The sequence below is a fragment of the Postechiella marina genome (assembly GCF_039538365.1).
GTDB lineage: Bacteria > Bacteroidota > Bacteroidia > Flavobacteriales > Flavobacteriaceae > Postechiella > Postechiella marina.
On sequence record NZ_BAABCA010000006.1, the window covers coordinates 1 to 230,686 of the forward strand.

The 230,686-nt window shown below is 32.5% G+C and carries 183 protein-coding genes, 2 tRNA genes, 1 other RNA gene and 1 pseudogene (1 of these 187 cut by a window edge); 104 read left to right on the forward strand and 83 right to left on the reverse strand.

Annotated features, from left to right (window positions below):
* The 4 genes from ABD715_RS13700 to ABD715_RS13715 all read left to right on the forward strand — a co-directional run.
* Positions 1–1,559 (forward strand): Ig-like domain-containing protein (locus ABD715_RS13700; RefSeq protein ID WP_344788853.1); only part of this gene is annotated, 1,559 nt, incomplete at its 5' end.
* A 12-nt stretch (positions 1,560–1,571) separates the two neighbouring features.
* On the forward strand, positions 1,572–2,507 hold the full coding sequence (locus ABD715_RS13705; protein WP_344788854.1) for a PorP/SprF family type IX secretion system membrane protein: 936 nt from the start codon (positions 1,572–1,574) through the stop codon (positions 2,505–2,507).
* 11 nt (positions 2,508–2,518) lie between these two features.
* Complete coding sequence (locus tag ABD715_RS13710; protein WP_344788855.1) at positions 2,519–4,435, forward strand: OmpA family protein; 1,917 nt, start codon at positions 2,519–2,521, stop codon at positions 4,433–4,435.
* 335 nt (positions 4,436–4,770) lie between these two features.
* The gene (locus ABD715_RS13715) at positions 4,771–6,174 is read left to right on the forward strand and encodes a glycosyltransferase family 2 protein (RefSeq protein WP_344788856.1); all 1,404 of its coding nucleotides are present in this window, start codon (positions 4,771–4,773) and stop codon (positions 6,172–6,174) included.
* Positions 6,175–6,262: 88 nt separating this feature from the next.
* Here ABD715_RS13715 and ABD715_RS13720 read toward each other — a convergent pair whose 3' ends face one another.
* The gene (locus tag ABD715_RS13720; RefSeq protein ID WP_344788857.1) at positions 6,263–9,511 is read right to left on the reverse strand and encodes a choice-of-anchor D domain-containing protein; all 3,249 of its coding nucleotides are present in this window, start codon (positions 9,509–9,511) and stop codon (positions 6,263–6,265) included.
* A gap of 318 nt (positions 9,512–9,829) precedes the next feature.
* Between ABD715_RS13720 and ABD715_RS13725 the strand changes: the two genes are divergently transcribed.
* Together ABD715_RS13725 and rpe are read left to right on the forward strand one after the other, a co-directional pair.
* The gene (locus ABD715_RS13725; protein ID WP_034041378.1) at positions 9,830–10,693 is read left to right on the forward strand and encodes a sigma-70 family RNA polymerase sigma factor; all 864 of its coding nucleotides are present in this window, start codon (positions 9,830–9,832) and stop codon (positions 10,691–10,693) included.
* A gap of 235 nt (positions 10,694–10,928) precedes the next feature.
* Positions 10,929–11,591: a ribulose-phosphate 3-epimerase gene (rpe, locus tag ABD715_RS13730; RefSeq protein ID WP_344788858.1), complete on the forward strand. Its 663-nt coding sequence runs from the start codon at positions 10,929–10,931 to the stop codon at positions 11,589–11,591.
* Here rpe and ABD715_RS13735 read toward each other — a convergent pair.
* Both ABD715_RS13735 and ABD715_RS13740 read right to left on the reverse strand, forming a co-directional pair.
* Complete coding sequence (locus ABD715_RS13735; RefSeq protein WP_344788859.1) at positions 11,588–12,007, reverse strand: CBS domain-containing protein; 420 nt, start codon at positions 12,005–12,007, stop codon at positions 11,588–11,590. The two genes, rpe and ABD715_RS13735, sit on opposite strands and share 4 nt — an antisense overlap.
* A 118-nt stretch (positions 12,008–12,125) precedes the next feature.
* A complete protein-coding gene (locus ABD715_RS13740) occupies positions 12,126–12,542 on the reverse strand; it encodes a CBS domain-containing protein (protein WP_344788860.1) in 417 nt (138 codons plus the stop codon).
* A gap of 131 nt (positions 12,543–12,673) precedes the next feature.
* Here ABD715_RS13740 and ABD715_RS13745 point away from each other — a divergent pair, with 131 nt between their 5' ends.
* The 3 genes from ABD715_RS13745 (at position 12,674) to ABD715_RS13755 (ending at position 14,517) form a co-directional block, all read left to right on the forward strand.
* Positions 12,674–13,234, forward strand: coding sequence for a TetR/AcrR family transcriptional regulator (locus tag ABD715_RS13745; protein WP_344788861.1), 561 nt, complete (start codon positions 12,674–12,676; stop codon positions 13,232–13,234).
* A 71-nt stretch (positions 13,235–13,305) separates the two neighbouring features.
* A complete protein-coding gene (locus tag ABD715_RS13750) occupies positions 13,306–13,716 on the forward strand; it encodes a nuclear transport factor 2 family protein (protein ID WP_344788862.1) in 411 nt (136 codons plus the stop codon).
* A gap of 180 nt (positions 13,717–13,896) precedes the next feature.
* On the forward strand, positions 13,897–14,517 hold the full coding sequence (locus tag ABD715_RS13755; RefSeq protein ID WP_344788863.1) for a pyridoxamine 5'-phosphate oxidase family protein: 621 nt from the start codon (positions 13,897–13,899) through the stop codon (positions 14,515–14,517).
* Here ABD715_RS13755 and ABD715_RS13760 read toward each other — a convergent pair.
* The gene (locus ABD715_RS13760) at positions 14,514–15,365 is read right to left on the reverse strand and encodes a zinc-dependent peptidase (RefSeq protein WP_344788864.1); all 852 of its coding nucleotides are present in this window, start codon (positions 15,363–15,365) and stop codon (positions 14,514–14,516) included. The genes ABD715_RS13755 and ABD715_RS13760 overlap by 4 nt on opposite strands.
* Before the next feature lie 29 nt (positions 15,366–15,394).
* Entirely contained in the window at positions 15,395–16,276 is an 882-nt protein-coding gene (locus ABD715_RS13765; RefSeq protein ID WP_344788865.1) for a LysR family transcriptional regulator, read from the reverse strand.
* Positions 16,277–16,365: 89 nt separating this feature from the next.
* Here ABD715_RS13765 and hutH point away from each other — a divergent pair, with 89 nt between their 5' ends.
* The 5 genes from hutH to ABD715_RS13790 are packed head-to-tail and all read left to right on the forward strand — an operon-like array spanning position 16,366 to position 22,398.
* The gene (gene hutH / locus ABD715_RS13770) at positions 16,366–17,856 is read left to right on the forward strand and encodes a histidine ammonia-lyase (protein ID WP_344788866.1); all 1,491 of its coding nucleotides are present in this window, start codon (positions 16,366–16,368) and stop codon (positions 17,854–17,856) included.
* 5 nt (positions 17,857–17,861) lie between these two features.
* The gene (locus ABD715_RS13775; protein ID WP_344788867.1) at positions 17,862–19,859 is read left to right on the forward strand and encodes a urocanate hydratase; all 1,998 of its coding nucleotides are present in this window, start codon (positions 17,862–17,864) and stop codon (positions 19,857–19,859) included.
* Positions 19,859–21,097: an imidazolonepropionase gene (gene hutI, locus ABD715_RS13780; protein ID WP_344788868.1), complete on the forward strand. Its 1,239-nt coding sequence runs from the start codon at positions 19,859–19,861 to the stop codon at positions 21,095–21,097. The genes ABD715_RS13775 and hutI overlap by 1 nt, the downstream gene beginning before the upstream one ends.
* Positions 21,098–21,104: 7 nt before the next feature.
* A complete protein-coding gene (gene hutG / locus ABD715_RS13785; protein ID WP_344788869.1) occupies positions 21,105–22,103 on the forward strand; it encodes a formimidoylglutamase in 999 nt (332 codons plus the stop codon).
* A gap of 58 nt (positions 22,104–22,161) precedes the next feature.
* On the forward strand, positions 22,162–22,398 hold the full coding sequence (locus tag ABD715_RS13790) for a hypothetical protein (protein WP_344788870.1): 237 nt from the start codon (positions 22,162–22,164) through the stop codon (positions 22,396–22,398).
* 62 nt (positions 22,399–22,460) lie between these two features.
* Here the strand turns inward: ABD715_RS13790 and ABD715_RS13795 are convergent.
* The 15 genes from ABD715_RS13795 to mraZ all read right to left on the reverse strand — a co-directional run bounded on the left by ABD715_RS13795 (position 22,461) and on the right by mraZ (position 38,820).
* Positions 22,461–22,534 (reverse strand) — tRNA-Arg (locus tag ABD715_RS13795).
* A gap of 34 nt (positions 22,535–22,568) precedes the next feature.
* Positions 22,569–23,018: a GatB/YqeY domain-containing protein gene (locus ABD715_RS13800; RefSeq protein ID WP_344788871.1), complete on the reverse strand. Its 450-nt coding sequence runs from the start codon at positions 23,016–23,018 to the stop codon at positions 22,569–22,571.
* 159 nt (positions 23,019–23,177) lie between these two features.
* Positions 23,178–25,211, reverse strand: coding sequence for a cell division protein FtsZ (gene ftsZ, locus ABD715_RS13805; protein WP_344788872.1), 2,034 nt, complete (start codon positions 25,209–25,211; stop codon positions 23,178–23,180).
* Between the two features lie 67 nt (positions 25,212–25,278).
* Positions 25,279–26,601, reverse strand: coding sequence for a cell division protein FtsA (gene ftsA, locus ABD715_RS13810; protein ID WP_344788873.1), 1,323 nt, complete (start codon positions 26,599–26,601; stop codon positions 25,279–25,281).
* A 3-nt stretch (positions 26,602–26,604) separates the two neighbouring features.
* On the reverse strand, positions 26,605–27,297 hold the full coding sequence (locus ABD715_RS13815) for a cell division protein FtsQ/DivIB (protein ID WP_344788874.1): 693 nt from the start codon (positions 27,295–27,297) through the stop codon (positions 26,605–26,607).
* Positions 27,298–27,313: 16 nt separating this feature from the next.
* Complete coding sequence (murC, locus tag ABD715_RS13820) at positions 27,314–28,666, reverse strand: UDP-N-acetylmuramate--L-alanine ligase (RefSeq protein WP_344788875.1); 1,353 nt, start codon at positions 28,664–28,666, stop codon at positions 27,314–27,316.
* 2 nt (positions 28,667–28,668) lie between these two features.
* Positions 28,669–29,778 (reverse strand): undecaprenyldiphospho-muramoylpentapeptide beta-N-acetylglucosaminyltransferase, encoded by a 1,110-nt coding sequence (gene murG / locus ABD715_RS13825; protein WP_344788877.1) that lies wholly within the window; start codon positions 29,776–29,778, stop codon positions 28,669–28,671.
* A gap of 34 nt (positions 29,779–29,812) precedes the next feature.
* Complete coding sequence (locus tag ABD715_RS13830) at positions 29,813–31,006, reverse strand: FtsW/RodA/SpoVE family cell cycle protein (protein ID WP_344788878.1); 1,194 nt, start codon at positions 31,004–31,006, stop codon at positions 29,813–29,815.
* A gap of 29 nt (positions 31,007–31,035) precedes the next feature.
* Complete coding sequence (gene murD, locus ABD715_RS13835; protein ID WP_344788879.1) at positions 31,036–32,373, reverse strand: UDP-N-acetylmuramoyl-L-alanine--D-glutamate ligase; 1,338 nt, start codon at positions 32,371–32,373, stop codon at positions 31,036–31,038.
* 48 nt (positions 32,374–32,421) lie between these two features.
* Positions 32,422–33,663, reverse strand: a complete 1,242-nt coding sequence (mraY, locus tag ABD715_RS13840) for a phospho-N-acetylmuramoyl-pentapeptide-transferase (RefSeq protein WP_344788880.1) — start codon at positions 33,661–33,663, stop codon at positions 32,422–32,424.
* Complete coding sequence (locus ABD715_RS13845; protein WP_344788881.1) at positions 33,664–35,127, reverse strand: UDP-N-acetylmuramoyl-L-alanyl-D-glutamate--2,6-diaminopimelate ligase; 1,464 nt, start codon at positions 35,125–35,127, stop codon at positions 33,664–33,666.
* Positions 35,124–37,085, reverse strand: coding sequence for a penicillin-binding protein (locus ABD715_RS13850; RefSeq protein WP_344789208.1), 1,962 nt, complete (start codon positions 37,083–37,085; stop codon positions 35,124–35,126). Before ABD715_RS13850 ends, ABD715_RS13845 begins: the two co-directional genes overlap by 4 nt.
* Positions 37,086–37,148: 63 nt before the next feature.
* Complete coding sequence (locus ABD715_RS13855; RefSeq protein ID WP_344788882.1) at positions 37,149–37,466, reverse strand: FtsL-like putative cell division protein; 318 nt, start codon at positions 37,464–37,466, stop codon at positions 37,149–37,151.
* On the reverse strand, positions 37,467–38,363 hold the full coding sequence (gene rsmH, locus ABD715_RS13860) for a 16S rRNA (cytosine(1402)-N(4))-methyltransferase RsmH (RefSeq protein ID WP_344788883.1): 897 nt from the start codon (positions 38,361–38,363) through the stop codon (positions 37,467–37,469). It lies immediately after the preceding gene.
* On the reverse strand, positions 38,350–38,820 hold the full coding sequence (gene mraZ, locus ABD715_RS13865) for a division/cell wall cluster transcriptional repressor MraZ (RefSeq protein WP_344788884.1): 471 nt from the start codon (positions 38,818–38,820) through the stop codon (positions 38,350–38,352). Before mraZ ends, rsmH begins: the two co-directional genes overlap by 14 nt.
* A gap of 294 nt (positions 38,821–39,114) precedes the next feature.
* On the opposite strand from mraZ, the gene ABD715_RS13870 reads away from it, so the two are divergent.
* Both ABD715_RS13870 and yihA read left to right on the forward strand, forming a co-directional pair.
* Positions 39,115–39,879, forward strand: a complete 765-nt coding sequence (locus ABD715_RS13870; RefSeq protein ID WP_344788885.1) for an alpha/beta fold hydrolase — start codon at positions 39,115–39,117, stop codon at positions 39,877–39,879.
* 419 nt (positions 39,880–40,298) lie between these two features.
* Positions 40,299–40,910, forward strand: a complete 612-nt coding sequence (yihA, locus tag ABD715_RS13875) for a ribosome biogenesis GTP-binding protein YihA/YsxC (protein ID WP_344788886.1) — start codon at positions 40,299–40,301, stop codon at positions 40,908–40,910.
* A 14-nt stretch (positions 40,911–40,924) separates the two neighbouring features.
* On the opposite strand, the gene ABD715_RS13880 is transcribed toward yihA, so the two are convergent.
* The gene (locus tag ABD715_RS13880) at positions 40,925–42,019 is read right to left on the reverse strand and encodes an ABC transporter permease (RefSeq protein WP_344788887.1); all 1,095 of its coding nucleotides are present in this window, start codon (positions 42,017–42,019) and stop codon (positions 40,925–40,927) included.
* A gap of 7 nt (positions 42,020–42,026) precedes the next feature.
* Positions 42,027–44,162 (reverse strand): carboxy terminal-processing peptidase, encoded by a 2,136-nt coding sequence (locus tag ABD715_RS13885; protein ID WP_344789210.1) that lies wholly within the window; start codon positions 44,160–44,162, stop codon positions 42,027–42,029.
* 194 nt (positions 44,163–44,356) lie between these two features.
* Between ABD715_RS13885 and surE the strand changes: the two genes are divergently transcribed.
* From surE to ABD715_RS13910, 5 genes are read left to right on the forward strand one after another with little or no spacing between them, the layout of a single operon-like run.
* Positions 44,357–45,136: a 5'/3'-nucleotidase SurE gene (gene surE / locus ABD715_RS13890; RefSeq protein WP_344788888.1), complete on the forward strand. Its 780-nt coding sequence runs from the start codon at positions 44,357–44,359 to the stop codon at positions 45,134–45,136.
* Positions 45,129–45,410, forward strand: a complete 282-nt coding sequence (locus tag ABD715_RS13895; protein WP_344788889.1) for a hypothetical protein — start codon at positions 45,129–45,131, stop codon at positions 45,408–45,410. Before surE ends, ABD715_RS13895 begins: the two co-directional genes overlap by 8 nt.
* Before the next feature lie 12 nt (positions 45,411–45,422).
* Positions 45,423–46,535, forward strand: coding sequence for a lipid-A-disaccharide synthase (gene lpxB, locus ABD715_RS13900; protein ID WP_344788890.1), 1,113 nt, complete (start codon positions 45,423–45,425; stop codon positions 46,533–46,535).
* Between the two features lie 8 nt (positions 46,536–46,543).
* Entirely contained in the window at positions 46,544–47,083 is a 540-nt protein-coding gene (locus ABD715_RS13905; protein WP_344788891.1) for a C40 family peptidase, read from the forward strand.
* Positions 47,084–47,106: 23 nt separating this feature from the next.
* Complete coding sequence (locus ABD715_RS13910; RefSeq protein ID WP_344788892.1) at positions 47,107–49,146, forward strand: ComEC/Rec2 family competence protein; 2,040 nt, start codon at positions 47,107–47,109, stop codon at positions 49,144–49,146.
* 19 nt (positions 49,147–49,165) lie between these two features.
* Here ABD715_RS13910 and ABD715_RS13915 read toward each other — a convergent pair whose 3' ends face one another.
* The 4 genes from ABD715_RS13915 to ABD715_RS13930 form a co-directional block, all read right to left on the reverse strand.
* Positions 49,166–49,714 carry a thioredoxin family protein gene (locus ABD715_RS13915; RefSeq protein ID WP_344788893.1) on the reverse strand — a complete coding sequence of 183 codons (549 nt, stop codon included), beginning with the start codon at positions 49,712–49,714 and terminating at the stop codon, positions 49,166–49,168.
* 95 nt (positions 49,715–49,809) lie between these two features.
* The gene (locus ABD715_RS13920; RefSeq protein WP_344788894.1) at positions 49,810–51,591 is read right to left on the reverse strand and encodes a peptide MFS transporter; all 1,782 of its coding nucleotides are present in this window, start codon (positions 51,589–51,591) and stop codon (positions 49,810–49,812) included.
* Between the two features lie 65 nt (positions 51,592–51,656).
* Positions 51,657–53,213, reverse strand: coding sequence for a peptide MFS transporter (locus ABD715_RS13925; protein WP_344788895.1), 1,557 nt, complete (start codon positions 53,211–53,213; stop codon positions 51,657–51,659).
* 67 nt (positions 53,214–53,280) lie between these two features.
* Complete coding sequence (locus tag ABD715_RS13930; protein WP_344788896.1) at positions 53,281–55,476, reverse strand: S9 family peptidase; 2,196 nt, start codon at positions 55,474–55,476, stop codon at positions 53,281–53,283.
* Between the two features lie 127 nt (positions 55,477–55,603).
* Between ABD715_RS13930 and ABD715_RS13935 the strand changes: the two genes are divergently transcribed.
* On the forward strand, positions 55,604–56,950 hold the full coding sequence (locus ABD715_RS13935; protein WP_344788897.1) for a hydroxymethylglutaryl-CoA reductase, degradative: 1,347 nt from the start codon (positions 55,604–55,606) through the stop codon (positions 56,948–56,950).
* 11 nt (positions 56,951–56,961) lie between these two features.
* Positions 56,962–57,876: a GYDIA family GHMP kinase gene (locus ABD715_RS13940; RefSeq protein WP_344788898.1), complete on the forward strand. Its 915-nt coding sequence runs from the start codon at positions 56,962–56,964 to the stop codon at positions 57,874–57,876.
* A 7-nt stretch (positions 57,877–57,883) separates the two neighbouring features.
* Here the strand turns inward: ABD715_RS13940 and ABD715_RS13945 are convergent, their stop codons facing one another.
* Positions 57,884–58,510, reverse strand: a complete 627-nt coding sequence (locus ABD715_RS13945) for a LysE family translocator (RefSeq protein WP_344788899.1) — start codon at positions 58,508–58,510, stop codon at positions 57,884–57,886.
* A gap of 95 nt (positions 58,511–58,605) precedes the next feature.
* Here ABD715_RS13945 and ABD715_RS13950 point away from each other — a divergent pair, with 95 nt between their 5' ends.
* Positions 58,606–59,484: a LysR substrate-binding domain-containing protein gene (locus ABD715_RS13950; RefSeq protein WP_344788900.1), complete on the forward strand. Its 879-nt coding sequence runs from the start codon at positions 58,606–58,608 to the stop codon at positions 59,482–59,484.
* A gap of 86 nt (positions 59,485–59,570) precedes the next feature.
* Here ABD715_RS13950 and ABD715_RS13955 read toward each other — a convergent pair whose 3' ends face one another.
* Positions 59,571–60,806, reverse strand: a complete 1,236-nt coding sequence (locus ABD715_RS13955; protein WP_344788901.1) for an ABC transporter permease — start codon at positions 60,804–60,806, stop codon at positions 59,571–59,573.
* A 57-nt stretch (positions 60,807–60,863) separates the two neighbouring features.
* Here ABD715_RS13955 and ABD715_RS13960 point away from each other — a divergent pair, with 57 nt between their 5' ends.
* Entirely contained in the window at positions 60,864–62,075 is a 1,212-nt protein-coding gene (locus tag ABD715_RS13960) for an exo-beta-N-acetylmuramidase NamZ family protein (protein ID WP_425567977.1), read from the forward strand.
* 3 nt (positions 62,076–62,078) lie between these two features.
* Here the strand turns inward: ABD715_RS13960 and ABD715_RS13965 are convergent, their stop codons facing one another.
* Complete coding sequence (locus tag ABD715_RS13965) at positions 62,079–62,906, reverse strand: sterol desaturase family protein (RefSeq protein ID WP_344789211.1); 828 nt, start codon at positions 62,904–62,906, stop codon at positions 62,079–62,081.
* Positions 62,907–63,015: 109 nt separating this feature from the next.
* On the reverse strand, positions 63,016–63,507 hold the full coding sequence (locus tag ABD715_RS13970; RefSeq protein ID WP_344788903.1) for a YkgJ family cysteine cluster protein: 492 nt from the start codon (positions 63,505–63,507) through the stop codon (positions 63,016–63,018).
* Between the two features lie 121 nt (positions 63,508–63,628).
* On the opposite strand from ABD715_RS13970, the gene ABD715_RS13975 reads away from it, so the two are divergent.
* A complete protein-coding gene (locus ABD715_RS13975; protein ID WP_344788904.1) occupies positions 63,629–64,330 on the forward strand; it encodes a class I SAM-dependent methyltransferase in 702 nt (233 codons plus the stop codon).
* A gap of 253 nt (positions 64,331–64,583) precedes the next feature.
* On the opposite strand, the gene ABD715_RS13980 is transcribed toward ABD715_RS13975, so the two are convergent.
* The gene (locus ABD715_RS13980; RefSeq protein WP_344788905.1) at positions 64,584–66,311 is read right to left on the reverse strand and encodes a TonB-dependent receptor; all 1,728 of its coding nucleotides are present in this window, start codon (positions 66,309–66,311) and stop codon (positions 64,584–64,586) included.
* A 32-nt stretch (positions 66,312–66,343) separates the two neighbouring features.
* Entirely contained in the window at positions 66,344–69,367 is a 3,024-nt protein-coding gene (locus ABD715_RS13985) for a tetratricopeptide repeat protein (RefSeq protein WP_344788907.1), read from the reverse strand.
* 196 nt (positions 69,368–69,563) lie between these two features.
* Here ABD715_RS13985 and ABD715_RS13990 point away from each other — a divergent pair, with 196 nt between their 5' ends.
* Complete coding sequence (locus tag ABD715_RS13990; RefSeq protein WP_344788908.1) at positions 69,564–70,247, forward strand: cell division ATP-binding protein FtsE; 684 nt, start codon at positions 69,564–69,566, stop codon at positions 70,245–70,247.
* Between the two features lies 1 nt (position 70,248).
* Here ABD715_RS13990 and ABD715_RS13995 read toward each other — a convergent pair whose 3' ends face one another.
* A complete protein-coding gene (locus tag ABD715_RS13995) occupies positions 70,249–71,076 on the reverse strand; it encodes a 2OG-Fe(II) oxygenase (protein WP_344788909.1) in 828 nt (275 codons plus the stop codon).
* 89 nt (positions 71,077–71,165) lie between these two features.
* Here ABD715_RS13995 and ABD715_RS14000 point away from each other — a divergent pair, with 89 nt between their 5' ends.
* Both ABD715_RS14000 and ABD715_RS14005 read left to right on the forward strand, forming a co-directional pair.
* On the forward strand, positions 71,166–72,020 hold the full coding sequence (locus tag ABD715_RS14000) for a glycosyltransferase family 2 protein (RefSeq protein ID WP_344788910.1): 855 nt from the start codon (positions 71,166–71,168) through the stop codon (positions 72,018–72,020).
* Positions 72,020–72,931, forward strand: coding sequence for a glycosyltransferase family 2 protein (locus ABD715_RS14005; protein ID WP_344788912.1), 912 nt, complete (start codon positions 72,020–72,022; stop codon positions 72,929–72,931). The genes ABD715_RS14000 and ABD715_RS14005 overlap by 1 nt, the downstream gene beginning before the upstream one ends.
* On the opposite strand, the gene ABD715_RS14010 is transcribed toward ABD715_RS14005, so the two are convergent.
* The 6 genes from ABD715_RS14010 to typA all read right to left on the reverse strand — a co-directional run bounded on the left by ABD715_RS14010 (position 72,898) and on the right by typA (position 80,296).
* Positions 72,898–73,968: a glycosyltransferase gene (locus tag ABD715_RS14010; protein ID WP_344788913.1), complete on the reverse strand. Its 1,071-nt coding sequence runs from the start codon at positions 73,966–73,968 to the stop codon at positions 72,898–72,900. The two genes, ABD715_RS14005 and ABD715_RS14010, sit on opposite strands and share 34 nt — an antisense overlap.
* A complete protein-coding gene (locus ABD715_RS14015) occupies positions 73,961–75,454 on the reverse strand; it encodes a phosphoethanolamine transferase (RefSeq protein WP_344788914.1) in 1,494 nt (497 codons plus the stop codon). The genes ABD715_RS14010 and ABD715_RS14015 overlap by 8 nt, the downstream gene beginning before the upstream one ends.
* A 46-nt stretch (positions 75,455–75,500) precedes the next feature.
* Positions 75,501–76,799: an O-antigen translocase gene (locus ABD715_RS14020; RefSeq protein ID WP_344788915.1), complete on the reverse strand. Its 1,299-nt coding sequence runs from the start codon at positions 76,797–76,799 to the stop codon at positions 75,501–75,503.
* Positions 76,800–76,813: 14 nt separating this feature from the next.
* A complete protein-coding gene (locus ABD715_RS14025; protein ID WP_344788916.1) occupies positions 76,814–78,112 on the reverse strand; it encodes an O-antigen translocase in 1,299 nt (432 codons plus the stop codon).
* A gap of 151 nt (positions 78,113–78,263) precedes the next feature.
* Entirely contained in the window at positions 78,264–78,497 is a 234-nt protein-coding gene (locus tag ABD715_RS14030) for a uroporphyrinogen decarboxylase (RefSeq protein WP_344788917.1), read from the reverse strand.
* Positions 78,497–80,296: a translational GTPase TypA gene (typA, locus tag ABD715_RS14035; RefSeq protein ID WP_344788918.1), complete on the reverse strand. Its 1,800-nt coding sequence runs from the start codon at positions 80,294–80,296 to the stop codon at positions 78,497–78,499. The genes ABD715_RS14030 and typA overlap by 1 nt, the downstream gene beginning before the upstream one ends.
* Before the next feature lie 143 nt (positions 80,297–80,439).
* Between typA and ABD715_RS14040 the strand changes: the two genes are divergently transcribed.
* The 3 genes from ABD715_RS14040 to ABD715_RS14050 are packed head-to-tail and all read left to right on the forward strand — an operon-like array spanning position 80,440 to position 82,536.
* Entirely contained in the window at positions 80,440–80,799 is a 360-nt protein-coding gene (locus tag ABD715_RS14040; RefSeq protein ID WP_344788920.1) for a hypothetical protein, read from the forward strand.
* A 33-nt stretch (positions 80,800–80,832) separates the two neighbouring features.
* Positions 80,833–81,651 carry a 3-deoxy-8-phosphooctulonate synthase gene (kdsA, locus tag ABD715_RS14045; protein WP_344788921.1) on the forward strand — a complete coding sequence of 273 codons (819 nt, stop codon included), beginning with the start codon at positions 80,833–80,835 and terminating at the stop codon, positions 81,649–81,651.
* 24 nt (positions 81,652–81,675) lie between these two features.
* Complete coding sequence (locus ABD715_RS14050; protein ID WP_344788922.1) at positions 81,676–82,536, forward strand: hypothetical protein; 861 nt, start codon at positions 81,676–81,678, stop codon at positions 82,534–82,536.
* 138 nt (positions 82,537–82,674) lie between these two features.
* Here ABD715_RS14050 and ABD715_RS14055 read toward each other — a convergent pair whose 3' ends face one another.
* Positions 82,675–83,055: a DUF1801 domain-containing protein gene (locus tag ABD715_RS14055; RefSeq protein ID WP_344788923.1), complete on the reverse strand. Its 381-nt coding sequence runs from the start codon at positions 83,053–83,055 to the stop codon at positions 82,675–82,677.
* An 87-nt stretch (positions 83,056–83,142) separates the two neighbouring features.
* Between ABD715_RS14055 and ABD715_RS14060 the strand changes: the two genes are divergently transcribed.
* From ABD715_RS14060 to ABD715_RS14100, 10 genes are all read left to right on the forward strand, one after another.
* The gene (locus ABD715_RS14060) at positions 83,143–83,763 is read left to right on the forward strand and encodes a hypothetical protein (RefSeq protein WP_344788925.1); all 621 of its coding nucleotides are present in this window, start codon (positions 83,143–83,145) and stop codon (positions 83,761–83,763) included.
* Positions 83,764–83,771: 8 nt separating this feature from the next.
* Positions 83,772–84,194 (forward strand): hypothetical protein, encoded by a 423-nt coding sequence (locus ABD715_RS14065; RefSeq protein WP_344788926.1) that lies wholly within the window; start codon positions 83,772–83,774, stop codon positions 84,192–84,194.
* A 25-nt stretch (positions 84,195–84,219) separates the two neighbouring features.
* Positions 84,220–84,513: a winged helix-turn-helix domain-containing protein gene (locus ABD715_RS14070; protein ID WP_344788928.1), complete on the forward strand. Its 294-nt coding sequence runs from the start codon at positions 84,220–84,222 to the stop codon at positions 84,511–84,513.
* A gap of 111 nt (positions 84,514–84,624) precedes the next feature.
* On the forward strand, positions 84,625–86,016 hold the full coding sequence (locus ABD715_RS14075; protein WP_344788929.1) for a DUF4153 domain-containing protein: 1,392 nt from the start codon (positions 84,625–84,627) through the stop codon (positions 86,014–86,016).
* Positions 86,009–86,302, forward strand: a complete 294-nt coding sequence (locus tag ABD715_RS14080) for a hypothetical protein (protein WP_344788930.1) — start codon at positions 86,009–86,011, stop codon at positions 86,300–86,302. The genes ABD715_RS14075 and ABD715_RS14080 overlap by 8 nt, the downstream gene beginning before the upstream one ends.
* The gene (locus tag ABD715_RS14085) at positions 86,302–86,670 is read left to right on the forward strand and encodes a ribosomal maturation YjgA family protein (RefSeq protein ID WP_344788931.1); all 369 of its coding nucleotides are present in this window, start codon (positions 86,302–86,304) and stop codon (positions 86,668–86,670) included. The genes ABD715_RS14080 and ABD715_RS14085 overlap by 1 nt, the downstream gene beginning before the upstream one ends.
* Positions 86,671–86,673: 3 nt before the next feature.
* Positions 86,674–87,339: a DUF1361 domain-containing protein gene (locus ABD715_RS14090; RefSeq protein ID WP_344788932.1), complete on the forward strand. Its 666-nt coding sequence runs from the start codon at positions 86,674–86,676 to the stop codon at positions 87,337–87,339.
* 1 nt (position 87,340) lies between these two features.
* Positions 87,341–87,865: an exosortase K gene (gene xrtK, locus ABD715_RS17850; RefSeq protein ID WP_425567980.1), complete on the forward strand. Its 525-nt coding sequence runs from the start codon at positions 87,341–87,343 to the stop codon at positions 87,863–87,865.
* On the forward strand, positions 87,849–90,626 hold the full coding sequence (locus ABD715_RS14095) for an MSEP-CTERM sorting domain-containing protein (protein WP_344788933.1): 2,778 nt from the start codon (positions 87,849–87,851) through the stop codon (positions 90,624–90,626). Before xrtK ends, ABD715_RS14095 begins: the two co-directional genes overlap by 17 nt.
* A 385-nt stretch (positions 90,627–91,011) precedes the next feature.
* Positions 91,012–92,370 (forward strand): T9SS type A sorting domain-containing protein, encoded by a 1,359-nt coding sequence (locus ABD715_RS14100; RefSeq protein ID WP_344788934.1) that lies wholly within the window; start codon positions 91,012–91,014, stop codon positions 92,368–92,370.
* Positions 92,371–92,477: 107 nt separating this feature from the next.
* Here ABD715_RS14100 and ABD715_RS14105 read toward each other — a convergent pair whose 3' ends face one another.
* The gene (locus ABD715_RS14105; RefSeq protein ID WP_344788935.1) at positions 92,478–93,680 is read right to left on the reverse strand and encodes an NAD(P)-dependent oxidoreductase; all 1,203 of its coding nucleotides are present in this window, start codon (positions 93,678–93,680) and stop codon (positions 92,478–92,480) included.
* A gap of 251 nt (positions 93,681–93,931) precedes the next feature.
* Between ABD715_RS14105 and ssrA the strand changes: the two genes are divergently transcribed.
* Positions 93,932–94,326: a transfer-messenger RNA gene (gene ssrA, locus ABD715_RS14110) on the forward strand.
* A gap of 134 nt (positions 94,327–94,460) precedes the next feature.
* On the opposite strand, the gene ABD715_RS14115 is transcribed toward ssrA, so the two are convergent.
* The 4 genes from ABD715_RS14115 to ABD715_RS14130 form a co-directional block, all read right to left on the reverse strand.
* Positions 94,461–97,343: an alpha-amylase family glycosyl hydrolase gene (locus tag ABD715_RS14115; RefSeq protein ID WP_344788936.1), complete on the reverse strand. Its 2,883-nt coding sequence runs from the start codon at positions 97,341–97,343 to the stop codon at positions 94,461–94,463.
* Between the two features lie 78 nt (positions 97,344–97,421).
* Positions 97,422–98,780, reverse strand: coding sequence for a SusF/SusE family carbohydrate-binding protein (locus ABD715_RS14120; protein WP_344788937.1), 1,359 nt, complete (start codon positions 98,778–98,780; stop codon positions 97,422–97,424).
* 18 nt (positions 98,781–98,798) lie between these two features.
* Positions 98,799–100,346 carry a RagB/SusD family nutrient uptake outer membrane protein gene (locus ABD715_RS14125; protein ID WP_344788938.1) on the reverse strand — a complete coding sequence of 516 codons (1,548 nt, stop codon included), beginning with the start codon at positions 100,344–100,346 and terminating at the stop codon, positions 98,799–98,801.
* A gap of 12 nt (positions 100,347–100,358) precedes the next feature.
* A complete protein-coding gene (locus tag ABD715_RS14130) occupies positions 100,359–103,475 on the reverse strand; it encodes a SusC/RagA family TonB-linked outer membrane protein (RefSeq protein ID WP_344788939.1) in 3,117 nt (1,038 codons plus the stop codon).
* 250 nt (positions 103,476–103,725) lie between these two features.
* Here ABD715_RS14130 and ABD715_RS14135 point away from each other — a divergent pair, with 250 nt between their 5' ends.
* The 20 genes from ABD715_RS14135 (at position 103,726) to ABD715_RS14230 (ending at position 135,967) form a co-directional block, all read left to right on the forward strand.
* Positions 103,726–104,799 (forward strand): LacI family DNA-binding transcriptional regulator, encoded by a 1,074-nt coding sequence (locus ABD715_RS14135; RefSeq protein WP_344788940.1) that lies wholly within the window; start codon positions 103,726–103,728, stop codon positions 104,797–104,799.
* A gap of 175 nt (positions 104,800–104,974) precedes the next feature.
* Positions 104,975–106,342, forward strand: coding sequence for an MFS transporter (locus ABD715_RS14140; RefSeq protein ID WP_344788941.1), 1,368 nt, complete (start codon positions 104,975–104,977; stop codon positions 106,340–106,342).
* Positions 106,343–106,345: 3 nt separating this feature from the next.
* Positions 106,346–107,008, forward strand: a complete 663-nt coding sequence (gene pgmB / locus ABD715_RS14145) for a beta-phosphoglucomutase (RefSeq protein WP_344788942.1) — start codon at positions 106,346–106,348, stop codon at positions 107,006–107,008.
* Positions 107,009–107,013: 5 nt separating this feature from the next.
* A complete protein-coding gene (locus tag ABD715_RS14150) occupies positions 107,014–109,323 on the forward strand; it encodes a glycoside hydrolase family 65 protein (RefSeq protein ID WP_344788943.1) in 2,310 nt (769 codons plus the stop codon).
* Positions 109,324–109,343: 20 nt separating this feature from the next.
* Positions 109,344–111,461 (forward strand): glycoside hydrolase family 97 protein, encoded by a 2,118-nt coding sequence (locus tag ABD715_RS14155; RefSeq protein ID WP_344788944.1) that lies wholly within the window; start codon positions 109,344–109,346, stop codon positions 111,459–111,461.
* A gap of 103 nt (positions 111,462–111,564) precedes the next feature.
* Entirely contained in the window at positions 111,565–113,442 is a 1,878-nt protein-coding gene (locus ABD715_RS14160) for a glycoside hydrolase family 13 protein (RefSeq protein ID WP_344788945.1), read from the forward strand.
* A gap of 2 nt (positions 113,443–113,444) precedes the next feature.
* Complete coding sequence (locus tag ABD715_RS14165; protein WP_344788946.1) at positions 113,445–114,422, forward strand: alpha/beta hydrolase; 978 nt, start codon at positions 113,445–113,447, stop codon at positions 114,420–114,422.
* Positions 114,423–114,424: 2 nt separating this feature from the next.
* Positions 114,425–116,305 (forward strand): alpha-amylase family glycosyl hydrolase, encoded by a 1,881-nt coding sequence (locus ABD715_RS14170; protein ID WP_344788947.1) that lies wholly within the window; start codon positions 114,425–114,427, stop codon positions 116,303–116,305.
* A gap of 4 nt (positions 116,306–116,309) precedes the next feature.
* Positions 116,310–117,959 (forward strand): alpha-amylase family glycosyl hydrolase, encoded by a 1,650-nt coding sequence (locus tag ABD715_RS14175; RefSeq protein WP_344788948.1) that lies wholly within the window; start codon positions 116,310–116,312, stop codon positions 117,957–117,959.
* A 179-nt stretch (positions 117,960–118,138) separates the two neighbouring features.
* A complete protein-coding gene (locus ABD715_RS14180; RefSeq protein WP_344788949.1) occupies positions 118,139–120,952 on the forward strand; it encodes a triple tyrosine motif-containing protein in 2,814 nt (937 codons plus the stop codon).
* A gap of 231 nt (positions 120,953–121,183) precedes the next feature.
* Positions 121,184–124,198: a SusC/RagA family TonB-linked outer membrane protein gene (locus ABD715_RS14185; RefSeq protein ID WP_344788950.1), complete on the forward strand. Its 3,015-nt coding sequence runs from the start codon at positions 121,184–121,186 to the stop codon at positions 124,196–124,198.
* 12 nt (positions 124,199–124,210) lie between these two features.
* On the forward strand, positions 124,211–125,680 hold the full coding sequence (locus ABD715_RS14190; RefSeq protein WP_344788951.1) for a RagB/SusD family nutrient uptake outer membrane protein: 1,470 nt from the start codon (positions 124,211–124,213) through the stop codon (positions 125,678–125,680).
* A gap of 15 nt (positions 125,681–125,695) precedes the next feature.
* Positions 125,696–127,735, forward strand: a complete 2,040-nt coding sequence (locus ABD715_RS14195) for a hypothetical protein (protein WP_344788952.1) — start codon at positions 125,696–125,698, stop codon at positions 127,733–127,735.
* Between the two features lie 22 nt (positions 127,736–127,757).
* Positions 127,758–129,431 carry a glycoside hydrolase family 16 protein gene (locus ABD715_RS14200; RefSeq protein ID WP_344788953.1) on the forward strand — a complete coding sequence of 558 codons (1,674 nt, stop codon included), beginning with the start codon at positions 127,758–127,760 and terminating at the stop codon, positions 129,429–129,431.
* A gap of 5 nt (positions 129,432–129,436) precedes the next feature.
* Entirely contained in the window at positions 129,437–131,734 is a 2,298-nt protein-coding gene (gene bglX, locus ABD715_RS14205) for a beta-glucosidase BglX (RefSeq protein WP_344788954.1), read from the forward strand.
* Positions 131,735–131,736: 2 nt separating this feature from the next.
* On the forward strand, positions 131,737–132,495 hold the full coding sequence (locus ABD715_RS14210; protein ID WP_344788955.1) for a glycoside hydrolase family 16 protein: 759 nt from the start codon (positions 131,737–131,739) through the stop codon (positions 132,493–132,495).
* A 287-nt stretch (positions 132,496–132,782) separates the two neighbouring features.
* Positions 132,783–133,145 (forward strand): fructose 1,6-bisphosphatase, encoded by a 363-nt coding sequence (locus ABD715_RS14215; protein ID WP_344788956.1) that lies wholly within the window; start codon positions 132,783–132,785, stop codon positions 133,143–133,145.
* Between the two features lie 14 nt (positions 133,146–133,159).
* Positions 133,160–133,978 carry a cell envelope biogenesis protein OmpA gene (locus ABD715_RS14220; RefSeq protein ID WP_344788957.1) on the forward strand — a complete coding sequence of 273 codons (819 nt, stop codon included), beginning with the start codon at positions 133,160–133,162 and terminating at the stop codon, positions 133,976–133,978.
* Positions 133,965–134,453, forward strand: coding sequence for a Rab family GTPase (locus tag ABD715_RS14225; RefSeq protein WP_344788958.1), 489 nt, complete (start codon positions 133,965–133,967; stop codon positions 134,451–134,453). The genes ABD715_RS14220 and ABD715_RS14225 overlap by 14 nt, the downstream gene beginning before the upstream one ends.
* A gap of 5 nt (positions 134,454–134,458) precedes the next feature.
* Complete coding sequence (locus ABD715_RS14230; RefSeq protein WP_344788959.1) at positions 134,459–135,967, forward strand: ATP-binding response regulator; 1,509 nt, start codon at positions 134,459–134,461, stop codon at positions 135,965–135,967.
* 60 nt (positions 135,968–136,027) lie between these two features.
* On the opposite strand, the gene ABD715_RS14235 is transcribed toward ABD715_RS14230, so the two are convergent.
* Positions 136,028–137,608: a hypothetical protein gene (locus tag ABD715_RS14235; protein WP_344788960.1), complete on the reverse strand. Its 1,581-nt coding sequence runs from the start codon at positions 137,606–137,608 to the stop codon at positions 136,028–136,030.
* Between the two features lie 108 nt (positions 137,609–137,716).
* Positions 137,717–138,640, reverse strand: coding sequence for an alpha/beta hydrolase (locus ABD715_RS14240; protein WP_344788961.1), 924 nt, complete (start codon positions 138,638–138,640; stop codon positions 137,717–137,719).
* Between the two features lie 237 nt (positions 138,641–138,877).
* On the opposite strand from ABD715_RS14240, the gene ABD715_RS14245 reads away from it, so the two are divergent.
* On the forward strand, positions 138,878–140,680 hold the full coding sequence (locus ABD715_RS14245; protein WP_344788962.1) for an arylsulfatase: 1,803 nt from the start codon (positions 138,878–138,880) through the stop codon (positions 140,678–140,680).
* A gap of 9 nt (positions 140,681–140,689) precedes the next feature.
* Positions 140,690–142,204 (forward strand): sulfatase family protein, encoded by a 1,515-nt coding sequence (locus tag ABD715_RS14250; protein WP_344788963.1) that lies wholly within the window; start codon positions 140,690–140,692, stop codon positions 142,202–142,204.
* Between the two features lie 36 nt (positions 142,205–142,240).
* Here the strand turns inward: ABD715_RS14250 and ABD715_RS14255 are convergent, their stop codons facing one another.
* Together ABD715_RS14255 and ABD715_RS14260 are read right to left on the reverse strand one after the other, a co-directional pair.
* Positions 142,241–143,080 carry a helix-turn-helix domain-containing protein gene (locus ABD715_RS14255; RefSeq protein WP_344788965.1) on the reverse strand — a complete coding sequence of 280 codons (840 nt, stop codon included), beginning with the start codon at positions 143,078–143,080 and terminating at the stop codon, positions 142,241–142,243.
* Between the two features lie 27 nt (positions 143,081–143,107).
* Positions 143,108–143,962 carry a helix-turn-helix domain-containing protein gene (locus tag ABD715_RS14260; RefSeq protein ID WP_344788966.1) on the reverse strand — a complete coding sequence of 285 codons (855 nt, stop codon included), beginning with the start codon at positions 143,960–143,962 and terminating at the stop codon, positions 143,108–143,110.
* A 181-nt stretch (positions 143,963–144,143) separates the two neighbouring features.
* Here ABD715_RS14260 and ABD715_RS14265 point away from each other — a divergent pair, with 181 nt between their 5' ends.
* From ABD715_RS14265 to ABD715_RS14285, 5 genes are all read left to right on the forward strand, one after another.
* Entirely contained in the window at positions 144,144–147,383 is a 3,240-nt protein-coding gene (locus ABD715_RS14265; RefSeq protein WP_344788967.1) for a DUF1553 domain-containing protein, read from the forward strand.
* 26 nt (positions 147,384–147,409) lie between these two features.
* A complete protein-coding gene (locus ABD715_RS14270; protein ID WP_344788968.1) occupies positions 147,410–148,921 on the forward strand; it encodes a DUF1501 domain-containing protein in 1,512 nt (503 codons plus the stop codon).
* Positions 148,922–148,935: 14 nt separating this feature from the next.
* Positions 148,936–150,066, forward strand: coding sequence for a twin-arginine translocation signal domain-containing protein (locus tag ABD715_RS14275; protein ID WP_344788969.1), 1,131 nt, complete (start codon positions 148,936–148,938; stop codon positions 150,064–150,066).
* Positions 150,067–150,087: 21 nt separating this feature from the next.
* Positions 150,088–151,467, forward strand: a complete 1,380-nt coding sequence (locus ABD715_RS14280) for a DUF2231 domain-containing protein (protein WP_344788970.1) — start codon at positions 150,088–150,090, stop codon at positions 151,465–151,467.
* Positions 151,468–151,733: 266 nt separating this feature from the next.
* A complete protein-coding gene (locus ABD715_RS14285; RefSeq protein WP_344788971.1) occupies positions 151,734–153,419 on the forward strand; it encodes a sulfatase family protein in 1,686 nt (561 codons plus the stop codon).
* Between the two features lie 205 nt (positions 153,420–153,624).
* Here the strand turns inward: ABD715_RS14285 and ABD715_RS14290 are convergent, their stop codons facing one another.
* The 10 genes from ABD715_RS14290 to ABD715_RS14335 all read right to left on the reverse strand — a co-directional run bounded on the left by ABD715_RS14290 (position 153,625) and on the right by ABD715_RS14335 (position 164,833).
* On the reverse strand, positions 153,625–154,998 hold the full coding sequence (locus tag ABD715_RS14290) for a glycoside hydrolase family 28 protein (RefSeq protein ID WP_344788972.1): 1,374 nt from the start codon (positions 154,996–154,998) through the stop codon (positions 153,625–153,627).
* 88 nt (positions 154,999–155,086) lie between these two features.
* Positions 155,087–155,428, reverse strand: coding sequence for an L-rhamnose mutarotase (locus tag ABD715_RS14295; protein WP_344788973.1), 342 nt, complete (start codon positions 155,426–155,428; stop codon positions 155,087–155,089).
* A gap of 5 nt (positions 155,429–155,433) precedes the next feature.
* On the reverse strand, positions 155,434–156,756 hold the full coding sequence (gene fucP, locus ABD715_RS14300) for an L-fucose:H+ symporter permease (protein ID WP_344788975.1): 1,323 nt from the start codon (positions 156,754–156,756) through the stop codon (positions 155,434–155,436).
* A gap of 220 nt (positions 156,757–156,976) precedes the next feature.
* Positions 156,977–157,768: an SDR family oxidoreductase gene (locus ABD715_RS14305; protein ID WP_344788977.1), complete on the reverse strand. Its 792-nt coding sequence runs from the start codon at positions 157,766–157,768 to the stop codon at positions 156,977–156,979.
* Between the two features lie 12 nt (positions 157,769–157,780).
* Positions 157,781–158,608: an amidohydrolase family protein gene (locus tag ABD715_RS14310; protein ID WP_344788978.1), complete on the reverse strand. Its 828-nt coding sequence runs from the start codon at positions 158,606–158,608 to the stop codon at positions 157,781–157,783.
* A gap of 12 nt (positions 158,609–158,620) precedes the next feature.
* The gene (locus ABD715_RS14315) at positions 158,621–160,057 is read right to left on the reverse strand and encodes a tagaturonate reductase (RefSeq protein ID WP_344788980.1); all 1,437 of its coding nucleotides are present in this window, start codon (positions 160,055–160,057) and stop codon (positions 158,621–158,623) included.
* Positions 160,058–160,269: 212 nt separating this feature from the next.
* Positions 160,270–161,922: a UxaA family hydrolase gene (locus tag ABD715_RS14320; protein WP_344788981.1), complete on the reverse strand. Its 1,653-nt coding sequence runs from the start codon at positions 161,920–161,922 to the stop codon at positions 160,270–160,272.
* A 68-nt stretch (positions 161,923–161,990) separates the two neighbouring features.
* Complete coding sequence (locus ABD715_RS14325) at positions 161,991–162,659, reverse strand: bifunctional 4-hydroxy-2-oxoglutarate aldolase/2-dehydro-3-deoxy-phosphogluconate aldolase (protein WP_344788983.1); 669 nt, start codon at positions 162,657–162,659, stop codon at positions 161,991–161,993.
* Between the two features lie 88 nt (positions 162,660–162,747).
* On the reverse strand, positions 162,748–163,794 hold the full coding sequence (locus ABD715_RS14330; protein ID WP_344788984.1) for a PfkB family carbohydrate kinase: 1,047 nt from the start codon (positions 163,792–163,794) through the stop codon (positions 162,748–162,750).
* Between the two features lie 25 nt (positions 163,795–163,819).
* Positions 163,820–164,833, reverse strand: coding sequence for a zinc-binding alcohol dehydrogenase family protein (locus ABD715_RS14335; RefSeq protein WP_344788985.1), 1,014 nt, complete (start codon positions 164,831–164,833; stop codon positions 163,820–163,822).
* A 235-nt stretch (positions 164,834–165,068) separates the two neighbouring features.
* Between ABD715_RS14335 and ABD715_RS14340 the strand changes: the two genes are divergently transcribed.
* Entirely contained in the window at positions 165,069–166,094 is a 1,026-nt protein-coding gene (locus tag ABD715_RS14340) for a LacI family DNA-binding transcriptional regulator (RefSeq protein WP_344788987.1), read from the forward strand.
* A 298-nt stretch (positions 166,095–166,392) separates the two neighbouring features.
* Here ABD715_RS14340 and ABD715_RS14345 read toward each other — a convergent pair whose 3' ends face one another.
* Positions 166,393–167,256 carry an AraC family transcriptional regulator gene (locus tag ABD715_RS14345; protein WP_344788988.1) on the reverse strand — a complete coding sequence of 288 codons (864 nt, stop codon included), beginning with the start codon at positions 167,254–167,256 and terminating at the stop codon, positions 166,393–166,395.
* A gap of 167 nt (positions 167,257–167,423) precedes the next feature.
* On the opposite strand from ABD715_RS14345, the gene ABD715_RS14350 reads away from it, so the two are divergent.
* The 5 genes from ABD715_RS14350 (at position 167,424) to ABD715_RS14370 (ending at position 175,190) form a co-directional block, all read left to right on the forward strand.
* Positions 167,424–168,545, forward strand: a complete 1,122-nt coding sequence (locus ABD715_RS14350; RefSeq protein WP_344788989.1) for an alcohol dehydrogenase catalytic domain-containing protein — start codon at positions 167,424–167,426, stop codon at positions 168,543–168,545.
* Positions 168,546–168,596: 51 nt separating this feature from the next.
* Complete coding sequence (locus tag ABD715_RS14355; protein WP_344788990.1) at positions 168,597–171,092, forward strand: glycoside hydrolase family 2 TIM barrel-domain containing protein; 2,496 nt, start codon at positions 168,597–168,599, stop codon at positions 171,090–171,092.
* A gap of 5 nt (positions 171,093–171,097) precedes the next feature.
* On the forward strand, positions 171,098–171,895 hold the full coding sequence (locus ABD715_RS14360) for an alpha/beta hydrolase (protein ID WP_344788991.1): 798 nt from the start codon (positions 171,098–171,100) through the stop codon (positions 171,893–171,895).
* 199 nt (positions 171,896–172,094) lie between these two features.
* On the forward strand, positions 172,095–173,750 hold the full coding sequence (locus ABD715_RS14365; protein ID WP_344788993.1) for a sulfatase-like hydrolase/transferase: 1,656 nt from the start codon (positions 172,095–172,097) through the stop codon (positions 173,748–173,750).
* Between the two features lie 12 nt (positions 173,751–173,762).
* Positions 173,763–175,190, forward strand: coding sequence for a sulfatase-like hydrolase/transferase (locus tag ABD715_RS14370; protein ID WP_344788994.1), 1,428 nt, complete (start codon positions 173,763–173,765; stop codon positions 175,188–175,190).
* Between the two features lie 59 nt (positions 175,191–175,249).
* Here ABD715_RS14370 and ABD715_RS14375 read toward each other — a convergent pair whose 3' ends face one another.
* Positions 175,250–176,113 carry a family 16 glycosylhydrolase gene (locus ABD715_RS14375; RefSeq protein WP_344788995.1) on the reverse strand — a complete coding sequence of 288 codons (864 nt, stop codon included), beginning with the start codon at positions 176,111–176,113 and terminating at the stop codon, positions 175,250–175,252.
* A 183-nt stretch (positions 176,114–176,296) separates the two neighbouring features.
* Between ABD715_RS14375 and ABD715_RS14380 the strand changes: the two genes are divergently transcribed.
* From ABD715_RS14380 to ABD715_RS14415, 8 genes are all read left to right on the forward strand, one after another.
* The gene (locus ABD715_RS14380) at positions 176,297–177,589 is read left to right on the forward strand and encodes a GntP family permease (protein ID WP_344788996.1); all 1,293 of its coding nucleotides are present in this window, start codon (positions 176,297–176,299) and stop codon (positions 177,587–177,589) included.
* A gap of 513 nt (positions 177,590–178,102) precedes the next feature.
* On the forward strand, positions 178,103–178,654 hold the full coding sequence (locus ABD715_RS14385; RefSeq protein ID WP_344788997.1) for an RNA polymerase sigma-70 factor: 552 nt from the start codon (positions 178,103–178,105) through the stop codon (positions 178,652–178,654).
* A gap of 141 nt (positions 178,655–178,795) precedes the next feature.
* Complete coding sequence (locus ABD715_RS14390) at positions 178,796–179,989, forward strand: FecR family protein (protein ID WP_344788998.1); 1,194 nt, start codon at positions 178,796–178,798, stop codon at positions 179,987–179,989.
* Between the two features lie 145 nt (positions 179,990–180,134).
* Positions 180,135–183,530 carry a TonB-dependent receptor gene (locus ABD715_RS14395; protein WP_344788999.1) on the forward strand — a complete coding sequence of 1,132 codons (3,396 nt, stop codon included), beginning with the start codon at positions 180,135–180,137 and terminating at the stop codon, positions 183,528–183,530.
* A gap of 19 nt (positions 183,531–183,549) precedes the next feature.
* Complete coding sequence (locus ABD715_RS14400) at positions 183,550–185,100, forward strand: RagB/SusD family nutrient uptake outer membrane protein (RefSeq protein ID WP_344789000.1); 1,551 nt, start codon at positions 183,550–183,552, stop codon at positions 185,098–185,100.
* 252 nt (positions 185,101–185,352) lie between these two features.
* Positions 185,353–187,566 carry a DUF7133 domain-containing protein gene (locus ABD715_RS14405; RefSeq protein WP_344789001.1) on the forward strand — a complete coding sequence of 738 codons (2,214 nt, stop codon included), beginning with the start codon at positions 185,353–185,355 and terminating at the stop codon, positions 187,564–187,566.
* Positions 187,567–187,749: 183 nt separating this feature from the next.
* Positions 187,750–189,585 carry a DUF5060 domain-containing protein gene (locus ABD715_RS14410; RefSeq protein ID WP_344789002.1) on the forward strand — a complete coding sequence of 612 codons (1,836 nt, stop codon included), beginning with the start codon at positions 187,750–187,752 and terminating at the stop codon, positions 189,583–189,585.
* A 4-nt stretch (positions 189,586–189,589) separates the two neighbouring features.
* Positions 189,590–190,204, forward strand: a complete 615-nt coding sequence (locus tag ABD715_RS14415) for a hypothetical protein (protein ID WP_344789003.1) — start codon at positions 189,590–189,592, stop codon at positions 190,202–190,204.
* A 35-nt stretch (positions 190,205–190,239) separates the two neighbouring features.
* Here ABD715_RS14415 and ABD715_RS14420 read toward each other — a convergent pair whose 3' ends face one another.
* The 4 genes from ABD715_RS14420 to ABD715_RS14435 all read right to left on the reverse strand — a co-directional run bounded on the left by ABD715_RS14420 (position 190,240) and on the right by ABD715_RS14435 (position 194,919).
* Positions 190,240–192,543: a M1 family metallopeptidase gene (locus ABD715_RS14420; RefSeq protein ID WP_344789212.1), complete on the reverse strand. Its 2,304-nt coding sequence runs from the start codon at positions 192,541–192,543 to the stop codon at positions 190,240–190,242.
* Positions 192,544–192,654: 111 nt separating this feature from the next.
* Positions 192,655–193,158 (reverse strand): DUF6702 family protein, encoded by a 504-nt coding sequence (locus ABD715_RS14425; protein WP_344789004.1) that lies wholly within the window; start codon positions 193,156–193,158, stop codon positions 192,655–192,657.
* A 74-nt stretch (positions 193,159–193,232) separates the two neighbouring features.
* On the reverse strand, positions 193,233–193,991 hold the full coding sequence (locus tag ABD715_RS14430) for a hypothetical protein (protein WP_344789005.1): 759 nt from the start codon (positions 193,989–193,991) through the stop codon (positions 193,233–193,235).
* A gap of 130 nt (positions 193,992–194,121) precedes the next feature.
* Positions 194,122–194,919: a carboxypeptidase-like regulatory domain-containing protein gene (locus tag ABD715_RS14435; protein WP_344789006.1), complete on the reverse strand. Its 798-nt coding sequence runs from the start codon at positions 194,917–194,919 to the stop codon at positions 194,122–194,124.
* 112 nt (positions 194,920–195,031) lie between these two features.
* Between ABD715_RS14435 and pepE the strand changes: the two genes are divergently transcribed.
* On the forward strand, positions 195,032–195,739 hold the full coding sequence (pepE, locus tag ABD715_RS14440; RefSeq protein WP_344789007.1) for a dipeptidase PepE: 708 nt from the start codon (positions 195,032–195,034) through the stop codon (positions 195,737–195,739).
* Between the two features lie 32 nt (positions 195,740–195,771).
* Here pepE and ABD715_RS14445 read toward each other — a convergent pair.
* Together ABD715_RS14445 and ABD715_RS14450 are read right to left on the reverse strand one after the other, a co-directional pair.
* Positions 195,772–195,844: transfer RNA gene (locus ABD715_RS14445), tRNA-Gly, on the reverse strand.
* A gap of 48 nt (positions 195,845–195,892) precedes the next feature.
* Positions 195,893–196,318 (reverse strand): GNAT family N-acetyltransferase, encoded by a 426-nt coding sequence (locus tag ABD715_RS14450; RefSeq protein WP_344789008.1) that lies wholly within the window; start codon positions 196,316–196,318, stop codon positions 195,893–195,895.
* 67 nt (positions 196,319–196,385) lie between these two features.
* On the opposite strand from ABD715_RS14450, the gene ABD715_RS14455 reads away from it, so the two are divergent.
* Both ABD715_RS14455 and ABD715_RS14460 read left to right on the forward strand, forming a co-directional pair.
* Positions 196,386–196,823: a GNAT family N-acetyltransferase gene (locus ABD715_RS14455; protein WP_344789009.1), complete on the forward strand. Its 438-nt coding sequence runs from the start codon at positions 196,386–196,388 to the stop codon at positions 196,821–196,823.
* Between the two features lie 87 nt (positions 196,824–196,910).
* Entirely contained in the window at positions 196,911–197,696 is a 786-nt protein-coding gene (locus ABD715_RS14460; protein ID WP_344789010.1) for a M48 family metalloprotease, read from the forward strand.
* A gap of 44 nt (positions 197,697–197,740) precedes the next feature.
* Here the strand turns inward: ABD715_RS14460 and ABD715_RS14465 are convergent, their stop codons facing one another.
* The gene (locus tag ABD715_RS14465) at positions 197,741–198,136 is read right to left on the reverse strand and encodes an ankyrin repeat domain-containing protein (protein ID WP_344789011.1); all 396 of its coding nucleotides are present in this window, start codon (positions 198,134–198,136) and stop codon (positions 197,741–197,743) included.
* Between the two features lie 249 nt (positions 198,137–198,385).
* Between ABD715_RS14465 and gpmI the strand changes: the two genes are divergently transcribed.
* The 6 genes from gpmI (at position 198,386) to ABD715_RS14495 (ending at position 203,162) form a co-directional block, all read left to right on the forward strand.
* Complete coding sequence (gene gpmI, locus ABD715_RS14470) at positions 198,386–199,900, forward strand: 2,3-bisphosphoglycerate-independent phosphoglycerate mutase (RefSeq protein WP_344789012.1); 1,515 nt, start codon at positions 198,386–198,388, stop codon at positions 199,898–199,900.
* Between the two features lie 12 nt (positions 199,901–199,912).
* The gene (locus ABD715_RS14475; RefSeq protein ID WP_344789013.1) at positions 199,913–200,314 is read left to right on the forward strand and encodes a BT0820 family HAD-type phosphatase; all 402 of its coding nucleotides are present in this window, start codon (positions 199,913–199,915) and stop codon (positions 200,312–200,314) included.
* An 80-nt stretch (positions 200,315–200,394) separates the two neighbouring features.
* Positions 200,395–201,213, forward strand: a complete 819-nt coding sequence (gene map, locus ABD715_RS14480; protein WP_344789014.1) for a type I methionyl aminopeptidase — start codon at positions 200,395–200,397, stop codon at positions 201,211–201,213.
* Between the two features lies 1 nt (position 201,214).
* On the forward strand, positions 201,215–202,006 hold the full coding sequence (locus tag ABD715_RS14485; protein ID WP_344789015.1) for a DUF3050 domain-containing protein: 792 nt from the start codon (positions 201,215–201,217) through the stop codon (positions 202,004–202,006).
* A 15-nt stretch (positions 202,007–202,021) separates the two neighbouring features.
* The gene (locus ABD715_RS14490) at positions 202,022–202,792 is read left to right on the forward strand and encodes a class I SAM-dependent methyltransferase (protein ID WP_344789016.1); all 771 of its coding nucleotides are present in this window, start codon (positions 202,022–202,024) and stop codon (positions 202,790–202,792) included.
* A 1-nt stretch (position 202,793) separates the two neighbouring features.
* Complete coding sequence (locus tag ABD715_RS14495; protein ID WP_344789017.1) at positions 202,794–203,162, forward strand: DUF423 domain-containing protein; 369 nt, start codon at positions 202,794–202,796, stop codon at positions 203,160–203,162.
* 163 nt (positions 203,163–203,325) lie between these two features.
* Here ABD715_RS14495 and ABD715_RS14500 read toward each other — a convergent pair whose 3' ends face one another.
* The 4 genes from ABD715_RS14500 to ABD715_RS14515 form a co-directional block, all read right to left on the reverse strand.
* Complete coding sequence (locus tag ABD715_RS14500; RefSeq protein ID WP_344789018.1) at positions 203,326–204,363, reverse strand: hypothetical protein; 1,038 nt, start codon at positions 204,361–204,363, stop codon at positions 203,326–203,328.
* A gap of 80 nt (positions 204,364–204,443) precedes the next feature.
* Entirely contained in the window at positions 204,444–206,987 is a 2,544-nt protein-coding gene (locus tag ABD715_RS14505) for a LamG-like jellyroll fold domain-containing protein (protein WP_344789019.1), read from the reverse strand.
* A gap of 97 nt (positions 206,988–207,084) precedes the next feature.
* A complete protein-coding gene (locus ABD715_RS14510) occupies positions 207,085–207,834 on the reverse strand; it encodes a LytR/AlgR family response regulator transcription factor (protein WP_344789020.1) in 750 nt (249 codons plus the stop codon).
* Between the two features lie 7 nt (positions 207,835–207,841).
* Positions 207,842–209,806 (reverse strand): tetratricopeptide repeat-containing sensor histidine kinase, encoded by a 1,965-nt coding sequence (locus tag ABD715_RS14515; protein ID WP_344789021.1) that lies wholly within the window; start codon positions 209,804–209,806, stop codon positions 207,842–207,844.
* A 103-nt stretch (positions 209,807–209,909) separates the two neighbouring features.
* Here ABD715_RS14515 and ABD715_RS14520 point away from each other — a divergent pair, with 103 nt between their 5' ends.
* The 3 genes and pseudogenes from ABD715_RS14520 (at position 209,910) to ABD715_RS14530 (ending at position 211,558) form a co-directional block, all read left to right on the forward strand.
* Entirely contained in the window at positions 209,910–210,278 is a 369-nt protein-coding gene (locus tag ABD715_RS14520; RefSeq protein ID WP_344789023.1) for a DUF3050 domain-containing protein, read from the forward strand.
* A 122-nt stretch (positions 210,279–210,400) separates the two neighbouring features.
* Positions 210,401–211,166, forward strand: a pseudogene (locus ABD715_RS14525) (class I SAM-dependent methyltransferase).
* A 23-nt stretch (positions 211,167–211,189) separates the two neighbouring features.
* Entirely contained in the window at positions 211,190–211,558 is a 369-nt protein-coding gene (locus ABD715_RS14530; RefSeq protein ID WP_344789024.1) for a DUF423 domain-containing protein, read from the forward strand.
* Here the strand turns inward: ABD715_RS14530 and ABD715_RS14535 are convergent, their stop codons facing one another.
* Together ABD715_RS14535 and ABD715_RS14540 are read right to left on the reverse strand one after the other, a co-directional pair.
* Entirely contained in the window at positions 211,559–212,539 is a 981-nt protein-coding gene (locus tag ABD715_RS14535) for an FAD:protein FMN transferase (RefSeq protein WP_344789025.1), read from the reverse strand. It abuts the gene before it with no gap.
* A 14-nt stretch (positions 212,540–212,553) separates the two neighbouring features.
* Positions 212,554–212,931, reverse strand: a complete 378-nt coding sequence (locus ABD715_RS14540; protein ID WP_344789026.1) for a Na(+)-translocating NADH-quinone reductase subunit F — start codon at positions 212,929–212,931, stop codon at positions 212,554–212,556.
* Positions 212,932–213,265: 334 nt separating this feature from the next.
* Between ABD715_RS14540 and ABD715_RS14545 the strand changes: the two genes are divergently transcribed.
* Positions 213,266–214,003 (forward strand): tetratricopeptide repeat protein, encoded by a 738-nt coding sequence (locus ABD715_RS14545; protein ID WP_344789027.1) that lies wholly within the window; start codon positions 213,266–213,268, stop codon positions 214,001–214,003.
* A 30-nt stretch (positions 214,004–214,033) separates the two neighbouring features.
* On the opposite strand, the gene ABD715_RS14550 is transcribed toward ABD715_RS14545, so the two are convergent.
* Complete coding sequence (locus tag ABD715_RS14550) at positions 214,034–214,903, reverse strand: DUF4846 domain-containing protein (RefSeq protein WP_344789028.1); 870 nt, start codon at positions 214,901–214,903, stop codon at positions 214,034–214,036.
* Positions 214,904–215,104: 201 nt separating this feature from the next.
* Between ABD715_RS14550 and ABD715_RS14555 the strand changes: the two genes are divergently transcribed.
* Both ABD715_RS14555 and ABD715_RS14560 read left to right on the forward strand, forming a co-directional pair.
* The gene (locus ABD715_RS14555; protein ID WP_344789029.1) at positions 215,105–216,610 is read left to right on the forward strand and encodes a sensor histidine kinase; all 1,506 of its coding nucleotides are present in this window, start codon (positions 215,105–215,107) and stop codon (positions 216,608–216,610) included.
* Positions 216,597–217,004, forward strand: coding sequence for a response regulator (locus ABD715_RS14560; RefSeq protein ID WP_344789030.1), 408 nt, complete (start codon positions 216,597–216,599; stop codon positions 217,002–217,004). Before ABD715_RS14555 ends, ABD715_RS14560 begins: the two co-directional genes overlap by 14 nt.
* 62 nt (positions 217,005–217,066) lie before the next feature.
* Here the strand turns inward: ABD715_RS14560 and nqrF are convergent, their stop codons facing one another.
* The 6 genes from nqrF to ABD715_RS14590 all read right to left on the reverse strand — a co-directional run bounded on the left by nqrF (position 217,067) and on the right by ABD715_RS14590 (position 223,146).
* Positions 217,067–218,374: an NADH:ubiquinone reductase (Na(+)-transporting) subunit F gene (gene nqrF, locus ABD715_RS14565; protein ID WP_344789031.1), complete on the reverse strand. Its 1,308-nt coding sequence runs from the start codon at positions 218,372–218,374 to the stop codon at positions 217,067–217,069.
* A gap of 1 nt (position 218,375) precedes the next feature.
* Positions 218,376–219,089, reverse strand: coding sequence for an NADH:ubiquinone reductase (Na(+)-transporting) subunit E (gene nqrE, locus ABD715_RS14570; RefSeq protein WP_344789032.1), 714 nt, complete (start codon positions 219,087–219,089; stop codon positions 218,376–218,378).
* A gap of 78 nt (positions 219,090–219,167) precedes the next feature.
* The gene (locus tag ABD715_RS14575) at positions 219,168–219,812 is read right to left on the reverse strand and encodes an NADH:ubiquinone reductase (Na(+)-transporting) subunit D (RefSeq protein ID WP_344789033.1); all 645 of its coding nucleotides are present in this window, start codon (positions 219,810–219,812) and stop codon (positions 219,168–219,170) included.
* A gap of 6 nt (positions 219,813–219,818) precedes the next feature.
* Entirely contained in the window at positions 219,819–220,559 is a 741-nt protein-coding gene (locus ABD715_RS14580; protein WP_344789034.1) for a Na(+)-translocating NADH-quinone reductase subunit C, read from the reverse strand.
* A gap of 2 nt (positions 220,560–220,561) precedes the next feature.
* Positions 220,562–221,791: an NADH:ubiquinone reductase (Na(+)-transporting) subunit B gene (locus tag ABD715_RS14585; protein ID WP_344789036.1), complete on the reverse strand. Its 1,230-nt coding sequence runs from the start codon at positions 221,789–221,791 to the stop codon at positions 220,562–220,564.
* Positions 221,791–223,146, reverse strand: coding sequence for a Na(+)-translocating NADH-quinone reductase subunit A (locus ABD715_RS14590; protein ID WP_344789038.1), 1,356 nt, complete (start codon positions 223,144–223,146; stop codon positions 221,791–221,793). The genes ABD715_RS14585 and ABD715_RS14590 overlap by 1 nt, the downstream gene beginning before the upstream one ends.
* 225 nt (positions 223,147–223,371) lie before the next feature.
* Here ABD715_RS14590 and ABD715_RS14595 point away from each other — a divergent pair, with 225 nt between their 5' ends.
* Positions 223,372–224,622 (forward strand): type IX secretion system plug protein, encoded by a 1,251-nt coding sequence (locus ABD715_RS14595; RefSeq protein ID WP_344789040.1) that lies wholly within the window; start codon positions 223,372–223,374, stop codon positions 224,620–224,622.
* 109 nt (positions 224,623–224,731) lie between these two features.
* Positions 224,732–225,118, forward strand: coding sequence for a Co2+/Mg2+ efflux protein ApaG (gene apaG, locus ABD715_RS14600; protein ID WP_344789041.1), 387 nt, complete (start codon positions 224,732–224,734; stop codon positions 225,116–225,118).
* A 381-nt stretch (positions 225,119–225,499) separates the two neighbouring features.
* Here the strand turns inward: apaG and ABD715_RS14605 are convergent, their stop codons facing one another.
* Both ABD715_RS14605 and ABD715_RS14610 read right to left on the reverse strand, forming a co-directional pair.
* Complete coding sequence (locus ABD715_RS14605) at positions 225,500–226,492, reverse strand: DUF6695 family protein (RefSeq protein ID WP_344789042.1); 993 nt, start codon at positions 226,490–226,492, stop codon at positions 225,500–225,502.
* Positions 226,485–227,210, reverse strand: coding sequence for an NRDE family protein (locus ABD715_RS14610; RefSeq protein ID WP_344789043.1), 726 nt, complete (start codon positions 227,208–227,210; stop codon positions 226,485–226,487). The genes ABD715_RS14605 and ABD715_RS14610 overlap by 8 nt, the downstream gene beginning before the upstream one ends.
* Before the next feature lie 151 nt (positions 227,211–227,361).
* Between ABD715_RS14610 and pruA the strand changes: the two genes are divergently transcribed.
* The 3 genes from pruA to ABD715_RS14625 all read left to right on the forward strand — a co-directional run.
* Positions 227,362–228,990, forward strand: a complete 1,629-nt coding sequence (gene pruA / locus ABD715_RS14615; protein ID WP_344789044.1) for an L-glutamate gamma-semialdehyde dehydrogenase — start codon at positions 227,362–227,364, stop codon at positions 228,988–228,990.
* A 288-nt stretch (positions 228,991–229,278) separates the two neighbouring features.
* The gene (locus tag ABD715_RS14620; RefSeq protein ID WP_344789045.1) at positions 229,279–230,379 is read left to right on the forward strand and encodes a polysaccharide lyase family 7 protein; all 1,101 of its coding nucleotides are present in this window, start codon (positions 229,279–229,281) and stop codon (positions 230,377–230,379) included.
* A 116-nt stretch (positions 230,380–230,495) separates the two neighbouring features.
* Positions 230,496–230,686: the start of a helix-turn-helix domain-containing protein gene (locus tag ABD715_RS14625; protein ID WP_344789046.1), read on the forward strand. The gene runs 643 nt beyond the window's last position; only the first 191 of its 834 coding nucleotides appear in the window; the start codon lies at positions 230,496–230,498; its stop codon lies beyond the right edge, outside the window.

Here is a 230,686-nt window from a genome sequence, read left to right on the forward strand (position 1 = left end):
AGACTACGGATCCTGCTAACGGTACGGTAACTCTTAATCCTGATGGAACCATTACTTATACCCCAGAAGATGGATTTACTGGTGAGGATACCTTCACTTACACCATTTGTGATGATGCGAATCCTGCGCTTTGTGATACTGCTACGGTGACAGTAACGGTACAACCTACAGATGCACCGAACTCAACGAATGCGAATGATGATGCTTTCTTTGCTTCAACGTGTGGAAGTCTAAGTGGAAACGTCTTAACAAACGATAATGACATTGAAGGAGATACTCAAACAATAAACTCAACAACAGTAACAACCGTTCAAGGTGTTACGGTAACTATTGATGCTACCACCGGAGAGTTTAATTACACGCCTATTTCATCTGATTTTATAGGAAATGATTCGTTTGTCTATACAATTTGTGATGATAATCAAGCTTGCGATCAAGCAACTGTTTACCTATCAATTACAGACTCAACCCCTCCAAGTGTTGTTGACTGTTCTATAGACGATGAAACTGTAGAGTGCAATGGTACTGATAACGAAAGTATTGCTTCCGATTGGAACGCTGCCAATATAGCTGCATTAGAACTATGTGCTACAGACTCTTGTGATTCGACTTTTAGTGGTCAGATAACATCAGACTATAACTTTGACAACTTAGTGTCTACTTGTGGAGCTGCTGGAACACTTACCATTACATATACAATTGCCGATAGTAACAACAATACTACTGAGGTTGTTGCAACATTAACAATTGAAGATACAATTGCTCCTGAGCCAACAACTGTTATAGAAGAAACTTTATTAGCCGAATGTGATAACATTCCAGATGTACAAACAATAGAATTTACAGATAATTGTTCATCAACTGTAGACGTCGTGTTTGAAGAAACAAATTCTTTTGATGAAAACAATCCAACAGATTATGAAATAATAAGAACTTGGACGGTTAGTGATGATTGTGATAACAGTCAAATTTTTACTCAAACAATTTCTGTAACTTTAAATGATTTTATTACAACGGTAACGGATAGAGTGTGCTCTGAAGATGGAGTAATCGACTTAAATGATTATTTAAACAATGGAGAAACTGGAAGTAATTGGATTATTACAGAAGGAAATACAACCCTAGACGGAAGTATATTTGATACTGAAAATATAGATTTAGGTCTTTACAAGTTTACCTATACTAGTGCTAGTAACGGATGTTTAAATACTATTGAAGTCGTAATAGAAATTCATGATGAATGTGTTGTTTTACCTTGTGGAAAGGAAGATGTAATTATTTCTAAAGTGGTTACACCTAACGGTGATGCTCAAAATGAATTCTTTACAATTACAGGAGTAGAAACTTGTGGATTTGTTGTAGAACTTCAAATATTCAACCGTTGGGGAGCAAAAATTTACGAAAACTCTAATTACCAAAATGATTGGAATGGCTTTGCTCATAAGTCTTCTGTTGGAAACGCAGATAAAGTTCCAAACGGAACATATTATTACATTATTAATTTAAAAAACAGTGGATTAGAACCTATCGCGAAAGCATTTTATGTAGGTACTAAATAAACCGGATATACTATGAAATCATTAAATTTAAAACTCATTATTTTTATACTGGCCAATTGTTGGATTGGAATGGCGCAACAGCTACCTCAATTTACACAGTATATGTATAATACGATCTCAATAAATCCGGCATATGCAGGGAGTAGAGAAACGTTAAGTGCTGTAGCTTTGCATAGAAGTCAGTGGGTTGGTCTCGATGGTGGGCCAACTACACAAACAGTATCTGTGCATTCGCCTTTAAGGAATGACCGTATAGGTGTTGGACTTTCTTTTATAAATGATGAACTTGGCTACGAAAATTTCTCATATATATATGGAGATTTCTCATATACCCTACCCATGGGACAGAAAGCTAAATTAGCCTTTGGAATGAAAGCAGGATTTACACATTACCACATCGATCAAGAGCTTTTAGACGACCCAACGGTTGTTAACGATCGCTTTTTTGATGATGTATCTAATAGATGGAGTCCAAATGTAGGACTTGGAGCTTACCTACATACCAACAGATGGTATATAGGATTATCTGCTCCAAGAATACTAAACACAGATTACAATAATGGCAGAAATGGCTCTATAGATTATGTTGCCTTAGAACGTATTAGCTACTACTTTACCGGTGGTTATGTTTTTGATTTAAGTACAAATACAAAATTTAAACCAGCAGTTTTACTTAAAGCAACTAACGGTGCTCCCCTATCTTTTGATATGACTGCTAACTTTTTGTTTAACGATAAGTTTTGGCTAGGTGGATCTTACAGAATAAATGAATCTGCAGCTGCTTTAGGACTTATAACAGATTTTCAAGTTTCTAAAAAATTACGTGTTGGCTATGCATACGAATATCCAATCTCTGAAATAAGAACATATTCTAGTGGCACGCATGAAGTTTTACTTATGTTCGAAGTGTTTAAAAGCAAACGTATTAAATCACCTAGATTCTTCTAAAAAATCAAACTATGAAATCAAATTTATTACTAATTATATTTACGCTTTGTAGTTCCTTAACGTTTAGCCAGGTAAAACTAGCTGATAAGTTTTTTGATAACTATAGCTATGTTAAAGCAAGTGAATTATATGAAAAAGCCTTTGAAAAAGGAGATAATAGCGAGCATGTTTTAACACGTATAGGAGACTGTTACTACAACAATTCTAACTCTAAAAAGGCTGCAATGTGGTATGCCAAAGCTGTAAATAAATACGACGATATATCTGCTCAATATTTATTTAAATACATTCAATCTTTAAAAAGTACAGGCAATTACACAGAGGCAAATATCTGGCTTAAAAAGTTTATACAAATCCAGAATGATAACAGCAGGAATAAAGATTACAACTTTGATAAACTTTTAAGTTATAATGAACTTAATACTATTGACGATCCTTTATCTATAAAAATTGAGAACCTACCTTTTAACTCTAAGCTTTCAGATTTTGGTTCTTATATACACAATAATACGCTTTATTTTGCTTCATCTAGAGGTCTAGATAAAACGAAAAATTACGGTTGGAATAAAGAACCTTTTTTAGATATATTTGAAGTTTCTTTAAAAGATAAAGGTTACCAATTAGAATTGGGCAATCCAGAATTATTAAAAGCATCTGCAATTAATTCAGACTATCATGAAGCTAATGTTACTATAACCAACGATGGAAAAACCATGTATTTTACAAGGGATAATGTAACTAGAAAAAATAAATTAAATTATGACAAGAAAGGTACAACTCATCTAAAAATATACAAAGCATCACTTGTTGATGGATCTTGGGAAAACATTAAAGAACTACCAATTAATGATGAAGTATACTCTACAGGGCACCCTAGTTTAAGTGCAGATAACAAAACCTTATATTTTGTATCTGACCGTGAAGGAGGTTTTGGACAAACAGATATTTATGAAGTAGATATTCTTGAAAAAAACAAATTTAGCAAACCTAGAAACCTAGGCCCTAATGTAAATACAGAAGGGCGCGAAATGTTTCCTTTTGTTAGTAAAGATAGTACGCTTTACTTTTCTTCTGACGGAAGATTAAACCTTGGACTATTAGATATTTTCAAGTCTAATATTATTAAAGATAGAAAAGCTGAGCCAATAAATTTAGGAGCTCCTTATAATAGTGGTTACGACGATTTCGCATATTTTGTAGATCCATCTAACACAAAAAACAGAAGCTATTTTTCTTCTAACAGACCCGAAGGGAAAGGTAATGACGATATTTATACCGTATACACCAAAGTATGCTCTCAAATAATTAAAGGTATTACAAGAGATAAAGAGAATAAAGACATTTTAAGTAACACCTCTGTTAAACTAATAGATGAAACAGGAAAAATTGTTGATCAAATTATTACTGCTGAAGATGGAGCATACGAATTTACACTAGATTGTAATAAAACCTACACTATTATTGGTAGTAAAACAACATACACCGATGACAAAGTTAATTTTGATACCGATGATAATGATGAAACAATAAACAAACAAGATTTATTTTTAGATCCGCTAATCAAAGGAAATCAAATAGTAATTAAGCCTATTTATTTTGATTTTAACAAATCGAATATTAGACTAGATGCAGGGTACGAATTAGAAAACATTGTAGATGTATTGCGAGTAAACCCAAAAATGATTATAAGAATTGAATCGCATACAGATAGCCGAGGAAGAGATAATTTTAACTTAAAACTATCAGATAGGCGAGCAAAATCTACACGAGACTATATACTATCTAGAGGTATTGCTCCTGAGCGTATAGAAAGTGCCATTGGTTTTGGCGAAAGCCAACTACTTAACAAATGTAGTAATGGTGTAAGATGTACAGCAGCCGAGCACCAATTAAACAGACGCTCTTATTTTTACATTGTAAAGAAATAAAAACGATTTAAAATTAAAAAAATCACAAACCTTACGTTTGTGATTTTTTTTTGCTTTTAATTTATTTCACTTTAAAATTGAGCTATAATTGGTTAACAATAAACTAAAATTTCTTTACAATTTATAAACTAAATAATGACACTCCTCCTCTACTTGCATCAATAAAAATCAAAATCACATCTCTTATTAAACCTTTTATTTAACAAGACTTTAAGAGTATTTGGGTTAAACGGCACCATAAACTTATTTTTTTGTAAAACCTTTGATAAAAAAAATCTAAAAAGGAATATATGCTCGTATACTAAGTAAATTGAAACTTGCAATCGAAAAAAAATATGACTGTACTAAAACAAAGAATTTATAATTTACTTAACAACATTCTTCAAAAAACAAAAAACATAACTACTAAAAATTTATGGGGGCATATTGTTTTATTCTGTACGTTTTTATTAATGATCGATGCTGTTTATTTATTTTTCATACTCCAAAAAGATTTTAGCAAATTTAATTTAGAACGTGTTTCTAGTACTCTAGGATTAACCTTCATGATTATTGCTGGTATATTATTGACATATAAAGCTTTATTTTTTTGCTATAGTTTATACCTATATATTAAATATAAAGCCATTCCATCGGTTTCTGATAAAGAACTACCAACAACTACCGTAATTGTACCCGCTTATAATGAAGGTAAGCAAGTATGGGACACGTTAATGAGTTTAGCTGAGAGCGATTACCCAGAAGGAAAACTAGAATTATTAGCTATTGACGACGGAAGTGAAGACGACACTTGGACATGGATGGTAGAAGCCAAGAAAAAATTAGGCAACCGTCTTACAATATACAAACAACCCGAAAACAAAGGAAAACGCCATGCCTTATACCGCGGTTTTAACATAGGGAAAGGCGATATATTTATAACTGTAGATAGCGACTCTGTAGTTAATAAAGATACACTACGCAACTTAGTTAGCCCATTTATATCTGACGAGCAATGCGGAGCTGTAGCAGGAAATATTCGAGTTTTAAATAAAGAAAAATATTTGCTTCCAAAAATGCTTGATGTAAGCTTTGTTCTAAGTTTTGAATTTGTAAGATCTGCAGAGAGTAGTCTTAAATCTGTTTTATGTACTCCAGGAGCTTTAGCTGCTTACCGCAGAGACGCTGTTTTTAACTGTTTAGACGAATGGATTAATCAAACTTTTATGGGGCAACCATCGGATATTGGAGAAGATAGAGCACTTACAAACATGATTTTAAAACAAGGTTTACATGTTCTATTTCAAAAAAACGCATATGCTTATACCAATGTACCAGAACAATATCGTGGACTTTACAAAATGTTTATTAGATGGGGACGAAGTAATGTGCGTGAAAATTTAGCCATGTCTAAATTTGTTTTTAAAAACTTTAGAGAAAAATCTAAAACAGGAATTAGACTATTATTTATAAGTCAGTCACTACAAATAATTATGAGCTATCCTTTTTTAATTTTCATGCTATTTTTTGTTATTTCTCATCCTTTATTATTCTTAAGCTCTACCATATTTAGCATACTTATACTATCTACTTTTCCGGTGTTATTTTATGCAAAAAAATATAAAAAATCAGAATCTATATGGGCGTATACCTATAGTATTTTATTTACTTTTGGGCTCTTCTGGATTACACCATATGCTATTGCCACCGCTAATAAAAGAGGTTGGTTAACACGAAGTTTATCAGAGAAAAACAGATAAAAAAACAACGTTTATTAATACGTTTACAAAACAAAAACATCCCTAACAATACATGATTGATAGGGATGTTTAATTAATATAAAACTTATTATTTCTTTATAAACTTATAAACTAAGTTTCCGTCTAGCCTTAGTAAGTAAAGACCTTGATTTAATGCCATAACATCAATTTTACTTGAAGGAACTAATACTCCAGAACCTACTTCTGCTCCAAGAATATTAAATATGGAATACTTGCTAGCTGCTTTAAGTCCATGTACACCAATATTATTTGTGGCTGGATTTGGATAAATATTTAATCCTTCTTTTTTAACTAATTTACTAACATCTAAAGTTCCATTTCCTTCTCCTTGAATATTAAAATTATAAGGATTTTCTCCAGCGTCATTATTAACAATACTAACACTTGCCTCTTTTAAACCAACACTTGTAGGCGCAAAGGTAATTTCGAAAGTTGTAGAATTTCCCGCTTCAATTACAGCATCTGGTTGCTTAGAAACAGTAAAAAGAGTAGCATCTGTTCCAGTAATTTCTACTAAAGGAGAACCACTTAACACTAACTGCTCTGTATTTGTATTATATATTATAAACTCTCTAACTAACGTATTAGAAATCCCTACCATTTCAAAATCTGTAAAATCTGCACTATCAGGAGTTGTATCGCCATCTGCAATAGAAACCGCATTTCCTTTAATATCAATTTCTGCTATTGGAGGAGATCTCCATAATTGCCCAAAGACCTCGTCTTCTCCATCACCTGGAATATTATCATCACCTTCCCAAACAATTAAAAAATCACCTGTAGTAGTATTAAAAGCTTGTTTGGGTTTTTGAGCTGTAAAAGAACTATCTCCATTGGTATTACCCATGTCACTAACACGACTTTGTGTTTCTAAGTGAACATAGCTAGAAGCATCTAAAGTTGTTGCAAAAATATCATAGGCACTACTGCCTGGCTCCTCTGACTGAAACGTTACTAATATTTGATCGTTTATAGTATTATAACTTACGGAAGAATAAGAACCTGTTTCTTCTCCATCCCCATCTACTCCTGCAAAACTTAACTGTATAGGTGCTCCTGTTAAAACACCTGATGAACTTATACGTTGACCAAAGATTTCATCTTCTCCATCTGTTGGATTGATATGATCGCCTTGAAATGTGACAAAATACTCTCCTAATAAAGGATTATAAACAACATTAGCATAATCTGCATCTCTATCCTCTGGAACAGATGTAATTTGTATAGGCGTATTTATACCACTTACCAAACTACCATCAGCTGCAACTATTTGACCAAAAATATTGTTATCGCTATTTGTAGGGTAATCAGCATAATATACAACTAGGTATTGATTCGTAGAACTACTATATGCAACACTAGGAACTGACGGGGCTTGGTTTGTTGCTGTAAAAGAACTTAATTTAGTTTGGCTACCTAAGCTATTAACTAATGTTCCATTACTGTTAATTCTAGTTCCAAAAATTTCTACTTCTGCTCCATATGTATTTCCTCCACTTGTAGTTGTTGTTGTAGGAGATTGCCATACTACGTAATATTCGCCACTACTAGTATTAACCGTTAAACTTGGATTAGTTATACTGTATGCTTCATTACCGTCTGCTCCGTGTTGTGAAATACGTATTTGTCCTGTTCCTAAACCTCCTATTAAGGTACCATTTGAACCTATTAATTGCCCAAAAACTTCTTTTTCTGTAGTATTAGACGTGTCCATATCTCCTTCCCAAACAACAAAATATTGGTTTGAAACTGTACTAAAAACAACTCTAGGGTTACTAGCATCAATATCATCATTCCCGTTAGGTCCTGTTAATGAAATTTGAAATGCACTCCCGTCTAAGCTTCCATCTGAGTTTACAAATTGTCCAAAAATTTCTTCTTCTGTATTTGCTACTTCAGTTTCATAAACCAATAAAAAACGGTTTAAAGTAGGATCGTAAGCTACATCTGGATCTTCATTATCTAAACTTGATCCCGTAGCATGAGTTGTTAAACGCATATCGTTTGTTCCTGTTTCACCACTTGAAACATCGCCAGAACCTTGAATAGAGAATGAATAAACAGCCTCATCACTATCATTAGAATTGATAGTTACCGTTGCTGTTCTTAGCCCTAATACACTTGGATCAAATCTTATAGTAAAATGGGTGCTTCCTGTAGCATTAACAGTTTCAGAAGCATCAGTCTGCAAAGTAAAATCTGCTGCATCAGCACCTGATATATTGACTTTAGGCGAACCAGAAAGTGTTAATGTCGCTCCACCTAAATTTCTAATAAAAAAGTTATAATCTTTGTAGTTATTGTTTAAAGCTACACTACCAAAATCTGTATAATCTGAAGTATCAGGAGTAACATCATTATTAGCAATGCTTACACTATTTCCTTGTACATCTATTTCTTGAACACCCATTGGAGTTTCATTTATAAAAGCCAAAGCAAGTCCGTAAGGATCTGAAGCTGTATTACTTAAAACTGTTACATTAGACCCGTCTAGATTAGCACTTCTTAAATTATCGAAAGAAGAATTTGAATCGGTCCAGAACAATTTATTATTAACAACATCTAGTGCCAAACCTCGTGGAGACTTAACATAAGTATCATTTAATATTTCTGTTACACTACCAGAACCATCACTATTTTTCTTAAAAATTCCATCTGCAGAAGAAGATGCCCAATACAAAACATTATTAGTATCATCAACCTGCATTCCGTATATCGTTCCAAGTTCGTTTACATATAGTTGCCCTGAAGGGACAAGCTCTGTATGTAACGTTTCTATACCAGAACCGTCTAAATTAGACCGCTTAACATAATATGTATTTGATAAATTACTAGTATTATAAAATCGTTCAGACCAATACAATTTATTAGCCCCAATGGTAAGGTTTCGTAAATATACATCTGCATTTAAACCAATAACAGTTTCTACAGAAGTTCCATCTAGGTTAGACCTTTTAAGTTCTTGATTTTCTACCCAATACAATTTGGCGTTTACCTCATCTACAGCAATATTATATATTGAAACTCCTGACGATGTGTATAGTTTACTTTCTAGAGTTCCATCAAAATTTTTCTTATAGATGCTATAAGGACTTCCTGTAGAAAAAAACATTTCTTGAGTATTATTACTAACAGCTAAATATCTAGCAGATAAGGCTTCTGTTTTTTTGAAGAATATTTCTTCTTGGGTACCATCAGTACTTATGGTTTTAAGTTCTCGATTATCTTCATCTACATAAAATATTTTCTTGTTTTGTCCTTTAATAGTTATAAAGGAAGATAGCACAAATGCTAAAAAAAGTAATTTGTTTTTCATTTTTTACGAGTTTAGGGTTAAATTAATTCGTATTTTTTTTTAATCTTACAAAGATAACAATTACCACACGTAAAGTAGTATTATTACTTCTTAATTAGCATTTAATCTGATTTTTTAACGCTTACAACTTGTTTTAATTATTGTTTTCTTAGATAAAAAAATTTACACAAAGTAACACATTGTGACTTTTTATAAAATAAAGCGTCTAAAAATTATAGATATAAAAATATTTCAGCTTTTTTGTAACATTTATTTAATATCGTACGTATAACTATATGAATGCCCTAATATTCACAATAAAATCCAGCAGAAGATTAGATGAGACAACTTAAAATTACCAAGCAGGTTACCAACAGGGAAACCGCTTCATTAGACAAATACCTTCAAGAAATAGGAAAAGTTGACTTAATTACCGCAGACGAAGAAGTAGAATTAGCACAACGCATTAAAGCAGGAGATCAAATCGCTTTAGAAAAGTTGACTAAAGCAAACTTACGTTTCGTTGTATCGGTAGCTAAGCAATACCAAAACCAAGGATTAACCTTACCAGATTTAATTAACGAAGGTAATCTTGGTTTAATAAAAGCTGCTCAACGATTTGATGAAACTCGTGGGTTTAAATTTATATCGTATGCTGTATGGTGGATTCGTCAATCTATTCTTCAAGCATTAGCAGAGCAATCTCGTATTGTACGTTTGCCTTTAAATAAAATTGGATCTATTAACAAGATTAATAAAACATTTGCTTTCTTAGAGCAAAGTCATGAACGTCCGCCATCTGCTGAAGAAATTGCAAAAGAATTAGATATGACTATTAACGATGTTAAAGAGTCTATGAAAAATTCTGGTCGTCACGTAAGTATGGACGCTCCTTTAGTTGAAGGAGAAGATTCTAACTTATACGATGTATTAAACTCTGGAGAATCTCCAAATCCAGATCGCGAATTATTACACGAATCTTTACGCACAGAAATAGAACGTGCTCTAGAAACATTAACGCCTCGTGAAGCAGATGTTATTCGTTTATACTTTGGTTTAGGCAACCAACACCCAATGACACTTGAAGAAATTGGTGAAACTTTCGACCTAACTAGAGAGCGTGTAAGACAAATTAAAGAAAAAGCTATTCGTAGATTAAAACACACATCTAGAAGTAAAATATTAAAAACTTATTTAGGATAATTTTAACGATGTTTGGCTAACCTAAACTGTTAGTTTGAGCTTGTTTTACGACTAAATTATAGTAACAAACAGTTACATCATAACTGTTCGTTTTTTGATTGATGAAAGAACCCGTGGCTGATTACCACGGGTTCACTCATTTTATACCTAATCTATTTTTAAATCTCTCTATAAAGTAAAGCGTTTTTTTAAAAGTCTTTCTATATTTGCCAAAACAAATACAATACATAAAAAAATGTCTTCTAAATTAATAGCTCCTTCAGTATTAGCAGCAGATTTCGCTAACCTTCAACGCGACATAGAAATGGTTAATAATAGTGAAGCAGATTGGTTCCATATAGATATTATGGATGGAGTTTTTGTTCCAAATATTTCTTTTGGAATGCCTGTTTTACAAGCTATAGCTAAGCATGCTAAAAAAACTATCGATGTGCATTTAATGATAGTAGATCCTGATAGATATATTAAAACTTTTGCAAATTTAGGAAGCGACATTTTAACGGTACACTACGAAGCCTGCACACACTTACACAGAACTTTACAAGCTATAAAAGCAGAAGGTATGAAAGCAGGTGTTGCCTTAAACCCACACACAAACATAAATGTACTAGAAGACACTATTAACGATATAGATTTAGTTTGTATTATGAGTGTTAACCCTGGTTTTGGAGGACAGAGCTTTATAGAAAACACATACGATAAAGTAAAAAAATTAAAAGCTTTAATTAAACAAAAAGGAGCATCTACCAAAATAGAGATTGATGGTGGTGTTACTAACAAAAACGCGAAAGCCCTAACAGATGCAGGTGCAGATGTACTTGTTGCTGGAAGCTACGTTTTTAAAAGCGATAACCAAATAGAGACAATAAAAGGTTTAAAGGCTATAGCAAATTCTTAAAATTTATTTAATAAATAGTTTATTAAATCTGTAGTAGTTACAATACCCACTAGCTTATTATCATCTACCACAGGTAAAGCATGAAACGGTTGTTTTTTAAAAATCTCTGCTACCTCTTTAATGGTATTAGATGTATTAACGCTAACAATTTTTCGAGTCATAACTTGGCCTATTGTTAATAAATTATCAACCATAGCCTCTCTAGTATCACCTTTTTCTTCAAAAGCATCGTCAAAATTTATACGCAACAAATCGGTATAACTAATTATCCCTAACAAGGCGTCTCTAGAAACAACTGGAATGTGCCTAATATTATGTATTTTAAACAAATGCTTTGCTTTCTCTAATGTGTCATCAATATTTAAAGAAATAACCTGATGAGTCATTATTGTAGATATTGGTCTTTTACGTACCATAATGTTTATATTATTAAATTCTAATTTAAAAAACTTACAACCGCATAAAATCTATAAACATACGGTTGCAAGCTTTATAAAAATGCGCACCACTTCTTATAAAAAAAAGATCTTTATTTTAAAATTGTTTTAGCAAATAGTTTATTAAATCTGTAGTAGTTACAATACCTACTAGTGTGTCCTTATCGACTACAGGCAAGGCATGAAACTCGCTTTCTGCAAGTATTTCTGCCACCTCTCTAATTGTAGTATTTGGCGATACACAAATAGGGGTTTTAGTCATAACTTGCTCTATACTAAACATATTATAAACCACTGCATTAATATTGTGGTTATCTTCTGTAACATCTGCAAAACTAATTTTTAACAAGTCTGTATAACTTAACATGCCAATAATAGATTCTTCGTTAACTACAGGCATGTGTCTAATATTATATCTTTTAAAAAGCATCTCTGCTCTTTCTAAATCGTCCGATCTGTTTAAAGCAATAATATCTTTAGTCATTATTTCTGAAACTGGAGTTCGTCTTTTCATGATTAAATAATTTTAAATTGTACCTTAAAATTACGATACATTACAACCATTTTATATGACAAAAATCATGTAGAACACTTAAAAAAAATACAGACCTGTCTGTTTTAATGATTTTTTTATATATTTGTAACATGAAAAAATTAAGTGTAAAAGAAAGAATAATTGAAACTGCGTCTCAACTCTTTTATTTTCAAGGATTTAATCAAACAGGGATAAACCAAATAATTGCAGAAGCAGGTGTTGCAAAAGCTAGTATGTATCAACATTTTAGATCTAAAGAAGATATTGCTGTCACTTATTTAAAAAAGCGCCATATAACATGGACAAACAAACTAGAAGATTTTGTTTCTCAAGAAAAATTGCCTCAAGAAAAAATATTTAAAACTTTCGATTTTTTAATAGATTGGCTTAGCAGTGTAGATTTTAGAGGCTGCGGATGGCAAAACATAGTTACAGATTTGCCAAACGACCATGATAAAATTAGACAACAAGCAGTGTTACACAAAAATGAACTTAGGGCTTGGCTAAATACCAACATCAATCAAATAGGTAATTACACTAGTAAAGAAGCAAAAACACTAGCAGACGAAGTATTAATACTTATAGAAGGCGCCATTATACAATCGCAAATTCAAAAAGACATTTGGCCCATTAATTCGGCTAAAAATATTTGCAAAAAAATATTAATATAGATAAAAGTAATAAACAAAAGTACATAAATCACAATAAAAAACAGACTTGTCTGTTCGTTAAAAATTAAATTATGAAAGCATTAGTACCACCATTTACAGCCGAAACCGCAAAAGCAAAAGTACAAGCAGCAGAAGATGCTTGGAATAGTAAAAACCCAGAAAAAGTAGCTCTAGCCTACTCCATAGACTCAAAATGGAGAAATAGAGACCTCTTTTTTACAGGAAGAACAGCCATTGCTCATTTTTTAAAAGACAAATGGAAAAAAGAGCTACATTATAAATTAAAAAAATACTTATGGTCTTATACAGACAATAGAATTTCTGTTCGCTTTGAATACGAATGGCAAGATGCAGACACAGGACAATGGAAAAGAACACATGGCAATGAGCACTGGGAGTTTAACAAAGCAGGTTTAATGCAAGTTAGAGATATGAGTGCTAACGACATTAATATAAAAGAAACAGACCGAAAATTTAAGTAAGCTTCGTTTTTTACACAACTCGTTTGGCGTTACCACAAGGGTCGGGCTTTCCGCTAAATCTTTTTTGAGAAAAACAAAAAAGGATACCGCATCAATCCCTAACGCAAAAAACAAATACAAGGAAACACTTTCGTTTCCTTGTATAAAACAAAACACAAACAACTAAAACCACTAACTAAAATGGCCAAAAACTTTGCAGAAATTGCCTTTACAGATCCCGTTAAAAAACTACAAGAAAAATATGGTAGCAGGAAAAGCTACCAACGCATGGAAAAATTTAACGTTGTGGATGGTTTAACAGCAAACGAAAAAAAATTTATAGAAAATCAAGATAGTTTCTACCTAGCAACAACAAACACTAATAATTACCCATATATACAACATAGAGGTGGTCCAAAAGGCTTTTTAAAAGTGTTAGACTCTAAACGTTTAGGCTTTATAGACTTTTCAGGAAATAAACAATATATATCTGTAGGTAACATAAAAACCAATAATAAGGTCTCGCTTTTTATAATGGACTACCCTAATAAATCGAGGCTAAAAATATTTGCTAAATCAGAAATTATAGAACTAAAAGACAACCCTAGTTTACTAAAAACTCTAGATTTAAACCATTACAATTTTAAACCCGAGCGCATGATAGTATTTCATATAGAAGCTTACGATTGGAATTGCCCGCAACACATTACACAACGCTATACTATGCAAGAAATTGAAGAAGCCATAAACCCGCTAAAACAACATATTGAAAACCTAGAAATTCACATAAAAGCGCTAACCACAAAAAATGAAACTAATTAATAACCATTCATATTAAAATTAAGCATTTGCTTTACTTTATTATAAATTCTAGGAAATTCAGACTTAAACTCATCTGGTGTTTCTATAAAATTTTCAATAATTACCGCTAAAAACTCAAACTTATTAGTGTATGCGTAACCTCTAAAATACTGCGATAAAATTAACTTTTCTCGAAGCTCTTTTTTAGAAGATAATAAAGAGGTTAACTCGCTAAAAGAGTCTTTAAATATAGTAGAACTTATATCGCGTTCCTTTATGCTATTTAAATGTATGGCATGTGTTAACTCATGTATTCCAAGATTTAAATTATCATTTTCTATTTTAAATCCTTCTTCAAAATCTTCCCAAGATAAAACAAGCGCTTTTAATTTAGGGTTAAATTCTCCCTTATGGTAGGCTTTATTCATCTTAGAATAAAAAGCTTTAGGGTATATTACTATTTTAGATAAAAGTGATATATAAAAATCCCTAAAACCAAAAGTTAACATAACAGCAGTCGCAGAAATTAATACACGCATCTTGTCTGTTACCATATAATTTTTAGCCCCCACAAAATCTTTATCCTTTATAAACAAGGCAACCCGATGCTCAAAATACTTTTTATGTTTTTTACTTAATGTATTATAAAAAGAAAAATTTTGGCTTAAAATAGATTTTTCTTTATGCGATAATGTTTTAAGTCTTAAATAAAAATGAACAAAATATGGCTTCTTATTTTTTAAAACATAAGCCATTTCTAAAGTTTTAAGCCCATAGTAAATAATTAAAAGCCCTAAAAAACTAAAGCAAACACCAAGTACAACCCTCTGTTCTAAAGCGTATTGTTCTATTAATAAAATAGGCATCATCAAAATTTAACGTTTTTAGTTTTCATTAATTACTTAACAAACTGTAAAATTTTTTCTAAAACAGGATTTCTATTATCCTTACTCCAAACAACAGATAATGTAGTACGTTGCGAGATTTTATTAAGTTCTATAAACTTTATTTTTTTATTATTCTCCATACATAAAGACTTTGGCACTATAGAAACTCCAAAACCATTTTCTACCAATTTATAAATAGAACCTGCATGTATGGTTTTATGCGATACGTTTGGAACAAAACCAGCATCATCAAAAATTTGCATAACCTTTTCAAAATAAGTCGCGCTATATTCTGGATCGAACAAAATAAAAGACTCTTCTTTTAACTGGCTTATGTTTTTAAAATCTAGTTCGTTAATATCATAATCTGTTGGTAAAACTAAACAAAAAACCTCCTTTAAAATCGGTTTTATCTCTATGCCTCTTGGAGCCCGTTCTAAACGAACAAAACCTATATCAATATCTTGAGAAAACAGACTTTCTATTTGCTTTTCATTACCCATTTCTACAAGCGAAAACAAAATATCGTTGTGAGTATTTTTAAACCTAAGTAGCAATTCTGGTATAATGTTTTGCATCGCAGAACCTACATAACCCAATTTTACATCGCCTCCTATACCGTCATGCAACAATTTTGCATGACTAAATATATGATCTAAATGCTTTAAATTTCTACTTAATTCCTGCTTTAAATATATACCTGCTTTAGTTAATTCTACCTTTCTGTTATGACGTTCAAAAAGTACCATACCTAAATCGGTTTCCATTTGTTTAATCTGTCTACTTAATCCTGGTTGCGATATAAATAAGCGCTCGGCTGCTTTTCTAAAATGTAAATCTTCTGCAACTGCTAAAAAATATTTTATATGTCGAAGCTCTAATTGATTACTCATGGTTATCAATATTACAAAATATTAGTCTTATTAAGCATCATAAATTAAAATATCTTTGTAGAAGTACTTATAACTAACACATAACTTCAATGTTTAAATACGGAATAGACCGACTTAATGTAAGCAAAGTTTTAGCCATTTCTAAAGGTTCATTAAAGGCTGGACTTACCAATGAAGCCAAAGTAAAAATATCAACATCAAGAAAGCATGTTGAAGTTATGGCTAAATCTAACAAAGCAATATATGGTATTAATACTGGGTTTGGGCCATTATGCGACGTTCAAATTACTCCACAAGAAACCAGTAAACTACAAGAAAATTTATTAATTACCCATGCTGTAGGTGTTGGCAACCCGATAGATAAGGAGTTGTCTAAAATTATGATGATTTGCAAAGTTCACGCCTTATCTCAAGGCTTTTCTGGTGTACGATTAGAGTTAATAGAGCGCATTCTTTATTTTATAAATAACAATTTGCTTCCTGTGGTGCCAGAGCAAGGTTCTGTTGGTGCTTCGGGAGATTTAGCTCCATTATCGCATCTCTTTTTACCTCTACTAGGCGAAGGTGAATTTTGGGTCGAAAATGATATTAAACTAGCTAAAACCGTTTTAAAGGCTCATGGGTTAACCCCTATTAAACTCCTTGCTAAAGAAGGCTTAGGCTTAATAAACGGAACACAATTTATTCTGGCTCATACTATTGTAGGTTTAAGCAAGATGGAATATTTATTAGACCTTGCCGATGTTGCTGGAGCTATGAGTATTGAAGGCTATCAAGGTAGTTTTTCTCCTTTTAGAGACGAGCTTCATAAAATAAGACCATTTAAGGGTACCATTAAAGTTGCAGAACGCATGTTTATGTTGCTTTATAAATCGCAAAATGTTGGCTCTCACGAAAATTGTAGTCGAGTTCAAGATCCTTACTCTATGCGTTGCATTCCTCAAGTTCATGGCGCTTCAAGAAATGCCTATTATCATTTAGAAGAGCTAGCAGAGATAGAAATGAACTCGGTTACAGATAACCCTATTGTATTAAACGAAACCGAAGCTATTTCGGGAGGTAATTTTCATGGTCAACCGCTTGCCATGGCTTTAGATTATTGCTCGATTGCTGCTTCAGAACTAGGAAATATAGCAGACCGAAGATGCTTTTTACTATTAGAAGGCAAATTTGGTTTACCTAGATTATTAACAACAGGTGGTGGCTTAAATTCTGGGTTTATGATTCCGCAATACACTACAGCAGCATTAGTAACAGAAAATAAATCTTTATGTTTTCCACCTTCGGCAGATAGTATTCCAACTTCTCTTGGCCAAGAAGATCATGTATCGATGGGTAGTATATCTGGTCGAAAATTCAATCAAATATTAGGTAATTTAGAAAAAATATTAGCCATAGAGCTTATGTATGGCGCACAAGCATTAGAGTTTAGAAGACCAAATACATTCTCAGACATTATTGAAGAAAACTTTAAAATAATAAGAAACAAAGTTCCGAAACTTGAAGACGACCGCATCTTAAAAGATGATATTAATAACATGATAAAACTGGTTAACATGCAAGCCTTCAACTTAAGATAAATAACATGACATTTAAAGAATACATACTACAAGGCATACCAAAAGAATTACCAGAGAAACATGTTTTTCCCGAGGATGCCAATCATGCTCCAAAACGAAAAGACATTTTATCTGTTAAAGAAAAACGCTTGGCTATTCAAAATGCATTACGCTATTTTCCTAAAAATTGGCATAATGAATTAGCCTCCGAATTCGCACAAGAACTCCTTACTTATGGGCGTATTTACATGTTTAGATTTAAACCTAAATATAATATATATGCAAGACCTATAAACGCGTATCCTGCAAAATCGATGCAAGCTGCATCCATTATGTTAATGATTCAAAATAACCTAGACCCTTCTGTTGCACAACATCCAGAAGAGCTAATTACTTATGGAGGTAATGGGTCTGTTTTTCAAAATTGGGCACAATATCTCATCACCATGCAATATTTGGCTATTATGACTGATGAGCAAACTTTACACATGTACTCTGGTCATCCAATGGGCTTATTTCCATCTTCTAGATATGCCCCGAGAGTGGTAGTTAGTAACGGTATGATGATTCCCAATTACTCAAAACCAGATGATTGGGAAAAGTTTAATGCCTTAGGCGTAAGTCAATATGGGCAAATGACTGCTGGGTCCTTTATGTACATTGGTCCGCAAGGCATTGTTCATGGTACAACAATTACCATAATAAATGCTTTTCGAAAAATACTTAACAAAACAGAAACACCAAGAGGAAAAATATTTTTAACTGCTGGTCTTGGAGGTATGAGTGGAGCACAACCAAAAGCTGGAAATATAGCGCAATGCATTACAGTTTGTGCCGAAGTAAATGCCAAAGCAGCAAAAAAACGCTACGAACAAGGTTGGGTTAATGTTTTAATTGAAAATATAAGTGATTTAATTAACAGAGTACAGTATGCCCAAAAAAACAACGAGGTTGTATCTATAGCATATATAGGCAATGTTGTAGAAGTTTGGGAACGCTTTTATGACGAAGGTATTTTTGTTCATGTAGGCTCAGATCAAACATCATTACATATTCCATGGACAGGAGGTTATTACCCTATAGGGCTTTCTTACGAAGACTCTAACAGCTTAATTAGAGAAGATCCAGATCTTTTCAAGGTTAAAGTTAAAGCGTCTTTAAAACGCCATATAGCAGCCATTAATAAACATACAGCAAAAGGCACTTACTTTTTCGATTATGGAAATGCCTTTTTACTTGAAGCCTCTCGCTCTGGCGCCCATATTATGGCAGAAAATGGTATAGATTTTAAATACACTTCGTATGTTCAAGATATTTTAGGACCTATGTGTTTCGATTATGGCTTTGGGCCTTTTAGATGGGTTTGCACTTCTGGAAAAATACAAGATTTAGATAAGACAGATAAAATTGCCATGGAGGTTTTACAAGATATTTACAATAACGCTCCTGAAGATATTAAATTACAACTTCAAGATAATATTACTTGGATAAAAGAAGCGAAAAAAAATAATATGGTGGTTGGCTCTCAAGCGCGTATTTTATATGCAGATGCAGAAGGGCGAGCTAAAATTGCTGAAGCTTTTAATAATGCCATAGCAAAAAAAGAAATAGGACCAATTATTTTAGGTCGAGATCACCATGATGTTAGCGGAACAGATTCTCCGTATAGAGAAACTTCTAACATTTACGATGGTAGTAAATTTACCGCAGATATGGCAATTCAAAATGTTATTGGCGATAGTTTTAGAGGAGCCACTTGGGTATCTATACATAACGGAGGAGGCGTTGGTTGGGGCGAAGTAATTAATGGCGGATTTGGCATGTTACTCGATGGCAGTACAGAAGCTCAAGAGAAACTTAAAAACATGCTGTTTTACGATGTAAATAATGGCATTGCAAGACGCAGCTGGGCTAGAAACCAAGAAGCTCTATTTGCTATAAAACGAGAAATGGATAGGTCGCCAAACCTTAAAGTTACTTTACCAAATTTAGTTGATAACCATTTATTAAAAACCCTTTTTTAATGCGATTACTTTTTACAAATATTAAAGAATTACTGCAAGTTAGGGAAACACCAATAGCCTTTGTTTCTGGTAAAGACATGGCAGTTTTACCAACCATTAAAAATGCTTATTTATTAGTTGAAGATGATAAAATTATTGACTTTGGAAAAATGAAGAATTGTCCAACCAATAATATAACCAAAACTATTGATGCTACAGGTAAAATAATACTTCCTACTTGGTGCGATTCGCATACACATATTGTCTATTCTGGAAATCGAGAAAGTGAATTTGTAGACAGAATTAATGGCATGTCTTATAATGCTATTGCTAACAATGGCGGAGGTATTTTAAACTCTGCAAAAAAACTACAAAACACTACAGAAGAAGCATTATACAAACAAAGTGAACAACGTTTAAAAGAAGTTATCCTATTAGGAACTGGAGCTATCGAAATAAAATCGGGCTACGGATTAACTGTCGACTCCGAATTAAAAATGCTTCGTATAATAAAAAAACTTAAAACTAATTATCCCATTAAAATAAAAGCTACTTTTTTAGGAGCTCATGCCCTACCAGCTATTTTTAAAAATAAAAAAGAAAAATATCTAAACTTAATTATTAACGAAATGCTACCGCAAATAGCAAAAGAAAACCTAGCAAATTATATCGATGTATTTTGCGAAACCGGATATTTTTCTGTGGAAGACACAAATCTTATTTTAGAAGCAGGAAAAAAATATAACCTGACACCAAAAATACATGTTAATCAGTTTACTTCTATTGGCGGTGTACAATGTGGAGTAAAACACAAGGCTTTATCTGTTGATCATTTAGAAATTATGACTAGTGAAGATATTGAAGCTTTAAAAAACACTAAAACAATGCCTGTTGCATTACCTGGATGTTCTTATTTTTTAAATATTCCTTATACACCTGCTCGACAAATTATTGATAGCGGATTGCCTCTAGCGTTGGCTACAGATTACAACCCCGGATCTTCGCCTAGTGGAAATATGAATTTTGTAATATCTTCTGCTTGTATTAAAATGAGTATGACACCCAAAGAAGCTATTAATGCAGCAACCATTAACGGAGCATATGCCATGGGGTTAGAAAAAGAATTAGGCTCTATTACTATTGGTAAAACTGCAAATTTTATACTAACAAAACCCATTAATTCTTATAGTGTTTTGCCTTATTCCTTTGGAACAAACCTTATAGAATCGGTTTATATTCAAGGCAAAGCTATTAAATAAACCCACCATGGAAAATTTCTTTAAAAATCTTAATGTACAATATTGCACAACAGATAAAGCGCTCTGGTCAGTAAGAGCTTCTAACTCCAAATTAGAGCCTCAATATTGGCATCAACACATAACAATTTCTAACTTAAATAAAATAGAAAAAAATTCGTGTATAGAATTTGGCATTATTGGTTATTCCTGCGAAGAAGGAGTTAAAAGAAATCAAGGTAGAATTGGCACTAAAGAAGCTCCAAATACTATAAGAAAAAGTCTTAGTAAATTACCAATTCATTTTGAGGCTAAGCGTATTACAGATTTTGGTAATATTTCTTGCCTTGATAATGATATGGAAGCTTGCCAAAACGGATTATTAAAAACAATTAGCCTTTTAATTAAAAAAAAGGTTTTCCCTATAGTTTTAGGTGGCGGACACGACTTAGCATACGGACATTTTAATGGCATTAAAAATGCTTTAAAGCATAAAGTTAAAAACAAGATTGGTATTATAAACTTTGATGCTCATTTCGATTTACGCCAAATTGAAGACAGGCCCAATTCGGGTACCCCTTTTAATCAGATCTTTTTAGATACTTCAAAAGATAAGCAAGTAGTAAACTATTTTGTTATAGGCATCCAGCAGCAATCTAACACAAAAATGCTTTTTAATATAGCGAAAGAAAATCGAGTTCAATTTGTGCCAAACCTAGAATGCACAATGTCTAAAAAACATCTTAAAAACATCAAAAAAAACTTGAAAACATTTATTAATCAAAATGATTACATATATATATCTATAGATATGGATGGTTTTTCTTCTGCGTATGCTCCTGGCGTAAGTGCCTCATCATCGTTAGGGTTCTCACCTTTTTTCTTCTTTAATATTCTTGAATTTATATTAAAAAGTAATAAAGTAATATCATGCGATATTGCAGAGGTTAATCCTGTTTTTGATGCGGATAATAAAACATCTAAACTAGCTGCAAAAATTGTTGATTTTATTGTTCAAAATTACAAATAAACAACTAACATTACTTTTTGATATCTTTATATTTTGTTTACATAAAACATAAAAGTTCATGTTAAAATCTATTGTTATCTTTTTTAAGCAGTTTTTAAATCCTTTAAAAAAAACAAACGATAACGTCACTAATGTTTTGAGTTCTAAAAAGAATCAAAATAAAAAAGATATAAATAAGTCTCAACAACAACAACAACAACAACAACAACAACAACAACAACAACAACAACAACAACAACAACAACAACAACAACAACAACAACAACAACAACAACAACAACAACAACAACAATAGCCTTTCTTAAAAACAGAAAAGCTCTGTACTAAATAAATACAGAGCTTTTTAGTTTTTATAAGTGGCTTCGAAGGGACTCGAACCCCCAACCCTCAGAGCCGAAATCTGATATTCTATCCAGTTGAACTACGAAGCCATTAATTTCCGCTAAAGCAGAAATATATATCTTTTTAAGACAACTTTGCTTTTACGATATTAGAAATGGTTTTTCCATCGGCTTGACCCGCTAATTCTTTGCTAACCATACCCATTACTTTACCCATATCTTTCATTCCCGAAGCACCTACTTTATCTATAGTCATTACTACAATACGTTCAATTTCTTCTTCGCTTAAAGCTTCAGGTAAAAACTGACTTATAACTTCTGCTTCTGCTAATTCTGGAGCAGCCAAATCTTCTCTACCCTGCTCTAAATATATAGCAGCACTGTCTTTACGTTGCTTGACTTGTTTTTGCAAAATTTTTAACTCTTGATCTTCTGTTAAATCTTCTTTAGCTCCACTTTCTGTCTGTGCTAATAAAATAGCAGATTTTACTGCTCTTAAAGCGGTTAATGCTGCTTGATCTTTAGATTTCATTGCGTTTTTAAGCGCCGACATTATATCTTGTTGTAAACTCATTTTTTTATTGTATTGAATTGCGAAGATAGAAAAAAGATAGATGCACTATGGTAGAAGCAGAAAGAAAGTCTTTATTAAATAAAAAAAAGAACTCATAAAAAAAACCCGAAAAGCATGAAATACTTTTCGGGTTACATAACTAAGATAGGTTAGTATATTTTAATCGACATTATCGTGTAAAAACGAATTATTACTTCTTAATTGAATATCGTCGTTATCATCTAACCCAATACTTGTTCTAGACATGTCTGTTTCTGACGAATGCTTCGCTTCTTTTAAGTCTACACCTTTTCTTTTATAGGCAGGCACCTTTTCTATATCTTCTATTTTTGCGCTATTAAACTTATAATTAAAGTCTTTCATTTTACGTCTGCGTTCTGCAGCACGCTCTTTAAGCATTTCAGAAATAGGGGTGTTCATTGGGTCTATTTCTTCCTCCTCAACGTTTTCTTCAGGAGTAGATTTTTGCTCTACAACTACTTTTTTCTTTTCGAAAACAATCTCTGGTTCTGCTTCTTTAGCAACTTCATTAGCTCCAGATTTCTTTTTGTTAATAGACGATTCTACCTCTGCATAATCATCTAAAACATAACGTATATCTTCTCCTTCATCTGAAGTTTCTGTAACATTAATTAACTCTACATAATCGTTTACAGTAATATCTTTAGCCTCTTCGTGTAATTGATGCGAAATAATTTCTTCTTCTGGCTCAGATTTTAATTCTTCTTTTTCTGAGTTAGTTGAAGCAGAAATTGGAAAATCGAAAGTTAATGTTACTTGTTCCTCTTCTTCAATATTATTGGCTGCAACTTCAGCATCTTTAGTTGTATCAACATCTGAAGACATTCTTGTTACAGGTTTTATAATAAAATCGTCTTCTTGTTCTAAATTAACTTTAACCTCTTCATAAACTACATTAATATTTTTTATAATTTCTGACGTAGGAATAATTTCAAAATCATCAGTAGGTTTTACTGGTTTTGTAATGTCGCTTTTAGGTTTTATTGCTTTATTTGCTGGAACAAAAACAATATCATCGTCTTCTTCAATATCTAAAGTGTGGCGAACAATTGGAGTTTCTTCTTTCTTCTCTAGCTCTATAACTGGAGTTATTATAACTGGATCTTTAGTTTCTGCTACAACAGTTGGTTCTTCCTCTAAGGCATGAACAACTTTTTTAGTTTCTGTATTAGAAATTTCGTCTTGTTGTTCTATGTTAAAACCTGTAGCTATAATAGTTACAGCAATAGATTCTTCTAAGGTTTCGTCTTCGCCAACACCCATAATAATGTTAGCGCCATGTCCTGCTTCATTTTGAATATGATCGTTAATTTCTCCTATTTCGTCAATTGTAATTTCTTGAACACCAGAAACAATTAATAATAGTACATTTTTGGCTCCTGTAATTTTATTATCATTTAATAAAGGAGAATCTAGAGCTTTACGAATGGCATCTTGAGCACGGTTTTGCCCTGAAGCCAAAGCTGATCCCATTATAGCTGTTCCACTATTACTTAATACGGTTTTTGCATCACGTAAATCAATATTTTGTGTGTAGTGGTGTGTAATAACTTCTGCAATACCACGAGCAGCGGTAGATAAAACTTCGTCTGCTTTAGAGAAACCAGCTTTAAAACCAAGGTTACCATATACCTCACGAAGTTTGTTGTTATTAATTACAATTAAAGAATCTACAGTACCTCTTAACTTTTCAATTCCTTTTTGAGATTGTTCAATACGCATTTTACCTTCAAACTGAAAAGGCATAGTTACAATGCCTACTGTTAAAATGTCTAAATCTTTAGCCATTTTAGCAATAATAGGAGCAGCTCCTGTGCCTGTACCTCCACCCATTCCTGCAGTAATAAATACCATTTTGGTATTTGTATCTAACATTTGAGAGATATCTTCAAAACTTTCTACAGCAGATTGCTCTCCTATGTCTGGATTTGCCCCTGCTCCTAATCCTTCGGTTAGGTTAAGGCCTAATTGAATTTTGTTAGGGACACCACTATTTTGTAGGGCTTGGGCGTCTGTATTACAAACGTAAAAATCTACGCCTTTAATACCTTGTTGAAACATGTGGTTGATAGCATTGCTACCGCCACCGCCAACACCAATAACTTTTATAACATTTGATTGATTCTTGGGTAAATCAAATGAGATGCTTTCGAATTCGTTTTTGCTGCTCATAAATTCTGTTTTACTGAGGTTTTGTACTTAATATTTTTAATTCTATGGATAATCTTATTTTAAACTACTATTCTGCGTTATCTAAAAAATCTTTAACGCGTTCTGTTAACTTATCAAGAAACGACCTACGCTCTTTAACTGGTGCTTCTTTTATCTCTATTGTTGGTTTTTCTTCTTCTTCATCTTTAACAACTTCTTCTTCTATTTGTTGTTGTTCTGCCTTTTTTCTTTCTTGACGTTTTAATCCGTCTAACACTAAACCAACAGCGGTTGCATAAAGTGGGCTTGTAACGTCTTCGTCACTATCTCCTGCTAAATGCTCGTTTGGATAACCTATTCGGGTATCCATTCCTGTTATATATTCTACTAATTGTTTTAAATGCTTTAATTGGCTACCTCCACCTGTTAAAACAATACCTGCAATTAAATTTTTCTTTTGCTCTTCGTGTCCGTAATTTTTTATTTCTACGTAAACCTGTTCTACAATCTCTACAACACGTGCATGAATAATTTTAGAAAGGTTTTTAAGGGTAATTTCTTTAGGCTCTCTACCACGTAAACCTGGAATAGAAACAATTTCGTTGTCTTTATTTTCTCCTGGCCATGCCGATCCAAATTTTATTTTTAAAAGCTCAGCTTGCTTTTCTATTATTGAACAGCCTTCTTTTATATCTTCTGTAATAACGTTTCCTCCAAAAGGAATTACCGCAGTATGCCTTATTATACCATCTCTAAAAATGGCTAAATCTGTTGTTCCGCCTCCTATATCTATAAGAGCAACTCCAGCTTCTTTTTCTTCTTGGCTTAATACTGCATTTGCCGATGCTAAAGGCTCTAATGTTATACCTTCTAAATCTAAACCTGCACTTTGTACACAACGCCCTATGTTTCGTATTGATGAAACCTGACCAACTACAACATGAAAATTTGCTTCAAGACGACCTCCATACATACCAATAGGCTCTACTATTTCTCCTTGCCCATCTACTTTATACTCTTGAGGTAAAACATGAATTATTTCTTCGCCTGGCAGCATTACCAATTTGTGTACTTGATTTATTAATCTATCAATATCTTCATCATCTATTACTTGATCTGAATTTGGTCTTGTTATGTAATCGCTATGTTGCAAACTACGTATATGTTGTCCTGCAATACCAACTGTAACTTCATCAATTTTAATATCGGCAGCAGTTTCGGCTTCGTGTATGGCTTGCTGTATAGACTGTGTTGTTTGGGTAATATTATTTACCACACCACGGTGTACACCTAAGCTTTTAGACTTGCCTATGCCTAAAATCTCAAGCTTGCCGTATTCATTTTCACGACCAATCATCGCCACAATTTTTGTGGTTCCTATGTCTAACCCTACTGCTAAATTATGCTCCATTGTTTACGTTTTGGTACATACTACTTGATTATCAAATTGCAAATTTACTTTACTATATGCATTAAGTGTTTTTTCTTTTAAATGTTTTTGATAAAAAACTTTTAAGTTGTTTATTTTTTTATCTAAAAAATTCACACTACCTAATTGTACTATAAATTTACACTGCCTAAGCTTTAAGGAAATAACTCCCGCTGTACTTTGATTTATTTCTATAACATTTGTTTTTAAAAAATCGTCTTTTTCAATTTTTCTAGCTACTGTAAAAACATTTTTTAAATCATTTTTTTCAATATAACCTGTAACTAATGGCACACGAGCAGAATAATTTGATGACAATGGCATGTATAAACCATCTTCATCTATATAATACGATGCATTGGTGCGCACTCGCGCTATAGGTCGTTTTTGTTCTATATCAGCCTTAAGCACCCCATTAACAGTAAGATACACTTGCGCTGTTTTAATCATTGGATTAGAATTAAGGGCAGATTCTATAGACCTCAAATCTAAAGTTTCTTTTGGCACGTTTTTAACGTCTTCTTGATTTTGTATTAACAATTTACTAACAGTTTGATGCGAAATAAAGAGGTTATCGTCTCCAAAGAATTGCACATCAACATCTGCAAGTTTTCTTGCCGCATTTTTCTTTGAGGAAAAAGCAAATAAAAACACCACTAAACCTAGTAGTACAAACATCCTTATGTAGCTCCAATTAAATCGCAACGCTCAACTCTTTTTTTATTGTTTTTACTTGTTCGCCTATATCTCCTGCTCCTATTGTTAAAATAATTTGAGCATCACTCTCTTTAATTTTAGTAATCATATCTTTTTTAGACACCAATTGCTTGTTTTGGTTACTTATTTTTTCTAATAACCAACTAGAAGTCACCCCTTCAATAGGTAATTCTCTAGCAGGATATATATCTAACAATAATACCTCATCAAACTGCGATAAACTTTTTGCAAAACCGTCTATAAAATCTCTTGTTCTACTATACAAATGCGGTTGAAACACAGCCAATACACTTTTACTAGGATACATTTCTCTTACCGCTTGATGCACCGCATTAATCTCTTCTGGATGGTGTGCATAATCGTCTATAAAAACTAAATCATCTGTTTTTATTTGATATGAAAACCGTCTCTTTACACCCTTATACGAAGCTAAAGCCTTAATTAACGCATTTGTATCGCAGCCATATTCTACAGCCATTGCCAAGGCAATTAAGGCGTTGGACAAATTATGCCTACCGGGCAAACTAAACTGCACATCTTTTAGTACCGCTTTTGGTGTTTTAACATCAAAAACATAAACACCATCTATTATTTTTATATTCTGAACCGAATAATCGGCATTATCTTCTATACCATAAGTTATACCTTTTAAAGGCAATCCATTTTTAACAAACAACTTACCATCTGGCTTTATTTTTTTTGTAAAAGCTTCAAAAGTTTTTATTAACTCCAAAGAATCTCCATAAATATCTAAATGATCTGCATCCATTGATGTAACACAAGCCAAGTTAGGAGAAAGCGTTAAAAAGGACCTATCAAATTCATCTGCCTCAACCACAGATACTTCTGTACCTCGAAGTATTAAATTAGAATTGTAATTCTCTGTAATTCCTCCCAAGAATGCTGTTAACTCTACATTACACTCATACATTAAATGCCCTAAAATACTTGTAGTAGTTGTTTTTCCATGTGTACCTGCAACTGCCAAACAAAACGTATGTTCTGTAATAAGCCCTAATATTTCTGATCGTTTTAAAACCTTAAAATTATTACCTAAAAAATATTGCAATTCTGAATGCGTTTTAGGTATTGCTGGCGTATAAACAACTAAAGTATTGTCTTTATTTATAAACTTAGAGTCAATACAAGCCACATTATCTTCAAAATGAACATGAACATCTAAATCTACCAAAGCATTCGTAATTTCGGTTTGTGTTTTATCGTAACCTGCCACATTTTTGTTATTAGCTCGAAAATATCTCGCCAATGCACTCATGCCTATACCACCAATGCCTATAAAATAAATGTTATGTATATTATTTAAGTTCATTTTTAATTTAAATTCAGAAGTTTTTCAACTTCGTCTGCTATATCTTTTGTAGCATTAACCAATGCCATTTTCTTTATATTATCTCCCAACTCCTTTTGCCTATCTGGAGACGCTATTAGCTGTGAAAATTTATTTTCAAAATCAACCTCTAAATCTCCTTCTTTAATTAACAATGCCGCATCATTACCTACAATAGCCATAGCATTTTTTGTTTGATGATCTTCAGCTACATTTGGCGACGGAATAAATATTGTTGGCTTACCAACAATACAAAGCTCTGACACCGAACTTGCTCCTGCTCTAGAAATAACAACATCTGCTGCTGCATAAGCCAAATCTATATCATTTAAAAACTCATACACCTGCACATGCTTCGTATTATTATAAATTCTATACTGCTGGTAGTACAACTTACCACATTGCCATATTACTTGTACGTTCTGTGTGTCTAAAAAGTCTAACTCTTTTTCAATTAATTCGTTTACACGCCTTGCTCCTAAACTACCTCCCAACACTAAAAGCGTATGTTTACCCGCTTTTAAATTAAATTTATTTTTAGCCTCTACTGTCTTAGATTCTATATTTAATAAACCTTGACGAACTGGGTTTCCTGTTTTAATAATTTTGTCTTTTGGAAAAAACCGCTCCAAATTATCGTAAGCCACACATATTTTATTTACTTTTTTTGCTAATAATTTATTCGTAATACCTGGATACGAATTTTGCTCTTGTATTAAAGTAGGAATACCTATTGAAGTTGCAACCTGCAACAAGGGCCCGCTAGCAAATCCTCCAGTACCTACAACTACATCTGGCTTAAAAGACCTTACTATTTGACGTGCTTTAAAAAGACTACTCATCAACTTAAAAGGAAACGATAAATTCTTTAACGTTAATTTACGCTGAACACCAGAGATCCACAATCCCTTTATAGCATAACCAGCCTGAGGTACCTTTTCCATTTCCATTCTATCTTTAGCTCCTACAAATAAAAACTCCGATTTAGGAAAACGTATTTTCAACTCGTTAGCAATAGCAATAGCTGGATATATATGCCCACCAGTGCCACCACCCGACAATATAATTTTATATGTTTTTGTTTTACTACTCACTTTTTATTTTAAATACACTTATTAGTGTTTAATATTATATTGCTTCGCTTAAAATTTCAAGCGGATTATCTTCAACATTTTCTTGCTCTTTTACCTCTTCACGCTTTGCACTTACGCTTAAAATAATACCTATAGCTAGACAAGTCATCCAAATAGATGTTCCCCCACTACTCACTAAAGGCAAGGTTTGCCCTGTTACCGGAAACAACTCTACCGCCACAGCCATATTTATTAAAGCTGTAAATATAATTGGCAAGCCAACTCCTAAAACCAAAAGCTTACCAAAAGTACTTTCTGCTTTTTGAGCCACAATTACAATTCTAAACAAAAGCCACAAATACATTATCATTAACAAAAAACCACCAATAAGCCCATACTCTTCTATAATGATTGCAAAAATAAAATCGGATGATGATTGTGGTAAAAAATTCTTTTGAATACTCTTACCCGGACCAACACCATAAATACCTCCAGATGCAATAGCAATTTTAGCTTTTTCTATTTGATAATCGGCCTCTGTAACCTCACTATTAGAATAGTTTTTAATCCTGTTTTCCCAAGTATTCACTTTTACATGTAACGGTCCAGTTGTTAATTTAGCTACCATAACAAAAAACACTAAAGCAACAGCTCCAGACCCTAAAATTATAGCAATATAACGTAACGGATAACTCCCCAAAAACACCAACACCAACACCATTAAAAATATAATTGCTGCAGTAGAAAAGTTAGATGGCAATATTAATGCCAACACCATAAAAACTGGCAACCACAAAGGTAAAATGGAAGACTTAAATGTTATATCTTGATCTTTAATTTTAGACATATAGCGCGCCACATAAACCATTAAAACCACAGAAGCAAATGTTGATGTTTGAAACGACATACCCACAATTGGTATTTGAATCCATCGACTTGCACTTGCACCCCCCATTACCGTACCCTGCATCATTGTTATAACCAACAACACCAAAACTATTGGCACCATAACTAGCGACAACCCTTTAAAGTAACGGTATGGAATTTTATGCACTAAATACATAATTACAAACCCCAAAAATAAATGCACAACATGTTTTACCAACAAAATAAAAGTATTACCGTTATAGCGGTCGTAAGCCAAATCACTGGCTGCACTATAAACTGGCAAGAATGACAAAATAGCCAACAACGCCACAATTGCCCAGATTAAACGGTCTCCTTTTATGTTCTCAAATAGTTTTTGCACGCATCTATTTTTTAAAATCAATTAAATTGTTATAGGTTTCTTACTGCGTTTTTAAATTGACGCCCCCTATCTTCGTAATTCTCGAATAAATCGAAACTAGCACAACAAGGAGACAACAAAACATTATCACCAGCTTCACCTAATTTATAAGCTATTTTTACAGCTTCGCTCATATACTGAGTTTCTACAATAACATCAACCATACCGCCAAAGGTTTCCATTAACTTATCGTTATCTACACCAAGACAAATAATAGCCTTTACTTTTTCGTTTACAAACGAGAATAATTCAGAATAATTATTCCCCTTATCTACTCCTCCTACAATCCAAATTGTTGGCGCATCCATACTTTCTAAAGCATAGTAAGTTGCATTTACATTTGTCGCCTTAGAGTCATTAATGTATTGCACTTTGTTAATCTTTAATACATTTTCAAGACGATGCTCTACACCCTGAAAGTTCTCTAAACTCTCTCTAATTGTTTGCTTTCTTATTTTAAGCAAATGCGCAACCGTAGATGCTGCCATAGCATTTTTTACGTTGTGCTTCCCTTCTAATGTCAAATTTTTTGTTGGCATAATTATTTTATTATTATCTATTGTTATTTTTATTTCGTCTCCTTCTAAATACGCTCCGTTTTCTATAACTTTTGTTAACGAAAAAGGCAATAATGTAGACTGAACTGGATTATTTTTTAAATGATTAACAATAACCTCATCATCTGCATCATAAATCAAATAATCGCTTTTTGTTTGATTTTCAGCAATCCTAAATTTTGATTTAATATAATTTTCAAACTTATACTCGTATCTATCTAAATGATCTGGAGTTATATTTGTTATTACAGCTATGTGTGGTTTAAAATCAACTATATCATCTAACTGAAAACTACTAATCTCTAACACGTAATTTGCAAAACCTTCCTCTAAAACTTGATTTGCAAAGCTATCGCCTATATTACCCGCCAACCCAACATTTAACTGCTGTTCTAAAATATGATGCGTTAACGACGCGGTTGTTGTTTTACCATTACTACCTGTAATAGCAACAAGAGTTGCTTTTGTAAATTTTGCTGCAAATTCTATTTCAGAAACCACCTGTATTCCTTTTTCGTGTATTTGCTTTACCAAAGCCACTTTATCTGGAATACCAGGACTCTTCATTACTAAATCTGCGTTTATAATTTTAGATTCTGTATGAGTTTCATCTTCCCATTCAATCTCATTATGTATAAGAACTTCTTTATATTTTTCCTTTATTTTCCCTTTATCAGACACAAAAACATCAAACCCCTTTTCTTTTCCTAAAAGCGCTGTACCAACACCACTTTCTCCACCTCCTAATATGACTAATCTTTGTTTTTTCATTATTACTAAAACACTTCGACAAGCTTAGTGTGACATTCCTTTTTTCGTTTACCTTATTTTCAATGTTACTATTGAAAGAATAGCTAGCAGAATACCAACAATCCAAAAACGCGTTACAATTTTACTTTCGTGATATCCTGATTTTTGATAATGATGATGCAAAGGCGACATTTTAAAAATGCGACGCCCCTCTCCGTATTTTTTTCTTGTATACTTAAACCAACTTACCTGCATAACTACCGATAAATTTTCAGCCAAAAAGATACCACACAACACAGGTATTAGCCATTCTTTTCTAACCGCAATTGCAATTACCGCAATAACACCACCAATAGTTAAGCTACCTGTATCGCCCATAAAAACCTGAGCTGGAAAAGTATTATACCACAAAAAACCAATTAAAGCACCTACAAAAGCTGCGATATATATTGTTATTTCCTCTATACGAGGGATGTACATAATGTTTAAATAATCTGAGAACACAATATGCCCAGAAACAAATGCAAATATGCCTAATGTTAGCACTATAATTGCAGATGTACCCGCAGCCAAACCATCTATGCCATCTGTAAGATTAGCCCCATTAGACACTGCTGTTATTATAAAAATAACCGCTAGTATAAAAACAACCCATGCGTATTTTTCTAACGACGGACTAATCCATGTTACTAAATCGGCATAATCAAACTCATTTCCTTTTACAAATGGAATAGTTGTTTTAGTGCTTTTTTCTTCAGTTTTAAAAAGTTTTGATTGCGATATATTAGAATTATCTGCCAAAAGCACTTGACGCTCTTTTAAAGGCAATTTTTCCTTCATTGTTACATCCTGATGAAAAAACAACGTTGCTCCAACAATAATACCAATACCAATTTGTCCTAATATTTTAAAGCGTCCTTTTAAGCCTTCTTTATCGTTTTTAAACTTTTTTAAATAATCATCTACAAAACCAATTATACCCATCCAAACGGTAGTTATAATTAATAAAATAATGTAAACGTTTTCCAGCTTAGCCAACAATAACACAGGAATTAACGTTGCAAGAATTATTATTATACCTCCCATTGTAGGCGTTCCTGCTTTTTCTTTTTGACCGTCTAACCCTAAATCTCTAATGGTTTCACCCATTTGTTTTTTCTGCAAAAAACGAATGATTCTTTTACCATAAATAGTAGAAAAAAGCAATGCAAAAATCATGGCCAAAGCAGCTCTAAAGGTTAAAAAACCAAAGAGTGTTGCCCCAGGAAACTGAAACTGCTTTTCTAAATATTCGAATAAGTAGTATAACATTTATTTTTGCAATTGATTTAAAAGTTCTCTTACTGTTTTATAATCATCAAAATCAAAGCGCTCTCCTTTAATTTCTTGATAGGTTTCGTGCCCCTTGCCCGCTATTAAAATAATATCGTTTGGTTGCGCCAATTGGCATGCTGTTTTTATAGCTTGTCTTCTGTCTGAAATAGTTAAAGCCTTTTTAAAATTCTGAGGCTCTACACCTTTCTCTATTTCAGCTAAAATATCTTCAGGGTTTTCGCTTCGCGGATTATCACTTGTAAAAATAACCTTGGTACTTAACACAGTCGCTATATTACCCATTTTGGGACGTTTGGCCTTATCGCGATCGCCACCGCAACCAAATACAGTTATAAGCGTTTCGTTTTTAGTACGAATACTATTTATAGTTTCTAACACATTTTTTAATGCATCTGGTGTATGTGCATAATCAACAATTGCAGTTATTTTTTCGTTTGAAATAAAATACTGAAAACGTCCGCTCACACTTTCTAAATCACTTACCAAACGAAGCACCTCTGTTTTTTCTAAACCCAACAACTCTGCAGTAGCATAAATTGCCAAAACATTATAAGCATTAAAATTACCAATAAGACGAGTCCACACCTCACTATCATTCAATTTAAGCAACAAACCGCTTAATTGATTTTCTAAAATTTGAGCTTTATAATCTGCATAGCTTTTTAAAGCGTATGTATATTTTTTTGCTTTGGTATTTTGAAGCATAATTTGCCCATTCTTATCGTCTGAATTAACCAATGCAAATGCTGTTTTTGGAAGTTTATCAAAAAACATTTTTTTTACATCTCGATACTCTGCAAACGTATTATGATAATCTAAATGATCGTGCGATAAATTTGTAAAAATTCCACCTTCAAAATGCAAACCTTCCGTTCTATTCTGATCGATACCATGTGAGCTCACCTCCATAAAACAAAACTCAACACCAACATCATTCATCTCAGACAAATACCTATTAATAGTTAACGAATCTGGTGTAGTGTGCGTTGCTTTATACTCCACGTCATCTACCATTATTTTTACAGTAGACAACAACCCTACTTTGTAACCTGCATTTTTAAATAACTGATACAATAAAGTAGCAATTGTCGTTTTACCATTTGTACCTGTTACACCAACCAACCTTAAATTTTTCGAAGGTTCTTGGTAATAATTTGAAGCCATAATAGCTAAAGCTCCACTAGCAGTATCGACCTCCACATAAGTTACACCTTTTACTAAATTAGTAGGCATAACTTCGCAAACTACAGCTACAGCACCTTGTTTTATTGCAGCATCTATATAATTATGCCCATCTACAACACTACCTCTTATAGCTACAAAAACACCGTTAGACACTATGTTTTTCGAATTAAAATTGATAGCACTTACAACAATACCAGTATTACCAACAACTGCGTTTATGGTTACCTTATACAATATGTCTTTTAATAAAATCATGACGCTTGCAACACTACTATTTGATTATTCTTTAATTTTTTATTCTTACTAACAGATTGCTTTTTAACAATACCATTACCACTAACTTGTACTTGCAATTTAATTTGCATATTCTCTAAAAGTGCAATAGCATCCATTGCCGGTAAACCTACCACATTAGGCATAATTGTTTTATAAGTTTGCGCTGTTTCGTAATAAGACTCAAACTCTTTATTTACTGATGCGTTTTGAACCTTTAGCGATTCTACCTCGTCTATTAAAGGTGTGTCTGTGTAAATTTTTTGAGCAACACTTTTAAAAACTGGCCCAGAAACATCTGCCCCATAAAAACCAACTTTTGTACTTGGCTCGTGAATAACAACAATACAAGAGTACTTTGGATTCTCTGCAGGAAAATATCCCGCAAAAGACGACACATACTTTTTATCTTTCTTCCACGCTTCAAAATCTGCATAATCAGTTCTTGCAGTTCCTGTTTTACCCGCCATAGAAAACGTTTTAGAATACATACGTTTACCTGTACCGCGCACCACAATATTCTTTAAAATTTCGCGTGTTTTACTTAAAGTTTCATCAGAGCAAATCTTATCTACTATAACCTCTTTTTCAAACGTTTCAATTTCTTTATCAAACTCTTTTACAGCGTTTAAAAAACGAGGCCTAATCAACTCTCCATCATTAGCAATAGCATTATAAAAAGCCAACGTCTGCAAAGGCGTTAATTTTAAATTATAACCATAAGCCATAGAAGGCAAAGCATTTTTACTCCATATAACATCTCCTGGCTTAGGAATTACAGGTTCTCCTTCGCCTATAATAGAAACCCCTAACTTTTCGTTAAGCCTCCAATCATACAACTGATCAAGAAAATCTTCTGGTTTTTTTGAATAATTATCATCTATAATTGTAGCTAAACCAATATTTGAAGACACCTCTAAAGCTCTTGCAGCAGAAATTTTACCATAGCCACCACGATGCGAATCACTAATATATCTACCATAAAAACGCTTTCTTCCCTTTTGAGTATCTATAACCGTAGAGGTATCAATAACCTTATCTTCTAAAGCAGCCATCATTGCCATTACTTTAAATGTAGATCCAGGTTCATGACTTTCGCCAACCGCATAGTTTAACATTTCGTAATACTTACCACTGCGCGTTCTTCCTAAGTTAGAAATCGCTCTAATCTCACCAGTTTTAACCTCCATTACTACAGCACAACCATGCTCTGCCTCGTAAATTTCAAGCTGTTTTAAAAGCGCGTGATGTGCAATATCTTGAATATTTACGTCTATAGTTGTATATATATCATACCCATCTTGCGGCTCTACTTGATTATAATCTAAAATAGGTTTCCATTGCCCTTTTCCTATTTGCTGCTTTGCTCTTTTACCCGCTACACCTCTTAAATACTGAATACCATAGGCACCATCTAATCCAGGTCTTGTCACATTACCATCTTCATCTACACGCTCGTAACCAATTGTACGCTCTGCGATACCGCCCATTGGATGCTCCCGTCTTACTGTCTGTTCTACAATTAACCCACCTTTAAAAGCTCCTAGATTTAGCATTGGGAAATTTCGAAATCTTATATAATCTGAATACCCTAAGTTTTTCGCCAAGAAAAAATACCTGTTTCTATTTGCTCTAGCCTTACGGATTGCCTTTTGATAACGAGTAGATGGCTTACCATAAAAACGAGAAAGCGAATCGCACAATGGCTTCAAGTACTTCTCGAAGGTTGATGCTTTTGGCGTCATGGCATCCAGCCTAATTTCGTATTTAGGTATAGATGTAGCCAATAAATTACCATTTACAGAATACACATTACCTCTATTAGGAGGAATAACAAAATCTTTAACAATACGTTGTTCTGCTAAAGCCTTATATTTATCACCCTGAATAAATTGAATACTTACCAATTTAAAAACCACAGCAACGCCGAAGACAAACATACAGCCTGCTACAAAATACAATCGGTTTAATATGTTCTTCTCGTTTACTGCCAAGTTCGAACTTTAATTTTGAGATTTAACTTTTATTTTTTTAGGTGGCTCCACCGAAGGCTCCAATCCTTTTTCTTTCATTTTAACAACTATTGCAGACTCCATTTTAAGTCGCATTAACCGCGATCGCCCATCAACAAATGCAGATCGCATTTCCTTAACTTCATTTGTTAATCGCGCAATATCGTACACTTTTTTATCTGCACTATGCGAACTCGCAATCATAACTATAGCTAAGCCTGATATAAAGAGAATAACTCTCCAGTTTTTAAAAGAGTCATCACTAACTAAAAACGTTCCTTTTAATACGCTATAGATATTCTTCTTCATTTAAACCTTTTCTGCTATTCTTAGTTTCGCACTTCGCGCTCTACTATTTATTTTTATTTCTTCTTTAGTTGGCACTATTAAACCTCCAACCTTTTTTAAAGGCACTTCAAAATTGCCAAACATATCGCGCTCTGGTTCACCTTCAAACAATCCGTTTCTTATAAAACGCTTAACCAATCTATCCTCTAAAGAATGATAGGAAATAAAGCTTAACCTGCCATCTGATTTTAAAATTTCTGGTGTTTGTTGTAAAAATTCTTTTAAAACTTCTATTTCTTGATTAACCTCTATCCTTATTGCTTGGTAAATTTGAGCCAACACCTTATTTTCATGTCTTGGTGGCAAAAACTTTTTTAACACCTCTTTTAACTGTGTACTAGTTACAATTTTTTGAGACTCTCTATAATCGACAATTAACCTTGCCATTGCTGGCGCTGCTCTTAGCTCTCCATATTGCAAAAACACCTGTTTTAACCTTGCCTCGTCATACTCATTTACAACATTAAAGGCCGATAATTCGTTTTCCTGATTCATTCGCATATCTAAATCTGCTTCAAATCGCGTAGAAAACCCACGCTCTGCAACATCAAATTGATGAGACGATACGCCAAAATCTGCCAAAACACCATCAACCGATCGCACCCCATGAAACCTTAAAAATCTTTTTATATATCTAAAATTTTCATGAATTAAAACAAACCTATCATCATCTAAAGCATTCTCAAGCGCATCTTGATCTTGATCAAAAGCAAACAACCTTCCCTTTTCTCCAAGCCTCCTTAAAATCTCTTTACTATGCCCACCTCCTCCAAAAGTGACATCTACATAAATGCCGTCTTCTTTAATATTTAAACCATCTACGGTTTCCTTTAATAAAACCGGGTTATGATATTCCATCTTCGTCATCGTCTTGTCCCATTACCTCTTCAGCTAAATCTGCAAAATCATCTGTAGCATCATTAATGGCTTGTTCATACTTATCTTTATCCCAAATTTCAATAATATTTATTGAAGGCGATATCACTATATTTTTAGATATACCTGCAAATCCAATTAAATCTTTAGGAATTAACACTCGCCCAGTAGCATCAACTTCTACCATCCTTGCTCCTGCACTAAAGCGCCTAATAAAATCGTTATTCTTTTTCTTAAACTTATTTAGCTTATTCATCTTCTTCATTAAGGTTTGCCATTCTCCCATTGGATACAATTCCAAACACTCCTGAAAAACAGATCGTCTTAACACAAACCCCTCCTCTACAATTGGAGAAAGTTGTTTTTTCATTCCAGCAGGTATCATAAGACGCCCTTTTGCATCTACTTTACAGTCGTATGTGCCTATTAATGAAATCAAAACGTTTTTTCTCCTACTTTAAAGTTTAATATTCAAATATATCGAAAATTTTACCACATTTTACCACTTTACTGCACATTGTTAATAATTTTTCGTCAAAAAGAGGTTTTATCAAGACTTAAATACAACATGAAGCTCGTAAACACTCAAAATCAACAGACTAAACACGCTATCTATACTTAAAAAAGGTTATCAACAACACGCCTGCAATATTTTTTTTGGACTTTTAATTAAAATGGCTGAAATATGAATGAAATAACTATATTTGTTTTTAATGAAATGACTAATTGATTAATGACGCATAGTTTAAAAAAAGAAGGAAAATACAGCTATATCGAGGCAGGAGAAGGCGAACCAATTATTGTATTGCATGGCCTAATGGGAGGTCTTAGCAACTTTAATTCTGTTACCGAATTCTTTAGTAATAAAGGATATAAAATTATAATTCCTGAATTGCCAATTTACTCACAATCGTTGCTTAAAACCAACGTTAAAAGTTTTGCTAAATACCTACACGATTTTATAGATTTTAAAGGTTTTAAACAAGTTATATTACTAGGAAACTCACTAGGTGGTCATATTGGTCTATACCATACAAAATTATATCCAGCAAAAGTAAAAGCACTTATAATAACAGGAAGCTCAGGACTTTACGAAAGTGCCATGGGCGGAGGCTATACCAAACGTAGCGACTATGAGGTTATTAAAAAGAAAGCTCAAGATGTTTTTTACGACCCTGCTGTTGCCACCAAAGAGATTGTTGACGAGGTTTACGAAACTGTAAACGACCGTAATAAGCTAATTAAAACACTTGCAATTGCTAAAAGTGCTATAAGGCATAATATGGCAAAAGATTTACCCAACATGACCACTCCTGTATGCATAATTTGGGGAAAAAACGATACCGTAACACCTCCAGATGTGGCAGAAGAGTTTAATACCCTTTTACCCGATTCTGACTTATATTGGATTGATAAATGTGGGCATGCTGCAATGATGGAGCACCCAATAGAATTTAACACTATACTTGATTCTTGGTTGATTAAAAGAGGATTGTAGTTTGATTCTTAGTTAATACTTAAATTATAAAGCGCTTTTTCGAAATAATTTCTAATCTATCATAGCTAGAAATTAATCATGTTTTTTTGATGAACATGAAAAATAACGAACTCCAAAAATGACTTGGATTACAAAAGCTTTTACGCAATATGCAGTTTATGAAACGCCTCAAGCTTTAAATGAATTCATCACATACTAATTACCACTTTTCCTTTATCCCGTATTAGCATTTTATTTTAATAAAAAACAAATCATATTAAAATAGCGATAAATACTGCAACTTCCTCTATTCTTCTTTTTAAATGCTTGCTAATTTTCTATTCAATTTGTATTCACTAAATTTGCTCCCTAAACGCACCTCAAAATCATATATTAACGTAGAAGTCACCTCATAACACTACTTCTCTAGCAAAAAAACTATGAAAATTAAATCTGCTGAATTTGTAATGAGCAACTCTGATGTTGCAAAATGCCCAAAAAGCATGCTACCAGAATACGCTTTTATAGGTAGGAGTAATGTTGGGAAATCTTCGTTAATTAACATGTTAACCAGTCGAAAAAGTTTAGCAAAAACTTCGGGTAGACCAGGAAAAACACAACTTATTAATCATTTTTTAATTAATAAAAACTGGCATTTAGTAGATTTACCTGGTTATGGTTACGCACGTGTATCTAAAAGCGCAAAAAAAACATTTCAAAAGTTTATTACTAAGTATTTCGACTTTAGAGAGCAATTGGTTTCTGCTTTTGTTTTAGTTGATATTCGCCACACACCACAGCCCGTAGACCTAGATTTTATGGCTTGGTTAGGCGAACACGGTATTCCCTTTTCTATCGTTTTTACTAAAGCTGATAAATTAAGACCACTAGCTATTGAAAAGCATGTTGAAGATTATAAAAACATTCTTTTAGAAACGTGGGAAGACATGCCTAATTACTTTATAACATCGTCGTCTAAAACCATAGGTAAAGATGATGTTTTAGAATACATCAATACACTAAACGAGAATATGAATTTAAGCTCTAACTAATCCAACGTTATAGCCTATCCTTTTACATCCAAAGCATCTCGTAAGGCATTACCAATAAGCATAAATGCCATAACCAGACTCATGATACAAAGCCCAGGTATTAGCGCCAAATATGGCTTACCTAAAATAATGTAATTATAATGATCTTTTATCATGGCTCCCCAACTAGCCATTGGAGGTTGTGCGCCAATACCCAAAAAACTAAGTCCGCTTTCTATTAAAATGGCTGCAGCAAAATTAGCTGCCGATATTACTATAACAGGCGCCATTATATTTGGTAAGATATGCTTGGTAATAATTCTAAAATTATTAAAACCCAAGGCTCTAGCTGCAGTAACATATTGCATTTCTTTTGCACTAATAATTTGTCCGCGTACTACCCTAGCAACCTCAACCCACATGGTAAGCCCTACAGCTATAAATACTTGCCAAAACCCTTTACCCAAAGTTAAAGTAATTGCAATAACCAACAATAAGGTAGGTATAGACCAAGTTACATTAATAACCCACATAATTACTGCATCTACCTTACCTCCAAAATAGCCTGCAAGACTACCCATAAAAACACCAATTACCAAAGAAATAAACACCGCCACAAAACCTATAAAAAAAGAAATTCTTGCACCTACTAAAATACGACTTAGCAAATCGCGCCCATACTTGTCTGTGCCAAATAAAAAGGATTGTTCTTTTACATAGTTATCTACTGAAGTATTTGGAAATACACTTAGACTAATTGTTTTACTAACGCCTTTTAACCCGTCTGACGCATATTCCACATAAGTTAATAACTGATTATTTATAGTGTAATTTGAAATTGGAATTTCTGTATCGCTCTTTTTCTCTCCAAAAAACAAAGCATTAAAACTACTTTGATTAGTTTTAATTTGAGACGGAATGGTTAGCATTTTCACTTTAAACCCAGGCTTTTTAGAATGAATTGCCAAATGCATTTGATTTGCATACTGAGAATTGTCTGGTGCAAAAGCATATGCAAATACAGAAACAACTCCTACGAAAAGAATAAAGCCGAAACTAAAAACGCCCCAAAAATCTTTTTTAAATTTTTGAAGCGCTAATTGTTTTAGTGAGTTCGAAACGTTACTCATTTATTTTTTAAGGTTTTATTTTTGCCACTTTTTTAACACCGTAAGACATTTTTAAATCTTCTAAAACATTTAAAGCTTCTTCAATATAAACATCTTTACTTAAGCTTTCGTGCCAACGGTCTCTTTTTTCTTTTAAATCTGTGGTATCACTAGCAAACAATTCTTTTTCGAAAGCTAAAGACTCAAAAGATAAGTTTGTTGTGTAATCTGATATTTTATCAAACTGCTTAGACTCTTCTTCATTTAAATCTAAACTAGCTTTATATTTCTCATAGTTTAAGGATACTTGAGTTTCATCTATTTTACTTTTAACCCATTTAGCATTGGCCTCAATAAGTTTTAACTGCTCATTTTGACTCATACGCGCTTTACTTTTGCTTATTGTTTGATCGTAATCAAAATAACTATCCCAAACTTCATAATCAGCTGCATCAATTTCATCCCAAGGTAGAGGATTTTCTTTTTCCTTTTCCCCTACATCTATAAAACTAAAACGTCCTGGTACATTTACATCACTTTTAACTCCTTCTAACTGCACAGAACCACCATTAATTCTATAATATTTTTGAGTTGTAAATGCTAAAGCTCCTAAATCTCCACTGGTATTATTTCTTACTAAATTATTAAGGTTGTATACATTTTGTACCGTACCCTTTCCGTAAGTTTGCTTACTACCTATAATAATTGCACGTTTATAATCTTGCATAGCTGCAGCCATAATTTCTGAAGCGGAAGCAGACAACTCGTTTACTAGAATTACTAAAGGTCCATCCCAAACAATAGATTTATCTTTGTCTCTTAAAACCTCTTTTGGCGCTCCAGTAGATCGTACTTGCACAATAGGACCATCTTTAATAAAAAGACCTGCCATATCTACAACTGTTGGTAAAGAACCTCCTCCGTTATTACGTAAATCTAAGATTAACCCCTCCATACCTTCTGCTTTTAAACGCTCAATATCCTTCTTCACATCGATTGCTGCGTTTAAGTTTTTATAATCATCAAAATCGACATAAAAAGCTGGTAAATTAATAACACCAAACTTTTTCTCGTTCTTTTTAACCAAAGATGCCTTAGCATAAGTTTCTCCTAGCTCTACAACATCTCTAACAATATCTATATCTTTAATAGTACCATCTACCTTTTTAATAGTTAATGTTACTTTAGTACCTTTTGGACCTTTTATATATTTAATAGCATCGTTAATACGCATACCAACAATATCTACCGGAAACTCTTCGTCTTCCTGCTTCACTTTTAATATAACATCTTCAACTTCTAGTTTTTGACTTCTCCATGCTGGTCCTCCAGAAATAAGCTCTACAATTTTAATGTAATCCATACGTTTTTGAAGCCTTGCGCCTATTCCCTCTAATTTGCCAGACATACGTTGGTCGAAATCTTCTTTGCTTTTAGGAGCTAAATAATACGTATGTGGGTCAAACTCTTCTACAATAGCGTTTACATATAGAGCAAACCAATCTTCGCGTTTTAAATCGTCTACATTATCATTAAAATATATGTTTAACGATTTTAAAGTTGCTTCTCTAGCCTCTTTTTCTATTTCTGCATCTGTTTTAGCTATATAATCTTTATTATTAGCTATAGCTATTTTTTCTTCTTGCTTTAAATCGTCATAATTAGAAAGTGTAGAGAATTTAAGTTGTTTTCTCCAACGCTCTTTCATTTGCTTTTTATTCTTTACAAAACCACTTTTATCGTAATCTGTTTCAAAAACCTCATCAATATCATAATTAAAAGGTTTAGACAGTACTTCTTTATAAATCTCTTGAGCTTCGGCAATACGTTGTAACATACGCTCGTGCGTTACATTAAAGAAAGTAATATCAAACGCTTTTAATTGGTCGTCAATAGTCAACTTAAACTTCTCAAAGTCTTTATAATCCGATTCGTAAAAATAACGCTTAACAGGATCTATACTTTCTAAATAATCTGAAAACAATTCTTCAGAAAACGCATCATCCATCGCTATAGGGTCGAAATGACCTTGTTGCAATACATAAGTAATTACCTGGACTAATAATTTATCTTTATCTGGATCGTCAAACGACTTGCTAGTAAAGCTACAAGAAGCAAAAGCTAAAAGTAAAACCAACATTAAAATTTTGAAATTCTTTTTCATCATATCTCTCATATTCATTTTAAATAACGGTCTTGTCTAGATTTTAATATAACTTAGACCTATATATTTTACTAAAATAAAGAAAAAACTATGCCAACTAAACTATATAGGCGCTAATTTTTTGTTAAAGCAAACAATTTAAATCTTTACAACGTATTTTATGTATTTTAGCACTGCCTTAAAAAGAAAAATAAATGAGTAAAAAACCGTTAATTTTAGTTACAAACGACGATGGCATTACAGCACCTGGCATTAGAGTCTTAATTGAAGTAATGAGTAGTATTGGAGACGTTGTTGTTGTTGCTCCTAATAGCCCACAAAGTGGCATGGGTCATGCCATAACCTTAGACTCTACTTTACATATTGAACGTATTAACCCAACTAGTGAAACTGCTGTAGAATACAGTTGTTCTGGCACACCTGCAGATTGTGTTAAACTTGGAATTCGAGAAATTTTAGATAGACGCCCAGATTTATGCGTTTCTGGTATTAACCACGGGTCTAATGCCTCTATAAACGTTATTTACTCGGGCACAATGAGCGCTGCTCTTGAAGCTGGTATAGAAGGGATTCCTGCTATAGGTTTTTCTTTATTAGATTACAAATGGAGTGCCAATTTTGATGCTGCCAAACCGTTTGTTAAAACCATTGCTGAAAACGTGCTAAAAAATGGGCTTCCTAAAGATGTAGTTCTTAACGTAAACATTCCTAATGTTGAAAAAAACAACATAAAAGGCATTAAGGTTTGTAGACAAGCTAAGGGCAATTGGGAAGAAGTTTTTGACAAACGCAAAAATCCGCAAGGAAAAGATTATTACTGGCTTTCGGGAAAATTTGTTAATTTAGACAATAAAGAAGATACTGATGAGTGGGCCCTAGAAAACAACTACATATCCATAGTACCTACTTTATTCGATTTAACCGCACACAAACATATTGAATTTTTAAACACTTGGAATTTAAACGATGAATAAAGAACTTATTATTGGCATATTAGTTGGAATTCTTGCCAACGTTATCGGGCTTATTGCTACCGCGACTATTTTAGGGCAAGGCGACGATTTTACTACTGTTATTAAAGCTGCTTCAAACGAAGGTTTTTTAGGTAAACTTATAAGTTTAGGTGCCATTTTAAATTTAATTGCGTTTTTTATTTTTATAAAAAAGAGACAAGATTACAGAGCTAGAGGCGTATTAATAGCAACCGTATTTATAGCTATTTTTACTTTTCTATTTAAACTGTATTAATTTATAAATTAGATGAAGTATTACATTATTGCAGGAGAAGCATCTGGAGATTTACATGGAGCTAACTTAATGAAGGCATTACTTAAAGAAGATGTAAATGCTGATATTAGGTTTTGGGGAGGAGACCTTATGCAAGCTGTTGGAGGTACTTTAGTTACGCATTACAAAGAGCGCGCTTTTATGGGTTTTACTGAAGTTATTTTGAATTTATCTAAAATCTTCAAATTTATTTCCTCTTGCAAAAATGATATTAAAGCTTTTAATCCTGATGCTATTATTTTTATTGATAATTCGGGGTTTAACTTACGTATTGCAAAATGGGCAAAAGCACATAATTATAAAACAAACTACTATATTTCGCCACAAATTTGGGCTTCTAGAGCTAGTCGTGTAAAAGCCATAAAACGCGATGTAGATAACATGTTTGTTATCCTTCCTTTTGTTAAAGATTTTTATAAAAAATACGATTATGAAGTAAACTTTGTTGGACACCCTTTAATTGATGCTATTGCAGATAGAACGCAAGTTGATGAGTTTACATTTAGAAAAGAAAACAACTTATCTGACAAGCCAATTATTGCTCTCTTACCAGGAAGCAGAAAGCAAGAAATTACCAAAATGCTATCTGTAATGCTTAGCATTATTAACGATTTCTCTGATTATCAATTTGTAATTGCAGGTGCTCCAAGTCAAGACTTTAGCTTTTACAACACCTTTATAAAAACAGACCAAGTACGCTTTATTAGCAATAAAACATACGACTTATTAAGCGTATCTACCGCAGCATTGGTTACATCTGGCACTGCCACTTTAGAAACCGCTCTATTTAAAATACCCCAAGTAGTTTGCTATAAAGGCAGCAACATGTCTTACCAAATAGCTAAGCGCATTATTACTTTAAAATACATATCGTTAGTTAATTTAATTATGGACAAAGAAGTGGTTACCGAGCTAATTCAGAATGATTTTAATTCTAAAAGACTTAAAGAAGAACTTACTAAAATTCTAGATGGTTACCAACGCGCCAAGTTATTTTTAGATTATTATGAATTAGAAAAAGCCCTTGGAGGAAAAGGTGCTAGTGAGAAAACAGCCAAATTAATATACAAATCGCTTCAGCCATAAACCTACCTATGAAACACATTATTTTTGTTCTTATTTTAACTCTTAGTTTTAGTAGTTGTAAATCTTCAAAACGACCTAAAAGTAAAAAGTCGCCTTCATCTAAAGTTATTACAAAAAAAACAAAAAACCCAAGAAAGACGACTCACAATATTGCCAACTATACTACCACTGATAAAATAATTAATCACGCCAATACATTTAAAGGCGTTAAATATAAATGGGGAGGCACCACCAAAGCAGGTATGGATTGCTCTGGACTTATTTACGAATCTTTTAGAGTAAACGATATTTATTTACCTAGAATATCGAGAGACATGGCTAAAAAAGGTACTAAAATAGCCTTAAAACAAGTACAAAAAGGCGATTTACTTTTTTTTAGAACATCCAAAAACAGAAGAAATGCCATTAACCATGTAGGTTTAGTAACCTATGTAAAAAGTGGAACTATTAAGTTTATACACGCCACGACTAGTAAAGGCGTTATTACCTCATTGTTTTCTGAAACATATTGGAACAAGGCCTTTGTTGAGGCTCGAAGGGTTTTGTAAATATTTACCTATCTTAGGGTTTTATGAAGTTAATAAATTTTACTTTAATAAAGCTCACACTTTTCTTAGTTATAGGCATAACTATAGGCTACTTATTTTCCATACCAAACATCACTTCATTCTTAATTACATCTGTTTTATTAATTGCTCTAAGCATTTGTTTTTTTATTGCTAAAAAACAATTCTCTAAAAATATATGGTTTGGTATTATATCCTATCTCTTACTAATTTCTATTGGTATATTATCTGTTAACTGCCATAACCAAAAGAGATTCACCTATCACTACTCCAACAACTTAACCCCTAACAAAGACTCTTTAAACACTATTACTTTTAAGATTAGAACGTTATTAAAACCAAACAATTACTACAATAAATACATTGTAAACGTTCTAAAAATTGATAACAAAAGGGCTTCTGGTAAATTACTTTTAAACATAAAGAAAGATTCTTTATTTAACACCCTAGATACTGACGATATTTTTACAGCTAAAACAACATTAAAAAGTATTTACCCGCCATTAAACCCCGGACAATTTAATTACAAAAAGTATTTAAGAGAAAAATACATTTACGACCAAATTACCACAACAAACACATCGCTTTTAAAATTAAACGCAAAACACACTACTCTATTTGGTATTGCAAACAACATTCGCAAATACATTAATAAAAAATTAAAACCATATAATTTTAAACCAGACGAGATTGCCATTATTAATGCCTTACTTTTAGGACAAAGACAAGATGTAAGCGAAGATATTTACAACAACTATACCAACGCAGGAGCTATACACATATTAGCTATTTCTGGTTTACACATTGGTATTTTATTAATGCTACTAAATATTATTTTTAAACCTATAGAGCAGTTTAAAAATGGACGATTAATAAAAACTATTTTAATTGTTATTATACTTTGGAGCTTTGCACTTATTGCAGGATTATCGGCTTCTGTAACACGGGCTGTAACTATGTTTAGTATTGTTTCTATTGGCATGAATTTAAAACGCCCAACCAACATATTTAACACCTTAGCACTATCTATGCTTGTGCTACTTTTAATAAAACCACTGTTTTTATTAGATGTTGGATTTCAACTAAGTTACATGGCTGTATTTGCTATTGTAATTATAGATCCGCTGTTATATAAACTATGGCAACCTAAAAACAAAATACTTAATTTTTATTGGCACACACTAACCGTAACCACATCGGCACAATTAGGGCTTTTACCTTTAAGTTTATATTACTTTCATCAAATACCTAGCTTATTTTTTATATCGAACCTTGTTATTATTCCGTTACTTGGGCTTCTTTTAGGGCTTGGCATTATAGTTATTGCTTTAGCATCAATAAATAGTCTACCTCAATTCTTAGCATCTACTTTTGGCTGGCTTATTGGTTTAATGAATACCTTTATCGAATGGGTTGCACATCAAAACACATTTTTAATTAAAAACATTTCTTTTAACCTTTTATATATTTTGTCTGCCTATATACTTCTAGCCGGTATAATTAATTTTTGGACGAATAAATCTATTAAAAGCTTAAAGTTTGCTCTTTTAGGCATCATATTTTTACAAAGCACTATTATTTACACCAACTATAATAAACCTAAAAATCAGCTTATTATATTTCATAAAAACCGGTTTAGCTTAATTGGAAACATTTCTAAAAATAAAATTTATTTAGCCAATGATTTTGACTCTATAACCCAATCTAAAAGTAGAACAGCAACCAATTTTATAGTTAAAAATCATATTAAAAACCACAAGAAAGATAGCCTGAAACATTTATACCTTTTAAATAAAAAGAAACTTTTAATAATAGATAGTTTAAGTTCCTACAATGTAAAATCTTTTACACCAGACTATATATTACTAAGGCAGTCTCCTAAAGTTAATTTAAACCGTTTAATAGATTCTATTAAACCCAAACACATAATTGCTGATGGTAGCAATTATAAATCTTACCTAACGCGATGGGAAGCTGTGTGTAAAAAAAGAAAAATCCCTTTTCACCCAACAGGTAAAAAAGGAGCTTTTATTATTGATTATTAAAAACTGAATAAATAAAATATTAGCTTTTAAATTCAGGTTTAAATGCCTTTGCATAAGCACTAAATTTCTCCTGAGAATCTATAGTTTTATAATGATTTTCTTTAAATAATTTTAAGTATAACTCTATTTGCGGAGGTGTTTGGTAGCCCTTTATTGGAGCAATAACGTTTCCTGTCTCGTCAAAAAACACAATAGTTGGGTAAGCACTAATTTGAAGGTAACCTGCTAATTGATGCGGAGAATTTCGCCTATTTGCTTTAGCAGGATCGTAATTAGGGTTTGTAAATTCGCCACCATTATAAGATATTACATCATTACCCTCTCCATCAAACTTTACAGCATAATAATGCTCGTTAACATAATTAGAAACATCTTCGTTATGAAATGTATTTTTATCTAAAGCTTTACATGGCGGACACCAACTGGTATACACATCCATCATAATTTTTTTAGGCGTTTTCCTTTGAAGTTCTAAAGCCTCTTCAAAAGTTACCCAATTAATTTCTTGCGCTATACTATTTAAGGTTACAAAACCCAATACAAGCATTACATATAGTGTCTTTTTCATAATAATTTTGTTGCAAAAGTTGTTCCGAACTTACAAAAAATGCGCCTAAATAGGCGCATTTTGAAATTTATTTAACAATTTTAAAAGTATAAATACTATTTAACACCGTGCATTAACTTTTTAAGAACAGGGTTTAATAGCATAGAAACTACGCCAATTCCCACAGGAACTAATGTAAATATTAAGAAAAAAGTACTTAACGAATATTCTTCGGTAATTTTATCAATCATACCTCCCATTGTTCCTGCTGCTTTTTGGCCAATAGCTATTGCTAAATACCAAATACCAAACATAAAACCAATCATTCTTCCGGGTACAAGTTTACTAAGGTAAGATAAGCCTACTGGAGAAATACAAAGCTCTCCCATAGTATGAAGTAAATAAGCCAATATTAAAAATATCATACTTACCGATGCTGTTTTTGCACCTTGAGGAATACCCATAGTACCAAATACCAGAATACCAAAACCACCACCTAACAACATAAGACCTATTCCATATTTCATGGCAACACTAGGGTTATACTTACTTTCCCACCATTTAGAAAATAAAGGTGCTAATGTTATAATAAAAAACGAATTTAAAATACCAAACCACGAAGCTCCAACCTCTGTAGCCTCTTTACTAAACTCATTGTTTATTTTGTAATACACCACATACCACAAAAAGGCAAAAGTTAAGGCTAATACAATGTTAGAATATGGAATTTTAGAAAATGTTTTTCTAAATAAAATATAAAGTACCCAAGTAATAATAGCTAAAGGAACTACCGTAAGAATAGAATCTATAATTTTGAAAATTAAAGCTGAATTACCCGTTAAAGCTCTATCTGTGTAATCTCTAGCAAAAAGCGTCATAGAACCTAAAGATTGCTCGAATGCAGCAAAGAAAAACACCGTGAATATTCCGAATATAGAAACTGCAATAATTTTATCTCTTACAATACGGTCGTATCTAGACATTCTAGAAATGATTAAATACAAAAACATAACTAAAGCCAAAAGCACTGTAGCACTGGAGCCATCTAAACTACCAATATTAAAAGGTAATAAGTTAATATTTCCTATTTTTGATATAGGATCGTTAAACAAATATAAAACGCCTCCTATGGCAGATAAAACCATTAAAACCTTATCTAAAGATGTAAAAGGATTTCTTTTTTCGGTAATTACATTTTCCTTAGTTTCAGTACTTTCTTCATTTATATTTGGAGTCAATTCTACTTCGTATACTTTTGATGGTTTCTCTCCAATACTTCCAAATAAATCTTTAGCTAGCCAAAACTGAATTAATCCGCCAAGCATAAAAATACCAGCCAAACCAAAACCGTAACTCCAACCAATATTCTCTGCTAAATATCCGCAAAGCATCATTCCAAAAAAGGCCCCTGCGTTAACCCCCATGTAATAAATGGTATAGGCCCCATCTTTTTTAGACTCTTTGCCTTTATACATTTCAGAAATCATAGAGGTCATATTAGGTTTAAAAAAACCAGTACCAATAACTAATAAACCTAAACCAATGTATAAAGATGCTGTTGTTTCGAAAACCATAGCTAAATGCCCAAGCATCATAATAAAACATCCTATAATTACTGCCCATTTATAGCCTGTAATTTTATCGGCAATATACCCTCCAACAATAGGTGTTAAATATAATAAAGACGAATAGGTACCAATTAAAGCCATGGCATTTTCTCTAGACCATTCCCAACCTGGATTATCGCTTAAAAAAGGTGCGGTTAAAAACAACACCAATAAAATTTTCATTCCGTAGAACGAAAAGCGTTCCCACATTTCTGTAAAAAAAATGACAAATAACCCAGCTGGATGCCCAATTACTTTGTCTTTAAATAGATTTTCGACATCTGTATTCATAAAAAAGAAAATATTTAATAGTTAGTATGAAAAAACTTTATTGCCAAAGTTTTAGTAGGTATCCTTTAATTATCGATTAATTCGAATCCTTCAGCTTCATCATTATTTAAAACACGCTCGCTTTCTTCAGCACCATGTGTTAATCGTTTTAATGGTTTTAAAATTGCTACAAACAACAAACCAATTACTACAGTAAAAATAACAATTCCAGAAAATATAGTAAGCTCTCCAAACTCGCTTGCAGTTTCTCCTATAATTCCTGCCACTTTATTACCTAATCCAGAAGCTGCAAAATAAACCCCCATCATTAACGAAGCGTATTTTACAGGTGCTAGTTTTGTAATAAAAGATAGCGCTACAGGAGATAAACATAATTCGCCAATGGTATGAAAAAGGTAAGCAAGCACCAACCAAATCATACTAGATGTACCAGATCTTTCGAACTCCATAGCTGCAAAAACCATAAATAAAAAGCCTAGTCCCATAATTATAATACCCAAAGCCATTTTAAATAAAGAAGAAGCCTCTTTACCTTTTAGTTTTCTTTTTGCCCAAATACCCGCTACAAACGTGGCAAAAAGAATAATAAAAGCTGCGTTTAAACTTTGAAACATAACAGTTGGAATTTCCCAGCCAAATAAAACTCTATCTGTGTTTGTATCTGTATATAAATTCATTAATCCTCCTGCTTGCTCGAACGCACCCCAAAAGATAATTACCATTATAAACGATAATAATAAAACAAGAAATCTATCTTTATAAACTTGAGTCTCTAACTCTTTGTAAATCATAATTAATAAAGCAGAAATAGCTGTTAAAAATAAAAACAGTAAACCAAACCCCCACTCTAAAACATACCACCCATATATAGATGCTAAAAACAAAACGCCAACTATAATTAATTGTTTAGGCGATTTAAATAACTTAGCATACAAAGCACCGTAAGATACTTCGTTCTCATCATTTTTATTAGGTATAAAGTTACCTACCTCTTCAAGGTACTTTTGTCCAACTATATAATTAATTAATCCTAAAACCATAACAACACCAGCTAGCCCGAAACCAGCGTGCCAACCCCATTTTGCAACTACAGCGCCCACAATTAATGTTGCTAATAAGGACCCTAAATTAATTCCTATATAAAATATACTAAACCCTTTATCTCTTCTAATATCACCCTCCTTATAAAGTCCGCCAACCATTGTAGAGATATTAGGCTTTAATAAACCAACACCTAAAATAACCAAACCTAAGCCTACGTAAAAAGCCCACAAATCTGTCATAACTAAAACACCATGCCCTGCACACAAAATAATAGCACCCCAAAGCACCGCTTTTTTCTGCCCAATTAACTTATCGGCAATCATACCTCCAGGTATAGACATAACATAAACCAACATAGTATACCAACCGTAAAGAGCTAAAGCCTCTTTGCTTGTCCAACCAAGACCTGCCCCGCGATTATCGTCTCCCAAAGCAGAAGTTGTCATGTAAAGCACTAATAGCGCTCGCATTCCATAATAGGAAAAGCGCTCCCACATCTCTGTTAAAAATAAAATATATAAGCCAATTGGTTGGCCAAAAAGTTGTTGTTGATGTGGTTTTAATGCTGGTGCTGCCATATATAATTGTATCGGTTAGTATAATTTTACGCTCTAAAACTTAGAGTATGTGTTTTTTAGGCACGTGTTAATTATTTTTAATTTTATCGCCTAAATTCTCATTGATGAAGTTAGTCATTTTTTTAAACAAATGTAATCTTGTGTTACCACCATAAATACCATGGTTTTTATCGGGATAAATAGCCCAATCAAAAGCTTTATCGGCTTGAATTAAAGCCTCTGTAAGTCGCATTGTATTTTGCAAATGCACATTATCGTCGCTAGACCCATGTACCAAAAGAAAATCGCCTTTAAGTTTATCTGCATGGTTTATAGGTGAGTTTTCGTCGTAACCACTTGCATTTTCTTGAGGTGTTGTCATGTAACGCTCTGTATAAATACTATCGTAAAAACGCCAGCTAGTAACAGGTGCCACAGCTATAGCCATTTTAAACACATTGTTACCTTTAAACAAACAGTTACTACTCATAAAACCACCAAAACTCCACCCCCAAATTCCTACTCTAGAAGCATCTATGTATGTACGTTTCCCTAATATTTTGGCTGCTTCAATTTGGTCTTCAACCTCGTATTTACCTAATTCGTTTTGGGTTACTTTTTTAAACTTAGCTCCTTTAAAACCTGTACCTCTACCATCTATACAAACCACAATATATCCCTGTTGCGCTAGACTTTGATACCAATAATCGTTTGCACTATTCCAGCTATTTGCTACAGATTGAGATCCTGGTCCAGAATATTGTGTCATAAATAAAGGGTATTGCTTAGATGCGTCAAAATCTAACGGTTTTATCATCCACATATTTAAATCGTTACCATTAACATTAATGGTTGTAAATTCTTTTTTAGAAATTTTATATGCAGATAATTTACCCAATAAAGCCTCGTTATCTTTTATATTTTTAATTACATCGCCAGAAACAGCACTGTTTAAAGTGTATCTTGTAGGTATTGAAGCACTAGAAAAAGTGTTGATAAAATAAGAAAAATCGGCACTAAAATCGGCATTATTAGTTCCTTCATTTTTCGATAATCTCTTTTTATTACGTCCATTTAGTTTAACAGAATACACATCTCTATTTATCGATCCGTTTTCTACAGACTGATAAAAAATATTTCCAGATTTATCGTCGTAACCATAATAACTAGTTACCTCCCAATTACCTTTAGTAACTTGATTTATAAGAGCGCCTTTTTTATCATAGTGATAAATATGATTAAACCCATCCTTTTCACTTGTCCAAATAAAGCTATTATCCTTTAAAAATGTTAAATTATCTGTTACATCAACATAAGCATCATCTGTTTCTGTAAGTACCAAATTTGTTTTATTTGTTTTAGAATTTATCATCCATAAATCCAACTCGTTTTGTTTTCTGTTTAAAAACTGAGCACTTAGCACATCGGCATTATTAGTCCATTTTATTCTAGGAATATAAAAGTCCGTATATGTTTTTTGAACAAGAACTTGTTTAGACAATTTATCGTTTACATGGTAAATATGCAAAGACACTTCAGAGTTTGCTTCTCCTGCTTTTGGGTATTTAAAAACCTGTTGTGTTTGGTATAACCCTGTACCGTAAACATCCATAGAGAACTCTGGAACGTTAGTTTCGTCAAACCTTAAAAAAGCAATTTGATTACTATCTTTATTCCACTCAAAGGCACGAACAAAGCTTAATTCTTCTTCGTAAACCCAATCGGTAATACCATTAATAACCTTATTTTTTTCGCCATCGGCTGTAATTTGCAGCGTTACTTCTGTTTGTAAATCTTTAACATACAAATTGTTATTAAGTCCGTAAGCCACTTTTGTACCATCTGGAGAAAAAGTTGGCTCTTGAATTTTATCTGTAGAAATAATAGTTGCTGTAGAATCGCTAATATTATAAACATAGTAATGTCCAAGAGACGACCTTCTATAAATGGCCTCTTCGTTTGTAGCTAAAATAATTTTGCTCTCGTCGCTACTAAACTTGTAATCAGAAAAATATCTTAAATCTTTTAAATTAGCAGAACTAACAAGTGTTTTAGTTTTACTTAATGTTTTATAATCGTAAATATCTATAGATGTAGCTCCAGCATCTCTATCAAAATTTAAAACAGAATATTGTTGTCCATTTTTCATAGAATGTAGCACATCCATGCCTTGCATTCTAAAAGCGCCACCCCAAATCTCCTGCAAACCAATCGTTTTGGTCTGAGCATTAAGGTTTAAAACAAAAAACAAGCTTACAAAAAGAGAGAATTTTAGGTAATTCATAAAAAAAGATGTTTATTTCATAAAATATCGGCAAGTTTACTAAAAATTCTTCAAAAAGCACAACGTATTAACACTTAAATAACCTAGTTACAGTACATATTAGTAATTCGAGTGAAGAGTCTTATATTTGTCGCTTAAAAACAAAGCTATTATGAGCAAAGCTATTTCTGGGTTTTCTAAACTGTCAAAATCTCAAAAAATTGATTGGATTGTTAACACTTATTTTTCTGATTCTGAAAATGCAAAACAGGTTTTAAAACAGTATTGGAATGATGATAAAAAAATCCAGCAGCTTCATGATGAGTTTATAGAAAACACCATAACTAACTATTATTTGCCATTAGGTATAGCTCCAAATTTTTTAATAAACAACAAACTATACACCATACCAATGGCTATAGAAGAAAGCTCTGTTGTTGCAGCTGCTAGTAAAGCTGCTAAATTTTGGCTAGATAGAGGAGGCTTTAAAACAAGGGTAATTTCTACAACTAAAATTGGTCAAGTTCATTTTATGTATCATGGGCGTTTAGAGGCGCTTCAAAACTTTTTTAATACCATTAAAGCAAAGCTGATAAGCGATACCGAAGTTATTACCAAAAACATGAAAAAACGTGGTGGAGGTATTATTGATATCGAATTAATAGATAAAACCCAAGCGCTTGAAGGCTATTATCAGCTCCATGCTTCGTTTGAAACTTTGGATGCCATGGGTGCCAACTTTATTAATTCGTGTTTAGAACAGTTTGCAAAAACTTTAAAAAACGAGGCATTAACTTTTGATAATTTTTCTGCGGAAGAAAAAAATATTGAGGTAGTTATGAGTATTCTTTCTAACTACGTGCCAGACTGCTTAGTTCGAGCAGAAGTAAGTTGTAAAGTTGAAGATTTAAGCGAAAACAAATCTGTATCTGGCCATGAGTTTGCTAACAAATTTGTACAAGCTGTTAATATAGCCAAAGTGGAGCCCTATAGAGCAGTTACTCATAATAAAGGTATAATGAATGGTATAGACGCTGTTGTTTTGGCCACTGGAAACGATTTTAGAGCTGTGGAAGCTGGTGTACACGCTTATGCTGCAAAAAATGGAAAATACAGTAGTTTAACTCATGCTAAAATAGAAAATGGCATTTTTACTTTTTGGATGGAAATACCTCTAGCTTTGGGTACTGTTGGTGGATTAACAGGCTTACACCCGCTTGTTAAATTAGCTTTAGAATTATTAGACAAGCCATCTGCTAAAGAACTTATGCAAATAGTTGCTGTTGCTGGGTTAGCTCAAAATTTCGCTGCTTTACGCTCATTAACAACAACGGGAATACAACAAGGGCACATGAAAATGCACCTAACAAACATACTTAACCAATTTGAAGCTAACGAGATTGAAAAACAAAAACTTACAGAGCATTTTAAAACAAACACCGTAACCCATAGCGCTGTGGTTAAAGCCATAAATGCACTAAGAATTAAAAACTAATTATTTTATTAATGAAAAGCTTTAGAAGTAACGGTAAATTATTAATATCTGGAGAATACTTAGTTCTAGATGGTGCTTGCGCACTTGCCATACCTACTAAATACGGGCAAACTTTAAGCATAGAACCTATAGAAGAACCTCTAATTATTTGGAAAAGTTTAGATTTTAAAAATAACGTTTGGTTTGAAGGCCAGTATCATCTTGATGATATAAAAACACAATATTTAAACCCAGTAGAACCAAATAATATAGCACAACGTCTTATCCAAATTCTAGTAGCTGCAAAAACCTTAAATAAAGATTTTTTAGCACAGCCAACTGGCTTTAAAGTAACAACTACCCTCGATTTTCCGCAGCATTGGGGTTTAGGCACATCGTCTACTTTAATTAACAATATAGCCCAGTGGGCAAACATTAACCCCTACACATTATTAGCCAACACCTTTGGAGGTAGTGGTTACGACATTGCTTGCGCACAAAGCAACACACCTATAACATATCTATTAAACAAAAAAACACCTATTAGCAACTCTGTATATTTTAACCCAAAATTTTCTAACCACATATACTTTGTTTACCTTAATAAAAAACAAAATAGTAGAGACGGAATAGCCCAATACAAAGCCAATAGAGGCGATTACAAAAAAGCTATTTCTAAAATAAACAACCTTACAAGTAAAATGATTTTAGCTAGCACTCTAGAAACATTTAACAATCTTATAACTGAGCACGAAAACATTGTTGCACAGATAATTAAGCAACCCACAGTAAAAGCAAAATTATTTGCAGATTTTAAAGGTGAAATAAAAAGTCTAGGTGCTTGGGGTGGCGATTTTATTTTAGTGACTTCTAAAACAGACCCAGTGCCCTATTTTAATAAAAAAGGATTTGACACCGTTTTACATTACAAAGACATGGTACTGTAAAATATTATTAATTAGACAACGCTATTTTAAGTCCCATTAAAATAAAAACCAATCCGCTAACTCTACCAATCCATATCCCCGTTTTAGGGTTGCTTCTTATTTTTTCTGAAAACTCACTAGCAAACAAGGTTAAAATTAAATACCAAACAATGCCTATTACTGCATATGTAAAGCCCAATAACAGATAAGGAATAGGATTATCTATTTGCGACGGAGTTACAAATTGAGGAAAAAATGCCAAAAAGAATAATGCAACTTTCGGATTTAAAGAATTTGTTATAAAACCAGACCAAAAATCATTTTTCGAACTAACTGCCTGTTCTTTTTCTGTATTTTCTGACAAAACACCTATGTTGTTTTTTAATTTTAAATACCCTGCATATATTAAATAACAAGCACCTGCATATTTAATTATAGAAAACGCTAAAACCGATTTAGACAATAAAACAGAAACACCTATAGCAGCTAAAAAAGTATGCGTTAATACCCCTGTATTAACACCTAGTGTGGCATAAACCCCAGATTTTCTACCTTGCCCAATAGACTTGTTTAAAACAAAAACAGTATCCATGCCAGGTGTCATTACAAAAAACAAAGCAGAAACCATGTAGGTTAGTAAATTTTCGATTCCCATAGCCAATAAATTTAAATTATAAGACAAAGGACGTATTTTGACAGGTATTGAAAAATACATATTTTTACATTATTAATGCAAAAAACGCATTACTAATGACAACACAACATATAAAGCATTTTTTAATACTTGCTAACGAATTACATTTTTGGAAAGCTGCCGAGAAAGCATTTATATCTCAATCGTCCCTAAGCAGACAAATACAAACTTTAGAAGACGAAATTAATGTGCAACTTTTTGAGAGAGATAAAAGAAATGTAAAACTTACTGATGCGGGCTTATTTCTTAAACATAAATGGACTGATGTTATAAACAATCTGGACCAAATTAATAAGCAGGCAAAGAAAATTGATGAAGGTATTACTGGCTTTGTCTCTATTACATATCCTGGATCTATAGCCTTTAGTTATTTACCTAAATTTCTTGAGTTACTAAATATTAATTTACCAGATTTAAAACTAGAGCTTACCGAACCTAAAGACGAAGGCCATGAAAAACTACTACTCGATTACCAAACCGATATTGCTTTTAGCAGAGACCCAATACAAAACATAAACATTAATTCTTATAAACTAAACACCGAAGTGATTTGCTTGGTTGTACCACAAAACCATTGGTTAAATAAAGACACTTTACAAAAATTAAGCGATTTAAAAGATGAAAAATTTATTATTACTGGCTTACACAAAAAGACATTTTTTGCTTCGCTTTTAAGACATTTTTTTAATACTCATAATTTTGAACCTAAAACTGTAATTGAATCAGATTTTGGAGGCATGATTATAAATTTAGTTTCTAAAGGGCTTGGAATTTCTATTCTTCCACTATCTTTTAAATTTTCTTATGCTAGTAACGTTAGGTTTATTGAATTAGATAAACACATAGATTTATATGTAAGTTGGAGAAAAAGCGAAGTAAATAAAACAACCGAAAAGGTAATTAACTACGCCAAACAAATAGAAATTAAATATTGATTTTATAAACCTAACAGACACTTTACTATAAGCCTTAAAACTTTGCAGACACTAAATTAATTATTGAATAAAAAAACAAATAACGTTTACTCGAAACGAATGGCTTTTACTGGCGATATTTTTGTAATAATATAAGATGGCACCAATAACATAAGCAAACATAGTACAAGCGTACCAATGTTTAAGGCCACTATATAGGTTAAACTTATATAAACTGGCGCTTCGGTAACATAATAAACACTTGGATCTAACGGAAATAATTTAAAATATTTTTGTGTAAAAAGTAATGCTAGACCAAGTATGTTACCTAAAATTAATCCGCGAATTATTAAATAAGATGCATTGTACAAAAAAAGTTTACGCACACTCCAATTGTTACTTCCTAAAGCTTTTAAAATGCCTATCATTTGGGTGCGCTCTAGTATTAAAACTAATAATGCAGTTATCATATTTATACCAGCAACTAGTATCATGATGCCAATAATACCGTATATGTTTTTGTCAAAAATTTTAATCCACTCGAAAATAGTTGGAAATTTATCTGTTACCCTGTAAGAATCTACCAGTGTTGGTAGTTGTTTATGAATGGCTTTCCATTTAGCATCTAACTGGTTGTAATCGTCTATAAAAACTTCGAAATTGCCTACTTGCGTGCTATCCCATTTTTTTATACGTTGCATGTGCCTAATATCTCCAATAACATAAGTTGCATCAAAATCCTGAAAACCAGAATTATAAACACCTACAATAGTATATGTTATAATATTAGGCATTTTCTCTGGATCGTCTTTTGCAAAGACCATTTGGAAATTTTGATTTACTTTAAACCCCAATCTATTAGCTAAATATTGAGATATTAAAACCTCTTGATTTCTTTTATGGGTGTAGTCTGGCAAACGTCCTTCTAGTAAAAACTCTTTAAAGTAATCCCATTTATAATCTGCTCCAACACCTTTTAGCACAACACCTTCAAAATCGGTTTCGGTACGAATAATTCCAAATTTTGTTATTACACCTTGTATATGGTTTACACCTTCTACACTATTAAATTCGGGGTAAAAATCTTGATTTGTAGATACTGGCACCACGCTTTCTTGCGAATTATTACTATCGTAATTTGTTATGGTTATATGGCCATTAAAGGCAACCACTTTATCGCGTATTTTTTGCTGTAACCCAATTCCTGTTGCAATAGCAATCATCATAACTATAATTCCTATAGCAATTGCTGCAATACCAATTTTTATTATTGGCGCCGAAATGCTACTTTTATACGCTTTACTGCTATTAATGCGTTTTGCTATAAAATACTCGTAATTCAAATTTTACTTATGCGATTTAATGTTTTCAAAAATACAGTTTTATTATTTGTTTTAGTCATGATTTCTTGCGCAAACTTATCTAAAGAAAAAGACAAAAAAGAAATAACGAAAGTCGAAACTAAAAAAGAGATTAATAACGACGTTGTAACCAATAATAAAATTATTATGGGTGCTAACCAAACTGAAAATTATTTACCATTACTAAACGGTAAACGTGTTGGTATTGTTGCAAACCAAACTAGTGTAATTTTTAAAAATAATATTAAAAATAGTTACACGCATTTGGTAGACTCTTTAAAGTCTTTACAAGTAAATATAAAAAAGGTGTTTTCGCCAGAGCATGGTTTTCGTGGTCGTGTTGATGCAGGAGAGCTAGTAAAAGATGGTATTGATACAAAAACAAATTTACCCATTGTTTCGCTTTACGGAAAAAACAAAAAACCAACAAAAGAGCAACTTAGCGATTTAGATCTTGTAATTTTTGACATACAAGATGTAGGTGTGCGTTTTTACACTTACATATCTACTTTACATTACGTTATGGAGGCTTGTGCAGAACAAGGCATTTCTGTTTTAATTTTAGATAGACCAAACCCTAATGGGCATTATATTGACGGACCCACATTAAAAACTGAAAACAAAAGCTTTTTAGGCATGCACCCTATTCCTTTAGTACACGGTATGACTATTGGCGAATATGCACAAATGATAAATGGCGAGAAGTGGCTAAAAAATAATGCGCAATGCGATATCCATATAATTTCTATAAAAAATTATACGCACAATACTTATTACAGTTTACCTATTAGGCCTTCGCCAAATTTACCTAACGATCAAGCTATAAAACTATACCCTAGTTTAGGCCTTTTTGAAGGCACAAATATTAATGCTGGTCGTGGTACAGAGTTTCAATTTCAAAGATATGGCGCTCCTTTTTTAGACAAAAAAGTGCTTTCTTTTAATTACACACCAATTGCCAATTTTGGAGCCCAACACCCAAAACACAAAAATGTTGTTTGCTATGGTGAAGATTTAAAAGACGAGCAACTATATGGCGTTATGACTTTAAAGTGGATTATTAAAGCTTATAAAAATACAACAGACAAATCGTTATTTTTTAATACTGCCAATTTTACAAAGCATGCAGGAACTAACGATTTACAAAAACAAATAGAATCTGGTTTAAGTGAAAATGATATTAAAGCAACTTGGAGTAACGACTTAAAAGCTTTTAAGAAAACTAGAAGCAAGTATTTAATTTATAACTAATAGCTACTTAATGGTTGGTCTTCTGTATTTCTGAAATGGCTGCTTTAATAAACCTTTAATGCTTCCGTTTTCTTTTTCGTCTGGAAAAACATCGACACCATAGATAATTTTATCTCGATCTAACTCCATATAAGTTCCAAATAATCGATCCCAAACCGAAAATATATTTCCGTAATTAGAATCTGTGTAAGGCAGCATATAATGGTGATGTACTTTATGCATGTCTGGCGATACAATAAAATAACTTAAAGCCTTATCTACCTTTTTAGGTAACCTAATATTGGCATGGGTAAATTGAGTACCTATAATAGATAAAGATTGATATAGCATAACAATACCCATTGGTGCGCCAATAAGTACAACACCTAACAATGTAAAAGTAAAACGAATAACACTCTCTAAAGGGTGATGCCTGTTTGCTGTGGTGGTATCTACACTATGATCTGAGTGGTGTACCAAATGCACCATCCAAAGTGGCGACACCTTATGCTCGACTAAGTGAGACAAATAGGCACCAAAAAAATCCATAAAAAACACACCAACAATAGCGTATACCCATAAAGGCATTTCTGGCAACCAATTAAGTAAACCAAAGTTATTAGCCATAACCCAATCTGACGATTTAAGCAATAAAAAAGCCAAGGCAAAATTTATAACAACAGTAGTTAATGTAAAAAAAATGTTAGGAAGTGCGTGCTGCCATTTATTGTATTTAAACTTAAATAAAGGCACCGCCCCTTCTATAAGCCAAAAAATAGTTAAGCCTCCAACTAAAATTATAGCTCGATGCTGAGATGGTATGTTCTCGAAATAAGTTAAAAAAGCCTCCATTACATATTTAGTTTTCACTAAATATACAATTCTAAAATAAACTATGCATGCATAATTTATTTTTTCTATTCAATACAGGTTAAGAAATTATGGTTTTATATAACTAAACTTACTTTATTAGTTTTTTCATCGTTTCTACAATATTAAAAGCTGCAGGACAAATAGCAACGTTTTTTAAAGTTAGATTAGATATTTGCTGAAACTTTTTTCTATCTGTATGCGGAAATTCTCTGCATGCTTTAGGGCGCACATCGTAAATAGAACAGTAATTATCGGCTCCTAAAAAAGTACAAGGTACAGATTGTAAAACGTAGTCGTTATCTTCGTCTATACGCAAATACTGAGCAATAAACTGCTGTGTTTTCATTCTAAAATGCTTGGCTACTCTATCTACATCTTTATCGGTAAACAAGGGACCTGTAGTTTTACAGCAATTGGCACACTCTAAACAATCTGTTTTTTCAAACTCTTGCTCATGCAAATCTTCCATGATATAATCTAAGTTTTTAGGTGGCCTCTTTTTTAATTTAACAAAGAATTTTTTATTCTCGTTATGCTTATCTTTGGCTTGTTTTGGAAGATTATTTATAATGTTTTGCATACTGCAAAAATAATATTTTTAGTTATTACTAATAATGAATAACAAAAGTAATACTTACAACACAGCTATTAATTTAACAGATTTGCTTACACTTAAATAATGTTGCACTGATAACCATACTATGAAAGACCTTTTTGGACATGCTTTACTAGATTATCATAATGGTAACTATACTGAAGATATTATAACCTCCACAAGTATATCGGGCGAGGATGAATTACCTCTACCCTATTTATTTCGAGATATAACAGATATGCCTAAACTTGAAAAAAAGGCTTTAAAACTTGCTAAAGGCTCTATTCTAGATGTTGGTTGCGGTTCGGGAAGCCATAGCTTACACCTTCAAAAAAAAGGAAATACTGTTAAAGCTATAGACATATCTAAAGGCGCTATTGAAGTAACAAAAAAACGAGGTGTTTTAAATGCAGAAGTAAAAGCGCTTTTGGACGAAACTGATACTTTTAACACTATTTTATTGTTAATGAATGGTACCGGAATTTTTCAAGAGCTTAGCCAAGTGTCTAAATACTTATCGCATTTAAAAAGTTTACTTAAAATTAACGGACAAATTTTAATAGATTCTTCGGATATTAAATACATGTACGAAGACGAAGATGGTGGTTATTGGATGGACACCAATGCTGGTTATTATGGCGAACTCGATTACTTTTTACAATATAAAGGCAAAAAGGAATTACCTATGAAGTGGTTATACTTAGATATAAATACCTTGAATTTAGCCTGCGAAACTGTTGGTTTAAAATGTGAACTTGTTTTTGAAGGCGAACATTTTGATTATTTGGCTAAACTGACTATTAAGTAACTTTTTATTACTATAAAACACATTGTAATTCAGTTTTTCTGAAGCTTAAAATACCTAAAACTCCTTTTGTTCGTACTCTAGCGTTAAGGATTGATGCGACATCCTTTTTAAAAAGAGGAAATATATAAACCTTAATTAAAACAACACACCAACAAACTACCTATGCTCTTATATCTTTATACTAATACTTTTAAAAAGATATAGCGGAAAGCCTGACCCTTGTGGTAACGCACAAAACAACAATTTACTGTAATTAGAAATCGAATTTATAGGTGGCTCCTGCTAAAAATTGGATACTTTGCACCGGAAAATTTTGCCAACGTTGATAGCCCTCGTTTGCTATGTTATTAATTTTTAAAAATGCCGAAATTTGATCTGTTATATGGTAACCCACATGCGCATTTGCATCGAAATAACTATCTAAATTTACCGTAAGTGGGCTTGCTGTAGATGCACCATCGTTTAAATAAAACTGATCTTTACGCTCTCCTACAAAAAACAGGTTGGCTCCTGTAAACCAATGGCTGTCTATTTGGTAGTCTAAAAAAGCAGATCCTTTTATATCTGGTAAGTTCCAGGCTTCGGTTTCGTTATCTGTAGAGTAACTAAAATACTCGGCTTTTAAGCCTAATTTAAAGTTTCTATTTACATCAAAATTTATTTCGCCTACAAATCCAAAGGTCGATATATCGTCGTAAATCATACCAAAAGAGTTACCATAAGAGTATGCTTGACTTGTTAATGTAATGTCGTTATTTTTATAAAGTGCCTTGTTTTTTTCGGAGGTGTAACTACCACTAACATTATAGCTCATATGGCTTGAGAGTTTACCTTTTAAACCTACGTAAGCGTTGTACTGCTTATCTGTTGGAGTTATAAATAAGGTTGGAGACACAAAATTATTTTCGTTTGCGAAATCGTGATAAGAATTCTGGATTAAATCTCCCTCTATACCTCCATAAGCAATTAACACATCGCTTACCAACCTGTAGGTTGCTGTTACATTTGGATAGATAAAAAACTTACTTTCTCCTGCTTCGGTATCGTTTAAATAATATGCAGAAACGCCAAGGTTAACAGTTAAATCGTCTTGTTTTAATTGGTAGGTTGGACTAAGACCTACTTGAAAATTGCCATAATCTAAAGGTGTATTAGTTTGGTAATTTCTATCGAAAGATCCGCCTAGGTAATCTATTTTAAATTCGGTTGAGATTTCTTCTCTATTAACAGGCACATCTACCGTTGCTTTAAGAGTTAATCTATTTTCTCCTGAGCCTTGGTTGTCTGCAAAACGTCTAAAAAGCACACTACCAGAATTTATATAGGTATCTTCGAAAGTAACATCTCCACCTATATGCACATCGAAAAAGGTATGATCTGTTTCTATATTATCTGCTCTAGCGGTTGCTATTTGAGATTCTGGTACACCGTACCAATTATACATTTGATGCTGAAAACCACCTTCTACATTCCAAGCTAAATCGCGTAATCTGGTTGTGTAATTGGCTTTTAATTTTGTGTTAGAAAACTTATCGTCGAACATTAAGTTTTCTATACCGCCAGCCGATGAATGGTGACTTACGTAACCGCCAACACTCTCGTTACGACTAATGGCATGATTTAAATACACTTCGCCCAAAATGGTTGTGTATGTACCCACACCAAGTGTAGCGTAATTATCGTATAACTTTATTGGTTTTGCCTTTTCTACTACCGCAGCTTTTCCTTTTGCTGGCGTAAATGTTGATGCTACTGGAAACGAAAAAATATTGTATTTTATTTCTTTTTTAGAGTCTGTAACAGCATCGTCTAGAGACGGTACTTCTTTTACTTTAAAGGCATCGGATATTGATGGTGCATAAGGTTTTACGACGTCTATAACTCCTGTTTTAATAGTATCTGCTTCTTGTTCTTGTGAAAAAACAACCGACGCACTTAAAGTAAGTATTACTGATAGTGTGATTTTTATGTGCTTACGCATATGTTTTGATTTTCTTTTTTGATTGACAACTTTTAGTTTTCTTCTGGTAAAATAGACGAGTTGGTTTTAGACTCTTCCTTTTTAATTTTACTTAACTCGGTTTTAGCTTCTTCTACCACATCTGTAAAATCTTTAAAATTCTCTATTACACTTTCTAAAATATAAGTAGCTTGAAACGCATCGTTTAAAGCATAAAAATTCTTAGCCATAAGCACTAAGCCTTTTGCACTGTAATATTTATATCCAGAATAATCTTTTGCCAATTGCTGTACAGATATGTTAGACGCTTCGTAATTACCCTCTTTATTTTTAAAATAAGCATTGTAATACAAAGCCTCGGCAGCTGTTTCTCCAGTGGCTACTTTTTCTACTTTTGCAAAAGCTATTTTTGCTTTGTCTTCGTCTCCTGTTTTTATTGCAGAACGCGCTATAATAATATGGGCATCACTTTTAATTTTATTATCTATTTTAGAACTTGCTAATACCTTATCTGCATATAAAACAGCATTGTTATATTCTTCTAGTTGATAATGTGCTTTCATTAAATTAGACTGTGCAAACACCACATTTTGAGGACGATTTGCTTCGGTTTCTAATCGTTTTAGTAAGGCCATAGCTGTTTGCCAATCTTTCTTTTCTAAGTAAAATTGAGATAAGCGAGATAAGGCTTCCTCGGTAAATTCGCTATGCGAAGCCTCGACCACATATTTATAATGTGGTGCTGCATTACCAGTTAAGTCTTTTTTATAGTATAATTGTGCAATATAAAAGTGCGCTTGTAAAACATGCAACCCGTTAGCAAACTGATTTAAATATCCGTTAAATTGCTTAATGGCTTTGTCTGTATTATTGTCTAAGTACTGTTTTTCTGCTGCTTCGTAGGTGGCGTTATCTAAATCGGCATCGGTAACATCTACATAGTCTAAAGTTTTTACCCATTTAGCGTAATCATCTACTCGACCTAAATCTATATAAATTAAACGTGTTGTTGCTACAGATTGTACAGCTTCTGGCGTGCCAGGATAATCTGTTGCGACCTTTTTAAATTTTGTTAAAGCTTGTTCGTTTTTACTAGCATTATAATATACCAAGCCTTGACGCAACAATGCTTTTGGTACAAACGAGCTCATTTTGTATTCTGAGCTTAAACGGTTATAAACCGCCATGGCTTTGTCTGTTTGATTTTCTTTTACATACGAATTACCAAGCGCGTACATGGCATCGTCTCTTAATTTTGAATCTGGATATGCTTTAATAAACACCTCTAATTCTGATATTTTTTTAGATGAATCGCCAACATAACCAGCACTTAATGCTTTTTGAAAAAAAGCGTAATCTGAATCTATTTCACCTATACTAATTGCATTGTTATAAGCAGCAATAGCTTGCGAATACTGACTTGACACAAAATGCCCATCGCCTAAACGTAAATAGGCATCATTTAATCTTACTTTATCTTCTTTATTATTTGATATAAATTGATTGAAATATTCTGTAGATTTCGAATAGTTTTTCTGCTTAAAATAAGTGTAAGCTAAATTATAATTGATGTTTTGATACTCTGGTGTGGTTGATGATTCTGCTTGCTGCACAAATTGTTTAAAACCAATTAAAGCATCATCATAATTTGTTATATTATAATCTGTTTCGGCTTTCCAAAAAGTTGCACGTGCGGTGTATATATTGTTATGCGCTTCTTTTAACGATTTATTTAAAAGTGCTTTAGCCCCAATATAATCGCCTTCGTTATACAACTCTAAACCTCTATAAAAAGCTACTTTTTGGTATGCTTGCTTATTTTCGAAACTGTGCTTACCATCTAACAACTTAAGTGCCTCTTTATAGTTTTTTGATGTAATATAAGAGTCTATTAAAAGTGTTTCTACCTCATCTTTATAACTTGTTTTAGGGTATTTTTCTAGATATGCAGCCAAAACTTGTGGCGCAGATTGGTATGGGTTCCCTATTTCGTAACTAATTTTCGCATAGTTTAACCAAGCATCTTCTTGAATTTTTAAATCGTAATTCATCTGAGACGCATTTCTAAAAGCATTTAAGGCCTCTTGTTTTTTGTCTACATTAATATAACTTTCTCCTAAATGGTAATACGCATTTTGAGCTGTTGCATTTTTACCACCAATAATTTTATTAAATTCTGAAATCGCCTTATTATAATCGCCTTGCTTATAGTATGCGTAACCTAATTGATAAAAATCAATGTTATTCCATTTTCCTTTTTTACCTTTATATTCAGTTAAATACGGAATAGCTTCTGCATATTTTTCTAGGTTAAAATAACTCTCTCCAATTATTTTTGACAACTCTGACACTTCCTCGCGTGTACTTGTTTTTAATCGCTCTTTAGCTAGCTCAATAGCTTTCTCGAACTTTCCTAATTTAAAATGTAAATCGGCTTGATAATAAGATAGTTTTTCTTTGTAGCGTTCTTGGTCGTTTACCTGCTCAAAATACGCGTTAGCCTTATCGTAATCATCGCCTTCATAAGCCATAAAACCAATGTAATATTTAGCTTGAGAACCGTATTCTTTAGAGTTTTCTACTTTACTTAAATACTTTTTTGCATCTTTAAATTGTTTGGTAGTAAATGCAGTGTACCCGTTATTAAAATAGAATTTTTCTTTCTCACTTTGTCCCAAAGCATTAACATCTACTTTATTATACCATTTTCTGGCGTAAGAGTATTTTCCGTTGGCAAAATAATAATCGGCCACATCTACAAAAGCAGTGTTACGCTTTGTGCTTGTTGGATAATCTTCCACGAAATTTTCTATAAGGCTATCTGCATTTTGCTGGTTTAAGCGCACTGCACAATTGGCTATATAATATGCACAGTCTGACAGTAAAACCTCTTCTTTAGCTGTCTTTTTTACTGTATTAAACATAGACTGAGACGCCCTGTATTGCTGATTATTGTATAGCGAAAGGGCCTTTTGATAATCAACTAAATTACTTGTATAAGTTGCAGATTGTTGGGCTATAATTTGGAAACTAAAACCTAAAGCAACCAAAAAGGAAACACCGATTTTCTTAGTCATTAACAATTCGTTTTTAATTTAAAATCAAAGATAATTCAATATAAAATGTATAACGCAACAATCGTGCTATAATTATAAAACAAACTATTAAATATTAAAAAATGATATATAAAAATCTCTCTATAAAGTTTTACATAACTTATATTGAACTTTTAACTTTTTAGTAATACTTTTACCTAGCTTTAAAATTAACTTTATGTCTACCCCCATTTTACAATTAAAAAACGCTTCTATTTTTCAAGGTGATAGCTTAGTGCTTCGCGATGTTAACGTTGAAATTAACAAAGGAGAGTTTGTATACTTAATAGGAAAAACAGGAACAGGAAAAAGTAGTTTTATGAAAACGCTTTATGGAGATTTAGTACTTAATGAAGGAGAAGGCCATATTGTAGATTACGATTTAAAAACTTTAAAAGAAAAAGACATTCCTTTTTTACGTAGAAAACTGGGAGTTGTTTTTCAAGATTTTAAACTACTTAGCGACAGAACTATAAACGATAATTTATTATTTGTTTTAAAAGCTACTGGCTGGAAAGACAAAACTAAAATGAATACACGCGTAGAAGAAGTTTTAGATAAAGTAGACATGAAAACCAAAGGTTTTAAATTTCCGCACGAACTTTCTGGAGGCGAGCAACAGCGTATTGCCATAGCTAGAGCCTTACTTAACAACCCAGAACTTATTTTAGCCGATGAGCCTACTGGTAATTTAGACCCGCAAACCAGCATAGAGGTTATGGAGGTTTTACAAGAAATTAATAAAAATGGCAACACTATACTTATGGCCACACACGATTATGCATTGCTTTTAAAATACCCTAGCAAAACTTTAAAGTGCGATAATAGCGAGGTGTACGAAGTTGTACAGCGAAAAGGATAGCTTATTTGTTTTTTTTATAAATATGCGGGTTTTTTCTAATGCCTTTTTTAAACACTTTTCTTATTAGCATTCTTAAACTTGCATCGGCATCTAAAATTAAATTTTTTAATGTGTCTCCTGGTCTTCCTCTAAATTTTGTAACATGAAATTTATCAGATGCTCTTAATGGTAAATCGTTAAAATAATAGTTGGATATACAGCGTCTACTACTATCTACTTTAACTTTATTTACAGAGTGCCAAGATTTACTGTGCGTAGCCATAACTACCAACCTATTAAACTTACTTTCTATCTCTACAGGTTCTTTTTTAAGTCCGTTAGGCCACAACTCTAAATGTCCGCCATGCTCTAATTCCCAATTAGGCGTTACATAATAAAGTAAATTTAAAACACGCCAACGCTGTCTTTTTGCGTCATGGGAATTATCTAGATGTGGATGCAAAAAGTTATGTTTTGCCATTAAAGAAATACCACCAGCATAAAGAGACTCATCTGCAAATAGTGTGTTTATATTACATATATTGCCTATTAAATTTACAATTCTATAATCTTGAAAAGCATAGATTACATTTTCTAGTAACTTATTATGCTTATCCATTTGAGCAGAAACATACTTATACTCTCTAATACTTTTAAGACATTTCATTTCTGTTTTATCTGGAAAAACCTCACTCAATTTTAAAGCTAAATCTTTAGGCAACAAATCGTCTATATAAAAATAACCAATACTTGATTTAGAACTGTTGTAGGTTCTAGCTAGAGCATCTTTATTCTCGCTTATTTTATTATAAATTAATTCTGAAACCTCGCCAGACTCGACCATATCCATAAAAACATTTTGCGCGGTAATGTATAACTTTTATATGAAATATTTTATACAGAATTAAAACCTTATTTTTACGTCTTTACAAAAAGAACATGATTTCAATTCTTATTCCAACTTTTAATTATAACATTGTACCATTGGTTAATGAGTTATACAAACAAGTTACTAAAGAAAAAATTAATTTTGAAATTTTAGTTTATGATGACGGTTCGATTTCTGACATTAATAAGAAAAATGAAGCCATAAACACTTTAAATAATTGCTTATTTAAAGTGTTACCAAATAATATTGGAAGAAGCGCTATTAGAAACTTACTTGGGCAAAATGCTAAATATGAAAATCTTTTATTTTTAGACGCCGACGTTTTTCCTTTTAATAAAAATTTTATAAAAAACTACATAAATCACCCTACCAATAATGTTGTATATGGAGGTATTGTACAAACAAACAAACCTCCAAAAAAACCTAAAAAGCTAAGGTGGATTTACACTAAAAAGAGAGAACAATTTATAATTAACTCTGCAAACTTCTTAATTTCGAAAGACACTTTTAACCAGTATTCGTTTGACGAAAGTTTAAAAAAATACGGTTGCGAAGATGTTTGCTTTTTTGAAGTACTAATTAATAATAACATACAATTAAACCATATAAACAACCCTGTAGTACATTACGGAAATGATAACGCCAAAGTTTTTATAAAAAAAACAAATCAAGCCTTAGAAAACTTAATGCTTTTAATTGACGAAAATAAAATTAGTATAAATAAATACCAGGTTTCTAAATTACATAATAAGGTAAGTTACTTAAAACTAGATTTTTTTATATCTTTTGTTTTTAAATTAATAAAACCCTTACTTATAATAAACTTCAATTCTTCTTTTCCCTCTCTTATACTTTACGATTTTTATAGGTTAGGTTATTTTTGCACCTTAAAAATAAAAAAATAATGCCTTTTTTTTCTGTAGTTATTCCGTTATACAATAAAGAAAAATACATTCTTAAAACTTTAGAGAGTGTCATAAATCAAACTTTTATTGATTTTGAAATTATTGTTATTAATGATGGAAGCACCGATGGCAGTTTAAACCAGGTAAAAAAAATAAAAGATTCTAGGCTATTTACTTATTCTCAAGAAAACCATGGGCTTTCTGCTGCTAGAAATGTTGGGATAAAAAAAGCCAAATCTAATTACATTGCTCTTTTAGACGCTGATGATTTGTGGTGTGAAGATTATTTGCAGACTATTTTTAATATAATAAAACGTGATAACACATTAAAAATTATTGCTACCGCAGCAGAAACTTGCAAAGAAAACACTAAAATAAATTTAAGAGCAGAAGTTTTTAACGAAAATCAGATTGTAACTCTATCAAATTATTTTAGCCTGAAACGAAATATTTTTACCCCAAGCTCTCTGGTTATCAAGAAAAATATTTTTGAATCCATTGGTTTTTTTGATGATAAAATAAATTATGGAGAGGAGGAAGATTTTTTTATAAGATGTTTTAGTTTATACCATATTACCCATTACAAATCTGCTAAAGTTTATTATTTAACAGGTATAGAGGGCCAATTAACATCGCCAAATCAAGAAACAAAAAGAATAATTCCAGATTATACAAAGTATTTAACTAATAAAAACGAACACAAACTCAAGCCTTATATTGACTTTATTTATTATAAATTAGTAGTACTATATAAAATGGAAAAAAATGATGTGCTTGTCAATTTCTACAAAGCTAAAATTGATGTATCTAACCTTTCTTTTGAAAAAAAAATAAAATACTATTTACCTACTAAACTATTTTACTCTATTAAGAAAACTTATATCTGGTTAAAAAGCTTTTCCCATTCCTGAATTACTTTATCTTCTAAAAAAACTTCAAGACCTAGAGAAGTATTCTTTTTAATTTCATTATATAAAAAATTATCAAGCAGCTTATTAAGAGCCAAGGTAAAGTCTTCTTCATTTTGATTATCGACCAAGAACCCATTTACATTATTCTTAATAATTTCGCTGGGCCCACTTTTACAATTAAAAGCTACTACTGGTACGTTTAAAGTTAAAGCTTCTAGCAATACCATTGGAAAACCTTCTACTTTACTCGTTAAAGCTAAGGCCTTAGCATTTTTAATTAAATTAAATGGATTGTCTCTAAAAGCTAGAAACACCACGTCATTATTTAATTGCAAATTTATTATTAACGACCTAAGTCTTTTTTTTTCTGGCCCATCTCCAAGAATTAATAATTTTATGCCTTGTTGGTGCAAGTTAGAATTATAATAACTTCTTATTAACTTATCAAACTGTTTAATATTGGTTAACCTACCAACCCCTATGACATAATCGCCATAATTACTTTTTGACTCTTTAGACAAATCAATATCATCAAAATTTAAAAAATTATAGATAGTAACACTTTCTAATTTTAACTTAGAGTATAAGTATTCTTCTATTGTTTTACAAACAGTAACAAAAGTTCTATTTTTTGCATGTGGATAAATAGCTAACCAAGGCTTACTTAAAAAGGAGAAATAATACTCTAACCTATAATTATGTATACAATAAATTACATGAGAAGCATTAAATATAAACTTAGAAAATATAACTTCTTTAAAAAACTTATCTCTAAGTCTGTGATCTATAATATAATCGAAGGTGTTTTCTTTAAAAAACTGTCTTAATTTAATAAACGCTTTTATTCTATTATGCTTAAGCTTAATTAAACCAAAATTATATAAATGCCCATTATATGAATAATTAATTATATCCTGCATAGAAAAAACAGTAACCTCATGGCCCTTTTTACTTAACGCAATAGACATGTTAGCTGCTACTTTTTCTGCTCCACCAGAACTTAAACTATCTGTTAAAATGCATATTTTTTTAGTCATTTTGTTTAACAAACTCTTTATCAAAATCTATTGCATTTACAACTTTACGATTTCTAGGTTTAAATTTTGAAGAAAATATGCTATGTTCAACCTGCATACTTTTATGTAATACACCAAATACATGACCTACAGACTCATAAGTATGATCTGCCATAAATTTTCTATTGGGTATGTATTGAAAGTCTTTTGGATACTCAAAGTTATTAGAGGTCCAAAGAAGAAATGGAATTTTAAACATAGTAGCAGTTAAGCGTTCTTCATTTCTTCCAAAAAAATCTGTACCCTCATCATATAGGTTTTCACCATGGTCTGAAAGATACACTAAAGCACTCTTTTTACCACTTCCTTTTAGCTTATCTATTAAAGTGTGTACAATATAATCGTTATAATAAACTGCGTTATCATAATGATTTAAAATCTTTTCTTCTTTTGATAAATTTAATTGCTCTTTACCATACTTTTTAAAGGCTTCAGGATATCTTTTGTTGTAATCAAAGTGAGTTCCAATTAGCCTTACAAACACAGCCTTTTTACCCGGCTTTTTTAAAATTTCGCTATAATCTGGTAACAAAACGCCATCTAAAGTTGTGCTATGTTTATCAATATTATGATTAAAAAACTTAAACTCTTTTGACCGAGACGCAATTTTACTTGTTACATTATCATGATAACTAATTGGTCGTTGGTTAGACAACCAGTAAGTATTATACCCTGCAGCATTAAAAACTTCAACAATATTATATTGTTCTTCTTGTTTATTACTTACATCTATGGATGTTAATATTTTAGGCATAGCCTTTAAAGTTAACACATCTGATGAAACTACGTTTTCAAATATAAACAGACTGTCTTTAATAGAATTAAGTAACGGTGTATTCTCTCGCTTATACCCATAAATTTGCATATGTGTTCTTACTGTAGATTCTCCCAAAACAAAAACTAGCACCTCATTATTTGAAGTTATTACCAAATCTTGACTATCTATATTCTCATTAAATTTCGTATTGTTTTGTAAGTCTACATAACCGTAAACACCTCTTACAATATTATGATACACATTACTTTCTATAAATCCTGTATACTTTAAACCAAAACAAACAGCTAAAAAACCCAGCACACCAACTATAACATTCTTAAAACCAAATACTTTAAACTTATATTTTTTTATTTTAAAAAACAATACAACCCCAACTATAAAAAATAATACAATAGGCAGACTAACATAAGAAGATACAAACTCATTCAATTCACCTTTATTTGACTCTAAAAGTAGGTACATAAACGAAGATGAAAAATTTGAAGAAATTGCCATATAAGAAACGGTCTCTAAAACAACATAGCTAACATAAAATAAACTAACTAAGTTAATTAAGCCATTCCCTTTAATACTAGCTGCATAAAATAGAAAGACAACACCTATAAAAAAAACAACATCCTCTACAATATCTTGTAAATCAAACAGTTTCCAATCTATAAACAAAGTCAAAAAAAGATATTTACATAATAAAGGAAAACTTAAAACAAGTATAATTTTAAAATTTTTTATCATTTCGTTTTAAATAAGTTTCATTCTTAAAATATATAAAAACACCAACTGTTATTAAGTATAATATTGAACTTAAAATATACGCATAAAAAACTCCCTCAAGTTTAAATATTTCAATAAAATATAAACTAAAAATATAAAATGATATATACAATATAGAATCGCTAATAAAATAAAATGCTACCATTTTTTTAGCATGAAATTGATAGGCTAAAGAAAAAGCAATAATTTTAATAAAATCTCCAATAAACTGTAAATGAAAAAATTGTTCTATAGATTTAAACTCATTTGTTAAAAATATTTTAATTAACAAACTTCTTAACAAAAACATAGAAGTGAATAAAACACATGCTAAAGGTATTATATACATAAAGTATGTTTTCATTATCTTAGAGTACCCTAAAATAGTTTTATTTACAGACAGTTTTGGCAGTAAATACAACGTAAAAAGCGATGAAAAAAAAACCATATAAAATGCAGATATTTTATTTACTGCTTCCCATAAGCCTGCTGTTTCTGAATTAAAATCTGATATAATTTTATTTCGAATAAACAAATAAGCTAAACTTATTAATATTGATGAATAAGTTGCCATTATTAAATAAACAGAAATAGACTTTAAAAAAACAATAGATACGTTTTTAATATTTACAAAAACTTTTAACAAATGGTATCTAACCTCTTTAAAAATTAGACTTACCACAAAGGTTAAAATTGGTATTATTACACTTGCTAACAACGCGCCCTTTAAACCCCAATAATATATTAAAAGTACGGTAAACAAAGCATTAAAAAGGTTTGTAATAGTTACTATTACTGTATAAAGCTTAAGTTTTTGCAATCCATTTAATATGTAAATAATTACAAAATTTAAAGATACAAAAGGCAAACAAACCCCTAAATATTTTAAAACATAAGCTAACGAAGCATCTTTAAGAATAAAAACACTTAAAAAATCTGAAAAACAAAATAAACACAAGCCTAAAATTAAAGATATAGCCAAACACATACCAATAACAGAAGTTATAATTAGGTCTAACTTTTTACTATCTTTTTTACTCTCTGCAACGTATTTAATTATACCACTTTGAAACCCTGTAGCAGAGACACCCAAAATTCCTTGAAGTAAATTTTTAAAATTCCCAACAATAGCATAACCAGATGGCCCCAAGTAAATAGCACTAATTTTAGAAATAATAAAAGAAGAAATAAGCTTTCCAAAAACAACAAGACTGTTATAGGAAAAAACTTTAAAAAATGTATTACTTAATATTTTATTTAACACCTTAACATTACATTCTATTTAGAGTCGCTTTCAACCCCAAAAAGGGAACTACTAAATATCATTAAAATAACTGCATAATACAACATATAACTCACAAAATGGCCAATTACAGCTCCTTTAACACCATATATATCTATAAAATAGACACTTGTAAGGTATAATATTAAAACAAAAAAAGCTTCGGTTATAACAAAGTGCCAAAACATTTTTTTTGCCAAAAACTGGTATGCTATTACTAAAGATAAAACTCTTATAAAATCGCCTAACAATTGCCATAAAAATAAATCTTCTACAGGTTTAAAATCTGAAGAAAAAATTAAATCGATAACATAAGATCTAGATAAATATATAACAATTAAAACGACACTAAAAGCAGGTATAATAGCTTTATACAAAGTAAGCACCTCTTTTCTAAACTCTTTAACACTTACTATTTCTGAAAATCGAGGAAGTATGTAAAGTGTCATTAAAGTACCTATAAACATAGAGTAATACTTAGAAATACGCGTTATGGCTTCCCAAAAACCAGCCTCTTTATATCCAATGTTATCTATAATATACGAGCGAATTGCTAATGCTATTAAAGGCACAATTACAGCCGAAAACAAAGCTATAATTGAATTAGGACTCATTTGTTTAAAAGTATCTAAACTAATATTTTTAACCTGTATTAAACCAACTAAACTTCGTCTATTAATAATACCAACCAACGTTATTAAAAACACTAAAGACTCTGCTATTACAACAGATATTAATGCGCCATCAAGCTCTCTTTGATATATTAAAAGCAACGCTATAGTTACACCTAAAACCTGACCAATAATATTAATTATTATAAGAATTTTATACTTAGAAAACCCATTCATAATCGAAAACACAAACATGTTTAAAGAATAAAAAGGCAAGGCTATGGCAAAAATCTTTATAACATAATCATAGTTATTATAGGTTGGAAAAATAAACTCGTTAATAAGACTAGCATTAAAATAACAGAAAAAAGAAGCTAATATGGTAGCAATAAAGCCCAAATAAAACACTGTAGAGATGGTTTTACTTAGTTGTAAGGCGTCTTCTTTAAATTTAGATATCTGTTTTACTACACCATTATACAAGCCTAAAACAGATAGTGTTTGGGTAGAACTTACAAAGTTTTGTAAATTACCTATAAGCGCTAAACCTTCTACTCCAATAAATATAGCTATAGCTTTAGATGTTAATAAACCTGCAATAACCCTAGCAAAAACAGCTGCCATTTTTAAAGACATTATTTTAACTAGAACATTAGTGTTTATATAATCTATAAGTTTTTTCAATATTTTGAGATACTATTATTTCTTGAAAAATTATGATTTAATATTTACAGTTATTACCATAAATTGAGAGTTCAAATATACAAAATGAATTAACTTATAAACTTTTATTTCATTTTACATAAATTATAATGCCATTATTTATTTCGAATTACTATCCTTTTTTATATGATTTTACCAAATAAAAAATATTAATACCAAATATAGCTCCGTTAGTTATTATAATAGGCATAGACTGAATGAAACCCCCATAAACAACAAATAGTAAACACCCAAAGGTATTTACTATTCGTAATTTTGTTACCGATTTCATTAAAAATGAAATAAGTACAGTAGCCATAGCGGTGTAACCCAACCATTCTACAACCAACACTCCTAAGAGTGTCATTATATCGTTTTATTTCTTTTACGATCTACTTCTGTTAACCAAATTTTACGTAAACGTAAGTGGTTTGGTGTAACCTCTACGTATTCGTCTTTTTGAATATATTCTAAAGCTTCTTCTAACGAGAATTTAATAGCTGGTACAATTTTAGCCTTATCATCTGCTCCAGAAGAACGTACGTTACTTAACTTTTTAGTTTTAGTTACGTTAACTGTCATATCATCGCCACGAGAGTTTTCTCCAATTACTTGACCTTCGTAAATATCTTCTCCTGGATCTACAAAAAACTTACCTCTATCTTGTAATTTATCAATAGAATAAGGAATTGCTTGACCTTTCTCCATAGATACTAACGATCCATTTTGACGTTCTGGAATACCTCCTTTTAATGGTTGGTACTCTTTAAAACGGTGCGCCATAATAGCTTCACCAGCAGTAGCTGTTAATAATTGGTTACGTAACCCAATAATACCTCTAGAAGGTACAATAAACTCACAAACCATTCTATCTCCTTTAGCCTCCATGCTTAACATTTCACCTTTACGTAGCGTAACCATTTCGATAGCTTTACCAGAAACAGTTTCTGGCAAATCAATAGTCATTTCCTCTACAGGCTCACATTTAACACCATCAATTTCTTTAATAATAACTTGAGGTTGTCCAATTTGAAGCTCGTAACCTTCACGACGCATAGTTTCTATTAAAACCGATAAGTGTAATACACCACGACCAAAAACTAAAAATTTATCGGCACTATCTGTTTCATTTACACGTAGAGCTAAGTTTTTCTCAAGCTCTTTGTTTAAACGGTCTTTAATATGTCTAGATGTTACAAACTTACCGTCTTGCCCAAAGAAAGGCGAATCGTTAATTGTAAATAACATGCTCATTGTAGGCTCATCAATAGCAATTGTTTTAAGTCCTTCAGGGTTTTCAAAATCGGCAACAGTATCACCTATTTCAAAACCTTCAAGACCAACAATAGCACAAATATCACCAGTTTGTACTTCTTCTACTTTTAAACGTCCTAAACCTTCAAAAACATGAAGTTCTTTAATTTTATTTTTAACAATAGAACCATCTCTTTTTACTAAAGATATGTTTTGTCCTACTTTAAGTTCGCCTCTTGTTAATCTACCAATAGCAATTCTTCCTGTAAAAGAAGAGAAATCTAAAGATGTAATTAACATTTGCGTAGTACCTTCTTCAATTTTTGGTTCTGGAATATGGTCTATAACCATGTCTAATAGTGGCTCAATGTTTTCGGTTTCATTCTTCCAATCATCACTCATCCAGTTATTCTTAGCAGAACCGTATACTGTAGGGAAATCCAACTGCCATTCTTCTGCACCTAATTCAAACATTAAATCGAACACTTTTTCGTGTACTTCGTCTGGTGTACAGTTTTCTTTATCAACTTTATTTACTACCACACAAGGTTTTAATCCTAAATCGATTGCTTTTTGTAATACAAAACGCGTTTGTGGCATTGGTCCTTCAAAAGCATCAACCAATAATAAAACACCATCGGCCATGTTTAAAACACGCTCTACTTCTCCACCAAAATCGGCGTGACCAGGAGTATCGATAATATTAATCTTAGTGTCCTTATAAATTACAGATACGTTTTTAGAGGTAATAGTAATTCCTCTTTCACGTTCTAAATCGTTATTATCAAGAATTAAATCACCAGTATTTTCGTTTTCACGAAATAACTGACAGTGATACATAATTTTATCAACCAAGGTAGTTTTACCGTGATCTACGTGTGCAATAATTGCAATATTTTTAATAGTAGCCATAATTGTGCCTTATTTTAAGCCTGCAAAGGTACATGTTATTTAGTTAATTATATGTTATAATTTAAAGGTTTTATAATAATTTAAACTCAATTTCGTTAAATTTATAGTTCTAGCCAATCTCTCAACAATAAAAACCTTAAATTATGTCCCTAATTAATAGATACACCAAGTATATACCATACCTTTATTTTATTATAGTTACAGCTTGTTGGTTTACAGCTGTTAACAAAACAGAAGGCATTACTGCTTTTCCTATTTTAATACTAGCAATTCCATTTTTATGGCAACTTATTAAACCTAATAAAACTTTAAACTTTTCTTTAGGTATAACATTTATGTGTTTGTCATCGTACTTAATAATAGCACATTTAGCACATATTGTAAATGCTGCATCGTTTATTTTATCTGCTACAAATATGTCTATATTCGGTTGGATTTTTGTTTTAGCTAATTTTATTATGGCCCTTTGGATTATTAGAAATAGTATTAAAACTAGCTTTTAATTTAACTATCTTTGCGGCTTAAATTTAAGCACAATGACTCTTCAAAATATACCAAAAATTAAACACGTTAATGCTAACAATTTCTTTTTGCTTTGTGGCCCATGCGCTATAGAGGGAGAAGACATGGCACTTCGTATTGCAGAAAAAGTAATTACTATTACTAATAAACTAGAAATTCCTTACATCTTTAAAGGTAGTTTTAAAAAAGCAAACCGAAGCAGAATAGATAGTTTTACAGGTATAGGAGACGAAAAAGCCCTTAAAATACTTAAAAAAGTTTCAGATACCTTTAATGTACCAACGGTAACAGATATTCACGAAGTTAGTGATGCTGCTCTTGCTGCGCAATATGTAGATGTATTGCAAATTCCTGCCTTTTTAGTACGCCAAACCGATTTGGTTGTAGCTGCTGCAAAAACAGGAAAAGTAGTTAACCTAAAAAAAGGACAATTTATGAGTCCTGAAGCTATGCAACACGCAGTACAAAAAGTAAAAGATGCTGGCAGCGATAAAGCATGGATTACAGATAGAGGCACCATGTTTGGTTACCAAGACATGATTGTAGATTTTCGAGGCATACCAACCATGAGGCAATACGCACCAACCATACTAGACGTTACACACTCTTTACAACAACCTAACCAAACAAGTGGTGTTACAGGCGGACGTCCAGACATGATAGAAACCATAGCTAGAGCTGGTGTTGTAAACCACGTAGACGGTTTGTTTATAGAAACACATTTCGACCCAGCAAATGCCAAAAGCGATGGGGCTAACATGTTACATCTAGACCATTTAGAAAAGCTTTTAACAAACCTTACAACCATAAGAAAAACAATAAACTCTTTATAAATTTTATAATACGCAATTATTGTAATGCAACCTACTACATATAAATCCATTTTAGGATTAACCATTTTTATTTTTTCTTCTATCCTATTTGCTCAAGAAACAGATACAAAAAAGTTTACAGCTTCAAACAAAGGCAAATTTTATGCAAGTTGGGGAGGAAACCGAGCATCATTTTCACAATCAGACATTCATTTTACAGGCGAAAATTACGATTTCACTATAAAAAATGCCACTGCAGACGATAAAGGAAAAGGTTGGCATATAGATTATATAAACCCAACCAGACTTACCATACCGCAAACCAATGCAAAACTAGGTTACTTTATTTCAGACAAATACTCGGTAGCCCTAGGTCTAGACCACATGAAGTATGTAATGACCCGAAACAAATACCGTGCTGTAGAAGGTTATATAAACCTACCAGACCAAGAACCCGGTAGTATTTACAATAAAACCTATAGAAACCAATACACCTTTGTTTCAGAAGACTTTTTAAAATTCGAACACACAGACGGGCTAAATTACATACACGCCGAAATATCTAGACACGACGACATTTCGTCTCTATTCAAAATAAAAAACACCGATATTTTTCAAATAAACATATCCGAAGGTATTTCTGGAGGCATCTTATTACCTCGAACAAACTCAACCCTTTTAGGCAAAGAACGTTACGATCAATTTCACCTATCAGGCTACGGTATGTCGCTTCGTGCTGGGCTCGATTTTACGTTCTTTAAACACTTTTTTATTCAACTCGATTTAAAAGGAGGCTATATAAACATGAACGACATTAGAACCACAAACAACAGTACAGATAAAGCCTCGCAACACTTTATGTACCTACAAAGAGTCGTTGCCTTTGGTGGTAAATTTAGACTGTAAACAAACACACATTATTAGCGCGAGTTTTTAAAAAAAATAAAAACCGCGCTATCCGTTATATCTTTTTTTTGCCATATACGGCAGCAAAAAAAAGGATGTCACTACTATCGCTCTCGCAACCACCAGCCAAGTTTATACCTACTTAATAAACCAAGCCCGTTTGCTTTCGCCAAGTATTCTAGATGCAGCATGCAATAGAGCCACAAAATTTTCATGATTCAAATCCTCTAATCGCTTTAGCTGTATAGACCGCACCTGTTTACGTTTATTATCATTTTTTAAAACAGGAAAATCTTTTTCAAGTAAAATACCCTGAACAAAACATACATCTACATAATCTTTACCCTTTAAAATATTTAAATAAATCATTGGTTTTTTATGACAATGATAAAACGGAATGCTATAACTATACCTTTCCTCCACCTCTGGTAACGCATGTAAAATAACACTACGCACGTAAAGCATAATAGATTGGTAAGGCTCCTTTTGGTTATAAAAATACGTATCTACAGGTTTCACATCAATAATTTTATTTCAAACTTAACAAAAAATTATGAAGCTAAATTCAAAAATTATTATTTACTTTGCAGTACAAAGTACTTTTATATGGAATCAAAAGATTATCTAAAAGACATTAGCGAGATTAAAAATTTAATGCATAAATCATCTCGTTTTATATCGCTAAGTGGCCTATCTGGAGTTTTAGCAGGTATTTATGCGCTAATTGGTGCTTTTTTAGCAAAAAGTAAATATAACCAGTTTATAGGTTCAAAAAACAATACTTACAACTCTAGTTATTCTGTGTTAAGTTTCGAACTTATATTAATAGCCATAACTGTTATTGCTCTAGCTGTAATAACAGGAATACTATTAACTTATAGAAAAGCAAAAAAATCGAACGAAAACATGTGGGATAGCTCCTCAAAGCGCCTTGTTTTAAACTTCTTTTTTCCATTATTAGCAGGCGGTTTGTTTTGCCTATCATTAATTCAATACGGGGTTTACGGTTTAGTCGCTCCTGCAACTCTAATTTTTTATGGTTTAGCCTGTGTAAATGCATCAAAATATACTATTGGCGATGTACGCTATTTGGGTATTACCAATATTGTTTTAGGCTTAATTTCAACTCAATTTATTGGTTACGGATTATATTTTTGGGCATTAGGTTTTGGTGGTTTACATATTTTTTATGGAGCAGTTATGTACTTTAAATACGAAAGAAAATAACGGTAAACATGAAAAACATCATATTAATACTCGTAGCAACAACTTTAGTTAATTGCAAATATTTATCTCTGTTACATTCAGACAAAAATTTGACTAAAAAAATTGAAACTGAATTTTTATCGGATGCAAAAATTGTAGACTTTTCGAATTTCGATACCTTTGCTTGGGATGAATTACTAATACTCGCCCCCTATTCTTCTATAAATTTATACGAAAAAGAACTTCAGTTAAATTTAAAAAATATTAGAGGGCATAAGATTGAAATGTACGATTCTTTTAATCTTATAGTATTTCTAAAAAATGGAAAATCTGTTAAGATTTCAGAATTTCCATTACTAACAGGGTATTTTAAAAATTCAGGAATCAGAATAAAAAAAGACAATGCTAAATTTATTATTTCAAGTAATAAAAGTATTCAATTAGTAAAATAATATTCCTGCTTTCGCAGGAAACAACATGAGCATAATAACTAACATAAACAAAGCATTCGACCATCGTATAAGACTAGGCATAATGTCTATACTAATGGTTAACGAGTATGCCGATTTTAAAATGTTAAAAGAGCTTTTAGGCACTACAGATGGTAATTTAGCTAGCCACACTAAAGCCTTAGAAAAAGTAGAATATATTATGGTAGAGAAACAATTTATTGGCAGAAAACCAAACACTAGATACATGACTACCAAACTAGGCAAAGCCGAATTTAAAAAACATATTGATGCACTAGAAAAATTAATAAAAAAACAATAAACCATCGGCTATTTCTATATGTCGCTATTTTTTTACTTTACAACTTTGAAAAACAAAGTACTTTTAATAAAATGAATTATTAAGAACAAATTATAGATAACACAATAAACCATGAAAAACATACCTTTAATTATTGGAGCCATATTGTTTAGTATACTTTTTAACAAACAAAACTTAGGCCTTAACCTTAGCTTATTTAGCATAATAACCACTATTATACTACTTATTAACAACCAAAGTGTTTTTAAACTAAAAAGTACAAAAGCTTACAGTATACTTTATTTAATTACCGCAATTGCAGTATTTGTTTACAACAACAATTTAGCATTAATAGCAAATATTGTATGCTATTTTACTTTAATTGGTCATGTTTCAGAACATAAATCTTCAATTTACCTAAACTGGATAAATGGGCTTTACTCCTCTTTCGTTGGTTATGTTCATAGAAACTTTAAGAATAAAGATGGCACAAACAAAACAACATTAAAAAAAGAGATAGACTATTTCCATTTAGCAAAAATAATAGGTATTCCGTTTGCTGTATTAATCATTTTTATTGGTTTATACAAAAACGGAAACCCCATGTTTAATGGTTTAATTAATAAAATAGATTTAAGTTTTATTAATATACAATGGTTACTAGTTGCTATGGTTGGTTATTACTTACTAAGCAATATATCTAAACCCGTAATTGTAGATTCTACCACAATAAAAGATATAAACACTAATAACCTGTTAGCCAAACCAAACAACTTGGGTGTAGACAAACTAAAAAAAGAGCATCAACTTGGTTTTGTTTTAATATTACTATTAAACCTACTTATTCTCCTTTTTCTTATTACAGATATTACTTATTTAATAACCGAAAACGATTTTAGAGCATCATCTTTTTCTAACCAAGTACATAGTGGCATTAACGCATTAATTGCATCTATAATAATAGCAATTGCCATTATACTTTATTTTTTTAGAGGTGATTTAAATTTTTACAAAGACAATAAAAATTTAAAAACTGTAGCTTACATCTGGATGCTTTTAAACGCCATTCTTGTAATTAACATAATAATTAAAGATTGCCAATACATATACTTTTTTGGCTTAACCTATAAACGCATTGGAGTACTCGTTTATTTATTACTTACCACCATAGGTCTTATAACTACTTCTATTAAAATTAAAAACATAAAAAACTTCTGGTATTTATTAAGAATAAACACCTTAACTGCATTCACTATTTTGGTAGTTTCTTGTACTGTTAACTGGGATAGTTGTATTACAATTTACAACCTCAACTACGCACAATCTATGGATTTTAATTACCTAATAAACCTATCTAACAACAATACATTTATTTTAAAAAACTATATAGATAATAATGATTTAAACATAAAAAGCAAACGTGCTGTACAACAAAAATTTAACAAATATATCTATTTATTAAAACAGAAAAACTGGCAAGAAATTCAGTTTGACAACTTAAAACTTATAAAAACAAATGACTAATTTAATTAAAGCAAGTAAAGCCATAGCGGTAGTTAGCTTTATTTGGGGCACATCTTTATTTCTGCTTCAATTATATACTAACAACCCATATAAGCTACCTTATTTCGGACTAATATTTATAATTCTAGCTGCAATAATAAATACCATTTTAGTAATTATTTTATTATACAAAATAATTAAATATAAAAATAGGCAAATTGAAATTTTAAAAACCATTGGCTTTATGTTACTAAACATACCTATAGCTACGCTTTATTTTATAATTATTATACCCACAATATACTAATGCACCTAAAATTAAATAAACCATATTTAATAATTACAATAAGCCTTTTAATAACAGAAGTATTAATTGCTACTTACTTAAAAACAGGTTTTATACGCCATACATTTGGAGATTTTCTAGCAACCATTTTAGTGTATGCTTCTTTTAAAAGTTTCTTTAAAATAAACGCTATTAAACTAGGTGTAGCAGTATTACTTATTGCTTTTACAATTGAGTTTGCTCAATTAATAAACGTTCTTAAAATTTTAAACCTTGAAAATAATTATTTAATAAAAACCATACTTGGTAGCACATTTCAAATCTCAGATTTGGTTGCTTATACACTTGGTCTTATTACCGTAATTATATTAGAATTTAACCTGCAATAAATTATGAGCACTCTAAAACAAATTTTATTTAATCGCCATAAAACCATCAAACTATTAATTATTGCTATAAGCCTAAGCATTGTTTTGTTAATAATTAGAATGCTATTAACACACTCTTACTACTACTTATTTTTAGTATGGAATTTATTTTTAGCAGTCGTTCCCTTTGCCATAACAGCACATATAATAAGTCTCCCCAAGCTTAATAAATATCTTATGTTTTTATGGTTTAGCGCATGGCTGCTTTTTTTACCAAATGCACCTTACATAGTTACAGACTTATTGCATATAAAATTTAATAATACAAATTTACTTTGGTTAGATATACTTGTAATAAGTGCTTTTGCTTTAAATGGATTAATTCTTTTCTATTACTCTTTATTAGAAATGAAAACGGTTTTATTAAAACATATACAAACCCATAAAGTGTCATTTTTAATAAATTTAATTCCTTTTCTTTCTGCATTTGGTGTTTATTTAGGGCGTTTTTTAAGATATAATTCTTGGGAAATACTAAGTAACCCTAGAGTATTAATTCTAGATATAGTAATTATAATTAATCAACCTATAAAACATAAAGAAGCTTGGTTATTTACAATTCTTTTTGGTTCTTTTTTATCCATTGGTTTCTGGATATTCAAAACGGTTATTAATTCTAAAACGAACTAAAATGATAAAATCTAAAAATACCGTCTGCCATCTGTTTGCCTTAACCTTTTTTATAGGTTCAAAATTCGCCTATTCGCTAGCAAACAATAATATGATTAGCTTTTTAACAAAACCAACAAATGCTATAATTTCGTTTATAACAAACAACGCTTCTAGCTACTCTCCAAAAACTGGTTTTTATTACTCCAATTTAAACATTGTAATAGATAAGTCGTGTTCTGGCTTTAACTTCTGGATGCTTCTTTTTTTACTCCTATTTTTTTCTACATTAAAATTTATAAAAACCTACAAAAACAAGCTTCTATTATTTCTTGCAACACTACTTATAAGCTACCTACTCACTTTATTTACAAATACATCACGCATTTTAGTGTCTTTATTTATAACACAAAACACGAGTTTACATTATAGCTGGCTACATCAAGCCGAAGGTGTTTTTATATACCTCTCTTTTCTTATTGTTTTTTACCTATCGCTTAATTATTTACAAAATAAATTTACAAATAAACATGAAAAACTTGCTTAATCCTAAATGGCTAATTTTAATACATGTAATACCAGTTGCCTTATTATTCTGCATTTATTATGGAGAGTTTCACACTATTAAATCCATATTAAAAGAAGATACTTTAGAGCTCTGGTACAACTTTGGCATAACACTTTTTATACTTTTTATTGGTAACATTACCTATATTCTCTTTTGTATTGTAAAGAAAAATAAAGTTTCGGTTTACTATGCTTTTCTAGCACTAACAATTTATAGCAGCTACCTATACATTTATAGCAATTACAGCCATAAAATTATTCCTAGAAGTATTCCCAGCTGGATGCTTTCTCGGAATACAGACCTTTATATTGGCACTTTTTTAATGCCCACTTTAGCTTATGCCCTTTTTGTTATCGTTATAAGTTTAACAAACTTAGAGAAAAAACATAAAGCATGGAAAAGCTTTTTACTATCGCTTTCTGTGCCACTTATTGCTTATATTTTCGCTCAAATAATATTACCATTCTGGAAACCTGTTAGCTACAACTTTAAACAACATGTTTTAATTATTTTGGCAGTAATTGCTGTTATTATCTTTTTATTTTTCCTTATTAGAAGTATTTATATTTTATCTTTAAATAAAGGAAAAAACTTAAAAAACCTTTATTTAATTTCAAAATTTGCGTTTGCATTAATTTGCCCATTAACCGGCCTTGGCTTAAACCAAGGTCTTGGCAATGTTTTTGGAGATTTTACCTCGCTTTGGTTTTATATTATTGCATTACTTAATGGTACTTTAATGTGTTTATCGTTTTTCGAAGGCAAACGCTATCGTCTGTTACTATACATTGGTAAATGTATTACATTCTCGTTTACATGTTACTTTTTTATTGTATTTCTACCTTTTTTACCAATTTCAGTTATTGCTATTCTAGCTTTTGGTATTGGCTTGTTAATGCTTTCGCCTTTAGCTCTTTTTATTATTCATATTCAAGAACTAACCCGCGATTATTCATTTTTAAAACATCATATTACAAAAACAAAATTAATAACAATTACAATACTTGGTTTTATTGCTATCCCCGCAATTATAACACTATCATTTAAAAACGACAAAACGGTTTTACACGAAACCTTAGATTATGTTTATACTCCAGATTACAGCAAAGATTACAACATAAATAAAAAATCACTAGAAAAAACTATGGAGATTGTTTCTAAAAATAGATCTCGAAGTTCTGGTTTTTCTATGAACAGACAAATTCCTTATATAACACCCTATTTTAACTGGTTAGTGTTAGACAATTTAATGCTCTCTAACTCTAAAATAAAAACCATTAAAAATATATTTTTTAAATCAGAACCCTTTAAAATAAGACCAGAACGATTAAGAAATAAAGATGTAGAAATATCTAATATTTGTTCGAATAGCACTTATAACCCAAAAGACAAATCTTGGACAAGTTGGATTGATATAGAAATAACAAACTCTAACCAAAATAATTTCACTTCGGAATACGCTACGACTATAGATTTACCAGATGGATGCTGGATAAACGATTATTACCTTTATGTTGGAGACAGAAAAGAAATGGGAATTCTAGCCGAAAAAAAATCGGCTATGTGGATATTTTCTCAAATTAGAAACATAAACAAAGACCCTGGCTTATTACATTATTTAACAGGTAATAAAATTTCTTTTAGAGTATTTCCTTTTGCAAAAAACGAAATCCGCAAAACAGGCATTCAATTTATACATAAAGATCCTGTTACTATTAACATTGATAACCACAAGCTAGTATTGGGCGAAGCAAAAGTAGAACCTAAAACGACTCCAGATAATAAACACGTGCTTTATATTTCTGCAAAAGAAAAAGAGAAGCTTCAAAAAATACAACGCACACCATATTATCATTTTATTATAGACACCTCTAAAGACAAAGACAGCTTAACCCATAATTACATAAAAACTATAAACAACTTTTTAACTAATAGCAAATTAAATATTAAAAATGCAAAACTAAGTTACACTAACAGTTTTACATCTACTCGAAATTTTACCTCTGGATGGGAAAACGAATTAAAAGTACAACATTTTCAAGGCGGATTCTTCTTAGAACGCGCTATTAAAAAAATCCTTTTTAATTCCTACACAAACACTAGTAATAATTACCCAATAATAGTTGTGGTAACAGATAATATACTAGATGCTATTATAAGTAAAAACTTTGCAGATTTTAAATTCGCCTACCCAGAAAGTAACTTATTTTATCATTTAAACACTCTAGGCTATTTAGCTTCGCATAACCTAGATAAAACACCAAAACAATTTATAAACAATAAAACGACTGTTTTATTAAAAAACGAGGTTTTAGCATGGCCTAACACAAACAACGTAAAAGCTTATTTACCAAACAACAACAAGCCTAGTATTATTTTAAACTCTTTTAGTTTTGAAATAAACCCTAATTTAATTCAACCTTTAAATTGGAGCTCTGGACTAAAAATGCAAGGTAAATGGCTGTTAGATGTTCTATACCCAAAACAAGCAGAGAACAACTGGAATAACAATGTTAAAATGAGTTTTGACTCCGGAATAATGACTCCGCTTACATCTTATATTGTAGTAGAAACCGAAGCACAAAAAGAAACATTATTAAAAAAACAAAAAGAAGCTTTATCAGGTAAAAAATCTTTAGATTTAAACGAACAAACACAACGCATGTCTGAGCCAGGGTTTCTTTTAGTATTAATACTTTTTGGATGCTTTCTATTTTTTAGAAAAAAGAAATTAACTTAATTTACACACTACAAACCTGTTAAATTAAAAACTTAACAGGTTTTTTAACTACCTTACAACATATACCTATGCTTACAAACTGCATATACATTAATAAATATAATTTAGTTTACCGCTCTTTTCTACCACTATTAACCTCACATTAAACCCTTATTAAAAGCTTCATTTTTCTTATCTATTTTTCATAAACTCCTATCTTAAAACAAACTAATCTTAATTATAAAAGGTTTAATCTATTAAAACACGATAGTTCTCCTTTTTTGGACAATCGTGCCCTCTCGAAGCAAACTAGCATTATATTTTTGGAAAACATACCGTGTTTACTAAAATTTAGATGACCTAGCTTTATAAACACTACTAACTAATTAACAACTTTTATAAGATTATGAAAAAAAAATTATTTTCTAAATTACTTTTTATTGGGATCACTTTAAGCCTTATTAATTTAAACTTACATGCCCAGACATTTACTTTTGATACCGCCACAGATACAGAAGGTTGGGTTAAAAACTACGCTACAAGCGATCCCGTGCAAGCAACAGAAAGTGGCAATGGTGTTTTAAGTTTTGATGGCGCAGGTAAAAACGTAACCCTTAAACGTAACGTAACTGCAGGAAGCGGTATTGATGCTACCACTAACAAATACCTTAAAATAATAATAAAAAACACATCTACTGCCAATAAAATGAGATTAGGATATGAGCAAGGGCCTGGATCTGGAGCGTATTCTTGGACTGCATTTAAAGATATAACTGCTGCAGACACAGATTATAACACATATTATATCTCAATAGGAACTAATGCTAATTGGGATGGAGAAGAACTAAATTTACAACTACAGTTTAGATTAGATAATGCTGCTGATGCTGTATCTGGTACTTTTTACATAGACGAATTATCTTTTTTCGCACCAGTTACTACTTATAACGGAATTTTACAAAACCCAGGTTTTGATGATGTACCAGGAGATTTTGGCCCATACAGTTCTGACAACAAAACCTATATGACTACTAGTGCTAGCGCAGAAGAAACTCACAATAGTTCAAGCCAAAGTTTTAATATTGCTTTTAACGCTCCCAACTACGCTAATGCAACAACCAATTACGAAGTTGTTAACTTTTATAATGCCTACAGACCTGATGTTGGGCCTTTTGCTATAGGTGACAATCCTGTAATGAAAACAGGTATTTATGTAAAATACATAAATAATGAAGTTGGCGCACCTGCATCAAAAGATATTCGTATTCAAGGCATGTGGGTTTTAACTGATGGAGCAAATCCTCCTGCCTATAGAGGTGTTGGTGTTACAAAAACGTTACAAAATGGTGGAGATTGGACCTTATTCGAATTCGAAAGAACTGAAACTACAGCTGCTTTTGATAATAGCTTTTTTAGATTTGCTTTATTTATTGATGATGGCGCATCTTCTATGGAGTTAGGAGATAACCTATATATTGACAGTATGACTAGTTGTATGGACTGCCCTACTTTAGGAACAGAAAACCTTAAAAAAGACGACGCATCTATTGTACTATATCCTAACCCAGCTCAAAACATTTTAAATATTTCAAGTAAAAATAAAACGGTCTCTAAAGTAGAAATTTACTCTATTTTAGGAAGTAAAGTTTTAGAGATAAAAAACCAAAACTCTATAAACATATCTCAATTAAATAGAGGTATTTATATTTCTAAAATATACGATAACAACAATGCAGTTTCTACAAAACGCTTTATAAAAAAATAATTCAATTTAACTAAAAACAGAAAAGGGAGTTTAATTAAAAACTCCCTTTTCTGTTTCTAATTATTTAGGTAGACTTTAAGCAAACACTTTGCTTTTAAAATTAAAATTTAGTTCCCATCTACAAAATCTTGTAAGTAACTAAACCTAGTTGTTAACTTACCATTTTCTGTCATTTTTGCACGTTTTAACAAACCATCTTTATCGTTGTTAAAAAAGGCTGGAATAACATGTTTTAAAAACATCTCGCCAAAACCTTCGCTGGCATCTTGTGGTAGTTCGCAAGGTAAATTGTCTACAGCCATTACCGTAATTGCTTTTTCATTTTTAAAATCCACTTCGCTTTCGGTTTCTGGATCGTAACCATAAATAGGGTCTGCTATTGTAGATGCCCGTATAGTCGTTGCTACTGGTCCGTCGACATCGCAACTTACATCTGCAACAACTTTTATATTAAAGCTCGACGATTTTACATCTTCTCTGGTATATAAAAACGGGGCTCCATCGCCATAAAAATGACCCGCAATATAATAATCGGTTACTTGGGCAAAACGCATAAAATTTGAAACATAATCTTGCGGATTATCAAAAAAATCTTGATTATCTATTGTTTTACCATCTTTACGCTTATTATAATCTAACACATCAATCTTGCAATAAACAGGTTCGTTAAACGTGTTATTTAAATACGATTTTACCGAAACCAATTTAATATGCATAGCATCTAGCATTTCTTGCGCTCCTTTTGCTACTTTTCCGCTCCCGGTTAGTAATATTTTTATGTTTGGTAACTTTAAATTATTTAATTCTGATATTAATGCTGCTTGGTTTGGTAACGGTCCTGCTTTGGGTAAATTCCAGCTATTATATTTTAATCCCCAAGCACGAAAACCATTATAAGCACCAACAATACCTGCGTAACGCCCAAAACCTATTAAACGAAAACCTTTACTACTTACTATAGTTTCGTGATCGTAGAGTTCTATATTTTTTTCTAAAATAGCTTTTAAAAGTTTACGGTTATATGGTTGTTTTTTTATGGTATGCGAAAAGAAAAAATATTTTTTATTGGGTATTAAAGCCTCTATTGGCACTTCTTTTACACCTATTAAAACATCGCAATCTGTTACATTTTCTGTAACTTGAATGGCTTTAGATTGATATTCTGAATCTGAAAACACTCTAATATCTGATGTTTCAACTTTAAAAATAGCTTGAGGAAATTGTTGCTTGGCTTCTGCTAATTTTGATGGAGAAAATACCACACGACGATCTGGCGGGTTTTTACGTTCTTTAATTATGGCAAATTTCATTTATTGGTTATTGGGAGTTCTTAACTAATTTAAAACTACTTTGGTACAAATTTTGAACTAAATGTACTAGTTTTGGCTTGGTATACAAAGTTTTTTGATAACTTTGCTGCCTGCGTTAAGGATGGAGGCTTTGTTGAAGCTCTTTTTTGTTTTTCTCAAAAAAAGCGACTGCCGAGAGCCTGACGCATATTTGCTACTTAAAAGCAAATATGGGTAACGCCCAAATTAAAAATTTACTTTTTCAATAAAATGGGGTCGACTGGTTTTGACAGCGAGATTAATTGAACGGTAAGCACGTCGTGTAATGGCATTGAGACACGTTAAAGGCTAGACCAAATTTTAAACGGCGAGAATAACTACGCTTTAGCTGCATAATCTGAATTATAGTAAGATTAGCCTAGGTACACAAGGTGTACAAGCTTTATGTCTCCGGAAAGCCTTGATTAGCGGCGTTCCATTTTGAGGCATCGTAAATGCTAATATAGATTAGGCAGTGCTTTGTTGCCTTTTTGAAACTAAAGAAGATAAGTTATAAGTGGGTTGTCTTTAACCAGCTTATAATCGAAAACCCAAGAAAAGAATAAACGTGTAGAAAGCTCTTTGGTTACTTGTTTGGACGAGAGTTCGATTCTCTCCGACTCCACATAAAAAAACCCTGTAAGACAACAACTTACAGGGTTTTAATTTTAATTACTATTCTATATTTAATGTCTCGCTTATTTATAACAAACGCACCTTTAAAATATTTTTTTTTGAATAGTAACCAACAAACAAACTAAACTAAAATTTTACAAGTTTTAAAGTGTTTACTTCACTTAAATTATTACTTATTTTTACTAGGTATAAACCTGCTTTTAAATCGGTAATATTAAAATTATGACCTTTTATAAAATTACCACGAAACGTTTTTACAAGCTTTCCTGTAATGGAGTAAACGCTTAACGTTTTGAGGTTTTTATTTATTGAAAATGATTTTTTTGCAGGGTTTGGAAACAACTTTAAATCTAATTCTGTTTCAATAGAAGTTGTGGCTAAAGTTGAGGCTTGATTTCCGTAAACTCTAAATTCACTCGGAGCAAGGTTTATTGAGGTGGTTGCACCATCTATAGTTGAATTGCCAGATTCGTCCATTAAATCATACCAAGTCCCTGTATACGGAAAGTTTGGATTTATGGTTTTATTGGTAACTGCAAAATTAGCGATTACTATTACGTTTTTTAACTCTGATCCCGATGTGTTTTCGTTGCCAGTGTAAATACTAATTCTTGGTGTTTGTGTTCCAGAAGTAATATTATAATCGCCTTCGAAAACAGCTTCGTTAACTTTTAGTGCATTTAATCTAGACCAATTACTATACACTTGACTGCGGTTGGTGTCTGCTAACCAGTTTTCGGTCCATTGTGGCTGTGGCTTTGTGTCTAATTTACAATCGCCATCTCCATTACCATCATAATCTGAATTTACTACACCGCTGTTACAGGTCCAAATAGAATTATCCATCCCTAATTCGGCAAAATGCCAAACCATTTTTGGCCCAGGTACGGTTAAAGATACCGCTCCAATTGCAGACATTCGTTTTAAAGCATTCTGTAATTCGGTAACATCATGCGATGGGTTTGTTGCGCTACCAAACTGTGTCATTTCGTACATAATTCTGTCTTTATCATGACTTTCAGGATATCCTAATGTTCGTTTTTGGGTAAAACCATGGGCGGTATGTCCAATACCATCAATATTAATATCACTAGTTTGTCCTTGAGCTAAATTCTTGTAAGATGTCCACATTTCGCTCCACATCATAACACCTTTAGGAATGGCATCACCAATTCTGTAATTTGCCCACTCTTGCTCTTCGTTACTCGCACCTAAATGCTCGAAAATTACGTAATGTGTTTCGTCTAGACTCCAAGAGTAATCTGCGTAGTCTTTTAAAACATCTACACGGTCTTGTTGATAGCTGTTGGTACAACTTTCATCTGCAGAGGTACAGTTTTGAGTAAACCCTTTAGTTAAATCCCAACGAAAACCATCAATATTAAATTCTTCAATCCAATGTTTTACAACACGCTTTGTGTATACTTGGGTAAAGGAATTAGAATGATCGAAATCTGATCCTACACTATAAGTGTGTGTCGCCGTTTGATTAAAGTATGGGTTTTCAGAACTTGGCTCACCCCATCCATCATTATCTGGATCGTTCATCCACATTCTAACCATAGGGTTTCTACCAAAGGCATGGTTTAAAGCCACATCTAAAATTACTGCAATTCCATTTTGGTGGCAAACATCTACTAACTCTTTAAGCTTATTCTCGGTACCGTAAAACTTGTCTAGAGCCATGTGGAATGACGTATTATACCCCCAACTTTCGTTGCCTTCAAACTCCATGATTGGCATAAGCTCGATGGCATTAATGTTTAGATTTTTAAAATAATCTATTTTATCAATAATATCTTGAAAGTTTCTATTGGCATCGAAATCACGAATTAAAACTTCATAGATTACTAAATCTTCTTTTTTAGGTTTAGCAAAATCTGTAACCTGCCAATTGTAGGCAGTTTTTCCTGTTTGTAAAACCGTAACTTCACGCTCTTGTCCTGCAGGATATACGGGTAAATTAGGGTAAGTTGAAGCAGGAATATAAGGATCATCAAAAGGTGATAAAACTAAGGTTGAGTAAGGGTCTGCAGTTTTAACCATAGCAGGTGAATTTGCAATAGGATTTTCGTCTACAACCCAATACTGAAACGTTTCAATTTGCCCTGGTGTTAAACCGTTTATAGTAATCCAAAATTTATTATTTCTTGATGGATCTTGTTGCATAGCATAACTTGTATCTGGTTGCCAATTATTAAAACTACCAGCTACGTAAACAAAATCTTTACTTGGCGCATACAAAACAAGTGTTGCTGTTGTTGGGTCGCTTTCGTGGTAATTAATACCATCCAAATAGGTTTCTGGCATCACACTAAAACTAGATCCAGGATCTACAAGTACAGAAAAATCTTTGGTTTTTGTAACACCATCAACTGTAGCTTCTAGTGTGTAATTTTTATTAACAATGATGTTTGAATCGGTATACGAATACGATGATATTCCCGATTGCGTATCTATTACGCTACCGTTTGCTTTTAATGTGTAATTTGCATGTCCGCCAGTATTTGAAGCCGAAATATTAAGATTGTCTCCAGATGCTAAAATGGTAGTAGATTCTGAAGGCGCATTTAGTGACAATTGAAAAGCTCCTACGTTTTCTAAAATATCTTGGGATTTCTTATCGCCTGAAGCATCTTTTGCTTTTACTAAAAAACCTATTCTACCAATGTCTGGTCTTGAAAAAAAGGAGGTTGGTACAAATGAAATGGTATACGTATCTAAACCGGCATTATAAGTAAAACGGTTTGTTTCGTTAGAATTATCCCAAGCGCCATTAGTTGGGCAATCTTGCTGGTCGCTTAAATTAGTATTATAAGACCAAGCCCACAAGTATAAAGCATTACCTGAGATACCCCAAGTTGCTTCGTTTACTGTGCTACCTTCAATTGTAATGGTAATATTATCGTTTTCCTCAAAAGGAAAAGGTGCAATAGCGTGTGTAACTGTTTGCTGTTGGGCAAAACACCAATTGGCAAACAAGAAAAAAATAAGTATTAATTTTTTCATAGTTTATATTTATAAAAAAGAGGTTGCAATAGGAACTTGCAACCTCTTTAAAATTATGTTATTTTATAATTTAAGAGCTTACCTAGAACCTAAGTAGTAAACAGGTCCAGAAGCATCGTTAAAATCGATAAAAGCAACATAGTTTCCTGCGGTTACAGCTATATTATTATCTGCATCCATGTCTATAACTCCATCGTCGCCTGCATCGCCATAGCTTACATCCCAAGCATTGTTTTCTCTAAATTTAACTTCGCCATCAATTAAATTAATGTTTTCTGCAAACCAAACACCAGGTTGTATTTCTGTTAATGCAGCGTCTGCACCAGCATTACCCCAATCGTTATAACCAGAACCAACGATACCATAAACTGTAGACTCTTCAATAGTGTAAGCGTTATCGTTTAAATTAATAGTTATTAAATAATGTCCAGCTGTAGAAGCTATGTTATTATTTTCATCACTATCTAAAACGTTATCTGCATTAGCGTCACCAAGACTTACATTCCATTCATTATTCATTCTAAATTTAATCTCACCATCCAATAATTGTACACTAGTTTTAAAAGTGTCTGTTGTATAGTCGTAGTAAAATTTAGCATCTGGTCCAGCATTACCCCAATCGTTATACCCAGAACCAACAACACCCCAAGAGAATGCTTCGATTGTGTATGAATTATCATTGGTATCAATAGTAATTTTATAGTCTCCTGCAGTTACAGGAATATTATTACTATCATCTGTATCTAAAATACCGTCATTATTAGCATCACCTAAACTTACAGTCCAGTCATTGTTTTCACGGAATTTAATTTCACCATCAATAAGGTTTACATAAGAAACAATAACACCTGGTGTTGATGTGGTATAGAATTTAGCATCTGCAAAAGCGCCCCAATTATTATAACCAGAACCAACAACACCCCAAGTAGCAACTTCAAAAACCGATCCGCCACCTTCAATTTCTTCTGGTAAAGTTACCGTAAGTTCTTGTATTGCAGAGTATGTTGGAAGTCCTTCTGTGCCAACAAAACCTTTTACTCTAAAGTAAAGCGTTCCTGTGTTTGGCAATTCTGTATTAGGATCGTTATCTAAACCTGCTGCTTGAGCAAAAGCAAGCATTTCTCCAATAGTAACTGCTAGTTCATTTCCATCGTTTGTTCCAACGGTAGTAGCATCTGTAAAATCTCCTAAAATTGAATTTTCTAATTCGTATGTTACATTAGTTGGCACACCATAGTTGGCATCTTCCCAAGTAAAACGCTCTCCTAAGTTAGTAGATGCTGCAGCTGTTAAAACGTATTCTTCTAAAAATGTATTAGAAAAGATAATGCCTTCGGTTGGTGCTTGTGCTGTGAATACTAGATCATCTTCTTGATCACAAGCAACAAAGCCTACAATTGCTATTAATAAGAGTGATAAAAGTTTAATATTTTTCATAATAGTTTAATTTAGTTTTTAGAATCCTGGGTTTTGGGTTAAATTCGGGTTAGCCTGCAATGCTGACGATGGAATTGGATATAATTTATATGTTGCAGGAATTGAAGTTCCTTCTTTTACACCACCTTTCCATGGCCATAAATAAGAGCTACCTGTAAACATACCAAAACGAATTAAGTCTGTACGCCTATGTCCTTCAAGGTTTAACTCTCTTCCACGCTCGTCAATTATAAATTGCTCGGTTAAATCTGTTTGCGTAATGGTACTTGCGTTAGATCTTGTACGAACTGCGTTTACATATTGTACAGCTGTTCCCATATCTGCTCCAGCAGCGCCTCTTACAGCGCATTCTGCGTACATTAAGTAAGCATCAGCTAACCTAAATAATGGAAAATCTGTTGAAGAGAATTTAGAAGGTAACGATTCGCCAACAAAATTGGTATTTCTAAATTTTACTGAAGGATAACCATCGGTCCATTCTTTATAATCTTCCATTTCGTAGTTGTGTCCTTCTGTCCAAAACAAACTAGCTCTTGTATCTGTCGACGTTTCTAAATTTCCATATAAACCATACCAAGCTTTACTAGAACGATGTCCTGCCCAACCTTCGGTTGCTCCATATTGAGCAAGTGGGGTGGTCTCTGAATTTAAACTTCCATTTACAATATATGTCGTATTACCAAAACTTTGGCTTACTTGTGCATCAGCTATTAAAGGTAAAATAATCTCTGCTGAACCTTCGTTGTCTGCAGAAAACAGACTTACATAATCATTTACTAAAGTGTAAGGTCCTTCAGTAATAACTTTATTTGCATAAGTAGCAGCCTCACCATATTTTGGAGTTCCTGTATACACTTCTGCATTTAAGTACAGTTTTGCTAATAACATTTGAGCAGCGCCTTTAGTGGCTCTACCATATGTGTTAGTAGCTGGTAATAAAGCTTCAATTTCTAATAATTCAGCTTCAACAAAATCAAATAATTCTTGACGTGATGCTTCTGGTAAAGGCTCTGTTTGACCAAATGTATCTTCTGTTGCTAAGACACCTTTTCCAAATACATCAATTAAATAATAATTAGATAATGCTCTAATAAATCTAACTTCAGAAATGATAACGTCTTTATTTTCTACCTCAACATTAGGAAGTATGGCTAATAAGTTATTACACTGCGGAATGGTAAAGAAAATCCTGTTATATAAATATCTAAAAAACTTATTTTCGGGTGTCCAATCTGATGTTGTCGTTAATTGATCTAAACCATTGTCTCCCCATCTATTCTTCATAGCATCGGCAGCAAAATCTTGAAGATTTATAATACCTCTTAAAAAAGGTGACTCTCCAGGGTTATCACTAATATCTGAACTTTCTGGACCATCTGCACCAGAAAGTGCAAACGAACCGTAAAGTCTGGATAATATACCCTCTACTGCTTGTGGATCTTGAGCTAACAGCTCATCAAGAGAAAGTTCTGTTATTGGTTCTGTATTTAAATCATCTGTACAGCTTATGTTGACAGTGAAGACTACTACTAAACCAAATAGTATTTTAAAAATTTTATTTTTCATAATTTTTATAGTTTAAAAATCAACATTAATACCTAAATTATATATCGTAGCTCTTGGATAGAAATCGTTGTCTATACCTGAAAAATTTTCTGGATCTTGCCCAGAATAATTGGTAATTATAAAAGGATTATTTACCGCTCCATAAATTTTAATTCGTGTGTTTTTTATAACATTATCTAGCGTATGTCCTAGAACAATATTTTCGCAACGTAAGAAAGACGAACCTTCAATAAAATAATCTGAATATTGAATTGGATCTAAAATATCTGTAAATACAGTGCTAGCCTCTCCTTCGTAGAAGTTTAATGTGTTATTAAATGAATTTCCATCTAAAGCTAAAGCATTATCTATAGCACCATGAGTTAATTTTCTCGAGTTATAGATTTCTCCATCTAATTGACCTCTAAAGCTTGCGCTTAAATCCCAGTTTTTATAGTTCATATTAAAACCAAAACCGAAGGTCCAGTTAGGCTGAATAGCTCTGTAATATCTATCTGCCTCAGTAATTCTACCATCGTCATTTAAATCTACAAACGACCCTAAAATAGGCGCTCCGTTGGTATCATATACTTGTTTTAATACCCATGCAGAACCAGCTTGTTCTCCAACAGCATGTCTTAATAAAATGTTACCTGTTCCTATTGGCAAACCTCCATCTGCTGCATTAATTTGCTGAGCACCTTTTAAATCGGTTACTTCTGTAAAATTATACGATAAGTTTCCGTTTAATGATAAGTTAAAAACATCATTACTTATAGGATTAAGGTTTAAATTTAATTCGAAACCTTTACTGTCTGTAGACCCTACGTTTTGAATCACCTGATCACTTAACGCTTGCCCTGGAGGCACATTTGTAAGTACTAATAAATCTGTAGTTTCTCTTTTAAAAATATCAAAAGATCCAGAAAGAAAACTATTTTCAAAGAAATCGAAATCTACACCAGCATTATAAGTAGTTGTTTTTTCCCAAGTTAAATCGGGATTAAATTCTTTTGCATTGTATAAGTTAACACCAGTAATGTATTGACTTTCTGGAGAACCAATTTCGAATAAAGGAATAGACGGATAAAAGCCTACTTGCCCCGAAATGTCTTGCTGTCCAGTTTCACCCCAACCAAACCTTAATTTAAAATCGTTAACAAACTCTACATCTTTTAAGAATGTTTCTTCTTTAATTTTCCAAGCTAATGCAGCAGAAGGAAAATATCCCCATCTGTTATCTTCTGTAAAAAAAGAAGAGCCATCTACTCTGTATGAAGCTGTAACTAAATATTTATTTCCTAAATTAAAATTAGCTCTACCAAAATAAGATTGTAAATTTAATTCGTTAAAATATCTATTTATAGGATTTAATGCATCGAAGTTTATAATTCTTTCTCCTGTTACTGGGTCGTTTTCAAACTCATCTTTATTCCCATCAGTTTTAAAATTTTGGTATGAGTAACCAGCTTGTACATCAAAATTATTTAAGAAAGAATTATCAAATTCTTTTCTATAAGCCATATAAGACTCCATAGTTACGTTTGTAACATGTTGTCTTTCTCCGTAACTTTTTCCAGAATTAAAAATATATGTTCCAGCAGGCACACTAGTATCTGGAACTAAAGTATATGCATTAATGGCATTTTCTGAAAAATTTTCAGTTATTTCTGCTCTTGAAGCTTCTAAACCTAAATTAACTACCGCACGCAATTCTGGTAAAAAGTGCATTTTATAATCTAACTCGATATTACCAAGAATACGATCTACTTTTTCAGGACGTGTTCTTTGAAGCAATACGCCTAATGGATTACCCGCTCCAATTTTAGCATTAGGATCGTTTGGATTGTCTGCTGCTTGCAATTGTTGGTAAAACCCTCCAAAAATAGAGTTTGTATTGTAAATAGGCTTTGTAGGGTCCATTGAAACTGCACCTCCAAGAGCTGCACCTTCATCAATAGAATTTTTATCTACAAATGTACCTTTAGCATTAACATCTATCTTTAAATGATTATCAAAAAACTTAGGCGACAATCTTAAAGAAGCTGTAATTCTTTCGTAATCGTTAGTTTTTACAACACCCTCAGTATTATTATAACCAATAGATGCTCTAAACGGAATTCTCTTTAATAAGTTTGCTCTAACTCCAAAATTGTAGTCTCTAGTTATAGCAGCTCTGTAAATAACATCTTGCCAATCTGTATTAAATATTTCACGTTGAATAGGATTACCATCCTTATCTGTTAAATTTACAATTGTACTAGGCTGATTAGTATTTACACTTCCCACAGGAACACCCAAAGCCTCTAAATTATTAGGAAAGTAAGTTTTTGCGAATGCCACAAAATCATTGCCACTCATTACTGGAATCTGATCTCTTGAGCTAACATTACTCAATGATGTTCTAGCAGAAAAGTTGAATTTAGCTTCACCCGATGTTCCTTTTTTAGTGGTGATTATAAGGACACCATTTGATGCACGCGAACCATAAATAGCGGTTGCAGAGGCATCTTTAAGCACACTAAAGCTTTCAATATCGTTAGGATTTATTAAACTTAAAGGGTTACCAACACCCGCTACCCCACTATTATCTAATGGTACACCATCGATAACAATTAAAGGCGCATTATTTCCAGAAAGAGACGAACCGCCTCTAATTCTAATATTTGGTGCTGCATCTGGTTGCCCACCAGCACTTGTAATTCTAACACCTGCTGCTTTACCTTGTAATAATTGGTCTGGAGACATAACAGCTCCTTGATTAAAATCTTTTGATGAAATGACATCAACAGAACCTGTTAAATCTTCTTTTTTAACACTTCCATAACCAATAACAACAACTTCATCAAGCTGAGAAGCATCTTCGATTAATTGGACATTTAATTTAGATTGTCCAGTAAAAGTAACTTCTTGAGATTGATAGCCAATATAAGAAAACACAATAACGTCTCCGCTGTTGGCTTCAATATTATAATTTCCATCAAAATCTGTTGCAGTTCCTTTAATTGTTCCCTTAATAACAACATTAACTCCTGGGAGAGGAATTGAAGTGGATTGTTCTGTTACCGTTCCTGTTATTGGAGTTTGCCCAAACATATATATAGGCACCAAAAACAGCATTAACAGTAAACTATTAATTATTGTTTTCATACAAATTAATTTAGTTAATAAGTCTTTTTGTTTAGTTATATTTTCACTTCTCTACTCAAAGCTATGTAAAGAAATTGTAAACAAACAATTAATAATTACGAAATAATTTACGAAATCGATTTCGTGTTGATAACTTATAAATTTATCTCTTAATTTTTAAGAAAAACATAATTTAAAGCTCGTTTTTAAATAATCTCATATATTTACCTTGCCTAGCAAATAATTACTATTTTAGACTGATTTAAATATTATGAAGAGAAAAATAACCTTAAAGCAAATAGCCAAAGAGCTAGGCGTCTCTGTATCAACAGTTTCTAAAGCACTAAGCAACAGTAAAGAAATTAGTGAAGACACGACCCAGAAAATTCAGGCTTTTGCAAAACTTTATAATTATAAGCCAAATAACATTGCCCTCAGTCTAAAAAACAGAAAAACCAAGACTATAGGCATTTTAATACCAGAGATTGTACACCATTTCTTTTCTACTGTTATTCGTGGTATAGAACGTGTGGCAAATCGTCGCGGATACAACGTTATTGTTGGATTGTCTAACGAATCGTTTACCAAAGAAATCATCAATATGGAAATGCTCGCCAATGGTAGTATTGACGGGTTTGTACTTTCCATATCAAAAGAAACACTACTAAAGCAAGATTATCATCATTTTAATGCAACAATAAACCAAGGCATTCCTATTGTAATGTTTGATCGTGTTGTAAACGAGGTAGATTGCGATAAAGTTATTGTAGACGATTTTAATGGTGCAGTAAAAGCAGTAAAAAAACTTATTGAAAATCAGTGTAAAAACATCGCTTTAATAACCACTATGGATTATGTAAGCGTAGGCAGACTAAGAACTCAAGGCTACCTAGAAGCTATTCAAAACGAAGGTATTATAGCCGATTCCAACTTAATCTTAAAAATAGATGATAGCTTAGATGTTGAAAATCATTTAGATATTTTAGAAACTGAATTGGCCCATTTTTTTAAATCTAACCCTAATATTGATGGCGTTTTTGCTGTAAACGAATTGTATGCTGTTACTGCAATGAAAGTGGCAAAAAAACTTGGTTTAAACATTCCAGAAGACATTCAAGTTATAGGGTTTACTGATGGTGTGCTGTCTAAACATGCCACACCAAGTTTAACAACCGTTAGCCAGCACGGACAAAAAATTGGAGAACAATCGGCTAATTTATTAATAGATAGATTAGAAGCAGAAGACACTCAAACCGAGCAATACTTTACTAATAACGAGAGAAAACGTGATTTTATAAAGATGGTAATCGAGACAGAAATTATCGAAAGAGAATCTACTAAATAGTTTCGTTGGCAAAATTACAGATTAGGAAAATCGAAATTCTTTTATATCTTTGACTCGAAATCAAAACTTATATTTTCACTTCTCACGTAAGTTTTGATAAGTAATACAGGTTTAGCTTATAGCTAGATTGGTATAGAACCGCTTATCAAATAGTATTAACTTAATATACTATTTAATGGAAAAGCGCAGATTAAGTTTCTGGCAAATTTGGAACATGAGTTTCGGGTTTCTAGGAATACAATTCGGATTCGCATTACAGGGAGGCTTTATGTCTCGAATTTTTCAAACGCTAGGTGCAGGTCATGACGATATACCATTGTTATGGATTGCAGCACCGTTAACCGGTTTGCTTGTACAGCCCATTGTTGGCTATTTAAGCGACCGAACGTGGCACCCTAAGTTAGGAAGACGACGCCCTTATTTTTTAATTGGAGCTATTTTAAGTTCTATTGCATTATTTTTTGTACCGCATTCTTCCGTCTTATGGATGGCAGCTGGTTTTTTATGGATTTTAGATGCTTCCATAAACATCTCTATGGAGCCTTTTAGAGCTTTGGTTGCAGATAAATTACCAGAGTCGCAACGTTCGTATGGGTTTGTTGTACAAACTTTAATTATTGGTATTGGTACTTGGGTAGCTAGTAATTTACCTTGGATGATTTCCCAATTGGGAGTCAGCGATTCTGCACCTCAAGGTGTGGTTCCTATGTCGGTAAAAGTAGCCTTTGGTATTGGTGCCCTTGTATTTCTTATTAGTGTGCTGTACACCATTTTTACAACTAGCGAATATCCGCCAGAGGATATGGAAGCCTTCGAAAAGGAAAAGCAAAAAAAGAATCAGTTTATTCCAGATATTGTTAACAATATTGGGAATATGCCTTTAACGATGAAGAAACTTGGAGTCATTCAGTTCTTTTCATGGTTTGCCTTTTTTACCATGTGGAGTTTAGCTAATCCAGCTTTAACAGAGCATGTGTTTAATGCGCCCGCACCTATCGAGGCCAATTTTAATATGGAAATCTTAGAGCAAAAAGAAGCTTTCGATGTTGCCAATACAACATTTCAAAAAGCATCAAACCGCGTTGGGTCTGCCATGGGTATTTATGGCTTATCATCAATGGCATTTGCCTTACTACTTACCTTTTATACAGCTAAAAGAAACATCAACAGAAAATATGTGCACATGGCATCATTAATTCTTGGTGGCCTTGGGTTTATTGGTATGTATTTAATAGATAATCCAGAACATTTAAAATACTGTTTTGTACTCGTTGGTATTGCATGGGGCAGTATACTATCTATGCCTTATGCCATGTTATCTAGCTCTGTAGATCCCAAAAAAATGGGCATGTTTATGGGCATTTTCAACATGTTTATAGTCATACCTCAAATTATTGCAGCATTAGGTGGAATTAATTTTATTTCGGGCTTATTAGGCGACGAAGCTATTAATGCCATGTTAGTAGCTGGTGGAAGTTTAATAATTGCAGGACTGTGTAATTTCTTAATTACAAACAAGTCGGCAATATCATATCAATCATAACAAATGAACAAGATTGGAGTCATTTTCGATTTAGACGGTGTTATCGTAGATACCGCTAAATATCATTTTTTAGCATGGAAAGACCTTGCAGATCATTTAGGTTTTGAGTTTACAGAAACTCACAACGAACTTTTAAAAGGCGTAAGTCGTGTTAGGTCTTTAGAAATTCTTTTAGACATAGGTAAAGTAGAACTTTCCGAAGAAAAAAAGCAAGAATTCTTAATAAGCAAAAACGAGCACTACTTGCAGTATATCTATAAAATGGGGCCAGAAGAAATTCTACCTGGAGCTGCAGAACTTCTAGATACTCTAGATACTCTAGGTATTCAATACGTTTTAGGTTCTGCAAGTAAAAACGCACCATTAATTTTAAAACAAGTTAATCTATTCGACAGGTTTTTAGGTATTGTTGATGGTAACAGCGTATCTAAAGCTAAGCCAGATCCAGAAGTCTTTTTAATAGGTGCCGAAAAATTGAATTTACAACCCGAACACTGTGTTGTTTTTGAAGATGCTATTGCTGGTGTTGAAGCTGCAAATAGAGCAAACATGATATCTGTTGGTGTTGGAGACAAAAAAACACTCCACGAATCCAATTTTAATTTTAACAATCTAACTGAAATTCCAGACAACTTTTTCACAGAAGTCATTTCAGAAAAAATATAAAGAATATGAACCAAGATTATATAAAACCAGATAATTGGTCCATCATAGAAGAAGGTTTTGATGCGAGTCGCGTAAAATCTTCAGAAAGTTTATTTAGTATTGGTAACGGTGCCATGGGGCAACGTGCTAATTTTGAAGAAACATACACTGGCGATACCTTTCAAGGAAGCTATATTGCAGGTGTGTATTATCCAGATAAAACCCGTGTAGGTTGGTGGAAAAACGGTTATCCAGAATACTTCGCTAAAGTTTTAAACGCACCAAATTGGATTGGTATTAATGTAAGCGTTAATGGCGAAGCTTTAGATTTAAATACTTGCAAATCGGTTAGCGATTTTAAGCGCGAGCTAAACATGAAAGAGGGTTGGTTGTCAAGAACTTTCAAGGCTACACTGCCTAACGATGTTGAGGTTGAGGTTTCTGTAAAGCGTTTTTTAAGCCTTTCTTTAGATGAAGTTGGGGTTATTAATTATGAAATAACACCATTAAATACGGATGCTGAAATAATATTCGAACCTTATTTAGATTCTGGTATTACTAATGAAGATACCAATTGGGACGATAAATTTTGGGATACAACTGCTGTAAAACAAAATAACAATCAAGCATTTGTTGAGGCTAAAACCATGAAAACTAATTTTCATACCTGTACGTTTATGGAATCTCAGGTGTATTTGGCTGGTAAGCAATTGGCTTTAGAACCAAGCGTAAAAAGTAACGATGTAAAAGTATCGTTTAATTATGCAAACCAAGTAAAGCAAGGCGAAACGTATAGCATTCATAAATTTGGAGGTTATATTGTAGATACCAATCACGATAAAACCAAGTTGGTTGAGGCTGCAACACAAGTTTTAAAATTGGCTACCAATAAAGGATTTAATGTCCTTTTAGAAGACCAAAAACAAGCTTGGGCAAATATTTGGGATATGGCAGATATTACTATCGATGGCGATGTAAAAGCTCAACAAGGTATTCGTTTTAATATTTTTCAATTAAACCAAACCTATTTAGGGAAAGATTCTCGATTAAATATTGGCCCAAAAGGGTTTACAGGCGAGAAATATGGCGGAAGCACCTATTGGGATACCGAGGCTTATTGCATCCCGTTTTACATGGCTACAAAAGATCAAAAAGTAGCTAGAACCTTATTAGAATACCGTTACTATCATTTAGATAAAGCCATCGAAAATGCAGGTAAATTAGGGTTTACTAACGGAGCAGCTTTATATCCAATGGTAACCATGAATGGCGAAGAATGCCATAACGAATGGGAAATCACTTTCGAGGAAATTCATAGAAATGGTGCCATTGCATTTGCAATTTTTAACTATTACCGTTACACTGGCGATTATAGTTATATTCCAGAAAAAGGATTAGAAGTTTTAATTGGTATTGCTAGATTTTGGCAACAACGCGCTACCTTTTCTTCAGATAAAAACAAGTATGTCATTTTAGGTGTTACCGGACCAAATGAATACGAAAATAACGTAAATAATAACTGGTACACAAACTATTTGGCTAAATGGTGTATTGATTATGCTTTAGAACAAATTGAAAAAGTTGAAACTGAATACACTTCAGATTTCAACAGAATAAACGATAAAGTAAAATTAACTGATGATGAATTAGAAAAGTGGAAAGCTGTTGCAGATAACATGTATTTCCCGTATTCTGAAAAGCATCAGGTGTATTTACAACAAGATGGATTTTTAGATAAAGAATTAATTTCGGTTGAAGATTTATCTAAATCAGAAAGACCAATAAATCAAAAATGGAGTTGGGATAGAATTTTACGTTCGCCATATATTAAACAAGCCGATACCCTACAAGGATTTTACTTTTTTGAAGATCAATTTTCTGATGAAGAATTAAGTCGCCATTTTGATTTTTACGAACCATTTACCGTTCACGAAAGTTCATTGTCGCCATGTGTACACAGTATTCAAGCAGCGAAATTAGATAGAATGGATCAAGCTTACACCTTCTATTTACGTACATCAAGATTAGATTTAGACGATTATAATCACGAAGTACACGAAGGTTTACATATTACATCTATGGCGGGAACTTGGATGAGTATTGTTGAAGGTTTTGGAGGCATGCGTGTTAAAAATAACACCTTAGCTTTTACGCCTAAAATACCAAAACAATGGGAAGGTTATTCGTTTAAAGTGAATTTTAGAAACCAAATAATAAAAATAACTATTGAGCAAAACGAAACTAATTTTGAGTTGCTAAGTGGTAACGATCTTGAAATTCTTGTTAACGAAAAACCAGTTGTTTTAAAAAGTAAAAACCTGAGTGCGGTTAGTTAAATTAATTAAATTCAAAAAAGATGAAATCTCTATTTATATTAAGTGTAACACTGTTTTTGTCGGTATTTAATCTTGGTTTTGCCCAAGAATTGAAATCGCCAAATGGTGCGTTAAGTATGCATTTTTCGTTGGAAGATAACGGGAAACCAACTTACAAACTATCTTACAAAAACAATGAAGTTATTAAACCAAGTTATTTAGGTTTAGAATTAAAAGATGATGAAAAATCTTTATTGAATGATTTTGAAATTACCGATACCCAAACATCAACTTTTAATGAAACCTGGACACCTGTTTGGGGCGAAGAAAAGGAAATTACAAACCATTATAACGAGTTGGCTGTTAGCCTAAAGCAAAAGGAAACAGCACGCGAAGTGATAATCCGGTTTAGATTGTTTAACACAGGATTAGGGTTTCGTTACGAGTTTCCGTCGCAACCCAATTTAATTTATTTTACAATTAAAGAGGAGCGCACGCAGTTTGCCATGACAGGCGATCATAAAGCGCTGTGGATTCCCGGAGATTACGATTCGCAAGAATATGATTATACAGAATCTAAATTATCAGAAATACGCTCTAAGTTTGACACTGCGCTTACCGATAATGCATCGCAAACGCAGTACTCTAAAACTGGTGTGCAAACATCTTTAATGATGAAAACTGATGCTGGTTTGTACATCAATTTACACGAAGCAGCATTAATTAATTATTCGTGTATGCATCTTGAATTGAATGATGAAACCATGGTTTTCGAATCGCATTTAACACCAGATGTAAATGGCGATAAAGGTTACATTCAAGCGCCTTCTACTTCGCCATGGCGAACAATTATGGTAAGTGATGATGCTCGCGATATTCTACGTTCTAGAATCACTTTAAACCTTAACGAACCTTGCGCTATCGAAGATACATCGTGGATAAAACCTGTAAAATATCTAGGTGTTTGGTGGGAAATGATTACCGGAAAAAGCTCTTGGTCTTACACCAACGATTTGCCATCTATTGAGTTGGGTGTTACCGATTATTCTAAAGTTAAACCAAACGGAACACATGGCGCAAATAACGCCAACGTTAAACGTTATATCGATTTTGCTGCAACCCATGGTTTTGATGGTGTTTTAGTTGAAGGTTGGAATGAAGGTTGGGAAGATTGGTTTGGAAAATCGAAGGATTATGTATTCGATTTTGTAACACCTTATCCAGATTTTGATGTGGATGCTATTCATGAATATGCTAAATCTAAAGGTGTAAAAATGATTATGCATCATGAAACATCGAGCTCGGTTAGAAATTACGAACGTCATTTAGATGAAGCCTATCAGTTTATGCGAGACAACGGTTATAGCGCTGTAAAAAGTGGTTATGTTGGTAATATTTTACCACGAGGAGAACATCATTATAGCCAATGGATTGTTAACCATTATCAATATGCGCTAGAAAAAGCGGTAGATTATCAAGTTATGGTTAACGCACATGAAGCAGTACGACCAACAGGAATTTCAAGAACCTATCCCAATTTAATAGGAAACGAATCGGCTCGCGGAACCGAGTTTCAAGCCTTTGGTGGGTCTAACCCCAATCACGTTACTATTTTACCATTCACGCGTTTGTTAGGTGGTCCAATGGATTATACACCTGGTGTTTTCGAAATGGATATTAGCAAGCTAAATCCAAATAACAATTCGCATGTAAATAGCACTATTACAAACCAATTGGCATTGTATGTTACTATGTATAGTCCGTTGCAAATGGCAGCAGATTTACCAGAACATTACGAGCAATTTATGGATGCTTTTCAGTTTATAAAAGATGTAGCTATAGATTGGGACGAAAGTAAATACCTAGAAGCAGAACCTGGACATTATTTAACCATTGCACGTAAGGAAAAAGGAAGTAACAACTGGTTTGTGGGTAACGTAAACGGAAATAATAAAAGAACATCCAACATCGCGTTAAATTTTCTAGATAAAGGTAAAAAGTACATGGCGACTATTTATGCAGATGCTAAGGATGCTAATTATAAAACCAATCCGCAAGCCTATACCATTACAAGCAAAAAAGTAACTTATAAAACAAAATTATCATTGTCTTCGGTTCCTGCTGGTGGTTATGCCATTAGCATCATAGAAGTTAAATAAAAACATTATTATGAAAAAGCATTTAAAAAATATAAATCGAACACTTTTGTTTGGGTTACTGTGTGTAATTTCTTTAAATTTAGCTTGTAAAAAACAAACTGATATGAATCCCATAGAGGCTGATGCAACATCGGCGGTAGTTGAGAGTCATGATATTTCGAAAATAGAACCATTAAATTGGTGGGTTGGGTTTAAAAACCAAACGCTTCAACTTTTGGTGCATCATCAAAATATTTCTGCGTTTACTCCAGAGATTTCTTATCAAGGTATTTCTATAGAAAAAGTACATAAAGCCGATAGTTCAAATTACCTGTTTATTGATTTAAATATTTCAGAAGTTACAAAAGCTGGAAAGTTTAATATTGTTTTTAAGCAAGATGGTAAAAACGATTTAATCCAAACTTACGAGCTAAAATCAAGGCTAAAAGACTCTAAAGATTATATTGGGTTTGATAGTAGTGATGCTGTTTATTTAATTACACCAGATCGTTTTGCAAACGGAAATCCAGAAAATGATATCGCTAAAACACTAAACGAAACAACTATCGATAGAAGCGATAATTATGCAAGACATGGTGGAGATATCCAAGGTATTACAAATCATTTAGATTACATTGAAGATTTAGGTTTTACAGCCATTTGGCCATGTCCGTTATTAACTAACGATATGCAGCAAAGCTCTTACCATGGTTATGCTATGACCGATTTTTACGAAATAGACCCGCGTTTTGGTACTCTAGAAGAGTATAAAACCTTATCATCTAAAATGTCTGAAAAAGGCATGAAACTTATCATGGATCAAGTTGCAAATCATTGCGGTTTAGAACATTGGTGGATGAAAGATTTACCGTTTAAAAATTGGATAAATCATCAAGAAAATTACGAAAGTAATTCAGAAAATTGGGACAACAGTAAAAGCATTACAACAAACCATAGACGCACTACAAACCAAGATATTTACGCCTCGAAAATCGATAAAGAAAACATGAGCGAAGGCTGGTTTGTTTCGTCAATGCCAGATTTAAATCAGCGTAACCCATTTATGGCAACGTACACAATTCAAAATAGCATTTGGTGGATAGAAACAGCTAATTTAGGAGGTATTCGTCAAGATACCTACCCGTATCCAGATAAAAACTTTATGAGTCATTGGGCTGGAGCAATTATGGCAGAATACCCAAACTTTAGCATTGTTGGTGAAGAATGGACCACAAACCCATTATTAATTGCCTATTGGCAACAAGGCAACCCTAATAAAGATGGTTACAACTCCAACTTAAAATCGCCAATGGATTTTGCTATGCAAGAAAAAATTGCAAGCGGTTTAAATAGAGACGAAGCATGGGATTCTGGCTTAATTGAAATTTACCAAGCCTTAGCCAACGATTTTATTTATGTGAAGCCAAAAGATATCATGGTGTTTCCAGACAACCACGATATGAGTCGCATTTTTACACAGCTAAAAGGCGATATTCCTAATACAAAAATGGCTTTAAGTTACTTGTTGATGTTACCTAGAATTCCGCAAATTTATTACGGAACCGAAATTTTAATGAATGATTTTGATAAACCTGGAGATCATGGATTAGTTCGTAGCGATTTCCCTGGCGGATGGCGTGGAGATAAAGTTAATGCCTTTACAGGAATAGGTTTAAGCGACAAAGAAAAAGACATGCAAACTTTTCTTAAAACGGTATTAAACTACAGGAAAAATAGCAAAGCAATTCACGATGGTAAAACCATTCATTTTGCTCCAGATAATAATATTTATGTGTTATTTAGATCCTTAGGAGATGAAACCGTAGCACATATTATGAATAAAAATGATACAACAGTTGAATTAGATTTATCAAAATTTAAAGAACTAGGCTTAGAAGGAAAAACCGTTAAAAATCTTATTTCTGGCGAACAATTTCTATGGCATAACGGGATGCTTACATTAAAAGACAGAGGCAGTGTTATTTTAACTACAAAATTATAATCATGAAAAAGTTAGTATACATTTTAATAGCTATTGGATTAATGTCTTGTAAAAACGAAGCTTCAAAAAAAGAAACCGAATCTATGGATACGCCTAAAGAAACCGTTTTTAAACCTTTTCCTGAAGCTACCTTATTTTCTGGAAGCCTTTTAAGGTATAATCCTGTAGAATCAAAATACATAAAACCGCGTCCTGTGGATGTTTGGCTACCCGAAAATTATTCAGAAAGCAAAACGTACGCAGTGCTTTACATGCACGATGGGCAAATGCTATTCGATCCTACAAATAGTTGGAACGGTCAAGAATGGAAAGTAGACGAATGGGCTTCAAAATTAATGGAATCCAACAAAACTAAAGATTTTATAGTTGTTGCAATTCATAATCTTAACGGGCAACGTTGGCAAGATTTATTTCCAGAGAAATCGTTTTCAAACCTATCGGAAGTCGACCAAGAGCTAATCAATAAACAATCTAACGCCATAAAAGAAGGTAGCGATCTTAATGGCGATAACTACCTTAAGTTTTTAGTTGAAGAGTTAAAACCACTTGTAGACGCTCAGTTTTCTGTATATACAAACAAAGAAAATACGTTTGTAATGGGTTCTAGTATGGGCGGTTTAATGAGTATGTATGCCATTTGCGAATATCCGGATGTGTTCTCTGGCGCAGCATGTTTATCTACGCATTGGCCAGGGGCAAATCCAATAGATAATAATCCACTTCCAGAGGCTATTTTTAAATACCTTGAAGCACATGCGCCCAACCCAGAAACCCATAAAATATATTTCGATTATGGCACGAAAACTTTAGACGCACACTATCCGCAATATGCACCAAAAATTGATACCATTATGCATGCAAAAGGTTATAATGACAGTAATTATAAAAACTTAAAATTTGAAGGTACAAACCACTCCGAAGATTCTTGGAGTCAACGTTTAGATGTACCATTAACATTCTTGTTACATTCAAATTCTTAAAAATGAAGTTAAATGCATACTTCTTATTAGGGTTAATATTTATGACAGGTTTAAGCTGTAAAAATGGGCAAAGAAAAAATGAAGATGCCACAAATAAAACTATTATAAAACCTAAAAAAGCAGTCGTTTATCAGGTGTTTACTAGATTGTTTGGAAATACAAATACAACCAATAAACCTTGGGGAACTATTGAAGAAAATGGCGTTGGTAAATTCAACGACTTTACACCAAAAGCACTTAAAGAAATTAAAGATTTAGGTGTGAGCCATATTTGGTACACCGGTGTTCCGCACCATAGTGTTATTCGCGATTATACAGAATTTGGTATTTCTAACGACGATCCAGATGTGGTTAAAGGTCGCGCAGGATCGCCTTATGCGGTTAAAGATTATTACAATGTAAATCCAGATTTAGCTGTAAATGTAGCCCATCGGTTAGAGGAGTTTAAGGCGCTTATTAAAAGAAGTCACGAGGCGGGTTTAAAAGTTATAATTGATATTGTGCCTAATCACGTAGCTCGAAATTATAAGAGTAATTCTAAGCCCATTGGTGTTAAAGATTTTGGAGAAGATGATGATTTGTCTGTGGTTTATAATGTAAATAACAACTTCTATTACAACCCAAACGAAGCCTTTAAAGTACCGGTCTGGAAAAATGATTATGCACCACTTGGTAATGAAAAGCATAGTTTAAGTGATGGCGAATTCCCTGAATTGCCTGCAAAATGGACCGGAAATGGTTCACGACTTTCGCAACCAGATATGAATGATTGGTACGAAACTGTAAAAGTCAATTACGGTATTTCACCCGAAGGTAAAAAAGATTTTGATGAGCTTCCCGAAGGCTTTGAAAATGAAGATTACAAAGCACATTACGAGTTTTGGAGTTCTAAACAAGTGCCTAATTCATGGGTAAAATTTAGAGATATCGCGCTATTTTGGCTAGATTTGGGTGTAGATGGCTTTCGTTATGATATGGCAGAAATGGTTCCTGTAGAATTTTGGAGTTTTATGAATGCATCTATTAAAATGAAAAATCCAGAGGTATTTTTATTAGCAGAAGTTTATAATCCGTCACTGTATAGAGATTACATTAAGAAAGGAAAAATGGATTATTTGTATGATAAAGTACAATTGTACGATACCATTAAAAGCGTTATGCAAGGGCACGGAAAAACAGATTATATTCCGCAAATTCTAGACGATTTAAAAGATATTGAACATCACATGTTGCATTTTTTAGAAAACCATGACGAGCAACGTATTGCAAGTCCTGCTTTTGCAGGAAACGCAGAAAAAGGCAAGCCAGCTATGGTGGTATCTACAACATCAACATCGGCACCAAGCATGATTTATTTCGGGCAAGAAGTTGGGGAAGACGGATCTGAAAATGCAGGATTCGGCAAGCCAACACGAACATCAATTTTCGATTATATTGGTGTGCCAGCACATCAGCGTTGGGTTAATAACAAACAATTTGATGGCGGACAATTAACCAATCAAGAAAAGGATTTAAGAGACTTTTACAAAAGGCTGCTAAACTTTACATTAAATAGTAATGCTTTAACAGAAAACTACCAAGATATTCATAGGTTTAATAAGAAAGAAACTAAAAACTATAATGATAAAGTGCTGTCGTTTGTGCGTTGGAGCGCAGATGAAAAGTTAATAATTATTTCTAATTTAGATGATTCAAATACGTATCAATTCGAATTACAAATTCCAAAAGATGTTATTTCAAAATGGCAATTATCAGATAATGATTATAACGTTTCAGACCAATTATATAATCAGTTCAATTCAAATTTAAAAATTGAAAATGGTATTGGTAAAATTCAAATGTCAATACACGCATTGGAGTCTTTTATTCTTAAAATCCAGTAGAACAATGAAACCTATTTTATGCCTTTTACTAGCTCTTGTTTTCTTTAATTGCAACAGTAAAAAAGAAGTGCCCCCAAAAACACCATTTGTTTGGGAAGCTGCAAACATATATTTCTTGCTTACCGATAGATTTAACAACGGAGACGCTATGAATGACGTCAACTTCGATAGAACTCAAGAAACAGGTAAATTACGCGGCTTTAAAGGCGGAGATATTAAAGGAATTACAAAAAAAATAGAAGCGGGTTATTTTACAGATTTAGGAATAAATGCCATTTGGATGACGCCAATTGTAGAACAAATACATGGTGGCACAGACGAAGGAACAGGGTTAAGTTATGGTTTTCATGGTTATTGGGCAAGCGATTGGACAAACTTAGATCCTAATTTTGGTACCAAACAAGATTTACACCAATTGGTAAAAACTGCGCATAAACACGGTATTCGTATTTTGCTAGATGCGGTAATAAATCATACAGGTCCGGTTACCGATAAAGATCCAGTTTGGCCAGAAAGTTGGGTAAGAACTGGTCCGCAATGCGATTATCAATCTTACGATAACACCATTACTTGCACGCTGGTTAAAAACCTTCCAGACATAAGAACCGAAAGTAATGAGGCGGTTCAATTACCAAATCATTTAATTGAAAAATGGAAAGCAGAAGGTCGATACGATCAAGAAATAGCAGAACTTGATGCTTTTTTTGAAAGAACAAAGCATCCAAGAGCTCCGCGTTTTTATATTATGAAATGGCTTACAGATTACATAACAGAATTTGGAATTGATGGCTATCGCGTGGATACTGTAAAACATGTAGAAGAAAACGTTTGGCAAGAATTTAGAAAAGCCTGTGATTACGCTTTCGCGGAATTTAAAAAAGACAACCTAGGTAAAGTTTTGGATGATAACGGATTTTATTTAGTTGGAGAAGTTTATAATTATGGCATTTCTGCAACAACAGCCTTCGATTTTGGCGATAATAAAGTGAATTATTTCGATAGCGCATTTAACAGCCTTATTAATTTTGAAATGAAATGGAATGCGGCTCAAATGCCCATGGAGCAACTGTTTAAAAAGTATTCAGATATTCTGCATTCCGACTTAAAAGGCTATGGTATTTTAAATTATTTAAGCTCGCATGACGATGGCCAACCGTTCGATGCAACACGCGAAAAGTCTTTTGAAACCGCAACAAAACTACTATTATGCCCAGGTGCAGCCCAAGTATATTATGGCGATGAATCTGCACGATCTTTAGTTGTAGAAGGTACTGAAGGTGATGCAACGCTACGTTCGCTAATGAATTGGGATGCTATTAAAAATAACACAGAAACAAAAACAGTATTAAGTCATTGGCAAAAACTAGGTCAATTTCGTGCCAACCACCCCTCTATTGGCGCCGGAATTCATCAAATGATTACTAAAGAACCTTATACGTTTTACAGAAGTTTTTCTAAAGGTGATATTAAAGATATAGTGGTTGTTGGCCTTAATTTGCCTGTTGGTAAAAAAGTTTTAGATGTGTCTAAGATATTTAAAAATGGCGATAAAATTAAAGATACTTATTCTAGCACTATGTCTGTGGTAGAAAACGGTAAGGTTATTATTAATTCTTCATATAATATTGTTCTTTTAGAACAAAAAAACATATAATTTACCCATACCAAATAGTTTTGGCAAAAGTCATGTGTTTATAGATTTTTAAAGATTTTTTTTATACTTTTTATCCTGATAATTTAGGTTAAAACAAAATTTTACACCTATACCATTTTTGTTACTTCCCTCGTATTACGGGATATTTATTATCTTGTTAGCCCAACATCTGCTTTACTATGAACAAGGGTTATGTTTTCTTATTTTTTATACTGCTAAATTTTGTTTTGCTCGCAAGTGCTCAAGAACTTCCTCCTATACAAACCTATACACCTGATGTTTACGGAGGAGAGAACCAAAACTGGTCTATTTCTCAGTCTTTCGATAAACATATATATGTTGCCAACAATAAAGGATTGCTAGAGTTTAGTGGTTCTAAATGGAACTTATATCGTTCACCTAATAAAACCATTATTCGTGCTGTTACTCATATCGATTCACTTATTTATACGGGTAGTTTTAGAGAGTTTGGTTATTGGGAAAGAAATAATTTTGGTCGATTAGAATACACATCTCTATCTAATAAACTCAACGTCGATTTTATGGAAGATGAAGAAGTTTGGAATATTTTAAAGCTCGAAAATTGGATTATATTTCAATCGTTGGATCGCATTCATATTTATAATCAATCGAAAAATGAATATAGTGTAGTTAATTCCAAATCTAAAATTTCTAAGTTATTTAAAGTTGATGGAAATTTATATTTTCAGAATATAAATCGTGGGTTATATCAAATTAAAAACGGTATAGATATTTTAGTTTCAGACGATGCTATAATTAAAGAAAATTTAATTGTAAATATTTTTAATAAAGATGACGCATTACTTATTCTCACTCAAGATCGTGGTTTTTTCAAGTTAAAAGATTCTAGCTTAAAAAGCTGGAATTCACGTATAAAGAACACTTTAGATAACGTTAGTGTTTTTAGTTGTATTCAGCTTAAAGATAAAAGTTTTGTGTTAGGTACAATTTCCAATGGTTTAATTCATTTAACTAGCAATGGCAGTTTAAAATATAGTATTAATCAATCTAACGGATTAAGTAACAATACAGTGCTTTCATTATTTGAAGATCAAGACCAAAATATTTGGTTAGGGCTCGATAATGGCATTAACTGCATTAATAGCAAATCTCCATATTTAAGATATTCTGATAATGATGGCGTTATTGGTAGCGTTTATGCCTCTAGAGTTAGTAATGGCATGTTGTATTTAGGCTCTAATCAAGGATTATTTTGTAAGCCTATAAATAGTAAATCTAAATTTAAGTTTATACCCAACACACAAGGGCAAGTTTGGTGCCTTGAGGTTATAGACAATCAGTTGTTTTGTGGGCATAATTCCGGAACATTTTTAGTAGAAGGCAAAACGGTAAAAAAAGTTTCGGATGTACAGGGAGCTTGGCAAATAAAGAAAGTACCCAATCATAAAAGCCTATTAATTCAAGGAAACTATAATGGTTTTAATATTCTTGAAAATATAAATGGTAATTGGCAGTTTAAAAACAAAGTTGAAGGTTTTAATATTTCTAGTCGTTATTTTGAGTTTTTAAATGATACAACTCTATTGGTTAGTCACGAATACAAAGGTGTTTTCAAAGTTGAGGTAGATAAAGAGTTTTTAAAGGTTAAAACTTTTGGGCATGATGGGTCTGTAGAGAAAGGCCTGACCTCTAGTTTAATTCAGCATGAAAACAATCTTCTTTATACAAATAGCTTAGGTGTCTTTAAGTATAATGAAAAGACTTCTGAGTTTGTAAGAGATTCCATTTTAAGCAAACTTATTGATAAGAATAGTTATACATCAGGAAGATTAATTAACGACGTAAAAACAAATAAACTATGGGCTATATCAGCAAATGGGTTAAAGTATTTAAGAACATCCAAATTATCAGGAGAGCTTGAAATTAAGTCTGTAGCTTTCCCCTCAGATGTTAGGAAAGATGTTATAGGTTTTGAAAGCATAACACATATTCAAGATAATCAATTTTTAATAGGTTCTGCTACTGGCTATTTTGTTTTCAATTTAGATAAAACTTTAAATTATAATGCAGAGGTAAATATAAATCAGATTGAAGTAGCAACATCTAAACTACAGGAGACCTCAGAGTTTGTTAATCTACAAACATCTTCCACATTCGAAAACAATCAAAACAATCTTAAATTTACTTTTAGTGTTCCGCAGTATTTAAAAATTCAAAAACCTGAATACCAATACAAATTGGAGGGTTTATATGACACGTGGAGTACTTGGAGCGGTAAAGGCGAAGTTCTTTTTGAAAATTTACCATATGGCAATTACACTTTTAAGGTTAAAGGACGTATTGGAGACAAATTAACTCAAAATTCTGCAACGTATACTTTTAATATCAAGCGCCCGCTATTGTTATCTAATACCGCAATTATCTTTTATATAATTGCCATTATATTGTTTTCTATTCTTATGCATAATGCTTATAAGCGTTATTATAAAAAACAACGTGAACGTCTCGTGCAGAAAACAACAAGAGAATTTGAACTTAAAGAGCTAGAAAACAATCAAAAATTAATGCGTTTTAAAAATGACAAACTTCTAGAAGACATTGAAGCTAAAAATCGTGAATTAGGCAAATCGACAATGAACTTAATTAAGAAAAACGAATTTTTAAACAGTATAAAAAAAGAACTTCAAAATGCTGACTCAGCAAATAGTTTAAAACAAGTTATTAAAATTATTGATAAAAACATTAATAATAATGACGATTGGAATTTGTTTCAGGAAGCTTTTAATAATGCAGATAAGGATTTCTTAAAAAAGATTAAAAATATACACCCAAGCCTAACATCTAACGATTTACGTCTTTGTGCTTATTTACGACTTAATTTGGCTTCTAAAGAAATTGCACCTTTATTAAATATTTCGCCTAGAAGTGTAGAGGTAAAACGTTATCGTTTACGTAAAAAAATGGAATTACCACACGAAACAAGCTTAACAAACTACATTTTGAAGCTTTAAAAGATACAACATTAGCTAAATACACCTATACATTACCACAACATTGAATGATTTAGCTTAAAATTAACACAATTTAAAAATTAAGTAATGTGCTAATAAAAACCCTTACTTATTAGGTCTTTCTCAAAAAATAGAGCTTTTTTTTGCTATGTATATTTTTTGTTGCGGTACTTTTTATCAATACTATAATATCATAAACTAATTTTATATCAAACAAAACTAAATATATTTATGAAACACACGCTATTCAAAATTATAGCTTTATTCTTTATAGCATATTCAGGTGCACAGAATATTGATATAAGCGGAAATGTACAGGACGCTACGGGGCTTCCTATTCCTGGAGCAAACATCATTATTAAAGACTCTAATAGAGGAACAACAACCGATTTTGATGGTAATTTCACATTATCTGGAGTTACCAACGGAACGACTATTTCTGTTAGCTTTATTGGTTACATTACTAAAGACATAGTAATTACCAATAACTATAAGTTAAATATCTTACTAAAAGAAGATTTAGCAATGCTAGATGAGGTTGTTGTAGTTGGTTATGGAACACAAAAAAAGAAAGATGTTACAGGTGCTGTATCTATAATTAACGCTGCTACTTTAGAAGATTTAAAGCCTATAGATGCTGCGCAAGCATTACAAGGCACATCGGCTGGGGTTTCTGTTACCTCGCCTTCTGGTTCTCCGGGTGGAAATTTTAATATTTTAATTCGTGGAGTAAGTTCTAATGGAGATAATGGTCCTTTAGTTATTATCGATGGTTATGCAGGAGATTTAAACTCTATTAACCCAAGCGATATTGAAACCTTTTCTGTCTTAAAAGATGCTCAAGCAGCTATTTATGGTATTCAAGGTGCAAACGGAGTCGTTTTAGTAACCACGAAATCTGGTAAGAAAAATTCAGCTGCAAAAATTAACTACGATGCTTATACAGGTATTCAAGAAACAACACGTGAGTTGCCTTACTTAAATGCTACAGAATATGCTTTAATTTTAAACGAAAGTTATGCAGCAAATGGTCAAGCATTGCCTTATCCAGATGTGAGTGGTTTAGGTACTGGAACAGATTGGCAAAGCGAACTTTTTGAGCAAGCTCCAATTACTAGCCATAATTTATCTGTTACTGGTGGTGGTGAAAAAAGCACATATTACTTTGGTGGTTCTGTTTTAGAGCAAGATGGTATTATTGCTAGCGATAAGTCAAACTTTAACCGTGCAAATGCTAAAATTAAATTAGGTTTTGATTTAAGCGAAAAATTAAAATTTACCACATCGGCAAATTACTTTAATAATAACCGTAAAACCATTGGTGAAAACGCTTTAGGCACACCACTATTTAACGCCTTAAATTATGCACCAACGTATAGTTTAGATCAGCAAGATACTTCTGGGTTTTTAGGAAACGAGGTTATTAATCCGCTGTCGCAAATAGCAAACACTTATAACGAGTACAGTGGAAATTCGATTGAGGGAACATTTCAATTAGAATATGAAGCTTTTGAAGGTTTTAAAGTAACATCGCGTATTGGTTTAAAATCTTATGATGATAAGAGTAAAACATTTGCTCCTATTGTACAGTACGGATCTGGTAAAGTTTTTAATAACGATAGAAGTAGTGTAACGCAAACGCAGAATACCAACAACTCTTACACATGGGATACTTTCGCAACTTACAACAAGCTATTTAACGATAAGCATAACACAACATTTACATTAGGTACAAGTGCTCAACGTTTTTGGGGAGACAATCTTTCGGGAACAGGTTTCGATGTTCAAAACAACTCTTGGGAATTTGCCGATATTTCTTTGGCCAACGGTTTAAGCGAAGCAAAATCTACAAGTTCTTATATCTACGATTCTCGTTTATCTTCTTACTTCGGAAGAATTCAGTACGATTATGATAGTAAATATTTATTATCTGCTATGGTGCGTCGCGATGGATCTTCAGATTTTGCACCTAACAACAGAATCGATTATTTCTATTCTGCAACAGCGGGTTGGAAAATTTCTGATGAAGCATTTTTAAAAGATTCAGATGTAATTAACTTCTTAAAGCTTAGAGCAAGTTACGGTACATTAGGTAACAATGTTGGAGACGATTTATATCGTGCTTTATTGAGTGGTGAAGCTACATATGTGTTAGACGGTTCTTTAGTTACAGGAACAGCTAGCGGTAGAGTTCCTAATGCAGATGCATCTTGGGAAACAGCAGAAAAACTAGATATTGGTTTAGATATTAATTTATTTAATAATCAATTGGAAATTGTAGCCGATTATTTTATTGAGGATAGAAACGATTTATTAATTGAAAACTTCCCGATTTCAGGAATTTTAGGCGGAGGCGCTCCAGGAGCTGGTTTACCAACAGTAAATGCTGGTACAACTAGAAACAAAGGTCTTGAGCTTTTTCTTAATTATAAAAACTCTGTTTCAGATGATTTCTCATACGGTTTAAGCTATAATGTTACTAAAATTGATGGTGAAGTTACAGCAGTAAGTAACGGGAATATTTCTGAAGGCGGATCGTTTAGTGTTGGTCAGCCTGCTATTGCACGTATGGAAGTTGGTCAACCTATTGGTTATTTCTACGGTTTAAAAACCAATGGTATTTTTCAAAACCAAGCAGAAGTAGATGCGCATCCTTCACAAAGTGGATTAGGAACTGCGGCGTCTCCTGGAGATATTCGTTTTGTTGATGTTAATGGTGACGGAGAAATTACTCTAGATGATAGAACTAATATAGGTAAAGCGCAAGCCGATTATATTATGGGTTTAAACTTCAGTTTTAATTATAAAAACTTCGATTTTAGTGCTTATATGTATGCTGAATTAGGAAAGGAAACGGTTCGTAATTATGAGCGCGACCAACCTAATGTTAACAGACTTAGCTTGTATTTAGATCGCTGGACTGGCGAAGGAACAAGTAACTCTGTGCCAAGAGCAACTGTTGGAGCAACATCTAACAAATTGTTTTCAGATTTTTATGTAGAAGATTCTTCGTTCTTAAGAATGCAAAACATTCAATTAGGCTACTCGTTACCTAATGCGGTTACAGAAAAATTAGGAATAAGTAAATTCCGTATCTACACGAAAGTAAACAATGCGTTTACCTTAACTAAATATCGTGGTTACGATCCTGCAGCAACTAATGGAGATGCTATTGGCGGTGGTATAGATTACGGTTTCTACCCAATTTCAAGACAATTCATTTTAGGTTTAAACCTTTCCATATAAAATATTTAAAAGATGAAAAAATATATAAATAAAATTAAAGGTCTCTTTTTATTGGTTTTGGTGTTAGCCACTAATGCTTGTGGAGATGATTATTTAGAAGAAGTTGATAGATATAGCATAGATTCAGAAAGCTATTTCAACTCAGAAACCGATTATTATAACGCCCTTGTTGGTGCTTACGATTTGTTACAGTCTACTTACTTAAATGTTATTTTAGGCGAAATTGCTTCAGATAACACATTTTGTGGAGGCGAAAGTGCAACCGATGTTGTATCGTGGCAACAAATTGACGACATGATTCATACACCTGTTAACAGTGAATTAAAAAATCTGTGGGATTGGATGTATGCTGGAGTTAACAGGACTAATTTTATATTAGAATTTCAAGATAAAACAGAATTCGATGGAAAAGAAATCATTATCGGAGAAGCCCGTTTTTTAAGAGCCTATTATTATTTCGAACTTGTAAAATGGTTTGGAGAAGTGCCATTAAAAGAAACACGTTTTAACTTAGGTGATGAGACTTCACTTCCTAGATCGCCAGTAGCAGATGTTTATGCTTTAATTGAAGCAGATTTAACCTATGCTATTAACAACCTTAATTATACTGCGCCACAAGTTGGTAGAGCAACAAAAGGTTCTGCGCAAGCATTACTTGGTAAGGCTTATTTATATCAAAATAAATTTTTAGAAGCTACAAAAGTATTAGATCAATTAATTACTGAAGGTCCTTACGATTTAGTGAGCGATTACGATACTATTTTTGAAAACGATAACGAAAACAATATAGAGTCTGTTTTTGAAGTGCAATATTCTGATGCAGAAGGTGCTGGTTTCGAGTGTTTACAATGTAGTGAAGGTAATGTTGCTGTTGGTTTTAATGGTATTAGAAATTACACAGGACCAACATTCGATTCTGGTTTTAGTTTTAACGTACCAACTCAAGAAGTGGTAGATGAGTTTGAAGATGGAGATTTACGTAAAGATGTGGCTATTTTAGATATCGTTGCATGGGCTGCAGCAAATAATGCAACTTACGGAGAAGGACATGAGCATACAGGATATTACAACAGAAAATATATTGCAAGACAAGGCGATTTAAATACAGGTGATCAGAATTTAACAAACCCTAATAACTATCGTGCTATTCGTTTTGCAGATGTTTTATTAATGGCTGCAGAAGCTTATAATCGTGGCGAAATTAGCGATTCTAAAGCGCAAGAATATTTAAACAGAGTTCGTGCTAGAGCTTTTGGTGCAGCAAACGATGTTACATCTTCTGGAGCAACACTTACAGATGCTATTGCTCACGAACGTCGTGTGGAATTAGTGGGTGAAGGTCATCGTTTTTTCGATCTAGTTCGTACAGGACGTGGAGCAGAAATTGATGGATTTACTGCCAATAAAAACGAAGTATTTCCTATTCCATTAGAAGAAATTCAATTTTCAAACGGAAACTGGACACAAAACACCAACTACTAACTAAAACATACTAAGATGAAATTTATAAAATATGCATTCAGTTTATGTCTTTTCACGCTAATAGCTATTAGCTGTGCAGATGATGATAATATTGATTTTGTGGAAAATATTACAGCGCCTAGCAATGTTAGTGCAGCGGTAAGCGTAACACAAGATAATACCGGATTGGTAACCATTACACCTTTAGGAGAAGGAGCTGTGAGTTATGCTATTAATTTTGGCGATGGTTCGGAAGAAGTTTCTGGAATTACGCCAGGTAACGGAGAAGAACACGTTTACGAAGAAGGTAGTTACGATGCTACAATTACAGCGGTAAGTTTAAACGGATTAACAACCACAGTAACACAAACGGTTTTAGTATCATTTAAAGCGCCAGAAAACTTGGTTGTAACTATTGAGAATGATGCTGCCATTTCTAAACAAGTTAACCTAACTGCAGTAGCAGATTACGCTACCATGTACGAGGTTTATTTTGGAGAATCTGCAGATGAAACACCAATAGAGTTTAATATAGATGAAGTGGTTTCTTATCAATATGAAGAAGCAGGAACTTACACTGTAAGAGTAGTTGCAAAAAGTGCAGCTATCGAAACTACAGAGTATAATGTAGAATTTGAAGTTACAGCAATATTGCAACCGTTAACAGGAGCTCCAATACCATTTAGAGCACAAGCCGATGTAATTTCTATTTATAGTGATGCATATGCAAATCCAGATCCAATAGATTATTATCCAAACTGGGGGCAAACAACAACCTATACACAAATAGCTGTGGATGGTGATAATATGATTCAGTATGGTGATATTACTTATCAAGGTATCGATTTTAATAGTGTACCTGTAGATGCTTCTGTTATGCAGTTTATTCACGTAGATGTATGGACAGCTAATGCAGATTTTAATACTAAAATGTCTCCAATTAGTGCAGGACCTAATGAAACTGCTATTACTTTAGAATTACAACAAGATCAATGGACATCTTTTGATATTCCTTTATCTACATTTACAGATCAAAACGCTGCGGTTGATTTTTCAAACATAATTCAATTTAAATTTGAAGGTGCTCCATCTGGTGCAGGTACTATTTTTATAGACAACCTTTATTTTTATAAAGAATCTCCTACTGCTGTTTCTGGAGTATTACCACTTACTTTTGAAAGTGATTTTTCTTTAGATCAGTTTGATGGTGGTGGGACTGCTGTAGTTGCTAATCCAGATACTAACGGAAACACATCGTCTTCAGTTTTAGAATTAATTAAAAATGCAGGACAACCATGGGCTGGTTCTAAAATTACGATAGATACACCTTTCGATTTTTCATCTAGCACAACCGTTACCGCAAAAGTATGGTCGCCAAGAGCAGGATTAAATTTATTAATGAAATTTGAAGATGTTACACCATGGCCAAATACACAAGCTACAGCAGAAATTACAGCAACAACCACTTTAGCTAATCAATGGGAAACTTTAACTTTTGATTTTGCAGGAGTTGATATGGGTATCGATTATTTAAACATGGTACTTATTATGGATAATGGTACACAAGGCGATGGAACATCAAACTACACTATTTATGTAGATGATATTTCGTCTAACCCAATGTTAGATTTCGAGCCAGACTATGCTTTAGATCAGTTTGATGGTGGCGGAACAGCTGTAATATCAAATCCAGATACTAACGGTAATACTTCAGCAAATGTTTTAGAGCTTATAAAAAACGCTGGGCAACCATGGGCTGGTTCTAAAATTACGGTGCCTTCTCCTTTAGATTTTAATGCTGGTACAACCATTACAGCAAAAGTATGGTCGCCAAGAGCAGGGTTAAATTTATTAATGAAATTTGAAGATGCTACTGCGTGGCCAAATACACAAGCTACAGCAGAAATTACAGCAACAACCACTTTAGCTAATCAATGGGAAACGTTAACTTTTAATTTTATAGGAGTTAATATGGATATCGATTATACAAACATTGTATTAATCATGGATAATGGCACACAGGGTGATGGCACTGCAAATTACACGATTTACGCTGATGATATTGCTCAAAATTAAAAAGAATTAAAACTTAAGATATATGAAAAATATAAAATATTATATAGGATTTGTTCTGTCTATGGCACTGTTGTTTACAAGTTGCCAAGACGATGATTCAACCATAGGAGATATTGTTGTGCCAACAGGCGTTACAATATCTGCAGAAATTGTTGGTCAAGATGCCGATAATCCATTTGGAGACGGTAGCGGTATAGTAAATTTTACATCTACTGCAGATAACGAAATTACATACCAATTTAATTTTGGAGATGGTAAAACAGGAGTAGCGCCATCAGGAGAAACGGTTCATAGGTTTACACAAACAGGTATAAATACCTATACTGTTGTAGCAAGTGCTGTTGGTTCTGGAGGTGTTATGTCTAGTACATCTATGGATGTTGAGGTTTACAGTTCTTTCTCTGATGTAGAAGCAGAAAATTTATTGTCTGGTGAATTGGTAGGCGATTCTAAAACATGGTATTGGGCAGCAAATTTACCACTTCATGTTGGTTTAGGTCCTGTAGAAGACGATTACGGAAACGGAGAGTTTGCATATGAAGCTTGGTGGAATGGTATTGGCCCTTGGGATGAAGAAAAGTATTGTATGTATAGTAACGAGTTTGTATTTACGCGTAGTGAAACAGGTTTAACTTTCGAGCAAACAGTTGGTCCTGCTTTTGTACCAGGAACGTATTCTGATGTTTTAGGTGTAGCAGGAGATACATGTCACGATGAGTCTGTTGTACCAAGTATGTTTGGTGTAAAAAATGTTTCGTTTTTACCATCTACTTCAAAAGCAGCTTTAGAAGGAAGTTACAATGAAGAAGCTTATAGACAAAGTAGTTTTGAAATCTCAGATGGTGGATTTATGGGATGGTATGTTGGATCTAGCACATACGATATTATTTCGGTTACCGAAGATGAGTTACGCGTAAGAATAATTCAAGAAGGTAATGGTTTTGCATGGTACCAATTATTTACATCTAACAAACCTGTTGAAGGTGAAGCTGAATTTGAATCTGAATTCAACACCCTATCATGGTCAGATGAGTTTGATACAGATGGTGCTCCAGATGCAACAAACTGGACTTACGACTTAGGCGATGGTGGCTGGGGGAACGGAGAAGTTCAAACCTACACAAACGATGCTAGCAATGTTAGTGTTTCCGATGGTACTTTAAAAATAACAGCGATTAAAAATGGCAACGATTATACTTCAGCAAGATTAAAATCTATTGGTTTACAAGAGTTTCAATACGGTCGTGTAGAAGTAAAAGCAAAACTTCCAGCTGCTCAAGGTACATGGCCTGCAATTTGGATGTTAGGTGCTAATTTTCCAGATGTTGGTTGGCCTGTATGTGGTGAAATCGATATTATGGAACAAACAGGTGCAGATAAAAACACTTCACTTGGTACATTCCATTGGTTCGATAACGGAACGAGCGCTCAGGCAAGTTACGGTGAAACCATTTCGGTTGAAAATGCGTCTTCAGAATTTCATTTATATAGTTTAGAATGGACTGCAGAAAAACTTACTGTTTTATTAGATAATGAAGTGGTAGTAGCGATGGATAACAATGCAGATTTACCATTTTTTGAGAAAGACTTCTTTTTCATCTTAAATATTGCGATGGGTGGAACCTTAGGCGGAGATATCGACCCTGCTTTTACACAAGACACAATGGAAATTGATTACGTAAGAGTTTACAAATAAAACATATGAAATCAATCAAAATAAATATTATAACGATAGTTTTTTTAGTTAGTTTTTTTAGTTGTGAAAAGAGTCAAAATGGTAACTTGACTCTTGAAACAGCTAGCAACGAAACAACTATGGATATAGATAAGAAAGTTTCAGATTTGCTCTCTAAAATGACTTTAGAAGAGAAAATTGGCCAAATGAACCAGTATAATGGGTTTTGGAATGTAACAGGGCCTTCTCCTGCTTCTGGCGATGCTGCAAAAAAATATGAGCATTTACGTAAAGGTTACGTTGGTTCTATGCTTAATGTTCGCGGTGTGGAAGAGGTCAGAGCAGTTCAGAAAATAGCTGTTGAAGAAACACGTTTAGGAATCCCTTTAATTATTGGTTTTGATGTTATTCATGGTTATGAAACACTGAGCCCTATCCCGTTAGCAGAATCTGCAAGTTGGGATTTAGAAGCTATTAAAAAATCGGCAGAAATGGCTGCTTTAGAGGCTTCTGCTGCAGGAATTAACTGGACGTTTGCACCTATGGTAGATATTTCTAGAGATGCTAGATGGGGACGTGTGATGGAGGGTGCTGGTGAAGATACTTATTTAGGATCTAGAATAGCCGAGGCTAGAGTAAGAGGTTTTCAAGGCGATAGCTTGTCTTTAGCACATACTATTGCTGCTTGCGCTAAGCATTGGGCTGGGTATGGGTTTACAGAATCTGGTAAAGATTATAATACGGTAGACGTTGGTACTTCAACATTAAACAATATTATTTTCCCTCCATTTAAAGCGTCTGTCGATGCTGGAGTTAGAACATTTATGAACTCTTTTAACGAGTTAAATGGTATTCCTGCAACTGCAAACTCCTTTTTACAACGAGATGTTTTAAAAGGAAAATGGAATTTTGATGGTTTTGTTGTGTCAGATTGGGGTTCAATGTCCGAAATGATTAATCATGGTTATGCTGAAAATGTAAAACATGCTGCAGAATTATCTGTTAATGCAGGTTCAGACATGGATATGGAGTCTTATGCTTATGTTAATGAGTTAGCTGCATTAGTTACTTCTGGGAAGGTAGATGAGGCGTTGATAAACGATGCTGCTTCACGTATTTTAAGAGTAAAATTTGAGCTTGGTCTTTTTGAGGATCCTTATAGATATTGTGATGAAAACCGGGAAAAAGAAATTATTGGAAGCAAAAAAATTAACGATGCTGTTTTAGATGTAGCAAAAAAGTCTATTGTACTGCTTAAAAATGAGGATAACAGATTGCCATTGCAAAAAAGCGGACAGAACATTGCTGTTATTGGAGCTTTGGCTAACGATAAAACAAGCCCTTTAGGAAGCTGGCGTATTGCAGCAAAAGATAATACAGCTATTTCGCTTTTAGAAGGTTTAAATACATATCCTGATAATAAAATTAATTACGCAAAAGGTGCCGATGTTGCTATTGGAGAAGCTTCTTTTCCGTTTGAAGTAGAAATTAATAACACGGATAAAAGCGGGTTTAGCGAAGCTAAGCAAGTTGCAAAAAATGCCGATGTGGTTATTATGGTGCTTGGCGAGCACGCTTTTCAAAGTGGCGAAGCACGTAGTCGATCTCAAATAGGTTTGCCTGGTGTACAACAAGAATTATTAGAAGCAGTTTACGCGGTTAATAAAAATATTGTTTTGGTTTTGCATAATGGACGTCCATTATCTATTCCGTGGGCAGATGCTCATATTCCAGCTATTGTAGAAGCTTGGCAATTGGGTACGCAAAGTGGTCATGCTATAGCACAAGTGCTTTATGGCGATTATAACCCAAGTGGTAAGTTACCAATGACGTTTCCGCGTAGTGTAGGGCAAGTGCCAATTTATTACAATTACAAAAACACAGGAAGACCTGCTGCTAATGAGCCTAACTCTGTATTTTGGTCGCATTATATTGATGAAAGTAATACACCACTTTATCCGTTTGGACATGGTTTAAGTTATACAACATTTGCATATAGCAATTTGAAAGTGAATACTATTTCTAATAATGAAGTAGAAGTTTCGGTTGAATTAAAAAACACCGGAAAGTTTAAAGGTAAAGAAGTCGCGCAATTATATATTCGCGATTTATTTGCTAGCGTTACAAGACCAGTAAAAGAACTTAAAGGTTTTGAATTAGTAGAATTAAAACCTAATGAAGTAAAAACAATAACATTTAAATTAACAGAAAAAGAACTTGGTTTTTATAATAACAGCGATGAGTTTGTTGTAGAACCTGGAGATTTTAAAGTATTTGTTGGTGGAAGTTCTAAAACAAGCTTAGAAGGAGCTTTTAAATTATAATTATGAAATACAGTGTTGTTTTATTTATCGTTTTAACATTTTTTTCTTGCAATAATGACACTCAAAAATTGGTTTGGGAAGAAAACTTTGATGGCGATGTATTAAAAGAAACAACATGGAATTTTGAACTCGGTAATGGTTGCCCCAATCTTTGCGGTTGGGGTAATAACGAGTTACAGATTTACACTAAAAGAAACCATAACGTGAAAAATGGTTTTTTAACCATTTCGGCCAATTTAAAAGATTCGGTTTATACTTCAACACGAATTACCACTAAAGATAAGTTCGAATTTAAATACGGAAAAGTAGAAGTTCGCGCTAAGTTACCTTTGGGAAAAGGGCTCTGGCCTGCGTTTTGGATGTTAGGAGCTAATATTAACGAGGTAGGTTGGCCAAACTGCGGAGAGATTGATGTTTTAGAGTATGTTGGTAAAGAGCCGCATGTCATTTTCACTTCATTACATACGCCAGATAGCCATGGAAATACTATAAATACCAAGAAAACAACTATTGAATCTATTGAAGATGGATTTCATGTATACACCGCTAATTGGACAGCAAATAAAATAGAGTTTTTTGTAGATAATAATTTAGTCTATACTTTTTCTCCAGACATTAAAGATGAACAAACATGGCCTTTTAATCAATCTTTTTTTATGATTATAAACCTTGCTATTGGTGGTGGTTTTGGTGGCCTGGAAGTAGATAACTCAATATTTCCTCAAGATTTTGTAATCGATTATATTAGAGTATATCAATAATATTTTCTTTTGAGATTTAATTTTTGTATGTAGAAAAATTGAAGCTTATAAAGAAATAGATTAACACGCTATAATACAACCTAATAAATCTAGTTTTCTCTATTGATATAAAAAGCAGAGTAATCTTATTCCCCCACTCTACTAAAACAAGATTAAAAAAAATCACTTAAAATTAATATATTCTTAATTTCTTCTTTAAATTGTGCTTTAGCATAAAAAAAGCAAATCATAAACAAAATTAATCTTTTTAGACTATTTTTGTTTTTACAAGCTAATATTTCTGAATAATGAAAGAACAAGTACAAGAAGAAAACAAAGAACAATTAAATGGCAAACCTACTGATGCCAATTCTAAAATTGATGCAATAAAAGAACTTATTTTTGGCGAAAATATTCAAGCTTATAATTCGGAATTCGAAGCTCTAAAAGCAGATATTCTAGCTAAAAAAGAAGAGCTACAAAACTTAATAGGTATTGTAGAATCTGAACTTTTACAAAACATAGACACCCTTAGTACAGATATAAATATTAGAATTACAGATCTTGAAAACTCTATTAACGATAAGTTAGGAGATCTTGATGATAGAAAAGCTGACAGAAAACTATTAAGTCAACTCTTTATTAAATTAGGAGAAAAGATTAGAGAATAAATTATTTTTAGTAGATGAATCAAGATGAAAAACTAAGTATCATTAAAGATATTCTGCTTACTGATGAGCGAGAGTTTACATCTTCTATTGAAAAAAAAATAAAAATTCTTGAAAGTTTAATTAATGAAAAAAGACAATTATCTACCAAAGTAGACCCTATTATTGATGATAAACTAAAAGAATTTATTAAAGAAATTCCAAACACACTTGGTCCAACAATTACAAAAGCTTTAAAAAAAGAAATTGCAAATTCTCAAGACGCGGTAGTAGAAGCCCTTTTTCCTATTATAGGAAAAATGATAAAACGCTATGTGCAACATGAAATGAAGTTGCTGTCTGAGAGAGTTAACAATCAAGTAAATAAAACGTTTTCTTTTAAAGGTATTTTTAGAAAAGCTAAATCTAAAGCTTCTGGCGTTAACGAATCTGACTTAATAATTCAAGAGCAAACTAATGCCAAAATAGAACAGTTAATTATAATCGAAAAAGGATCTGGACTCGTTCTTGCAGAATTTTCTAAAAACAAAATGGCTGATGAAGATATGGTAGCAGGTATGCTTACTGCTATTAAAAGTTTTGTTGAAGACGCCTTTAAAAAAGAAAATCAAAATTTACAATATATAGAATATGACCATTATCATATTCATCTACAAAATTTTTCCTCATTTTACATGGCTGTTGTTATTTCAGGAGCTTACAATGTAATATTTAAAGACAAATTAGAAGACGAAATTCTAGAGTTTACAAGCAAGCAAAAAGTAGCAACACTCTTAAAAAACAAAAAACTACTTACTAAAAAACTAGAAGATTTTTTAAAAAATGACAATATCTAAAAAAATTGTTTTGATAGGACATTTTGGCGTTGGTAAAACATCGTTAATTAGACGCTTTGTAGAAAACACTTTTACCGAAGACTACAAAGTTACTATTGGTGTTCATATTTCTAAAAAAACAATAGAAATACCCGAAAACGAATCTGTATCACTTATTATTTGGGATTTGGAAGGGCAAGACGATATAAAAAAAACAAGACCATCTTACCTTTTAGGTACTAATGGTTTTATTTATGTTTTTGATTTATCTAGACCTGCAACCTTTGAAAATCTTGAATCTGAATTAAGTTTTTTAAAAGAAAACTACCCTAAAGTACCTACAAAAGTTGTTGGAAACAAGATGGATTTGGTAAATAAAGTCTATCTGTCGCAACACAACGATGTTTTTAACACAAACGTCGATTATTTTGTAAGTGCCAAAACAGGTAGTAGAGTTGAATCCCTATTTGCTAAATTAGCTCGAGAGTTAATTTAAATATTATGTTAGAAGCGTACAAAAAGAAATATTATAAAAATAATTTTCAATATATATTAGTTGACAATACAGGTTGTATTTTAGAAACTGATGATGTTATTTTTAAATCTTCAAAAGGAATTAAACTACAAACAATTCATCCTTTTTTTGAAATACTCGAGGGTTTATTACAAATTGAAAACGAACGCTTTGAGTTTTCCTGTATTAATTTAAATTTTGAAAATGAAGTTATAATTGTCGATGTTACCATCCATTCGCAAAATAATAATGAGAATCTCATAATTGTAGAAAACCTAACAAAGCACTACAACAACTACCAACTCACAGCACAAACTAGAAACGAGTCTATAATAAACTCGCAAATATTAGAATTAAAAAACGAGTATTTATTAGAAAAAGAAACTTTTAAAAACGACTTTATAGCAAATTTTAGTCATCAACTAAGAAACCCAATTACAGCATCTATAATTTTTAGCGATTTATTAATTAATAGTGATTTAAGTGATGAGCAAAAAAACTACCTCGACATTATTCACTCTGCTAATAAAGATTTAAAAAACAGAATTGAAGATATTTTAGACATCTCTAAAATTGAATCTGGGAGACTAATACTAAACGAAAAAGTTTTTGATTTAAAAAAGCTTCTAAACGGTCTTGCTGCTGCATATAAACTTATAGCCCTAAACAATGGATTAGAGTTTAATTGTGAACTAGACAAGAACCTTCCAGAGTATATTAATGGCGATCAATATAGGTTAAAGCAAGTTATTGCCAACTTATTAAACAATGCTATATCTAATACACAAAAAGGAAGCATTACATTAAAGGTATCTCTAAACTATGTGAGAGCAAAAAAAGCAAACCTTCACATTGAAGTCATAGATACTGGAATTGGAATTGCAGCAGATAAAATTGATGATATTTTTAAAAGATTTACTAAACTAAATTCTAAAAACTATAAAAACACAGGGTTAGGATTATCCATTGTAAAGTATTTAATTTCTGAAATGAAAGGAAATATAAAAGTTGAAAGCCAAATTAACAAAGGATCTAATTTTATATGTAACCTAAGCTTTAAACTTTCTAATTACAACCAAAGTTTAAAAAATGAATTATTAAAAAAACAACTACCTAACTTAAATAAAAAGCACCACATTTTACTCGTTGAAGATTCTGAAATAATACAGCTTACCGTTTTAAAATTATTAGCAGCCACAGGCCATTTTTATATTAATATCGTTTCTAAAGGCGAAGATTTAGTCCCTAATATTATCGACAAAAATGTAGATTTAATTTTACTAGCAAATACCATTGAAGGTTATTCGGCAATGGATTTAACTGTATCGGTGCGTAACCTTTCTAAAGAGTACAAAAAAACACCTATTATTGTTTTATCTACAGAAGCATACAAAGACGACATAAAACGCTTTAAACGGGCTGGAATTAACGATGTTGTAACCAAGCCTTTTGACGAAGGTAAACTTCTAGAAAAAATTTACAAATACGTAAAGTAAAAAAGTTAATTCTTCTGGTTATTAAAACTTACACAGAGTTTAAGCATAATGTTTAAAATTTTAATACTCTAAGCATTTTAATTTATCCATAAAAAACTCTTTATATTCTACATTGTAGATATCCTGACTAACCTCCGTTCCTCGTAAAATAATTTGTTTAATAGGAGATTGCTCTAACTTTAATATTTGAGATTTTGATAACTTTGCTTTTAACCCAAAAGTTCCGCAATCCATACCCCAAGAATGATAAAATATAATTGTTTGATTATTTTCTAAAACAACTTTTGCTGACGATCTGTTACCTGGCAAATAACTTGCACATCCCAAATCGCTGTCTAAATTAAAAAAGACATTTAAGCTTCGGCCTTGTCTATGTAACTCAATGGTTAAGTTTTCACTTATTTTATAAGGCTCTGTTTTAATATTAACTACGTTATAAAACTGATCGTATTCGTTTATTAAATAATGACAGTTGCTTCTCAATTCATTGTTAACATTTCCATTAAGACTCTCATTAGTTATAGATGTAGAAGTTTTATACTCTTCTATTGCGATCTCGTTTGTTATTGTAGTAGTCTCATCGCTTTTAGCTGCTTCCTCCTTTTCTTCTAACTTTTTTTGCGAATCTATATAACGCTGTCTATCTGCTATAGCCTTTAACTCAATATCCTTTTTAAGTTCTAATTCTTTCTGCAATTCTAAATAACGTTGCTCTTCTGCTTTAGCTCTAGCTATAGATGCCTCTAAGTCTTTTGCTTTTTGTTCAAGATTAGCTAATTCTTTTTTGCGTTTTTCTTCTGCTTTAGTTTTCGCTATAGTGGCCTCTAACTCTTTTGCTTTTAACGCTTCTTCCCGCTTTCTAGCTGCTTCTGCCAATTCTTGCTGCTTTTGCTCCTCTGCCTTTCTTTTTAACTCTAATTCTGCTAATGCTTTTTTGCGTTTTTCTTCTGCTTTAGCTTTTGCTATAGTGGCTTCTAACTCTTTTGCTTTTAATGCTTCTTCCCGCTTTCTAGCTGCTTCTGCTAATTCTTGCTGCTTTTGTTCCTCTGCCTTTCTTTTTAACTCTAATTCTGCTATTTCTTTTTTGCGTTTTTCTTCTGCTTTAGCTTTTGCTATAGTGGCTTCTAACTCTTTTGCTTTTAATGCTTCTTCCCGCTTTCTAGCTGCTTCTGCTAATTCTTGCTGCTTTTGCTCCTCTGCCTTTCTTTTTAACTCTAATTCTTCCTGTTTTTTTGCATTAGCCTTGTCTATAACTGCCTGTTCTGCATCTTCTCTTTTTTGAACAACTTTTTGAATATACTGTTGTCTTTTATGTACTTTTTCTAATGCTTTTCTTCGTTTCTCGTTTTCAAGCTTATCCTCGTAGTCAAAGTACAAATCCATAACATCTTCTGTCACATCTATATTCTCTGAATCTACATAACCTATGTTATCCTTAAAGTTTATCTTATAAATTTCATCTCCTAAATACGCTATCACTTGGCACTTTTGCTTCTTTTTAAATTGAATTAAAGTTGCAGAAGATAAATTGGCAGCTTCATGTAAACTACCTTCCTTAATAAATTTTGTGGGAACAAGTTCACTTTGAGAAAAGAGGATGTTTGCTATAAATAAGCAGATAAGTAGGGATAATTTTTTCATGTCATTAACTATTATTCTGAGGGGACCCAAATATAAACAATAAAGATGATACAAATCCAATCTTATAAAGACCTTACATACTAAAATTATGCCATTTCAACGACAATTTTAAATTTTGTCTAAATACAAAAGCCAATCTGCAAGGCGTTGTGTCCAAGATTGAAGATAATCTCTACCAATAGCTAACCCAAATCCATGACCACCGTATGGATAAACATGTAACTCCGAAAAAACATTAGATTGCTTTAAACACTCAAAAAACCTCAAACTATTTTCTACAGGGACCACTTTATCATCTGTTGAATGTACTATAAAAGTAGGCGGTGTATTATTATTAATATGCAACTCGTTAGAGTAAAAATTTACTAACTCATCACTTGGTGTTTTTCCTAAAAGATTATTTCTAGATCCCTTATGCGTATGTAAAAGATGCATTGTAATAACAGGATAAATTAACATCATAAAATCTGGTCTTGCACTAAGTTTATCTATATCATCCTTAGCATTTAAAGTATCATAATTATAGTGCGTACCCAAGGTTGACGCTAAATGTCCGCCTGCCGAAAACCCAATAACACCTATTTTATTTTTATCAATATTCCATTTTTCTGCATTATATCTCACCTGTCTAATAGCACGTTGTGCATCTTGCAATGGTGCTTCGTTTTGTACTATTATAGATTTAGACTGTGGCAATCTATATTTTAAAACAAATGCAGCAATACCTTGAGAGTTAAACCACTTAGCAACATCAGTTCCTTCCCAATCGTAAGCCAACATACCATAACCACCTCCAGGACAAATAATTACTGCTTTACCATTAGCACTACGTTTTGCAGGTAAAAAAACCTCCATACTAGGCACTTGCACCTTACTTATTCTTAATATTTCACTAACTTCATGCTTTTCCTTCTCTATCGATTTTTTACTATTTGGCACTTCTTTTTCCCATAACGGTATGGTTAAACTTTGACTAAATCCCATATTTACAAATAATAAAATACATACAATAAAACCAACTATACTTTTCATATACCTAATAAGTTTAAGAACAAAATAATATGATTGTACTTAGAAAATTTTCTAAATTGTTCGCTCGAAAGGTACTAAATAAAAGACATTATTTTATACACAATCATTTGTTGCTCTTTCTAAACCATATATTACATAAGAAATTAAATAATTAAACTAAGTTCGACCCCTGTTAGCTTTAAATAAAAGCTTAAACTTTTAATAAAAAAAATGTTTACAAATTAAACCCAACTACATATGCAAAAAATAAAACTTATCTGGCTATTAAGTTGCCTTTCTATAGTTTTAAGCTGTAAAAGCGAAGACACAAGCGCAACTAAAAAAACCGATACTAAACCCAATATTATTGTTATCTATACAGATGATCAAGGCTATGGAGACATAGGCTATCATGGAAATCCTTGGATAAAAACACCTCATTTAGATCATTTTGCAAAAGAATCTTTAGAATTAACAAATTTTCATGTGGGTACCACTTGTGCTCCAAGTCGAGCAGGCCTACTTACAGGAAGAAATGCTAATAGAAATAATGCGTGGCATACTATAGGAGGCTGCTCTATTTTAACCGCAGACGAAGTAACTATAGCAGATGTTTTAGCTAAAAATGGTTATGAAACATCTATGGTGGGTAAATGGCACTTAGGAGACAACTACCCCTTTAGACCTCAAGATCGAGGGTTTAAACAAGCTGTATATCATGGCGGTGGCGGAGTACAACAAACTCCTGACCTTTGGAATAACGATTATTTTGACGATACTTATTTTAGAAATGGTGTTCCTGAAAAATTTGATGGATATTGCACAGATGTTTGGTTTAATGAAGCTATTAGCCTTATAGAAAAAAGTAAAGACAAACCTTTTTACATGCACTTAGCACCTAATGCTGCTCACGGACCATATAATGTTCCTGCAGAATATGCACAAATGTATAAAGACACCCCAATAAGCGATAAGCAAAAACGTTTTTATGGTATGATTACTAATATTGACGACAACTTCGGGAAACTAGTTAGTTACCTTAAAAAAGAAAAATTGTTTGACAACACCATCCTTATTTTTAGTACAGATAACGGATCGGCAGGTGCTTGGGGAAAACTTAACGGTAAAACGGTAGGTTACAATGCAGGCTTAAAAGGAAAAAAAGGAAGTCATTATGATGGAGGACACCGTGTTCCATTTTTTATGAGTTGGCCAAACGGTAATATTCTAAAAAAACAAGCTGTAAACGAATTAACAGCACACGTAGATATGTTACCAACCCTTATAGATTTAGCTGGTATAGAACATAAACCTAACAAACCTCTAGATGGTACTAGTGTAGCAAAAATTTTGAGCGGAGAAGACAAAGAAATTGACAGAATGTTAGTAATAGATACGCAAAGAAACCAACTCCCTATTAAAGGAAAAAACAGTTGTGTTATGTCTACCAAGTGGCGCTTAATAGATGGTAAAGAATTATACAATACAATTAACGATCCTGGTCAAAAAAATAACATCGCTAAAAACCATCCAGAAATAGTAAAAAAAATGCAATCGTTTTACGATACTTGGTGGACAACAGTAGAACCAGACGTAAAATATGCACACATTCCGCTTGGATACAATAATAACGAACCCGTTTTAATAACTGTTCACGATATACATACTGAAAACCCTATACCTTGGAACCAAGATTTGATAAGAATAGGTAAAGCACTACCTCAAGGTTTTTATAGCGTTAAAGTTGAAAAAGATGGCGAGTATCAATTTGAATTAAGTAGATATGCGCCAGACTCTAAGTTAGCCATTAATAGCGAAGCAAAAGCAATTGCAGCCACTCCTTATGTAAGCGGACTAGCTAAAGGTTTGGCCTTTAACCCTAAGAAAGCAAAAATTACAATTGGAGAAAACACTTTTGAAACTACGGTAAATCCTAATAATCACTCTGTAATTTTAAAAGGAAAACTAACAAAAGGTAAATTTAACCTACAAAGTGAGTTTATTACCGCAGACGGAAACAATATACCGGCATATTATACCAACATTACATTAATCAATTAGAATTTATCCATGAAAAACATTATTGCATTAACCCTAATAGCTTTACTTTTTTCTTGTAAAGAAGAAAATAAAGCAGAAAAAAAACAGGATCCAAATATCGTTTTCATTTTTGCAGACGACATGACCTATACTGCTATTAATGCGCTAGGCAATACAGAAATACAAACCCCAAATTTAGATCGGTTATCTAACCAAGGCACAACATTTACACATACCTTTAATATGGGTGGGTGGAACGGTGCCATATGCGCAGCCTCTAGAGCTATGATAAACTCTGGACGCAGTCTTTGGGAAGTAAATCAATTTCGTAAAAACTGGGTTAAAAACAAAGAATTAGACAAAACATGGAGTAAATTAATGGAGGCTAAAGGTTACGATACCTACATGACTGGTAAATGGCATGTAGATGTACACCCTACTAAAATTTTCAATAATGTGGCACATGTAAGAGGTGGTATGCCTGGCGATGCTTGGGAACACTCTAAAATGGTTAAGAAATTTAAAGAATTAAAAGGCACAAACATTAATCCTAGCACCATTATGCCTGTTGGTTACAACAGACCTTTAAGCGAAAATGATACGACTTGGAATCCCGCTGACAAGAAATTTGGAGGTTTCTGGGAAGGTGGAAAACATTGGAGTGAAATTATAAAAGATGACGCTTTCAACTTTATTGATAAAGCTGAAAAAAGCGACAATCCATTTTTTATGTATTTGGCCTTTAATGCACCTCACGACCCTAGACAAGCTCCACAAGAGTTTTTAGATAAATATCCTTTAGATAAAATAAGTTTACCTAAAAGTTGGTTACCAGAATACCCATATAAAGACGACATGGGTTGTGGGCCAAACCTTAGAGACGAGGCCTTAGCGCCTTTTCCTAGAACAGAATACGCAACCAAAGTTCATATAAAAGAATACTACGCAATAATAACCCACTTAGATGAGCAAATTGGAAAAATTTTAGACAGATTAGAAGCCACAGGAAAAATGGATAATACCTATATTATTTTTACTGCAGATCATGGATTATCTGTTGGTAGACATGGCTTAATAGGTAAACAATCTCAATTTGACCATAGTATTAGAGCCCCATTTATGATTTCTGGACCAACAATTCCTAAAGATAAAAAGGTTAAAGAAGACATTTACATTCAAGACGCTATGGCAACAACACTAGAACTTGCCGGTATAGAAAAACCTGAATATGTATTTTTTAATAGCGTGTTAGATTTGGCTACAGGTAAACAAACTAAAGGAAATTATGATGCCATTTACAATGGTTATATCGATTTACAACGTATGATTAGAAAAGATGGATATAAACTTATTGTTTACCCAAAAATAGAAAAAGTACTCTTATACGATTTAAATAACGATCCTGAAGAAATGCACGATCTATCGGAAGACGACGCTTATAAAACAAAAGTTAACGACATGTTTAAAGACCTTATAAAGCTTCAAAAAGACATGAACGACCCTTTAGATATTTCACCAATTTATAACAAAATTAAAACCATATAGTTATATTTTTCCCACTTTTAAAAAGAGCAATTACAATTAAACCTGTGATTGCTCTTTTTTATAATTGGCTGGTGTTTTTCCTGTAATTTTTTTAAACACTTTAGAGAAATAAGAAAAATTATCGAAGCCTACTTTCTCAGAAATAGCTTTTATCGAATCGTTGGTGGTATGCAATAGCAACTGTGCCCGCTCTACCCTTTTAGATTGTATATATAAATTAGGACGCATTTTATATTTTTCGTAAAAACTTCTAGAAAAATGATCTTTACTTAAATTACTAAAAGCTGCCAAACGCTCTACTGTTAAATTTTCGTGCAAGTTTTCTAGTAAATAAACAAGCACTTTATCTATGTCTCGACGCTCCCTTTTTTCTGAAGACCGATTACCTTCTACAATAAATCGCGACAGTAAAATTTTTAGTAAACCTTGGGTTTCTAAATAAAAACTAGAATTTAATCGCGTTTTTTTTAACTCTAAAAACGAAGAAAAACTTTTGTATTTATGAGGATTATCGTCTAGTAAAGACCGGTTAGGGTTTATCTCCAATAATCTTTTAAAATAATAAGTATCTAGTTTTGAAGATTTAATTTGATATCGAAAATCATTAAAACTAAAAACAGAAAGCCCATTACCTATTTCTTCCATAAAACTAATATAAAGCTGCTCGTGCTGCAATTCGCATTTATACCTACTATACGTGTAACTGGGTATTAAATACATGTAACCAGGCTTTAAATCGAACTTTTTATCGTTATGGTATACATAAGCATGCCCAGAGGTAATTAAATACATTCTTACAAAGGGACTTATAACGTTGTCGTAATCCCAAGAAGCATCTAATTTTACCAAATCGATGTTTAATAAAAAAAATCTCAAATATTTTAAATAGTCTTGCATATAATACTATATATCAAAATGTTGCTTACGAAAATTAGCTGGAGAATTCCCTACTATTTTCTTAAAAGTTCTTGAAAAATATGAGATATTAGCCAAGCCTACTTCGGCAGCTATTTGCTTTAAAGACTTCTCTGTTGTTACTAATAAAAACTGCGCTTTTTCTATTCGCTTTTGTTGTATATATTTATTAGGACGTATACCAAAACTAGCATTAAAACTTCTCGAAAAATGATCTTCGCTAAAATTGCAATATCTAGCCAAGACCGCAATAGACAAATCGTTTTTAAGATTCTTTGCTATATATATTAGTACCTTATTTAAATCGCCATCGCTACCGCCAAGGTTATCGACATCTGCATCTAAAATAAATCTTGAAAAAAGCACAGATAAAATACCTTGAGTTTCCATGTAATGATGTGCGTTAAAACCCTTGTTTTTTTCACTTAAACTCCTGTTTATATGCGCCTTGGGCTTAGAATCGGTAACCACCTTATCTGGATTTATCTCTACGAGTCTTTTAAAATACAAAGCATCATTTTTAGTGGCTTTCACTTTATATTTAAATTGTTTCAAATTATAAATAGACATACCTTGCTGTACTTCCTCAAAAAAACTAACATAAAATTGCTCGTGGTACTTTTCGCAATAATAGCTGTTATAAGTAAAACTAGGAATTAAATACAAATAGCCAGGCTCTAATTTAAACCACTGATTAGTATAAAACACACTAGCATTACCTGTGGTAACATAAAACAACCTCGAAAACGGGCTAATTACATCATCATACTTCCACGAAGAATCTAACTTAGCGTAACCAGCATGCAATATATCAAGCGTAAGAGACTCTAATTCTTTATACATTATACATCTTTTTCAACATTATTTTTAATATTTCACACATGTAAAGTTAGCATAAAAAAACATGATAAAGATCAGCCATGTCGGAAATGTACATTTTATAGCCTGATTTGATTATCTATTTTACTTTAAGTTACACATACCTTTGTAAAAACACCAAGATTCATTTTTTATGTTAAAAGGTATGAGAATTTTTGCTCTTTTTATAGGCACTATATTTATGTATAGCTGTGGCCCAGATTTACCAGAAACGGTAGCAATCGAGTACGACAAGTTACCTAAAAAAGTTGATTTTAATCAGCATGTAAAACCTATTTTATCAGACAAGTGTTTTCTTTGTCATGGTCCAGATGCAGGTAATATTAAGGCTGGTTTACAACTACACACCGCCGAGGTTGCTTATGCAGAACTACCTGAGACACCTGGTAAGGTTGCAATTAAACCAGGTAACTTAGAGAAAAGTGAATTCTTTCACCGTATTATTACCGACGATCCAGATTTAATTATGCCAGAACCAGGATCTCATTTAACACTAACTGATTATGAAAAAGCAGTGCTTATTAAATGGATTGAAGATGGTGCAGAATATAAAGACCATTGGGCTTTTTTAAAGCCTGAACTATCTGAAATACCAAAGGTTAAGCAAACAGATTTTATATCGAACCCTATTGACAATTACGTTGTTGCACAATTAGAAAATTTAAACTTATCGCCTGCTAAAAAAGCAGATAAAGAAATCTTATTACGTCGTGCTTCTTTTGATTTAACAGGCTTACCTCCTACTCTTGAAGAAATTGAAAGTTTTTTAAAAGACACCTCTCCAAATGCTTTCGAAAAACAAATAGATAGACTTCTTGCATCTCCACATTATGGAGAGCAAATGACCTTAGATTGGATGGATCTTGCTCGTTATGCTGACACACACGGTTATAGTAACGATAGGTATAGAGACACTTCGCCATGGAGAGATTGGGTTATAGAGTCTTTTAATAAAAACATGCCTTACGACCAGTTTATTACATGGCAACTTGCTGGCGATATGTTTGAAAACGCCACAAGAGAACAAAAACTAGCCACAACATTTAATAGACTTCACCCTCAAAATTTAGAGGGCGGTATTATAGATGAAGAATTTAGATCTGAATATGTCGCAGATAGAACAGCTACCGTTAGCCAAGGCTTGTTAGGTCTTTCTTTTGCTTGTGCTAAATGTCATGACCACAAATACGATCCTATTTCTCAAAAAAACTATTTCGAAATGTATAGTTTTTTTAATAATGTCGATGAAACAGGCTTAATTCCTTGGGATCTTGCAACACCTGTACCTGCTATGATGTTACCTACAAAAGAGCAAGAAGAAGTTTTAGCTTATTTAGAAACACTTGTAAATAAAACTGAAGAAGAGGTAAAAACAATAGCAACCAAAGAAACTGTTAAAGCGGGTAAATGGATTGCAAATAGTAACTACAAAAAACTCCCTACCAAATCGACTCCAAAAGGTTTAGTAGCTGCTTTTAACTTCAACAACGAAAAGCTCATAAATACCGCTGGCGGTAATGGTAAAAACAAAATAAGAATGCGTCAGCAATTTGTAGATAATGAAAAAGCTGTTTACAAAAAAGGAGCTAGCGGAAAAGGACTTTACATGAATGGTGACACATGGCTAGACCTAGATAAAATTGGTATTTACCAAAGAAACCAGCCTTTTAGTATAGGCATACAAGTTTTTATACCTAAAGACCTAGAAGAAGGTGTGATTTTTCATAAAATGAATAGCCCAGAATTACATAGCTTTAGAGGTTATCATTTAAAATTAAAAGACAATAAACTAGAAGCCTTATTAGCTCACGTATATCCAGATAATGCTATTGTTATAGAGTCTTTAAACGACGTACCTAAAGAAAAATGGGTGCAGTTAACCATGACCTATAATGGATCTAGTAAAGCAGATGGCGTATCTATTTATATGGATGGAGAAAAACTACAAACCAAAACCATTTTCGATAACCTATATAAAGACATAATATTTCATGGCTTAAGACTATATGGCAAAAAAAGTCCGCGTCTAGAACCCGGTTTACGTATTGGTGGCGTATGGAGAGGAAAAGGTATTGGTGGAGCAACTGTTGACGATTTAATGGTTTTTAATAAAGAATTAAGTGATATAGAAGTGCTTCAAATAGCTAATGCCGATAAATTGAAGGAAATTAAGCAGAAAGAGCAAAGTGAATTAACTGAACCTGAAAAAGAAAAAATTATTCAGTATTACTTATCTGCCAATTCCACACCTTATAATAACGCGCTTAAAAAGCTTGAAAAAGACAGACTTGTGCTAGTAGATAGTATAGATCCTATTAAGCAAATTATGGTTATGAAAGAGAGTAAGCTTAACAGACAAACTTATATTTTAGACCGTGGAAATTACGATTCTCCTACAGATAGTGTATTCCCAAATGCGCCTCAAGACATATTTCCAATGGACGAAAGTTTACCTAAAAACAGACTTGGCTTAGCTAAATGGATTACAGACAAAGACAATCCGTTAACAGCCAGAGTAACTGTAAACAGGTATTGGCAAAACATTTTTGGAAGAGGCCTAGTAAACACCTCTGAAGATTTTGGAAATCAAGGCGAATTACCAAGTCACCCAGAATTATTAGACTGGCTAGCTATAAAGTTTATTGAATCGGGTTGGGACGTAAAAGCATTACACAAAACAATTATGATGTCTAGTACATACCAACAGAGTTCTATTATATCTAAAGAGTTATTAGCCATAGATGGCGAAAACAAATGGTTGGCTAGAGGTCCTTCTACACGACTTTCTGGAGAAATGTTAAGAGATAATGCTTTGTTAGCTTCTGGGTTATTAAATAAAACCATTGGAGGAGAAAGTGTTAAGCCTTATCAACCTGCTGGATTATGGAAAGTTAATGGAGATACTTATGTTCAAGATGGAGAAGAAGGCTTATACAGGCGAAGTATGTATACCATTTGGAAACGCACAGTGCCTAACCCAACAATTTCAATTTTTGATGCTCCTACCAGAGATTTATGTACAACACGTAGGCAAAAAACAAATACACCACTTCAAGCACTTGTTATTTTAAACGACCCTACTTATATCGAAGCTTCTAGAGTTTTAGGAAAACAAATAACAGAGGCCGAAGATTTAAAAACAGGAATAACTCATGCCTTCAAGAAATTAACTGGAAGACACATTACAGATCAAGAATTGAGTGTATTAACCAAATTACAAAAGGAAGAATTTAAAAAATTTGATAGTAACCTCGAAAAAACAAAAGGGTGGCTTCAAACAGGTGCTTTTAAAATATCTGACACCGATAACAAAGCACTTATTGCTGCTAACTCTGTTGTAGCCAGTACCATTATGAATGCTGATGCAAGTATTACTAAACGATAAATTGCTAAACTCTAAACAAAGACATTATGTGCGATCATCATAAAAAATTAACATCTAGTAATAGAGATTTACAAAAATTAGAAAGACAACTCGACAGAAGAAACTTTTTAAAGAAAACCTCTTTAGGCCTTGGAGCTATTGCCTTAGGAAGCCTTCTTGGTTCCGAAAAAATGTTCGGAGCAACAGGAATGAAAAGTACCGAGGATATTATATTAGATACTTATAACAAAAATAGACTAGGCTTACCTCATCATTTACCAAAAGCAAAACGTATTATATACTTGTTTCAAAGTGGCGGACCATCGCAAATGGACTTGTTCGATTATAAGCCTAAACTATTAGACATGTATGGTAAAGAACTACCAGAATCTATAATGGGAGGACAACGACTTACAGGAATGAGTGGAAACCAAAGTACACTTCCTGTAGCACCATCTTTATTTAACTTTAAGCAATATGGAGAATCTAAAGCTTGGGTTAGTGATGCGATGCCATACCTCTCTGAAGTTGTAGACGATTTATGCTTTATGAAAGGCATGCAAACCGATCAAATTAACCACACTCCTGCCATTACTTTTATGCAAACGGGGCATCAACTACCAGGAAGACCTTCTATTGGCTCTTGGTTAAGTTACGGTCTAGGATCTGACAACGAAAACCTACCAACGTTTATCACCCTTGTTTCTAAAAACGGAAAAGGGCAACCGCTTAAAGCTAGCTTATGGGGTAATGGTTTTTTACCTACCGAGCACCAAGGTGTACAATTTAGATCTGGAAAAGATCCTGTATTATATTTAAGTGATCCTGAAAACTATGATGGAAACGATCGTAGAAATATGCTAGATTACCTTGGTAATTTAAACAACATCCAGAAAGATGCATACGGCGACCCAGAAATTCAAGCTAGAATGTCTCAATACGAAATGGCCTTTAAAATGCAAACATCTGTTCCAGAAGTTACAGATTTATCTGATGAGCCAGAGCATATATTCGATTTATACGGAAAAGACAGTAGAGACCCAGGAACCTATGCTGCAAATTGCTTAATGGCAAGAAAACTGCTTGAAAAAGGAGTTAAATTTGTTCAATTGTACCACCAAGGATGGGATCAACACAATAACTGCCCAGGAGGTGTAAAAGGAAACTCTAAAAAAACAGACCAACCCACTGCTGCTTTAATTAAAGATTTAAAACAACGTGGTATGTTAGAAGATACTTTGGTTATTTGGGGAGGTGAATTTGGCAGAACTGTGTATTCTCAAGGGCAATTAACCAAAAAAAACTATGGAAGAGACCACCACCCTAAAGCCTTTACCATGTGGATGGCGGGTGCAGGAGTAAAACCTGGCTTTACCTATGGTGAAACAGACGATTTTAGTTATAACGTAGTTAAAGACCCTGTGCATGTGCATGATTTTCATGCTACCTTAATGCACTTAGTTGGTGTAGACCACGAAAGGCTCACCTTTAAGCACCAAGGGCGACGTTACCGATTAACCGATGTTCATGGTCACGTTGTAAAAGATTTATTAACTTAACCTATAACTTATTTATGTCTACAAGAAGAAACTTTTTAAAAAAAACAGGATTAGTAAGTGCAGCTGTAGCAGCATCGTCATCAGCTTTTGGAGCATCTGTTATAACAGGTAAAAGTCAAGAAAACCATTTACTTAAAGAAACAGACACCATTTTAGGTCATGGCGATTATAAATATAAACTTACCAAGAATTGGGCAAAATTAAGTTCTACAAGAACCCCTTTACTTAATTGCCATGAAATGGTAATGGATAGCAAAGGACGCTTAATAATGATTGGAGATCATCCACAAAACAACATTCTTATTTTCGATAAATCTGGTAAGTTATTAGATTATTGGGGCACTGCATATCAAGGTGGTCATGGTTTAACCTTACACGACGAAGGAGGCGAAGACATGCTATACATTGCCGATTCTGGTTGGGCACTAGGTAAAAATAATAAAATGGTAAAGCACAATGGTCGTGTAGCAAAAACGACTATTGATGGAAAAGTAATTTTTGATATTGGACACCCTGTAACTATTGGTGTATATAAACCAGGAGAAGATTTTTGTCCAACAGAAACCGCTATTGGGCCAAATGGAGATATTTATGTAGCTGATGGTTATGGTATGAGTCGCGTTATTCAATATGATGCCTACGGAAGGTACATAAGACATTGGGGTGGTAGTGACAATCCAGATAAAAATTATCAAATTAAAAGTGCGCATGGTGTAGCTATAGACTACAGAGACAAAAACAACCCAATGGTTGTGGTTACCTCTAGAAGTCAAGCTTGCTTTAAATGGTTTACGCTAGACGGTAAGTATATAAAAACCTTGCATTTACCAAACATGCAAGTATGCAGACCTGTTTTTGATGATGATAATTTATATGCGGGTGTATGCTGGTCTCAACCCAAAGTTGGAAAATCTAACTGGAAAGAACATACGGGCTTTGTTACTATTTTAGAAGGTGACAAAGTGGTATCTAACCCAGGTGGTACTGCACCGGACTACAAGAATGGAGAACTTCAAAAGACGTTTCAAATAGACGAAAAACCTATATTACATGGTCATGATGTGTGCATAGATGAAGATAAAAATGTATACATATGCCAATGGAATGCTAACCATTCTGCTCCATACAAACTAGAACGCGTTTAGAAATTATTTACAGTTTACTTTATGAATCAAGCACCAGACTTTGTCTTATTTCTAGGAAGATTTCACCCTTTAGTGGTTCACTTACCTATTGGTTTTTTGTTTTTTGCATTTGTTTTAGAACTTTATAGCAAATGGAAAAATACTCCTGCACTAACACAAGCTATTCCATTAGCATTATTCTGTGGTTTTGGAAGCGCATTAATAGCCTGTGTACTAGGCTATATGCTTTCGTTAAGTGGCGATTATGATGCTAATACTTTAGACACCCACTTTTGGTTTGGAGTTGCTACAACCGTAATAGCTTTACTTGCTTGGTTAATTAGAATAGATAAAATTAAATTATCGCATTTAAAAAGTGTAAAGGCCAATATTTCTACCCTAGCTTTAATTGTAATTTTACTAAGCGTAACTGGCCATTATGGAGGTAATTTAACTCATGGTAGCGATTATTTAACCAAATACGCTCCTTTTGGCAAATCTAAAGATTTAGCGCTTGTTCCCGTTACTAATGTTGAAGATGCAGTAGTTTTTAGCTATTTAGTAAATCCTATTTTACAAGACAAATGTGCAAGTTGCCATAATGCAGATAAAAAGAAAGGTGGTTTATCGTTACAAGATAGTTTAGCTATTTTAAAAGGCGGAAAAAATGGCGATGTCCTTATTGCTGGAGATTCTAAAAACTCTGAATTAACACGTCGTGTATTGCTTAACCCTCATCATGATGATTTTATGCCTCCAGAAGGCAAAACACCTTTAACTGAAGAAGAAGTTGCTATTCTCTCGTATTGGATAGATAACACAAATGCTAATTTTAATGCTAAACTTGGTAGTGTAGAAACACCCGAAGACATACAAAGTATAGCTGCTAATATGCTTAATTTAAGCTCTTCTGCAAAGGGAGAAACTAAACTACCTACACTTAGTACAGTTAACGATGATGTATTAAACGATTTGATTGCTGAAGGTTTTGTACTACGCGAATTGATTTTTGAATCTAATTTATACGAAGTTGTTTTACCATCTAATTTTATCAAGGAGGATACTGCTAATTTATTAGATTCTAAATTTGAAAAATTACTTAAAATTAAAGATCATATTATTTGGTTTTATGCTGAAGATAATTTGGTAAAGGATAAACATTTAAAGACGATTAATGAATTTAAAAATCTTCAAAAACTAGTTATAAATAGAAATCCTATTACAGATATGGGCGTTTCTGCTTTAAAAAATCACCCAAACATAAATAGCTTAAATATTTATAAAACGAACATTACTGAAGCTAGTTTGGCGACATTTTCGAACATGCCAAAATTAAAAAAAGCCTATGTTTGGAGCACAAAAATTAATAAGGAACACGCAAATGATGCTAATAGTATGCCAGAACTTATTTTTGGATTATAAGTTATAGTACATAATAATAAATAAAAAAACAGCTATTTTAGAGGTAAAATAGCTGTTTTTTTTTTGCGTTAGGGATTGATGCGGTATCCTTTTTTGTTTTTCTCAAAAAAGATTTAACGGAAAGCCCGACCCTTGCGGTAACGCCCAAATTTTTCTGAAAATTGACCATTTGTTGCACACAAAAAAACAATAAAGTTACCTTTTAACTTGGCTTATTTCTTATTTTTATTGTCTGAACAAACTCAACTTAAAAACATTTTATGTTTATGTTATTAATCAAAAAAATTAAGGTACTATGCACCTTAGCAATTCTTGTTTCTGTTTCGTCTTGTAAAAATAAAGTGGCGAATGCTCAAGAAAAAAAACAACCCAATATTATATACATCATGTCTGATGACCATACCACCCAAGGTTTTGGAATTTATGGTAGCAGGCTAGCAAGCTTAAACCCTACGCCAACGTTAGACAAACTAGCTAACGAAGGTGTAATTTTTGACAACTGTTTTGTACACAATGCGATTTGTACGCCTAGTAGAGCTGCTATTATTAGCGGACAACAGTCTCAAACCAATGGCGTTTTAGATTTAGAAGGACATTTAGCTCCAGAAAAACACCACTTGCCAATAGAAATGAAAACACTTGGTTACCAAACTGCTTTGGTTGGTAAATGGCACTTACACCACGAGCCTGAGCATTTTGACTTTTACCAAGTTTTACCTGGACAAGGTAAATACTTTAACCCAACTTTTAGAGTTAGAGGCGATAAACCTTGGCCTAATAATACTGTAAAAACAGAAGGTCACTCGTCTGACAATATTATGGACATTACCTTAAATTGGTTAAAAACTAAAAGAGACCCTAACAAACCTTTCTTTTTAATGCACCACTTTAAAGCGCCGCATGATGACTTTGAAAATGCACCACGTTACGATAGCTATTTAGAAGATACTTTTATACCTGAACCAGAGAGTTTATATGACAACAAAAACAACGGATCTATTGCTACTAGAGGCGCTAACGACTCGTTAACAAGAATTATTGGTTCTTCTGTTTCGCACAGAAACTTAATTAGAAACCAGGCGAATAACCTATATATGGACAGTACGGTTTATAAAAATTACAGAAACCAAAAAGATATTAAGCCTAGCGAAATGGTTAAATGGACACACGATGCTGAGGAAGACAAACATACTAGCCAAGTGTATCAAGAATACTTAAAGCGTTATTTACGTTGTGTTAAGGGTGTTGATGATAATGTAAAACGTTTAATTGATTATTTAAAAGCTGAAAACTTATTAGAAAACACAATAATTGTTTACACGGGCGATCAAGGTTTTATGCTAGGTGAACACGATTATATTGATAAGCGTTGGATGTACGAGGAGTCTTTACGCATGCCATTTTTTGTGCGTTATCCAGAAGGTTTAAAATCTGGAATTAGAACTGAAGCTATTATTAATAATACCGATTTTGCACCTACTATGATTGAACTTGCTGGTGGAAAAACACCTGACTATATGCAAGGAAAAAGTTTTAAAACCATTTTAGAAACAGGTAAAGAACCTGAAGATTGGCAAAAAGCAACATACTACCGTTATTGGATGCATATGGCACACAGACACCAAAACCCAGCACATTTTGGAATAAGAACTAAAGACCATAAACTTATATTCTTTTACGGGAAGTATTATGTTGATACGACTAATCCTGATGCAGAATGGAATAAGAAAAGTTGGGGTAACGATTTTACAAACGATACACCTGTGGCTTGGGAGTTTTACGACTTAAAGAAAGATCCTAAAGAAATGAACAACTCTTATAATAATCCCGAATACAAGGAAATTATTGCAGACATGAAAACGCAATTAATTAAAATGAGAGAAGATTTAAATGAAACTGATGCTAATTACCCACACATTCAAAAGGTAATTGACGCGCACTGGAATGATTAAACAACATATTATTTAGTTATTTTTTTCTACTAAAAAAAGCCTCTTAAACTAGTTTAAGAGGCTTTTTAAATTTTATAGTTTAAAAGAATAGCATGCGAAAATATTTTAACCCATTTCCAGTAATTTCGATAGGGTCTATTTGGTAAATCAAGTAAATAACCTTGCTTTTAAACAACTTCTTTTGATGTATAATAAACCAGCATTTTTATAGTTTAAATTCTTTATTGTTAATGGTAATATTGCTCACTTTGTAGTTTTTAACCTGAGATAAAACCACAGCTTCGCGCTTATCGTTAGTAACCGTTTTTATGGTAATATTCTCTAGGTTTAAACCGTCTATATGACGTGCAAAAACTCCTGAGGCTGGTAATGTACCCACTTTACTAAACTCTGGCCACCAACCTCCTAAGGTTTCTAAAGTATATTCTTTAACTTCTTTTTTAGCATCTTCTTTTGTACCGCCTCCAGAAACAATAAACTGAACTTCTTTTATAGACACGTCTTCAATATTATGATTAGGAAATCCTGTGATAAAGAATGCTGAGTTTTTATCGCCTTTAGTGTTATCTACAACAATATTGCTAAACATAAAATTATGCATCCTGCTTAATGGCTCGTATTCGCCTTCTGGCGTATCTACAGAGGCTCGTTGTTGGCAAAAGGTCATAAATATAGGTCTTGGTACGTTTTCCATTACCAAATTAGAAAACACCATATTCTTCATTTCTCCGCCTTCATTTTGCTGAATTTTAAGTCCAGAATCTTGAATATCTTTAAACGTACAGTTAGTTACAGTAACAGACTCTATATTACCTCTAGACAATAAACCTATACGCATACCACCCCATTTTGTGCTAAAATGACAATTGCTTACTCTTACGTTTCTACAAGGTTTATCTGGACGAGACGCTTGCAAACAAATACTATCGTCACTATTATCAAAATTACTATTTGTAACGCTTACATTGGTACAACCATCAAAATCTAAACCATCGCCATTATTGTTTACTCGACTAAGAATTTTTATTCCGCTTACACTTATATTGTTACAATATAGCCAAGCCGATGTCCATGCTGCAGGATTAATTAGTGAAATATCGTTTAAATGTATATCGTTACAATTTATAAAACGTATTAGCATTGGGCGTCCTTTCTTAAAGTATTTTCTATGGCCATTACCATCAATAGTTCCGTAACCTTCAATAGCAACAGATTTAGCATCTTTTGCGAAGATGAAACAACGATTCATATGTGGTTCGTTCTTATACATGTTTTTATGCGTATCGGTTGCATAATCATCGTAATTAGGACTTCCTAGCAATACAGTTCCATTACCTACATGAAGCGTGACATTGCTTTTAAGGTAAATAGTACCAGACATATATTTTCCTCCACCAGTTAGCAGTACTTTACCGCCTCCATTTGCTGTACAATCGTCTATTGCTTTTTGAATGGCTTTGGTGTTTAATGTAATCCCATCGTTTACTGCGCCATAATCTTTTACGTTATAATTTTGAGCTATTCCCATTAACGAGAGAGTAAAAACCAATAATGCTAATTGTATTTTTTTTGAATTCATATTAAATATAAATTTTGATTAAAATAAAACATCCGTGTAGAATCTATTATCATACACGGACGCCATATTATTTAAAATTATGTTTTTATTAAAGTTGAAAAACCTGCTCTAAAGCAATCCATTTTTCACCATCTTTAGCCCAAGGTAGTTCTTGTTGGTAATTCCACATTAGGTTTTCCCATTCTTGTACTTTGGGATTATTAGCATCCATCTCGGCTTTCTTTGCAGGATCGAAAGTGTCATCAACTTCCATAATCATAAACATACGATTGCCTGTTAAGTAAATTTGCATATCTGTTATTCCGGCATCTTTTATGCTTTTTGTTATTTCTGGCCATGCATTTCCTGCAGCATGGTATTCTTTATATTCTGCGATTAATTTAGAATCGTCTTTTAAATCGCAAGAATAGCAAAATCTTTTTGTACTCATTTTTTCTAGTTTGTTTGTTTTTTGTATGTGCTGTATCCATAAAAGGCAACAACTGCTAAACAGATTAAAGGTAATATAAATGAAAAATTAACTTCTGGAATAAATCCTAAAACTTTTACATCAGAAAAACCAGGTCCTCCCCAATCCAAAATTCCACCTTGTAAAACAGGCATTAAAGCTCCCCCTACAATGGCCATAACTAAACCAGCAGAACCAATTTTAGCCTCATCGCCCATACCTTTTAATGCTATTCCGTAAATGGTAGGAAACATAATAGACATAAAAACAGAAACAGCTACTAAAGAAATTAATCCAGGCATACCCGATAACAATACAGCTCCTGCACAACAAACAACACCACCAATTCCAAATAGCATTAACATTTTTGATGGGTTAATTGTACGCATTAAAGCGGTACCAATCCATCGTCCAACAAGGAAAGAAATCATTGCAGCTACATTAAAATAGGTTGCTGTAAGTTCCATTCCTAAAGTTTCATTAATATTATCTACATATTGAAAAATATAGGTCCAACACATAATTTGTGCACCTACATAGAATGCTTGTGCTACAACTCCAAATTTGTAGTTACTATTTGCAAAAAGTCTTTTAAAAGATTCTGAAAGCGACATTTTATCTTCCTCGGCTGTTTTAGGCATTTTTGTAAAAATGATAATAGCCATTATTATCAAAACCAAAATTCCTAAACCAATATAAGGCACACTAATAATACCTAAGTCATTTTCTCTTACAGCTGCTAATTCTTCGGATGTTAAAGCTTTGTATGCTTCTTCTGTGTAATCATCAGAACGAAGTGCGCTAATAACAAATACTTGAGCAATAATCATTCCTGTTAAAGAACCTATTGGATTAAATGCTTGCGCTAAATTTAAACGCTGTGTAGAAGTTGCCGGATCTCCTAATGCTAAAATTAAAGGATTAGAAGTTGTTTCTAAAAACGCCAAACCACATGTAATAACCCATAAAGAGATTAAGAAAAACGTAAATGTTTCGTTTGCAGCAGCTGGGTAAAATAAAAATGCTCCAAGCGCGTACAAACAAAGACCTAAAATAATTCCTGACTTGTAACTGTACTTTCTTATAAATAATGCTGCAGGTAAAGCCATAAAGAAATACCCAAAATAGAAAGCAAACTGCACTAAAGATGCTTGCATATTTGATAGTTCTGGCATTACTTTTTTAAATGCCGATACCATAGGATTTGTTAAATCGTTGGCAATTCCCCAAAGTGCAAATAAAGATGTTATTATTATAAATGGAAATAATAATTCTTTACTTACAACAGGTATTTTTTTTAATTTATTCATTTTATTAGTTTAGTTAGAATTTGATGCAAAATAAAAAAGACGCATGCAATATGTTATACACTATGTCCATAATAGCATAACATATGTTCCATTTTTAGGTAAAAGTCTTTAAAATATTAATAATTGTATGCGTTTGAATATTTAGCTTTAAAGTGTAAAACTAAAAAAGACAAAATAAACCCACTGGTTCATTTTGTCTTTTTATGTATTATATATTGTTCTATTCTGTCAATAAAGAGCGATCTAAATGTACATATCCACCATCAACTGTAATAAATTGTCCTGTGGTATGTGATGAACGTTCTGAAATAGCAAATAAGCATTGATCTGCTATTTCTTCTGGAGTTGTCATTCTATTTTCTAAAGGAATTTTCTTTACAATAGATTTAAGTTTTTCTTCACCATCTGCTAAAGTTTTAATCCAATTATCGTAAGCAGGTGTCCAGCTTTCTGCAATAACAATAGCGTTAGAACGAATACCATCCTTAATTAAATCTACAGCCCATTCTCTTGTTAACCCAAAAACACCACCTTTAGAGGCTGCGTAGCCAGATGTTCCTCCTTGACCAGTTAAAGCCACTTTAGATCCTATGTTTAATATATTTCCTTTAACCTTTTTTATCATTGGTAAACAAAACTTTGTCATAGCAAAATAGCTTACCATATTTAGTTTTAGCGAATACATAAAATCATCAATTGAAGCATCTAAACCTGCACCATCATTTACACCTACATTGTTAATTAAAGCATCAACACGACCATATTTTTCTTCAATAACTTTAGCTGCAGCTTCTATTTGCTTAACATCTGATAAATCTGTTTTTACAAACTTAGCATCAATACCTTTATCTTGAAGCTCTTTTTCGTAACCAAAACCTCTATCGTTACGACATACAATTACTGGTATAGCACCTTCATTAGCTAAAGATTGCACAATGGTTTCTCCTATACTGCCTTTTAACCCTGCAGCTCCTGTTACTACTACTACTTTTCCTTTTAATCCTAAATCCATAGTTAGTTTGTTTTATAAATTATAAAATTTAATAGCGTTTTCACCCATAATGGCCTTTTGCTCATCTGGCGATAATTGTGCTATAAAATTTGTTGTTAATTCTTTTACTTGTTTATAGTTTCCTGCAACCAAACATACTGGCCAATCTGAACCATACATGACTTTTTCTGTGCCAAAAGCTTTCAAAACTAATTCCATATACGGGTGAATTTGTTTTGACGACCAGGTGTTAAAATCGGCTTCTGTTACCATACCAGACAGTTTACAATACACATTATCTAGTTTACCTATTTCTATCATTAAAATAGCCCAACCATCATAAAAACCATCTTTTATATAGGGTTTTGCTATATGATCTATAACAAACTTTTGGTTAGGAAATTTTCTTGCAAATTCTAAAACAGCTCCTAGTTGATGAGGAAACACTAAAATATCATAAGTAAAATTATACTGCTTTAATTTATATATGCCATTTAAAAAATTAGGTCGCAATAAAAAATTATGATCAGGTTCTCCTTGGACAACATGACGAAAGCCTTTTAATTTATCGAATTGACTATATTTTTGCAAGACAGCATCAATATCGTTTCCTCTTAAATCAACCCAACCAACAACACCTTTTATAAAATCGTTTTTTGATGCTAAATCTATTAAAAAATCGGTTTCAACTAAGGTTTGATCTGCTTGCACAGCAACACATCCATCAATATTATTTTCGCTATAAACGCCCTCTAAATTTTCTGGTAAAAAATCTTTACGAATAACCGACATGCTATCGTCTATCCAATCATGCTTTACAGGTTCGTAATTCCAAAAATGCTGATGCGAATCTATGGTCATTGTCAACAAAAACTATTTTACGAAAGCTTGTAAAGCAGCTTTCATTCCGTTATTAATAATGTTCTCTAGGTTTTCTGTTACTGTAGCCTCTAAACCTTCAAACTGTGTTAAATCTACACCCCAAAAATCTGTATTAGCTAAAGTTGCTTTTGCTACTCCAGAAATATCTCCAGTAGCCCATTGCGCAGCAAAGAAATCTAAAGCAGATTGATCGTCTTTTATAGCTATGGCCTCACCATTTCTATCGCCTTTATAAAACGCTATAAGTGCTGCCAAAGAGAATAATAAATGTTGAGGTAAAGCACCTTTTCTTTTAATATATTCTAAAACAGATGGTAATACACGTGTTTTAAATTTCGATGTAGAATTTAAAGAAATACTAATTAAAGCATGCTCTAAATATGGGTTTCTAAAACGATCTAGAACATCGTTAGAGAATTGCTCTAATTCTTCTTTAGACAAATCTAAAGTTGGGCAAATCTCGTTAAAAATGGCATCTTTAAGAAAACCACCAACAACCTCATCTTCTAAAGACTCACGAACTTTATCTATGCCGTATAAATATCCAACTGGCACTAAACTTGTGTGCGCTCCATTTAATATTCTTACTTTACGTGTTCTGTATGGCTCTTGGTTATCTGTAAATACAATGTTTAATCCGCATGCTTCAGCAGGAATTTCTTCTTTTACAGATTCTGGTCCTTCAATTACCCATAAATGGAATTGCTCGCCTTCTACCACTAAGTTATCTTTATAACCTAATTCTGCAGTAATAGCATCCATTTTATCTCTTGGATACCCTGGTACTATTCTATCTACAAGTGTATTACAGAAAATATTATCTTCATTAATCCACTCTACAAACTCAGCACCTAAATTCCAATCGTCTGCATATTGTAAAATGATTTTCTTTAAATTTGCTCCGTTATTATCTATTAATTCACAAGGAATTATAATCATTCCTTTATCTGAAGCACCACCAAAAACTTGGAATCTCTTATACAATAAAGCTGTTAATTTACCTGGAAAACTTGATTGTGGTGCATCATCTAATTTATCATCTGCATTGTAAGCAATACCAGCTTCGGTAGTATTAGAAATTACAAAACGTAAGTCTGGATTTTCAGCATTAGCTAAATAATCAGCATAGTTTTCATAAGGGTTAATCCCTCTTTGAATACAGTCGATAATTTCATGCTCACTTATCGCTTTCCCATTTTTTATTCCGTTAAGGTATAATGTATATAAACCATCTTGATCGTTTAACATTTTTATTAAACCTTGATTAATTGGTTGAACAGCAACTACTCCTGCATCGAAGTTAGCTTTTTTGTTCATTTCATGAATCATCCAATTGGCAAAGGCTCTTAAAAAGTTACCTTCTCCAAATTGAATAATACGCTCTGTATATGTTTTTACGTTTGCTGTACTTCTATTTAATTCTTGCATTGACTTAGTTCTTTTTCTTAAATCTATCTGGTTTAAAAAACTGATAGACCTTTTTGTTTAGTTATTATTTTAAAACCTTGCAGGCTTTATATTAAATATATTTTATAGAGAAACTCCTCTTTTAAGTTTTTTTCTAGATGCATAAAAGCAAGCCCTATTTTAACTAGTGCTACCAGAAAATACACAGCTTAAAACACTGTTTTTACAGTCTTTTACAAAGACACACCTCTTTTCCAAGGTATAAAATCGTTATTACCGTGAAGTACTGCTTTAGATGGTGTTTCGCCACTAGCAACTCGTATAATATGATCTAGAATTTTTTCTCCCATAGACTCTATAGTATCTTCACCAGTAATTACGGTACCTGCATTAATATCAATAATATCATTCATTTTTTCATACAAATGCGTATTACTAGACATTTTTAAAACGGGCGCTACAGGATTACCCGTTGGTGTACCTAAACCTGTTGTAAATACCACAACGTTACATCCAGACCCCACTAGACCAGTTGTAGACTCTACATCGTTACCTGGTGTACATAGTAAATTTAACCCCGGCATGGTTACTTGCTCTGTATAATCTAAAACTTTAACCACTGGAGAAGTCCCTCCTTTTTTAGCTGCTCCTGCAGATTTCATGGCATCGGTAATTAAACCATCTTTTATATTTCCTGGAGAAGGGTTATTCTCAAACCCAGAACCTACAGCTACAGCTGCTGCAGAATATGCTCGCATTAGTCCGTAGAATTTTTTAGAATCTTCTTCGGTATTACAACGATTAATTAATTCTTGCTCTACACCGTTTAATTCTGGGAATTCTGCTAAAACAGGACTTCCGCCAAGTGCTACTAATAAATCGGATGCATAACCTAATGCAGGATTTGCAGATATACCTGAAAAACCATCGGACCCTCCACACTCTAATCCTAATGTTAATTTATTTAAAGGTGCTGGTTTTCTTTCTATTTTATTTGCTTCTGTTAAACCTATAAAGGTATGTTTAACAGCCTCTTCTATAAGCTTACGTTCGCTTTCGCTACGCTGTTGCTCTAGATAATGTACAGGCTTGCCCATGTTGGGGTCTATAGCATCCAAGGCATCTTGCAACATGCTTATTTGTGCATTTTGGCAACCTAAACTAAAAATAGTTGCTCCTGCCACATTTGGGTTTGCAATGTATCCTGCTAAAAGTTTAACTAATACTTCAGAGTCTTGACGAATACCTCCACAACCACCGTCGTGCTTTAAAAACTTAATACCATCTACATTTGGGAATAATCTATTTTTAGACAACTCTTCTTTTGTAGTAATAATTGGTGTATTAAAAATCTCTTCGCTAGAAGCTCCTGCCTTGTACTGCTTTATTAACGCATCTGTATCTACAGCGAAATCTTTTTTAGTTTCGTATCCTAATTTTTCTGAAAGCGCACCTTCTAAAACATCAATATTTCTGTTTTCACAGAATGTTAACGGAATTACTAACCAATAGTTACTTGTACCTACTTTACCATCTTTTCTGTGGTAGCCATTAAATGTTCTTCCTTTAAAATTAGAAGCATCTGGGGCAGACCACGTAAATTTTTCTTGTGAATCATTAAATTCTGCAGAAGCGTGCTTTACATTATTAATTGTAATAGCGCATCCGGCTTGAATTGACTCAGTGGCTTTTCCGATTAATACACCATACATGAATATTTCATCACCTATAGCAAAATCGTTTAAAGCAAATTTGTGTTTTTGTTTAATGTTTTCTTTTAAGATAACATCGGTACCATTTATTGTGGTAACAGTTCCTTTTTCTAAAGGATTGATAGCAACAATAATATTGTCTCTTGGGTCTATTTGAACGTAATTCTTAGACATAGCGGGTATTTCTTATTTAATTTAGTAAGAAAAAGGAGATGGGAAAACATCTCCTTTTTTGAAAAATATTATTTTCTAACAGCTTTAACTAATGCAAGTGCAGCTTTTACATCTTGCTCTAATTTAGCGTAATCTTTATTTGCAATGATATCTTTTGAAATCAATTTAGATCCCATTCCAACACATGTAACACCTGCATCAAACCAACCTTTAAGGTTTTCTTCTGTTGGAGCAACACCACCGGTAGGCATAATGCTTGTCCATGGTTGAGGTCCTTTAATACCTTTTACAAATTGAGGTCCGTAAATATCACCAGGGAATAATTTAACGATTTCGCAACCTAGCTCTTCGGCTCTAGCGATTTCTGTTAATGTACCACATCCTGGAGACCATAATACTTTTTTACGGTTACAAGCAATTGCGATATCTTCTCTTAAAACTGGAGTTACAATAAAGTTTGCTCCTAAAGCCATATATAATGATGCAGCAGCCCCGTCTGTAACAGAACCTACACCCATAATCATACCTGGTAATTCGGCAATAGCATATTTAGTTAACTCTCCAAAAACTTCGTGAGCAAAATCGCCACGAGCAGTAAACTCCATTAAACGCGCACCACCATCGTAACATGCTTTTAATACTTTTTTACTTAATTCTATATCGCTATTAAAAAACAAAGGAATCATCCCTGTTTCTTTCATTGCTGCTGCAACTTCTATTCTTGAAAATTGTGCCATTTTGTTTTAATGTTTAATTGTTGATTTGTTTAGATGTTGAACTGTTAAACCAAATAAACGATTTAACAGATCAACAATTAAACATATATTATCTAGCTACACGTCCTGAAGCGTCTCCACCCATTAGTTTATTTACCTCTGCAACAGTTACTAAGTTTGCATCACCTTTAATTGTGTGTTTTAAACAAGATGCTGCTACTGCAAAATCTAATGCATTTTGGTCGTTATCTGGGTACGTTAATAATCCGTAGATTAAACCTCCCATAAAAGAATCTCCACCACCTACTCTATCTACGATATCTGTAATTTGGTATTGACGTGTTTGGAATAATGTTTTTCCATCATATAAAACTCCAGCCCATGTGTTATGAGATGCAGAAATAGAACCTCTTAAAGTAGTAATAACCTTTTTAGCTCTTGGGAATTTTTTCATCATTTGCTCACATACAGATAAGAACGCCTCTGCTTTTACATTGTGTCCTTCTGTTTGCACAGAAATTCCTTCTGGTTTAATTCCAAAGTGCATTTCTGCATCTTCTTCGTTTCCTAAAACAACATCACAGTAAGATGTTAATTCTGTCATTACAGCTTCTCTGTGAGCAGCGTCACAATATGTCCATAATTTTGCACGGTAATTTAAATCTGTAGAGATTTTAACACCTAATTTGCTAGCAGCTTTAACAGCTTCTAAACAAACATCTGCAGCGCCTTGAGAAATTGCAGGTGTAATACCTGTCCAGTGAAACCATTCTGCTCCAGCGAAAACCTCTTCCCAGTTAATCATTCCAGATTCGATTTCTGCAATTGCAGAGTGCGCACGGTCATAAACTACTTTAGACCCTCTAGATACAGCGCCTGTTTCTAAGAAATAGATTCCTAAGCGGTCTCCACCGTAAACAATTTTGTCTACACCAACACCTCTTTTACGCATTTCCATCATAGCACACTCACCAATATCGTTTTTTGGTAAACGTGTTACGAAATCTACATCAATACCATAATTTGCTAATGATACTGCTACGTTTGATTCTCCTCCTCCATAAATAGCATCAAAACTATTTGCTTGCGAAAATCTTAAAAATCCTTGTGGAGCCAATCTTAACATGATTTCTCCGAATGTTACTACTCTACTCATTCTGTTTATAGTTAATTTAATTAAGTTAAAGTTTGAAATCGACAGTGGCTTTTATTACACCTGTTTCTGGTTTTAACCAACTGTCAAAGTTTGCAATCATTTCTGTATAAGGCACATTGTGCGTAATAAACGATTCTGTTGGAAATTGATCTAACACACTAATTACATGCTCAAAATCTTCTGTAGTTGCGTTTCTACTGCACATTAATGTCATCTCTTTGGCGTGTACCTTTGGGTGTGTGTATGTAAGCTCTCCTTTAGACAAGCCAACTAATACAAAACGTCCTCCATGAGACATATAATCTGGACATGCCTCTAATGCATATTTATTTCCTGACGCATCAAAAACAGCAGTACATAAATCGCCATTAGTAATTTTTTCTATGTCGCTAGCAGCGTTTTCACCTGCCTTTACAATATAGTCTACACCTATTTTTTCTTTGGCATATTCTAAGCGTTGCTCGTTCATATCTATAGCTATTACTTTAGCTCCTGCAATTTGAGCTAATTTCATAATACCTATACCTATTGGCCCACAACCAACAACAGCAACAATTTCACCAGGTTTAATATCTGCTCTACGAACTGCATGTGCACCAATTGCTAAGGGCTCTACAATAGCCATTTCATCGTCGCTTAAATTATTGGCAGGTAATAAAATATCTGCAGGTACAGTAATTTGCTCTTGCATACCACCATCTCCATGAACACCCAACACTGTAATATTTGTGCAACAGTTTGTTTTTCCATTTCTACAAGCTATACATTTGCCACAACTTATATAAGGCATTATAACAACTTTATCGCCAGCTTTAATTCCTCTTGCATTCTCTCCTATTTCTAAAACTTCGGAAGCTAACTCGTGACCTAATATTCTTGGGTAGGTAAAAAATGCTTGATTTCCTCCATAAGCATGCAAATCTGTACCACAAATCCCTACCTTGTTTATTTGTAATAAGGCTTCATTTTCTTTTCTAACAGGTGCCTCTTTTTCTTTTAATAAAAACTCACCTGGCTTTTCGCAGACAATGTACTTCATTTATGTATTATATTTTAGTTTAGCTGACTGTTTAAACAAACTGTTCAAACGATTGAACAATTTATTCAAAAAATAAAGAATTTTAAAAAATCCTTTACAATAAAACACCAAAAAAAAACGTTAAAAACCCTATGATTGCTAATAAAAATCATAAAAGTGTAACGCGGTAAAGTTTTGGCATTTTCAACAAAAAGAACTATTTTTGTTCAATCGTTGTAACAAATGTATTAAAAAATTGGCTAATAAAAAAAAAACGACCATAAAAGATATTGCTAATGTGTTAGGAATTACTCCTTCAGCTGTATCTAAAGCGTTAAACAACCACCCAAGAATAAGCGAAAAAACAAAGGCCGATGTTATTCAGGTTGCAGAGAATTTAAATTATCAACCAAATCATCTTGCTAGTGCATTAAGAAAAGGTAAAAGTAATCTTGTTGGTGTAATAATTCCTCGAGCAAATAGCCACTTCTTCTCTTCTATTATAGAAAAAATGGAAGACGTTTTAAATAAAGAAGGATACAATGTTATTATCTCCCAATCTAACGAATCTTACAAAAAAGAGTGTCGAAGTATTGACGCCTTACTTTACACCCAAGTTGATGGTATTATTGCTTCTATGGCAAACGAGACCATTAAATTAAATTATTACGAAAAAATTAAATCTCAAAACATACCTCTTATTCTTTTTGATAGAGGTGAAAACGATTTAAATGTTGATTATATTGGTATTGACGATTATAAAAGTAGCCAGATTGTTATAGAACATCTTGTACAACAAGGCTGCAAACGCATAGCACATATAGGCGGTTTTAGCCATACTAGAATTTACAAAAACAGAATACGAGGCTATAGAGACTCTCTTAAAAAATTCGATCTGCCTATTGAAGACGACTTAATTACAGAAAGCAACTTGAGAATAGAAGATGGCAGACGTATTATGAAGCAACTTCTAGAACTTCCCAATAGACCAGATGCTGTATATGCTGCTAGCGATTACGCTGCTCTTGGCGCTTTACAAACCATGCAAAGCATGAATATAAATGTACCTAACGAAATTGCATTGGTTGGTTTTAGCAACGAATCTTTTACATCTTTAGTAACACCTTCTATATCTTCTATAGAGCAACACAGCAGTAAAATTGGAGAATTAACTGCTAAAACATTCTTAAAGCGCATTAACAATCCAAACGAAAAAGTGTCACTAAATAAGATGATTCTTGATGCAGAACTTATAGTAAGAGACTCGTCTAAACGAAAATAAACTTATACGTTTTTCATTTCCATATTTGATAGAAAAAAGAAAGAGTGTACACCTGGTACACTCAAACTAACTCAAAAAATTAACTGAAAAAACTATCTTATATATTGTTATGTTGCTTTATTTAATTTTAAATACTTTTAATAATAAACAATTTTAGTTTTGTTAAAAAAACTCGCATTGTTCTCCATAGCAAATTTCAGTGTTTTATAAAGAAAACCTTGTCTTATTTGTTTAAATAAACACAACAAATGGTTATATATATTTTTTTTTGAAGTATTTAACATACAGCCCCTAAAAATTAATTAACATTAATTTTTCTATATTTTTTTTGATAAACCAAAGGAGAACAACCCATTAACTTTTTAAATTGCTTATAAAAAAAGGGAAGACTCTCGTATCCTGATAGAAATGCTACTTCAGAGACTCTTTTATCAGATTCTATTAAAAACTTACAGGCTAAGTTTATTTTATACTCATTTAAAAAAAAGAAAAAGGTTTTATTAAAAGTCTTTTTAAAGAACCTACAAAAAGGCTCCTCGCCCATTGAAACCAAACTTGCAACCTCGCTTAATTTAATAGGACGATGATAATTTTCTTTTACAAAATTATGCACCTTGTTAATACGCTCGTTAGATTTACTTGTTAGTTTAGACGTAAACCCTACACCAGATAAATATTTTTTATTTTTAGATTCTGATAAAATTTTTAAAACACGTAAAAAAGTTAATATTTTATCAAAAGGCTCCTGTTTTAGCATAGCTACCAATAAAGGCGCTACTTTTTTTACCGTTACAGTTTCAAATTGAACACCACGAGAGGCAGACCACAACAACCTAGCTATACCTGCAAACTCGGGGTTATTTAACCAACCAGCACCCATAACATCATCTCCCCACTGCACTACAATAGACTGAGACTTCTCCTTATTATCTTCTGTGTTTTTCCAGCAATGAGGCAAATTCTCACCAATTAACACTAAATCTTCAGCCTCAAACTCCATAACACTATCGCCAACATAACGCATCCCTCCACTTTTAACAATAAAGGTTAATTCGAATTCTGGATGAAAATGCCAAGGCGCATCAAATTCATCTTCTTTGAATTCAAAAATTTTAAATGAGTTTTGTGGCGGACTACTAATTTTTTCTAACTGCGCTTTCATAGTGTTTAACTTGAAACCCAAATATAATCTATTTTATATCAGAATATATTTAAATTAAATATTTAAGTCAAAATAGAGTATTATTTGAACGTTATAGAATAATTATATGGCGTTCTAAATTTTTATTTTTGTATGCTAAAGCACAATTCAAAACTAATTTTTTACATATGTCTTTAAAATGTAGAGCAGCAATTGCCAAAGGAGATGGTTCTTTTACTATCGAAGAAATTATTGTAAAACCACCAAAAAAAGATGAGGTTTTAGTAAAAATGAAAGCCTCTGGATTATGCCACACAGATCATGATTCTCTTACTTGGGGTATGCCTATTGTTTTAGGACACGAAGGCTCTGGAATTGTTGAAGCAATTGGTGAAGAAGTAGAAAACATAAACGTTGGCGACGAGGTTATTTTAAACTGGGCAACACCTTGTTATACCTGTTTTCAATGCCAAGAAGGCAACCAGCATATTTGCGAAAAAAACTCGCCAGTTATTGCCAACCATGCAGGAAAACTTCCTGGAGGGCATGTTGCTATTGAAGGCACAACTTGGAAAGGTGAACCTATTGAACGGTCTTTTAATATTGGAACTTTATCTGAGTATAGCTTAGTACGCGCTTCTGCTGTGGTAAAAAAACAAAGTAAAAAGTTATCTTTTGAATCTGCTTCTATTGTATGCTGTGGTGTTATGACCGGATGTGGTTCTGTTTTTAACACTGCAAAAGTAACCTTAGGCAGTTCTGTTGTTGTATTAGGTACTGGCGGAGTTGGCCTAAACGTTATTCAGGCTGCAAGAATATCTGGCGCTGCTAAAATTATTGCTGTAGACATTAACGAAAACCGTTTAGAAATGGCTAAAAAGTTTGGAGCTACTAATGTTATTTTGGCAGATAGAGAAGATAAAGGCTTAAACAACGCTGCTAAAATAGTAAAGAGTATGACCGAAGGAAGAGGTGCAGATTACGCTTTTGAATGCACTGCTGTTCCTGCTTTAGGAGTTGCACCGTTAGCCATGGTACGTAACGCAGGCACTGCGGTACAAGTAAGCGGTATTGAAGAAGAAATTACGGTAGACATGCGACTTTTTGAATGGGACAAAAAATACATAAATCCATTATACGGTGCTGCAAGACCAGATATAGATTTTCCTAAACTTGAAGCTTTATACGACAAGGGAGAATTAATGCTAGACGAAATGATAACCAACACCTATTCGCTAGATAATTTACAACAAGCTTTTGATGATATGCTGTCTGGCAAAAACGCTAAAGGTGTAATTACTTTCGAATAAAACACAAAACCAACTTAAAAACTTCCAACAAGACAATAATCAATTTTCATTATGAAAAAATATATACTTATTCTTACGCTAACTTTTTCATTTCATTTCTTATTTGCTCAAAGCAGAACTGTTGACTTGTTAGAACACTGGAAATTTACTCAATATGATTACGGAGCAGCCTTTCAAGAAAATTTTGATACTACCGATTGGGATAATGTAAACGTACCTCATGACTGGGCTGCAGAAGGGGATTTTGATTTCTCCAATGATGTACAACTAACCATGGTAATACAAGACGGTGAATCTAAACCAAAATATCGTACCGGTAGATCTGGCGCTCTACCTTATACCGGTGTTGGATGGTATAGAACGCATTTTGATATTCAAGACACCTCTAAAATTTATGAATTGCTTTTTGATGGCGCCATGAGCCATGCAAAAGTATATGTAAACGGAAAATATATAGGCCAAAGACCTAATGGATATATTTCATTCTTTTTTGATATTAGTTCATATCTAAAAAAGGGAAATAATGTTGTTGCAGTTCGGTTAGAGAACTTTAATAGTCAATCGCGTTGGTACCCTGGCGCTGGGTTATACAGAAAGGTCTCTTTAATTAAAAAAAATCAAAATCATATTCCTACTTGGGGAACCTTTGTAACAACACCAGTAATTACAAAAAAAACAGCTCAAGTAAATGCCCAAGTTAAAATAGCAGGCAAAGGTATTTTAACACTAAAAAACGAAATTATTGACGCCAATGGCGCTGTTATAGCTTCTTCAAATAAAGAAATTAATGCTTCAACAACAAATATAAACAACACTACATTAGAAATAAAAAAACCAAAAATATGGGATATCGAAACCCCTAATTTATATCAACTAAAAACCTCTTTAATTTCTAAAGGACAAGTGGTAGACGAAACGATTACTAACTTTGGAATTAGAAAATTAAAATATACTGTTGATGGATTTTATTTAAATAATAAAAAAGTGCGTTTTAAAGGTGTTAACATGCATCATGATTTAGGACCAACCGGAGCTGCCTTTTACCCTAATTTATTTAAAAGACAATTACTAAAATTAAGAGAAATGGGTGTTAACGCCATTCGTTTTTCTCATAATCCGCCAGCGCCTGAAGCCTTAGATTTATGCGACAAACTTGGTTTTTTAGCTATTGATGAAGCCTTTGATGAGTGGCAAATTGGAAAAGTAAAAAATGGATATTCAAAACATTTTGACAAATGGGCTAAAATAGATCTTACTGAAATGATATACAGAGATCGAAATCACCCAAGTATCATTATGTGGAGCATTGGTAATGAAATTCTAGAGCAATACAGAAACGACCCTAACAATATAACGGGTTATTTAAATGATATTGTAAAAAGTGTAGATACTACACGTGCCACAACATGTGGTTTTAATAGCGCCATAAGTGCTCTAAAAAATGGTATGGCTCAAAAAGTAGACGTAGCTGGGTTTAATTACAAACCTGGCTCGTATCATTTATTTCGTAAAAAATACCCAAACTTAAAATTCTATGCTAGCGAAACAGGTGGAACAGTAAGCCTTCGAAACACATACAAATTCCCTGTTGTTTTCGACACATTAAGAGATGCCAAAGGTTTATCTACCAACACAAATACATTTAAAGATGGACATCCTGGAAATTACGAAACAACCAACGTACGTTGGGGATACCCTCCGTTTAAAGAATTTGCTTCTCAAGACTATAACCCATCGGTTTACGGAGAGTTTGTTTGGACTGGTTATGATTATTTAGGAGAGCCATCTCCCTATCACGAAACGAAATCTCGTAGTTCTTATTTTGCACCTATTGATTTTGCAGGATTAGAAAAAGATAAATTTTTCTTATATAAAGCACGTTGGAATCCAAATGAAAACGTATTACATGCTTTCCCTCACTGGTCTAACCCTGCAAAAGCAGGTACGCAGTTTCCAGTTGTTTGCTATACAAATTACGCAAAGGCAGAACTTTTTGTAAACGGAAAAAGCCAAGGTATTAAAACAAAAGAAAAACTAGACCCTGCCTTATTTTTAAACAAAGATTTAACTAAACATGGTTCTGGTGGTGCATCTTTTGAATTAATGAAAGCCTATGCTATTGTTTGGGATTCTATAACTTATAATCCAGGTGAAATAAAAATAGTTGCTTATAGTAAAAAAGGGAAAGCCCAAGAAACACTTATATATAAAACAGCAAAAAAAGCATCAAAAATAGTAATACAGCCTGAGGTTACAGAAATTAAACAAGGAGAAGTTGCTGTATACATTATTTCTGTAGTTGATGAAGATGGAAACTGGCAACCAAACTATGAGAAGTTATTAAATATTGAAGTCTCTGGAGCTGGAGAATTTTTAGCTTCGGCAAGTGGAGACCCTACCAATATGCAAAAACTAATAACTCCAAAAAGAAATTTATACAAAGGCAAACTTGCGGTTTTTGTAAAAGCCACCTCAACAGGAACCATTAATATTAAAGTTAATACTAAAGATTTTACAACTCAAAATCAATCTATAATTATAAAATAATAGTAATGGCTTCAAAATTTAAAACTACAGAGATATCTAATCCCGAATTCGAAAGTAATAATTTACGTTTTATAACTGTAAAGAGTAAAAACTTGAAAGGACGCGGCGATATTTGTGTTTTTGTGCCACCAAATACCAACTTAAAAGATTTACCTATAATTGTTTTAATGCATGGCGTTTATGGTAGTGCTTGGATTTGGCCTCATAAAACAGGCGTACATTTTACTGCATTAAAAATGATGGAAGCTGGATTGATAAAGCCTATGGTTATAGCTATGCCTTCAGACGGACTATGGGGAGATGGTTCTGGTTACATACCTCATCAAACTTTAAATTTTGAAAATTGGATTGTAAACGATGTTATAGATGCTGTAATTGAAAATATTAGTTGTACAAGCAATAACTCTAATCTTTATATCTCTGGATTATCTATGGGAGGTTTTGGCGCTTTACGCTTAGGCATCAAATACGCTAATAAATTTAAAGCCATTTCTGCACATTCTTCTATTACAGATGTAGAACAAATGCCTTTATTTGTTGAAGAGTCTTTGGAAACTTATAAAAAAGGAAATATTGAAGACCAATCTGTGTGGAAAACTATTCAAAATAGAAAAGAAAGCCTACCTTTAATTAGATTTGATTGTGGTAAAAACGACTTACTAATAGAACACAATAGAAAGCTTCATCAGCAATTAAAAGAAGCAAATATAAACCATGTTTATCAAGAATTTGAAGGTGCTCACGAATGGAAATATTGGCAAGAACATATAAAAGATTCGCTACTATTTTTTAACAAAGTATAATAAAAAGCCCTAAAAGAGCCCATTTTACAGTCAGAAATTACAAAAAGCATCAAAACTAAAAATTGATGCTTTTTTTAATAACATATGGTTTTCATGTAACATATGTTCCAAACTTCATACCTAATGGTTATAAACTTTTCTAATAAAAAGCATTGACTTACTTTTATCTTAATTAAAATTATAATTACCCGCTTTTAAAATGAAAAAATCAGTTTTTTACTTCCTTTTTATCTATGTTGCTTTTCAAACAAATATATTAGCTCAAGATAAACCAAACTTCGTTTTTATACTTACCGATGATCAATCTTACGGAATGATGGGGTGTACCGGAAACAATATTGTACAAACGCCAAATATAGACAAACTAGCTAGCGATGGTACTTTATTTACTAACGCACACATTACAAGTGCTATTTGCACACCAAGTAGAATTTCTATCTTACTTAGCCAATACGAAAGAAAACATGCTGTAAACTTTAACTCTGGAACTTCTGTTTCTGATGAAGCTTGGGCAAAATCTTACCCAATGGTAATGAGAGATGCTGGATACTATACTGGATGGGTTGGAAAAAACCATGCCCCAATTGGTAAAGGCGGTTACAACAGTGGCGTTATGGAAAAAAGTTTCGACTATTGGTATGCTGGTCATGGCCATATTAGGTTTTATCCTAAGGATGTACATAAAATATTTAACGATGCCATAGCCAATACACAGGTTGAAGTTATACAAGAAGGTGTTGATGATTTTCTCGATCCTAACGAAAGAAAACTAAAAGGTGCTGTTAAATTTTTAGAAAACAGACCTTCTAACAAACCATTTTTATTATCTATAAACTTTAATTTACCCCATGGAGCTGGTACTGGCTCTATGAAAATGAAAAAAACTGATGACGATATTTACAAAACCTTATATAGAGATAAAAATATTCCGTTACCTGCTAACTATATTGCTAAAAAAGATATAAAAACACCTAAACTACCAGCCAATTTATTGCGCGCAGAAGAAAGACAAGCTGGGTATAGCTATGCAGATACACCAGAAGGTTTTACAGAAAGATACATTAGGCAATTACAAGCCATGACAGGTATAGATCGATTAGTAGGTAACTTAAGAGAAAAACTTAAAAACTTAAAACTAGATAAAAATACAATCATCATTTTCACATCAGATCACGGATTGTTTATGGGAGAGCAAGGTTTAGGCGGAAAAGCCCTTTGCTACGAAAAAACGACACATGTACCTATGATAGTTTTTAATCCAGCAAACAAAAGAAAACAAAGAGGATTAAAAAGTGATGCTTTAGTACAAAGCATTGATATTGCTCCTACAATGGCTGCTCTTGCAGGCGTAAAAGTTCCTGATTCTTTTCAAGGAAAAGATATTTCTAACCTTATTACAAACCCATCGGCAGAAGTTAGAGATTATGTTTATACCGAAAACTTATGGTCTACACAATTTGGAAACCCTAAGATTGAAGCGGTTCAAAACAAAGAATGGAAATATTTAAGGTATTATAAAAACACAACATTTCCTGCTAGTAAAAAAATTAAAGCTGCTAAAGCTTTAGGTATTAAAGAAAATGTAATTCTTTACAGCGTACACGATGTAGATATAGCTATATACCGTGATTTATCAGACTCCTCTTTGGAAGGTGAGCAACCTGTTTACGAAGAGTTGTACAATTTAAAAAATGATCCAGCCGAATTAAACAACCTTGCTAACAACCAAGAGCATAAAAATATTCTTGAAAAACTTCGAGGAGTTTGGAAAACAGAATTAACAAATGCCCGTGGAACAGGAAAACCATCGGTATACAGATACACTAACGACAGTCACCCTAAAGGCGGACACTAAACAACAAACCAAATGAGATTTTATTATTTATTATTAATTGGATTAGTATTTTCTTGCAATCAAGAAAAAACCAAACTTATAGCAGAGAACACTCCTGCTAAAACACATACTAAAAAACCCAACATTATTATAATTCTTACAGATGATCAAGGATGGGCAGATGTTGGATTTAATGGTTGCACAGATATACCAACACCAAATCTAGATAAAATGGCTGCAGAAGGCGTTATATTTTCTAACGGTTATGTATCTCACCCATACTGCAGCCCTTCAAGAGCTGGTATTATGACTGGACGCTATCAAGCACGTTTTGGTCATGATTGTAATATGCCATACAATCATGAAGAAAACGATAATACGGTTGGCACGCCGCTTTCTGAAAAAATGATATCGGAAGCTTTAAAAGAACAAGGCTACACCACTAGTGCTATTGGTAAATGGCACTTAGGAGATCATCCAGATTTATATCCTCCTGCACAAGGTTACGACCATTGGTTTGGTTTTGCTGGTGGCGGAATGAATTACTGGGGAACAGCTAAAGACCAAATACATATGATTTTTAGAAACAACAAACCTGTTCCTGAAAATGAATTAAGCTACCTAACAGACGATTTTACAAACGAGGCCATAGACTACATAGACAAAAATGATGAAAAACCATTTTTTATGTACTTAGCTTATAACGCACCACACTCGCCAGACCATGCTACAGAGCAATATTTAGAACAAACAAAACATATTGAATACGCAGACAGAAGCGTTTATGGTGCTATGGTAAATGGTGTAGATTATGGCGTTGGTAGAATAGACTCTACACTTGTTGCTAAAGGTATTAAAGATAATACAATTGTTGTATTTTTAAGTGATAACGGAGGAAGAAAAGAACATGCCGATAACAGGCCAAACAGAGGCCATAAAGGGATGATTTTTGAAGGAGGCATAAAAGTACCTTTCTTTATTAGATGGCCAGAAGGCATAAAAGCAAACCAAACGTACGATAAACCTATAATATCTTTAGACATCTTCCCTACCCTACTAAATGCTGCCGGAGGAGACGCATCAAAAGAAACGCAACTAGAAGGTAAAGATTTATTACCTTATATAAAAAACGAAAACCCAAATAAGCCTCACGATGTATTATTTTGGAGATCTGTTGGTGGTTTTGAATATGCGGTTAGAAAAGGAAAATACAAACTATACAAAAGTGCCTATAAAAATAAACTAATGCTTTTTGATTTAGAAAAAGATAGTTTTGAAAGACACGATATAGCAGATAATAATCCTGAAATTATAGACATGCTAAATAAAACTTATAAAGAATGGGATGCTAAAAACATGGATCCGCAATGGTTTGATCCACACGGAAAAAACGTTATTAAAGAAGAAAAGAAACTGCAAGATGCTAGAAGAAACTCTTTAAATCCGAAGTTAAAAAAGTAACCCTAAAGCTGTCAACTAAAAAAAATCCCATTATAAATTTTAATGGGATTTTTTTAGTTTTACTTTTTAAGCTTCCATACTCTAAAATATTTTACATGATATTCGCCATTTAACCTATTATTGTCTGGCAAAGCACCAAACCACTTATTAGATTCACAATTAAAATTAACCTCTAAAGGTTGATGCCAATGCGTATTTTTTGCTTCTCTAAAAAGAACGCCATCTATATAAAATCTAATAAATTCTGGAGTCCACTCTAAACCCCAAGTATGGTAACCAGCTTGCAACTCTTCTGGAAAATAATATTTTTTAGTTCTAGAAAAGTGTTTTTTAACATCACCTTTATCTTTAGGAGCTTTAAACACATGAATATTAGAGTTTAAATCGTGTTTATTATAAGGCACACCTGGAGCGTTTTCGCAAATATCAATTTCTGTCCACCAATCTCTAGACACATTTGTCATCCAAAAACCAGAAACCCATGGCGCATCCATTAACTTTAGTTCTGCTTCAAAATAACCATAAAGAAACTTTTGTTTGCTTTTAATAAAACCAGTGCTATGTGTAAATTTTTCTGGCAAATTTTCTTTACCATGTTTATTAACACGAATTACCAGTTCGCCATTTTCTAAACTTACATTAGAACCATGAAAATATGTTGGAGGTCTTCCTTTCCATTTTGGATTATTTGGATACCATAATACTTCATTCAATTCTTTTTTATCAAACTCGTCTGAAGCAGCCTTATTCAACTTCCATTTCTCTTTGTTTTTTTGGTCAGATAAAGGCAATTTATTATTTAACCTTTTAGGTCGTTTTACTAAACTTACAGAATCTACATATTTTTTTGGTGGAATTGTTAAATCTTGAGAATAACTACTAAGCGACATGAGCGCAATGGTAATAGAAAAGATATATTTCATTTTTGTAATTTTATTTCAGTAAATCTATTCAAACTCTAAATAAAGGAACAGTACTATTGTCTCATAATTTAAATCAAATGTGTTTGTTCATGATAATTTATACGTTATAACAGATAAAAACGAATCTATAAATGTAAAAATTAGCTTCTATATTGTACATCTCTATTTTTTCACTTTATAGTTATGACGAGCCTAATTATTTTATTACTATGCATTATTTTATTAATTGTAGCTATAACAGTTTTTAAAATTCATCCTATTCCAGTACTTTTAATTTCTGGACTAATTTTAGGATTATCTATAGGCTTATCTGTAGAAAAAGTTACCGAAAGTCTTTTAAATGGTTTTGGAAACACCCTAAAATGGATTGGCTTAATTATATTATTTGGCACTCTTTTAGGCGAAATTCTGTCTGATACTGGTGGTGCAGATATAATAGCAGATAGTATTATAAAACTATTTGGTATTAAACGACTACCTCTAAGTATGGCAGTAATTGGTTTTCTGGTAGGTATTCCTGTTTTTGTAGATGTTGCTTATTTAACACTTTTACCAACCATTATGGTATTATCAAAAAAATCTGGACATTCGGTATTGGTGTTAGGGTTATCTTTAGCTATGAGTTTAACTGTGGCTCATGCCCTTATACCCCCAACGCCCGGGCCTTTAATTGTTGCTTCCATGTTAGAAATTAAAGACATAGGACGCATTATACCTACAAACATACTTGTAGCCATTGCTGCCATAACTGGTGGTTTTATTTGGATAAAATGGAATACTAAAAAACTAACAGTAAAAATTACTACAAACAAAACCAACATCTTAGAAAAGAAAAGCATTACGGGTTATAAAAAGATTTTACCCTTTTTAGCTTTGCTTATGCCTATTTTTTTAATGTCTATTGGCTCGGTGTTTTCTCAAGGAGGTGCGGTAATTCAATTTATAAAAAACCCAATTTGGGCCTTGTTAATTGGCGTTGCCTTTTCTTTACCTTTAATTGATAAAAAGGATTTTTCTAAAAAGTTAAATAATTTTTTTCATAGTGCAGGCTCAAAGTCTGCTACAGTTATTTTAATAACAGGCACCGGTGGAGCTTTTGGACAAGTTATTAAAGACTCTAACATTGTTAGCTCTTTATTTTCTGACCCCACAGGTATTTCTACAACAGGTATATTAATACCTTTTGCTCTAAGCTTTTTATTTACAACAGTAACAGGATCTATTACCGTGTCTTTAATTACGACAGCATCAATAGTTGCGCCTTTAATTACTAACGGAACATTACCTCCAGAAATTACAGCAGCAGCTATTGGGGCAGGCTCTTTAGGTATTATACATGTAAACAGCAGTTTTTTCTGGCTATTTAAAGAAGCTCACGGTTTTTCTACCTCTCGAATTTTAAAATCTTTTAGCATGCTTTCTGGAATTGTTGCCTTAAGCGGTGGGTTAATGGCAATACTATTATACATGCTTTAAAACATATAAACAATTATTTTTTTAACTAAACACAAAAAAATTATCATAAAAATCATATATTGCTATTAACTAACTATTATGTTTAGTTTTTTAAACAACACATAAACTGCTTATATTCAGATAATTAAAGCGATTTCTTTAATTTAAATATTAGTTTATGGTATAAATTGTTTTAAAAACAGAACATTATTACATTAACTTATTTGTCTTTAATACCAGAGATAAATATGTTTAACAATAACAACTAACGCTAAATAAACTAAAAGTATGCAAACCAATTATTCATTAAAAACCTAAGCCCATAATTTACTAATATCAGGGCATTTTAGTTATTAAAAAATCAATCTTAAATAATTAAAATAAGTAAACCCTACATTTCATTTTTACTTTTCTATTGTACATTAATTCAAACCACAGAATTATACAATGGAATATTCTAGCTTATATGCTTATATATTTTTTAATTAAAACTATATACTGCATTATAATTGAGCCATTAATAATAGTTATATTTTGAAAGTAGTTAAAAAAAACAATGTTTCTTTAGACCATTATAAAAAGCTATTCGATACTTTTTATACCTCGCTCTGTGTGTTTTCTAACAAATACACTAATAATATTGAAATATCTAAAGATATTGTGCAAGAGGTATTTATTAAAATATGGAAAGAGCAAATAATACTAAAAGACGATTTTAATGTTAAAGGTTATTTATACACTATAGTAAAAAATAAATCTTTAGATTATTTAAAAAGTAAAGAATATAAAAACCACGTAAAAGTTAATAACGATATTAATTTAAGTCTTTTAACTTCGCAAACTTATTTTGAAAAACACGTATTAATAGAAGAAACATCTAGACTTGTAAACCAAGCTGTTAATACACTGCCATATAAATGTAAACGCATTATACATTTAAGCTTAAAGGGGTTAGGCAATAAACAAATATCTGAAGAACTATCAATATCCCTTAACACTGTAAAAACACAAAAGCGTATTGCTTACCAAAAGCTACGTCCGTTATTAAAAAGTGCTTATCTACTGGTACTCAATTTGTTTTTTTAAAAATCAAAATAACAAATACGCAATTAACGCTCTCTTTTTTTATCATAATAGCAAAAAAATAACATTTTTTTTAACCCCTATTTAATTTTTAATCGTAATTAATATATAGTACACAAAACCAGTGTACGTTGCTATCGAAATATGCGAACCATAAAAGACCTAATAAAACTATCCAAATCCATAGCTTCTAGCTTACTAGACAAGCAAGATGTTAATACTTCTGAAGTTAATAATTTATTCTCTACTGAAGACACTGAGGATATATTGGAGCATCTATTAAATCCTACTAAAAAAAAGGAACGCGAAAGTTTAGTTAGACATATTAACGAAACTAAAAATGAAGATTGGGCCATGCTAAAGTCCAAAACAACGTACAAAAGGAACAAATATCAATTTAAGTTTACCCCTTATAAAGTTGCAGTTGTTTTATTCATCTGTTTAGGCATCTCTTACTTTTATATAGAAAAAAGCAATTATAATAAAGCACTACAAGAAAATAATAGTGTTGCTAATCCTAACAAAATAGACGCTATTATATTAGAGCTTGACAATGGCAATAAACAAATAATAGCAAGTAACGATACTAAAAATATTATAAACAAAAACGGAAAACTAGTTGGTTTTCAAAACGGTACTAAAATAAATTACGCCAACACAAAAACTAACAAAAAAACAGAAGAGCTCGTTTACAATAAGTTAACAATACCCTACGGAAAAACATTTCAAGTAGTACTCTCAGATGGATCTACCGTACACCTCAACGCTGGAAGTTCTTTACGTTATCCTGTAAATTTTATAGAAGGAAAAAATAGACTCGTATTTTTAAAAGGTGAAGCTTATTTCGATATTAAAAAAAATAAAAAGCAGCCTTTTATTGTTAATACCGACGACATGCAAATAAAAGTTCTTGGTACAAAGTTTAATGTATCTTCTTACCCAGAAGACTACAATATAAATACGGTACTAGTTGAAGGCTCTGTAGCTATAAACTCTATTAATAAAAATTTTAAAACTGAAAACACAATACTTGTACCTGGCCAAAAAGCAAGATGGAAAAAAGAAAATGGCGATATTAAGGTGAGAAAAGTAAATACATCTTTACATACCGCTTGGATAGATGGTAAAATTGTTTTTAAACACATGCGTTTTAAAAACATACTAAAAAAACTAGAAAGACATTACAACATATCTATTACCAATAACAATAAAAAACTATCGGAGGAAAGCTTTACTGCCAGCTTCGATATAGAATCTATAGACCAAGTTTTAAATTCTTTTAACAAGAATTTTAAATTTGATTACACCATTAATGCTAACCACATTATTATAAACTAAACTATTAACTAAAACTAACAACAATGATGACAAAGACATGAAGACTTACCTAAACTAACTAAAAAAATCGGAAAATGCTGCAACATTCCCCGATTAGCTTTACAAGCAATTTAAAAAATTAAATCACTAAAATCATTACAAAAGTATGAAATTTCAAATTATGCTAGGGAATGCTATACCCTACAAATTTAAGTTCGATTTAAAAATGAAACTAACTGTCTATTTATTTTTAATATCTCTTTTTCAAATACATGCTAATTCTTATTCTCAAAACGCTAAAATTAGCTTAGAATTAAAAAATGTAAGTATTGAAAATGTATTACAAACTATTGAGTCCAAATCGGAATTCAAGTTTTTATATAACGATAACCAAGTTGACTATAAAAAACTCGTTTCAGTTAAATTCAAAAAAACCAAAATCTCAAAAATATTAAACACACTATTTTCTGATACTAATATTAATTTCGAAGTGCTAAACAAGCAAATAATATTAGTTTTAGAACCAAAAAACACGAACCCTGCGACTAAAAACCTACAGCAACAAAAAACGTACTCGGGTACAGTTGTTGATGCTTCGGGTATTGGTATTCCTGGGGCTAATATTATTATAAGAGGCTCTACTAAAGGAGCTGTAACAGATTTTGACGGTAACTTTACTATTCAAGCTAGTTCTGGAGATGTACTAGAAATTACTTTTCTTGGCTACGTTACAAAATTAGTAACTTTAGGAAGTCAAACCTCTGTTAATGTAACTCTAGAAGAAGATACTGCCAAATTAGACGAAGTTGTTGTTATTGGCTACGGTACAGCAAAAAAGAGTGATGTAACAGGGTCTGTTTCTCTTATATCTTCTAAAGATTTACTTAAAGCACCTATAACTAAAATAGGCTCAGGTTTACAAGGTAAAGTTTCTGGAGTAAACATTCAACAAACTAGTGGAGCTCCAGGACAAAGTATGAAGATTCGTATTCGTGGAGGAAGTTCCATCAACTATTCTAACAACCCCTTGTATGTTATAGATGGATTCATTGGAGCTGATATATCAACAGTTAACCCTAACGACATTGCAACCATTAACTTTTTAAAAGATGCCTCTGCAACTGCTATTTATGGGTCTAGAGGAGCCAATGGCGTTGTTTTAATAACTACTGTAGCTCCAAAAGAAGGTAAATTAAAAGTTAGTATTGACACTAATGTTGGATTTAGCAATCCAGTAAATTCTTATGATATTTTATCTGCAGCTGAACAAGCAGAGCTTATGAACTTACAAAACATATCTAAAGGTAATTCAGCTTTTTTTACAGATTCTCAAATTGAAACTTTTAGATTAACAGGAGGTACAGATTGGCAAGACTTAGTAACCCGAAGTGGCTTAAGACAGAACTACTCGATAAATGTAACTGGAGGAGGTGAAAATTTAAAATATTTCTTTTCTGCTAACCATTTAGATGAAGAAGGAATCATTAAAAATTCATTTTACAAAAGAACCTCGCTACGTTCAAACATATCTGGTAAAATAGGCAATAAAATTAATTTTAAATTTAACACGTATGGTACACATACAGACTCTCAAGCCAATGGAAGAGGAACAGGAGGTTTAAATAATATTATAGGAGCTGCAGTTACTTTTCCTCAACAATGGGGTTCTAGAGATGAGAATGGAGATTTTCTTCATCCAGACACATATAATGGCTACAATGGTGCTTTTTTAATTGGTAGGTATGCCAACCCAGAGCAAAAAGTATTACAAAACCAAGAAAATGTACGCGATAGAATTTCATCTAATATTGATTTAGACATCAAATTAACAGACAATCTTACGTTAGCTACAACTGCCTCTGGTAGTTTTAACTTTGGCTATAACGGACAAAGAACATTGTTAGAGCCAACTGCTAACGGAAACAGAACCGAACTAGTAGCAGGACAAGATTATATTAGAAACAATAACTGGCTAGCAAACAGCAGATTGACCTATGAAAATGATTTTGGAAATCACAGTTTAAAAGTATCAGGTGTTTACGAGTTCTCAAAAGGCACTAACCGTAACCTTTCCGCAGATGTAAATAACCTTTCTACACTTGCTAACGAGTGGTACCTTTTAAGCAATGGACAACCAACTATAACAAGTTCTGCATATAATATTGGCAAAATACGCTCTTACATGGGACGATTAAATTATAGTTACAAAAACAAATATTTACTTACTGCTTCTATGCGTGCTGACGGTTCTTCTAGGTTTAGTAAAGATACACGATGGGGCTACTTTCCTTCAGCAGCAGTTGCTTGGAAAGCTTCAGAAGAGTCTTTTATTCAAGACATTAGTTGGATAGATAATTTAAAACTTCGTGCCGGATATGGTGAAGTAGGTAATCAAGCTGTAGGAGCATATGCTATTATACCTGCCTTCGATACAACTAATGCTGGTGCACAATATAGATGGTATGCGCTAGACAGTAATATTCCTGTAGAAGGTATTGTTCCTGGCTCTATAGTAGACCCTAATTTAAAATGGGAAACAACAACATCTTATAACGCAGGTCTAGATTTTGGTATTCTAGGTAATAAGGTAACAGGATCTATAGATGTATATTCTAAACAAGCAACCGATGTTATTATAGCTAAGTCAATCGCAAGATATACAGGGCAATCATCAATAACATCAAACTATGCGGCTATTGACAATAACGGTGTTGAAATAGGTCTAAATTGGAAGATTAAATCTACCGATGATTTTAGTTGGACAGCCTATGGTAATTTTACCAAAAATAAAAACAAAGTAAAAGATCTAGATGGTGCCGACGAAATTTTTATTGACAATGAAGAAGCTTTAGGTATTTGGAGCCTTGTTGGAGGTAATAACAAATTTATAGTTAAAAAAGGAGAATCAATGGGGTCTCTTTTTGGCTTAAAAGCAATTGGACTTTGGCAAGAAGACGAAGCTGCTGAAGCTGCAACATACGGTGCTTTTCCAGGAGAAGTAAAATACGAAGACCTTGACCAAAGCGGTGACATAACAGCTGCAGATAGACAAATTGTTGGAAATGCTCAAGCAGATTTCACATATGGCTTAGGAACAAGCATAGCCTATAAAGATTTTGACATTTCTATACAATGTATTGGTTCTGTAGGAAATGACATTTATAACTGGACAGACAACAAACTAGACAATAATATTTTATCTACAGGATATCGAAATAGATGGTCTCCAACAAATACAAGTTCGACTCAACAAATTATGCCTATTCAAACAGATTATTCTAACACTTATTTAGTTGGACAATACGTAGAAGATGGCACATTCTTTAAAATAAGTAATGTTACATTAGGTTATAATCTACCTCAAAAAATTACAGATTCATTAAAAATATCTAGCTTTAGACTATACACTAGTGTCGATAATCTTTTAACTATTACTAACTATTCTGGATTAGATCCTGAAGGATCAAGTACACCTATTAATAGTGATTCTCAAGCAGGTGTAGATGCATTCTCTTACCCATTAGTAAGAACTATATCTGCTGGACTTAAAGTTACATTTTAATAAATAAAAAATATAGAACATGAAACAATTAATTTTAAAAAGCAAAATACTTTTTATAGTTGCCATAGCATTAATGGTTGGTAGCTGTGAGACTTTAGACGAGGGTAGTGATGGGGCTATTGCTGCTGAAACTTTTTATTCAGATGAACAAACCTTAACAGCAGGAGTAGTTGGTCTATATGGATCTCTTCACAGAGCGGTTTGGTCTATGGAACAAATTGCTCACCAAACCGGTGCAGACGATATTACATCTAGAACAACACATTCTAACAAATGGGTAATATGGGAAGCAGATAGGTTTGCCAGAACAGCTGGTAATTCATGGAGAAATAACGATTGGTGGAGAAAATATAAATGCATCCTTGCATGTAATAGCTTTATTCAAAATGCAAATCCTCCAGGTGTAGATGAAACTATTATAAATGATGCTAAAGCAAATGCTTACTTTTTAAGAGCATATTGTTATTTTACTTTAGCAACAACTTTTGGGGATATACCTATGCCTTTGGTTCCTGAACCAGACTTACAAATGTCTAAAACCCCTAAAAGACAAGTATTAGAACAAGTAATTAGTGATTATGAATATGCTATTACTTGGGCTGTAAATGAAAGGGATACCAATGGAGGAACAGTAAATAATGGACGTGTATCGAAAACTGCAGCTAAAGCCCTTTTAGCTAAAACCTATATGATATTAACAGGATACCCATATAATGAAACAGATAAATGGTCGCAAGTTAAAACTTTAACTAATGAGATTATAGACGCAGGTGTTTACTCTCTAATGGATGATTTTGCCCATAATTTCCAAGAGCCTCATCAAATAAACAAAGAAGTTATTTGGGCGCATCTTATGGATAGACGCACATATACAGCATACCAAAATAGATCTTACGGAAACAGATGGGGTAACTGGATGGATGCCTATATGGAATGGACATTTTTTAATAATTTTCCAGAAGGTTACAGAAAAACATTTACAGCCATTGCAGATAATAGTAATAAATACTTTATAGAACATGGTAATCCAATAGTAACAAAATTTACATGGGGAACTGCCAGCGGAACTAACCACCCTAATGCTGTAGATCCTGTTGGACAAACATTTGAGCATGCATGGCAAACCTCCAACGATAGATGCGTAATGCGTTATTCTGAAGTGCTATTAATGAATGCGGAGGCATGTGCTAATCTTGGACCAATATCTCAAGCTGTAGATAATTTAAACTTAGTAAGACGAAGAGGTTACGCACATGGTTTGGATAAACAAGCAGATGTTGGCGCACTTCCAGCTGAATTTTGGAAGACACCCGACCCTAGCATAGACCTTGTTTCGTCAGACAAAGATGTAGTTATTGATGCAATTCTTGCAGAAAGAGGTTGGGAATTTGTTGGCGAAACAGGCGGTAATAGATGGTTGGATTTAGTGCGACACGAAATGGTAGCAGAAGTGACAGAAAACAGAGATCCAAGAGAGCTAACTCTTTTAGGCGATCCTGCAGACAAAGCTAATTGGTGGTCTCCAATTCCAGATACAGAGATTGTACTAAACCCTATTCTTGGAGATTAATTTTTAATAACGCAATAAAACAATTTTAAAAGAGCTGTTCTAATTAAAGAACAGCTCTTTTTATTTTCAAAATAAAAATTACTTAAATTTTCGTAAAAAAATAAAAGACAATTTGCAAACTTTAGGATATTACCACTTAATTTTTAATATTTCGGGTTATATTATAAAAAACATCTATTCGAAATTAAAAACCAATTACCTTAAATTTAAGATAACAGAATCAATATTTTTTGAAAACCCACATTATTCAGAATGAAAAAAGTTAATTTCAATTTCACATTTTTATCCTTACTAAGCCTTATTTTAATTGTACTAAGCTGCGAAGAAGAAAAGAAAGTATATGCAGATATTATATACAAAAAGCCACCACTAGTAAAAATTCCTCCGGTAAACTTTCTTTCTCCAGAAGAAAGTTTAAAAACTATGCATTTACCAGAAGGTTATAAAATGGAACTTGTTGCTAGCGAGCCCATGATTAACGAACCTGTTGCCATGGAATGGGATGCAAACGGAAAACTCTACGTTGCAGAAATGTTAACCTATATGCAAGATGTAGATGGTACAGACGAAAATAAACCTTGGAGTAGAATATCTGTTTTAGAAGACACAAATAATGATGGTAAAATGGATAAAAGCACTGTTTTTATTGACAGTCTAGTGTTACCAAGAATAATTATGCCATTAGACGACAGACTTATTGTTGGAGAAACATACAACAGAGATATGTGGAGTTACCGAGATACCGATGGCGATAATGTTGCAGACGAAAAAATACTACTATTAAAAAGTAATAAAAGAGATAACGCTAATCTAGAGCATCAATCTGCTAGTATTTTATGGGGCTTAGACAACTGGATGTATTTATCTAGAGGCTCTGTAAGATATAAATTTACGCGTGGTAAAATAGAAACAGATACTATGCTTGACGCTCCTGGAGGACAATGGGGATTAACGCAAGACGAAATTGGTCAACCATACTACTCTAGTGCTGGAGGAGAAAATCCTGCATTAGGCTTTCAGCAACATCCTACCTATGGTAATTTAGAATTACAAGGTCAAAAAACAGAAGGTTTTGAAGCTGTATGGCCAATTATTGGCACTCCAGATGTACAAGGAGGTTTAAAACGTTTAAGAGAAGATGGTACATTAAACCATTTTACTGCAAGTTGTGGTCAATCAATATTTTTAGGCGATAAACTCCCTCTTTATGGCGATTTATTTATTCCTGAGCCTGTAGGAAGATTAATAAGGCGTGCAAAAGTAGAACGTATAAACGGTAAAACAGTTTTAAGCAACCCTTACGGAGAAACCGAATTTTTAGCCTCTACAGATTCTAATTTTAGACCAGTAGACACTAAAACTGGCCCAGATGGTTGTTTATATATTGTAGATATGTATAGAGGTATAATTCAAGAAGGTAACTGGACTAGAAAAGGCAGCTTTTTACGCCCTGTTATAGAAAAAATGGGCTTTGACAAGAATATTGGAAAAGGTAGAATTTACAGAATTGTTCACGACGAAATCAAACCAGATAAAAAAGAATCTCTTTTAAATAAATCGCCAAAGCAATTAGTATCTTATTTAGAACACGACAATGGTTGGTATAGAATTAATGCTCAAAAACTAATCATTTTAAAAGGCGATAAATCTATTATTCCTACGCTAACTAAAATTGCTACTGGAGGTAATAAATCGCCACTAGCAAGACTACACGCTTTATGGACTATAGAAGGATTGGATGAAATAAACACAAGCATAATTACAAAAGCACTAAACGATGAAGATGCTAGAGTAAAGCAAGCAGCTTTAAGACTTTCTGAACCTTTTATAAAAAAGAATAATAAGGAGATACTCGATGCTATATCAAATTTAAAAAACGATACAGACATAGACGTAAACCTTCAACTTATACGTACTCTAGGTACTAACAAAACTCCAGAAAACAAAGCCCTTGTAAAAGAAATTATGGAAAAACATCCAACTAACGAGGTCGTTAAAATATCGGGAGAGGCTAGCATAAAAGAAGAACCTCCTGTAATAGAGCAACTAAAGAAAAAGCATGTATTACAAAGCAGTCAAGTAAAACGCGCTATAGTAGAAGGCTACAAAAACTTTAACAGCATTTGTGCTGCCTGCCATGGCAAAGACGGAAAAGGCACAAAAGGTTTAGCGCCTTCTTTGGTTGGGTCTCCTCGTGTAACAGGAAACCAAGATGTTATTACTAAAATATTACTTGATGGTTTAACAGGACCAATTGATGGCAAAGAATACTCTGGTGTTATGGTTGGCATGAAACATCAAGATAACAAATGGATTGCAGATGTTTTAACCTACATAAGAACAGAACTTAATAATGCAAGTCCTATTTTAGAATGGCGCCTTAAAAACATCAGAAATAAAAAGGAAATTAAAGAAAGAGATACCTATTGGACTATAGAAGAATTGTATCCAAAGAAGAAAAAATAAAAGTCTTAGCAATTTTATAATTTTTTAAAAGCCTGTAATTAAAATTACAGGCTTTTTATTTATTAAAAACACAGTTTAAAGACTTCTAAACTTAAACATTAATTTAAATTAACATTTTTTGTATACAAAATGCAATTTAAAAATATTAAATTCGTAATACTAAACTTAAACAATAAACATTTTATGAAACCCTTCTTTAAAAAAACAAGACATGCCCTAGCCTTGCTAGTTCTAGCCTTTTCAATTACCAATTATTCTTTTTCTCAAAACTCAGAGATAACCATTAAAGGAGAATTAAAAAAGTGGCACAAAGTAACTTTAGAATTGCAAGGCCCAGAAACATCAGAAAACGCAAAAGATAATCCATTTTTAAACTATAAGTTAGATGTTACTTTTAAGCATAAAACTTCTGGAAAAACGTATACTATTCCAGGTTATTATGCTGCTGATGGAGATGCTGGTAACACAAGTGCGATTTCTGGAAATATATGGAAAGTACATTTTGCTCCCGATGAAACTGGAATGTGGGAATATAACATTCGTTTTGTAAAAGGAAAATGGGCAGCAGTTAGAGTGTCTAATAAATTAAAAACAGCTGGAGAAATTAATAAAAAAACAGGATCTTTTAATATTGCTAAATCAGACAAGACAGGCGTCGATTTACGCAGTAAAGGACGCTTAAACTATGTTGGAGAACGTTATTTAAAATTTGCTGAAACTGGTGAATATTTTTTAAAATGTGGATCTGATGCTCCAGAAAATTTTCTTGCATATGATGAATTTGATGGTACATTTCACAACGATGGCTTTAAAGATGATTTAGTAAAAACTTGGGAAGCTCATGAAAAAGATTGGAAACAAGGCGACCCTACTTGGAAAAATGGAAAGGGTAAAGATTTAATTGGGGCAGTAAATTATTTAGCTTCAAAAGGAATGAATGCATTTTCTTTTATTACTATGAATATACAAGGAGACGATAAAAATGTTTTCCCTTATGTAGATTATAATACTTATGATAGATTTGATACCTCTAAACTAGACCAATGGGAAACTGTTTTTGAGCATGCAGATAAATTAGGCATGTTTCTTCACTTTAAAACACTAGAAGCAGAAAATCAGGGTTTATTAGATAATGGAGGAACAGGACTTTACACCAAATTATACTACAGAGAATTAATTGCTCGCTTTGGCCATCACCTAGCACTTAACTGGAACTTATGCGAAGAAACTGGAGACTGGCAAAACCCACCAAGAACCTTTCCAGTAGACGTGCAAGGGCGTCTAACTTTAGCTAACTATGTAGCTTCTATAGACCCATACAAACATCATATTGTAATACATAATGGCAATTGGTTTACTGGAGTTTATGGTAAAGAAAGTAAGTTTACTGGAGCCTCTTTACAAACCAATAAAGACGATTTTAGAAATGTGCACAAATCGGTTTTGCGTATTTTAAAAGAGGCTGATGCAGAAGGAAAAACATGGGCTGTAGCTTGCGACGAGCCCGGAGACGCACAACATTCTTTATTACCTGATGCAGAAAACCCAGAGCATAACAATGCTAGAAAAAACGGTTTGTGGGGTGCAATGATGGCTGGAGCTTGGGGTACAGAATGGTATTTTGGTTATAAGCATGCCCATTCTGACTTGACCTGTCAAGATTATAGATCGCGCGATTTATTTTGGGACCAAGGAAAAATTTGTTTAGATTTTTTTAAAAATAATAATGTAGAGTTTTGGAAAATGACATCTAACGACGCTTTAATATCGACTAAACACGATTATGTTTTAGCAAATGAAGGTAATAGTTATGTAGTTTTCTTAAAAAACGGAGGTAATTCTCAATTAGATATGGGTAACTCTAACTCAAAATACAATGTACTTTGGTACAACCCAAGAACCGGAGGTAAACTTTTAAAAAGCAAAATAAAAACAATAAGTGGTAGCGGTAAACAAGATTTAGGCTTTCCTCCAACCGATAAAACTAAAGATTGGGTAGTATATTTAACTAAGAAATAAAACAATGTCTATTAAGTTTTCTGAAAGGTTTAAAACAAAAACTGATTCTGAATTGCTTGACATAATCGAGAATTGTAGTGCTTATAAAAAAGAAACGCTTATAACTGCTATTTACGAGTTAGGACAAAGAGGCATTAAAAATAATGAGATTGAATTTTTGAAAAATAAAATTCAATCTCAAATTAAATTAAAAGCAGAAACTACAAATTTAGAAAAGAAAAAGACACTACCAATAGAGCTTCCAACTACAATTTATAATGCTTCAAAGCTTATATATTTATCGGCAGCAATAGGCATAATAAACCCTATTGTTATAAATGTGCTTAGCAACACAAATACCTTTTATACCCCAATAAATTTAATTATAGCAAGTACAAGTATTCTCGTTTTTTTAGCTTATATAATAAATCTTGGAAAAAGATGGGCTCGAAATGTTTTTACAATATTATTTACTTTAAGTCTTTTAGCATTTCCTTCTGTTATATTTAGCACTTTTAGGCTCAATACAGTTACAGGAATCCTACCGATATTACAAGTTATTTTACAAGGTTATGCCATTCTATTACTCTTTAATAATAAATCTAGATTATGGTATAAAACAAAAAAGGCTTCCAATTAAATGGAAGCCTTTTACATTTAAAACATATGCTTTTTTTATTTATTCGATTTGTTTTTAAACTTATCAAAATCACTTACCGTTTCTACTTTAGGCCAAGAATTATTTGATGTATCGATATCTGCAGTTTCGTTATTAGGGTCTACAGTAATGCTAATTATCTCTTTTTCTAATGCTAATGCTTTCGAGATTTCATTATCATTTTTACTCCAAACTTGCGCAGGATAAGTAATAGTTTCAGATGTTCCATCTGCATACTTATATTCAACAATTAAAGGCATTACTAATCCGCCTGGTTTTTCAAAAGTAATGTTATAAAAATACTTTGGAGTTTTCATGTTCTTTCGCTCTTCTGAAGTAAAGTTATCCATAACATACTCTTTAAGAATTTTAACATCTTCTAAAGGGGTGTCCTTCTTTAAACTTTCTTTAAAATCTGCACTACCCTCTTCTACCATATAAACTAAAGGTACTAAATCTTTAATTGTTCTTCCTTGACTTTTAAGATAATCTTTAATGTATTGGTTAGGTTTTGATGTTGCATAATATTTTTTAACATCTTTAACTCCTATATCTACCCAATCTGTTGTGTAAAACCATCCTCTCCAGTACCAATCTAAATCGAATGCTGATGCATCTTCCATCGTTCTAAAAAAATCTTCTGGTGTTGGGTGCTTAAACTTCCAACGATTTGCGTATTCTTTAAAAGCATAATCAAACAATTCGCGTCCCATTACTGTTTCTCTCAATATGTTTAATGCAGTTGCAGGCTTACCGTAAGCATTGTTTCCAAATTGATACGTGTTCATACCTTTAGTCATAATTGGAGCTATTTCGTCTTGATTTCCTCCCATGTATGGCACAATCATTTCTGCTGGTCCTCTATCCGATGGAAAATGCTTATCCTTTGGAGATAATGCATCTGGATACCATTCGCCAAAATCTTGCTCGGCTACATACTGTAAAAAAGTATTTAAACCTTCGTCCATCCATGTCCATTGGCGCTCATCACTATTTACAATCATAGGGAAAAAGTTGTGTCCTACTTCGTGAATAATAACACCCATCATGCCATATTTTACTCTATCGCTATAAGTGCCATCTTCTTTTGGTCTTCCCCAGTTCCAACAAATCATTGGATATTCCATACCTTGTTGTTTAGCATGTACAGAAATTGCTTTATGGTAAGGATAATCAAAAGTCATCCTTGAATACGTTTTTAAAGTACTTGCTACAGCTTTAGTAGACCATTGCTCCCATAACGGATTTCCTTCTTTACCATATAAAGATACAGCCATAACGTCTTTATCTCCAATTTTAACCGCCATCATATCCCAAACATAACGTCTTGATGTTGCAAAGCCAAAATCACGTACATTTTTAGCATGTAATTTCCATGTTTTAGTATCTGTAGATTTTGTTTTTTCTGCTGCCTCTGCCTCAGCTTGTGTAACAATTACAACAGGCTTATCGTAAGATTTTTTTGCTAGCTCGTAACGCTGCATCATTGTTTTAGAAAATACTTCTTTTCTGTTTGTTAATTCTCCTGTTCCATCTAAAATATGATCTGCAGGCACTGTAATGTTTACTTGGTAATCTCCAAAAGTTAAAGCAAACTCATCGCGTCCCCAAAACTGAGAATTCTGCCAACCTTCAACATCACTATATACAGCCATTCTTGGGTAAAACTGAGCTATAACATAAGCTCTGTTTCCATCTTTTGGAAAAAACTCGTAACCAGAACGTCCTCTTTTAGTTACGTGATCGTTAATGTTATACCACCATTTTATAGAAAACGAGTATTTATCACCTGGCTCCAATACTTTAGGCAATTCTATACGCATCATGGTTCTGTTAATCATGTGCGGTAAATTTTTACCACTATTATCTTTAACCTCCTCAATATTAAAACCACCATCAAAAGGCTTAGTTGTAAAATCGTTAACAAACGTGCTTGGTCTCATTGCTTGAGATACGCTACCTGTTTCTATTAAAGGTGTTTTAGAATCTTTAGATCGCATGTTTTGATCTAACTGAACCCAAAGGTATTTTAATTTATCTGGAGAATTGTTGGTATATGTAATAGTTTCGAATCCAGAAAGTTTAGCATTCTCATCGTCTAAAACAATGTCCATTTTATAATCTGCTTTCTGCTGATAATAAGAAGCTCCTGGTGCACCAGAAGCATTTCTATACATATTTGGCGTAGCAAACTCATCGTATAACTGTCTAAATTTGTTGGTGTTTTGATGCCCTTTTTGAGGACTTGCATTTTCTTCTTGAGCAAAAGCACTGTTAGAAATTAATGCAATTGAAAGGAAATAATAGGCGATTTTTTTCATTTTCATTTTTAAAATTTATTCAAAGATATAGTGATTTAACCTTACAATTTTTACATTATTATCACTATAAACGCCCAAATGTAAAAAAATTCGAAGATAAATTGCGTTTTTTTAATCAAAAATTAACATAGCAGCGTCTTTTTGTTGCGTAAGAATAAAACTCTTTTGTTTAGAGTTTACTTTGAGTTTAATAATATTTTGCTGTTCTGGATATAAATCGAATAAAACTTTATTTACAACCTCTATAGATTTTATATTATTTATTTGCTCTACTTCTATATAGCATCGTACAATATCTAGGTCGTATTCTTTGCCTATAAAGGCAAAATTTAAATCGTTATTATTAATTTTAATTTTAATTTTCTCTCTTAAATAACGCTCTATATATAAGTTTACGTCGCTAGACTCTGCATCTTCAGCCAAAACTATAGTCTCGTCGTAACGCTCTTGAATTAAGCGTTCTAGATCATCAATAAAAATTCTAGTAATTACTTGTACAGACTTTTTTTCTGGTATATATTCTACTTGAGTAACACTTATATAATACTTATGCATGGCTGTAAAAGCCAAAAGTGGTGCAATAAAAAAAAGTAATAATATTTTAGGGTTCCTCATTAAAAGCTATTTATTTAGAAAATGCGAAGTTAATTCTTTTTCCTTTTTCAAAAAGCATACCAAATCAATTCCTCTTAATTTGCTTTTCTATTTTCTAGATACTGTTTGTATTTAAACCTTAAAAAGATAAGTACATCAAAATCAGATTTATTTTTACAACGCTTTATAAAATTTACGTCATCAGAACAGAAATAAAAAAAATCCATAACATATTCTTCTTCTAATGGGTTCGAAGCTAAAAAATCTTTTTTAAGCCTTGCCTTAATACGTCGCATTAGGGCTTCTTTTTCTTCTATTTTAACGCGATTCTTAAGCATTTTTGTTCTACCAGTTATCGCATTAATAATTGGTGTAAACCCTACTCCTACACCACCGCCACCAACACCTCCTCCAAACCGAGGTTTAAAACTTGAAGCTTCACTTAGTCTGCGCTCACTTTGTGTTGCTATTTTACCGGTATAACCAGGAATACCAACATCCATAAAATTAATAGGTTTTTTATCTAGGTTTATATTCTTCATATCAGAAAACAAATCGCCCGTTAGTACTTTACCAACAATAACCTCGTCTAAAGTATTTACATAATCTTCTAAAACCACTATTATTTTCTGGGTTGATTCTGTTAACTCGTCTATTACAATTTCTTTTAATACATGCTGAATAGAGGAAAACACAATGGTATCGTTTAACTTGGCGTGAATAGTAAAGGCACCATACTGATCTGTTATTGTAAAAAATTGAGCTGTTTTATTTATAACATGAATGTTTTCTACCCCAGAGTTACTTTCTATTACGCCATCTATTTCTAAATGTTGAGCATAAATAGAAGGCATACAAAAAAGTAGTAAAAAAATAAATAGTAAAAATTTCAATATGATTACTTTAGACTTCAAAGAAAGCACATCAAATCTTAAAGAAAGTAAAAAGCCCTTTTAAACTTTTGTTAAAGTAAACAACTGTTTGTTATCTGTTTAAAAACGCTACACTTTTATCTGATAGTAACTGAAGTAACTCCATTTCTTTACCATAATTAAGCAAATTATAGTCAAAATCACTATCCAAAACAAATCTAACAAAGGCCTCTACACGATGCTCTGGTATATCAAAATTATTAACTAAAAACTCAGACCCAAGGTAATATTTAATAGAATGTGCTGGTACTTCTGGTACATCTGCATTTTTTTTATTTTTAACTCCAGACCTAAACAATGGCAATAATAATTGATCTACTATATTTTTTATGTTTAATCCGTTTACCATAGCTGGTAAATGTTGCGCATCCATTGCTACGCTATTAACCTTTGTTGTATTATCTTTTTCAAATTCAAATTCGTTTCTATTTTTTATTCCAAAATATAAAACGTCTAATTTTAACTTATATGGTGTTCTTGCTTCTAGATCTGCGTTTAAATTACCTGTTAACCCTTTAGAAAAAACCACAACCTCGTCTAACTCATTAATTTCATGAATTAAAAAAACTTTTATCGATTTAGATTCAATAATATCCTCGTTTACATTAAAAGTGATGTTTTTATATTGCACACCACTAACTTCTATAATATTATTAAGCTTAACATCTAAGGTAAATTCGCCATTTTCGTTTGTTATAGTACCAATATTTAAAGTTTTATTAAAAACGGTAATTCCAGAAACATCGGCACTTTCCACAATAACCTTACCGTTTACCTGAATTCTGTTTAAATTTTGAGAAAATCCAGATACTGTAACTAATAATATAACAACGAAGAATATATTTTTCATGCTCTTTTTTTATTAAAAATAATGATTTAATTGCTCTCTTGAAACTTAAATCTACATAAAATTTTATCACAATAAATATTTAAGTAGTTTTACTTTTTAGAATATTTTTTTTATGAAAAACATTATTATAGCAAGTACATCGACTATTCACGAAAGTGGATACTTAGAATATATATTAGAAGATTTAAAATCTTTTTTTAGTAACGCAAAAGAAATCCTGTTTATACCATTTGCTAGACCTGGAGGTATGTCTCACGACGACTATACAGCTAACGCAAGAAAAGCCTTTGCTAAAATTAATAAAAACATAGTTGGCCTTCATACTTATAACGATAAGGTTAGTGCTGTTAAAAATGCTCAAGCCATTTTTGTTGGTGGCGGAAACACATTTGTACTTACCAACCAACTTTATAAAAACAATTTAATTGATGCTTTAAAGCAAGCAGTTAATAATGGCACACCTTATTTGGGTACTAGTGCAGGTAGCAATATTTGTGGCCTTACTATAAAAACAACAAACGACATGCCTATTGTTTACCCTTCTAGTTTTAATGCTTTAGGTTTTGTGCCTTTTAATATAAATCCGCATTATTTAGATCCAGATACTACAAGTACACACATGGGAGAAACTCGAGAGACCCGAATTAAAGAGTTTCATAATTTTAATACGCAACCTGTAATTGGTTTACGAGAAGGCAGCTGGTTAGAAGTTAATAATAAGTCTATAATTTTAAAAGGAAAGCTTACTGCCAGAATATTTGAATACAACAAAACACCTTACGAAATAACACCAGAAACAGAGATAAATGACCTAAAATAAAAAGAGCTTCATATTTCTATGAAGCTCTTTAGAGCGAGAGACCGGGTTCGAACCGGCGACATTCAGCTTGGAAGGCTGACGCTCTACCAACTGAGCTACTCTCGCATTTCCGGGTGCAAATATATAACTTTTTTATACTTCAGCAAGAAAAAATTACAACTTCTTAAAAAAATGATAGCCTAATATTTTATAACCTTCATTAAAATAAAACTTATGTGACGCAGCGTTAGACACATAGGTGTTTAATTCTATAGACTCAAAACCTTTACCTTTTACATAATTTTCTATCCATCTAAAAAATTTCTTTCCTAAACCTTGACTTCTATAGGCTTCATCTATATAAACATGGTCTGGCTCTACACTTTTACCAGAGTAATGTCTTGTACAAAACCATAAACCAGTAACACCTATCAAAGTATTATTGGTGTAAATACCAGCACATTCGTAATTTTGATTTATCATTTCTGAAAATCTTTGAGCTAAAACCTCGTCTGAAACTTTATTTCCATTTAATTTTTGAATCAGCGGAATAACAGATTGTATCTTTTCTTTTTCTATAATTTTAAAAGTAAATGTCATACTGTTTTTTTAAGTGAAGATAAATAGATTTAAATAACTTTGATACTAAAAACTACTTTTAACTAAAATGACAACCATTAAACTTATTAACGCTAAAGCCACCTACCCTGTTAGGCATAGTGTTTTACGAAAAGGCAAACCTATAGAAACCTGTTTTTTTAAAGGTGATATGCTACCAACTACACTACATATTGGTTTGTTTTTTAACAATAAATTATCTGGAGTAGCTACCTTATTAACATCACAAAACGCTTTATATACAAACAAAAATCAATACCAATTACGAGGTATGGCTATTCTAGATAAACATCAAGGTAAAGGTTTTGGAAATTTAATTATCGATTTTACAATAGCATTACTTAAAGATAAAAACTGTGACATATTATGGTGCAACGCTCGAGAAGTAGCTAAAGCTTTTTATATAAAAAATGGTTTTAGCACTACAGGAAAACCTTTTAACATAGAAGGCATTGGCAAACATTATATTATGCAAAGAAGCCTTTAAAAATCTAGTGACATTTAAAAAAAATGGTGTCCTAATATTTAAAGTATCATTTTTATTGTAATTTTATTTAACAAAAACCACCCTAAAATGAGAGGTAAAAACTTAAAAGTCCGTTTACTAATTGGAGCAGCTATAGCCATATTTTTTGTTTTAAAAAAATGCAGTCAACAAGAAGTAAATCAATACACAGGAAGAACACAAACCATTTCGATGTCTCCCGACAAAGAAATAGCAATAGGTTTACAAAGCGCCCCACAAATGGCTCAACAACATGGAGGCTTACATAGTAATAACCAATACCAAGCGTTAGTAGACAAAGTAGGTACTAAACTAGTAAACAGTAGTATTGCCAAAGATACACCTTACAGGTACGAATTTCATTTATTAGCAGATCCCAATACAATTAATGCTTTTGCATTACCTGGAGGCCAAATATTTATTACGCATGCCTTATTTTCTAAACTAGAAAACGAAGACCAACTAGCAGGTGTTTTGGGCCATGAAATAGGACACGTTTTAGGCAGACATAGTGCAGAGCGAATTGCCGAAAGCGAATATTGGCAAGGCTTAACAACAGCAGGATCTGTTGGTGCAGACATGGGAGGAGTAATAAGTGGTATTGGGCAAAATACATTACTTACAAATGGTCGTGATGACGAATTAGAAAGTGATGACTTAGGAGTTAGGTTCATGATAAAAGCTGGCTACAACCCAAAAGAAATGATTGGTGTTATGGAAATTTTAAAAGCTGCTGCAGGCCCTAATCGTGTTCCAGAATTTAAAAGCACACACCCCGACCCAGATAATAGGATAGAAAAAATACAAGAGTCTATAGAAAAATATCAAAATCAATCACAAAAAAATGCCTCTTAAAAGAGGCATTTTTAGAGTGACTAACTCAAAAATAATTATTTAAATTATTTTTTCTTTTTAGATAATGCCTTTTTTATAATTGCAGCTGCATCTTTTGCTCCATGCATTTTAGCATATTGAAGCGCTGTTTTGTCTTTAGCAGACTTAGTTCTTAAATTTGCACCTTCTTTTATTAAAAGTTTTAAAATTTCTGTACGATTAAATTTTGCAGCGTACATAGCAGGTGTCATGCCATTAGATTTTTCGTTAACATCTTCTCCAAAAGCTAACAACTTAACAACCGTATCCATATCGCCCTTGGCTATAGATACACAAAAAGAATTTACTTTAAAGTAAACCGTCTTGTTAGATGTTTTAATGTTAGAGTTAACTGTACTTGCATTTACTGTTACAATTGAAAAGCATAATGCGATTGCGGAAATAATGATTGATTTTTTCATGATTAATGATTTTTGATTTGATGAATGATTTATATTTTGATTATACTTAAAAGACGACAAGTTTTTAAAAGTGTTACAGAAAAAAAAGTTTTTTTTTTATTCTTAATGTTTCATTTACATTAATTTAACAATTCTAGATCTAGTTGATAAATTCGTAATTATGTAGTAAAACAAGTGTATTTCAGGCCTTTTTATTAGTCAAAAACTTTATAATCTTATATATTTGTTACCTAATAAAAAGTTTAAAAAATGAACAAAAAAGTTATCTTAATGATACTTGATGGATGGGGGAATTCTCCAGACCCAAAAGTATCTGCTATCGATCATGCAAATACATCTTTTATCGATTCGCTTTATAAAAAATTCCCTTACGCCACTTTAAGAACAGACGGGCTACATGTAGGTTTACCTGAAGGACAAATGGGAAACAGCGAAGTAGGACACATGAACCTTGGTGCTGGTAGAATTGTATATCAAGATTTAGCAAAAATTAATTTAGCGGTAGAAAAAGATACTTTAAAAGACGAAAAAGTATTAGTTGATGCTCTTAAATACGCATCAGACAACAATAAAAACGTTCACTTTTTAGGCTTATTAAGTAACGGTGGCGTACACGCACACACTAGCCACTTAAAAGGTTTTATAGATGCTGCCAACAAAGCAGGAGTAAATTCTTTTGTACACGCTTTTACAGATGGTCGCGATGTAGATCCAAAATCTGGTAAAGGTTATGTACAAGATTTAGAAAACTATATTGAAGGTACAAAAGCAAAAATAGCAACTATAACAGGTCGCTATTATGCTATGGATAGAGATACACGTTGGGAACGCGTACAGTTAGCTTACAATGCTATTGCAAATGGAATTGGCGAAAAAACAAATAACCCAACAAGCGCCATTCAAACCAATTACGATAACGATATTACAGACGAGTTTATAAAACCTTTAATTGTTACAGATAATAATAACGAGCCTGTAGCTAAGGTAGAAAAAGACGACGTTGTTATATTTTTTAACTTTAGAACAGATAGAGGTCGAGAATTAACAGAAATGTTAAATCAAAAAGATTTCCCAGAATACAACACAAAAAAAATTGACTTATACTACGTAACCATTACAAATTACAGTGATGATTTTGAAGGTATAAAAGTTATCTTTAATAAAGATAACATATCTGAAACCCTTGGAGAAGTTCTTTCTAAAAACGGTAAAAAACAAATTAGAATTGCAGAAACAGAAAAATACCCACACGTAACCTTTTTCTTTTCTGGCGGACAAGAAACTCCTTTTGAAGGCGAGTCTAGAATACTAAAAAACTCCCCTAAAGTTGCAACTTACGATTTAAAACCAGAAATGAGTGCTTACGAATTACGTGACGCTTTAGTTCCCGAATTACAAAAAGGCGAAGCAGATTTTGTTTGCTTAAACTTTGCAAACGGAGACATGGTTGGGCATACAGGTATTATGGAAGCTGCTATAAAAGCTTGCGAAGCTGTAGACGCTTGTGTTAAAGATGTAGTAACAACTGGATTAGAAAATGGTTATACTACCTTATTAATAGCAGATCATGGAAATTGCGAAACCATGATAAACCCAGATGGTTCTCCAAACACAGCGCATACAACTAACCCTGTTCCTGTTATTTTAATAGACAATGATTTAAAAGAAATAAAAGACGGAGTTTTAGGCGATATGGCACCAACCATTTTAAAACTTATTGGAGTAGAGCAACCTAAAGCAATGACGCAACATTCATTAATTTAAAAATATATTTAGATGATTTCGAACGCAAAACTTATTATTGCTGTAGATTTTGACGGTACAGTCGTAGATGACGCATATCCTAAAATAGGAAAAACAAAAATTTTTGCGTTCGAAACTCTAAAAAAACTTCAAGAAGAAGGCCACCGCTTAATACTGTGGACTTATAGATGTGGAAAAAAACTAGACGAAGCAGTTAAGTTTTGCGAAGATAATGGCATTTACTTTTACGCTATAAACAATAGCTTTTCTGAGGAAGAATATACGCCAGACATTAGTCGAAAAATAAATGCTGACGTATTTATAGACGATAGAAACGTTGGTGGTTTTCCTGGTTGGGGCGAAGTATACCAAATACTAACCAACGAAACGCCACAAATACCTAAAAAAAGAGGTCTATTTGGACTTTTTAAATAATTTCGTCTTTTTAATACTTTAAAATCGTTTGACTTAAAACTATTTGTTTAAGTATCTTTGCATTTCTATTATTTAAAGAAATGATTAAAATAAAAACAAGCGAAGAAATAGAATTAATGCGAGAAAGTGCATTAATTGTATCTAAAACATTAGGTGAAATTGCTAAAGAAATTAAACCAGGTGTAACAACATTACAATTAGATAAAATAGCAGAAGCATGTATTCGAGATCAAGGGGCAATACCTGGTTTTCTTGGATTATATGATTTTCCTAATACACTTTGCATGAGTCCTAATTCTCAGGTAGTACACGGTATTCCTAATGGTACACCTTTAGTAGAAGGCGATATTATTTCTATTGATTGTGGCGCTTTAAAAAACGGTTTTTACGGAGACCACGCCTATACATTTGCTGTTGGAGAAATAGACCCAGAAACAGAAAAGCTACTTCGAGTAACCAAAGAATCTTTATACGTTGGCATAAGAGAGTTTAAAGCCAATAATCGTGTTGGCGATGTTGGTTACGCTATTCAAAAACATTGTGAAGACCAAGGTTACGGAGTGGTAAGAGAACTTGTTGGTCATGGTTTAGGCAGTAAAATGCACGAAGATCCAGAAATGCCTAATTACGGTAAACGAGGTCGAGGAAAAAAATTTGTAGACGGTATGGTTGTTGCCATAGAACCAATGATTAACCTTGGTACACAACGCATAAAACAACATAGAGATGGTTGGACTATTACCACTTTAGATAATAAGCCATCTGCTCATTTTGAACATGATGTTGCTCTTGTTAATGGTAAACCAGAGTTACTTTCTACTTTTGCTTATATATACGAGGCTTTAGGCATTAAAAGTAACGAAGAGGATGAATTTAGACAAAAAGCACTAGTCTTATAAAATGATTAATCTTTATACAATTACTCAAGAACTCAAACCTTTACAAAAACAACTTAACAACCATAAACTATACAACAATTTAAATTCTATAGATGATATTAAAATTTTTATGGAGCAACATGTTTTTGCTGTCTGGGATTTTATGTCGTTACTAAAAGCACTTCAAAATCATTTAACAAATACTTCGCTACCATGGATACCGGTAAACAATCCATCTACAGCTCGATTTATTAACGAAATAGTTTTAGGCGAAGAAAGTGATATAAACGAAATAGGAGAACCTAAAAGTCATTACGAAATGTATATAGACGCCATGCATCAAATAGGTGCAGAAACAATCTCTATTAATACATTTGTGGATACAATTTCGAATGGTTTTTCTATTAATGAAGCTTCAAGTATTATAAATTTAAACACAAAAACTAAAGCTTTTATAAATTTTACTTTTGATATTATAAATACAAACGAGCCGCATAAAATAGCTTCTGCTTTTACCTTTGGTAGAGAAGATGTTATTCCAGATATGTTTTTTCAAATTATAAATCAATCTGAAAAAGAAAGTGCAGCCTCCTATAGTAAACTAACTTACTATTTAAAACGCCATATAGAACTAGATGGAGACCAGCATGGCCCTTTATCTTTAAAAATGATTGAAGAATTATGTGGTAATAGCGAGCAAAAATGGAACGATGTGCTAGAGGTTGCAAAAAAAGCATTAACACATAGAATAGCTTTATGGCAAGGTATTCTAGACTTAATTTCTGTTAATAAAAAGGCTTTAGTAACCCTATAAAAGAAGAAAAAAAGCTTGAAAAAAACTTTTAAAATACTGCTTAACCTTGTTCCTAGGCCTTTACTTATAAGGTTAAGTTATGTTGTACGCCCAATTTTAGCTTTTTTTTTAAGAGGCAATACCTTTACAGATCCTATTGATGGCAAAAGTTTTAAAAGCTTCTTGTCTTATGGTTACGAAACACAACGAAATAATGTACTTTCTCCATCTACCCTCTCTTTAGAAAGACATCGATTACTTTGGTTATATTTAAAAAATGAAACCGATTTTTTTACCGCTAAAAAAAGTGTACTACATTTTGCTCCAGAACAATGTTTTTTAGATCGTTTTAGAAAACTAAAAAATTTAGAATATACTACCACAGATTTACTGTCCCCAATTGCAGATGTTAAGGCAGACATATGCAACCTCCCATTTAAAGACAATAGTTATGATGTTATTTTATGCAACCATGTATTAGAACATATTCCTGACGATACAAAAGCAATGCAAGAATTATATCGCGTTTTAAAACCTGGAGGTTATGGTATATTTCAAATCCCTCAAGATTTAAGTAGGCAAACTACTTTTGAAGATAACTCGATAACGGATAAAAAAGAGCGAGCTAAAATTTTTGGACAATATGATCATGTTCGTGTTTACGGGCGCGATTATTTTGAAAAGCTTCGCAGTATTGGTTTTACTGTTGAAGAGGTAGATTACACAGCTTCTCTTTCTGCGGAAGCGATAAAAAAATATTGTTTGGCAAAAGGAGAAATTATTCCTGTAGTTAGTAAAAACAATTAAAATGACACAGCAAACTTTTATTATTACTGGTGCTTTATTTGGTATGTTAGCCATAATCTTTGGCGCTTTTGGCGCTCATGCCCTAAAGAAAATATTAATCGAAGACCAACTTAAAAGTTTTGAAACTGGCGTAAAATACCAAATGTATCATGCTATTGTTTTACTAATGCTTGGTTTTAATCTTGAATATTCCACCAATGCAATGTACTGGTGTTTTACAGTTGGAATATTATTATTCTCGTTTAGCATTTACGGTTTGGTTTTAAGTGACGCCAAAGGAAAGAAAATGAAATTTCTAGGACCAATTACTCCAATTGGTGGTTTGCTTTTTGTAATTGGTTGGGCATTACTTTTGCTTAGTGCCTTATAACCAATATTAAAATAATTGGGTAAAAACAAACCCCAATACTGCATAAAAAAACACAAGAAATAATTCTAACTTATAGGCTTTTAAAAATTTCATAGCATATCTCTAATAAAAAAGAGAAGCCTTTATTTAGGCCTCTCTTTTTACAAAAACTATTAACTAAAACTTAATTAATTACTTTAGTTCCTCCACAATTAGAATTAGCGGTATATGCTTTTCTACTTGTTGTTTCGTAATAATTAGTGTTTGTATCTTTAGTATTCTTGGTTTGAAAATAAGCATCTGTTTCACAATTCCAGTTTGTAGATGCTCCTGAGCTTAATTCTGTACCTGGGTTTCTACTGCCTTTCGTTGCTATATAAATTGTTCTACCCATATTATTTTTTAAAGTAACTTCATTTTTAGCTGCATAACCTTCGGCACGCCTACGATTTTCTAAAATTGCTTGCCCTTCTGCACTTTTCCAATACGCATCATTTGTTTTATTAACATGATCGTAATACCCGTTTACTGCATTTTCAATTATTGCAATATCTGCTTTATCTTTTGTTGTAAGCGCGTATGCATCTTGCTTTGCTTTCATTGTTTCTAGATAATCTAACACATACTTGTTTAAATCCATGCTTTCGGCTTTCTTGCAAGCAGGACTTGTACATTCGGCAGGTACTTTATTCATTGCAGCAGCTTTTAGTTTACCCATAAATGCTCCAAACTTCTTTTTCTTTTTTCTGTCGCTTTTATCATTTTCAGTTCCGGTTGCACCTACTCTAATATAAATTTCGTTTATATCATTAAACACTAGTCCGTCGTTTTCTTTCCAAACATTGCCTACTTTAAAAATATAATCGCCTACTACAACAAGCCCTTTTCTAGAAATTTTATCTACTAAATGCGATACGTTTGGGTAGCCTATTATTTTACTAGATTTAGATTTTGTAGCATCTATAGTATAACTAGATTTATCGTTTTTAGTAGCAGGCACTAATTTTACACCAGAATAAATCCCCTGTTTTTTAAGTAGTTCTACTTTTACTTGGTATTGTTTGCCTTTAATTACTTGTTTACCATCATCATCTTTATATACAGAATAATAACGTTGGTATACAGCCTCTTCGCCATGAGCTTCTATTGCTTTAAAAAAAGATTGTTGAGAAAACCCTAATGTTGTAAATAAAAATAAGGTTAATAGGTGTATTGTTTTCATGATAAATTTGGTTTTTAAATTAGTATATATTTAGCGATAAAAAGAGCAACAGTAGCACCCTTTTTATCGCTTATAAGTATTTATTGTTTAATGAAACGTTTTGTAGAAATATTACCGTTTTTGTCTTCTATTTTAATTAAATACACACCATTTGTAAGCTTAGATGTATTTATAGATTTAGATGAAGTTTGCAACACTTTATTACCTAAAACAGAATAGATAACTGCGTTTTTAAACTGAGACTTCAAGTCTATATTTAATTGTGACGATGTTGGATTTGGATACAACTTTACACCTAATGCTTCATTTCTATAATTTTTAGCACTTAAAGTTTGATTGTATTCGTAAGCACCTAAATCTACTGTTGTCCCACTAATACGGTCGTTACCCAATAAATCTTTTGTATTTGTAACATACTGGCTACCACCAGTATCTATTACAGGCGAGCTACCTTGTAATGTATAATCTCCATTAGATGCATTTGAAAATAAAGGGTTTGAGGTAAGTATATTTTGTTTATCTGTCCAATTACTAAAATTATCTGGGTCTAAAGTATTTCTTGCAATAACACTATTTGGAGGTGTTTGGTTTCCCCAAGTATTTACTACTTTTTTTTCGACTGAAGTTGTATTAGGCTCAAAATTATTATGAAAAATAGAATTATATATAGAAACGTCAGAAGTAGCATTAAGCACTGAGGCTGTGATTATCCCAGCTGGGTTTGATAAATCAGAACCATTAAAATTATTATCGGCTATGGTACAATTTATAAATCGACTTTGATGATTACTACTTTGAATATTAGCTCTAAACCAAAATAAATTATTAACTCCAGATGCTGATGCCCCATTTGTTGGGTAAGATAATATATTTGAGACTTTATTGCCATAAATAAGGCAATTTACAAATGTGGTTGTCATGATATCATTTATATTTCTTGGATTTGCTACATACATCACTGTAGAATGGCGAGCTAGATTATTCTTAAATACACAATTAGAAAAAATGTAGTTATAATTACCTGTTTGCGTATTATTGTGAGTTAAAAATACGGTACCTCCATCTGTAGCCATGTTCCTTTCAAAAATTACCTTATTGATAGTCGCATTTTTTGCAGATTCAGAAAAGTATAATGCAGAACCTGAACGTCTAGAGGAATCTGTAGAACTATCAGCATAGCCTCCAGAAATTGTTACACCATCTAAAACAACATGATCTCCACTAACCCAAACCACTCTATGGCTATTCTCAGAAAATTGACTTATTGAAAAATCTATAAACGCATTGCCATCATTTCCAGATCTATCACCAGAAAACACTACTGAATTTGCTATAACATCTCGTTGAGTAAATAAAGTTTCTGTACCATTAAAACCTCCGTATATTTTTTGATTTGCTGTAACTATTATACTAGAATCTTCAAAACTAGTATTTGGTTTATACGTACCAGAAGCAATCCAGAAATCTTTACCTTGGTTAGCATTTAGAGCTGTATTAATATTGTTATAAGCATCTGTCCAAGATGTTCCATCATTATTTCCAGTGGCATTAACATCGACATAAATAGGTATTGACATTGTACTAAATGTATGTGGTGAGGTCCAATAAGACGCACTGCCACCGCAATTTCCACGTACATAGACATTGTACTCTGTATCTGTTGTTAATCCAGTTAGTAAATATCCCGAAGTAACATTAGTAATGATAGTAGCATTAGAAAATGAAAGTGATGATTCATGATAAGCAAGATCCCATGAGGTTTGTACTGGATTATTATTCCAATTTATTTCAGCACTATTGAATCCAACGTTATTTGCCATTAAATTTGTTGGCGCGCAATTAGATTCTGCATTTAAGGATTGTATTTCGGCTAACGATAAGGCTCTATCATAAATTCTTAAATTATCTATCACATCTGCATATTGGTTGTTAGCTACTAAACTTGAAGTTCGGTTTTGATTTATTACAAAATCTCCTGTATTGTCTACTAAATCTAAATGTAATCTTACAGAATTTTGGGTGGTTTGGGCGATATCTAAAGCCCCATCGATATATACTTCTCTTGTATAAAAAGAAGATCCAGAATTACTGTTATTATTTAAACTTTGCTTAATAATAACTATAATGTGATGCCATTGTCCATCTGCAATATTAGTATTACTTGTAGTTCCGTACTCATTCTGTTCTATACCAGAAGTAGCATATACTTGAATTCTGGTTCTAATAGAAGTTTTTATTTTACCATTAATTAGAGATACGTAAAACCCATACTCGTTTGTAGCAAAAACATCATTTGCCATATTGCTTTTAGTCATAATAATCCTATTGTTAGCATCATTTGCACTTGTTTTAACCCAAAAACTAAGCGACATATTATTAAAACTAAAATTAGATCTAGTTAACTTAGTTGAATTTAAATTAATAGCATTAGTATTTAAATCAGCATATCTATCATCTACTACCTGAAAAGCTGAACCAACTTGAGTTAAGCTACCATTATTTTGGGTATCTTGAAGTGATCCATTGTCAAAATAATACTCACTTAATAAGTCTGACTGAGGGATTTGCGAATAAGCAATACCAAAAAAAAGAAGCATATAAAATAAAAGTAATCGTGTTTTCATAATAAATTTGGTTTTATAATTATGAAAACAAAAATGCCACTAAATCTTACTGAATTTAATGGCAAATTTCTGAAATGGGCTTTTCAACTTTTAAAGCCTAAATATTTTGTACAATGGTTAAAAACTCCTCTTTTTTATCGTTTGAAATTGAAACTGTTTGGTCATTTTCCATAACAATGTAACCACCGTCTTTTTTAACATAGGCTTTTATGTATGAAAGATTGATAAGGTGTGAACGGTGTGGACGATAAAATGTTTTTATTTTATTTAGTGTCTCTACAAAGAATTTTAAGGGTTTACTTACTAAAATGGTTCCATCGTTAGTAGTTGATACGTTGGTGTACATACCATCTGCTTCAAGCATTATAATATCGTTAAAGTCTACAAACTTAATACCATCTGCATTTGGTAATCCTATTTTTTTAAAGTTTGAGTCTTGTAAACTTTCCTTTAATTCTATAAGGCGTTTATTTATTTGCGTATTCCCTAAAAACTTCACAGCTTTATCTACTGCTTCTTTTACTTGGCTTGGTCGTACTGGTTTTAATAAATAATCTATAGCCGAAAGCTGAAACGCTTGTATGGCATATTCGCTATACGCTGTGGTAAATATAATTTCGAAATTATGGACTTCTTTTTCTATAAAATTTAAAATTTCTAAACCAGAATGCTCTGGCATTTCAATATCTAAAAACACAATATTTGGTGCTTCTTGTTTTATTAACTCTACACCTGCCAACAAATTATCTGCTTGTAATATTGTAGTTATTTTAGGGCAATTTTCTTCTACCAATATTTGCAATACTTGTCTTGCTTTTTTCTCGTCGTCTATAATTAATGCTTTCATAATTAAATTATGTATTTAATATTGGTATTTGTAAAACAACCTTGGTTCCTAGCGCTTCTTGGTTGTTTTTTAAATCGATAATTTCTACACCTATTTTTCGTTCTTTTCCAAAGTTGAGCAAATCTAAGCGTTGTGTTGTAGCTTTTAATGCAAACGATTTATGTTGATGCACACGTTTTTGGTTAATCGCTTTAGATATTTCTCTACCAACACCATTATCTTCAACAATACATTCTATTATTTTTTCTGATGGTTTAGCTATTGAAATACGCAACGTTCTATTATCTTTTTTATGAAGTAAACCGTGTTTTAATGCATTTTCTACATAGGGTTGAATAAGCATTGTTGGTATTTTAATGGCTTCAGAATTTGCATTGGCTTCAATATTAAATGTAAAATCTAGAGCGTCTTCAAAACGCAATTTTTCTAATTCTAAATAGAGTTTTAAATTATGAACTTCCTCAGGAACCGAAATAAAACCTGTATCGCTAAAATGAAGATAATTACGAATTAAATCGGCAAACTTACCCAAATAATCGCTTGCTAAATTCTTCTGATTTAAAACAATATAATCTTGAATAGAATTTAGTGCATTAAATATAAAATGCGGATTCATTTGCGCCTTTAACGCCTTAAGTTCGCTGTCTTTATATTGTTTTTCTAAAGCCAGTCGTTTTTGGGTTTCTTTTAACTCTAAAGTTACTAATTCTGCTTTCTTTTTAGTTATAAACCTACTGTAATAAAACAAACCAGCAACTAATAACAACCCAGCTATAATTATAGCACTGTAAAACAAGTTTTTGTTTTTTGTGCTTTCTAATTGTGATATTTTAAGTTGTTGTTGTGCTATGTTTTTTTCGCGTTCTTTTTTTTCGGTTTGGTAAGCTACTTCAAAATCGGCAATGGCTTTTTGTCTTTCAATACCCAGAATAGAATCGCTAATTTGTTTTTCTTTTAAACTGTATTCTAATGCTTTTTTATAATTTTTGGTTTTAGTATTTAAAGAAGACAGCAACTCATAATTTTTGGCAAGCGAAACTATATTATTTGATGTTTTTAACGACGCATTAGATTGTAACAAATACTGTTCTGCCATTTTATATTTACCCCAACGCAATGCATTTTGCCCTAGGTTGTTGTAATTTGTTTGTATGGCATCTTCACTTTTTAAGGTTTCGTTTAATTTTAAACTTTTTAAGAAATAGCTTTCTGCAGTTTTATAATTAGCCTTTTGCATATACAGATTACCCAAATTATGGTATAAATTAGCCAAACTACGTGGTCGTTTTTCTAAAGTTTCAGCTTCGTGCGCATAATTTAAAGCTTTATCTAGCTCATTAACCGCGGTATGTATGGCTACTAGGTTAATAAGCGTACTGCTTAACATTCTTTTATTTTTTTTTGTAATGGGGTGCTTATAAATTTCTTCTACATAAGTTTTTGCGTTTTCCCAATCTTTTATACTTACATATAAAGCGCCTAAATTATTTTTATTGAAAAGAACATCTCTAGAATAGCCTTTTTTACTTTCAAAAAAAGCTATATTTTTTTTTATAGTTTGAATGGCTAATTCATAATCGCCTTTAGCAATAAAGGCATTTGCCAAAAGGCTTTTGGCTTTGTACTCATCTAAAGTATCTTTTATTACTCTAAATTTATTTATGGCTGTTTTGTAATAGGTAATTGCAGAATCTAGCGCCCCTTTCTTTTCGAAATACATCCCTTTTTGGGCTGTAAATTGTGCTACGTGTTTTTTACTCTTTGCAGATTTTATAGCCTGCTCTACAACAAATAAATGTAATGTTGGATTGGAATTTTTATAAGTAATAGCTGCTTTTCTATACGCTATAACTCGTAAACTATCATTACTAATGGATTTAAAATATAGAGACAAACTATCTTTAATAGCTTCTTGAGATATGGATAAAAATGGGAGTAAAAAAATAAAAATTCTAAGTAGTAAGACCTTCATTAATAACGAATTTTAAGTCGTCTAATATAAAAAATCATCTTAAAAGTTTTACTTAAAACTTCTAAAAGGTATATACTAACTTCTAAAGTACTTAGATACTATATTGCAAATAGAAAAAGATACCTCACAAATTAAAAATTTTGTCTCTTACATACAAGATAAATACTCTATTGAAAATGCTGAGTATAAAGTAGATTTAAATTTAAAAATGTTACAATTTATTACATTTACTTTTAATATTATCTCGAGTAATACTCCTCATAAAATTGCTTCTACTTTTACCTTTGGTAGAGAAAATGTTATTCCAGATATGTTTTTTCAAATTATAAATCAATCTGAAAAAGAAAGTGCAGCCTCCTACAGTAAACTAACTTACTATTTAAAACGCCATATAGAACTAGATGGAGACCAGCATGGCCCTTTATCTTTAAAAATGATTGAAGAATTATGTGGTAATAGCGAGCAAAAATGAACGATGTGCTAGAGGTTGCAAAAAAAGCATTAACACATAGAATAGCTTTATGGCAAGGTATTCTAGACTTAATTTCTGTTAATAAAAAGGCTTTAGTAACCCTGTAAAAGAAGAAAAAAAGCTTGAAAAAAACTTTTAAAATACTGCTTAACCTTGTTCCTAGGCCTTTACTTATAAGGTTAAGTTATGTTGTACGCCCAATTTTAGCTTTTTTTTTTAAGAGGCAATACCTTTACAGATCCTATTGATGGCAAAAGTTTTAAAAGCTTCTTGTCTTATGGCTACGAAACACAACGAAATAATGTACTTTCTCCATCTACCCTCTCTTTAGAAAGACATGGATTACTTTGGTTATATTTAAAAAATGAAACCGATTTTTTTACCGCTAAAAAAAGTGTACTACATTTTGCTCCTGAACAATGTTTTTTAGATCGTTTTAGAAAACTAAAAAATTTAGAATATACTACCACAGATTTACTGTCCCCAATTGCAGATGTTAAGGCAGACATATGCAACCTCCCATTTAAAGACAATAGTTATGATGTTATTTTATGCAACCATGTATTAGAACATATTCCTGACGATACAAAAGCAATGCAAGAATTATATCGCGTTTTAAAACCTGGAGGTTATGGTATATTTCAAATCCCTCAAGATTTAAGTAGGCAAACTACTTTTGAAGATAACTCGATAACAGATAAAAAAGAGCGAGCTAAAATTTTTGGACAATATGATCATGTTCGTGTTTACGGGCGCGATTATTTTGAAAAGCTTCGCAGTATTGGTTTTACTGTTGAAGAGGTAGATTACACAGCTTCTCTTTCTGCGGAAGCGATAAAAAAATATTGTTTGGCAAAAGGAGAAATTATTCCTGTAGTTTACAAATAAAATAGTTTCTAAAACAAAACATAATGACACAACAAATAATACTTGCTACAGGAGCCCTTTTTGGTATGCTTTCTGTTATTTTAGGTGCTTTTGGTGCCCATGCTCTAAAGAAAATTTTATCAAACGAGCAACTACATAGTTTCGAAGTTGGTGTAAAGTACCAAATGTATCACGCCATAGTATTATTAATTTTAGGCCTTAATTCTAATTTTACTACCAAAGCAATTTACAGGTGTTTTACTACAGGAATTATATTGTTTTCTTTTAGTATTTATGGCTTAATTTTAAGCGATGTTAAAGGAAAAAAACTAAAGTTTTTAGGACCAATTGCTCCTATTGGAGGTTTACTTTTTGTAGCAGGTTGGTTACTAATATTAGTAAATGCTTTTTAATTACAGTTCCGGAAAATTATTAACTACTAAAGTCTCTAATTCTTTACTTTCGTTCTCAAAAATTAAAAATACTTTAAGCTCTGGATGAGATTTTAAAAAAGTTTTTACCTGCTCTATTCCCATGGCTTTAAATGCAGTAGCATAAGCATCTGCCTCCATGCATGTATTTGCTATTACAGAAATACTTAACAAGTTTGTTTTACTAGGGTAACCTGTATTTGTATCAATTATATGTGCATACCTATTACCATCTTCATCTACCTTAAACTTTCTATACGTACCAGAGGTTGCCATGGCTTCATCTTTTAATGTAATGGCTTTTAAAATAGATTGTTTACCTTCAAAATTAGGGTTTTCTACACCCACTTTCCATAAAGACTTTTTCTCTTCGTTTTGCCCTTTAACTCTTATTTCTCCTCCTACTTCAACTAAATAATTTTTTACATTTTTAGACTCTAAAAACATACTAACAGCATCTACTCCGTAGCCTTTTGCAATAGCATTAAAATCGATAAAAGTACCTTTAGGTTTCTTAATTTTATTACCTACTCTAGTTATTTTATTCAAACCTACAGACAACATTAAACTATCTATTTTTAGGCTATCTATGTTCGCTAACTTACCTTCTGGACCAAAATCCCATGCGTTAACAACTGCTCCAATAGTTGGGTCGAAGGCTCCATTAGTTTCTTTATAAATTTGTTTTGATGTTTCGTATACTTTTATAAAATGATTATCTATAACATGATTTTCATTTCTATTTAATTTAGAAATGTCTGAATTGGCTTGATACGTAGACATCGACTTATTTATAACAGTAAATAAACTATCGAATTGATTGCTATAATCGATATGAGAATTATAAATAATGGAATAACTCGTCCCAAAAACCGCTCCAGAAAGTTTAATGTTTTTATTTGCTTTCTTAGTACAAGACAGACTACATATTAACAGCAATAAACTTAATAACAATTTATTCATTCTATTTATGTTATTTAGTTTAAATTAGTCTCTAAAACCTGTATTCCGTTATATTCTAACAAATACTCTTCGTTTAAATAAATAGGTTCTTTTTCGCCTTTTGCACTACCAATACCTACCCCTGCATAAAGTACTTTAGCATCGTTTTCTCTAGCATGTTTTTTAAAAGATTCCATCCAAACGACATCATAATTATTGGGATTATCTGGTAAAATTACCGCTCTTACAATAACAAAAAAATATTGTTTCGTTTTATCCATGCAAACAAATTGCGGATGCTTTTTTAACTTACTATTTATGGCTATAAACTCGAAACCGCGTTGCTCTAAATCTTTGCCAACATGATTCATGGCTAGGTTGTGTAATTCTTGTTCTGTAAGTGGCTTATTCATGCTACAAAAATAATATAAAAGTTGAAGTTGCTAAGACATTTAATAAATGATTAGAACTATTAACACATAAATCAAGTAACGCTTTATTCCATTCCAAGCATAAGTATATAAATTTTAAAGGAGTAATTAGACTTTAAAAACAGGGTTACAAATAGAAATACACGAAACTTTTAACTATCTCAAAATATGATAAAACTAGATAACCGATATATTAGTCAGTTAATAGTTTAGTATTTGCTAAAAACTGAAATTATTGTATATTTCTTACATTAATTAATTTAATTATCTATTAATACCGTTATTTTAATTACTAAATAACTTCAAAATAAAATAATTGGAAGATAACAATGACATATCGCAAGAATTATTTGAAATAATAGAACGTTATTTATCTGGCAATGTCTCCCTTCAAGAACTTAAAGATATTAGGCAGCTTTTAGAGCTAGATGATGATTTTAAAACAAAAGTAGAAGATGTTAAAACCATTTTAGATGGCTTAGAAACAAATACTTTAAAAGAACAACTAGACAAACTTAATAGCGACACAAACAATACACTTAAAGAAACAACTAATAACTCCCCGAAATTTATAAATTTAAAAACTATAACTTTAGCTATTGCTCTTATTATAGCCTTGGGAAGTATCTTTTTTTTTAGCACACCTAAAAACGAAAAACTTTTTGCAGAATACTTTAAACCTGCTCCGGGTTTACCTATTAAAATAAGTAACTACAAAACCTCTGATTTTTATAACGCTATGGAGAAATACCAAGATGGCAATTATAGTATGGCTATAAAAAAGTGGCAAGATTTAATTTATAAAAACCCAGATAACGATACTTTAAATTATTTTATTGGTGTTGCACATTTAGCTAATAAAAATATAGACTCTGCTATACCTTTTTTAGAAAGAACTATAAACACAAAAAAACAGTTTTATTTAATTAATGATGCCTATTTTTACTTAGGCATAGCTTATTTAAATGAAGGAAATAGTGTTTTGGCAAAAAAGTACTTAAAGCAAAGTAATGCTACTTCTAGCAAAGAACTTATTTTGCAGTTAAAAGACTAAAAAAAATGAAATGTTTTATTTAATCTTTAATTATTTAAATCTAACAAATTTCGAACTAGCAAAAGTGTAATTTGAAACCGAAATAACAGCATCCTTTTCCAGCTTATACCATGGCGAAATATTAGGATATTCAAGGTTTTTAACCAAATGTACACTTTGTGCAGGCGTATTGCCTTGAACTAATAAAAATAACTTATCGCCTTTACTATTAACAACCTCGTCGCAAATAATAACTATATGTCCTGGTAAACCTCCTTTTATTAGCATATCTCCTATTTTTAAATCTTTAGCTAACTCTACCTTTGGAAGTTCGTTATAAAGAGACCATGTGCCCGAATACATAAAAATTAAATTAAGGTATTTATAAAAGTTCTCTTTAGAATGGTTTATTGAAGCTGTTTTATAAAAAGCTACTTTGTTTCCGTTAATTTTTGGTCTAAAGCCATTAGCATATTGTATCCAAGAGCAGTAATGTCCACTTGTAAAGTTAAACCCAATATCTTCTTTCCTATTAGTATCCCAAAGATATTCGCTACGCACTCTAATTAGCGCATCAGCACATTGCTGTAGCCCATTTTCTGGCACAAAAATATCTAAAACTCCAATATGGCCATACTGCCAAAAATATTCAGTATTATCATAATTAATCACTTTAGCTCCAAAAGGTTTTAATTTATAATTACGTAAATAATCCTGAAAAGAACCTTTTGGGTAAGCCACACGTTTATATCCACTAGGTGGGTCTACTCTTTTCAAAATAGACAATCCCTCTTCTTTTATTAAACTTACTACAGCATCGACGTTTACTAATTTTTCAAATGTTTTTGGCTCAAAATTAACATGTAAAAAAAGTGCGCAAAAAAGGACTACAAACACTATAACAACAAAAGCTCTATTCATTTTAAAATAACGCATTAAAAATGTTATTGGTATAACCTTACTTTTTTATTTATATTTTCCTAAAAATTAAAAAGTTTAATCTTGTTTATATCATAAAACTAATCTGCCAAATAAAACCAGTAAACCAACAAAGATGCAATTTCGTCTTTTAATCTTCAATTAAAATCTTTATATTTAAGTTTTTTAAACAGAATCTAACTAATGGCATATCCCCCAAACTCCTTATCTAACACGTCTACAGATAGCGTCTATTTAGACTTTATACAAAAAGCGGCCTCTATTGGGACTTGGGAATATGATACTAAACTATTAACCCTTCACTGGGCGTTAGAAACTAAAAAAATTCATGAATTACCTCACGATTACGTGCCCAATTTAGAAGAAGCTCTAAACTTTTATAAAGCTGGTAAAAATCGAGATACCATCACAAAACTGTTTTCAGAATGCATAGAAAATTTAAAAAGTTTTGATGTTGAGTTACAAATTACAACCGCAAAAGGCAACGATAAATGGATTAGAGCCATAGCAAAACCATTTATAGAAAATGGCGAGTTAGTAAAGGTATTAGGCTTATTTCAAGATATTGACCAAAAGACAAAAATATCGAAAGAACTGGCAGCAAAAGAGGCTTTACTTTCAAAAATATTTGACCATGCTTCAATTGGTAAAGGAACCTTAGACCTTGAAGGAAAATGGCTTAAAGTTAACAATAGTCTTTGCGAAATGCTTAATTATACGGAAGAAGAATTATTAAAACTTCAGTCGTTTAAAGCTATTTCTCACCCAGAAGACAAACATATTGGACTGGATTTACATTATAAAATGCTTGATGGAGACATTAATAATTTCCAGGTAGAAAAAAGGTATATAAGCAAAAATGGTAAAGTAATTTTTGCTCTTTTGTCCTCTGCTTTAGTTAAAGATAGTCGAGGTATTCCTCAGTTTATTATTATTCAAATTAACGATTTAACTCAGATAAAAAAAGCGAATCAAAAAATTCAACATCTATTAAATATAAAAGAGCATCAAAACAAACGCCTATTAAACTTTGCCCATATTGTATCGCACAATTTAAGGTCGCATTCTGGTAATTTAAAAATGCTTTTAGATATTATAAAAACAGATATGCCAGAAAGCATGGATAATGATGTTTTCCCTATGTTAGACCTCGCTGTAGACCAACTAAAAGAAACAGTTGAGAGCTTAAATGAAGTAGCTACAATAAACATTAAAAACGATGTTATAGTTGAGCCTATTAATTTATTGAAAAGTTTTGAAAATGTTCTAAACTGCATAACAGGCCAAATAGCTGAATCTCGTGCTAAAATTAATATTGATATAGAACCAGATATACATGTATATGCTATTACTGCTTATTTAGACAGTATTCTTTTAAATTTTATAACTAATTCTATTAAGTATAAAAAATCAAATATAAATTTAGAAATAGATATACAAACAACAATACAGCAGGGCTATGTTATAATAAAAATTAAAGATAACGGACTAGGAATTGACTTAAAAAAACACAAAGAAAAGCTTTTTGGTATGTACAAAACTTTCCACAACCATAAAGACGCTAGAGGCATTGGCCTATTTATTACCAAAAACCAAGTAGAAGCTATTGGTGGTAAAATTGAAGTAGATAGTACGGTTAACATAGGAACAACCTTTTACATCCATTTAAAACACTATGAAAACAATTGATTTAGCTTGTATAATTGATGACGATCAAGTATATATTTTTGCCATCAAAAGAATGATTAAATTATCTAACTTTTGCAAATCGTTTATGATTTACAATAACGGAGCAGAAGCCTTAGATAACCTTAAGGCCATAATAGATGCGGGAAAAAACATACCAGATGTTATCTTATTAGACATTAACATGCCCATTATGGATGGATGGCAATTTTTAGATGAATTTATTAAGATAGAAGCAAGTAAGCTTATTACAGTTTACATGGTAAGCTCATCGATAGACCCTGTAGATATTAATAAAGCTAAAACATACGAAAATGTATCTAACTACATTGTTAAGCCTATATCTATTGAAATGCTTAATTCTATTGCAGAAGAAATAAATGGTACTATATTATAATAACGCAAAAACCCAACACTTAAAAGTATTGGGTTTTTGTTTATCTTTTCCAATTCTAGAGATTACCCTCCAAAATCATCAAATCTAATATGCTCGTCTGGAATACCAAAATCCTCTCCCATTTTTTGAACTGCTTTATTCATCAATGGAGGTCCACAGAAATATAATTCTATATCCTCTGGAGATTCATGTAAACTTAAGTAATTATCGATTACACAGTTGTGAATAAACCCAACAAAACCATCTCCTTCTGCATCAATGTTTTCTTTAACCTTCCAGTTATCTTCTGGCAAAGGTTCAGATAATGCTAAATAGAACTTAAAGTTTGGAAATTCTTTTTCTAATTCATAAAAGTGTTCTAAGTAGAACAACTCACGTTTAGAACGTCCACCATACCAGTATGTTACCTTTCTACCTGTTTTTAAGGTTTTAAATAAGTGATATAAGTGAGAACGCATTGGCGCCATACCTGCCCCTCCACCAACGTAAAGCATTTCGCTTTCAGACTCGTTGATAAAGAATTCACCATAAGGTCCAGAAATAGTTACTTTATCTCCTGGCTTTTGGTTAAAGATATAAGATGAAGCTACACCTGGATTTACATCCATCCAGCCACCTTTGGCTCTATCGAAAGGAGGACATGCCACACGTACGTTTAACATAATCTCTCTTCCTTCTGCTGGGTAAGAAGCCATAGAATAAGCTCTCTCAACAGTTTCTTCATTTTTCATAACTAATGGCCAAAGCTTAAACTTATCCCATTCTGCTTGAAATTTATCAGGTGTTTCGTGCTCTTCTGGGTGTGCTGTAATATCCATATCAGAATATTTTACTTCACAAGGTGGAATTTCAATCTGGATATATCCTCCAGCTTTGTATCCCATATCTTCTGGAATTTCAACTACAAATTCCTTAATAAAAGAGGCTACGTTATAATTACGCACAACAACAGCTTCCCATTTTTTAATTCCAAATACTTCTTCTGGAATAGTAATGTTCATGTCTTGCTTAACTTTTACTTGACAAGCTAAACGTGCACCATGCTGTAATTCTTTACGTGTAAAGTGAGGTGTCTCTGTTGGTAATGCTTCTCCTCCTCCTTCTAATACATGGCATTCACATTGTATACAAGTACCACCTCCACCACAAGCTGATGGTAAGAAAATTTTATTACCTCCTAAAGTAGATAATAAACTCCCTCCAGATGCTACTTCTATTTCTTTCTCTCCGTTAATTGTAATCTTTACAGGGCCAGACGGAGATAATTTTTGTTTTACAACTAATAATAACCCTACTAGTAAAAGCGTAATAATTAAAAAAGCAATTACTGTAATTCCTATAGTTCCTATTGTACTTGCGGCTAATATCATGTTACTTATTTACTTTAATATTGTTAGCTAACACTTCTTCTTTATCTTCAGTAGAATCAACTTTTACTGTCTTTTCTTCCTTTGGAGCTTCTTCATCACCTCCAGTTAACATACCTCCAAAGCTCATAAAACCAATGGCCATTAAACCGGTAATAATAAAAGTAATTCCTAAACCTCTTAATGCAGGTGGCACGTTAGAGTATCTAATCTTTTCGCGAATAGCTGCTATTGCAAGAATTGCTAAAAACCATCCTATACCAGAACCTATACCATAAACAGCCGATAAACCTAAAGTTGGAATTTCACGAGATTGCATAAATAATGAACCTCCTAAAATAGCACAGTTTACAGCAATAAGTGGTAAAAAGATACCTAATGAGTTATATAATGATGGAGAAAACTTCTCTACCACAATTTCTACCAATTGTACCATGGTTGCAATAGTTGCAATAAACATGATAAACGATAAGAAACTTAAATCGTAATCGGCATATTCTGCTCCTAACCAAACTAGTGCGCCTGGTTGTAAAAGATACTGATCTAACAACCAGTTTAAAGGTACCGTAATTGCTAATACAAAAATCACGGCAGCTCCAAGACCAACTGCTGTTGATACTTTTTTAGACACAGCAAGGTAAGAACACATCCCTAAGAACGTGGCAAATACCATGTTATCTATAAATATCGATTTGAAAAATAATTCTAAATGTTCCATATATTTTTGTTTTTAGTTGATGGTTATTTGTCATTGGCAAAAAATTATTAACCAATAACTATAAACTAATAACTAATTTTAATCTTCTATTAATGCTGTATTTCTACTACGTTGAACCCAAATAATGATTCCTACCACTATTAATGCCATTGGAGATAACAACATAAAACCGTTGTTTTCGTATCCTATAGAATATAATCCCGTTTTTTCGATAGGGTCTCCTAAAACTTTAAATCCTAGTAAAGTACCAGAACCTAAAAGTTCTCTAAAAAAACCTACTATAATAAGTATTAAACCGTAACCAGCTGCATTACCAATACCATCTAGGAAAGATCTCCATGGCCCGTTACCTAAAGCGAAAGCTTCAAAACGTCCCATAATAATACAGTTTGTAATAATTAATCCAACAAATACAGAAAGTGTTTTACTTAACTCGTAAGCAAAGGCTTTTAGTACTTGATCTACTATAATTACTAAAGCAGCTACAACTACTAATTGAACAATAATTCTAATTTTTGAAGGAATAATATTTCTCATTAATGAGATAACAACATTTCCTATACCTAATACAAATAATACCGAAACAGCCATTACTATAGAAGCCTTTAACTCTGCTGTAATTGCTAATGCAGAACAAATACCTAATACTTGAATAGTAATAGGGTTGTTATCTGCTAATGGATCTGTAATTAACTTTCCGTCTTTTTTTGATAATAGTCCCATTCCTTATTATTTTAAATTTTCAAAATAAGATACGTAAAGCTTTAAATCGCTTTTAATCATAGCTGCGACTCCGTTTCCGGTAATTGTTGCACCTGCAATAGCATCTACTTCGTTATCTGTTTTATCTATGTTTTTTGGGTCTGCATTACCTTTAGCAACATCAATACCTTTAAACTTTCCGTTAGACTTTAAGTGCTCTCCAATAAAATCGTCCATAAAAAAACGTTGTTTAATGTTAGCACCTAATCCTGGAGTTTCTCCTTTATGATCAAAGTAAGCACCTTGTACAACCATGTCTTTATCCATAGCTACGTATGCCCAAATAGCATCCCAAAGTCCTTTACCTCTTATTGGAGCAATGTAAAATGTTTTACCATCTTTTTCTCCAACAAATAAAGGTAACCTTCTTTCGTTTCCTGCTTTAGCACTAGATTGCTCTTTTTTTACATCTATTAAGTAAGCTTCATTGTTTTCTGTAACCTTATCACCTTGAATTACTAATTGCTTTTTTATGTATTTAGCAAATAATTCAGGTGCATCGGCAGTAGATACAAAGTTTGCGCTACCTTCTTCATTTTCGTTTACGCCCATAGCATACAAAATATTTTGTTGCTTTTCTAGACGTTTATTCTCATCAATATTTGGTTTTAAAGATGATGCTGCAAATGCTAATAATGCACCTACAATAAGCACCATACCTATAGCAAATAGAATTGTATATGAATTTTTATCTGTTCTATTTTCCATCGTTAGGCTGTTTTTGCTTTTAGACGTTTCATTCTTTGTTTTACGTTACCTTGTACAACGTAATGATCGATAGTTGGTGCAAACACATTCATTAATAGAATAGCTAGCATAACACCTTCTGGATACGCTGGATTAAATACACGAATCATTATAGAAAGAAATCCTATTAAGAATCCGTAAATCCATTTTCCTTTATTAGTTTGAGAAGCTGTTACAGGGTCGGTAGCCATAAATACGGTACCAAAAGCAAAACCTCCAATTAATAAATGATGCCAGAATGTGGTATTCATTAATCCGTAAAACTTGCTAGTTTCTGTAATCCATCCAGAATCTACAACTGCATTAAAAATTAACCCCATTACTAATGCTCCTATTACAGAAGATAACATGATTCTCCAGCTTCCTATTTTAGCGAAGATTAAAAATAAACCAGCTAATAATATTAATAAGGTTGATGTTTCTCCTACAGATCCTGGTATAAAACCTAAGAACATATCCATAATTTCGTAACCTGCAGCTTTACCTTGTGCTAAACTACCTAAAACGGTTTCGCCAGATATTGCATCTAGATTTTGACCTGCAGCAATAAGTTGATCTTGTTCTACAGCACCTTCAACCCATACTTTATCTCCAGACATCCAAGTTGGATATGCGAAGAATAAAAAGGCTCTAATAGTTAGTGCTGGGTTTAAGATATTCATACCTGTACCACCAAATACTTCTTTACCAATTACAACACCAAAAGCAACTGCTACAGCTAGCATCCATAAAGGAATATCTATAGGCACTATAAGAGGCACTAACATACCTGTTACTAAGTACCCTTCTTCTACTTCGTGTTTTTTAATTATAGCAAATAAAATTTCTATAGCTAAACCAACAACATAAGATACAATTACTAAAGGAATGATTTTCCAGAAACCAATTCCAAAGTTATCTAACGTCCAGAAAGAAGCACTAAAAAATCCTTCTCCAGATAATGCGCTTATATTTCCAAACGCTACATTATGTTGGTAACCTGCGTTAAACATACCAAAAATTAAACATGGTACCATGGCCATTATAACAGTATTCATGGTACGCTTTAAATCATCGGCAGCCTTGATATGAGTACCGTTATGTGTGGTCTCATTTGGCAAATATAAAAACGTATGGATTGCGTTAAACGCAGGAGCCATTTTCGTTCCTTTATATTTTTCTTTTAAATTGTGTAAATTACTTTTTAAACTCATTACCCTATCTCTTTAAGCATTACATCTAAACCTTTTCTAATAATATCTTGATGCGGTTGTTTAGACACACAAATAAATTCTGTTAAAGCAAAATCTTCAGGTGCAACTTCGTACATTCCTAAAGCTTCCATTTCGTCTAAATCTTTATACATACAAGCTTTTAATATTTGCATTGGAAAGATATCCAACGGAAATACTTCTTCATAATTACCAGTAGTAACAAAGGCACGATGCTCTCCGTTTGTATTTGTATTTAAGTCGTATTCTTTCTTCGGGTTTAACCAAGAAAATGTTAAAGCTCTAGATGTAGATACTTTATTAAACACAGGCTTATTCCATCCAAAAAGTTCATAATCGTCACCTTCTGGAATAATAGAAATTACGTTACTGTAATAATCTAAATAACCGTCTGGCTTAATTTGCTTTCCACTTAATACATTTCCAGAGATAATTCTAGCATTTGCATCTTTAGCAACACCTTTATCGTAAATCATAGTTGCAACTTCTGCACCTAATTTAGTTACAAAGTATCTGGGTTTTTCGACAGAAGACCCTACTAGTGCTACAATACGCTCTGCATTAAACTTTCCTGTTAATAAAAGTTCTCCAATAATAACTAAGTCTTGAGCATTTACTGTCCAAACGACCTCACCTTTATTTACTGGATCGACTTTATTAATTAGTGTACCCACATTACCTGACGGATGCGGACCAGAAACAGTATGCAGAGTAACACCAGATAATCCTGCTAGTGGCGAATTAGAGGATTTACCTACCGATACATGCACTGCACCCTCTGTAAGTTTACCCAACGCTGTAACCGCAGCTTGTAACTCTGCCTCTTTACCTGCAAGGGTAAAATCTAAATCGGCAGCAAGCGGTGCTGATGCATACCCTGAAATAAAAATCGCTTTTGGCGATTTCTCCGGATTTGCAATAACATCGTATGGACGTTGCTTTACGAATGGCCAACAACCAGCATTTAACAAATGTGCTTTAACAGCTTCTGGCTTTGCAGAATCTAAATTAAAAGCGCCATGCTCAATGTAAGTTTGTTGCTTATCTGCTTGAATTTTTACAGATAATATTTTACGTTTTTCACCACGAGCAATCTCTATAATTTCACCAGAAACTGGAGAAACAAATTTTACATTTTCGTTAGACTTATCGTAAAAAACAGGCTCGCCCGCTTTTACCTTTGTTCCAACTTTAGATATTAATTTAGGGATAACGCTGTGGAAATCTTCAGGTCTTAAAGCATAAAAGTTGCTAATAATAGCTTGTTCCGATGTTTTATCGGCTGCACCTTTAAGTTTAATGTCTAGACCTTTTTTAATGCGAATGTCGTTTGACATATTTTTTTTATTGAAATTAGTTGTCTAAAAATCGGGGCAAAAATACAAATTAATACCTAAATGTGCATTCAATTAAAAAGGCTCTTTACTTATTTATATTTATTCTAAATAATAAAACCCTCCCTATTTAATCTAACAGCACATTTATATCTCTTAATAGTTTACTTCTAGGCTTACATTTTAGGCATAAAATTTGTTTATATTTACAAAAAAACACCCCGTAAAATGCCATTTAAATTAATAAAATATCTCTTACTTTTATCCATTAGCAATTCACTTTTGGCCCAAGTACAAGAAGTTGCTCCTCCTGATTACATAAAAACTATTGGCTTTAAAAGTAACACTCCAGAAAGTCAACTACCCGTTTTAAAACTAGGCGAATATTTGGTCTTAGAATTTGATGCCTTAAATGGTGAAGAAGAAGATTACTATTATAAAATAGAGCATTATAATTACGATTGGACACCGTCTGCTTTGATGAAATCTGAATTTTTAGATGGTTTCGATAATCAGCGTATTCGTAATTACGAAAACTCTTTTAACACCTACCAAATATATTCGCATTATAGACTTAGCATCCCTAATCAATTTACAAAAGCTCTTAAAGTTTCTGGTAATTACATGATAAGTATTTACAATAGCGATGATGAACTAGCATTTTCAAGAAAATTTATGATTTACGAAAACAAAACTGCTGTTGGTGTTAGCATAAAACGCTCTCGAAGTATTGCACATATAAACACAAAACAACGTGTAGACATTAATATTGTGCCTAATGGCATCCAATTTAACAACCCAAAACAAACTGTAAAAGTTTTAATTGTACAAAACAACAATTTAAACACAGCTATAAAAAACTTAAAACCGCTTTACACAATTGGCAACGAATTAATTTACAAATACGATTCCGAAACAAGTTTTTGGGGAGGTAACGAATATTTATTTTTCGAAAACAAAGATGTACGAGCAGCAAACACTGGCGTTCGCACTACAGATTTACAAGACATTTACTACAATTACCTTTTTACAAATTATAGAAGAGCAGAAAAACCATATACATACAACCCTGATATTAACGGTAATTACCTTATTACACATGTAGATGCAGATAACCCTAGTATTGAGTCTGATTATGTTTGGGTATTTTTCTCTTTATTACCCGAAGAAATTTTCGAAGGTAAAGACATACATGTTTATGGTAACTTTAATAACTACGAGATAAACGAAAGCACCAAGCTAACTTTCGATCCAGAAAACAACATATACTCCTGTCCCATTTTATTAAAGCAAGGCTTTTACAACTACAAATACGTAATTGTAAACAAAGATAATAGCATTGACGAAGGCACAATTAGTGGTAATTTTTATCAAACCGAAAACAATTACAAAGTGTTAGTATACTATACAGATTTGGGAGCGCGATACGATAAAATAATAGGCTTAGGCGAAGGGAGTTCTATAAATATCAGCAATTAAAACAACATAATTTCGTTAAAAATAAAATTAAACACGTTAAAAACTAAGCAATACCGCTATATAATTAGTATTTTTGCAAGGTAAAAGACACTGTATATCAACAGTTAACATGGTACAACAAATAACACAAGGCATAAAAATATCGGTAGAAACTCATTTCGAAGGCTCTTTTTATAAAAATTATAAAATTCAATTTGCTTTTGGCTATACCGTAACCATAGAGAACCAAAGTAAAGACTCTGTGCAGCTTAACGCACGCCATTGGGAAATTATGGACGCTTTAAACAATGTAGAAATTGTAGATGGAGACGGTGTTATTGGGCTTAAGCCTGTATTAAAACCTGGCGAATCGCATACATATACTTCTGGTTGTTTGCTAACCTCTCCTTTTGGAGCCATGACAGGCTATTATAGCATGGTAAACTTTAGCACAACACAAAAATTTAATGTAGACATTCCTACTTTTAAATTAAGTGCACCTTTTGCTATAAATTAATCCTCTAACATTATTAAAAACGGTATTGTAATTAATAAACGGTTAAATATACAAAACACGTAATTTTACATATTTTAAACCTTTTACAACATGTAAAATTAAAGCATAGACCCACCTAAGTTATAACTTTACATATACATAAAAAGTATAGCAATACGCTTTAATAATATTAAAGTATTTAATTTTATTAAACTTAATTCTTTTAGTATTGTTTAGCTGTAATAACGATAAAGGTGTTGTAGTTACCACAATACCAAAAACAAATTATACCTTGCAGATTTTTAAACTAAATCAATCTTAGAAACTGAGTTATTAAATATAAGACAGTAAAAAAATAACCTACTCAATTATATCAAAAAAATTGGCTCGTACTAAAATACATTAAACTTTCTTTTCAAACTTAAAAACAGTTGCTCCCTGTTTTACTTGAAAAAATTTGCAATTAGAATAATGCACGAATTGATAGCCTAAATTGTAATTAAAACGACTATCCTTACATTTAAAAAAAGCATCAATATCTATATTTCCATAAGGAGAAATACGCCTAAACCGGTATACATTATTATGTTCTGTTCTGTGCAGCTCAAACCAAGCACCAGCAGCAATACCAGATAACCATTGGGCATTGTCATGTAAGCCTTCAACATTACGCGGATGCAATGTACCAACAAGATTAACTTTATGATCTTTTAAACGATCTAGAAAACAACGCAAATTTTCACTTTTCTGAGACCCTTCAAATCTCGTAACATCTCCTAAGGCACTAACATTAAAAGGATAATTTTCAGTATCAGCTAACAAAACATTACCTACCGTACTCGGTGTAAACCATTTAGAGTTTCTCAAACGCTTTTTCATATCAGTATCTGTAACCGATGCAATTAAGGCATCTGTAACAAAACGCGCACAATTGCAAGCGTTTTTAATAAAAGCAGCATATCTAATAAAATGCTTGTTTTGCATTTTAGTAATATGCGTTCTTGCTTTATTATAATCTACCGCATTACAAACCGATGCTACTAATTTACCGTCGCCATGTGTTAATTTAGGGTGTGTTGCCAAAAACTCTAAAATGGCATGTAAATTTGTAATAACATCGTCTTTAATCTTAGCTTTTAAAGGAAAGTGTAATTCGTTATCTGTATCTCTACCTCTAACCCTACCATTAGGCTCAGAAGTTATATAACGACCAAAATCATGATATTCTAAAACACCCGTCTCTTTATTAATAAGTACTAAAGCAGCGTGTCCAGCCCTTAAATAATTCTTTTTACCTACCCCAAGAAATTTTAAAAATGGGGAAAACCATTCTTTGGACACCATTACTATAGTATCTGGATATGCCAGTGTTAAAATAATGCCCGTACTACTCATTTACAACATGTGGCTGTTTAAATTCGGTTTGGGTTACAGTGTTATTATTTAAGCTTTCAAAACGCATATTTACAACATGGTTAACTTTAGTAATTTGTGTTATACTTGTCGTTTTTACAAATCCACGATCCATAATCACACCATAGTCTTTATGTATTTTTCCTGCTGTTTTATGAAAATTTAATATAGCACTGGCCTCTAATTCGTTTTCTGTTTTAAAAGCATTAAACCAAGATAAACGCTCACTTGCCATGGTTTTAGAATATAATGTAGAAGACGACCATATTTTAGGTACGTTTGGTAGCTGAGTTACATGTCTTTCTTGCCCATCCCAAACCAACTCAAAAAATAGTAAAGAGGTATTCCAGTCTGCTATTACCATAGTAAAAGGTTCTATGCCTTCTAAATTATAAGTAGATAAAGCATCGAAAATATTTTTAGCAACCATAAAATGTTTAACAACCACACCTCTACTTAATCGGTAATTTAATGCTCTATTATGAATTGTGAATCCGCCATTAAGCAAACAAACCACTCGATTTTTTTCGCTAACCCCAACCCATGTCCCTCCAGAAAGTTCATCTTTAGGAAAAAGCACATCGACACCATCAACCTTATAAAAATCTGGGGTTAACGACAGCCTATCGGGAGCCTCGTCCCTATTAGAAGTTAAAATAAAGTCATTTTTTCCTTTCGGAATAATTGTTACTGTACACATAAACAAATTTGTCTAAAAACAAAGTAGCAACTTACAAAAAAATTAATAAATTTTAACACCCTTTTAGAAGTACAAATTGATATAACCCGTTAAAATATTCGTAATTTTGTAAACGAATTACTGAAAAATCAATAACAAAAAATCAAAAAACATGGGAAAAGGCTTTTTTAATGTACCAATAGCTGTTAACGAACCGGTTAAATCTTATGCTCCAGGATCGCCAGAACGCGATGCTGTTTTAGAAACATATAAAAATATGTTTAATAGCAAAGTAGATGTACCGCTTTATATTAATGGTAAGCATATTAAAACTGGTAACACAAGAACAATGTCGCCTCCACACGATCATCAACATATAGTAGGAACATATCATTTAGCAGAACAAAATCACGTAGAAGACGCTATTGCTACTGCGCTAGAAGCTAGAAAAATATGGAGCCAAATGCCATGGGAACAACGTGCAGGTATCTTTTTAAAAGCAGCTGAACTTATTGCTGGTCCGTATAGAGCAAAAATAAACGCAGCAACAATGATTGCACAATCTAAAACCATACACCAAGCAGAAATTGATGCCGCTTGCGAGCTTATAGATTTCTTACGTTTTAATGTACAGTTTATGACAGACATTTACATGGAGCAACCAGAAAGTACAAGCGATGCCTGGAACCGTATAGAGTACAGACCGCTAGAAGGTTTTACTTATGCTGTTACACCATTTAACTTTACTGCTATTGCTGGTAACCTTCCTGCTTGTATGGCATTAATGGGTAATGTTGTAATATGGAAACCAAGTGATAGCCAAGTATATTCTGCAAAAGTAATTATGGATGTATTTGAAGAGGCTGGAGTTCCTGCAGGTGTTATAAATGTCGTTTTTGGAGATCCAGTAATGATTACAAATACGGTAATGGCTAGCCCAGATTTCTCTGGTTTACACTTTACTGGTTCTACATTTATTTTTAAAGAACTTTGGAAACAAATTGGAAACAATATACACAACTATAAAACTTACCCAAAAATTGTTGGAGAAACAGGAGGAAAAGATTTTATTGTTGCGCATAAAACAGCCAACCCTAAACAAGTAGCTACTGCCATTGTTCGTGGTGCTTTCGAATTTCAAGGTCAAAAATGTAGTGCAGCATCAAGAGCTTACATTTCAAAATCTATCTGGGAAGAGGTTAAAACCTTTGTTATAGAAGATGTAAAATCTTTTAAAATGGGATCTCCAGAAGATATGAATAACTTTATTACAGCAGTAATTCACGAAGGGTCTTTCGATAAATTAGCAAAATACATTGATGGTGCTAAAAACGATAGCGATGCTAACATTATTGTTGGTGGAAACTACGATAAAAGCAAAGGCTACTTTATAGAGCCTACTGTTATTGTTACAGAAAATCCTAAATACACAACCATGTCTACGGAGCTTTTTGGCCCGGTAATTACTATTTATGTGTACGAAGATGACGCCTATGCAGAAACATTAAAACTTGTAGACGAAACAAGTGACTATGCTTTAACAGGAGCTATTTTAGCCAAAGACCGTTATGCAGTAACACAGGCTACCGAAGCTTTACAAAACTGTGCTGGTAACTTTTACATTAACGATAAACCAACAGGCGCAGTTGTAGGACAACAACCTTTTGGAGGTGCAAGAGCGTCTGGAACTAACGATAAAGCTGGTAGTGCACAAAACTTATTACGTTGGGTATCTCCAAGAATGATTAAAGAAACATTTGTTACTCCAATAGATTATAGATATCCGTTTTTAGGAGAATAACAAAAATTCTATATGCATTATATAAAAGGCTATCTATTTACTAGATAGCCTTTTTTGTTTTAAATGTCCCGTCCTAAAATAAGTTGACACAAAATTGACTTATTATGAAAAATAAAACCTCAAGCACACATTTGTTTGAGGCTTTTTTTTTATACCCTACAATCTTAAATAAAATCACTTTTTTCAAGACTGCAAAAAAGAATTAATAGGAATTTTAAATTGGTACACCAATTTTTATTACCTTAGTTAGATTATAAAATCATATTCATTGTAATTAAAAAAAACTAAATGATAAACATAAAAAAACAACGCAACTTAATATTCGGCTTAAGTCTTATTTTGCTAAACAGTTGTAAAAAAGACGTAAAATCTTCAAGTATAAACATAATACCAAATGTAAAAGACAGCATAAAAACAAAGTACGCCAATGCTATAATTCCGTTTTTTGATGACTGGAAATTAATTTTAGGTGATGGATCTAATGTAGGTATTGCTAATAATTATGAAAATAAAGATTTTTTCTATACCACAAACGATGGCAAAGTAGATTGGGTTGTGTTTAAAACACCAAATGGCGGTGATACACACGGAACGTCTAACAACACTAGAACCGAATTGGCCCAAATAAAAAAATGGTATCCAAAAACAGCTAACGATAAATTATCTGCAACCTTAAAAGTAATGCAAGTATCTGCTACAGGTGATGCTCGTGTAGCAGCATCGCATGCAGTTGTGGTTGGGCAAATACATAGCGCAGATAAACATGAAAACGAACCTTTAAAAATTTTCTACAAAAAATATCCTGGTCACAGTAAAGGTTCTGTATTTTGGCATTACGAAATTAACACTGCTGGAAACAATAATTCTGGACGTTGGGATTTCTCTACTGCTGTCTGGGGAGACGACTTTTCGGTAGTTGGTAGTAAAGCCAATACATTCCCAGAAGAACCAAAAGAAGGCATTGCGTTGGGAGAAGAATTTAGTTATTTAATTGAAGTTAAAGATGGTATAATGCATTTAACTTTTACAAGTGATGCACACGAAACAAAAACATTTACAAAAAACTTAATACAGTCTGAGTACACAACAAAGGCAGATATACCAGAGCAAACACAAAAACTATTTGTACCTATTGGCCAAGATGGGGTTGAACGCGAAACTGCTTATGCTGGCGAAGGTTGCTTTTTTAAACTTGGTGCATATAACCAAACTAACGGAAAATCGCCTAAGGTTAATAAAAATTGGTGTTCTGGTGCCGAAACCCATAATGGAGATATTACCAAACAATATGCTGATGGTAATTTTACCGAAGTTTGGTTTAAAACTGCAAGTATTACCGTTAGCAATGCAGCAGTATCTAACGAAGGCTATTTTACTAAAAATGATTAAAATTTTAGAACGCTTTAAATAAATTGGATAATTTTACATGGTAATAAAGTGTAGATTATTATCCAATTTTTTATTTTGATTTTAGTCCATTTTAAATAAAACAAAACGCAATTAAAATGGCTATAGAAAACATTCCAGAAATTTACTTTGACACTCCAAGTGAAAACAAAGACATATTTGTGTACGATTTTAAAATGACAAACGATGTCGTTAAAAGCAAAGTGAATTTAAGCATGAATATGTTTAGCTTCCTGCAAGTAGGAAAAAAGCAAGTCCATTTTGCAAACACCTCTAAAGCTGTTAATAG

Bases quoted from the DNA above. Each gene is read 5' to 3' on its own strand.
- ABD715_RS13740 (WP_344788860.1), bottom strand. From the start codon at position 12,542: ATGAAAAGACGAACTCCAGTTTCAGAAATAATGACTAAAGATATTATT.
- ABD715_RS14390 (WP_344788998.1), top strand. From the start codon at position 178,796: ATGCGAACCATAAAAGACCTAATAAAACTATCCAAATCCATAGCTTCT.
- ABD715_RS14495 (WP_344789017.1), top strand. From the start codon at position 202,794: ATGACACAGCAAACTTTTATTATTACTGGTGCTTTATTTGGTATGTTA.
- ABD715_RS13845 (WP_344788881.1), bottom strand. From the start codon at position 35,127: ATGATTTTATTAAAAGACATATTGTATAAGGTAACCATAAACGCAGTT.
- ABD715_RS14410 (WP_344789002.1), top strand. From the start codon at position 187,750: ATGAAACCCTTCTTTAAAAAAACAAGACATGCCCTAGCCTTGCTAGTT.
- ABD715_RS14530 (WP_344789024.1), top strand. From the start codon at position 211,190: ATGACACAACAAATAATACTTGCTACAGGAGCCCTTTTTGGTATGCTT.
- ABD715_RS14275 (WP_344788969.1), top strand. From the start codon at position 148,936: ATGTCTACAAGAAGAAACTTTTTAAAAAAAACAGGATTAGTAAGTGCA.
- ABD715_RS13960 (WP_425567977.1), top strand. From the start codon at position 60,864: ATGATTTCTTGCGCAAACTTATCTAAAGAAAAAGACAAAAAAGAAATA.
- ABD715_RS14085 (WP_344788931.1), top strand. From the start codon at position 86,302: ATGCACCTAAAATTAAATAAACCATATTTAATAATTACAATAAGCCTT.
- ABD715_RS14005 (WP_344788912.1), top strand. From the start codon at position 72,020: ATGCCTTTTTTTTCTGTAGTTATTCCGTTATACAATAAAGAAAAATAC.
- ABD715_RS14065 (WP_344788926.1), top strand. From the start codon at position 83,772: ATGAAAAACATCATATTAATACTCGTAGCAACAACTTTAGTTAATTGC.
- rsmH (WP_344788883.1), bottom strand. From the start codon at position 38,363: ATGGAATATCATAACCCGGTTTTATTAAAGGAAACCGTAGATGGTTTA.
- ABD715_RS14060 (WP_344788925.1), top strand. From the start codon at position 83,143: ATGGAATCAAAAGATTATCTAAAAGACATTAGCGAGATTAAAAATTTA.
- ABD715_RS14215 (WP_344788956.1), top strand. From the start codon at position 132,783: ATGAAAGAACAAGTACAAGAAGAAAACAAAGAACAATTAAATGGCAAA.
- surE (WP_344788888.1), top strand. From the start codon at position 44,357: ATGAGTAAAAAACCGTTAATTTTAGTTACAAACGACGATGGCATTACA.
- ABD715_RS13765 (WP_344788865.1), bottom strand. From the start codon at position 16,276: ATGAGTAATCAATTAGAGCTTCGACATATAAAATATTTTTTAGCAGTT.
- ABD715_RS14420 (WP_344789212.1), bottom strand. From the start codon at position 192,543: ATGAAAAAAATCGCCTATTATTTCCTTTCAATTGCATTAATTTCTAAC.
- ABD715_RS14540 (WP_344789026.1), bottom strand. From the start codon at position 212,931: ATGAATAAGCCACTTACAGAACAAGAATTACACAACCTAGCCATGAAT.
- ABD715_RS14250 (WP_344788963.1), top strand. From the start codon at position 140,690: ATGAAAAACATTATTGCATTAACCCTAATAGCTTTACTTTTTTCTTGT.
- ABD715_RS14515 (WP_344789021.1), bottom strand. From the start codon at position 209,806: ATGAAGGTCTTACTACTTAGAATTTTTATTTTTTTACTCCCATTTTTA.
- ABD715_RS13980 (WP_344788905.1), bottom strand. From the start codon at position 66,311: ATGCGTAAGCACATAAAAATCACACTATCAGTAATACTTACTTTAAGT.
- ABD715_RS14505 (WP_344789019.1), bottom strand. From the start codon at position 206,987: ATGAAAACACGATTACTTTTATTTTATATGCTTCTTTTTTTTGGTATT.
- ABD715_RS14405 (WP_344789001.1), top strand. From the start codon at position 185,353: ATGAAAAAAGTTAATTTCAATTTCACATTTTTATCCTTACTAAGCCTT.
- ftsA (WP_344788873.1), bottom strand. From the start codon at position 26,601: ATGGAGCATAATTTAGCAGTAGGGTTAGACATAGGAACCACAAAAATT.
- ABD715_RS14580 (WP_344789034.1), bottom strand. From the start codon at position 220,559: ATGGAAAATAGAACAGATAAAAATTCATATACAATTCTATTTGCTATA.
- ABD715_RS13760 (WP_344788864.1), bottom strand. From the start codon at position 15,365: ATGATGCCTATTTTATTAATAGAACAATACGCTTTAGAACAGAGGGTT.
- ABD715_RS14535 (WP_344789025.1), bottom strand. From the start codon at position 212,539: ATGAATAAATTGTTATTAAGTTTATTGCTGTTAATATGTAGTCTGTCT.
- gpmI (WP_344789012.1), top strand. From the start codon at position 198,386: ATGAACAAAAAAGTTATCTTAATGATACTTGATGGATGGGGGAATTCT.
- ABD715_RS14090 (WP_344788932.1), top strand. From the start codon at position 86,674: ATGAGCACTCTAAAACAAATTTTATTTAATCGCCATAAAACCATCAAA.
- ABD715_RS13950 (WP_344788900.1), top strand. From the start codon at position 58,606: ATGACAACACAACATATAAAGCATTTTTTAATACTTGCTAACGAATTA.
- ABD715_RS14125 (WP_344788938.1), bottom strand. From the start codon at position 100,346: ATGAAAAATAAAATTTTTAAAATACTATTTGGTTTAGTAGTAGTCTTC.
- ABD715_RS14320 (WP_344788981.1), bottom strand. From the start codon at position 161,922: ATGTCTAAGAATTACGTTCAAATAGACCCAAGAGACAATATTATTGTT.
- ABD715_RS14095 (WP_344788933.1), top strand. From the start codon at position 87,849: ATGAAAAACTTGCTTAATCCTAAATGGCTAATTTTAATACATGTAATA.
- ABD715_RS13910 (WP_344788892.1), top strand. From the start codon at position 47,107: ATGAAGTTAATAAATTTTACTTTAATAAAGCTCACACTTTTCTTAGTT.
- typA (WP_344788918.1), bottom strand. From the start codon at position 80,296: ATGGCTACTATTAAAAATATTGCAATTATTGCACACGTAGATCACGGT.
- ABD715_RS14430 (WP_344789005.1), bottom strand. From the start codon at position 193,991: ATGCCTTCTATTTATGCTCAACATTTAGAAATAGATGGCGTAATAGAA.
- ABD715_RS14160 (WP_344788945.1), top strand. From the start codon at position 111,565: ATGAATCCCATAGAGGCTGATGCAACATCGGCGGTAGTTGAGAGTCAT.
- ABD715_RS14115 (WP_344788936.1), bottom strand. From the start codon at position 97,343: ATGAAAAAATTAATACTTATTTTTTTCTTGTTTGCCAATTGGTGTTTT.
- ABD715_RS14230 (WP_344788959.1), top strand. From the start codon at position 134,459: ATGTTAGAAGCGTACAAAAAGAAATATTATAAAAATAATTTTCAATAT.
- ABD715_RS14310 (WP_344788978.1), bottom strand. From the start codon at position 158,608: ATGACCATAGATTCGCATCAGCATTTTTGGAATTACGAACCTGTAAAG.
- ABD715_RS14295 (WP_344788973.1), bottom strand. From the start codon at position 155,428: ATGAGTACAAAAAGATTTTGCTATTCTTGCGATTTAAAAGACGATTCT.
- ABD715_RS14040 (WP_344788920.1), top strand. From the start codon at position 80,440: ATGTCCCTAATTAATAGATACACCAAGTATATACCATACCTTTATTTT.
- ABD715_RS13850 (WP_344789208.1), bottom strand. From the start codon at position 37,085: ATGTTTGTCTTCGGCGTTGCTGTGGTTTTTAAATTGGTAAGTATTCAA.
- ABD715_RS14500 (WP_344789018.1), bottom strand. From the start codon at position 204,363: ATGAAAACAATACACCTATTAACCTTATTTTTATTTACAACATTAGGG.
- ABD715_RS14285 (WP_344788971.1), top strand. From the start codon at position 151,734: ATGTTATTAATCAAAAAAATTAAGGTACTATGCACCTTAGCAATTCTT.
- nqrF (WP_344789031.1), bottom strand. From the start codon at position 218,374: ATGATATTAGCCGCAAGTACAATAGGAACTATAGGAATTACAGTAATT.
- ABD715_RS14395 (WP_344788999.1), top strand. From the start codon at position 180,135: ATGAAATTTCAAATTATGCTAGGGAATGCTATACCCTACAAATTTAAG.
- ABD715_RS14180 (WP_344788949.1), top strand. From the start codon at position 118,139: ATGAACAAGGGTTATGTTTTCTTATTTTTTATACTGCTAAATTTTGTT.
- hutI (WP_344788868.1), top strand. From the start codon at position 19,859: ATGCGATTACTTTTTACAAATATTAAAGAATTACTGCAAGTTAGGGAA.
- ABD715_RS14450 (WP_344789008.1), bottom strand. From the start codon at position 196,318: ATGACATTTACTTTTAAAATTATAGAAAAAGAAAAGATACAATCTGTT.
- ABD715_RS14315 (WP_344788980.1), bottom strand. From the start codon at position 160,057: ATGCAAGAATTAAATAGAAGTACAGCAAACGTAAAAACATATACAGAG.
- ABD715_RS14010 (WP_344788913.1), bottom strand. From the start codon at position 73,968: ATGACTAAAAAAATATGCATTTTAACAGATAGTTTAAGTTCTGGTGGA.
- ABD715_RS14170 (WP_344788947.1), top strand. From the start codon at position 114,425: ATGAAGTTAAATGCATACTTCTTATTAGGGTTAATATTTATGACAGGT.
- ABD715_RS14235 (WP_344788960.1), bottom strand. From the start codon at position 137,608: ATGAAAAAATTATCCCTACTTATCTGCTTATTTATAGCAAACATCCTC.
- ABD715_RS14150 (WP_344788943.1), top strand. From the start codon at position 107,014: ATGAACCAAGATTATATAAAACCAGATAATTGGTCCATCATAGAAGAA.
- ABD715_RS14240 (WP_344788961.1), bottom strand. From the start codon at position 138,640: ATGAAAAGTATAGTTGGTTTTATTGTATGTATTTTATTATTTGTAAAT.
- ABD715_RS14280 (WP_344788970.1), top strand. From the start codon at position 150,088: ATGAATCAAGCACCAGACTTTGTCTTATTTCTAGGAAGATTTCACCCT.
- ABD715_RS13705 (WP_344788854.1), top strand. From the start codon at position 1,572: ATGAAATCATTAAATTTAAAACTCATTATTTTTATACTGGCCAATTGT.
- murC (WP_344788875.1), bottom strand. From the start codon at position 28,666: ATGAACTTAAATAATATACATAACATTTATTTTATAGGCATTGGTGGT.
- ABD715_RS13775 (WP_344788867.1), top strand. From the start codon at position 17,862: ATGACATTTAAAGAATACATACTACAAGGCATACCAAAAGAATTACCA.
- pepE (WP_344789007.1), top strand. From the start codon at position 195,032: ATGAAAAACATTATTATAGCAAGTACATCGACTATTCACGAAAGTGGA.
- ABD715_RS14595 (WP_344789040.1), top strand. From the start codon at position 223,372: ATGCCATTTAAATTAATAAAATATCTCTTACTTTTATCCATTAGCAAT.
- yihA (WP_344788886.1), top strand. From the start codon at position 40,299: ATGAAAATTAAATCTGCTGAATTTGTAATGAGCAACTCTGATGTTGCA.
- ABD715_RS13755 (WP_344788863.1), top strand. From the start codon at position 13,897: ATGGCCAAAAACTTTGCAGAAATTGCCTTTACAGATCCCGTTAAAAAA.
- ABD715_RS14350 (WP_344788989.1), top strand. From the start codon at position 167,424: ATGTCTTTAAAATGTAGAGCAGCAATTGCCAAAGGAGATGGTTCTTTT.
- ABD715_RS13735 (WP_344788859.1), bottom strand. From the start codon at position 12,007: ATGGTACGTAAAAGACCAATATCTACAATAATGACTCATCAGGTTATT.
- ABD715_RS13870 (WP_344788885.1), top strand. From the start codon at position 39,115: ATGACGCATAGTTTAAAAAAAGAAGGAAAATACAGCTATATCGAGGCA.
- ABD715_RS13940 (WP_344788898.1), top strand. From the start codon at position 56,962: ATGAAAAGCTTTAGAAGTAACGGTAAATTATTAATATCTGGAGAATAC.
- ABD715_RS14355 (WP_344788990.1), top strand. From the start codon at position 168,597: ATGAAAAAATATATACTTATTCTTACGCTAACTTTTTCATTTCATTTC.
- ABD715_RS14400 (WP_344789000.1), top strand. From the start codon at position 183,550: ATGAAACAATTAATTTTAAAAAGCAAAATACTTTTTATAGTTGCCATA.
- ABD715_RS13750 (WP_344788862.1), top strand. From the start codon at position 13,306: ATGAAAGCATTAGTACCACCATTTACAGCCGAAACCGCAAAAGCAAAA.
- ABD715_RS14165 (WP_344788946.1), top strand. From the start codon at position 113,445: ATGAAAAAGTTAGTATACATTTTAATAGCTATTGGATTAATGTCTTGT.
- ABD715_RS13945 (WP_344788899.1), bottom strand. From the start codon at position 58,510: ATGGGAATCGAAAATTTACTAACCTACATGGTTTCTGCTTTGTTTTTT.
- apaG (WP_344789041.1), top strand. From the start codon at position 224,732: ATGGTACAACAAATAACACAAGGCATAAAAATATCGGTAGAAACTCAT.
- ABD715_RS14485 (WP_344789015.1), top strand. From the start codon at position 201,215: ATGATTAATCTTTATACAATTACTCAAGAACTCAAACCTTTACAAAAA.
- ABD715_RS14185 (WP_344788950.1), top strand. From the start codon at position 121,184: ATGAAACACACGCTATTCAAAATTATAGCTTTATTCTTTATAGCATAT.
- ABD715_RS14575 (WP_344789033.1), bottom strand. From the start codon at position 219,812: ATGGGACTATTATCAAAAAAAGACGGAAAGTTAATTACAGATCCATTA.
- ABD715_RS13885 (WP_344789210.1), bottom strand. From the start codon at position 44,162: ATGAAAAAGAATTTCAAAATTTTAATGTTGGTTTTACTTTTAGCTTTT.
- ABD715_RS13995 (WP_344788909.1), bottom strand. From the start codon at position 71,076: ATGGATATGGTCGAGTCTGGCGAGGTTTCAGAATTAATTTATAATAAA.
- ABD715_RS14075 (WP_344788929.1), top strand. From the start codon at position 84,625: ATGAAAAACATACCTTTAATTATTGGAGCCATATTGTTTAGTATACTT.
- bglX (WP_344788954.1), top strand. From the start codon at position 129,437: ATGAAATCAATCAAAATAAATATTATAACGATAGTTTTTTTAGTTAGT.
- ABD715_RS13715 (WP_344788856.1), top strand. From the start codon at position 4,771: ATGACTGTACTAAAACAAAGAATTTATAATTTACTTAACAACATTCTT.
- ABD715_RS14190 (WP_344788951.1), top strand. From the start codon at position 124,211: ATGAAAAAATATATAAATAAAATTAAAGGTCTCTTTTTATTGGTTTTG.
- ABD715_RS14620 (WP_344789045.1), top strand. From the start codon at position 229,279: ATGATAAACATAAAAAAACAACGCAACTTAATATTCGGCTTAAGTCTT.
- ABD715_RS14225 (WP_344788958.1), top strand. From the start codon at position 133,965: ATGACAATATCTAAAAAAATTGTTTTGATAGGACATTTTGGCGTTGGT.
- ABD715_RS13710 (WP_344788855.1), top strand. From the start codon at position 2,519: ATGAAATCAAATTTATTACTAATTATATTTACGCTTTGTAGTTCCTTA.
- ABD715_RS14375 (WP_344788995.1), bottom strand. From the start codon at position 176,113: ATGAAATATATCTTTTCTATTACCATTGCGCTCATGTCGCTTAGTAGT.
- ABD715_RS14365 (WP_344788993.1), top strand. From the start codon at position 172,095: ATGAAAAAATCAGTTTTTTACTTCCTTTTTATCTATGTTGCTTTTCAA.
- pruA (WP_344789044.1), top strand. From the start codon at position 227,362: ATGGGAAAAGGCTTTTTTAATGTACCAATAGCTGTTAACGAACCGGTT.
- ABD715_RS14050 (WP_344788922.1), top strand. From the start codon at position 81,676: ATGCAACCTACTACATATAAATCCATTTTAGGATTAACCATTTTTATT.
- ABD715_RS14555 (WP_344789029.1), top strand. From the start codon at position 215,105: ATGGCATATCCCCCAAACTCCTTATCTAACACGTCTACAGATAGCGTC.
- rpe (WP_344788858.1), top strand. From the start codon at position 10,929: ATGTCTTCTAAATTAATAGCTCCTTCAGTATTAGCAGCAGATTTCGCT.
- ABD715_RS14270 (WP_344788968.1), top strand. From the start codon at position 147,410: ATGTGCGATCATCATAAAAAATTAACATCTAGTAATAGAGATTTACAA.
- ABD715_RS13745 (WP_344788861.1), top strand. From the start codon at position 12,674: ATGAAAAAATTAAGTGTAAAAGAAAGAATAATTGAAACTGCGTCTCAA.
- ABD715_RS14605 (WP_344789042.1), bottom strand. From the start codon at position 226,492: ATGAGTAGTACGGGCATTATTTTAACACTGGCATATCCAGATACTATA.
- fucP (WP_344788975.1), bottom strand. From the start codon at position 156,756: ATGAATAAATTAAAAAAAATACCTGTTGTAAGTAAAGAATTATTATTT.
- ABD715_RS14195 (WP_344788952.1), top strand. From the start codon at position 125,696: ATGAAATTTATAAAATATGCATTCAGTTTATGTCTTTTCACGCTAATA.
- ABD715_RS14550 (WP_344789028.1), bottom strand. From the start codon at position 214,903: ATGAATAGAGCTTTTGTTGTTATAGTGTTTGTAGTCCTTTTTTGCGCA.
- ABD715_RS14220 (WP_344788957.1), top strand. From the start codon at position 133,160: ATGAATCAAGATGAAAAACTAAGTATCATTAAAGATATTCTGCTTACT.
- ABD715_RS14200 (WP_344788953.1), top strand. From the start codon at position 127,758: ATGAAAAATATAAAATATTATATAGGATTTGTTCTGTCTATGGCACTG.
- ABD715_RS14455 (WP_344789009.1), top strand. From the start codon at position 196,386: ATGACAACCATTAAACTTATTAACGCTAAAGCCACCTACCCTGTTAGG.
- ABD715_RS14425 (WP_344789004.1), bottom strand. From the start codon at position 193,158: ATGAGGAACCCTAAAATATTATTACTTTTTTTTATTGCACCACTTTTG.
- hutG (WP_344788869.1), top strand. From the start codon at position 21,105: ATGGAAAATTTCTTTAAAAATCTTAATGTACAATATTGCACAACAGAT.
- ABD715_RS13965 (WP_344789211.1), bottom strand. From the start codon at position 62,906: ATGGAGGCTTTTTTAACTTATTTCGAGAACATACCATCTCAGCATCGA.
- ABD715_RS14140 (WP_344788941.1), top strand. From the start codon at position 104,975: ATGGAAAAGCGCAGATTAAGTTTCTGGCAAATTTGGAACATGAGTTTC.
- ABD715_RS14380 (WP_344788996.1), top strand. From the start codon at position 176,297: ATGACGAGCCTAATTATTTTATTACTATGCATTATTTTATTAATTGTA.
- nqrE (WP_344789032.1), bottom strand. From the start codon at position 219,089: ATGGAACATTTAGAATTATTTTTCAAATCGATATTTATAGATAACATG.
- ABD715_RS14265 (WP_344788967.1), top strand. From the start codon at position 144,144: ATGAGAATTTTTGCTCTTTTTATAGGCACTATATTTATGTATAGCTGT.
- ABD715_RS14100 (WP_344788934.1), top strand. From the start codon at position 91,012: ATGAAAAAAAAATTATTTTCTAAATTACTTTTTATTGGGATCACTTTA.
- ABD715_RS13800 (WP_344788871.1), bottom strand. From the start codon at position 23,018: ATGAGTTTACAACAAGATATAATGTCGGCGCTTAAAAACGCAATGAAA.
- ABD715_RS14370 (WP_344788994.1), top strand. From the start codon at position 173,763: ATGAGATTTTATTATTTATTATTAATTGGATTAGTATTTTCTTGCAAT.
- lpxB (WP_344788890.1), top strand. From the start codon at position 45,423: ATGAAGTATTACATTATTGCAGGAGAAGCATCTGGAGATTTACATGGA.
- map (WP_344789014.1), top strand. From the start codon at position 200,395: ATGATTAAAATAAAAACAAGCGAAGAAATAGAATTAATGCGAGAAAGT.
- ABD715_RS14155 (WP_344788944.1), top strand. From the start codon at position 109,344: ATGAAATCTCTATTTATATTAAGTGTAACACTGTTTTTGTCGGTATTT.
- kdsA (WP_344788921.1), top strand. From the start codon at position 80,833: ATGACTCTTCAAAATATACCAAAAATTAAACACGTTAATGCTAACAAT.
- ABD715_RS14610 (WP_344789043.1), bottom strand. From the start codon at position 227,210: ATGTGTACAGTAACAATTATTCCGAAAGGAAAAAATGACTTTATTTTA.
- ABD715_RS13915 (WP_344788893.1), bottom strand. From the start codon at position 49,714: ATGAAAAAGACACTATATGTAATGCTTGTATTGGGTTTTGTAACCTTA.
- ABD715_RS13930 (WP_344788896.1), bottom strand. From the start codon at position 55,476: ATGAATTACCTAAAATTCTCTCTTTTTGTAAGCTTGTTTTTTGTTTTA.
- ABD715_RS13855 (WP_344788882.1), bottom strand. From the start codon at position 37,466: ATGAAGAAGAATATCTATAGCGTATTAAAAGGAACGTTTTTAGTTAGT.
- ABD715_RS13790 (WP_344788870.1), top strand. From the start codon at position 22,162: ATGTTAAAATCTATTGTTATCTTTTTTAAGCAGTTTTTAAATCCTTTA.
- ABD715_RS14030 (WP_344788917.1), bottom strand. From the start codon at position 78,497: ATGACACTCTTAGGAGTGTTGGTTGTAGAATGGTTGGGTTACACCGCT.
- ABD715_RS14290 (WP_344788972.1), bottom strand. From the start codon at position 154,998: ATGAATTCAAAAAAAATACAATTAGCATTATTGGTTTTTACTCTCTCG.
- murD (WP_344788879.1), bottom strand. From the start codon at position 32,373: ATGAAAAAACAAAGATTAGTCATATTAGGAGGTGGAGAAAGTGGTGTT.
- ABD715_RS14560 (WP_344789030.1), top strand. From the start codon at position 216,597: ATGAAAACAATTGATTTAGCTTGTATAATTGATGACGATCAAGTATAT.
- pgmB (WP_344788942.1), top strand. From the start codon at position 106,346: ATGAACAAGATTGGAGTCATTTTCGATTTAGACGGTGTTATCGTAGAT.
- ABD715_RS14415 (WP_344789003.1), top strand. From the start codon at position 189,590: ATGTCTATTAAGTTTTCTGAAAGGTTTAAAACAAAAACTGATTCTGAA.
- ABD715_RS14475 (WP_344789013.1), top strand. From the start codon at position 199,913: ATGATTTCGAACGCAAAACTTATTATTGCTGTAGATTTTGACGGTACA.
- ABD715_RS14460 (WP_344789010.1), top strand. From the start codon at position 196,911: ATGAGAGGTAAAAACTTAAAAGTCCGTTTACTAATTGGAGCAGCTATA.
- ABD715_RS14070 (WP_344788928.1), top strand. From the start codon at position 84,220: ATGAGCATAATAACTAACATAAACAAAGCATTCGACCATCGTATAAGA.
- ABD715_RS14080 (WP_344788930.1), top strand. From the start codon at position 86,009: ATGACTAATTTAATTAAAGCAAGTAAAGCCATAGCGGTAGTTAGCTTT.
- ABD715_RS14105 (WP_344788935.1), bottom strand. From the start codon at position 93,680: ATGAAATTTGCCATAATTAAAGAACGTAAAAACCCGCCAGATCGTCGT.
- ABD715_RS14435 (WP_344789006.1), bottom strand. From the start codon at position 194,919: ATGAAAAATATATTCTTCGTTGTTATATTATTAGTTACAGTATCTGGA.
- ABD715_RS14330 (WP_344788984.1), bottom strand. From the start codon at position 163,794: ATGAGTAGAGTAGTAACATTCGGAGAAATCATGTTAAGATTGGCTCCA.
- ABD715_RS13720 (WP_344788857.1), bottom strand. From the start codon at position 9,511: ATGAAAAACAAATTACTTTTTTTAGCATTTGTGCTATCTTCCTTTATA.
- ABD715_RS14345 (WP_344788988.1), bottom strand. From the start codon at position 167,256: ATGAAAGCGCAGTTAGAAAAAATTAGTAGTCCGCCACAAAACTCATTT.
- ABD715_RS13725 (WP_034041378.1), top strand. From the start codon at position 9,830: ATGAGACAACTTAAAATTACCAAGCAGGTTACCAACAGGGAAACCGCT.
- ABD715_RS14325 (WP_344788983.1), bottom strand. From the start codon at position 162,659: ATGGCACAATTTTCAAGAATAGAAGTTGCAGCAGCAATGAAAGAAACA.
- ABD715_RS13815 (WP_344788874.1), bottom strand. From the start codon at position 27,297: ATGTTTGTACTACTAGGTTTAGTGGTGTTTTTATTTGCTTTTTCCTCA.
- ABD715_RS13985 (WP_344788907.1), bottom strand. From the start codon at position 69,367: ATGACTAAGAAAATCGGTGTTTCCTTTTTGGTTGCTTTAGGTTTTAGT.
- ABD715_RS13975 (WP_344788904.1), top strand. From the start codon at position 63,629: ATGAAAGACCTTTTTGGACATGCTTTACTAGATTATCATAATGGTAAC.
- ABD715_RS14360 (WP_344788991.1), top strand. From the start codon at position 171,098: ATGGCTTCAAAATTTAAAACTACAGAGATATCTAATCCCGAATTCGAA.
- hutH (WP_344788866.1), top strand. From the start codon at position 16,366: ATGTTTAAATACGGAATAGACCGACTTAATGTAAGCAAAGTTTTAGCC.
- ABD715_RS14590 (WP_344789038.1), bottom strand. From the start codon at position 223,146: ATGTCAAACGACATTCGCATTAAAAAAGGTCTAGACATTAAACTTAAA.
- ABD715_RS14130 (WP_344788939.1), bottom strand. From the start codon at position 103,475: ATGAAAACAATAATTAATAGTTTACTGTTAATGCTGTTTTTGGTGCCT.
- ABD715_RS14305 (WP_344788977.1), bottom strand. From the start codon at position 157,768: ATGGATTTAGGATTAAAAGGAAAAGTAGTAGTAGTAACAGGAGCTGCA.
- ABD715_RS14585 (WP_344789036.1), bottom strand. From the start codon at position 221,791: ATGAGTTTAAAAAGTAATTTACACAATTTAAAAGAAAAATATAAAGGA.
- ABD715_RS14335 (WP_344788985.1), bottom strand. From the start codon at position 164,833: ATGAAGTACATTGTCTGCGAAAAGCCAGGTGAGTTTTTATTAAAAGAA.
- ABD715_RS14260 (WP_344788966.1), bottom strand. From the start codon at position 143,962: ATGTATAAAGAATTAGAGTCTCTTACGCTTGATATATTGCATGCTGGT.
- ABD715_RS13925 (WP_344788895.1), bottom strand. From the start codon at position 53,213: ATGGCAGCACCAGCATTAAAACCACATCAACAACAACTTTTTGGCCAA.
- ABD715_RS14245 (WP_344788962.1), top strand. From the start codon at position 138,878: ATGCAAAAAATAAAACTTATCTGGCTATTAAGTTGCCTTTCTATAGTT.
- xrtK (WP_425567980.1), top strand. From the start codon at position 87,341: ATGATAAAATCTAAAAATACCGTCTGCCATCTGTTTGCCTTAACCTTT.
- ABD715_RS13920 (WP_344788894.1), bottom strand. From the start codon at position 51,591: ATGAATACAGATGTCGAAAATCTATTTAAAGACAAAGTAATTGGGCAT.
- ABD715_RS13880 (WP_344788887.1), bottom strand. From the start codon at position 42,019: ATGAGTAACGTTTCGAACTCACTAAAACAATTAGCGCTTCAAAAATTT.
- ABD715_RS14175 (WP_344788948.1), top strand. From the start codon at position 116,310: ATGAAACCTATTTTATGCCTTTTACTAGCTCTTGTTTTCTTTAATTGC.
- ABD715_RS13895 (WP_344788889.1), top strand. From the start codon at position 45,129: ATGAATAAAGAACTTATTATTGGCATATTAGTTGGAATTCTTGCCAAC.
- ABD715_RS14210 (WP_344788955.1), top strand. From the start codon at position 131,737: ATGAAATACAGTGTTGTTTTATTTATCGTTTTAACATTTTTTTCTTGC.
- ABD715_RS14000 (WP_344788910.1), top strand. From the start codon at position 71,166: ATGATTTCAATTCTTATTCCAACTTTTAATTATAACATTGTACCATTG.
- ABD715_RS13970 (WP_344788903.1), bottom strand. From the start codon at position 63,507: ATGCAAAACATTATAAATAATCTTCCAAAACAAGCCAAAGATAAGCAT.
- ABD715_RS13905 (WP_344788891.1), top strand. From the start codon at position 46,544: ATGAAACACATTATTTTTGTTCTTATTTTAACTCTTAGTTTTAGTAGT.
- ABD715_RS14120 (WP_344788937.1), bottom strand. From the start codon at position 98,780: ATGAAAAATATTAAACTTTTATCACTCTTATTAATAGCAATTGTAGGC.
- ABD715_RS14135 (WP_344788940.1), top strand. From the start codon at position 103,726: ATGAAGAGAAAAATAACCTTAAAGCAAATAGCCAAAGAGCTAGGCGTC.
- ABD715_RS14465 (WP_344789011.1), bottom strand. From the start codon at position 198,136: ATGAAAAAATCAATCATTATTTCCGCAATCGCATTATGCTTTTCAATT.
- ABD715_RS13990 (WP_344788908.1), top strand. From the start codon at position 69,564: ATGTCTACCCCCATTTTACAATTAAAAAACGCTTCTATTTTTCAAGGT.
- mraY (WP_344788880.1), bottom strand. From the start codon at position 33,663: ATGTTATACTACTTATTCGAATATTTAGAAAAGCAGTTTCAGTTTCCT.
- ftsZ (WP_344788872.1), bottom strand. From the start codon at position 25,211: ATGAGCAGCAAAAACGAATTCGAAAGCATCTCATTTGATTTACCCAAG.
- ABD715_RS14510 (WP_344789020.1), bottom strand. From the start codon at position 207,834: ATGAAAGCATTAATTATAGACGACGAGAAAAAAGCAAGACAAGTATTG.